This window comes from Streptomyces sp. NPDC048420 (assembly GCF_040651535.1).
Lineage (GTDB): Bacteria > Actinomycetota > Actinomycetes > Streptomycetales > Streptomycetaceae > Streptomyces.
Genome location: NZ_JBEZKG010000016.1, coordinates 56,701 through 238,656 on the forward strand (window position 1 = coordinate 56,701; position 181,956 = coordinate 238,656).

Here is a 181,956-nt window from a genome sequence, read left to right on the forward strand (position 1 = left end):
CGTCTTGCTGCCCTTGGCGTTGGCGGGCGGCGTCCCGAACTCGCCGAGCGCGGCCCGCGCCTGGGAGATCCGGATGGCCTCCATGGTCATGTCGTGGCGCATCTCCGAGCGGCTCCAGGCGCGTTCGGCGAGCTCCCACATCGTCGTCAGGTGAATGGGACTGGCGCCGGTGACCTCGGCCAGGGCGACGATCGCGCCCTTCGGCGCGAGCAGCCGGCCGTTGAGATACCGCTCCCAGGACGTCTTGCTGTAACCCGTGCGGTCGGCGACGGCCGCGATGCTCAGGCCGCTGCGGTCCACGAGCCGCCGCAGCTGGCTCGCGAACTCCCTGACCTGCGGATCCATTTCATCGGGCAAGGCCCTCCAACGAGGCATTGCTCCCCCCTCTTTCCCCCCGGTCGGTGCTGGCTGTTCCCCGCTCTTCCCCCTGCCACAAGGATCTCAGCTTCCGGGGCGGGGGCGCACGGGAGCATCCGCAAGTTCGACACGTTAGCCGTGCTGTCGAACGGCTCCATATCAAATACGCAAACTTGTCGATACATCGTCACAGGTGGAACACACCGGAAATAACGACCGCCCCGACAGCCCCTGATCACCCAGACGCAACGGCACCGGCCACCCCGAGCATCAGCAGGAGCACAAGCAGCAGCGCGGCGGACAGCAGCAGGCGGTTCGTGCCGTGCGCACGCTCTTTGGCGGGCTCGTCCCACCACGGCAGCGTGGGATCGTCCTCGTACGTCCCGCCCTCCTCGCCCGCCTCGCCCTCCGCGGGCCGCGCGGGTGTCACGGGCCGGGGCCAGGCCTGGACCGCCAGTTCCCAGCGGACGGCGAAGCGTTCGGCGTCGGTGCCGTCGAGGCCGGCGATCCGGCACAGGGCGGCGACGGCCTGGCGGGGCGGGGGCTGGGTGGCGTTGAGATAGCGGTGCCAGGAGGACTTGCTGTACGCGGTGCGGGCGCCGAGCGCGACGAGGCTGAGCCCCGTGCGGTCCTTGAGCCGTCTGAGCTGCTCCACGAAGTGCCGTACCTCCGGGGGCAGATCGTCGGGCAGCGCCTGCCAGCCACTCATCGCCCACCTCCACGGCGTCCTCACCTGCTTCCAGGCAATTGACGACGTCAGAGGCCTGATCGGTTCCTTGTCCCGGGCCGGCTGTGGCACGTCACGCACACCTTGCCGGAACCGTCACGGCTGTGCCACAGCGGCCTGACAGCTGTTGAACAGGCTGTTCGGGGCGCGGGACCCTGGGGCGTGGCGGCGGGCCGTCCCTCATCGGGGGAGGGGACGGACCGCCGTCGTACGCGCGGGTTCAGCTGTTGCTGACCGTGAAGTGCAGGGTGTCCTTGAGGAACGGGATCACCAGCCACGGGTTCGGCTGCACCATCATCGCCAGCAGGACGATCGCGGTGCCGAGTCCGCCGTAGGTGGCGATGTCGGTGAAGCGGGAGCGCACGGCGAGCATGCCGACGTCCGGCAGCAGCCAGCGCAGCACGGCACCGGCGAGCAGGGCGACACCGATGAGCAGGGTGCCGACGCGGAACTGGTCGAGGGCGGTCAGCAGCAGTCCGAGCCCGACCGCGGCCAGCACGGCGAGCACCGGCCACTGCCGGGCGGGCGCCGGCGCGTCCCGCGGAGCGGCCCGGCCGCCGCCCTCGGGCCGCGCGGTGTCCTTGGTGAACAGCGGAAACCGGCGGGTGGCCCGTCGCGGCCGTCCATCGACATCGGGCGCGCTGATCGCATCCCGCACGACGACTTCGGCCTGCGCCTCGGGGTCCGGCGAACCGTCCGCCTGGGCATCGGCACCACCACCGGACCCCCGATCCGCCCGCTCCTCGGCCCCGGACGCCTCGACCACCGACTGCTCCTGACCTCCGGCACCGTCCACACCCGACGTCCGCCGCCCTGACGCCCCATCATCCGAACCAGCGCCCGCCACCTGCGCCCCACCCGAACCCACGCCGGCGGCTCGCGGCCCACGCGCACCACCCGACCTCACGCCCGGCTCCCGCGACGCCCCGGCCCCGTCCGAACCCGCACCCTCCACCTGCGCCCCACGCACCCGACCCGACTCCGCGCCCGCCGCCTGCGACACAGGCGCCCCACCCGAACCCACGCCAGCGGCTCGCGGCCCACGCGCACCACCCGACCTCACGCCCGGCTCCCGCGACGCCCCGGCCCCGTCCGAACCCGCGTCCGTCTCCTGAGAGCCCCGCGCCGCGGTCGCCCCTGTTGCCGCTCCCCGCTTCTCGGGGCCCCGTGCCTCAGCCGACACTGCGCTCCGCCGCCTCGACCACGTTGACGAGCAGCTGGGCGCGCGTCATCGGGCCGACGCCGCCGGGGTTCGGGGAGATGAAGCCGGCGACTTCGGCGACGCCGGGGTGGACGTCGCCCACGATCTTGCCCTCGGCGTTGCGGGAGACGCCGACGTCGAGGACGGCGGCGCCCGGCTTCACGTCCTCGGGGCGGATCAGGTGGGCGGAACCGGCGGCGGCGACGATGATGTCCGCGCGCTTGAGGTGCGAGGAGAGATCACGGGTGCCGGTGTGGCACTGGGTCACCGTCGCGTTCTCGCTGCGCCGGGTGAGCAGCAGCGGCATCGGGCGGCCGATCGTCACGCCACGGCCGACGACCACCACCTCCGCGCCCTTGATCTCGACGCCGTAGCGACGGAGCAGGGTCAGCACGCCGTTGGGGGTGCAGGGCAGCGGCGCCGGCTCGTTGAGGACGAGGCGGCCGAGGTTCATCGGGTGCAGCCCGTCCGCGTCCTTGTCCGGGTCCATGAGCTCCAGGATCCGGTTCTCGTCGATGCCCTTGGGCAGCGGCAGCTGGACGATGTAACCGGTGCACGCCGGGTCGTCGTTCAGTTCGCGGACGACCGCCTCGATCTCCTCCTGCGTGGCCGTTTCCGGCAGTTCACGCTGGATGGAGGCGATGCCCACCTCGGCGCAGTCCCGGTGCTTGCCCGCGACGTACTTCTGGCTGCCGGGGTCGCTCCCGACGAGGATCGTGCCGAGGCCGGGCGTGACGCCCTTCTCCTTCAGCGCCGCCACGCGGGCGGTCAGATCGGACTTGATCGCGGCTGCGGTGGCCTTGCCATCGAGAATCTGGGCGGTCATGCCCCCATCCTCGCGGATGACCCGGCCCCGGTTCCAATCCGGGTTCCCGCATGGCCCCGCCCAAGATCGGCAAGGTTGCACTTGCACAACACATACCGAATGAGGCTGGACAACAACACACCTGCCTAGAACCATGTCTGGCGCAGTATCGCGGTTGGTGTTCGGGGGGCAGACCGCTCAAACATGACGTTCCTCCGCGCAGTCCCGCATTGTCCCCAGCTTGGCCAACGGAGGATCACCATGAGTTTCGGCTCGCCCAACAACCCGTACGAGCAGCCGCAGAACCCCCAGCAGCAGCCGCAGCAGCCGGGTTACGGCTACCCCCAGCAGCCGCCCCAGCAGCAGCCCGGCTACGGCTACCCGCAGCAGGCACCGCAGGGCGTTCCGCCGCAGCAGGGCTACCCGCAGCAGCCGGGCTACGGCTACCCGCAGGCCCCGCAGGTCCCCGCCTCCGCCTACGGCTACCCGCAGCAGCCGGGCTACGGCGCACAGCCGCCGTACGCGAACTGGGGCCAGCGCTTCCTCGGCACCCTGGTCGACATGCTCGTGTTCGTGGTGCCGTACATCATCGTGGGCGTCGGTGCGGCCAACAAGACGGTGGCTCTGGTGATCATCGGCTACCTCGGCATCATCGGCATCGCGATCTGGCTGCTGATCATGGAGGGCCGTACCGGCCAGACGCTCGGCAAGAAGGCGCTCGGCATCCGTCTGGTGCGGGAGAGCGACGGACAGCCCCTCGGCGTCGGCATGGCCTTCGTCCGCCGGCTCGCGCACTTCCTGGACAGCCTCGCCTGCTACCTCGGCTGGCTGTGGCCCGCCTGGGACGCCAAGCGCCAGACGTTCGCCGACAAGGTCTGCTCGTCCATCGTCATCCGTACGAACTGACCACCGCTTCACCACAATTGACGGCGGATCGCCACGTCGCCTTCTCGCCATACTTCCCCCGGGGCCGTGTCACGTCGTGACACGGCCCCGGCGCGTCACCCACCCTGGCTCGTACACACGCGGGGACGGGGAGACGAACCGTGTACAGCATCATCGTGGTACCTCCGCCGACCACGGGGGACCGGACCGCACCCACCCAGCTGCGACTCGCCCCGGGCGAGCGGCTGACCTTCGGACGCGGCGCCGCCTGCGCGGTGCGCATCCCCCATGAGGGGGTGTCCCGAAGAGCCGGCGAGATCACCGCGCAGGGCGCGTTCTGGGCGCTGAGCAACCTGTCCGGGCGGCAGACGTACGTCGTGGAGAACCCGGAGGGCGCGGGCGAGCACATCAAGGTCGGGCCAGGGCGCCTGGACGCACCGGTCCCCTTCGAGTTCTCGCGGATCGTGCTGCCGGCCGCGGGCGACCTGATCGCCCTCGACGTGTGGGCGCCGCGCCACGACTATCTGCGCGCCGACGGCGACATCGAGGGCACGACCACCGCGCCCGCCTTCTCCGTCGACCGCTCCAAGCGCTACTTCACGGTCCTGGCCGCCCTGTGCGAGCCCCGGCTGCGCGGCGACCCGCACGCCCCGCTGCCCACCGTGGACCAGGTGGTGGAGCGGCTGCGCCCGCACTGGGCGGCCGCGTCGCGCACCTCCGTGCAGTGGAACATCGACTACCTGGCGGTGAAGCTGCGCCTCAAGCCCGGCCCGGAGGAGGCCGACCCGGGCCCGCGCCTGAACGGCAAGAAGGAGTCCCTGGTCTCCCTGGCGCTCCGCTTCGACCTGGTCCGCGAGGAGGACCTGGTGGTGCTGACCAAGGCCGGCGGGGTGGCCAGGTGACCGAGCCGTACGCCGTGCCGGTCCCCCGGGGCTACCGGGTGGGCGGCTGGGAGGTGCGCGAGCCGATCGCCACCGGGGCCTTCGGAAGCGTGTACGAGGGCCGCCGACGGGACGGGCAGCCCGCCGTGGCCGCCCTGAAGTTCCTGCCCACCGGCACCGGAACCCCTCGCCAGCTGTCCCATCTGCGCGAACTCGTCGACCGCGAACTGGAGTTGTACCGCAGACTCAGACGCCCCCGCCTGATCCGGATGTACGACACCCTCGTCGTCGACGACCCCGAGCGCCCGGAGCTGGACGGCGCCACGGTCCTCGTACTGGAGAAGGCGCAGACCTCGCTGGCGGCTCTCCTGGCCACCCGACCGCGCCCGCCGTCGGGCCCCGCCCTGCTCGCCCAGATCTGCGAGGGACTGGCCCAGCTGCACCGCGCGCACTGGGTGCACGGCGATCTGAAGCCCGCCAACGTCCTGCTGATGGAGGACGGTTCGGCCCGGCTCGCCGACTTCAACATGGCCGCGGAACTGGAGGGCACGCACGCCTACACCCCCGCCTTCTCCACACCCGACTACACCCCGCCGGAACTCCTGTGGGCGGAGATCGGCGAACGCGGCCGGCGGATCCGCCCCTCCGCGGACATCTGGGCCTTCGGTGTCCTCGCCCACCTGGTCCTCACCGACACCTTCCCGCTGCCCGGCGGCACCCCGACGGCCCGCCGGGACGCGGCCGCCACCTACGCCCGCGGCACCGAGGACCTGCGCCTGTCCCCCGAACTCCCGGACGACTGGCGGGAGATCATCGCGGACTGCCTGACCCGCACCCACGCCGAACGCGTCACCGTCGAACCGCTGCTGCGCCGGGTCGAGGCCGCCGCCGGGACCGCCCACTCGCCCCGGCCCCTCCTCGCGCACCGCCCGCGCCGTACGACGATCGCGGCGGCCCTGCTCGCCACCGGGGCGCTGACCGCGCTGGGCTGGGGCATCAGCGAGTGGACCTCCGAGGACCACCCGGCCGCCGGCGCCTCCGCCACGGCGTCGGTCACGCCCGCGATCTACGGCGCCGCCGAACTGCGTACGGACAAAGGCGTTCCGGCCGCCTTCCGGGTGCTGATCGTCGAGTCGGCGCACGACTGCGCGCAGGAGGACGTCACCCCGGCCCTGATCGCCGCCATGCTCAAGACGGAGAGCGACTTCGACCCGGACCTCTCGGACCCGGCCAACGACGAGTACGGCATCGCCCGTTGGACCCCGCGGGTGCTGCGGTACTGGATGAACGCGGACGGCACCCCCGCGGACACCGTGCCCACACCGCCCTTCCCACCCGCCGAGTCCATCCCGGCGATGGGCCGTTACCTGTGCTGGATCGCGCCCCGCCTGGACGCGGGTCTGCCGGGCGACCGAAGGGTGCTGATCGCCGTCGCCTACCGGACCTCCTACGACACGGTGAACGACGCGGGCGGGGTCCCCGGGAAGCACCGCGCCTACGCGGACCGCATCGCGCGGTTCCTCAAGGAGTACACCCCGCCCGGCGCGAAGTGACCCTGAGACTTCTCAGGTACCTCCCGGCGGGCCGGTCCCCCAGGGTGGACGCACGCCGCTTCGGCGGCACCACCACCGAGGTTCACCTGGGGGTATTGACGTGAACATCATCAAGCCCGCCGCACTGCTGCTCGCGGCCGGGGCACTGGTCGCCGGCTCCGCGGCGGCGGCGACCGCGGCCTCGGCTGAGCCGGACGGCACCCGCGTGACCGTCGTCACGGACGGCAACCGCGACTGGGCGGCTCCGGCGGACGACCGGGACCTCGCCACACCGGACGGCACGCGGGTGACCGGCGGCTATCACAGCGACGGCACCCGGGTCACCGGCGTCCAGCCCGACAGCACCCGGGTGACCTGACCCGGCGCAGGACCGCGCGGTCTCCGGCCCTTTCGGGGGAGGGCCGGAGACCGCGCCCGCCCGGACACGGCGACAACAAGCCGCGCGGAGTGGCTGATTCCGGTGATGATCCACGCCGTGATCGGAGCGAGGATGTCCACGTCAGCCGCAGCCACGGCTGACATTCCCGGTTTCCGACATCCACCCGGAAGGTCCCCCTCGTGAGACTGAAGCACGTCGTCCTGACCGCTGCGGCCGCCGCCCTGGCACCGGCACTGCTGCTCACCACCCCGGCCCTCGCGGCCGGCTCGGCTCCGACGTCGTCCGCCGTCGTGGTGACGGCATCCGCCGCGGACGACTATCCCGTCGACGAGATGTCCGACGACGACGTCCGGATCGCGATCCTGCGGATCATCGCCGACCCCGACACCGGCAAGGCCGTGCAAAGAGCCGCGCAGCGGGCCATGGACGGAACCATCGCGGACCAGCGGGCCTTCCTGAAGACCGGCCTCCGCCTGGCGCAGGCCGAGGACGACCGCGTCGCCATCGCCCGCATCCTCGCCGACCCCACCATCAGCGACGCTCTGCGCGCGGCGGCGGGAGCGGCCCTGGACGAGGACACACCGGAGGCGCTGCGGTACTTCCTGGAAGTCGGCCAGTACGAGGTGTAGGGCCGGGTTCCGCGGCCCGGTCCCGCCGTATCCCGGCCGCGCCCCCGCGCCGGACGATAGCCTCTCCCCGTCAACTGACGTGACATGAGAGCGCGTTGTGAACGAAGAGGCAGGTCGGGGGAGCGTGACAGACATACCGGGCGCGGGTGACACCGCGCTGCGGCAGACGGGCGCGGCGCCGCTGCTGCCCGCCGATCCCCGGCGGATCGGACCGTACGTCCCGCTCGGGCTGCTCGGCAGCGGCGGCATGGGCCGGGTGTACCTGGCCCGGCGGGCCGACGACGGCCCGGGGCTCGCCGCTGTGAAGGTGATCCGGCCCGAGTACGCCGAAGGCCCGGACTTCCGGCGGCGGTTCGAGCGGGAGGCCGCCGTGCACGGGCGGGTCCGTACCCCGCGCGCACCGCATCTGCTCGGCACCGGGTTCGACGACACGCTGCTGTGGATGGCCAGCGAGTACCTGCCGGGGCTCAGCCTCGCCGAGGCGGTCCGCGAGTGCGGGCTGATGGAGCCGGCCGGGGTGTGGCGGCTGGTGGCGGAGCTCGGTGAGGCGCTGTCGGCGCTCGCCGCCGCCGGGGTCGTACACCGGGACCTCAAGCCGTCCAACGTGATCCTGTCCCCGCGCGGCACGCACGTCATCGACTTCGGCATCTCGCACGCCGTCGACAGCAGCGCGATCACCACGACCGGCAACCGGGTCGGCACCCCCGCCTACATGGCGCCCGAGTACCTTCGCGAGGGGCGCTGCGACGCCGCCTCCGACGTCTTCTCGCTTGGCTGCACGCTCGTCTACGCCGCCACCGGGCACGCCCCGTTCGGCGACGGAACCGGCGTGGACGTCATGCACCGGGTCGCCTTCGAGGCGCCCGACGCCGAGGTCATGGCCGAACTGACGGAGACGGACCCCGCGTTGGCCGGGCTGCTGGCCGCCTGTCTCGCCAAGGACCCCGCCGGGCGCCCCACCCCGCGGCAGCTGACCGACGCCGCCACGGCCGCCGGGCACGGCCGCGCCGCCAACTGGCAGGAACCGCTCGCCGGCCGGATCCGCGACCGGCAGCAGGGGTGCGCGGTGCTGGAAGGCATGCCCGTCCGGGAAACCGGCCTCTTCCGCACGCCCACCGAGCCGGTGCTCTCGCCGCCTGCCGCGGGGAGCGGGGGGAACGGCAAGCGCAGAAGGCCCCTTCTGGCAGCCGTGGCGGGCATCGCCGTCGGGGCCGTGGCCGTCGGCGCCTTCCTGCTCACCCGCCCGGGCCTCGACTCCCCGGCCGCCGCCGCCCCCACGAGTGTCGGCAGCGTCACCGCCTCCGCCACACCGACTTCCGCCGCGCCCAGTTCCTCCGCCTCGCCCTCCGGCAAGGACGCCGGCGAGAAGAAGAAGGACAAGGACAAGAGCGAGGCGCAGACGGCCGCCGCCCCCGATGAGAGCAGCAGCGCGCCGGAAAACACGCCGACCCCGACCGCCACTCAGGGCGGCAGCACCGCCCCCACCCCCACCCCCACGGCCACGGTCACGAAGACCGCGTCGGCCCCGGCCACCCCGGCGTGGATCTCCGGCTGCACCTACTACTCCGGCACCGAACTCACCGACTACGGCGACACCGGCCAGCGGGTCGTGCAGGTGCAGTGCATGCTGACCAAGCGCGGCTACAGCGTGGGGAGTTCGGGTGTGGACGGCGAGTTCGGCAGGGACACCCAGTCGGCGGTCAAGCAGTTCCAGAGTGCGAAGGGGCTGGAGGTGGACGGCCAGGTGGGGCCCAACACGTGGGCGGCGCTTCGCAGTTCCACGTAGCGCCGCCCAGGTCGGTGTTCCGGTTCCGTCAGTGGAAGAAGTGCCGCGTCCCGGTGAAGTACATCGTGACGCCGGCCTTCTTGGCGGCCTCGACGACGAGTTCGTCACGGACCGAGCCGCCCGGCTGGACGACCGCCTTCACACCGGCCTCCAGGAGGACCTCCAGGCCGTCCGGGAACGGGAAGAAGGCGTCCGAGGCGGCGTACGAGCCCTGCGCCCGCTCGGCACCGGCCCGCTCGACGGCGAGCTTCGCGGAGTCGACGCGGTTGACCTGGCCCATGCCGACGCCGACCGAGGCGCCGTCCTTGGCGAGGAGGATGGCGTTGGACTTGACGGCCCGGCAGGCCCGCCAGGCGAAGGCCAGTTCGGCCAGCTCGTCCGCGCTCAGCGCCTCGCCGGTCGCCAGCGTCCAGTTCGCCGGGTCGTCGCCCTCGGCCTGGAGGCGGTCGGTGACCTGGAGGAGCGCGCCGCCGTCGATGGGCTTGACCTCGGCGGGGTGCGCGGGCGCGGCCGGGGCCTTCAGGACGCGGATGTTCTTCTTCCTGGCGAGGGCCTCGAGGGCGCCGTCCTCGTAGTCGGGGGCGACGATGACCTCGGTGAAGATCTCGGCGACCTGCTCCGCCATCTCCCGGCTCACCGGCCGGTTGACGGCGATGACGCCGCCGAAGGCCGACAGCGGGTCACACGCGTGTGCCTTGCGGTGCGCCTCGGCGACGTCCGAACCGACCGCGATACCGCAGGGGTTGGCGTGCTTGATGATCGCGACGGCCGGCTCGGTGTGGTCGTAAGCGGCACGGCGCGCGGCGTCCGTGTCCGTGTAGTTGTTGTACGACATCTCCTTGCCGTGCAGCTGCTCGGCGTCGGCGAGGCCGACGCCGCTCCCGTCGACATACAGCGCGGCGGGCTGGTGCGGGTTCTCGCCGTAGCGCAGGGTGCTCTTGCGCTCCAGGGCGGCGGCGACGAACTCGGGGAACGGGGACTCGTCGGCCGGGGCGTAGGCGCTCGCGAACCAGCTCGACACCGCGATGTCGTACTCGGCGGTGTGCCGGAAGGCCTCGGCGGCGAGGCGCTTGCGGGTGGCGAGGTCGAAGCCGCCGTCCTTGACCGCGGCGAGGACGTCGCCGTACCGCGCGGGGCTGGTGACGATCGCGACGGACGGGTGGTTCTTGGCGGCCGCGCGGACCATCGACGGGCCGCCGATGTCGATCTGCTCGACGCACTCGTCGGGGGTGGCGCCGGAGGCGACGGTCTCGCGGAACGGGTAGAGGTTGCTGACCACCAGGTCGAACGGCTCGATGCCCAGCTCGGCGAGCTGGTTCCGGTGGTCCTCCAGGCGCAGGTCGGCGAGGATGCCGGCGTGCACGCGCGGGTGCAGGGTCTTGACGCGGCCGTCCAGGCACTCGGGGAAGCCGGTGAGCTCCTCGACCTTGGTGACGGGGACGCCGGCGGCGGCGATACGGCCCGCGGTGGAGCCGGTGGAGACGAGTTCGACGCCGGCTTCGTGCAGCCCGCGCGCGAGATCTTCCAGGCCGGTCTTGTCGTAGACGCTGACGAGCGCCCGGCGAATGGGCCGCTTGTTGCTCTCGGCGGTCACTGGATAACTACCTTTCGTCCCTCAATGCGATAGCCGTTGCGGGCGAGCCGCCCCACGACCTCGACGAGCAGTCTTCGCTCGACTTCCTTGATGCGCTCGTGCAGAGCGCTCTCGTCGTCCTCGTCCCGGATCTCCACCACGCCCTGGGCGATGATCGGTCCGGTGTCGACGCCGTCGTCGACGAAGTGGACGGTGCAGCCGGTGACCCTGGCGCCGTACGCGAGCGCGTCGCGCACACCGTGGGCCCCCGGGAAACTGGGCAGCAGTGCGGGGTGGGTGTTCACGAACCGCCCGCCGAAGCGGGCGAGGAACTCCTTGCCCACGATCTTCATGAACCCGGCGGAGACGACGAGGTCGGGTTCGTGGGCGGAGACGGCCTCGGCGAGGGCGGCGTCCCACTCCTCGCGGCTCCCGTGGTCCTTGACCTTGCACACGAAGGTCGGCAGCCCGGCCCGCTCGGCCCGCGCGAGCCCCTCGATGTTCTCGCGGTCGGCGCCGACGGCCACGATCTCGGCGCCATACGCTTCGGGCCCGGTCGTCGCGATGGCGTCGAGGAGCGCCTGCAGGTTCGTACCGGATCCGGAGACCAGTACGACCAGGCGCTTGACCGGCTCGGCCTGCTCGGCCACGGGCTTGGCGGCCACGGCGGGGCCCTTTCTCGGGGGTGCGTCTTCTCGCGGCCGGCGCTTGTACATTCATACGAACGCTTCGGGCCCGGGGATACGGGGAAGCCTACGAAGCGGCCGACCGTCAGCAACGATACCGGCACACCGGGCGGCCCCCGTGGGACGGGGGCGTGGCCGGAAGGTAGCGTCTGCACGGAGCCGGTCCGGGAACGCGGGTGCTGTGCAGTGCGTTCACGGAGTGACGGCTCACGCCGGACGCTTCACGTACTCGACGGACTCCAAGGGGAAGACGCTCACTTGATGCCGGACCGCAGTCTGCGACTCCTCACGCTCGCCCAGCAGTCGGTGCAGGGAGGCGAGCGCAGCGGCGTGCTCCTGCGGGAGCAGCCCGCCTCGCCGCCGGACGCGCCTTCCTCCGACTCCTCCGACTCCTCCGACAAGAAGAACGGTCAGGGGGGCGGGGCCGGGAAGGACAACCCCTTCGCGCCGCCGCCCGAGGGCACCCCGGACCGCCCGTGGCAGCCGCGCCGCCCTGAGGGCTCGGAGGACGGCCAGGGTCAGGGCGAGGGGAACAGCGGCTACACCCCGTGGGGCAGCCGGTGGAGCGACCGCCAGCCCGGTCGCTCCGACAGCGGCTTCGGCGACCGTCCGGGCAGCGGCGGGTCCGGAGGCGGCCCGGAGAACCAGGGGAATTCGGGTCCGGGCCCGCGCTGGGACCCCACGGATCCCAGCCAGCGCCGCGCCCGCTACGCCCTGCTCTCCGGCATGTGGGCCTTCTTCTTCGTCCTGTTCGGCTGGCCGTCCGTGGGCCTGCTGCTGGGCGCCCTGGCCCTGTACTGGGGGATCAGCGCCCTGCGCGCCAAGCCCCGCACCCCGGACCCCGACACCCCGGTTCCGCCCCAGTCGGCCCGCCCGCAGACCACGGCAGCGGTGAGCGGCCTGGTCACGGCCTCCCTGGCCATCATCTTCGTGGCGGCGAGCTTCACCGCGAGGCTCGTCTACGACGACTACTACACCTGCACCAACGACGCCCTCACCAACCAGGCCCAGCAGTCCTGCTCGGACCTGCTCCCGAAGGAACTCCGGGGCATGCTGGGCGCGAACAGCTGACCACCGGCGGGAGTCAGTCGGTGGGCGGGGATTTCTCCGGGGACTTCTCCGGGGAGTCCGCCTGCGGCAGGGACGCCTCCTTCAGCGCGGCCCAGCGGGTCTCGCGGGACGCGTCCTCGTACCAGGGCGTCGGCCCCGCGGGCGGTTCGGTGGGCAGGAAGTCGTACGGCTCATAGGTGTCGCCCTGGTCGTAGGGGAGGACGCTCCGCGAGACGCCCTCCTGCGCCGGAACGGTCTCGGGCTCCACCGGTCCGGCCACGGATTCGTCCGCTTCGTCCGCCTTCCTGCGGCGCGAGAAGACGCTCCCCACCGACGACACCCGCCCCCGCAGGCCGCCCCGTGTCCGGCCCCGCCAGGCCCGCACCCCCAGCGCCACCGGCACCCCCGTCCCCGCGATCCACACCAGGGCCGCACCGCCCACCTGCCACCACACCGGCCCGAACCGGGCCAGCGCGCCCACTCCGAGCGCCCCGCCGGCCAGCGCGGCCAGTACGGCGACCGCACCCGCGCACAGCAGCCCCGCCCAGCAGGCGGCACCCGCGGTCCTGCGCCGGGTCCAGTCCGCGCCGGCGGCCCGCCCCACGAACCACCCAACGACGACACCGGCCACCACCGGCACGGCCCCCGCCGCCCAGTGCACCGGCTCCCCGACTCCCGCCTCCGGCACCGCCGCCAGCAGCGGAAACGGCGGCAGCAGCGGCGCGGGGTCCGACGACAGCGGGCCGACGACATGCCCGGCGCCGAGCACGAACCCGGGCCCGACGGCGTAACCCACCGCCCACACCGCCGCGTTGGGCACCAGCGTCAGACACAGCAGCAGTACGGCGAACCGCCCCGACCACCCCTCCGTCAGCTGCAGGAACGACCCGCGCGTGGCCACGCCGTGCACCACCAGCGACACCCCGAGGAGCACCGCCCCGCCCCCGACGAGGGCGGCGACCCCGGCCCCCGCGGCCCGCGCCGCGACTCCGAGCCGGGCCCGTGCGTCCACGCCGAACAAGAGCCGTCGCAGCCCGGCGGGCAGCAGCACCAGGGCGCCGTCCACCGCCTCGGAGGGGCGGCCGTACGCCGTCCACACACCCGTCCCGGCCGCACCCATGGCGACGATCGGCAGGCACGCACAGGTCCACCCCCAGGAGGGCCGCAGCGCCCCGCCGGACGCGTACAGCGCGGCGGCCGCGCCGACCGCGAGGTACCCGAGCACGACTCCGGCCCATGCCGTCCCGGGGGAGGCGGGTGGCGGCGGCTCCTGCTCGGAGGCTCCGGCCCCCTCGGCGTCCTCGGACTCCCCGGAGGCCACGTCCCGCGCCGCCCGGTGCACCAGCCACAGCGGCATCGCGAGCAGCAACAAGGGGGTCACCCCGACGGGCGCCGGGACCCCGGAGAGCGTGTCCGTGCGCACCAGTTCCGCCCCGTGCGCGAGCAGCCAGAGGGCCGCGGCCACGTGCAGCGCGCCGCCGGGACCGCTGTCGGGATACGGCGAACTGATCCACAGCACCGTCACGAGCACGGCGAACGAACCGAGCCCGAGCCCGGCGGCCACCGCGCCACCCAGGAGGCCGGCGGCCAGGCCGGGCGTCCGGTCGCGCAACCGGGTGAGCAGGGGCGACAACGACGTGCGGCGAGCGGTCATCTGGATCACGTCCGCCATGCTCCCAACGACACGCGCTTTCTCGTCGTAACGGGCGGACCTCCGATGTGTCGCCCAATATATGACTATGTACTTTTTCGTACGCAGGGGTGTCCTGTGACGGTTCCTCAGCAGGAGCACGAGGAGCTCCCGGCCACCCTCCTGACACCCGCTCAGGCCTTCGACGCGCTGTACGCGTTCTGCTCCCCCGCCCTCGTCCGGCAGACCTTCCTGCTCACCGGGCGCCGCGAACTCGCCCGCGAGTCGGTCGAACGGGCCTTCCAACTCGCCTGGCAGCGCTGGCCCGAGGTGGCGGTGGACCGGGACCCGGCCGGCTGGGTGCGGGCCATGGCGTACGAGTACGCACTCTCCCCCTGGCACCGCTTCCGCCCCCGCCACCGACACCCCGAGGCGCCGGTCGCCGACCCCTCGGACCGCGCGCTGATGGCCGTACTCCTGAAACTCCCGCCGCCACAACGACGCACGCTCCTGCTGTACGACGGTGTCGGCCTCGATCTTCCGGAGACGGCGGCGGAGACGGAGGCGAGCACGCCGGTGACGGCGAGCCGGCTGCTGCACGCGCGCTCGGCGATCGCGGCACGGCTGCCCGACCTGGCCGAACCGTCCTGCCTGCACGAGCGGCTGACCTCGCTGGCCGCCGCGGAACGTCTGCGTGCCGCGAGGCCGTCGGCGGTACGGACGGGGAGTGAGCGTCGGGCCCGCTTGTGGACCCGGGCGGCGATCGCGTTCACGGTCGCCCTGATCGGCACGACTGCGCTGACCCTGCGGACGGCTCCGACGCACTATGAGCCGCCGATCGCGCCGGGGGCGGAGGTGGAAGGGGTGCCGGCGCGCGTGGGGCGGGGTGCGTTGTCGGAAGCCGAGGTCTCGCTTCGTGAGAAGTTGCGGGAGGAGACGGCTAGCGGTCCGGAGAGGTTGGTGCCACTTGCTGACTAGCGGCGGAGTGCGGGCCGGTGGGGGTTGGTCGGGCAGTTCCCCGCGCCCCTGAAAATGGGTCCAGTCGAGCTCTTCAGGGGCGCGGGGAACTGCGCGACCAACCACGACGCATCCGCACCCGCTCGACGACCCACCGCGGCACCCCCGAACGCGCCGTTGGGCCCGCCCCGAGCAACGGAGCGAGCCCAACGACGTTCAGCTAGGTACCTGTTCAGCCGGCGAGGATCTCGCGCGCCAGCTTGGCCGTCTCGGTCGGCGTCTTGCCGACCTTGACGCCGGCGGCCTCGAGGGCCTCCTTCTTGGCCGCAGCCGTGCCGGAGGAGCCGGAGACGATGGCGCCGGCGTGGCCCATGGTCTTGCCCTCGGGCGCGGTGAAGCCCGCGACGTAGCCGACGACCGGCTTGGTCACGTTCTCCTTGATGAAGGCCGCGGCCCGCTCCTCGGCGTCGCCACCGATCTCACCGATCATCACGATCAGGTCGGTGTCGGGGTCGGCCTCGAACGCGGCGAGCGCGTCGATGTGCGTGGTGCCGATGACCGGGTCGCCACCGATGCCGACGGCGGACGAGAAGCCGATGTCACGGAGCTCGTACATCATCTGGTACGTCAGCGTGCCGGACTTCGAGACCAGGCCGATGCGGCCCGGCTTGGTGATGTCGCCCGGGATGATGCCGGCGTTCGACTGGCCCGGGGTGATGAGACCGGGGCAGTTCGGGCCGATGATCCGGGTCTTGTTGCCCTGGGACACGGCGTACGCGTAGAACGCGGCCGAGTCGTGGACCGCGATGCCCTCGGTGATGACGACCGCGAGCGGGATCTCGGCGTCGATCGCCTCGACCACGGCGGCCTTGGCGAAGGCCGGCGGTACGAAGAGGACGGATACGTTCGCGCCCGTCTTCTCGATCGCCTCGGCGACGGTGCCGAAGACCGGGATCTCGTTGCCGTCGATGTCGACGGACGTGCCCGCCTTGCGGGGGTTCACGCCACCGACGATGTTCGTGCCGTCGGCCAGCATGAGCTTGGTGTGCTTCATGCCCGTGGCACCGGTCATGCCCTGGACGATGACCTTACTGTCCTTGTCGAGGAAGATAGCCATGGCTTGTCTGTCCCTCTTCCCTTACTTCGCAGCCGCGAGCTCGGCGGCCTTGTCGGCCGCGCCGTCCATGGTGTCCACGCGCTGCACCAGCGGGTGGTTGGCGTCGGAGAGGATCTTGCGACCCAGCTCGGCGTTGTTGCCGTCGAGGCGGACGACGAGGGGCTTGGTGACTTCCTCGCCCTTGTCCGCGAGCAGCTGCAGCGCCTGCACGATGCCGTTGGCGACCTCGTCGCAGGCGGTGATGCCGCCGAAGACGTTGACGAAGACCGACTTGACGTCGGGGTCGCCCAGGATGATCTCCAGGCCGTTCGCCATCACGGCCGCGGACGCGCCGCCGCCGATGTCGAGGAAGTTGGCGGGCTTGACGCCACCGTGCGCCTCACCGGCGTACGCGACGACGTCCAGGGTGCTCATGACGAGACCCGCGCCGTTGCCGATGATGCCGACCTCGCCGTCGAGCTTGACGTAGTTGAGGTTCTTCTCCTTGGCGGCGGCCTCCAGCGGGTTGGCCGCGTCCTTGTCCTGGAGGGCCTCGTGTCCCGGCTGACGGAACTCGGCGTTCTCGTCGAGGGAGACCTTGCCGTCCAGGGCGATGACCTCGCCGGAGGCGACCTTGGCCAGCGGGTTGACCTCGACGAGGAGGGCGTCCTCCTCGATGAAGGTCTTCCACAGGGTGACCAGGACGTTCTCGACCTTGTCGGCGACCTCGGCCGGGAAGTTCGCGGCCTCGACGATCTGGCGGGCGACCTCGGGGGTCACACCCACGTTGGCGTCGATCGGCGTCTTGGCGACGGCCTCGGGGCGGGTCTCCGCCACCTCCTCGATCTCCATGCCGCCCTCGACGGACGCGATGGAGAGGAAGGTGCGGTTGGCACGGTCCAGGAGGAAGGAGACGTAGTACTCCTCCACGATCTCCGGGGCCGTCTCGGCGATCATCACCTTGTGGACCGTGTGGCCCTTGATGTCCATGCCGAGAATGTTGGTCGCGTGCTCCACGGCCTCGTCGGCGGTGGCGGCGAGCTTCACGCCACCGGCCTTGCCACGGCCGCCGACCTTCACCTGGGCCTTGACGACGGACTTGCCACCGAGACGCTCAGTGGCTGCGCGGGCCGCCTCAGGCGTGTCGATGACTTCACCGGCCAGCACCGGTACATCGTGCTTGGCGAAGAGGTCCCTCGCCTGGTACTCGAACAGGTCCACGCGCTTCCGTCCCTATCAGTGATCTCGCGGTTCGTTGTCTGCGTGGGCGTGCCGCGAGGGCAACGTGACGTCCGACCGGTGTCTGTCACAAGGGAGGCGCACACGGTGTCCGAGCGCGCGGCATGTCCGTCTCGCAGGTTATCGCTGCTTGCGGGAGGCCCCTAAATCGAGGGTCACACCTGAGCGGTGATACCTGTCACATGATGCCGTGCTCACTGGCACGGCGTGCCGCGTGTGAGGGCGAGGGGCAGGGCCTCACCGGGGCGGGGTTGTCCCGGTGAGGCCCCTTGTACAGCCCCTTCTCCGTGTTCTTCAAGGGGCCTGGGCGGTAGATCCCCACCCCAATGGGGACCTCTTCGCCCTGTCCGTGAAGTTCCGGCAGGACAGACCGACGGCTTTCGGCCGTCCGGGGTCCGTCACCTCACGGAGTCGGTCGGGAGGAGGTCAGGCGCGGTACGGAAGGTCCCGCGCGTAACCCGGGGTGAGGGACTCGGCCACGCCCTGGACACCGGTGACGGCGTGCCCGGCGAGCGGCCCCGCGGTGTCCTGGACGGTCCCGGTCAGGTCGCCCGCGAAGGGACCGACCTGCCCGGCGACGGGAGCGGCCTCGCCGACGACGCCGTACGCGAAGCGGCCGACCTCGCCGGTGACGCCGTACGCCGACGTCGTGGCGCTGTCGGCGACCGGCCGCACCGTCCGGGTGACGGTGTCGACGACGGGCTGGACGGCCCCGGTGACACCGTGCGCGAAGGCCGGGACCTCGCCCGTGACGCCGTACGCCAGGTCGGTGGTGTGGCCGGTCACGCCGTACGCGAGCGGCGCGACGTCGCCGACGACTCCCGTCGCGAAGGGCTCGACGTCGCCCGTGACGCCCTGGGCGAGGGTGGCCGCGTCCGCGACGGCCTGCCCGGCGACCGGGACCACACCGTGCACGGCGGTGTTCACGACCGGGGGCAGCACGGCGTCAGTGGTGTCCTGGGCGACCTGCCCGACTAGCCCGGTGGCGTAGGGCGGCACGTCGGCGACGACACCGTCGACGACCGGCAGCACGCCGGAGACGGTTCCGGTGGCGTAGCCGGCCACGCCGTCGGGGAGTTCCGCGACCCCGGCGACCGCGTCACCGACCAGCGGGTCCACGCCCCGCACTGCGCCGCCCACGACCGGGGACACGTCCCCGACCACCCCGTACGTCAGCGCGGTCGCCGCGCCCACGGCATGCCCAGCGGTCTGCGCGACACCGGTGAGGGCGCCCGCGGCGACCGGCGTGACACCGTCCACCGTGCCGGCGGCGAGCCGGGTCACGCCGCCCACGGTCGTCCCGACGGTCGGCGCGACATCGGTGACAGCGGCCCCGGCGACGGGCCCGACCCCGCCCACCGCCTGCCCTGCGACCGGCAGCACGCCGTCGGCGGCGGAGCCCACGACGGGCGGGACGGCGGCGGCGACCGTCTGGTCCACGACGGGGGTGGCGGTGGCGGACAGGTCGGCGATCCGGCCCTCCGTGCCGGTCACCGTGCCCTGCGCGGTGCGGCCCGCGCCGGCGTGCAGCTTTGTCTGGGCGCCGGCCAGGACCTGCTCCAGCTCGGGGGCGAAGGCGGAGAGGGGGCCGAAGAGGTAGTCGATGCCGTGCCGGGGTTCGGTGGGCGCACTGGGTGCGGCGGGCACGGCTGGCACGGCGGGCACGGTGGATGCGGTGGATGCGGTGGATGCGGTCACGTCGGATGCCTTGCCGGCGGCGGCCTTCGCCTCGGCCTGTGCGGCGCGCGCCGCCTTCGCGCCCTGGATGGCCGCGGCGCCCTTCACCTTGGATGCCTTGGCCTTGGCGACCTGGGACACCTGCGGGACGGTGACCTTCGCGTCGACGTGACGGCGGACCTGCGCGGTGGTGTCGGTGACGGCCGAGGCCGGGTCGGTCACGTCCTGCGTCACCGTGCCGGTGACTCCGGAAACGGTGTCCGTGACGTCGGAGACGGTGGTGGTCGCATCGGTCGTCGCGTCGGACGCGGTGTCGGACGCCGTGTCCGAGACCGTGTCCGACGTGGAGAGGGAGGTGGCCGGGAGCTCGTCCGCGCTGGCCACGGCGGAGCCGAGCGCCCATGCACCGGTGACACCGGCGGCTATGACGATGGAACGGCGGATGTTCTTGTTCATGAGTACGTCAGATCCCTGGATCTTGGGGTGCCTGGAGAGGCAAGGGGGACATCCGGAGCCACAGGGCTCCAGGGGGATCCGTCCGGAGAGAGATCTAAGGAGATCTGGGGGGTGTCCGAACGGCTGGGGCAGATCTGTTCCGCCCCCGCGCGACAGGTCGGCGGGGGAAGGCCTGCCCTAGCCGGGGAAGACTGGGATGTCCCGGTGCCTGTCCCGGGTCCCGGCCACATCGACGCCCGCGGCGGCACCGGGCACGAGCCGCACCGGCGTCCGGTGGTGCGCGGTGATGGCATGCGCGTCGCCGTGCCGCGACGAGCCGTTGTCCACTGCCGACCTGCCACCCAGGGCCCCGCTCGGGTCCTCGGCGGGCGCCCGGTGCACGGGCGCCTGGGCGGTGGGGGTGCCGCGATGGGCGGAGGTGTGCGCAGCGGCCTCGGTCACGGTGCCGTCATCGGCGAACCGCGGCCCGTACCCGGCACCGCCACCCACGGAGCCCTCGACATCGGCCGGCTTCGTCGCCGCGTCGCCGGCCGACTGGTGCTGCGGCAGGGGCATCGAGGTGACCGGCGCGGGCAGGGTCCGGACCGGGACCTCGGGCAGACCCGGCACCGTGGGGACACCGGGCACCGTGGGCAGGGTCGGCCACGACGGGGACGCCGGGAACTTCGGGAACTCCGGGAACTCTGGGTACGTCGGCAACTCAGGCAGTTCGGTCAGCGGAGGTATCCCGACCGTCCCGGTCAGTCCCGTGGTCACCGTCTCGACCAGATCACCGACCGGCTGTACGACACGGTCGCCCACCGTCCCCACGACGTTTTCGACGACCGGACGGAGGACCTTGTCGTCGTCAGCCGGGCGAGGGATTACGTCGGTGAGCGGGCCGCTGCTCCGGCCGGGCTCGGAGGCAACAGGCCTGCGGGCGCTGCCCTTTGCCGCGGCCGTGTCTTCGCCCGTGGCTGTATCTGTGCCCGTGGCCGTGGCCGCGCCCGTCTCCGTGGCTCTCGGCTCGGTCGGCGCTTTCACCAGCTGACCGATCGTCCTGCCCGGCAACGCTTCGACACCGTCCGCCGCGTGCGCCTGCTCCCCGCAGAGGAAGCCGAGCACGAACAACCCGCCCACCAACAGCCCGACCTGCAGCGCACGCCTTCCGGCCGCCGTGCGCAGGACACGCACAACGGCACCGGGAAAGGCTGCTGACCAGGTCAAGAGAGGACAGGTCCTTCCGTACGACGGAACGAAGAGAAACGGAACGGAAGCGTGAAGACTGTGGAGACGCCGATCCTTGCACGGCGCGCCCGAGGTAGCGCAAGCCCCCTGTTACCGATGCGTAGTCATGTCCGTTTTGCTGGGCGGAGCCGCAGGTCACCGGGTCGACAAATCACCAGGGGGCGGCCTGGGTTCACGCCGTGTCCGGTATCGGAAGCGGCCGCTTCTCGATGGCCGCCGCCATCACCTCCGGGAACAGGTCGGGGGTGCAGGCGAAGGCCGGTGCGCCCAACGCTGCGAGCGCGGCGGCGTGTTCCCTGTCGTAAGCGGGCGCCCCCTCGTCCGACAGCGCGAGCAGCGTCACGAACTGCACCCCGGACGCCTTCATCGCCGCCGCCCGCTTGAGCATCTCGTCGCGTATCCCGCCCTCGTAGAGGTCACTGATCAACACCAGGACCGTCTCCGAAGGCCGGGTGATCTGCGACTGGCAGTACGCCAGCGCCCGGTTGATGTCCGTGCCACCGCCGAGCTGGGTCCCGAACAGCACGTCCACCGGATCGTCGAGCTGGTCGGTGAGGTCGACGACCGCCGTGTCGAAGACGACCAGCCGCGTGTCGATCGACCGCATGGACGCCAGCACCGCCCCGAACACGCTCGCGTAGACGACGGACGCCGCCATCGACCCCGACTGGTCGATGCAGAGAACGACCTCCTTCTTCACCGACCGGGAGGCCCGGCCGTATCCGACCAGCCGCTCCGGCACGATCGTCCGGTACTCCGGGAGGTAGTGCTTGAGGTTGGCCGAGATCGTGCGGTTCCAGTCGATGTCGTGATGGCGCGGGCGGTTCACCCGCGCACTGCGGTCGAGGGCGCCGGTGAGCGTGGCCCGGGTACGGGTCGCCAGCCGCTTCTCCAGGTCCTCGACGACCTTGCGCACGACGGCCCGTGCCGTCTCCTTCGTCGTCTCCGGCATCGCCTTGTTGAGCGACAGCAGCGTGCCGACCAGATGCACGTCCGCTTCTACCGCCTCCAGCATCTCCGGCTCCAGGAGCAGGGTGGACAGTCCGAGCCGGTCGATGGCGTCCCGCTGCATCACCTGGACGACGGAGGAGGGGAAGTACGTCCGGATGTCCCCCAGCCAGCGCGCCACGGACGGCGCCGACGCCCCGAGCCCCGCCGAACGCTCCTTGCCCGCCTGTCCCTTCCCGTCTCCCCGGCCGTAGAGCGCGGCCAACGCCCCGTCCATCGCGGCGTCCTGCCCGCTCAACGCACAGCCGGTCCCGTCGGCCGACCCCCCGCCGAGCACGAGCCGCCACCGCCGCATCCGCTCGTCGCCCGGGTCGGGGGTGGGGGTGTGGGTGTGGGTGTGGGTGTGGGTGTGGGTGTGGGTGTGGGTGTGGGTGTGGGTGTGGGTGTGGGTGTGGGTGTGGGTGTGGGTGGAGGCGAGGATTGGAGCGGGGAAGGAGGAAGGGTTGGCAGAGGGGGTGCCGGCCTGGTCTGCGGGGGAGCTGGACATCGGGGTCTGTGCCGAGCTCATGGCCGCTGCCCCTCCCACGCCACCATCCGTCCGCTGCCCGTCGGCCGAATCGGCGGCGTGCGCAGCGACCGGGACCCGGCCCGGGCCCGCAGCCACCGCCCCCTCCGCAGCGCTCGTCGAGAGTCCGTCGGCCTCATCGCGCATCGGATGCGCGGATGGTCTGGTTGCCGGGTCCGTCGTCTCCGACATCGTCAGTTCATCCGTCTCGGTCGTCATCGCCGTGCCCCCGTCCGGAACCGGTCCCAGAGCGGGACCACTGCCACCGCCGTCATCGCGCCGCGCGTCGCCCGGGCCCCGGTCCTGTGCCCGGGTACGCCGCCCTGCCCGCCCTCCACGGAGGCCGTCTCACCGGACCCGTCTCCCGGTGTCCGCGGTGCCTCGGTCGTCATCCCGCCACCCCCGCAAGGTCGTTGTCGTCGGCGTTCGCCAAGTCGTCTTCGTGTTCGTCGTCCAGGCCGAGCAGCAGCCGCACCACCGGCAGCACGGCGTCCGCGCGGTCGCCGTCGAGGGCCGCTCCGAAGCCCGGTATCCCGGAACCGGCCCCCGTCGGGCTCCCCCGCTGCCCCGGACCCCGCCGGACCAGTTCGCCCAGGGTTCGGCGCACCCCGGGCTCGTACGCCGAGAACGTGCGCCGCAGCAGCGGCAGTACATCGGTGAACGCCTCCGCCGGAACCCCGGTCAGCCAGGCGTCGACCAGGCCGAGCAGCCGCTCGTCGTGCACGAGGAGCATCCCGCCGCCGGACCCGCCTCCGACGAACCCCTCGATCCACGCGGCCGCATCTCCCGGCGCCGTCCCCGGCGACAGCACGAGCCCCATGAGCCGCGCGGCCTCGTCCTGCGCCAACTCCCCGTCGTCCAGCAGAAGTCGCACAGCCCGCCCCCGGATGACACCTGGCACGGTGTCCCGCCCGGAGAGCACCCTGAGCACAGTGAGCCAACGGCCCCGCAGCCCCCGGCGCGCCGGAGCCCCGGCGTTCCCCCCACCGCCGTCTGCAACCCCCTCCACCGGTACGGCAGCGCCCTGACTCCCAGGACGTTCCTGTCGCGGTACTGCCAGAGCCCCTTCCCCCGAACCTTCCGGCCCAGGACCAGCCACAGCCCCGCCGCCCCAACCCTCCAGCCTCCGCCCAGCCACAGCCCCGTCCCCCGAACGCTCCGGCCCAGGACCAGCCACAGGCGCGCCCTCCGAGCCCTCCGGCCCAGGACCAGCCACACTCCCGCCGCCCGAGCTCTCCGGCCCGGGACCAGCCACAGCCCCGCCCCCCGAACCCTCCGGCCCCGGTACGGCCGCGGTCGCCCCCTCCCCCGGGGCCGTCGTCTCCCCCAGCAGCCCCACCGCCCCGTGCACCGCGTCCACATGGCGCCGCATCTCCTCGGCCGCCTCGGCGTCGAGCGCGGCGCAGGCCGGGGGCAGGCCGACGAAGACCCGTTCGGCGAGACCCGCGGCGACCTCCGCGAGAGCCCCGGTGGTGGTGCCACGCACATCGCCGTAGCGCAGGGAGCGGACGAGGGCCGGCAGGGCCTGCGCGAGGTGTCCGACATCCGCGTCGAGCGCCGCGCGGTCGGCGAGGATCTGCATCACCGTGGGCAGGGCGTCCGGGAGTTCGGCCAGCAGACAGCGCTCGGCGAGGGCGGTGACGTCGGCGAGGCCGGACGCGGAGACAGCGTCCGCCTCCACCCTTGCCGTCGCGGCGGCGAGCACGGTCGTGCCCCACACTCCCGCCTCGGCGACCCGTACCGACAGCTCCGGCTCCCACCGCAACCGCCAGGTCTCCCGGAAGGTGCCCGTACTCCCCCGCGAGGCCGCCGGCTCCCCCCACGCCACACCCAGCAGCCGCAGCCGGTGCAGCAGCCTGCTGCGCTCGGCGTCGTTCTCCTTGCGCAGGTCGAGCTCCAACTCCCGCTCCAGCGCCTCCGGTTTGAGCCGCAGCCGCCGCTGGATCCGGTCGAGGTCCCGCTGCAACGGCACCGCGGGCGCCGTCCGCGGCACCTCTCCCAGCACGTCCCCCACGACCAGCCGGTCCTGCACCAGCGCCAACGGCACGTCGGAGCCCTCGCACATCACCGCCCGCACGGCGTCGGTCGTCTCGCTCAGTCCGGGCAGCGGGCGGCCCCGCATCGCCGCGAGCGTCTCGGCCAGCCGTACCGCCTCGATGACGTGTGCCGACGACACGATCCGGTCCTCGTCCCGCAACAGCCCCGCCACCTTGGTCAGCCACCGCTCGACCGGACGGTCCGGCGTGCGGAAGAGGTGCCCGTACCAGCCTGGCGAGTCGATTCCGGCGCCGTACCCGCTGCGGCGCGACAGCCTGCGGTGCGTCCACGGCACCCACGTCATGTCCGCCTTGACCTTGGCAAGCCCCTTCAGCAGCGCCTTGTCGGCGGCGACGGTGGTCCGGTGCCGCAGCGCGGGCACGTGCCAGGCGCCGCACACCACGGCCACCTCGTCCCCGAACTCGCGCCGCGCCGCCCGCACCTGGAGCCGCATGTACGCCTCCCGCACGAGATCCCGGTCGTGTCCGCCGGTCCCGTAGGTCTCCCGCAGCACCCCCATCGCCTCTTCCAGCACGGTGAACGGCTCGAAGACGTCCCCCGCTCCCGCTCCCCGGTGCTCGACGACGTCCTCCCACCACCGCTCCGGATCGTCGTAACCGGCGGCTTCGGCGAGCACACCGAGCGGATCGACGCGGACGGCCGCGCGGGTGGCGTGGAGATCGTCCGAGTCATCGGTGTCGTGCGCTTCCGGCACTTGGTCCGCTTCCGGCACTTGGTCCGCTTCCGGCACTTGGTCCGCTCCCGGCACCTGGGCGGTCGGCTCCTCCTCCGAGTCCCTCCCCCAGGCCAGGGTGTGGGTGGCCGGCAGGTCGATGAAACGGGCCGGGACCTCGTGTTCCAGCGCCCAGCGGATCGCCACCCACTCCGGGGAGAACTCGGCCAGCGGCCAGAACGCCGAACGGCCGGGCTCGTCCACGGCATGGGCGAGCAGCGCGACCGGCGGACGCATCTCCTCGTCGGCGGCCAGCGGGATCAGCGCATCGGCCTCGGGCGGCCCCTCGATCAGCACGACCCCGGGCCGGGCCGCGTCCAACGCCGCCCGCACGGACCGCGCCGACCCCGGCCCGTGATGCCGCACACCGAGCAACAGCGGCCACGCGGCACACTCCCGGTTCCCCGGGCCCGCTCCCCCGGCCATGCTCCCGCTCTCCACCTCATCGACGCCCGTCACACCGTCCCCCTCCCCTCCGAGGCCACTTGGAGTCGTCCTCACCGACCGTCCCCATACCGATCCCGATCCCGTCCCGCTCAAGATCTGTCACGCCCGTCCCCCTTGGTTCGGCTTGCTTCCCCGCCCCTCGGCAGCCCGCACCGACACTGCTGCGACCGCCCCGAACACCCCACGCGCACGCGCGCCCACGAACGACCGGCCACCGCCCGCCCCTTCGACGGCCCGCCCCAGCTCTTCGTTCACACACTCACCTCGCGGCAAGCCCGGTAGAAGTCCTTCCAGCCGTCCCGCTCGCGAACGACCGCCTCCAGGTACTCCTGCCAGACGACCCGGTCAGCCGCCGGATCACGGACGACGGCGCCGAGGATGCCCGCGGCGACGTCGCCGGCCCGTAGAACGCCGTCGCCGAAGTGGGCGGCGAGGGCGAGCCCGTTGGTGACGACGGAGATCGCCTCGGCCGTCGACAGCGTGCCGCTGGGTGACTTCAACTTCGTATGGCCGTCGGACGTGATCCCGTCGCGCAGTTCACGGAAGACCGTCACGACACGGCGGATCTCCGCGACGCCGTCGGGCGCGGCCGGCAGGTCGAGGGAGCGGCCGATCTGGTCGACGCGTCGGGAGACGATGTCGACCTCGGCCTCGACGCTCTCCGGCAACGGCAGCACGACCGTGTTGAAACGGCGGCGCAGGGCGCTGGAGAGGTCGTTGACCCCGCGGTCGCGGTCGTTGGCGGTGGCGATGAGGTTGAAGCCGCGGACCGCCTGCACCTCCTGGCCCAACTCCGGTATCGGCAGCGTCTTCTCGGACAGGATGGTGATCAGCGAGTCCTGCACGTCGGCCGGGATGCGCGTCAGCTCCTCCACCCGGGCCGTCATCCCTTCCGCCATGGCCCGCATCACCGGGCTGGGCACGAGGGCGTCGCGGCTCGGGCCGTTCGCCAGCAGCTGCGCGTAGTTCCAGCCGTAGCGGATCGCCTCCTCCGGTGTGCCCGCCGTGCCCTGCACAAGCAGCGTCGAGTCACCGCTGACCGCGGCGGCCAGATGCTCGGACACCCAGGTCTTCGCGGTGCCGGGCACGCCCAGCAGAAGCAGGGCGCGGTCGGTGGCGAGGGTGGTGACGGCGACCTCGACGAGACGGCGCGGGCCCACGTACTTCGGAGTGATCACCGTGCCGTCCGGCAGGGTGCCGCCGAGCAGGTAGGTCGCCACCGCCCACGGCGACAGCTTCCAGCGGGTCGGGCGCGGACGGTCGTCCTGCGCCGCCAGCGCGGTGAGTTCAGCGGCGAAGGCGTCCTCGGCATGCGGCCGCAACGCCTCGGCCGACGCTCCGGGCTCTTGCTGCTTCGGTTCCACGGTCGTCGGTTCAACAGACACAGACATGGCTGAGGCCCCCTCCAGCTCGGCCGGTTCGGATCTGTCACCAACCGTGCACCACGCCACTGACAATGCGATCCGACCTGCGGAAACGTACTCACGGGGGCCGGAGCGGCCGTCGGCCCGAGGCCGATTGTCAGTGGGGGGATCTACCTTCGATGACATGACTCAGCAGGGGGTGCGCTGGACGGCGGATCAGGTGCTGGCACTGGCTCCTGACGCCGCCTCACGCAAAGCGGGAAGCAAACTCGGCGCGGCCGGTCCGTGGTCCGAGGCGGGCAGTTCCGAGGAGGGGACGCTGTGGGGGTTGTGCAAGGGCAGCGGCAGCAAGCCGTATCAGACGGTCATCGACATCGCGGACGCCGCGGGGCCCGCGTACAAGTGCAGTTGCCCGAGCCGCAAGTTCCCGTGCAAGCACGCCCTCGGGCTGCTGCTGCTCTGGTCGGGCGGGGAGGGCTCGGTCCCGCCGGGGCCGGCGCCGGACTGGGCGGAGCAGTGGCTGGAGGGGAGAAGGAAGCGCGCGCAGGAGAAGCGGACGGCTGGGTCGGCCGGTTCGGGCGCCGAGTCCGGTGATCCGGAGGCGGCGCGGCGCAGGGCGGAGCGCCGGGCCGTGCGGATCACGGCGGGGGCGACAGAACTGGAGCAGCGTCTTGTGGATTTGCTGCGCGGCGGCCTGGCCGGGGCGGAGCAGGCGGGGTACGGCATGTGGGAGGAGACGGCGGCCCGCATGGTCGACGCCCAGGCGCCGGGACTCGCCGCCCGGGTGCGGGAGTTGGGGGCGATCCCGTCGACCGGACCTGGCTGGCCGGTGCGGCTCCTGGAGGAGTGCGCCCTCATCCACCTTCTCGACCAGGGCTGGCTGCGCCGCGAGCGGCTGCCTGACGGTCTGTCGTCGACCGTCCGTTCCCGGATCGGCTTGTCCGCATCGGCGGACGGCCCGCCGCTGCGGGACCGCTGGCTGGTCCTCTCCCAGTACGACACCGCGGACTCCCGTCTGACGACCCGGCGCATATGGCTGCACGGCACCGACTCGGGCCGCACGGCACTGCTCCTCTCCTACGGCGCCGCCGGTCGCGCCCCCGAACTGGCCCTGCCGGTGGGGCTGGAGCTGGAGGCGGAGGTGTCCGTGTACCCCGGTGCCGGGCAGCTGCGGGCGGCCCTCGGCGAGCAGTTCGCACCGCCCGCTCCCTCTACGGCCCGGCCGCCGGGAGTGACGACGGAGCAGGCGGCGGCCCGCTACGGCGAGGCAATGCGCGACGACCCCTGGCTGGACTCAGTCCCCGTGACCCTGGACCGGGTGATACCGACGCCGGACGGGGACTCCTGGCAACTGGCGGACGCCGACGGCGATTCGGCGCTGCCGCTCACGGCCGCCGCCGGCTCCCGCCCCGGCCTGTGGCGTCTGGTCGCGCTCTCGGGCGGCGCCCCGGTCAAGGTCTTCGGCGAGTGCGGCCACCGTGGCTTCACCCCGCTGACGGCTTGGCCGGAAGGGGCGGGCGAGGCGGTGCAGTTGTGCTGAACGGAACGGCTCAAGGACCCGACCGGACGGAAAGGAACCGTATGGACCAGCTCTCCGCTCCCGCGCCTGACGCCTGGGAGGAGCTCGTCACCTCGGCCCTGCTCGGCACCGCGCGCCGGACACCGCCCGGGGTGACGCCCGGCCCCGAGGCGCCGGTGGCGTTGCTGGACGCGGCGGCCGTGGCGACCGTACGACGACGGGCCGGGCTCAGGCCGGCGCGCGCGGCACAGCGGCCGCAGCCGGCAGCCGAGGACCCGCGCCCGCCACTGCCCGCGGCGGCGGCCCGCCGGCTCTCGCTGCTGCTCGCCGACCGGTCGGGCGTCGGCGGTGGCGGGCGCAGGGGCACGGCGCCGGACCTGATGGAGCTGCTGCCGCAGTGGCTCTCGACGGCGAACGCCCGGGGTTATGCGCCGCCTCCGCAGCTGCTGCCCGCGCTGCTGGACGCGGCCCGGGGGCGTACGGACCTGCGGCAGGCGGCGCTGGCGCTCGCGGGGCCGCGTGCCACCTGGCTCGCCCGGCTGAACCCGGACTGGCGGTTCGCTCTGCGCGCGACACCCGGCGGTGGCACGGCGCTGCCGCCCGCCGAGGACACCGCCGGGACCCAACGGCTCTGGGAGGAAGGACTGTTCGCGGAGCGGGTGGCCCTGCTCGCGGCGATACGGGCCCGGGACGCCGGCGCGGCGCGCGAGCTGCTCGCGACGACCTGGGCGACCGAGCGGGCCGAGGACCGGCTGATGTTCCTCGACTCACTGCGGACGGGTCTGGGGGCGGACGACGAGCCGTTCCTGGAGCAGGCGCTTTCCGACCGGAGCCGGAATGTACGGGCCACGGCGGCGGAGTTGCTGTCGGCACTGCCGGATTCGGCGCTGGCGGCACGGATGGCGGTCAGGGCCGGGGCGTGCGTGGCCGTGGACCACACGCAGAACGCGACGGCGATCGTCGTGGAGGCACCGCACGAGTGCGATCCGGGCATGGAGCGCGACGGCGTCGTACCCAAGCCGCCTTCGGGGAGGGGAGAACGGTCGTGGTGGCTCGGGCAGTTGGTGGAGGCTGCACCGCTGGGGGTGTGGCCGGGGCGGCTCGGCGGGCGGACGCCCGAGGAGATCGTGGCGTTGCCGGTGGCGGACGACTGGCGCAACGAGTTGCACGCGGCCTGGTGCCGGGCGGCCGTGCGGCAGCGCGACGCCGTCTGGGCGCGGGCGTTGCTCGGGACCCCCGCGGCGCCGGAGGCCGGGGGGCCGGGGGCGGTGTCGCTGGCCGAGCGGGCGAAGCTGCTGAGCACGCTGGGCTCCGCCGAACGCGCCGAGTGGGTGGCGGGGTTCATCGCGACGCACGGCTTGTCCGAAGCGTTCCAGCTGCTCGGGGTGTGCGGGGTGCCGTGGGCCGCTCCACTGGGTCGGGCGGTGGTCGACGCGCTCAACATCGCCCGGGACGCGGGAAGCTATCCGTGGAGTTTCAGTGGGGTGATGGGGCTGGCGGAGCGGTGTCTCGATCCGTCCGAGGCGGGGCGGATGGAGGCGCTCATGGCCGTGCCGGACGAAGGGGAGGACGCGAGTCCCGGGGCGGGGGGTTACTGGGCGGAGGCGTTCCAGCGGCTGGTGACGACCTTGCGGTTGCGGGCGGCGATGGCGGAGGAGCTGGGGGGCGCGTAAGGGGGGCCGCGTTGTGCCGTCCGGCGGGTGCGGGTTCGTCGTGGCTGGTCGCGCAGTTCCCCGCGCCCCCAGGTTGGTTCCCGCCAGGTCGGCGGGAACCCACCGACCTCAGGGGCGCGGGGCCGTGACATCAGCGGCTTCGCCGCGGGGCGCGACCAGCCCCCACCAGCCGACAGCCGGTCTCCCACGCGCGGCCCCCTACGCCCCCGTCGGCTGCTGCACATTCGCCCGCACCCAGTCCACGATCGACTGAGTCGTCGCGCCAGGCGTGAAGATCTCCGCGACCCCCTTCTCCTTCAGGAGCGGGATGTCGGCCTCCGGGATGATCCCGCCGCCGAACACCAGGATGTCCTCGGCGTCCCGCTCCTTGAGCAGGTCGATCAACGCCGCGAACAGCGTGTTGTGGGCGCCGGAGAGGATGGAGAGGCCGATCGCGTCGGCGTCCTCCTGGATCGCGGTGTCGACGATCTGCTCGGGAGTCTGGTGGAGGCCGGTGTAGATGACCTCCATGCCCGCGTCCCGCAGCGCCCTCGCGATCACCTTGGCTCCGCGATCATGGCCGTCGAGCCCCGGCTTGGCCACCACCACGCGGATCGGACCGGATGCCACACCCATCACTGCCTCCATGAAGCGACTGCGTGCATTCCTACCGACTGGTACCACACCGGGCGGGAATGTGAACGAACGTTATCGCCACCAGCCCGCAACCGGCAGTTTCACGGGGTACGCCGAGGGGGAAATCACAAGATGGGACACGTTCGGGAGCCGCAACGAGGTCGCCGCACCGCCGCGCCGCAGACCGCGCGTCACGGCGGTGCGGCGCATCGGCGACGGCACGAAGGGCACGTAGGACAGGTAAGGCACGACAGCGGGGAGCCTCGTCGCCACACCGACTGGGCGGCTCGTACGTCATCGGCGCACCACCAGCACCACCTGCACCGCCAGCACCATCCGTACTACCGGCACCACTGGTACTACCGGCACTGTCGGCCCGGCCGGCACCGTCAGCACAGCCAGCACCACCCGCACCACCGGTTCCGAAAGCTCCGCCGGATCACCCGGCAGCTGCGGAGCCCGCGCCGCTCGCCCCACCCATCCCCCGCGCGCCACTCGCGCCGCGTCGAGGTCGACCACGACCTTCGCGCGACTTCCCATGAGCGCACACGGGGGACGGAGTCGTCCTCCGTGTGCCGACAGGAGGTCGGCCATGAAGGTCACCAAGGCGGCTCTGCCTTTTCTCCCGCTCTGCCAGCGTCTGCTCCCCGGCAGGCTGGCGGGACTCTCCCTGGCCCTTCTGAAGGCGACCGCCCTGGAGATCGCGATCCTCGCCGGGCATCTCCTCCTCTACCCCTCCGGCATCACCCAGGAGCGCCGCTCCCCCCTGCCGTCGCTCCCCGCACCGGAGGACGGCGCCGCACAGCTCCCCACGGAGGCCAAACCCCCGGTCGTCCTGCTGCACGGCTTCATCGACAACCGTTCGGTCTTCGTGCTCCTGCGCCGCAGCCTCGCCCAGCACGGCAGGCAGCAGATCGAGTCACTCAACTACTCCCCGCTGACCTGTGACATCCGCACCGCGGCGGAGCTGCTCGGCCGGCACATAGAGGGAATCTGCGAGCGCACGGGCAGCAGCCAGGTCGATGTCGTCGGGCACAGCCTCGGCGGCCTGATCGCGCGGTACTACGTGCAGCGCCTCGGCGGCGACCACCGGGTCCGCACGCTGGTGACGCTCGGCACCCCGCACTCCGGCACCCGGGTGGTGCCGCTGGCGAACGCACACCCGATCGTGCGCCAGATGCGCCCCGGCTCGGAGTTGCTCGAGGAGCTCACTCGGCCGGCCCCGGGCTGCCGTACGCACTTCGTCAGCTTCTGGAGCGACCTTGACCACCTGATGGACCCGCTGGAGACCGCCTGTATCGACCATGAGGACCTGCTGGCACAGAACGTCCGGGTGAGCGGGATCGGACATCTCGCCCTGCCCGTGCACCCCGCCGTCGCGGCCGGGATACGGCAGGTACTCGACAGCGCGCACAGCGGAGAGGAGCGGGCCGGCCGCACAGGGGGACTGACCGTGGCGTAACGGTCGTATCGGCCATCGGGCACAGGCCGCCGACAGCTCGTCGACAGCCACCGGACCACGGACCGGCATCGAACAATCTTCGAACACAGGGCCAAACTCGCGCCCGCAGTCCCCCGAAACACAGCCGAATGCCCGTTTCCTGCGCGCCCAAAACCAGTTGAAGATTGTCGCGCCCGCATACCGCCGGGTACAGTCGCCGCACTGCTCTGGCAGCCCCTGTTGTCGAGGCGAAAGAGAAGTTGGTGAACGACCGTCACCCGTCGGGGACAATGACCACCCCGGCTCCGGCTTCCGACGCCGACTCGTCGCACTATGCGTCGTACGGCACCCAGGAGGCCCAGTACGGCGACTTCACCACGCACGGCGCCTACGACACCACCGGTTTTGACGCCGGCGCCACCGGCGCGCACGCCACCGGCGGCTTCGACACGGACCCGCTGTTCGGCAACATGCCGGGCGACAGCACCGGTTCGTACGACGCCACGACGTGGACCACCGGCGGGCACCAGACCCTGAACTACGACATGTACGCGGCCCAGCACCACGCCGCCTACGACACCGGCGCGTACGACGCCACGCAGTGGGGCGCCGGCCAGCAGCAGCTCTCCGCGATCCCTCCGCAGGCGAACGGCCCCGACACCAGCGGTCAGTGGGACGCGAGCAGTTGGACGCAGCACGACCAGTCCGCGGGCCCGGCCGACCAGACCCAGCACTGGGAATGGGGCACGCAGGCCTTCGACACCGGGGCGTACGACGCCACGCAGTGGAACTCCGACGGCACCGCCGCCGACCCGCAGCCGACGGCCGCCTTCGAGCAGGCCGGGTACGACGGGGCCCACACGTACGACGAGAGCCACGCATACGACCAGACGGGCCCTTACGGCAACGCCTACGCCGAACACACCGCGCACGACGGCGAGTCGGCCGCCACCGGCGAGATGCCGGCCGTGCACGACGCCGACGCGCCTCTCCTCGACGAGCAGGAGGACCCCGCCGCGGCCCCCGCACCCGGGTCACGCGTGGCCGCCCGCAACGCCGGGCGCTCCCGCCGCCGTATGCCCGCCAAGCGCTCCGCGCTGCTGACGATCGCCGTCCCCTCGGCGTGTGTCATGGGCGTCGCGGGGATCGCCGCCGCCTCGGTCGGCACCCTGACCGGTGGCGACCAGGACACCTCGGCGACCGCCGCGGAGACGACGTCCGTCAAGCCGTCCGCCGCGAACAACAAGCTGGACACACAGCTGGCGAGCCTGTCGGCCGGCGCCGACGACTTCGCCGACCGGGCCAGCCGTACGCAGGAACGAATCGACCTCAAGGCCCAGCAGGTGGCCGAGAAGAAGAAGGCGGCGGAGGAGGCGGCCCGCAAGGAGCGGCTGCGTCCGAAGTTCGCGCTTCCGGTCGCACAGCGCGGTCTCAGCGCCTACTTCGGCCAGTCCGGTATCAACTGGATGTCCGTCCACACCGGTATCGACTTCCCGGTCTCCTACGGCACCACCGTGATGGCCGCGACCGACGGCGTCGCCCGCACTCAGTGGAACAGCGCCTACGGCAACATGATGGTCGTGACCGCGAAGGACGGCACGGAGACGTGGTACTGCCACCTCTCCAGCTACCGCGTCGCCTCCGGTACGACGGTCAAGGCCGGCGACCCGATCGCTTACTCCGGCAACTCCGGCAACTCGACCGGCCCGCACCTGCACTTCGAGGTGCACCCGGCGGGCGGTTCGGCCATAGACCCGCTGCCGTGGCTGCGCAGCCACGGGCTGGATCCGACGTAACCCCTCGGGCCCAGCGCCCTTCCTGAACTGTCAGACCTACCTGGGCTACAGCTTCTCCACCGGCGCGTACCGCAGCAGCAGCCGCTTCGGCTTGGCCTCCCCGAAGTCGATCGTCGCCTCGGCGTTCGCTCCCGTGCCCTTCACCCCGACCACCGTGCCGAGCCCGAACTGGTCGTGGGTGACCCGGTCGCCGACGGCCAGCGCGACCACCGGCTTCTCCGAAGTCCTGCGCGTCGCGAAACCGGACGCGCCCGACGCCGAGGAGCGCGAGCGGGAGGACGACAGCGACGCGGCGACCCCCGAGACCGGCCCCGCGGGGGCGGCGGTCGGACCCGTGCGCTTCCAGTCGACATGCTGCGCCGGGATCTCCTCCAGGAAGCGGGAGGGCGGGTTGTACGACGGCTGCCCCCACGCGCTGCGCAGTGAGGACCGGGTCAGATACAACCGCTCACGCGCGCGCGTGATGCCGACGTAGGCCAGGCGCCGCTCCTCCTCCAGCTCCTTGGTCTGGCCGAGGGCGCGCATGTGCGGGAAGACGCCGTCCTCCATGCCGGTGAGAAAGACGACCGGGAACTCCAGGCCCTTGGCGGTGTGCAGGGTCATCAGGGTGATGACGCCGGAGCCGTCCTCGTCCTCGTCCGGGATCTGGTCGGAGTCGGCGACCAGCGCGACCCGCTCCAGGAAGTCGGAGAGCGAGCCCGTCTCCTCACCCTCGCCGGACTCCTGCTCGAACTCCAGGGCCACGGCGGCGAGTTCCTGGAGGTTCTCGATACGGGTCTCGTCCTGCGGGTCGGTGGAGGCCTGCAACTCGGCGAGGTAGCCGGTGCGTTCGAGGACGGCTTCCAGGACGGTCGCCGGGCCCGCGCCGGACTCGACGATCGTACGGAGCTCCTCCATCAGCACGTTGAACCGCTTCACGGCGTTGGTGGAGCGCGCGGCCATGCCGTACGCCTCGTCGACGCGCTTGAGGGCCTGCGGGAAGCTGATCTTCTCGCGCTGGGAGAGGGCGTCGATCATCGCCTCCGCGCGGTCGCCGATGCCCCGCTTGGGGACGTTGAGGATCCGGCGCAGCGGCACGGAGTCCTCCGGGTTGGCGAGGACCCGCAGGTAGGCCAGGACGTCCCGGACCTCCTTGCGCTCGTAGAAGCGGACGCCGCCGACGACCTTGTAGGGCAGGCCGACGCGGATGAAGACTTCTTCGAAGACACGGGACTGGGCGTTCGTACGGTAGAAGACGGCGACGTCGCCGGCCTTGGCGTCGCCGGCGTCGGTGAGACGGTCTATCTCGTCGGCGACGAACTGCGCCTCGTCGTGCTCGGTGTCGGCGACATAGCCGGTGATCCGCGCGCCCGCGCCCGCGTTGGTCCACAGGTTCTTGGGGCGCCGGGACTCGTTGCGCTCGATGACGGCGTTGGCGGCGGTGAGGATCGTCTGGGTGGAGCGGTAGTTCTGCTCCAGGAGGATCGTCGTCGCGTCCGGGTAGTCCTCCTCGAACTGGAGGATGTTGCGGATGGTCGCGCCACGGAAGGCGTAGATCGACTGGTCGGCGTCACCGACGACACAGAGCTCGGCGGGCGGCAGGTCGTGCTCGCTGGGCGGTACGTCGACGGGGTGCTCGGAGGTCCCGACCAGCTCCCTGACCAGCGCGTACTGGGCGTGGTTTGTGTCCTGGTACTCGTCGACGAGGACGTGCCGGAAGCGGCGGCGGTAGTGCTCGGCGACATCGGGGAACGCCCGCAGCAGATTGACCGTCGTCATGATCAGGTCGTCGAAGTCGAGGGCGTTGGCCTCGCGCAGCCGCGACTGGTACATGGCGTAGGCCTGGGCGAGGGTCTTCTCGAAGCCGTCGGTGGCCTGGGCGGCGAAGTCCTCCTCGTCGATCAGCTCGTTCTTCAGGTTGCTGATCTTGGCGCTGAAGGACTTCGGCGGATACCGCTTGGGGTCGAGGTCCAGGTCGCGGCAGACCAGGGCCATGAGCCGCTTGGAGTCGGCGGCGTCGTAGATCGAGAAGGAGGAGGTGAAGCCGAGCTTCTTCGACTCCCTGCGCAGGATGCGTACGCAGGCGCTGTGGAAGGTCATCACCCACATCGCGTTGGCGCGCGGGCCGACGAGCTGCTCGACGCGCTCCTTCATCTCGCCCGCGGCCTTGTTGGTGAAGGTGATCGCGAGGATCTGGCCCGGGTGGACATGGCGCTCGCCGAGGAGGTGGGCGATGCGGTGGGTGAGCACCCGGGTCTTGCCGGAGCCGGCGCCGGCCACGATGAGCAGCGGGGTGCCGGAGTGCACGACGGCCGCGCGCTGGTTCTCGTTCAGCCCCTCCAGGAGCGCGGCCGGGTCCACCGCCGGGCGTGGGGCGCCGTCGCGGTAGTAGGCGTCCCGGTCCGGGGGCAGGTCGAACTTCCCGCCGAACAGATCGTCCGGAACGGGTTCCGGTCCGTGCTCGTCCTCGGGCGGCGGCGGTTCTTCCCCATGGGCCCGAGGGGCTTGGAGGTCCGCCAGGAAGCTGTCGTCAAAGAGGCTGCTCATCGCTCTCCGAGTCTAGGGTGCCCCACTGACACCCCGCCGCCGCCCTGAGAACATCCACTCGGATCAGAACCCGAGGATCTTCCAGACCTGGCCTCCCGGTGTCTTCCTGCCCTCCATGACGGTGCCGTCACGGTCGGCGATCGACCAGGCCGAGACGTAGACCTTGCCGTCGTAGGGGTCGACGGCGACGCCCGCCGGGAACGGGACCTTCACCTGCGTGCGCTTGCCGTGCGAGACCTTCGTCACGACGCCGGCGAAGAGCTGGCTGACGTACAGGTCGCCGTCGTCGTTGAAGGCGATTCCGCTGATCGAGCCGAAGCCGGACTTCCAGCCGAGGATCTTCCCGGTCCAGGGGTCGACCTTCCACACGCGCGCGGTGGGCTTCGCCGCCTCGCCGTTCAGCTCGCCGACATAGAGCTTGCCGTCGGGCCCAAGGGCGAGGGAGGTCGGCACGGACTGGTTCCTGTCGTGGTCCGGGAAGACCGTGAAGGGCCGCGCCTTGCCGTGCCGCGAGACCACGACCAGGTCGTTCCCCGCCGCGTCCGCGACGATCTTCCGACCGTCGGGCAGGGCGAGGACGGCGTACGGATTGGACTCGACGGAGGCCTTGTGCGGGTTGTACTTCAGCTCCACGGCGGTGATGTCGGCGGCGATCCTCGCCTTGCCGTGTCCGACGCGCAGCAGCTTGCCGAGCGTGTTCCAGGGCGGCTTGGTCGGCACCCCGGCCTCCGGCGGGGCGTAGGTCTCGACGCCCCAGACCTGGCCGTGGAGAGCGGAGACGCCGTCCACCCCGGTCGCGAAACCGCCGTCGGGGGCGGCGCCCGACGGGAGCCCCTGCACCACCCTGCGGTGCTTCCACGCGCCCCCGTCCCAGTAGATCTTGGTGACCGCGGAACTGAGCCCGATGCAGGTCTCGCCCTCGGGACCCGCCCCGACGCACTTCCTGCCGCCCCGGCCCGCTTCGGCGACGTACACGTGACCGTCGTCGTAGGAGAGCTGGCGCGGGTTGTCGAGGCCTTTGGCGATCACGCGGATCACCGGCTTGCCTCCGCCGTGCCCGGCCGTCGCCGCAGCGGGGGCGATGCCCGCGGTGGCGGCGAGCGCGACCGACGTGGCGACGACGAGTCCTGTGCGCATTCTCATGGCCGTACCCCTCCAACCGGCCGCGGCACCCCACCGCGGCTGGCTGGAAGTTAGACCCAGGAAGCGGGCGGACGTCGTCACTCCGGCGAAAATACGCCCAAGTCGTGGCAGATCACTCCGGATTGGCCACGCGGGGCAATGTTTGGGGCCAAGGTCACGAAAATGTATCGGGCATATCGAACATCAACCTTCACACGGACCACACCGGTTGGCTACCGTTCCAGGCAGGCCGTACGACCCCCTCCGGCGAACCTCGCCGGGCCGCACGGCCTCCGCCGAGTCCGCAGCGCCGCCGTGCGCCCGGAGCCGGGGACCCACCGAACTTGGGGTGAATCGGCCGACTCCCGCGCAGGGGAGGGCCGTAGGGCAAACCTTCCGAAGCACTTCGCCCGAACCCGACAGCTAACTCGGTAGGCGGAGCATTGGAAGGAGTCGCCTCCCTTGGCGTCGCACCGCAAGTCGCGTCCCGCTGGTACGCGCGTAGCAGGCATACGGACCCCGGCCCTCGCGACGGCCGCCCTCACCTCCGTGGCCCTGCTGTCCCAGTCGGCGAACGCCGCGCCCGCCGATGACAAGCCGAGCCTCGAAGAGGTCGAGAAGAAGGTCGACGACCTCTACCGCCAGGCCGAGTCGGCGACCGACAACTACAACGCGGCCAAGGAGAAGACGACCAAGCAGCGCAAGCAGGTCGACACGCTCCTCGACGACGTCGCCCAGCGCACCCAGAAGCTCAACGAAGCGCGCGAGGAGCTCGGTTCCTTCGCCGCCGCCCAGTACCGCACCGGCGCCGCCGCGCCCGACACCGCGACCTTCCTGCTCTCCGACACCCCGCAGGACTACTTCGACCAGACCCAGCTGATGGGCCGCTTGACGAGCCGCCAGAAGGGCGCGGTCGACGACTACGTCTCCGAGCAGTCCGAGACGATGAAGAAGCGCCAGGAGGCCTCCCAGAGCCTTCAGACGCTCACCGAGACGCAGAGCGACCTGAAGGCCGCCAAGGCGACCGTCCAGAAGAAGCTCGCCGACGCGCGCGACCTGCTGTCGGAACTGACGGCCCAGGAGAAGGCGCGGCTCGCGGCGATCGAGAAGGAGAAGCAGGAGGCGGCGGCCCGCAAGGCCGCGGAGCTGGCGCAGCAGCAGGCGGCCGCGGAGAAGGCGGCCCAGCAGGAGAGTTCGACCGGTTCGAGCACGGGCACCAGTACCAGCACCAGCACGGCGACCGATTCCTCGTACGCCACCAAGGCCGCGAAAGCTCTCGCCTTCGCCCGCGCGCAGATCGGCAAGCCGTACGTCTGGGGTGCCACCGGCCCCGACTCCTACGACTGCTCAGGGCTCACCCAGGCCGCCTGGAAGGCCGCCGGCGTCGACCTCCCCCGTGTCACCTACGACCAGGTGAACGCCGGCACCACGGTCTCCCTCGCCGACGCCCAGCCCGGTGACCTGGTCTTCTTCTACGACGACATCAGCCACGTCGGCCTCTACATAGGCAACGGCATGATGATCCACGCCCCGAAGCCGGGCGCGTACGTCCGCGAGGAGTCGATCTACTACGACGGCGAGTCGGCGATCCACAGCGTGGTACGGCCGGCCTGAGACGCCGCCTATAGGGTGCCTCTCGCGATCGCGCCCTATAGGACGCCTCTCAGCACGAGACGTCCCTCGTGCGCGCGCGTGCCGTGCGGTCGAGGAGCGCGCGTCCCGGATTCGGCGTGCGCCAGAGTTCGGGCTTACGCGGCGGTCCGACGTGTGACAGGGGTTCAGTGGGCGCAACGACTCCGGCACGCGCCAGATGGGCGGCCTCTTGCCAGAGGGGCCGGGTGGCGTCACAGACCGGCACGACAAAGATCAGAGCGCGCCACACCTCCCACCCGCGCCAGACAGGCCCGCCCCTGCCACAGGGACCCGGCGTGCACTACGACCCGGCACGCAACAGGGATCGGCGTGCGTCAGAGGCGGCCCTGCTCCCGTGTCCCATGTCCGGAACTCCCGTGTCGGATGTCCCGGCACTCCCATGTCGGATATCCGCACCCGCACCCGCCCCTGACCCGCTCCTGCGCTCGCGCGTATTTCCGTGCGCGCGCGTGCGCGCCCCGCTCGCACGGCGCGCGGAGCTTCCTAGCATCGGGCCCATGGCCGGCACCTCCTCCCGCTCCCCCCTGCGCGTCTGGTGGACGCAGCGACCGCCTGCCGCCGGGGCCGCCGTGATGGCGACCGGCATCCTGTCAGTCGGGCTGCATCTGACCGGCTACGAGACGCTGTCGCGGATCGCCCTGGTGATCGGCTGCGCGGCCTGGCTGGGACTGGCCGGCGACTTCGCCGTACGGCTGCTGCGGGAACGCGCGCACTGGGTCGCGGAGGCCGAGACGCCGGGCGCGCTGACGGCCGTGGCGGCGACCACGGTGCTCGGCACCCGGTTCTCCGCGCTCGGTTGGCAGACCCTCGCCGAAGCGCTGCTGGCACTGAGCGCGCTGCTGTGGCCGGTACTGCTCGTGCCCGTCGTGCGCCACTGGACGCGGCGGATGCCCGGCAGGGTGTTCCTGGGCTGCGTGGCCACCCAGGGCCTCGCGGTCCTCGGCGCCACGCTCGCCGCGGCCGAATCGGCGGCCTGGCTCGCGCACGCCGCACTCGTGCTGTTCTGGCTCGGCCTGGTCCTCTACGGCATCGCGCTCTTCCGCTTCGACCTGCGCCAGGTGCTGGAGGGACCCGGCGACCACTGGATCGCGGGCGGCGCGCTCGCCATCTCGGCGCTGGCCGGCGCGAAGCTGATCGCCGCCGACAGCGCGCGCCTGTACCTGTGGAACGACGACGACCACGGCGTCCTGCGCGCGGTCACCGTCGCCCTGCTGGTGCTCGACCTGGCCTGGTACGCCGTACTGCTCGTGGCCGAGTTCCTACGCCCGCGCCCGCGTTATGACGTGCGCCGCTGGGCCACCGTGTTCCCGATGGGCATGACCGCGGCGGCGACCCTGGCCGTCTCCGCCGCCGTGGACATCTCGTGGCTGAAGACGCCGGGTGAGGTGCTGCTGTGGATCGCGGTGGCGGCCTGGCTCGCCGTCGCCGCGGGGGCGGTCGCCGAGGCGCGCGCGGCTCTCAGGTCCACAGCACCGCGATGAAGATGTTGGCCGTGGTCAGCGCGCCGACCAGGCCGAACAGACTCTTGTCGACCTTCTCGTCGTCCCGCTTCACATAGACGAGGCCGAGGATCACGATCAGCAGGGCCAGCTTCACGCCGATCTTGATGTTGTTGACGTGCTGGTCGTCGGCCTGGTTGAGACCCACCAGGATCACCCCGGTCACCAGCATCGTCGCTGCGCCGTGCAGCATCGCGGGGACGAACCGGGCGGTGCCCTGGCCCATCGCCTTCATCTGCGTGAGGAAACCGCCGAGCAGCGAGGCGATGCCGATGATGTGCAGGCCGACGAAGAGATGGATGAGTACGTCCATGAGGTCGGAGCCTATGCGGGAGCGCCCGAGGCATCCGCACCGCCCCCTCGCGTAGATCTTGCATATATGCGGCCCATAGCACTCCGTACCGCCCATGGGCCCGAAAATCCCGACTTCGGTCAGCGCCTCGCGCGAAGTCGACGGCGCCGACCCGGGATCCCGGTCACCTTCGGTCACCTCGCGGTCCCCTGGCGGCAGTTCCGCACAATGCGTTACCTCCCGGACACGGTCAGGTTTAGCGTCCTCCACCAGGTGACCGGCTCCCCACCGCCGCCCGGGCCAGGGGCGGCAGTCGGCCACCACCGCCGAGAAGGTCCGGCGGCGGTCCGCTCCCCCTGTGCAGGCCGCCGCCGGACGCGCAAACCGCCCCCGGGCGGTCGTACGGCCGCTTCCCCCTGGCGTCGTACGGCCGACGAACCCCGGGGCGGGCGGTCGACGAAAGGACGTGCAGTCCACGTGGCAGCGCACCGCAAGCCCCGCCAACGCTCGGCCGGCGGCCATACGGTCCGTACGGCAGCGACCATCGCCCTCGCGGGGGCGGCGACCGCGACGGGCTTCGACGGGACCGGACACGCCGAGCCGCAGCTCACGCCGGCGCAGGTCAAGGCGAAGGTGGACCAGCTGTACCAGGAGGCGGAGGCCGCCACCGAGAAGTACAACGGCGCGAAGGAGAAGGCGGAGGCGGCCGAGAACCGGCTCGGCACCCTGCAGGACGAGGCGGCCCGCAGGACGGAACGGCTCAACGAGGCGCGGGACGCGCTGGGTTCGATCGCCACGGCGCAGTACCGCGGCGGCGGACTCGACCCCGCGATGCAGCTCGCGTTCTCCGACGATCCCGACCGCTATCTGGACGGCGCCGAGTTCGCCGAACGGGCCGGTGCCCGCCAGGCGACCTCCGTGGCGAACGTACGCCGACAGCTCAGGGAGATCGAGCAGTTGCGCGGGGCCGCGCACATCGAGCTGACCTCGCTGAAGTCACGTCAGGCGGAGCTGAAGCGCCACAAGAAGACGATCACCGGCAAGCTGGACGCGGCCCGCCGACTGCTGTCCCAGCTACCGGCCGAGGCAGGAACGGGGGCCGGGGCGGACGGGACACGCGCGTCACGGGCCTTGACGGGCGCCCGCGACGAATTGACATCCCCCGGCGCGGCCACCGCCGAGGCGCCCAACTCCCGTGCCGCGGCGGCCGTTTCCTACGCCCACTCCAAGCTCGGCAGCCCCTACGTCTGGGGCGCCACCGGCCCGGACGCCTTCGACTGCTCGGGCCTCATCCAGGCCGCCTACCGCTCCGCGGGCATCTCCCTGCCCCGCACGACCTACGCCCAGATCGGCGCCGGGCAACGCGTCTCCCGCTCCGAACTCCTCCCCGGCGACCTGGTCTTCTTCTACTCCGGCATCAGCCACGTCGGCCTCTACATCGGCAACGGCCGCATGATCCACGCCCCGAACCCGTCGGCCCCGGTGCGGGTGGCCCCGATCGACGAGATGCCGTTCGCGGGCGCCACGCGCGTGGCGTGAGCGTCAGACCAGCCGCCGCGCCGTCGCCCACCGGGTCAGTTCATGCCGGTTCGACAGCTGCAACTTCCGCAGCACCGCCGACACATGGGACTCGACCGTCTTCACCGAGATGAACAGCTGCTTCGCGATCTCCTTGTAGGCGTAGCCGCGCGCGATGAGCCTCAGCACCTCCCGCTCGCGCTGGGTGAGGCGGTCCAGGTCCTCGTCCACCGGCGGCGCGTCCGTCGAGGCGAACGCGTCCAGGACGAAGCCCGCGAGCCTCGGCGAGAACACCGCGTCGCCCTCCTGGACGCGGAAGACGGAGTTGACGAGGTCCGTGCCGGTGATCGTCTTGGTGACGTAGCCACGCGCACCGCCCCGGATCACTCCGATCACGTCCTCCGCCGCGTCCGAGACGGACAGGGCGAGGAAGCGGACGGGCTGCTCGGCGTCGGCCATCAACGGGGCGCAGCGGCGCAGCACTTCGACCCCGCCGCCACCCGGAAGGTGGACATCGAGGAGGACGACCTCGGGGCGGGTCGCGGTGATGACGGTGACGGCCTGGTCGACGTCGGCCGCCTCCCCGACGACCTCCACGCCGGTCTCCTCGGTCCGGCCGATCTCGGCCTGGACTCCTGTACGGAACATGCGGTGGTCGTCGACGAGGACCACGCGCACCCGACGCTTGTCCGCGCCCCCGGTGGCCTCCGCCGTGCCGTTGCCCTCGTCGCTCATGACGTCTTCTCCGCCCTCTCCATCTCCAGCTCGACCTCCGTGCCGCCGTCCGGCACCGCGCGCAGCCGGGCCGTGCCGCCGTGGCGCTCCATGCGGCCGATGATCGATTCTCTGACACCCATCCGGTCGGCGGGTATCGAGTCGAGGTCGAAGCCGGGGCCGCGGTCCCGGACGGACACGAAGACCGTCCTGCCCTCGACTTCGGCGTAGACCTGTACGGCGCCGCCCTCGCCACCGTACTTGGCGGCGTTGACCATCGCCTCACGCGCGGCCTGCATCTGCGCGCCGGTTCTCTCGTCGAGCGGGCAGTCGCCGACGACCACGACCTCTATGGGGACGCCGTGCTTGTCCTCGACCTCGGCCGCGTTGCGCCGCACGGCGTCGGCGAGGTCCGTGGGTTCGTCGGCCTCGTCCTTGCCGGTGCCCTCGGGCTTGTAGAGCCAGGTGCGCAGATCACGCTCCTGGGCTCGGGCGAGGCGGCGCACCTCGCCCGCGTTCTCCGCGTTGCGCTGGATCAGGGTCAGGGTGTGCAGCACCGAGTCGTGGACATGGGCCGCGACCTCCGCGCGCTCCTGGGCGCGGATGCGCATCAGGCGCTCCTCGGAGAGGTCCTGGGTCATCCGGACGAGATACGGCCCCGCAAGGAGCGTTATCCCGACGAGGACCGCGAGGGCCGCCTGGAGGACGGAGCCGAGGTGCGCGGCGGAGCCCTGCAGGACGAAGACTCCGGAGACACCCGCGGTGACCAGGAGGACACCGCCCGCGGCCCGCAGCAACGTCAGGGTGCGCCGGCGGCGGCCCACCTCCATCCAGCGGGCCCGGCGGGCGTTGTCCGCCTGACGCCAGACCAGGGCGACACCGGCGCCGACGAGGACGGCGGGCCAGAGGTAGGCCCTGGCGCCGTTGCCCACGTTGACATTGCCGACGAAGACCATGGCCACGACGACCATGAGGAGGAGAGCGACGATCTGGCCCTTGTCGGGCCGGCGGGTGACGAGTCTGCGGCGGCCGTCCGGTGAGGTCTCGGTGGAGACCAGGGACGGGGGCTTCTGCCCGCCGACCCCTCCGACGCCGAGCGGCACGAAGAACCAGAACGCGGCGTACAGCAGGGCGCCGAGTCCGTCCGCCATGAACAGGCCGACGAAGACCAGCCGCAACCAGATCACGGGCAGGCCGAGATGTCCGGCGAGCCCCCGCGCCACACCACCCAGCCAGCGTCCGTCACTGCTGCGGTAGAGCTTGCGCGGCGGCCGCGGTTCTACGAGTGGCGCTGCTGCGGCTTCCGGCATGCCATCGATGGTCACACGGCGTGGGTGCGGGGGCATCAGGGTTCGCCCCCGAGACTCCCCTGATCTTCGATCGGCGCGCCTTCCGAACGCTTCCCTCGCCCCTCTCAGGGCCGATATCAGGGTCCGGCCAGGGTCGTTCCGACTCCCGTCACGGCCTCGCGCCCGTCACCATGGACACATGACAGATCACCAGCACGCCACGGGCGCCGGATCCGGCGGAGGCCCGGACCCGAGCACCGGCCCCGGCGCGGGCGCTCCCGCCGACACCGGCGTGGACGCGCGTACGCACAGGCGGGCGGGCGCGCGGAAAGAAGGAGACACGACAGCAGGCACGACCACCGACACCCCCATACCTCAGGACACAGCACCCCCCGAGGACACGGCCCCCCTCCGCTTCCGCCGAGACCGCCCGCACAAGCTGCTCGCCGGCGTGTGCGCCGGGCTCGGGCGGCAGTGCGACATGGACCCGGTGATCTTCCGGATCACGCTGGCGGTGCTGTCGGCGACCGGCGGTATCGGCCTCATCTTCTACGGCTTCGCCTGGCTCCTCGTCCCGTACGAGGACGAGGACGAGAACGAGGTGCGCAAGCTGCTCACCGGCCGGGTCGACGGCCAGGCGCTGACCGGCGTGCTGTTCGCCCTGGTCGGCTGCGGAGTGTTCCTCACCATGCTGGGCAACACCGGCGTGGTGACCTTCGCGGTGGTCCTCTCCCTGCTCCTCGCGGGCGCCGGGTACTGGTCGCGCCACCGCGGCACCCCCGACCCCGCCCCGCTCTCCGCCCAGGCCGTGGCCGACGCCCCGCCGGAGGCCCAGGCCCCGCCGGTGCCCGCCGGTTATCCCTCCTGGTGGCGCGACCCCATCGTCAAGGACGGCACCCACGTCGGCGGCACCGGGTATCTGTGGGGTCCGAAGGACTCCCGCGACCGCGACATCGCGGCGGCCGTCAACATCGGCCGGGGGGTCTCCTGGAGCCGGCGCGAGGACATCCGCGCGGCCTACGCGGGCCGCCCCAAGCCGCCCGGCCCGCGCTGGATCGGCGGCTGGGTCTTCCTGCTGGCCCTGCTCGCGGGCGGCCTCGGCACGGGAGCGACCTGGGAGGACCACGCCCTCGGCACCAGCCTGCAGACCGGTCTGTCCTGCGCGTTGATCGTCCTGGGCCTGGGCATAGCCATCAGCTCCTTCCTGGGCCGTACGGGAGCGGGCTCGATCTTCCTGGCGATCGTCACGGCAGGCCTGCTGGCCGCCTCCGCCGCCCTGCCGAAGGACATCACCACCCACTGGGTCCGCACGAACTGGACACCGGCGGCGGTGAAGGACATCCGCCCGGAGTACGAACTCGGCACCGGCGTGGGCACCTTGGACCTGACCCGCCTCGACTTCGCCGAGGGCCGGACGGTGACGTCCCAGGCGGACGTGGGAGTGGGCCGACTGGTGGTGATCGTGCCGCCGGACGTGACCGTGAAGGCGACCATCGACGTGGGCGTGGGCGACATCCAGTTGCCGGGCGACGAGCAGGAGGACGTGGACGTGGAACCCGGCAAGCACAAGGAGGTCACCCTGGCACCGGCCTCGGGCGTCAACAGCACCGCCACACTCGACCTCGATCTGCGGGTGGGCATCGGTCAGGCGGAGGTGAGCCGTGCTGCGTCATGAGTTCGGGCCGGGGAAGCTGGTTGCCGGCTTCTTCCTCACCGTCGCGGGTATCACCTACGCCGGAGACGCGGGCGACGCCTGGGACACCCCGTGGTTCGCGGTGATCCCCGTGGTCGTGGGCGGCCTCTGCCTGGCGGGCGCGGTGGGCCTGCTGACCCGGGCGATACGCAGCCGAAGGGACCGCCGCCGCGCGACACCCGCCCCGGCCGAGGTCGACGAGGGAGCGCCACCGCCGGTGCCTCGCTGAGAGCACAGCCCACCTTCGACGCGGGCGCGTTCCTCTCGGCCCTGCCCACGAGCGCCGAGCCCGAAGGCAGCAGCAGCGGAGGGCCGCCGGGCGGGTGCGCTGGTGGGAGAGCGGGCGGGCGGGCGGGAGACCGCCGGTGGCGGGTTGGCAGCCGGTCGGTGAACACCTGCGCTGGACTGAGCGCCGAAGCCACAACGCCCGCACACCGCTGAAGGCACAGCCAGCCACGGCACCTACCCGGAACGGAGACCACCCGGAGCACGCCTCCCAGTCCCCGCCACGCGTAGTGGACCTGACCGTGCGGCCCCTCGACGAGATCGGCCCGCGCAGGGCAGTGCTCGCCGCGGACCGCGCGGACATGGTGCTTCCGTCGGGCGCGTGCCCACCCCCGGGCAGCTCCCTCAGCACAGGTCGCTCACCGCCGCTCCCGCGGTACAGGCGGCTCCCCGCCACCGGTAGCTCCGCCGACCGGAGCTACCGGTAACCTCCCGCCCGCTGCCTTCGTCGGACGCGCAAGGCGGCATCCACGGAGAACACGGAGGCGCCCGCGAGGACGAGGGGCAGCCAGGCCATCAGGTAGGCGAGATCGTTGCCGTAGTAGTAGGGATCGGAGGCCCAGCTCACCGTCAGCCACAGGCTGAGCGAGATCAGGGCGCCGCCGAGGGCGGCCAGGCGGGCGAGGATGCCAAGGAGGGTGCCGATGCCGACGGCGAGTTCACCGAAGGCGATGGCGTAGCCGAAGTTGACGGGGTTCTTCAGGGACAGGTCGACCAGTGCGGGGATGGCCGAGGAGTCCCGGACGCTGCGCATCATGTCGCCGATGGAGCCCGAGCCGGAGTCCTTCATGAAGGCGCTGTCGGTCAGCTTGTCCAGACCCGCGTAGATGAAGGTGACACCGAGGAAGAGGCGCAGCGGCAGCAGGGCGTACTTGCCGATCCTGTCCCGCCAGGACCGTTCCTCGTCGTCATAGGGGGCGTGCGTGTCCGTTCGAAAGCTGTGAGTCATCGCTCCGAGCCGCCTCTCACCAGCGTGCTGAGACCCCTCAGAAGACGATACGCACGAAGGGGCGGCGTTGCTCAACACGGTTCGGACGAGTTTCCGGGTGGGACGGGCCCCTCCCCTCAGTCCGTCACATCGATCGCATAGCGGTTGGTCTCGACCCCCGCGGCCGTCACCACCTGCACCTCGACCCGGCCCGGCTCCACATCCGCCGGCACCGGCACGGTCAGCACCTCGTCCGTGGGGTTGCTGAAGCCCCCGGTCACCGGCACCAGCGGCACATGTACGTTCACCGGCCCGATCCGCACCACCATCCGGGACAGCCGGTCCGCCCGCTGCGCCCCGGGCGGCACGAACCCGGCACCGCGGATCTCGATGTCGTCACCGGTACGGATCGGCCCGTCCAGGTCACCCGCCTCGCGCGAGCGCACCACGGAAAGGATCACCGGCCGCCCGCCCTCCGCGTACTTCCCGGCGACGTAGGTCGCCGCGGACACCAGCACCACCACCGCCAGCCCCCAGGGCAGGTCCGGCAACTGGTCCGGCCGCCGGGCCAGCCGTACAGCGGCGAACAGCAGGGCGACCGCGCCGATCACGACGTACTGGATGTCGGCGAAGTTCCCCCGGCCGGAGTCGTCGGTCAGCAGGTCGGCGGCGCGCGGCCGGTCCGCCCGTACCTTCTGCAGCCGCTGTCCCAGCACCCGCAGTCCGACCACCCGCCGTACCAGTACGGCGATCCCGCACACCACGGCGAGCACGGTCACCACACCCGCGCCCCGGGCCAGGTCGAGGCCGGAGATCAGAGCGTCCCGCTCCGCACCGTCGGAGGCCGCGGCGAGCCGTCCCACCAGCACCAGCACCGCGTAGGCGACGAACAGCACCCACGCCACCGCGACGACCCTGGAGGTCGACAGCCGGTTGTCCTCGCCGATCACAGGCGCGAGCACGCCACCCCGGGCCCGGTGGAACCAGGACGCGGCGGTCAGCGAACCCCCCACCACCAGCGCCGCCAGCAGTCCGGCCGTACGCGCCGCGGTCCACCCCGCGCCGATCGCCGTCAGCGCCTGGACGAGCAGCAGTGTCACCACGGCGGCCCACACCGCGTAGGCGGTACGGCGCCACAGCCGTGCGAGCCAGGCGGCGCCCTCGGCGCGCCCCCGTTCGGCGACGGCCTCCGCGGACTGGGTCAGTTCCTCCGAGACCCACTGCCGGGAGGCCGACGCGGAGTGCGCCACCGCCGCGGGCAGCCCCTGCCCGGCCGCGAACTCGTCCCGCTTCAGGAGGAACGCGGCCACCGCACGGCGATGCCCGGCCCGCGCCCCGTGCGGACAGTCCCCACAGGTGCAGCCGCCCTCGTGCCCACGCCCGGACGCACCCCCGTCCGTGCCTCTCGCTTCCTGCACCGCCACGCCCGACGCCCGCCTTCCCACGACCCTCGTGAACCTCTGGCCCCACATGACCTCACGGCCTGTCCGCCCGCACAACCCGGAAGCCCTCAGGGCCCTCCGGACTCAAGCCCCGCACCGCCCGCGGCCCTTGTGGATTCCGGCCGCGATCCCGTGCACAGCACCGAACAACTCGCCGGTGACGACAGCGAATTGTGCCCTACGACACACCGCCCCCGTCCGGCAGGTGGGGTCAGCGCAAGTGAAGGGACGGGTGAAGCGGGGCCTGCCGTGTTGACCGGGCTGCGAGAATTTCCGTATGGCCGAGATCATCCAGCGTGACGGGACCTGGGCCTTCGACGGCACAACGGTCAGGATCACGCCCGGACTCCACCGCTCCGTGCCGCTGTTCCGGCAGACGTACGGCGAGATCGCGGTGCCCCTGGAGGCGATTTCGGGTGTGGCGTTCGAGCCGGAGCGCAAGCGCGGCCGGCTCAGGATGCGGCTGCGCGAGGGCGCGGACCCGTTGTTGCACGCGACCGGCGGCCGGCTGCCGGACCCGGCCGACCCGTACCGGCTGACCGTGGACGTCGACCGGGCGGGGGTCGCCGAGTACGTGGCCGAGGAGATCCGGCGCTCCCTCCTCCTCGACCAGATCCCCAAGGAGCCGACCAAGACCTATCTGCTGCCGGGTCCACCGGTCCCGGTCTCGGTGCGCTCCTCCGACGGGACGGTCTCCTTCGACGGCACCCGGGTCCGTATCGACTGGGCCGACACCTCCGACCGCGTCAAGCGCGCGACCGGCCCGCGGATCATCAACGTGGGCGACCTCGTCCAGGTCGAGTGGCTGCCCAACTCCGGTTACGAGGACGGGTTCATGCGGTTCGTGACCCGCGAGACCTCGTTCTCGAAGCTGCCGCCCGAGAAGGACCCGTACGCCCTCGACCTGTGGGGCAGCACCCGCCGCGACCTGCTCACGGCGCTCGTCGCGACGGCGGTGACGGCCCGGCTGCCGCACCCGTCCACCCGCGAGGGCCTGGAGTACGAGCAGGAACGCCCCCGTCTCACGTCGGCCTCGGTACCGCCGGCCGCCGACCATCACGACGTACTCCTGCGCAGGCTGCGGGAGTTGGGCGAACTGCACCGCGAAGGCGTGCTCACGGACGAGGAGTTCGCGATGACGAAGGCGGCCGTGCTCCGGGGGTTCTGAAACCCCCGGAGGCCCGTGTCACGACAGCAGATCCGGTTCGCTGCGGCTGATGTCCTGCCACAGCGGCTGGTAGTTGATCCATGCCACCAGGTCCCCGCCCAGCTGCTCCCGCGTGGCCACCACCGCCCGGTGATCGATGAGCACCGGCCTCCCGGCGGCCCGGGCCAGCAGCTGCACCTGGCTGGAGCGTTCCATCGACAAGAACCACCAGGCCGCCGCGTCCACCGAGTCCCCGACGGTCAGCAGCCCGTGGTTGCGCAGCACCAGCGCCTTGCGGGAGCCGAGCGCGTCGGCGATCCGGCGGCCCTCCTCGGCGTCGACGGCGACCCCGGTGTAGGCGTCGTAGAGGGCGTGGTCCTCGTAGAAGGCGCAGCTCTCCTGGGTGAGGGGGTCGAGGAGTTCGCCGAGCGCGGCCAGCGCCCGGCCGTGCACGGAGTGGCAGTGGGCGACGGCGACGACGTCCGGGCGGGCGGCGTGCACCTGGGAGTGCACGGTGAACGCCGCCTGGTTGACGTGGTAACGGCCGTCGAGGACCTGCCCGTCGGAGTTGGCGAGCACCAGGTCGCTCACGGTGACGTGCTTGAACGGCATGCCGAAGGGGTTGACCCAGAAGCAGTCGGTGAACTCCGGGTCGCGCGCGGTGATGTGTCCGGAGACCCCGTCCTCGAAGCCGAGCCGCCCGAAGATCCGCAGCGCGCCGGCGAGCCGCTCCTTGCGGTGCCGGCGTTCCTCCTCGACGGAGTCGTGCATCGGCGGCATCGCGAACTGGAGCTTCTCGGTGGGCACCGGCATCGGCGGAGTGGGTCCGAGGGGTGTCCCGTGCATGTGTTCCTCCAGCACTGGGTTGCTTACGAGGCGGAAGTTACCGTCGGTCCGCGCAGGAGAACAGGGGTGGTTTGTAAAGATGGCGCACACGATGGATACCTGACAGAAGACGTCGGGTATCGACGGAAGACTGCGCGGTATGAACTGGGCAGACTTCTCCTCCGCGGAATCCGACCTCGCCAGAACAGTCGAGGAGCGCTTCGGCGCCTTCACCCATCACATCCTCGCGACCCTCCGCAAGGACGGCTCCCCGCGCACCTGCGGCCTGGAGGTCCGCTTCCTGAACGGTGAGCTCTGGCTCGGCATGATGCGGGACTCGCTCAAGGCCCTCGACCTGCGAAGGGACCCCCGTTTCGCGCTCCAGGCCAACCCCGGCGAGGGCCAGACCATGGGCGGCGGGGACGTCCGGATCAGCGGCCTCGCCAGAGAGGTCACCGACCCGGAGACCAAGGCCGCGTACGGCGAAGAGGTGGAACCGCCGGAGCCGTTCCACCTCTTCCGCACCGAGCTGACGGAGGTCGTGAGGACCTACGTCGAGGACGAGAAGTACCTGGTCCTCCAGATCTGGCAGCCCGGCCGACCCCTGCGCACGATCAAGCGCACCTAGGGCCTACTCCCACTCGATCGTCCCCGGCGGCTTCGACGTCACGTCGAGCACCACGCGGTTGACGTCGGCCACCTCGTTCGTGATCCGCGTCGAGATGCGAGCGAGGACGTCGTACGGCAGTCGCGACCAGTCGGCCGTCATGGCGTCCTCGGAGGAGACCGGACGCAGGACGATGGGGTGGCCGTAGGTGCGGCCGTCGCCCTGGACGCCTACCGAGCGGACGTCGGCGAGCAGGACGACCGGGCACTGCCAGATGTCCCGGTCGAGGCCGGCCGCGGTGAGCTCCTCGCGGGCGATGGCGTCGGCGTCGCGCAGCAGGTCCAGGCGCTCCTTGGTGACCTCGCCGACGATCCGGATGCCGAGGCCGGGTCCCGGGAAGGGCTGGCGCTGGACGATCTCGTCCGGGAGCCCCAGCTCCTGGCCGACCATCCTGACCTCGTCCTTGAACAGCTTGCGCAGCGGCTCGACCAGCTGGAACTCGAGGTCCTCGGGCAGGCCGCCCACGTTGTGGTGGGACTTGATGTTGGCGGTGCCGGTGCCGCCACCGGACTCGACCACGTCCGGGTAGAGGGTGCCCTGGACGAGGAACTCCACCGCCGGGCCCTCGTCCGCGATGATCTCCGCCTGGGCCTGCTCGAAGACCCGGATGAACTCGCGGCCGATGATCTTCCGCTTCTCCTCGGGGTCCGAGACGCCCTTCAGAGCCGTGAGGAACCGCTCCTCCGCGTCGACGACGACCAGCTTGACGCCGGTCGCGGCCACGAAGTCCTTCTCGACCTGCTCGGTCTCGCCCTTGCGCATCAGACCGTGGTCGACGTACACGCAGGTCAGCTGGTCGCCGATGGCCCGGGCGACCAGGGCCGCCGCCACCGCGGAGTCCACGCCGCCGGACAGACCGCAGATGGCGCGCTTGTCGCCGACCTGCTCCTGAATGAGAGCGACCTGCTCCTCGATGACGTTCCCCGTGGTCCACGAAGGCGTGAGCCCCGCACCCCGGTACAGGAAGTGCTCCAGGACCTGCTGACCGTGCGTGGAGTGCATGACCTCGGGGTGGTACTGGACGCCGTAGAGCTTCTTCTCGTCGTTCTCGAAGGCGGCGACCGGGACGACGTCCGTGGAGGCCGTGACGGAGAAGCCCTCTGGGGCGGCGGAGCAGGCGTCACCGTGGGACATCCACACGGACTGCTCGTCGGGGGTGCCCTCGAAGAGCGTCGAGCCGGACTTCGACACATGGAGCGGCGTACGGCCGTACTCACGCGCGCCGGTGTTGTCGACGGTGCCGCCGAGGGTGGTGGCCATCAGCTGGAAGCCGTAGCACATGCCGAAGACGGGGACGCCGGCCTCGAAGAGCTCGCGGTCCAGGCGCGGGGCGCCCTCCGCGTACACCGAGGAGGGACCGCCGGAGAGGATGATCGCCGCCGGGTTCTTGGCGAGCATCTCCGCGACCGGCATGGTGCTCGGCACGATCTCGCTGTAGACCCGGGCCTCGCGGACACGGCGGGCGATGAGCTGGGCGTACTGCGCACCGAAGTCGACGACCAGGACGGTGTCGGGGGCGGCGGCGGGGTTCGCTGATGACACGGGTTGCCTTCCGGCGGTGAGCGAGGTGTGTGTGAGGCCGAGTCTACCGGGAGCCGCGGGGCCGGTTCCGGGCCGCGCTCCGTCTCAGGATGCGAACCGGGTTGGTCCCTCCCACCGGGCCCGGCATACTGCTGCCATGCTCACGCAGACGACCTACCTGTTTACCTATGGCACCCGGCCCGCCGGCTGCCATGGTCGTGCTGCTTGAGCAACTGACAAGCGACTTCCCAGGCGCCCCGGGCCGACAAGGTCCGGGGCGCCTGGTGTTTTCCGGATCCTGTCGCTCCGGGGCATCGACCCCACGCAGGAGCCCTACGTGACCACCACACCGGAAGCCACCATCGCGGATGCCCGTGAGCGCATCGACGCGCTCGACGACCGGATCATCGGTCGGATCCAGGAACGGATGGCCGTCTCGGCCGTCGTCCAGCAGACCCGTATCGCCTCCGGCGGCCGGCGGGTCCACCTCGCCCGCGAGATGGAGATCCTCGGCCGCTACCGCGACGCCGTCGGCAAGCCCGGCACCACCCTCGCCATGACGTTGCTCGAACTGTGCAGGGGTCGCATCTGAGTTCGGGCCCGGACTCACCCGTACGGCGCGTGACCGCGGCGCGGGACGCTTCGTTGGTGGTGGTGTCCGTGCCAGCCAGGGGCGGGCCCGACAGAACCACGCGTGGCTCGCTGGAGCGATGAGGCGTACGGAACGTGCCGTGCGCCGTGGGACCTCGCTCCAGGAAGTGACCGGACGGCAGGGGACAGCAGCCCGGTCACCCAAGAGAACGGCCGGCTCCGGGGACGCCCGGAGCCGGCCGGCGGGACAAGAACGGTACAAGGCTGGGCCCAAACGGTTGCGGAGGCCGCCTCCATCCAGCACGATGCCTAGAAGCCCCCAAGTCCCGCCATGGACAACCGCATTCGCTTTGTGTCCTCGCACTGCCAGAGGTCCAGACCATCCGCGCGCCCCCTGTGCGCCGGGGCGCCGACCGAGGGTACGGCAGGTGGCAGGGGCGCACAGCAGGCGGCAAAGGCACGACAACGGCACAGAGAGCAAGCGGCGCAACCCCCCGGCGCCGCTCCCAGGCACCGGCGCTGCCCTGACGTCGGTGCTGACGAAGAAGGGCCCCGCGGCTCCGTCCCGCGGGGCCCTTCGCCTGTCCGATGCCGGGTGTCGGACCCCCTAGTCCGTAGGGCGACTGTCGGGTCAGACCCTGGTGACCGTTCCGCAGTCCTCGATGCGGCCGATGTCCTCGCTGCGGTCGTACGGGTCCCGCGTCGGGCCCGTCGACGGGCCGTCGGTGGGCTCGGACGAGGGGAACTCCGGGTGCAGGAAGCCGTCGTGGACATCGCAGGACGTGTTGCCGGCGCTCTCGTCGTAGCGCAGGACGGTGAGCCTTCCCGGGGTGACCTGGTACTTGGCCGGGTCGGGAAGCTCGACCTCGAGGACGCGGCGGACGATGGTGCGGGTCACCTCGGTGGTGCCGTCGGTGCGGACGACCGGGTAGACGAAGGTGTAGTCGGCGTGCACGGCCACGGAGGCGTGCTCGCCCGCCTTGAAGGTGATCCGGCCCCGGGTCTTGACGACGTCTCCGACCAGCCGGACCTCCTCGGGGTCGAAGCGGCTGAACATGAACAGGGGGTCGTGGTCCCTGTCCGGCTTGCGCAGGCCGGTCTTCAGCCGGTCGAGGACGTCGTCCTGTTTGGGGTCCAGCAGGGCGAGGGCGGCGGTGGGCTGCTCGCCCCGCAGCGTGGCCGGCTTCAGGTTGGACTCGATCAGCAGCTTTTTGGTCAGTTCCAGCGCCTGCCCGACCTTCGCCGCGGACTGCCCCCCGACGGCCTTCGCCTTCGGTATGACGATCCCGGCCGCGCCGTCGGCCCACCGCTTGGCCGGCGACCCGGCGAACGGGTCGTCCAGGGTGGGGATCTCGGAGGCCTCGGCGGAGGGCGCGGCGGTCGGAGCAGCCGTCTCGGCGGGCAGCGGGGAGGACGCGGCCTCGTCGGAGGTGCCCCCGCCGAAGAGGTCGCCCGGCACCAGGGACGGCTTCACCGCGACGACGGCGACGACGACCGCGACGGCGACACCGAGGACGCCCCACAGGCCGCGCCGGCTCTTCTTCTGCTGCCAGGCGGGGCCGGTGCGCCAGCCGTCCGGGAGCTCGCCGCGCGCTTCCTGCCGCCGCAGCCGCTCCGTCACCTCGCGGGCACGCGCCGACGGTTCCTTGGGGGCGGAGCCCCGGATGTCCCGTTCGGTGTCACGGGCGAACTGTTCCCAGACGTCATCCGGGATCTTGGGGTCTTCATCTGACACGTGGGTCAGTTCTAGGGCCTTGGAAAGCGTGTTCACAAGAAGAGCCTGTATGTGACTCAGCCCACATAAGTTTTCTGTGAATGCCCGCACAACCATTCACACCAGTCGCGGATCAAACCTCACGACTCAACGGACACACCCGCGTTTCACATACTCACCGAGGTCTTCATGAAGCTTCGCCGTGCACTTGCCGCCGCGGCCGCGACCGCCGCGATAGCGCCGCTCGCCCTGTTCGCCGCGCCGAGCGCGTTCGCGGACGACTCTCCCTCGCCGGCCGCGGCCGAGAGCACGCCCACCGAGGCGGCGAGCACTCCGGCGGACGCCGAGAGCACCCCGGCGGACGCGGGATCCACTCCGGCCGCCCCGGCGAGCACGCCCGCCGACAGCACCTCCTCCGCCAGCGCGTCCAGCTCGGCCACCACCAGCAGCAGCCCCACCACGAGCCCGTCCGGCTCGGCCGACGCCAGCCCCTCCCCGAGCGGGAGCAGCGACCCCATCGACGAGTGCACGGTCGACGAGGAAGGCGGCGGGATCTTCGAGGACAGCGAGGTGCTGCACAGCTCGCTGACCGGTCTGCCCGAGAGCATCGTGGCGGGCAGCGGCTGGACGAACTTCAAGTTCAACGTCAACAACTCCGGCGACGACACGATCAAGGACATCCAGCCCGTGGTCGCCCTCGGAGCGGTCGACTGGAACTTCGAAGAGGACTACAGCGACCTGGTCACCGTCCAGGTGAAGCAGGGCGGCTCCTGGGTCGACGTGGCCACGAACTTCGGCGACGGCGGCGCGTTCAACTCCTTCTCCCTCGACGGCGGCGACTCCGTCAGCTACCAGCTGCGCGTGAAGGTCGACCGTAAGGTCCCGAGCGCCATCGGCATCGCCATCGGTCTCGCCCAGTACTCGGACGACGAGGGCTGCTGGGTCGCCCAGGACGACAACTACGGCATCTACTACTTCGAGGTCCTGCCGGCCGGCTCCGACGCCGGCAAGCCGAACGACGCCAAGCCGCAGACCGGCGGCAAGAGCGCCATCTCCGACGTCAACGGCGTCGACGTGGACGGCACGCTCGCCGAGACCGGTTCCAGCTCGGCCCTGCCGGTCCTCGGCCTGGTCGGCGGTTTCGCCGTCGTCGCCGGCACCGGTGTGGTGTTCGCGGTCAAGCGCCGCAAGGGTGCGGCCGGCGCCCACGCCTGAGTCGTAGGGCCACGAAAGCCGTAAGTACGGCTTGAGGAAAGAACAGAGAAGGACCCGCACTCGGAGGGGGGTGCGGGTCCTTCTCTTTGGCGTCTTCGGGCTCTACGACTTCCTCGGGCTCTACGACTTCCTCGGGCTCTACGACTTCCTCGGCACCGTCGGCATCCCCAGGAACGGCAGCTTCAGCGCGCCGAAGGCCTCCGCCGGGACCGCCGGCGACTCGGGCTCGACGGCGCCGAGGCGGACGTAGGCCTCGCCCTGTGCCGGACGCGGGTCCTCCTCGCCCTTGTTGGGCCAGTACGACATCGCACGCTCGGCCTGGGCCGTGATCGTCAGAGAGGGGTTCACGCCGAGGTTGGCGGAGACCGCGGCGCCGTCGACGACCGAGATGCCGGGGTGGCCGTAGAGCCGGTGGTACGGGTCGATGACGCCGGTCTCGCGGGAGGAGCCGATGGGGCAGCCGCCGAGGAAGTGGGCGGTGAGCGGGGTGCCCATCAGCTCGCCGACGTTGGAGCCGGCGAAGCCGTTGATGTCGGCGGCAATCGCGGACGCGCCCTCCGAAGCGGCCCTGATCTGCTTGGGGTTGGGGGCGCCGTGGCCCTGGCGGGCGGTGAGCAGGCCCTTGCCGACGCCGTCCGGTTTCAGGTACGTCGTCAGGGAGTTGTCCAGCGACTGCATGACCAGGCCGATGATGGTCTTCTCCGACCAGCGGCGGTTGGACAGGGAGCGGACGACGAGCAGGGGGTGCCGGGCCGCGTTCCGCAGCCAGGCCAGTGCCCTCGACGAGCCCTCGGTGTACGGGACTTGCAGGATCGACAGTCCGCCCATCGAGTTGGAGCCCCTGCCGTAGCGGACCGGCTCGATGTGGGTGTTCTCGTCCGGGTGGATGGACGAGGTGATCGCGACGCCCTGCGTGAAGTCGACCTTCGGCGCTCCGGTCGCCTTGCGGTAGCGGCGGTTGTCGGTCTGGGCGCCGACCAGGGCCTCGGAGTTGGTGCGGGTGAGCTCGCCCAACCTCTCTGAGATGTACGGCAGTTGGCCGCCCGCCTTCATGCGGTGCAGCAGGGTCTGGGTGCCGTAGGTGCCGGCGGCGAGGACGACCTGGCGGGCCTTGAAGGTGCGGCCCTTCGCCTTGCGGCGGTCGTCGGTGGGGAGGGTCGCGATGGCGTAGCCGCCCTGGGAGTCGTCCGTGACCGACACGACGGTGGTCAGGGGGTGGACGACCGCGCCCGCCTTCTCGGCGAGGTACAGGTAGTTCTCGTTGAGGGTGTTCTTCGCGCCGTGCCGGCAGCCGGTCATGCACTCGCCGCACTCGGTACAGGCCTTGCGGGACGGGCCCGCGCCACCGAAGTAGGGGTCCGCGACCTGTTCGCCGGGGGCTGCTTTGCTCTTGCCCTCGGCGTCCTCGCCGTCGCCGAAGAAGACGCCGACCGGCGCCATGTGGAAGGTGTCGCCGACGCCCATCCGCTCGGCCGCGGCCTTCAGGTGGACGTCCGAGGGGGTCATCGTCGGGTTGAGCCGTACGCCGAGCATGCGCCGGGCCTGGTCGTAGTACGGCGTCAACTCCTCCTGCCAGTCGGTGATGTCACGCCACTGGGGGTCCTCGAAGAACGGCTTCGGGGGGACGTAGAGGGTGTTGGCGTAGTTGAGGGAGCCGCCACCGACGCCCGCCCCCGCGAGGACCATGACGTTGCCGAGGAGGTGGATGCGCTGGATGCCGAACATGCCGAGCTTCGGCGCCCAGAGGTAGTTCTTCAGGTCCCAGGAGTTCCTGGGGAGCGTCTCGCGGGTGAAGCGGCGGCCGGCTTCCAGGACACCTACGCGGTAGCCCTTCTCGGTGAGGCGAAGGGCGGTGACGCTGCCGCCGAAGCCGGAGCCGACGACGATGACGTCGTAGTCGTAGGTGTCCTGTGGCACGTGCTCTCCTCGTTGAGAACCTCGCTCGGAGCGGGTGTTGTCCCTACTTGAAGCGGAAGGCCTTCATCACCTTCAGGCTGCGGCTCATGAACTGCGCGTACTTCTCGTCGTCCATCCCCAGCGAGGGCGCCATCGGGAGCAGTCGCTGCTGGGCGACCGTCTGGGCCTCGGTGTACTTGAGGATGCCCTCGGAGCCGTGGCGGCGGCCGAGGCCGGAGTCCTTCATGCCGCCCATCGGGGACTGGACGCTGCCGTAGGCGGGGGCGTAGCCCTCGTTGATGTTGACCGTGCCGGTGCGGATGCGGGCGGCGACCTCGCGGCCGCGCTTGCCGTCCTTCGTCCACACCGAGGAGTTCAGGCCGTACGCCGTGGAGTTGGCCTCCGCGATCGCCTCGTCGTCGGTCTTGAAGCGGTAGACGGAGACGACCGGACCGAAGGTCTCCTCACCGCAGACCGCCATCGGTTCGGTGACGCCGTCGAGGATGGTCGGCTCGAAGAAGTAGGGGCCGATGTCCGGGCGGGCGACCCCGCCGGCGACGACCTTCGCCCCCTTGGCGACGGCCTCCTCGACATGCCGCTTGACGGTCTCCAGCTGCCGCTCCCCGACCAGCGAACCCATGTCGGCGCCGTAGGCGAGGGACCTGCCCAGCCGCATGGCCTTCGTACGGGCGGCGAAGCGCTCCAGGAAGGCGTCCGCGATCGACTCGTGGACGTACAACCGCTCGATGGATATGCACAGTTGGCCCGCCGAGGAGAAACAGGCGCGGACGGCACCGGCGGCGGCCTTCTCGATGTCTGCGTCCTCGAGGACCAGCATGGCGTTCTTGCCGCCGAGTTCGAGGGAGACGCCGACCAGACGGGCGGCGGCGCCCTGGGCGACCTCGCGGCCGGTGCGGGTGGAGCCGGTGAAGGAGACGTAGTCGGCGTGCCGGACGACCTCGGGGCCCACGACCGGGCCCTCGCCGAGGACGACCTGGAAGACGTCGGCGGGAAGACCGGCCTCGACGAGCAGGTCACGCGCCCACAGCGCGGTCAGGCAGGTCTCGGTGTCCGGCTTCATGACGACCGCGTTGCCCGCGACGAAGGCGGGGAGCGCGTCGCCGACGGACAGTTCGAGGGGGTAGTTCCAGGGCGCGATCTGGCCCACGACTCCCCGCGGGTGGCGCAGTTCGGTGACGCGCGTCAGGGTCGGCATGGCACCGGCGTGCCGCTTGGGTCTGAGGTAGGCGGGGGCCTTGCGGCCGTAGTGCCGGGCGGCCACGGCGACCGCCTGGACCTCCTCGTGGGCGTGCAGGCGGGCCTTGCCGGTCTCCAGCTGGATGAGGTCCAGGACCTCGGCCTGGCGCTCCAGGACCAGGTCGTGGAAGCGGAGCAGGACCGCCGCGCGCTGCCGTGCCGGGGTCTGCGCCCACACCGCCTGCGCCGCGCGGGCCGCCGTGTAGGCCTTCTCCACGTCCTCGGGCGTCGACTCCGGCAGGTCGGCCAGCTTCTCGCCGGTGAACGGCGTGTGGTTGGCGGTACGGCCGGACCCGGTCACCCCCTTGGTGAGCTGGGCCACCAGCTCCGGGGTCACCACGTCGGCTGCGGTACGGGCGCCCTCCGGGGCGGGGGCGAGGGGGTTCGTGCCGGTCTGGGCCGGGGCCTGCGCGTCCGTCATGAGCCGCAGGGTATTCGGGTGCGGGGGCTTTGGGTACCCGTCAGTAACGGGCGTTCACGGTGTACACACACCTTGCCAGTGATGACTGGCGGTGAATGTGCTGATCAGCGGGTTGGGCCGGGATGATCAGCCGCGTTCGGGTTTTTTCTGGAGGAGGAGACCGAGGGCGGACAGGGCGGTGAGCCGACGGGGTTCATGGGGCGCGGGGGCCGGGTCCGGGACCTCGGCCGGGGACGGCGCGGGCGTGGGTGCCGGGGTTTCCAGGGCCGCCGGTGGAGCGGGGGCTTCCGTGGCCCACTCCGGCAGGCCGGTCCCGGCGACCTCGGCCAGCACCTCGGCGGTCTCCTCCGCCGTCGGCCGTGCCTCCGGTTCGAGGGCGAGGAGCCGCTCCAGAAGCGCACCCAGGGGGCCGCTTCCCCTTGCCTCGCCGTCCGCCTCTGCTACAGCCGAGCGGAGCAGCGCTCCCAGCGACCACAGATCGGAGGCGGGACCCGCTCCCCGCCCCGAGACGCACTCCGGGGCGACGAAACCGAGGGAGGCTCCCCCGGCACCGCTCTGCCCGGCGGCGCCTATGCCGAAGTCGGTGACGACGACACGGCCGCTGCCCGCTTCGAGGAGGACGTTGGACGGCTTCACGTCACGGTGGACGATGCCGACGCGGTGGGCGGCGTGCAGCGCGCCGAGGACGGCGAGCGCGATGCGGGCGGCCTCGGCGGGCGGCAGTGGCCCGCGGGCGGCGAGGGCCGTGTGCAGGGACTGCCCCTCCACCAACTCCATGACGATCCAGGGCAGTTCGTCTTCGAGCAGTACGTCGTGAATGACGACCGCGGCCGGATGGTCGACGCGTGCGGCGGCCCGGGCCTCGTGCGGCAGCCGGTGCGCGGCCCGGCGCCGCTCCTCGTCCTGCGCGTCCCCGCTCAGGCGGGGCTCCTTGACGGCGACGTACCGCCCGTCCTGCTCGTCCAGGGCGCGCCACACGGTGCCGTTCGGCCCGGAGCCGATCCGCCCGGCGAGCCGGTAACGCCCACCGATCAGACGTTCGTCGTCCAGGCGTTCCCCGTCTTCGCTCATGGCACATGAGTACCGTGCGCACCACACCCTTGTCGAAGCGACCGGGTCAGAGCGTCATGCCGGGCTCCGAGCCGTCCTGCCGTTCGGCGAAGAGCTCGAAGCACCAGTGCCCGTCAGAGCTTGTCCACACCGAGGTTCGCGATCGCCGTCCTCGCGACCTCACGACCCCGCCCCGTGAAGTCCCCCTTGCCCGGATAGCTGACGGTGAGCTTGTACATGTCGCCGGTGGAGGTGCGGTAGTAGAAGATCTGGAGTTCGCGCGGGCGGGGGTGCTGGCTGTCGGTCGTGGTGTACGTGACGGTGTTCTTGGCGGCCTTGCCGCCCTGGTACGTCTGGTCCTCGGGCCGGGTCTTCGGGGCCTCCGGCATGCTGAGGTCGTAGTCGCCGTTCTGCTTGAACCGGCTGTCGTCGTCGTACATCTCGGCCGCCGCGGAGCCCGCGATGTTCTGGGCGGTGTCCTCGGCTTTGCGGTCCAGGCTCAGGCCGATCCATATGCTGCCGCTGTAGTCGGAGTACGTGATCCAGTGGTCCTTGTCGGTCTTGCGGTCGGGCGTGGTGGGCTGGTAGTCCCGCGGTACCGCCAGCGTCGCGGCCACGTCGTTGGTGTGCCTCTTCGTCCAGCCGTCCGGAAGAGGGCCCGCGAACGGATCGGCGATCACCAGGTACGCCGCCACCGCCGCAGCGACGACCGCCGCGCCGAGCGCCGGCCAGGCCTTGCGGCCCAGCCGGAGGCCGCGCCCGGCCGGGACCTCCACGGTCCGGGCGATCTCCGTGGGCTCCGGTGCGGGCGGGTTCGCGGTGGCCTCCAGGAGCGCCCTGACCTGCGCCGCGTTCGGTCGGTGCGCCGGGTCCTTCTGGAGGAGGCCGTTGATGGCGTCGGCGAGCGGGCCGTGCGCGGAGGCGGGCGGGGCGGGGGTGGCGTTGAGGACGGACTGAAGCGTGGCGGGGGTGTTGCTGCGGCGGAACGGGGAGACACCCTCCGTCGCCGCGTACAGGACCACGCCGAGGGACCAGAGGTCGGAGGCGGGGCCGGGGCGCTGCCCGAGCACCCGCTCCGGGGCGATGTACTCGGGCGAGCCGACGAACCCGCCGGTGTCGGTCAGGCTGGTCTCACCCTCGATCTGGGCGATGCCGAAGTCGGTGAGGACGACCCGGCCGTACCGGCCCAGCATCACGTTGTCCGGTTTCACATCCCTGTGCAGGACGCCGGCCGCGTGGGCGGCCTCCAGCGCACCGAGCACGTCGAGGCCGATTCTCGCCGCTTCCCTCGCCCCGAGAGTGCCCTCCTGCAACGCGTCGCCCAGCGAACGCCCCTGCACCAGCTCCATCACGATCCACGGCCGGCCGTCCACGACCGCCACGTCATGCACGTTCACGACGCAGGGGTGGTCCAGCCGGGCGGCCGCACGTGCCTCGCGGCGCATCCGTTCGAAGGCGTTGCCCCGTTCGCGTTCGGGAAGATGGTCCGGTACGCGGGGTTCCTTGACGGCCACCTCACGGTCCACCGTCTCGTCCTTGGCCCGCCACACCGTGCCCATGCCGCCGTGCCCGAGCTTGGCGAGCAGCCGATAACGGCCCGCGACGAGCCGCCCCACCCCGGGCTCGGCCGCCGGCTCGGGCCGAGGGGGTCTGGGAGGTTGCAGAACATAACTCGTCGTCTCGTCGGACTCGTGGCCGACTCCCCCGCTGTTGCTCATGGGTTCATCCATATCGCGCCGGACGCGCACGCATCCAGAGGGGACGCATTCCGGTCACACACCCGTGACGTATCCCTACGTCCCCGCGAACGTGTCGACCGCCACGTCGAAGTACTCCTTCGCCTCCCGCGCCTTCCCGACCGGCGCCGACACCCACACGTCGTAGAGCCGGCCGTTCTCCTCCCAGCACAGGTCGTAGGTGTGCCGGGCGCCCTCGGCCGTGCTGAAGCCGTCCCAGGTGAACTCCCAGGAGGCGGCGGGGAGTCCGCGGCGCGTGGTCGAGGCGACCCGGCCGTCGCGGTAACCGGGGTTGGACGCCGGGCCCTTGGCGGCCGCGCGCCGCATCACGCCCAGTGGACCGCCGGGTTCGGGATCGGTGACCTTGATGCCGAGCCGGAAGGTCTCCCCCGGCGACAGATAGAAGACCCGCTCCCCCTGCGGCTCCCGGGTGAACCCGTCCGGCACGGCGAGCGCGAAACCCGCGGGGTCCTGGGCGACGCGGTAGCCGGAAGGTGCGGTCACCGAGGGCGGCCCGGGAGAGGTGCCCTCGGGTGTCCCGGGCGCCGCCGACTCACCCGTGGCCCCTGACGTCCCGGTGGGTGTCGTCGGCGCCGAACTGCGCGTCGTCGTACGGCCGCCCCCGTCCCCCCGCTCCAGCAACAGAACCGCCGAGGTCCCCACGCCCGCCACCGCGGCAACCAGCAGCACCGCCATGAGCACACCCCGCCTGGACCGCGCCGGCGCCACGGACCCCCCGTTGCCCGACCGCTCCGGCCCCGGGGACCGCCGTAGCGGAAGATTGCGTTGGGTCGGCGTGTACGACCGCTCGGGCGCCCGGCGCGGCGGCGTACGTCCCGTCTCCCGGAACGCCCGCAGCATCCGCTCCGCCTCCACCGCGTCCAGCCGCCGCTCGGGGTCACGCTCCAACAGGCCCCGTACGACCGGAAGAAGCGGCGCGGCCTCGACGGGCGGCCGGATCTCGTCGATGACGACGGCGTGCAGGATGCCGCCCAACGAGTCCCGGCGGAACGGTGATTCACCACTGAGGGCCGTGCACAGCAGTGCACCCAGCGACCACAGGTCGGCCTCCGGGCCGGTCCTGACCCCGGACATCCGCTCCGGCGCGGTGTACTCGGGCGAGCCGACGAAGGACCCGGTCTCGGTGAGCGTGGTGGCGCCCGCGACCTGGGCGATACCGAAGTCGGTGAGGACGACCCTGCCGGTCTCGGCCTCGACGAGGACGTTGGCGGGCTTGATGTCCCGGTGCAACACCCCGGCCGCGTGCGCCGCGCGCAACGCGCCCAGCAGGTCGGCACCGATCCGGGCGGCCTCGGCGGCGCCGAACGGGCCGTGCGCGGAGATACGGTCGGCGAGGGAGCCGCCGTCGATCAACTCCATGACGATGTACGGCCGTTCGTCCTGCTCGACGACGTCGTGCACCACGATGATGTGCGGGTGGCGCAGCCGGGCCACCGCACCGGCCTCGCGGAGTGTGCGCTCGCGCTGCAACCGGGCGTCCTCGGCGGACAGCGTCTCGTCGAGGGGGATCTCCTTGACGGCGACCTGCCGGCCGAGCCGTTGGTCGGTCGCCCGCCACACCACGCCCATCCCGCCGCGCCCGATCCTCGCCTCCAGGCGATAACGGCCCGCGATCACACGGAAGGTGTCCCCCTCGGTCCCCATGCGCCCCATCATGCCGCAGCGGACGAACCCCCTCCGGGACGCTGACCGGCCAACTGTCCGACTCCGTGGGCTGCGACTGTCCGACTCCGCCAGCGGCGGCCGCCAACCCCACCCACAACGTCTGCTTGGCCCCGACGGCGACGACCGCCCCACTCCACCAACAGCGACCGCCGGGCTCAGCCAGCGGCGACTAGTCGGTCCCGTCAGTCGCGCCCAACTGGTCCAGGCAGCTGCGCCCGGCCATCCAGGTCAGGAGCGCCCGGCCGATTCCAGCCTCGACTGCCCCACTCCGCCCACGGCGACCAGCTGAACCCGCCGGCCGCGACCGGCCACCCAGGTCGACAACCTGTCCCCGATCGTCCGCCGACAGTCACCACCGGCCATCCCCGTCAGCGGCAACGACACCGGCCGAACACTCGACGGCCGCTCAACCCCGTCAGCCGCTCGGCTCGTTCCAGCTCTGGAGCACCGCGGCGAACTGCTTGCTGGTGGTCGGCCAGCTCTTCGCGGGCGACGACATGTAGATCGCGTACTCCACGCCGTCCCGGGACATGTACGTCTCCTCCACGGCCCGGCGCAGCCCTGGGAACTCCGTGTCCTTCGCCAGCGCCGTCCAGGTGTATTCCCACCGGGCGCCCGGCCGGTCCCGGTAGGTGTTCTCGACCATGCTCACCCGCTCGTAGTTCCTGAGCTTCTTGAGCTGCTGCTCCAGGTCGAGCTGGTGCTTGTACGGGTCGAGGAAGTCCGGCGAGGTGTCGACGGCGATCCGGATGAAGTGCTTGCCCTTGTCCGGCGAGTAGTCGATCTGGGTCAGACCGTTGGCGGGGGTCCCGAAGACCGAGCGGTCCCAGCCCTTGGGCAGATAGAGGCTGAAGCCCACAGGGTCGTTGTACGGGATCCAGCCGGCCGGAACACCTCCCGCACCCACCGTCGTCGGCGCGGCGCTGGGCGAGGCACTCGACGAGGCGGACGTACCACCCTTGTCCCGCCCCTCGTCCCACGTCTGCAGCGCGACCGCGGTCCCGGCACCCACGACCGCGGCGAGCGCGACGATCAGCGCGAGGGAACGCAGACGGCGCCGCCTGGGCGGGGCGGCGGGCACCGGCCCGGTGCCGGTGTGCGGCGAGGGACCGATGGTGATGGGACCGCTGCCCATGGGGTACGAGCTGCCGGGCCCCGAGGAGTACGGCGCGTTCGGCCCCGACGGATACCCGTACGGCGTACCCATGGCCGGGGTACCGGCGTGCGCTGTGCCCGTGGGCGGCGTGTGGAGCCCGCTGTGGGAGTCCGGCCCGCCGTTGGAGCCGTGGGAGCCCTCCGAGCCGTGGGATCCACTCTGTGCCCCTGGGACATAGCGGGAACCCACATGTTGCGTCGGCACATACGCCTGTGCCGCATTCGGCCGCCGCCCCTCCGCCGCCTCGGCGAGCATCTGCTCGGCCTCCGCCACCTCGGGCCGCACGGCGGGATCCTTGTGCAACAGCGCGGCGATGACGGGCCCGAGCGGTCCGGCGTTGCGCGGCTCGGCGGGTTCCTCGTCGACGACGGCCTGCATGGTGGTCAGCGGGGTCGTACGACGGAACGGCGACCGTCCCTCAACCGCCGTGTACAGCGTGGCGCCGAGCGCCCACAGGTCCGCCGACGGACCGGGATCGGCGCCGCGGACCCGCTCGGGGGCGAGGTAGTCGACCGAGCCGACGACCTCTCCGGTGCGGGTGATGGTGGTGTCGCCCTCGATCTGGGCGATACCGAAGTCGGTGAGCAGGACCCGGCCGTCCTGGGCGAGCAGGACGTTGCCGGGCTTGATGTCCCGGTGCAGCACCCCCGCGGAGTGCGCGGCGCGCAGGGCCCGCAGCACCCACAGCCCGATCCGGGCCGCCTCACGCGCCTCGATGCGGCCGTCCTCCTTGACGGCGTCGGCCAGCGAGCGGCCCTCGACCAGCTCCATCACGATCCACGGCCGGCCGTCGTGGTCGAGCACGTCGTGCACGGTGACGACGGCCGAGTGGTTGATCCGGGCGGCGGCGCGCGCCTCGGCGCGGGTCCGGGCCAGAAGCACGGCCTGATCGCTCTCGGAAACGTAGAGCGCGGCGGTCAACTCCTTTATCGCCACAGCCCGGTGCAGCACCTCATCGTGGGCACGCCAGACCCGGCCCATGCCGCCCTTGCCTATCGGGTCGGCGAGCCGGTAGCGCCCCGCCAGGAGCGTGCCCTGCATCTGATTCACGTTTCCCCGCAATGCTCTTGACCCAGTCAGACTAAGGACCGGCCCACGCCGAGGGGAACCAGGGGGGCGTCAAGGAAACCGCACTGTGACGGTTGTCGCTTCTGTGAAGGGAAGTGAACCTTCCCGCCACGGCCGACATCGGTCAGCCGGTGACCTGATAGGTGGCCGACGCCTGCTCGTACAGCCTGGTCACCTCGTCCCGCTCCGCCTCCGGCCCGCGCACCTGCAGCACGTGGTACTTCCCGCCGATCAGGATCGCGACATTGCGCACGTACAGCTCGCGCCCGTCGTCGCCGGTCCAGGTGAACTGCCCCTCGGCCATGCTCCTGGTGCCCACCTGGATCGACTTGAGCCCGGTGGCGGTGGCCCAGCTGGAGTCGCGGTACGGCTGCAGCTCGGGCTCCTTCTCCCGCTGGTACACCATCGGATCACCGCCGTTCGCGGCCGCGGTGTCCCGCCCCGGTACGACGATCAGCTCGAAGCTGCCCTGCGAGTACACCACCTGACCGCGACCGTTCCTGGGCGTGCGGTCCCACCCGTTGGCGACGGCGACCTTGAATCCCTCGGCGTCCGTGCGCAGGGTGAAACCGTCGGCGACCTCGGGCCCGGCGGTCTGGGTCTCGGCGGCACCGCTGGACCGCGACGCCTCGGGAGTGGTCTGTTCGGGCGTGGGCTCGGTGCCGGCCTCCGGCGACTGCGCGGGTCCTGCCTGGTTGGTGGCACCGGCCTGACTGGTCGCACCCGTCTCCTGGGTGGCGCCCTCGTCGTCGGAGCCCGCCTTCGGCATGAAGTACATGGCGTACGCGATCGCCCCGGCCATCACCAGCAGGATGAGCAGCAGCAGAGTACGGCCGAGGCGGCGCGGCGAAGGCGCCGCCTCCTCCCGGGCCCGCTTGTGCCGCCCGTGCGCACTGGTCGCGGGCAGCCCGGCCCGCCGCCTGCGCACCAACTCCCCGCGGCGCCGCACGATCGGCAGCCGGCTCGCGTTGACGGGCGGCGCGGCGACGACATGCGCGCCGGCCTCCGGCTCGGGCGCGGACCGCACCAGCGACCGCAGCCAGCCGCGCAGTTCCTCGAACTCCAGCCGCTCGGTGGGGTCCTGCCGCAGCAGCGACTCCACGACCGGCCTGAGCGACCCGCACTCCTCCGCGAAGGCGGGCGGCTCGGCACACACCAGCTGCACCAGCTCGGCCGTCGACTCCTCGGGGTAGGGCGCATGCCCCTGTACGGCCCTGAAGAGCAGCGCGCCGAGCGCCCACAGGTCGGTCGCGGGCCCGATGGGCGCGGCGAGCTGCCAGTTCTCGTGCACCGGCCCGGCCTGCTCCGGCGCCCACCGCTCGGTGACCGGCCCCACCACGGCCATCCGCGCCTGCCGGGCCCGCTCGGCGGCGAGCGCGGTGGCAGGCCCACGACGAGGAGCGCTGACAGGGGCGAGGTCGTCCCAGCGGGCGGGGGCCGGAGCGGGGGCGGGGGCACTCTGCCCTCCCTCGACGGCCGTGGTGCTCGCGTCCGAGACCCCACCGACCCCACCGCGCGGCGCGGCCCCGTGCCAGGAAGCGGGACGCGTCCCATAGGTATCGGCCATCCGCCCCGACGGCACGGTACCGGGCACATGCTCGACACCGCTGCCGGTCGGATACGGGGGTTGGGCCACGCCGCCGGCCGGGGGGTAGGGCCGGCCCGTGCCCTCGGGCGAGGGATACGGCGGCTCGCCCGCACCTCCGCCCGAAAGGTACGGCTGAGCCGCGCCGTTAGCCGGCGGGTACTGCCTGCCGTCGGTCTGTGCGGGCGGGGTGCCGTCGTATGGGCGGGCGGCGGTGTCGCTGTCCGGTGCGGGGCGGGCTCCGGGGAGGGCCGCCCGGCCGTTCTGCGCCTCCTGGACCCGGGCCGCCGCTCGCGCACCCGCGCGATACGCGGCGATCGCACCCGCCCGCGCCGCCCTGATGTCCGTACCCGTGTCCGCGTCCCGTCGGACGAGCGCCGCCGAGGACTCCGCCCCGTTCGTCTGTTCCACCCCGGCGCTGGGCAGCCCACGGGCTTCCCGCGCCTCGATCGCGGCCCGCCGCGCGGCCTCGGGATCGGTATCACCCCCGCCGATACCGACCGGACCTCCGGGACCGAGTCCCGCGCCCGCCCCAGCGCCTCGGGCCCCGCCGAGTCCGAAGGCCGCACCGGTCCCCCCGGACCCGAGAGCCGTACGACCGCCCCCCGCGCCCCCGATCCCGGGGCCACCGGCCCCGCCCACGCCACCGAACTCCCCGGCCGCACCCGAGGACCGCCCGGGCCCACCAGGTCCCCCGCGCCCGTCAACCCCGCCAACTCCACCGGGAGCACCGGCAGTTCGCCCGGACCCCCCGTACCCACCAGCCCCGCCAGACCCGTCGGCCGAACCCGAGGACGGCCCGGGACCCCCATAACCACCAGAGCCCCCGTACCCACCAGGCCCGCCAGACCCGTCGGCCGTACCCAAGGACTCGCGGGCCCCGGGTCCACCGGTCCCGCCGTCATCCGTCCCCGCACCGAACTCCCCGCCCCCGGCGCCCCATTCACCCGCCTCGGCCGGCACCGGGTCGTACCCGCACAGCGCCTCCTCGGCCGCACCGACCGCGAGGCCGGTCAGCATGACCCGGCCGTCGTCGCAGACGAGCACCGTGCGGGCGGTGATGTTGCGATGCACCCAGCCGTGGGCGTGCAGCACCCGCAGCGCCATCAGCACGTCGGAGGCGACCTCGGCGGCCCGGTACGGCGTCAACGGCTTCTCGGCGAGCAGAGCCATGAGCGGCCGCGCGGCCACCAGTTCGCTCACGATCCACAGCGAACCGCCCTCGGCGAACACGTCGAAGACCTGGTCGAGCCGCGGGTGGTCGGGTATCCGCGCGGCGGCCTGCGCGGCCTCGACGGCCCGCCGCACGGCAGGTTCCGTCGGCCGGCGCGTACCGCCCCGCCCTGAACTCCGCCGGGCGCCCCGGGGATCCCGGGCCGTGAACCCGTCCGGCAGCCCCTCCGCGTCGAGCACCTCCGCCTCGACGACCTCGGGCAACGGCACCTGCCTGACCAGGACTTCCTGCCCGCTGTAGGTGTCGAAGGCGCGGGTCTCGGTGAGTTCGTACTCGTCGGACGGAGGCAGCGGCAGGCGGTAGCGGTCGGCGAGCACCCGACCCGCGTAGTCGTCCACTTTGCCTCCCTCGGCCGCCCGGTTGGTCAATTCCGTTCGCCACACGGCCCGTTCCGTACCCATACCTGGATGCGGACGGTTCGCAAACACTCACGATACGTGCCGGAGGCAACCCGCAAAGAGGGGATTCCAGATCTCACGGCCCAAACACAGGACCGCTCACCGAACAGCGCGTCACGACTTCGGTTCGAAGGTACGAGCGAGCGTCTGCCATGTGTCCGTGCGCAGCTCAGTGCCCCAGTTCGCGGCTTTCGCCGTGTACATCAGGGCATATCCGAGATGGGAGTTGACGACGAAACCCCGGTCGATCGTCCGGTACTTCGTCCCGCCCTCCACATAGGTGAACTCCCAGTCGGCCGTGTTCCAGCCCCGGTAGTCCACCTGCTCTATTCGGATCTTGGTGTACTGCGAGCGGCGCATGCTCTTTTCCTGGTTCTCCCAGTCCGTCACCGGGTCACCCTTCGGCGTGCTGGTCCAGGCGACGAGCAGCTTCTGCCCATCCGGCCCGGTGAACCGGTCGCCCGCGGAGCTGGAGGTCTGGAACTTCCACCCCTTGGGCAGCCCGATCGAGTACCCCTGGCTCCCCTTGTACGTCGACGCCACCGCACCGCCACCGGAGGAGCCCCCCGAGCCCGAGGTACCCTCCGAACTCTCGCCACTCTCCTGGGCACTCGGCGTGTTCGCGGCCCCCGCCCCCGTCTCCGACGAGGCGGACCCGGTGGCGGTCCCGTCGGTCTGGGTCCCCCCGCTCTTGTCCTCCTTGGTGTCGGCACTGGCGCTCGCGCCCGCCGTGACCTTGGAGTCGCCGCTCTTCGCCCTGTCGGTGCCGTCGTCCCCGCCGAGCGTGAGCGCCAGCACGGTACCGATGACCGCGAGCACCACGACCACCGCGATGATCACCAGCGTCCGCCGCGGCACCACGTCGGTCAGCGGCGCCCTGGGCACCTGCCTCGGCGCCAGGTCCGGCGGCGGCGTCATCACGGGCCACCCCGAGCTCCGCCCGCCCGAGACCGCGTCGGTCTGCTGCGTCTGCCCGTCCCGAACCCCGGCCGCCCCACTCGAAGCCGCAGACGCGCCCTTCTCCTGAGAAGCGGGGGAAGCCGAAGAAGCCGAAGAGGGCGAGGCAGCAGGAGAACCCGAGGAGGCGGGAGCAGCAGGAGCAGCCGCAGAGGCCGCAGAAGCCTCGGAACCCTGAGCGGGCACCTTCCCGGCACCCGAACCGACCGACCCGACCGAACCCGCAGCACCCGCAGCACCTGTCGAACCCGCCGAACCCGTGGATCCGCCCCCGGACTTGGCACGAGACGCGGCCGCCGACGTCGCCGCCACCCCCGCGGCCTTCCGCACGGAACGCAACGCCCCGCGCAGCCCCTCGCCCTCACCGCGCTTGCCACCGGAACCACCCGCACGCTCCTCCGGCTGTGCCGGCAACGGCACCACCCTCGTCGCGTCCGCCGGCGGCTCAGGCTCGGCGGCCTTCGGCTCGGGCGCGTGGATCACGTCGGTGAGCATGGCCCGGGCACCGCTGTCGTCCAGCCGCTGGGCGGGGTCCTTGGTGAGCAGACCGTAGATGACGTCCTTCAACGGCCCCGCGTTCTTCGGCTCCTCCAGCGGCTCGGTCATCACCGCTGTGAGCGTCGCGATCGCGGACCCCTTGTCGTACGGCGGGGCACCCTCGACCGCCGCGTACAGCAACCCGCCGAGCGACCACAGGTCGGCCGCGGGGCCCGGCTTGTGCCCGCGGGCCCGCTCCGGGGAGATGTAGGAGGGGGCGCCGACGAGCATGCCGGTGGAGGTGATGGACGGGTCGCCCTCGACCTGGGCGATACCGAAGTCGGTGAGCACGACCCGGCCGTCCTCGGAGATCAGCACGTTGGACGGCTTCACGTCACGGTGCAGGATGCCCTCGCGGTGCGCGGACCTGAGCACATCGAGTATCGCGAGGCCCACCTCCGCAGCCCGCCTGGGCTCCAGCAGCCCGTCCTCCCGGATGACCTCGGCGAGCGACTTGCCCTCGACGAGCTCCATCACGATCCACGGCCGGTCGTCCTCGTCGACCACGTCGTACACGGTCACCGCGCTGGTGTTGCGGATCCGCGCGATCGCCTTGGCCTCCCGCAGCGTGCGCGTGATCAGCCGGCGCTTCTCGTCCTCGTCGATGCTGTTGGGGAACCGCAGCTCCTTGACGGCCACCGTCCTGCCCAGGGTCTCGTCCTCGGCGCGCCACACCGTGCCCATGCCACCGCGGCCGAGTACTCCTCCCAGCCGGTACCGCCCGGCGAGGAGACGCTCGCTCTCGTCCTGCCGGGATGCTCCCGCCCGCTCCGCGTCCGACATGCGTCCCCTCATGAACCCGCCCTGACAGAGCCTCCATTGTCCCTCACCCGACAAGTGCCCGACGCCCCAGGGTGCCCTGACTCCGCCTCACCCGCGGCACGGCGCCGACGACATCGACACAGCGGTCACCCGACCCACACCACCCCTCAACACACAGTTCCCACCCGCCTACGCCTCCTCCCCCACAGCTCACCCCGCCGCCCACGCCCTCCTTCTCCACGCAAGCCCGACGAACCGTGACAACACCCGCCGTCACCCAACCTCCACCACGACGGCACCACCCGGATCAAGCCCCCCTCCCCGCCCCCCCATCCCCCCACCCCGCGACCCCGCAATCCAGTACCCCTGTGCCCCGTTGCCCCCGCCCCCCATGTCCCCATGCCCCCGCAACGGCGCGTCCCCGCAACCGTGCATGATGGCTCCCAACAAGAAAGGCCCACCATGCCGCCGCTCCGGACACTGCTGGCCGTCCCGGTGTCCCTGGCGCTGCTCGCCCTCGCCCCGGCGGCCTCCTCGGCGCCCTCGACCCCGCCCACTGACACGCTGCTCCCGCTGCTGGTCACGAAGGGCAGCGTTCCCGCCGCCGCGCTCCTGGCCCGGGAACAGAGCGGGACCCGTTACGCCGAGGCAGGACCGGGAATCGCCCGCGCCGACCACTTCCGCGCCGGCAGCGTCACCAAGAGCTTCATCGCGACGGTCGTCCTCCAACTGGCCGCGGAACACCGGCTGAAGCTGTCCGACACCGTGGAGCAGCACCTGCCCGGCCTGGTGCGCGGAGCGGGCAACGACGGCCGCGCGCTGACCCTGCGCGCCCTGCTCACCCACACCAGCGGGCTGGAGGACTTCACCGCGGACACCCTGGGTCTGGTCCCCCTCACTCCTCTTCAAGCCGTCCGTACCGCGCTCACCCACCCCCCGGCCGCCCCCGGCCGCTACTCCTACTCGAACACCAACTACGTCCTGCTCGGCATGGTGATCCAGCAGGTCACCGGCGACTCCTACGCCACCGAGGCCGAGCGGCGGATCATCGCTCCCCTGCGTCTGACGGGCACCTCCTTCCCTGGTTCACGCGCCTCTCTCCCCTCCCCGCACGGCCGCGCCTACACAGCCGAGGGAACCGACGTCACCGCACTCGACCCGCGGGTGGCCGGGGCCGCGGGCGAGCTGGTGACCACGCTCGCCGACCTGGACCGCTTCTACGCGGCGCTGCTCGGCGGGCGGCTGCTGTCCCCGTACTGGCTGCACGAGATGACGGACACCCGCACCGCACACGGCCTGTACGGCATGGGTCTGCTCCCGGTGAAGCTGCCGTGCGGCACGACGGTGTGGGGGCACAACGGCCGCATCACCGGAAGCTACGTGCGCACCGCAGCCACCGCCGACGGCCGTCGCGTCCTCACCTTCCGCGTGAACACGACCGCGATCACAGAACCCGACCTCGAACCGGCCCTGCTCGCCGCCGAGTTCTGCCCCCGCACCTCATAGAACGACCAGGTTCCGAACGAAGATCCCGGCTCACGACACTCGTTCGAGTGACGCTGACCGAACCGCAGAAGCCGAACCGGAAAGCCGACGCGGAGAGCCCACACCGTGAGCCCACGCGGAGAGCCGACCTACAACGGCACGATGTCCGGCGCCCCCAACCGCGCCGCATCCGCCGTCAGATCGTCCGGCTGCCGCTGCGACTCCCGCTCCGCCTCCACCCGCTTCTCGTAGTGCTCGACCTCGCGCTCGATCTGGTCCTTGTCCCAGCCGAGCACCGGCGCCATGAGCTCGGCGGCCTCGCGGGCCGAGCGCACGCCCCGGTCGAAGGTCTCGATGGAGATGCGGGTGCGCCGGGTCAGCACGTCGTCGAGGTGCCGCGCGCCCTCGTGGGAGGCGGCGTACACGATCTCGGCACGCAGGTAGTCGTCGGCCGCATGCATGGGTTCGCCCAGCGTGGCGTCCGAGGCGATGAGATCGAGGACCTCCTCCGCAAGGGCGCCGTACCGATTCAGCAGATGCTCCACGCGGACCACATGGAGCCCGGTACGCGCGGCGATCCGCGCCCGCGCGTTCCACAGCGCCCGGTACCCCTCGGCGCCCAGCAACGGCACGTCCTCGGTGACGCACTCGGCGACCCGGGCGTCGAGGCCGTGCACCGCCTCGTCGACGGCGTCCTTGGCCATCACGCGGTAGGTCGTGTACTTGCCGCCGGCCACCACCACGAGCCCCGGCACCGGATGCGCCACGGTGTGCTCGCGCGAGAGCTTGCTGGTGGCGTCCGACTCACCGGCGAGCAGGGGCCTGAGGCCCGCGTACACGCCCTGGACGTCGTCCCGGGTCAGCGGCACCGCGAGCACCGAGTTCACATGCTCCAGCAGGTAGTCGATGTCGGCGCTGGACGCGGCCGGGTGCGCCTTGTCGAGGTCCCAGTCGGTGTCGGTGGTGCCGATGATCCAGTGCCGGCCCCAGGGGATGACGAACAGCACGGACTTCTCGGTGCGCAGGATCAGCCCGGTCGAGGAGTGGATGCGGTCCTTGGGCACGACGAGGTGGATGCCCTTGGAGGCGCGGACATGGAACTGCCCGCGCTCCCCGACCATCGCCTGGGTGTCGTCGGTCCACACCCCGGTCGCGTTGACGACCTGTTTGGCGCGGATCTCGTACTCCCCGCCCGCCTCGACGTCCTGCACCCGGGCCCCGACCACGCGCTCGCCCTCACGCAGGAACCCCGTCACGCGCGCGCGGTTGGCGGCCCTCGCTCCGTAGGCCACGGCCGTCCGCACCAGGGTGGCGACGAATCGGGCGTCGTCCATCTGGGCGTCGTAGTACTGCAGCGCCCCGACCAGCGCGTCCTTCCGCAAGGCGGGCGCGACACGCAGGGCGTGACGGTGGCTCAGGTGTCGGTGCGCGGGCAGACCCCGACCGTGCCCCCGGGCCATCGACATCGCGTCGTAGAGCGCGACGCCCGAGCCGGCGTACCACCGCTCCCAGCCCTTGTGCTGGAGGGGGTAGAGGAAGGGCACCGGTTTCACGAGATGCGGCGCGAGCCGCTCCAGGAGAAGCCCGCGCTCCTTCAACGCCTCGCGTACGAGGGCGAAGTCGAGCATCTCCAGATAGCGCAGGCCGCCGTGGATCAGCTTGCTGGAGCGGCTGGAGGTGCCGGACGCCCAGTCACGCGCCTCGACCAGCCCGACGGACAGGCCCCGGGTCACCGCGTCGAGCGCGGTGCCCGCACCGACCACGCCGGCTCCCACCACCAGCATGTCCAGTTCGCGTTCGGCCATTGCCGCGAGTGACTCGGCGCGCTGTGCCGGTCCCAGTGTCGCTGTCCTCACCACTGCCTCCCGCTGTCGATCGCGTTGGCCCGCAGGTACCCACCCGTGCCCAAAGTCTGACCGGCTTGCCCGACTTCGGCCACCAGTCGCCCTCAGCCTGTGGATAACTTTCACCGTCGTGTACCCCGAAGGCCACACAGGCCCACAGAGGCATGGGCTCGCAGAGGCATGGGCCCGCAGACCCGCAGGAAGACACACGGAACCAATCCCGTATTTCGGTCATATTTACTCCTAGTCTGACATTGCGCTCGCTCGTCCAGTCCACAGGGCTTGCGCACCTGTCCCGCTTCGGTTACTGGGAAGGACGGCCCACGCCATGCCCGCAGATCTCGCCGTGATCGGACTCGGCCCCTACGGACTGCCCCTGGCCCAGGCCGCTGTCGCCGCCGGCATCCCCACCCTCGGCTACCGCACCGGCCCCGAGGCCGGCTCCCTCAGCCCCGCGGAACTGCGCCGGATGCTCTCGGGGGGCTTCCGGACGGCCGCGGGCCCCGCCGAACTCGGCCGTGTCCGTACGGCGGTCATCTGCGCGCCCACCCCGGCAGGCCCGGACGGCGGCCTGGACCTGAGCCAGGTCGAGACGGCCGCCCGTACCCTGGCCGCGCACCTGCGCCCGCACACCACGGTGATCCTGGAGTCCCCGGTGCCCCCCGGCACCACCGAGGACTTCCTCCGCCCGATCCTCGAAGAGGGCTCACGCCTGCGGGCGGGCCGCGACTTCCACCTCGCCTACTCCCCCACCCGCGTCGACCCCGGCAACCGCGACTTCACACCCGCCAACACCCCCAAGGTGATCGGCGGCCTCACCCCCGCGTGCACGGAATCGGCAGCCGCCTTCTACTCGCGTCTCACCGACAAGGTGGTACGCGCGCGTGGCCCGCGCGAGGCGGAGACGGTCCAGCTCCTGGAGACCAACTTCCGGCACGTCAACATCGCCCTGGTCAACGAGATGGCGGTCCTCTGCCACGACCTCGGCGTCGACCTCTGGGACGTCATCCGCTGCGCGGAGACCAAGCCGTTCGGCTTCCAGGCGTTCCGCCCGGGCCCGGGCGTCGGCGGCCACGCCATCCCCCGCGACCTCAGCAGAGCCGGCCGTTCCCTGCGCATGGTCGAACTCGCCCGGCAGGTCAACGACCAGATGCCGCGTTACGTCGTCCAGCGCGCCGCCGCCCTCCTCAACGAGCACGGCAAGTCGGCCCGCGCCGCCCGGATCCTCCTCCTCGGCGTCACCTACAAGCCCGACCTAGCCGACCAGCAGTCCACCCCGGCCCAGGAGGTCGCCGTACGCCTGATGGAACTCGGCGCCTCCGTCAGCTACCACGACCCCCACGTCCCGTCCTGGAGCGTCCTGGACCGCCCGGTCCCGCGCGCGGACTCCCTCTACGAGGCGGCGGCCGACGCGGACCTGACGATCCTGCTCCAGCAGCACCGCACGTACGACCTCCAGGGCCTGTCGGTGAAGGCCCAGCTCCTGCTGGACACGCGCGGGGCCACGCCCACGGGGGCGGCGCATCGGTTGTGAAGGGGGGCGCGTGGGTGCGGCGGGCTCCGGGGGCGGTGGCATGCGGCGGGCGGCGCAGGTACCTTACGGAGGCAGGTGGGGTTCGGTCGCAGTGGCTGCTGCGGCAGACTCGTGGATGGATCACGGAGTGTCCGCCCCTGGCCCTTACAGGGCTGGCCACTCACCACCACACCACCAAGGTGGAGCCCGCCGCAGGGGCTTACTGCGACAGGCTCCTAGCTGGTTTACGGGTGTCCGCCCCTACTGTTTATAGGGGCGGCCGCTCACCAGCCAAAGATCCGCAGGACCCACCTCCTCCGGCTTTGGACCATCCGAAGACGAATCCGATCCCAGCGGGTGGGCTTGCGGTGACGGCCCATGGGCACGCCCCGTTCCATGACGCCGCCCAGTGAGCCCGGTGGGCGGTCCGTTGGAGCTCCGGGCCGGGCCCCGGGCCACCGGGTCCGGAGACGAGCTCCTTGGAAGGGGGCGCCCCAAACAGCGGGTCGCCGATCAAGGACACTACCGCCCGCTTACGCCCGTTCGGCCCACATTCGCCCCGAACGCAACCGCACGCCCCCACCCCGCCAAACGCGCCCCACCAGCCCTTTCGGGCACGCAAAAGGCCGGCCACCCACCCGGGTGACCGGCCCTCGAACCGCCGTGAGCCCTACCGCTTGTGCTGCGAGTCAGCCACCGTCACCTCGACGCGCTGGAACTCCTTCAGCTCGCTGTACCCGGTCGTGGCCATGGCCCGCTTCAGCGCACCGAAGAAGTTCATCGAGCCGTCCGGGATGTGCGACGGACCCGTCAGAACCTCCTCGATGGTGCCGACTGTGCCGAGGTCGACCTTCTTGCCGCGCGGCAGCTCCTCGTTGACGGCCTCCATGCCCCAGTGGTTGCCCTTGCCCGGCGCGTCCGTCGCGCGCGCGAGCGGCGAGCCCATCATCACGGCGTCCGCGCCGCAGGCGATCGCCTTGGGGAGGTCGCCGGACCAGCCCACACCGCCGTCAGCGATGACGTGCACATACCGGCCGCCGGACTCGTCCATGTAGTCCCGGCGGGCCGCCGCCACGTCCGCGACCGCCGTCGCCATGGGCACCTGGATGCCCAGGACGTTGCGAGTCGTGTGCGCCGCGCCGCCGCCGAAGCCGACCAGGACGCCCGCCGCGCCGGTGCGCATCAGGTGCAGGGCCGCGGTGTAGGTGGCGCAGCCGCCGACGATCACCGGGACGTCGAGCTCGTAGATGAACTGCTTCAGGTTCAGCGGCTCGTGCGAACCGGAGACGTGCTCCGCCGACACCGTCGTACCGCGGATGACGAAGATGTCCACGCCCGCGTCCACGACCACCTTGGAGAACTCGGCGGTGCGCTGCGGGGAGAGCGCGGCCGCCGTGACCACGCCGGAGTCGCGCACCTCCTTGATGCGCGCGCCGATCAGCTCCTCCTTGATGGGGGCGGAGTAGATCTCCTGGAGCCTGCGCGTGGCCGTCTCCGCGTCCAGCCCGGCGATCTCGTCGAGCAGCGGCTGCGGGTCCTCGTACCGGGTCCAGAGGCCTTCGAGGTTCAGCACACCCAGGCCGCCGAGCTCGCCGATGCGGATCGCGGTGGCCGGGGAGACGACCGAGTCCATGGGGGCGGCCAGGAAGGGCAGCTCGAAGCGGTAGGCGTCGATCTGCCAGGCGATCGAGACCTCCTTCGGGTCGCGCGTACGACGGCTGGGGACGACGGCGATGTCGTCGAAGGCGTACGCCCGGCGGCCGCGCTTGCCGCGCCCGATCTCGATCTCAGTCACGATGTGTGGCCTTTCCCTGATGCGTTCAGCGTCTTCCAGTATCGCCGACGGGTACGACAAGGGCGGCCCCGGATGCTTCCGGGGCCGCCCTTCAAGAACTGAGGCCTACTTACGGCTGTAGTTCGGCGCCTCGACCGTCATCTGGATGTCGTGCGGGTGCGACTCCTTCAGACCCGCGGAGGTGATCCGCACGAAGCGGCCCTTGGACTCCATCTCGTCGATGGTGGCCGCGCCCACGTAGCCCATGGTCTGGCGCAGCCCGCCGACAAGCTGGTGCAGGACGCTGGACAGCGGGCCCCGGTAGGGCACCTGGCCCTCGATGCCCTCGGGCACGAGCTTGTCGTCGGAGCCGACCTCGGCCTGGAAGTAGCGGTCCTTGGAGTACGACTTCGCCTGACCGCGCGACTGCATGGCACCGAGCGAGCCCATGCCGCGGTACGACTTGAACTGCTTGCCGTTGATGAACTGGAGCTCGCCGGGCGACTCCTCACAGCCGGCCAGGAGGCTGCCGAGCATCACGGTGTCGGCGCCGGCGGCGAGCGCCTTGCCGATGTCGCCGGAGTACTGCAGGCCACCGTCGCCGATCAGCGGGATGCCGGCCGGGCGGGCGGCGAGGGAGGCCTCGTAGATCGCGGTGACCTGCGGGACGCCGATGCCGGCGACGACACGGGTCGTACAGATGGAGCCCGGTCCGACGCCGACCTTGATGCCGTCGACACCGGCGTCGATCAGCGCCTGGGCGCCGTCGCGGGTGGCGACATTGCCGCCGATCACGTCGACGCCGACGCTGGACTTGATCTTCGACATCCAGCTGAGGGCATTGCTGTTGTGGCCGTGCGAGGTGTCGACGACCAGGAAGTCCACACCGGCCTCGGCGAGCGCCTGGGCCCGCTCCAGGGCCTCGGGGCTGGCACCGACGGCGGCACCGACGAGGAGGCGGCCCTCGGCGTCCTTGGCGGCGTTCGGGTACTTCTCCGCCTTGACGAAGTCCTTGACGGTGATCAGGCCCTTGAGGACACCGGCGTCGTCGACGAGCGGCAGCTTCTCGATCTTGTGGCGGCGCAGCAGGTCCATGGCGTCGGTGCCGGAGATGCCGACCTGGCCGGTGACCAGCGGCATCGGCGTCATGACCTCGCGCACCTGACGGCTGCGGTCGGACTCGAAGGCCATGTCGCGGTTGGTGACGATGCCGAGGAGCTTGCCGGCCGGGTCGGTGACCGGGACGCCGCTGATACGGAACTTGGCGCACAGCGCGTCGGCCTCGGCGAGGGTGGCCTCCGGGTGCACGGTGATGGGGTCGGTGACCATGCCGGACTCGGACCGCTTCACCAGGTCGACCTGGTTGACCTGGTCCTCGACGGAGAGGTTGCGGTGCAGCACGCCGACACCGCCGAGGCGGGCCATCGCGATCGCCATGCGGGACTCGGTCACCTTGTCCATGGCGGCGGACAGCAGGGGGATGTTCACCCGGACGTTGCGGGAGATGCGGGACGAGGTGTCGACCGCGTTGGGGAGCACCTCGGACGCCCCCGGCAGCAGCAGCACGTCGTCGTAGGTCAGCCCGAGTGTCGCGAATTTACCGGGCACTCCGTCGACGTTAGCAGTCATGACACCTTCCCCAAATGACCTTGATCGGTGCGGATGTCCATGCTAACGGGAAGCAAGGGTCGCAAATTCCACGGAATCCACGGTTCGGATCCGCTCCGGACTTCGTATGTTCGTACGGAAACGGCGCGCCGCCCGTTCAGGAGCGCGCCTTACCCAGCGCGCCCTACTGCTCGGCCAGTGCCCGCAGCCTGCTCAGCGCCCGGTGCTGGGCCACACGGACCGCACCGGGTGACATTCCCAACATCTGACCCGTCTCCTCCGCAGTCAACCCCACGGCGATGCGCAACAGCAGCAGCTCGCGCTGGTTCTCGGGGAGGTTGGCCAGCAGTTTCTTGGCCCATTCAGCGTCACTGCTGAGCAGCGCCCGCTCCTCGGGGCCCAACGAGTCGTCGGGCCGCTCCGGCATCTCGTCGGACGGAACCGCCGTGGAACCGGGGTGGCGCATGGCCGCGCGCTGCAGGTCGGCGACCTTGTGCGCGGCGATGGCGAAGACGAACGCCTCGAAGGGGCGCCCGGTGTCCCGGTAGCGCGGCAGGGCGAGGAGGACGGCTACGCAGACCTCCTGCGCGAGGTCCTCCACGAAGTGCCGGGCGTCGCCGGGGAGACGGGACAGCCGGGTGCGGCAGTAGCGCAGGGCCAGCGGGTGGACATGGGCGAGCAGGTCGTGCGTGGCCTGCTCGTCCCCTTCCACCGCACTGTGGACGAGCGCACCGATCGCCCCATGGGGATGAGCCGCCTCGTCGTCACGCATCGGTCCATGGTGCCTTGGCGTCGTTGGATCCGTGGCATCGCGCTGGTTGTTGTGCACCGAAGCGTTATGAGCAGGTGCGCCGGAACTCATCCCCTGCGCCCTCCCCTTCCGCTCGACCGACTCGTCCCCGAGAGACTCCACATCTCCAAGGATGCGGCATCCGCCGCGAAACAAGCAGCAGGGCATCGAAGGGGCCGCTCGACCGCGCCCCTTCAGGGGCGCGGGGAACCGCGCGACCAGCCACGAACAACCCGCAGCCTTACTACGACCGCACGCGACGGAATACTCAGCGCACCAGGCCCCACCGGAACCCGAGCGCCACAGCGTGCGCCCGGTCCGAAGCACCCAGCTTCTTGAACAACCGCCGAGCATGCGTCTTCACGGTGTCCTCGGACAGGAACAGCTCCCGCCCGATCTCCGCGTTGGACCGCCCGTGGCTCATCCCTTCGAGCACCTGGATCTCACGCGCGGTGAGCGTCGGCGCCGCCCCCATCTCCGCGGACCGCAGCCGTCGCGGGGCGAGCCGCCAGGTCGGGTCGGCGAGCGCCTGCGTCACCGTGGCGCGCAACTCCGCGCGCGAGGCGTCCTTGTGGAGGTAGCCCCGCGCACCCGCGGCCACCGCGAGAGCGACCCCGTCGAGGTCCTCCGCGACGGTGAGCATGATGATCCGCGCACCGGGGTCCGCGGACAGCAGCCGCCGCACGGTCTCGACGCCGCCCAGACCGGGCATGCGTACGTCCATCAGAATCAGGTCCGAACGGTCCGCACCCCAGCGGCGGAGGACTTCCTCGCCGTTGGCCGCGGTCGTCACGCGCTCGACGCCGGGCACGGTCGCGACCGCGCGGCGGAGCGCCTCTCGGGCAAGCGGGGAGTCGTCGCAGACGAGGACGGATGTCATGGCCGCCCTCCGCAGCTGATGCACGTCACCTTGAGCCTCCAGGCTGGTACGAAATCGTCACCTGAGCGGTCGACCGTCTCGGACGCCTGCCCGAGCACTTGTTGCTTCAACCGCCTCCGCACTCTCAACGACGGTCACCCGAAAGAGTTACGGGGCTGTGCACTGTCTTCGGCACTCTACGTGAGGGTGCGGACACGGTGCAGACATGCGCGGCGGACCCACAACGTTTCATCACAACCCATGCCCCATTCAGACCCTTTTCTTCCCATTTCCTGGTGTCTGAGGCTAGATTCGCAATGAGTCATATTTTCATCTCCTTAGATCGTAGATGTACGGTCGTGGACACCGTATCCGCCCAGAACGGCTACAAGGGGTCACGCAATGGCAGATTTCTCCCGCCTTCCCGGACCGAACGCGGACCTTTGGGACTGGCAGCTCCTGGCCGCCTGTCGCGGAGTGGACAGCTCGCTCTTCTTCCATCCGGAGGGCGAGCGCGGTGCGGCGAGGAGCGCTCGCGAGAACTCGGCCAAGGAGGTCTGCATGAGATGCCCGGTGCGCGCGCAGTGTGCGGCGCACGCGCTCGCGGTGAGAGAGCCGTACGGCGTGTGGGGCGGGCTGACCGAGGACGAGCGCGAGGAGCTCATGGGACGGGCGCGGCATCGGCTGGTGTCCGCGTCGTCGTCCGTCGGGAGCGGCGCATCGAACAACTGAAGGAACGTTTCTTCTGGAAGGGCACGCGCGCGCGTGCCCTTCTCTCTGTGTCCGGCCCGCTATGTCCGGCCCGCCGCGACCGCGAGCTGCTCCAGCGTCGCCGCCACCGCCGGCACCTGGGCCAGGTCGGGCAGCGTGAGCGCGACGATCTCCCGCCGGACCGCCGGTTCCAGCGTCACCGTGCGCGCGCCTCGTGGCCGTACGGACTCGATCGCGAGCTGGGGCAGGACGGCGACGCCGAGACCTGCGCCCACCAGGCCGACGACCGCCGGGTAGTCGTCGGTCGCGAAGTCGATGCGGGGTGTGAAGCCGGCGCTCTCGCAGACCTCGACCAACTGGCCGCGGCAGCGCGGGCATCCGGCGATCCACGACTCCCCGGCGAGCTCCCCGATGGCCACGGACCCGGCGCGCGCGAGCCGGTGCCGCTCCGGTACGAGGGCGACGAGCCGGTCGGTCAGCAGGGGCCGTACGACGAGGTCGTCCCACTCGTCGCCGCCCGCAGCCCCCTCGTACCGGAAGGCGAGCGTCAGGTCGCAGTCCCCCTCCCGCAACAGGCCGACGGAGTGCGGGGGTTCGGCCTCCTCCAGGGAGACCCGGGTGCCGGGGTGGGCGGCGCGCAGGGCGGCGAGGGCGGTGGGGACGAGGGTGGAGCTGCCGCTGGGGAAGGAGACGAGCCGGACCCGCCCGGCCCGCAGTCCGGCGATGGCGGCGACCTCCTCCTCGGCCGCCGTGAGCCCGGCCAGGATGCCGGCGGCGTGCCGCACCAGCGCCTCCCCCGCCTGCGTCAGCCGCATCTCGCGTCCGCTGCGGACGATCAACGGCGTGCCCACGGAAGCTTCCAGGGCCTTCATCTGCTGGCTGACGGCGGGCTGGGTGCAGCCCAGTTCGCGCCCCGCGGCGGAGAAGGAGCCGGTGGCGGCGACGGCGCGCAGGACACGGAGATGACGGGCCTCGATCACTTTTCGAGGATAAGCCGCGCTTTGACATTGCGCCGAATAATGCGTGGCGCCTTTGGGTGCCGGTGTCCTACCGTGCCGCCATGAAGCTTCTGTCGGTGAATCTGGGCCGTGCGAAGGCCGTGACGTACACGGACAACCCGGAGGGCGTGACCGGTATCGACAAGCGGCCGGTCGACGGACCGGTGCGGGTGGCGGCACCCGGTCCCAAGGGCATCGGCGGCAGCGCGCTCGCCGGGGACGCGGTGTGCAAGAAGCAGCACCACGGCGGCGACGACCAGGCGGTGTACGCGGTCGCGCGCGAGGACCTCGACGACTGGGAGCGCGAGCTGGGGCGCACGCTGGCCAACGGCTTCTTCGGCGAGAACCTCACGACGCAGGGCATCGACGTCTCCGGCGCGCTGATCGGCGAACGCTGGCGTATCGGGCCCGAGGTGGTGCTTGAGGTCACCAGCGCGCGGATTCCGTGCGGCACGTTCCAGGGCCACATGGGCGAGCAGCGGTGGGTGAAGCGGTTCACGCAGAGGGGTGCGCCGGGGGCGTATCTGCGGGTGATCGAGCCCGGCGAGATCCGTACCGGGGACCCGGTCGAGATCGTGCACCGGCCGGACCACGAGGTGACGGTCGCGCTGGCGTTCCGGGCGATGACCACCGAACGGCCGCTCCAGCCAAGGCTGTTGGCGGCCGGCGAGGCGCTCCACCCGGAGGTGCGGCAGTGGGCGCTCGACTACGTGGAGAAGCACGGCGCCTGACAGGCCCTCGGCAAGCGGACGCTGTCGCTCCCGGTCATTAACCTTGCGCCATGACAACGGCATTGATTACGGGATCGACCGCGGGCATCGGTGCCGCGTTCGCACGGCGGCTGGCCGCTGACGGGCACAACCTGGTGCTGGTGGCCCGCGACACCAAGCGGCTCCAGGAACAGGCGACGGAACTCCACGACCGGCACGGCATCGAGGCCGAGGTCCTCACCGCCGACCTCGCCACGGACCCCGGCATCGAGGCGGTCGCCGCCCGCCTCGCCGACCGCAGGTCCCCCGTCGACCTCCTCGTCAACAACGCCGGCTTCGGCAACAAGGGCCGCTATCTCGACGTCTCCATGGCCGACGAGCTGAAGATGCTCAAGGTGCACTGCGAGGCGGTGCTGCGGCTGACGTCGGCGGCGACGGAGGCGATGCGGGAGCGCGGGCGGGGCGGTGTCGTCAACGTCGCGTCGGTGGCGGCCTTCGTTCCCCGCGGGACCTACGGCGCCTCGAAGGCGTGGGTCGTGCAGTTCACGCAGGGCGCGGCGAAGGACCTGGCGGGCAGTGGCGTACGGCTGATGGCGCTGTGCCCCGGCTTCGTGCGCACGGAGTTCCACCAGCGGGCGGGCATGGGCACCGACAGCATCCCGGGGTGGATGTGGCTCGACGCGGACAAGCTCGTCGCCGCCGCGCTCACGGACCTGGCCCGCGGGAAGTCGCTGTCGATCCCGGACCCCCGGTACAAGGCGCTCATGGGGCTGGTGAAGGTGGCGCCCCGTGGGCTGGTGGGCGGGATCTCCTCGAGGACGGGGCGGAAGTACGGGCCGCAGTAGGCGGTTCGGTGTGCCGCGCTCGCATGGCCCCATGATGCCGATGGGCAGAGAATGGTGGTGTTCTACCGGACCCAGGGGGGCCGGAGGCGACGTGCCATGACCTTCGTACAGCTCATCGACTGCAGGACCAGCCGTTTCGACGAGATGGACCGGCTGATGGACACATGGGTCGAGCAGACCAAGGGGAAACGGACCGCGACGCACGCGGTGGTCGGCAAGGACCGCTCCGACTCGTCGCACTACGTCGAGATCGTGGAGTTCCCGTCGTACGAGGAGGCGATGCGCAACTCCGGGCTGCCGGAGACGGAGCGGATCTTCCAGGAGATGGTGGCGCTGTGTGACGCGGCGCCCACCTTCACGGACCTCGACGTGGTGCGGGACGAGCAGCTCAACACGGCTGTCGCGCGGGAGTTCTTCGAGCGGGCCGGGCGCGGTGACGCCGCGGAGCTGTTCACGCGGTTCGCCGACGACTACCTCGACCACGATCCCGCGAATCCTGACGATCTGGGGCTGGCGGCGGCGCGCGAGGAGTATGAAGGGTGGCGGCGGGCCTTCGTCTTCACCTTCCGCGTGGACGACCAGATCGCCCAGGACGACCGGGTGTGCACCCGCTGGGCCTGGGCCGGGAAGCACACCGGCGAGTTCGTGGGGATCCCGGCGAGCGGACAGAACGTCACCATGACCGGGACCACCTGGCACCGGTTCCGGGACGGGAAGATCTGCGAGGGCTGGTGGCAGTACGACCGGGCGGGGCTGATGGAGCAGCTGGGGGTACTCGGGGAGTGACCCCGGCACCACGCCCGCTGTGACCCGCGAAGGGGAAAGCCCCCGTTCCCTCAGAGGGAACGGGGGCCTCCTTGCGAGCGGTGGGCTCAGTGGGAGTGGCCGTGGCCGTGCCCGGCGGCGGCCGGCTCCTCTTCTTCCTTCTTCTCGACGACCAGGGTCTCGGTCGTCAGGAGGAGGGAGGCGATGGAGGCGGCGTTCTCCAGGGCGGAGCGGGTGACCTTGACCGGGTCGATGACGCCGGCCTTGACCAGGTCGCCGTACTCGCCGGTCGCGGCGTTGAAGCCCTGGCCCTTGTCGAGCTCGGCGACCTTGGAGGTGATGACGTAACCCTCCAGGCCGGCGTTCTCGGCGATCCAGCGCAGCGGCTCGACGACGGCCTTGCGGACCACGGCGACACCGGTGGCCTCGTCGCCGGTCTTGCCGAGGCCGCCCTCGAGCACCTTGGCGGCGTGGACCAGAGCGGAGCCACCACCGGAGACGATGCCCTCCTCGACCGCGGCGCGGGTCGCGGAGATGGCGTCCTCCAGACGGTGCTTCTTCTCCTTCAGCTCCACCTCGGTGGCGGCGCCGACCTTGATCACGCACACGCCGCCGGCCAGCTTCGCGAGGCGCTCCTGGAGCTTCTCGCGGTCCCAGTCGGAGTCGGTGTTCTCGATCTCGGCCTTGATCTGGGCGACGCGGCCCGCGACGGCGGCGGAGTCGCCGGCGCCGTCGACGACCGTGGTGTCGTCCTTGGTGACCGTGACGCGGCGGGCGGTGCCCAGCACGTCCAGGCCGACCTGGTCGAGCTTGAGGCCGACCTCCTCGGAGATGACCTCGGCGCCGGTGAGGGTCGCCAGGTCCTGGAGCATCGCCTTGCGGCGGTCGCCGAAGCCGGGGGCCTTGACGGCGACCGCGTTGAAGGTGCCGCGGATCTTGTTGACGACCAGGGTCGACAGGGCCTCGCCCTCGACGTCCTCGGCGATGATCAGCAGCGGCTTGGAGGCACCCGACTGGATGACCTTCTCGAGCAGCGGCAGCAGGTCCTGGATCGAGGAGATCTTGCCCTGGTTGATCAGGATGTACGGGTCGTCGAGGACGGCCTCCATACGCTCCTGGTCGGACACCATGTACGGGGACAGGTAGCCCTTGTCGAAGGCCATGCCCTCGGTGAAGTCCAGCTCCAGACCGAAGGTGTTGGACTCCTCGACGGTGATGACACCGTCCTTGCCGACCTTGTCCATCGCCTCGGCGATGAGCTCGCCGACCTGCGAGTCCTGGGCGGACAGCGCGGCCACGGCGGCGATGTCGGACTTCTCGTCGATCGGGCGGGCCGTCGCGAGGAGGTCCTCGGAGATGGCGGCGACCGCGGCGTCGATGCCCTTCTTCAGGGCGGCCGGGGAGGCGCCCGCGGCGACGTTCTTCAGGCCCTCGCGCACCAGCGCCTGGGCGAGCACGGTGGCGGTGGTGGTGCCGTCACCCGCGATGTCGTTGGTCTTGGTCGCCACCTCCTTCACCAGCTGGGCGCCGAGGTTCTCGTACGGGTCCTCGATCTCGACCTCGCGGGCGATGGTGACGCCGTCGTTGGTGATGGTGGGAGCGCCGAACTTCTTGTCGATGACGACGTTGCGGCCCTTGGGGCCGATCGTCACCTTGACCGTGTCGGCAAGCTTGTTGACGCCGCGCTCGAGGGCGCGACGGGCGTCCTCGTCGAACTTCAGGATCTTCGCCATGGGAGCGGTTCAGCCCTCTCGGAAAATGTGGGTGAAACGAACTGCGCCCCAGACGCCCGGCTTCATAAGGTGGCGGGGGCCCGGGGCGCAGCTCACAAGCAAAATGTGCTTGAGGTGTCTTACTTCTCGATGACCGCGAGCACGTCGCGGGACGAGAGGACGAGGTACTCCTCGCCGTTGTACTTCACCTCGGTGCCGCCGTACTTGCTGTACAGCACGATGTCGCCGACCTTCACGTCGAGCGGCAGGCGCTCGCCGTTCTCGAAGCGGCCCGGACCCACGGCGAGGATGACGCCCTCCTGGGGCTTCTCCTTCGCGGTGTCCGGAATGACCAGGCCAGAGGCGGTGGTCTGCTCGGCGTCGAGCGGCTGGACCACGATGCGGTCCTCGAGCGGCTTGATGGCAACCTTGGAGCTGGTGGTCGTCACGATCCGACCTCCCCCTTCGGAGATCTCACGGGGTTAACTGTCTGAGGTGGCGACCAGGTGGATCCGTCGTCGCGGGTGCCGGACCTGCCCGTCGCTGTGTTGGCACTCTCCAGGGGGGAGTGCCAGACCCGAGACTATGACCGTGATTAGCACTCGGTCAAGCGGACTGCTAATTCGCCGCGCTGGCCGAGCCGAAATGGGGGTGCGCGTGAGGGGTGGGCGTGAACGAGGGTGACCGTCCTGGGACCGGCCCTGAAGACGCCGATCCCCGCTCAAGGGTCGGCGTCCTCTACAGATAGTCCTCAAGTCGACCCACCGTCAGCCCCCGCCGCTGGATCTCCCGCAGCAGCCTCGTGGTGCGTTCCGTCAGGGTGGGACCGGTCGTCTCCGCCGACGTCACCGAGATGACGTCCCCCGCCCTCAGCCCCCGCCTCTCCCCCTGCGCCGCCACGCTCCACAGCACCACCGCCGAGAGCCCGCAGTCGGCCGCCGCGCGCAGGGTCGTGCGGTCGTACGTGCCGTAGGGCGGCCGGAAGAGCCGGGGGCGGATGCCGAAGCGGGACCTGATCTTCTCCTGCTGGCCGCAGATCTCGGCGCGCTGCCCCGCGTACGGCAGGCCGCGCAGGGCGGGGTGGTCGAGGGTGTGGTTCTGGATGCTCGCGCCGACCGACTGGAGGCGCGCGAAGTGGCCGTACCCGGGGCCGACGACGCTGTCCGTGAGGAACATGCTGACCGGCAGCCGCAGTTCACGGACCATGTCGACGAAGCGCGGGTCCCTCTCGGCCCCGTCGTCGTAGGTGAGGAAGACGACCTTGTCGGACGTCGGCACCCGCTTCACCACCGGTGGCAGACCCCCCGGGCGCACCGCCGTGCGCACCGGAACCCGCGGGGGCACCGGCAGCGGGGCCGTCATGCCCCAGTGGCGGTAGGGCCGCCCGTCCGTCCTCGCCGGCCCGTACGACCCCACCCGCTGCGCCGCCTTCTTGCCCAGCCGTTCGATGGGGTCGACGGACTGGGCGCAGCCGGTGAGCAGCAGGGCCGCCAGGGCGGTGGCCACCGCCGCCCCGGGCCTCACAGGTAGTCCTCCAGGCGCGCGACCGCGTACCCCTCGGCCGTGACCTTGTCCAGGAAGCGGCGGACCATGTCGGGCATCGTGCCCTTCCAGTCCCCGCGGCCCCTGAAATGACTGAGCACGATGTCACCGGGGCGCAGCTTCCGGTCCCACTCGCGGTACTCCCAGTGGTCGGCGAAGACCTCTTCGTTCCAGATCGGCGCGTATCGGATGCCGCAGGACTTCGCCGCGCGCAGGGTGTCCTCGTTGTAGTTGCCGTAGGGCGGCCGGAAGAGCGTGGGCCGGGTGCCGTAGCGCTTCTCGATGACGTTCTGCATGCCGCAGATCTCGCGCTTCTGGCGGGCGTAGGACAGCCCGGGCAGGTAGGGGTGGTGGAGGGTGTGGTTGTTGAGTACGACCCCTCGGTCCCGCATCTTCCGGAAGTAGCCGTAGTCGTCCTTGACCAGGTAGTCGCTGAGGAAGGCGGTGTACGGGATCTTGAGCTCGCTCATCATCCGCAGGAACGCGGGGTCCTTCTCGGCGCCGTCGTCGATGGTGAGGAAGACGACCTTCTGCCGGGTCGGGATCGTGGTGAAGACCGGCGGCAGCCCCTTCTCCCCGTGGCCGTCGACCTCGAAGCCGTCGCGGGTGGCGATGCGGGGCTTGGTCGCGGGCGCAGGCGGGGCCGCAAGCGGGGCCCGCTTGAGACCCCAGCGCTTGGCGACGACCAGCCGGGCCTGTTCGGCGCGGAGCCTGGCGGCCTGGATACGGGCCTTGTGGGCCTTGAGGTCGGCGGCTGGGGCCCGGGGCGCCTTGAGAGGTTGCCGCCCCCGTACGTCGGTCTCGGCCGACCGGGCGCAGCCGGAGACGAGGGAGGCCACTGCCAGGAGGACCAGTCCGCTGCGGATCGGCACCATGAACGCACTGTTTTTGTAGTTTTGTCCTACTGTTCCCATGAGGTCGGATCCTCGCAGGTCACGGCGGTGCGGCCGGGCAGACACCGCTGCCGGAAGCACACGGTCCACCGACTGGCCCACAATGACCCGGTGAACGACCTCGCCCCCCTCCTCACCCCCGAGGGCCGTGCCCTCCTCGACCAGGTGCGCGGTACCGCCCCCGCCGACGAACTCGCCGTGGCCACCCGGCTGCGCCGAGAGCACCCCGCCGAACTGGTCTCCGCGGCGCTCGGCCAGGCCCGGCTGCGGCAGCGGGCGGTGGCGAAGTTCGGGGCCGAGGACGCGGGTCGGATGTTCTTCACGCCGAACGGGGTGGAGCAGTCGACCCGGGCGAGCGTGGCGGCGTATCGCGCAGAGCGTTTCAGGGCGCTGGGAGTGCGGTCGGTCGCCGACCTGTGCTGCGGGATCGGCGGGGACGCGATCGCGCTGGCCCGGGCCGGGATCCGGGTCCTCGCGGTGGACCGGGACCCACTGACGGCGGCGGCCGCACGGGCGAACGCGGACGCGCTGGGACTCGCCGACCTGATCGACGTACAGGAAGCCGATGTCACGGAGGTCGACACGGCCACGTACGACGCCGTGTTCGTGGATCCGGCGCGGCGGGGCGGCCGTGGGCGGATCTTCGATCCGGAGGCCTACTCGCCGCCGCTGTCATGGGCCGTCCAGGCGGCCCTCAAGGCCCCGCACGCCGCGCTGAAGGTCGCGCCCGGCATTCCGCACGAGGCGGTCCCGGAGGCGGCCGAGGCGGAATGGATCTCCGACGGCGGGGACGTGAAGGAGGCCGTGCTGTGGTTCGGCACCGCGCCGGGCGAGGTACGGGCGACCCTGCTGCCGGGGCCGCGGACGCTGCTCGGCCGGGGACTGCCCGATCCCGAAGTCCGTTCCGTGGGGCGGTACTTGTACGAGCCGGACGGGGCCGTCATCCGGGCCCATCTGGTCGCCGAGGTGGCGGCGGAGGTCGAGGGCGGACTCGTCGACCCCACCATCGCGTACGTGACGTCAAACGCCCTGGTCGCGACCCCGTACGCCACCGCCTACGAGATCACCGACCAACTCCCCTTCAACGTGAAGAAGTTGAGGGCAGTGCTGCGGGAACGCGAGGTCGGGATCCTGACCGTGAAGAAGCGGGGGTCGGCCGTCGAGCCGGAGGAGCTGCGGCGCAAGGCTCTGCCGAAGGCGCAGGGGCCTCACTCGGCGACCGTGTTCCTGACCCGGGTCGCGGGGGCGCCGACCATGCTGATCGGCGCCCCCGCGACGGCCGTTACTGGCGCTGGAGCGTCCTGAGCGGCTCCAGGTGCGGGTCGGCTCCGAGCGGTCCCGGTCGTGCCGCGGTGGCGGACGGACCGGAGTCGGCACGCACGGCCTGGCTGCTCATCCGGGTGCTTGCGGGCACGTCGCCGTTGTAGAACGCCGTGTAGACGACCTGGCTGCCGGTCGCCGCGGCCGCGGCGCCCGCGGTGCTCAGCGCGCCCGCCGTCACCGAGCCCGAACCGCCGAAGGCGATCACCGAGTTGGCGCTCGCGGACTCGCGCAGGAGGTAGCCGGAGACCTCCTTCGACAGGGCGGGGCGTGTGGTCCACAGGACGGGCCCGAAGACGTTCATCGCCGCGGCCGCGGACAGTCCGTCGCGCCAGGAACCGGAGTAGGCGAGGGCCACGCTGCCCGGGGCACTCCACCAGAACTTGGCGAGGTTCACCGAGAGGGACTCCTTCGTGCCGCCCGTGATCGGGTAGTACGAGTACGAGGAGGGCCAGCGGGAGAACGTCGAGTGGGTGAGGGCGTACTTGGCGTCCGCGCCCACCGTGATGATCATGGTCTTGTTCGGGTTGAGGCCGTTGAGGTACGACTTCACCGACGAGGTCAGCTTCTTGCCGTTGGTCAGGACCAGGCCGCCCGCGCTGCTCGTGCCGTCGGCGCCGGCCGCCGCGGCCGCCGGGAGGGACGCGTAGGCGTCGGTGCCGGAGGCCAGGAAGACGTACTTCGGGCCGGTGGTGATGGTCTTGGCCACGGCGACCGAGGTCGCGTAACGGTCCGCGCCGCTCAGCCGCTTGGGCGTGAAGCCGAGGGCCTTGACCTGCGAGGTGACGCTGCTGCTCAGGATGGACGTGTTGCCGAGGAGGTACACGTTTGCGCCCGGCTTCAGCACCCGCTTCAGCTCGGCCTTCACCGCCGCGGACAGCCCGGTCTTCGGGGTCGGCAGCACCGGCCCCTGCTTCTTGCCGGCCAGCGCGGGCGCGGTGAGCGCGTACGCCGTGCTGTCCCGGTTGGTGAGGACCGCGGCCTTGGCGTCCATCAGGCCCGGCGCGTGCTGGCCGACCTTGTTCCAGGTCCAGCGGGAGCCCGCGACGGTGGTGGTGTAGCTGTCGGCGCCCCAGACGCGGGCGGTGTTGTTCTTGCGCAGCGGCTGCCAGCTGGGGTTGGAGCCCTGCGGGGTGCCCGGGACCGTGGTGAGCGCGCCGGTGGCCAGGTCGACGTACGCGGTGGTGTGCACGTCGGCGCTGTCGCCTGTGGTGTGCGCGTCGAAGACGATGCGCTTGCCGGTCGGCGACCAGGACGGGTTGACGGCGTAGCCGGGGCCCGTGGTGACCTGCTTGACCTCGGTGCCGTCGGCCTTCGCCGTGAAGACCTGGAGCTTGCCGTCGGTGTCCTTGCGGACGAAGGCCAGCTGGGTACCGTCGGGCGAGTAGGCGGGCTGCTCGGCGTTGGCCAGCACCCGCTTGACCGTCTTGGCCGCCGGGTCGAAGACGTAGACCCCGGCGTTGTCGTAGCAGCCGTAGTTGATACGGCGTTCGAAGGCGAGCTTGCCGGACGGGCTCGCCGTCGGGTCGGTGTCGCAGACGGTGGACGGTTCCTGGGCGGCCGTCAGCAGCGGGCTGGGCGCGTAGGAGCCGTCGGAGGGGCCGTAGACGAGCTGGCCGCCGGTGGAGAAGACGACGTACTGGCCGCCCCACCAGAAGGTCAGGTCCTCGTAGACGGCGCTGGAGCGCACGCCCTGTGCCGTCGGCAGGGTGAACTTCGAGGCGCCGCTGGGGCGGATGCTGGTGATGTCCTGGCCGTAGGCCGTGACGAAGCGGCTGCCGTCCGGCGCCCAGGCCCCGTCGGAGCCCGAGCCGGAGTTCGGGATCTGGGCGGTCGCTCCGGTGGACGGGGTCACCAGCACCGGGCCGTCGGTCAGGAGGCGGCCCTCGGTGCCCGGCCAGGGGCCCGCGTCGTCGGCGGCGGCGCCGGGCGCGGCGGCCAGGGTGCCCACCGCGGCGAGCGCCGCCGCGGTCGCGAGCGCCGCGGCACGGCGGCGCGTGAACAGTCTCAAGTTGTCATCCCCCACACGGGTCTTCACAGCCTCTCCACAGAGGCCGAATCACTGTAGATCGTGAACGGGACACAAGGGGAACGAATTTACTGATGAACAACCGTTCGGCAACGGATTACTGACCGCACTCCCGTGCCCGGTCGAGGAGCATGTCCCGCTCCCGTTCGTTGCGGGTCAGCGCGGCCGCCCGTTCGAACTCGGCCCGCGCCTCGGTCGTACGGCCGAGGCGGGCGAGGAGGTCGCCGCGGACGCTCGGCAGCAAGTGGTAGTCGTCCAGGGCGGGTTCGCCGGTGAGCGCGTCGACGATCTCCAGGGCCGGGCCCGGGCCCTCCGCCATCGAGACGGCGACCGCGCGGTTGAGTTCGACGACCGGGGAGGGAGCACGGGCGGCGAGCAGGCCGTAGAGGGTGGCGATGGCCCGCCAGTCGGTCTCCTCGTAGGAGTACACGTGCGCGTGGCAGGCGGCGATGGTGGCCTGGAGGGCGTAGGGGCCGGGGGCTCCGGTGGCCGTGGCGTCGGCGCGTCCCAGCGCCTTGATGCCGCGGGCGATGAGCATGCGGTTCCAGCGGCTGCGGTTCTGGTCCTTGAGGAGGACCGGCTCGCCGCGCGGGCCGGTGCGGGCGGCCGTGCGGGAGGCCTGGAACTCCAACAGGGCCGCGAGGCCGTGCACTTCGGGTTCCTTGGGCATCAGCGCGGACAGCAGGCGGGCCAGGCGCAGGGCGTCCTCGCACAGGGAGGGGCGCAGCCAGTCGTCGCCGGCGGTGGCCGCGTAACCCTCGTTGAAGATCAGGTAGATGACGTCCAGGACGGAGCCGAGGCGGGCCTCGCGGTCGGGGCCGTAGGGCACCTCGAAGGCGATGTTCTTCGTGGCGAGGGTCCGTTTGGCGCGCACGATGCGCTGCGCGACCGTGGCCTCCGGGACGAGGAAGGCGCGGGCGATCTCCGGGGTGGTCAGGCCGCCGAGGAGACGCAGGGTGAGGGCGGTGCGGGCCTCCGCGGACAGCACCGGGTGGCAGGTGGTGAAGACGAGCCTGAGCAGGTCGTCGTCGATGTCCTCCGGGTCGGACGGCTCCTCGGGCGGGGCGGTCTCCGACAGGTCCCGTCCGATCTCGGCCAGCTTGCGGGCGTAGTTCTCGCGGCGGCGGACCAGGTCCACGGCCTTGCGCCGCGCGATGGCCATGAGCCAGGCCCCCGGGTTGTCGGGGACGCCGTCGCGCGGCCACTGCTCCAGGGCGGCGACCAGCGCGTCCTGCGCGAGCTCCTCGGCGATGCCGACGTCCCGCACGACACGGGTGACACCGGCGATGATGCGGGGCGACTCCATGCGGAAGACGGTCTCGACGGAGGTGCGGACATCGGTGTGGGAGGGCTGTGAGGTGGTCACAGCCCCCCATTCGACACCGTTACGGCCGTACCGCCAAGGAAGGTGAACCGGCCCCGCGGCCGTGGAAGGGGCTCGGAGTCTGTGTCACATCCCGGTCGGATCAGCGCACGTCGTCATGGGGCCCCCGCGCGAGCGCAAGGCGCCGGAGCGCTCTCGTGGCGGACGTGCGTGCCAGGCGGCGGGCGCCCGACCGGGGATGTGACACAGGCTCTCAGCCCTCCACGATCTCCCGGACCTCGCAGGTGACCGTCCAGTGCTCCTCGTGCACCTTCAGGAAGCGCTTGGTCCACTCGATCGCCTCGGCCATGTCCTTGGCCTGCACGATCGCGTACCCGCCGACGACCTCCTTGGCCTCGGTGAAGGGCCCGTCGGTCACTGACAGCTGCCCCTTCTCCCAGCGCACCCGGCTCCCCTGCGCGGTCGGCGTCAGCCCGGCGGTGTCGAGGAGCACCCCGGCCTTCGTCATCTCCTCGATCAGCTCGCCCATCCGCTGCATCAGCGCGTCGCTGGGGCCCTCGGCGGGGGCGGTCTTCTCGTCGATCTGGACCATCGACAGGTAACGCGGCATGGTGACTCCTCGGTCGCTTCGAGGCCGGTCCTTTCCGGCCTCCCACCAGTGCGTCGATCGGGAGAGACCGGGATCGACAGACTCCGCGGAATTTCCTCGGAGATTTTTTCCCGGCAACCTGACCCCGGTCACGGTGGTCAGCGCAGCGACTCCCACAGCCTGCTCGCGGCCGGCTCCTCCGCCACCACCCGGTTGGGGTTGGAGGGCGCGGTCACCACCGGCATGGTCACGGTCTTCACCTCGTCCGCCGACAGGCCCTTCAGGCTCTCGCCGAGGCTCATCAGCTCGGTCAGGGAGTCGAGTCCCGTGTCGGTGGTGAGGCTGCCGGTGATCGCGTCGGCGACGGAGTACAGCTTGGTGGGGCTGGTGAGGATGTTCGTCGAGGACATCTGCTCCAGCAGGGCCTTCACCAGCTTCTGCTGGAGGCCTATTCGGCCGAGGTCGCTGCCGTCGCCTATGCCGTGCCGGGTGCGGGCGAGCGCGAGGGCCGTCCTGCCGTCGAGGTGGTGGGTGCCCGCCTTCAGATGCAGGTGGCTGTCGTCGTCGTCGATGTCCTCGTCCGTGGTGACCGTGACGCCGCCGAGGGCGTTGACCAGCTTCGCGAAGCCCGAGAAGTCGATCTCCAGGTAGTGGTCCATGCGGACGTTCGTGATCGACTCGACGGTCTTCACCGCGCACACCGGACCGCCCACCGAATAGGCGCTGTTGAACATCGCCCCGTACGCCACCGCGGTGGAGCCCCCGTCGGACAGCGGGCAGGACGGACGGGTGACGAGGGTGTCGCGCGGGATGCTGACGACGGTCGCCCTGGTGCGTCCCGCGTCGATGTGCACGACCATCGCGGTGTCCGAGCGGGCACCGGTGCTGCTGCCCCCGCCGAGCGCCTGGTTCTCCTTGCCGCTGCGCGAGTCCGAGCCCAGCACCAGGATGTTGACGGCCTCGGTGGGCAGGGGGGTGGCGGAGACGGTGCCGGACGGGGTGGGCGTGGTCACCGCCTTCGCGGGGCGGTCGTCGCCGAGCGCGCTGTTGATGTCGACGCTCTTGATGTTGCTGTTGAGATGCCAGTACACCCAGCCGGCCGTCCCCACGCCCAGCACCAGGAAACCCGCCAAGGTGAGGCCGGCGGCCTTCAGCAGTCTCGGCCGCCGACCGGGTCTTCTGCCGACGTCTCCGCTCTCTTCCTGTCCCGTCACAGGGAGGAACGTAAGTCCGAATTATTACGGGCAGGAACCTTCAGACAGGATTACTTCGGAAATTCTCAGACTTCTCATCTCGTGATCAGCCCAGTTCAACGGCGGGTACGGGGTTGCTGCCGCTCCATGAGCCATTGAATCCGAAAGTCACCGAACCGCCGTCCGGAACCGTCCCGTTGTAGGAGGCGTTCGAGCAACTGACCGCCGCGCCGGACTGGGTGCAGGTCGCGTTCCAGGCCTGAGTGACCCGCTGCCCCGCGCCGAACGTCCAGCCGGCCTTCCAGGACGACAGCGAGCCGCCTGCGCAGGAGACCGTCACCTGGCCCGTGAACCCGGTGTTCCACTGGCTGGTCACGGCGTACTTCGCGGTGCAGCCGTCCGTCGAGGGACCGCTGCCGCCGAGCGCCTGGGCGATCGCGTAGTACGCCGGTTTCGGCGCGTAGTTCTCGTCGTACGGCGTCGCCGCGCCCTGTCCCGGGAAGGTGCTCGGGATCCAGGAGTCGGAGTCGGTGAAGCCCCACACGGTGACGCCGGCGCAGCGCGCGACGGCCACGCAGGCGTTCGTCACGGCCCTGTAGTCGGCGGCCTGCTGGGCCAGTTTCGTGCTGTCGGAGGGCAGTGCCATCCGGATGTCCAGCTCGGTGATCGCCACGTCGACACCGAGGTCGGCGAAGCGCTGGATGTTCTGCTGGAGGGTCGAGGGCACCTGACCGACGATCAGATGGGCCTGGAGTCCGACGCCGTCGATCGGAACGCCCTGCTCCTTCAGCGACTTGACCAGGTTGTACAGAGCGGTGCTCTTGGCGTTGACGCCCTCGACGTTGTAGTCGTTGATGTACAGCTTGGCGGCGGGGTCGGCGGCGCGGGCGGCGGTGAGGGCCTGGGCGATGTAGCCGGTGCCGAGGCCGTTGTACCAGAGGGTCTGGCGGTAGGTGCCGTCCTCGTTGAAGGGTTCGTTGACGACGTCCCAGGCGGCGAGCCGGCCCTTGTAACGGCCCACTTCGAGCGCGATGTGGTCGTTGAGAAGCGTGCTCAGCTGGGCGGAGGTCCAGGTGCCGTTCGTCAGCCAGCTCGGGTTCTGGCTGTGCCAGACCAGGGTGTGGCCGCGCACCTGCTGACCGTGCGCCTCCGCGAAGTTCACGATCTGGTCGGCCTCGGCCCAGTCGTAGCTGCCCCGGGTCGGCTCGACCGAGCCCCACTTCATGGCGTTGCCGGGGGTCAGCGCGTTGAACTGCGCCCCCGCGAGGTCGCCGTAGGTGCCGGTGAGCTTGGAGCCGGTGACGGCCGTGCCGATGACCTTGCCCTTGGCGTCGGCGAGGTCGCGCAGGGGCGGGTCGGCGGCGTGCGCGGCGGGTGCCGTGGCCAAGAGCGCGCCCAGGAGGAGAAGGGGTAAGCCGGTTCTCAGAGATCTCATGCGGGTGCCTCCGAAAGTTTCGGTCGTCCAACCGATTGGCTTCGGAGGAGTGTGGGCGCAGCCGCCCCACCCGTCAATAGTCACCTTCCGGCGCCACACCAGGACGGGCCGTTGGCCGCGTACTGCGCGCAGGGGACAGGGTGGGGGGTGTCCGCCCGCAGCGGCCGGCGTCCGTTACAGAGCCCCTGTTGCAGGGACCGAGCCGCCGGACCGAGGACGGATACCCCCCACCCCGGCCCCGACCCACAACACACCGCACGCGCTACACAAGCCCCCACCGAACCGCAACAGGCCGCCGCAGGCACCTCAGGGGCGCGGGGAACTGCGCAAAACACCAGCCCCCACCGACCCCGCACCCGCCCCACAACCTGACCCGGCACCTCAACAGGCGTCCCGCTCAAGCCCAGCGCAGCGCGCCGTGCTGCTGCGCACCACCAGGCTCGTCGCCAGCTCCACCCGCGTCGCCGCCGGATTACCCGCGTCCCGCCCCAGATCCAGCACCAGCTTGGCCGCCGCCTCGGCCATCTCGGTCAGCGGCTGGCGTACGGTCGTCAGCGGCGGGCCCACCCAGGGCGCCACCGGAAGGTCGTCGAAGCCGACCACGCTCAGGTCCTCCGGAATCCGCAGGCCCAGCTCGCGCGCGGCCTCGTACAGGCCGAGCGCCTGGAGGTCGTTGCCGGCGAAGACCGCGGTGGGACGGTCCGGACGGCGCAGGAGCTCCAGGCCCTGGCGGTAGCCGGTCTCGTGGTGGAAGTCGCCGGCCATGATCAGCTCGGGGTCGACGGGCAGGCCCGCGGTCTCCAGGGCGGCCCGGTAGCCGTCGATGCGGGCGCGGCTGCACATCATCCGGGAGGGCCCGGTGATCGCCCCGATCCTGCGGTGACCCAGTTCGACGAGGTGCCGGGTCGCGGCGAGGCCGCCCTGCCAGTTGGTCGCGCCGATCGAGGGCACGTCGGCGCCCGGATCGCCCGCCGGGTCCATCACCACGAACGGGATCGACCTGTTGCCGAGCAGCGCGCGCTGGGACTCGTCGAGTCCGGAGAGCACGAGGATCACCCCGTAGGGGCGGCGGGCGGCGACCTGGTCGGCCCAGGTGCGCCCGGGGGTGAGCCGCCCCGCGCTCTCACTGAGCACGACACTCAGTCCGGCGTCCCGGGCCACGTTCTCCACGCCCCGGATGACCTCCATCGCCCACGCGCTCTCCAGTTCGTGGAAGACCAGGTCGATCAGAGGCGAACGGCTCGCCTCGGCACGCCGGCGCCGGTAGCCGTGCGCGCGCAGCAGGTCCTCGACGCGGGCGCGGGTCGCGGGCGCGACATCGGCACGGCCGTTGAGGACCTTCGAAACTGTCGGCGCCGACACGCCGGCCTCCCGGGCGATCTCGGCAAGGGTGGCGGTCTGCGGGGACCTTCCCGCCGTAGGGGAAGTCGTCCGGGTTTCAGCGGGCTCCGGGGGTGTCATGGCGGCGATCGTATCCCTGCGCGACCTCTTGACGAACCCTTCCGACGGCCCTAGGTTCCCAAAACATTCGGATTACATCTCGAAACATTCGCGAAGTCGTCGTCGACCCGACAGTCGAGCCCGACAGGAGTTACATGACCACCGCGCCTTGGCGTGACCCCGCCCTGCCCGCCGCCGCCCGCGTCGACGACCTCCTCTCCCGGATGACCCTTCAGGAGAAGACCGCCCAGCTCTACGGCGTGTGGGTGGGCGCCAGCGCGGACGGGGACGGAGTCGCCCCCCTGCAGAGCGAGATGACCGCCGACTACGACTGGGACGAGCTGATCACCCACGGCCTGGGCCAGCTCACCCGCCCCTTCGGCACCGCCCCCGTGGACCCGGCGCTGGGCGCGCAGGCACTGGCCCGCGCCCAGCGCCGTATCGCCGACGCGGGCCGCTTCGGCATCCCCGCGCTCGCGCACGAGGAGTGCCTGGCCGGCTTCACCACCTGGCGGGCCACCGCCTATCCGGTGCCGCTCGCCTGGGGCGCGAGCTTCGACGCCGGCCTGGTCGAGGAGATGGCCCGGGCCATCGGCCGCGACCTGCGCTCGGTCGGCGTCCACCAGGGCCTGGCCCCCGTTCTGGACGTCGTCCGCGACCCGCGCTGGGGACGGGTCGAGGAGACGATCGGCGAGGACCCGTACCTGGTGGGCACGATCGGCGCCGCGTATGTGCGGGGCCTGGAGTCGGCCGGGATCGTCGCCACGCTCAAGCACTTCGCCGGGTACGCCTCCTCGGCGGGCGCCCGGAACCTCGCGCCCGTGCGGGCGGGGGTGCGGGAGTTCGCCGACATCACCCTGCCGCCCTTCGAGTTCGCCCTGCGCGAGGGCGGGGCCCGCTCGGTGATGGCCGCATACACCGACACGGACGGCGTCCCGGCCTCCGCCGACCCCGGCCTGCTGACCGAACTCCTGCGTGAGCAGTGGGGGTTCACCGGCACGGTGGTCGCCGACTACTTCGGCATCGGCTTCCTCCAGACCCAGCACCGGATCGCCGGCACCGAGGCGGGCGCGGCCCACGCGGCCCTGGACGCGGGCCTGGACGTCGAACTGCCGACGGTGAAGTGCTACGGCAAACCGCTCGTGGAAGCGGTCCGAGCCGGGGAGGTCCCCGAGTCCCTGATCGACCGGGCGGCCCGCCGGGTCCTGCTCCAGAAGTGCGAGCTCGGGCTCCTCGACGAGGACTGGAACCCGGAGCCCGCCGAGCGGATCGACCTCGACTCGACGGCCAACCGCGCCCTGGCCCGCCGCCTCGCCGAGGAGTCGGTGGTCCTCCTCGACAACCCGGACGGTCTGCTCCCGCTGGCCCCCGACACCCGGATCGCGGTCGTCGGCCCCCGCGCCGCCGACGCCCTCGCCATGCTGGGCTGCTACTCCTTCCCCTCCCACGTCCTCACCCACCACCCCGACGTCCCGATGGGCGTCGAGATCCCCACGGTTCTTCAGGCCCTGCGCGCCGAACTCCCCGACGCCAAGGTCACGTTCACCGAGGGCTGCGGGGTCGACGACCCGGACACCGCGGGCTTCGAGGAGGCGGTGGCCCGGACCGCCGAGGCGGACGTCTGCGTGGCGGTGCTCGGCGACCGGGCGGGCCTGTTCGGACGCGGCACCTCGGGCGAGGGCTGCGATGTGACGGACCTGCAACTGCCCGGTGTGCAGGGCGAATTGCTGGACTCCCTGGTCGCCACCGGCGTCCCGGTCGTCCTGGTCCTCCTCACCGGCCGCCCCTACGCGCTGGGCCGCTGGCACGGCCGGCTCGGCGCGGTCGTCCAGGCCTTCTTCCCCGGCGAGGAGGGCGGCCCCGCGGTCGCCGGAGTCCTCTCGGGCCGGATCAACCCCTCGGGCCGCCTCCCGGTGAGCGTCCCGCGGGTGCCCGGCGGCCAGCCCTGGACCTACCTCCAGCCCCCGCTCGGCCTCGCGGGCGGGGCCAGCAACCTGGACCCGACCCCGCTGTACGCCTTCGGACACGGCCGCTCCTACACGGAGTTCGCCTGGGAGGACGTCGAGGGCTCGACACCAGGGATCACCACCGACGGCTCCTACGACCTCGCCGTCACCGTCCGCAACACGGGCGAGCGCCCGGGCGCCGAGGTCGTCCAGCTGTATCTGCACGACCCGGTGGCCTCGGTGACCCGCCCGGACGTCCGCCTGATCGGCTACCAGCGGCTGGAGTTGGCCCCGGGCGAGTCCCGTCGCGTGACCTTCCACTTCCACGCCGACCTGTCCGCCTTCACCGACCGCAAGGGCCGACGGATCGTCGAACCGGGCGACCTGGAGCTACGGCTGGCCGCGTCGAGCGCGGAGAACCGGCACACGGAGCGGCTGCATCTCACGGGCCCGGTGCGGGAGCTGGGCCCGGACCGGCGGCTGCGGTGCGAGACGGAGGTGGCGGAGACGGGGTGAACTCACTCCGTGCCGAGTGACTCGAACCGCCACCGATGCACGGCCCGGCTCGCCAAGTCCCCGTCCGGCTCCGGAAGTTCGGGCAGCTCGGCGTCGTGGGCCGCGTCCCACCACGTGATGACCAGGACGCGGTCCTCGGGCGCCCGGAACGTCTCGCGCCGCAGCGGCCGTACGGGAAGCTCCTGACCGCGGGCCCAGGCCAGCAGCGCCTCGCCGCGGCCCTCGACCGCCCGGGCCTCCCACATCAGCGCGACCGTCATGTGTAGAGGTTCTCCTTGCTGACCTCGTGGACGTGGTCGTGGCCCGGGACGTGCGGGTCGGTCACCGGCAGGGAGGAGTCGGCGGAGAGGTCCCAGCTGGAGGCGGGGCGGTTGCGGGCCACCATCTCCGCGCCCAGGGCGGCGACCATCGCGCCGTTGTCGGTGCACAGCTTGGGCCGGGGGACCCTGAGACGGATCCCGGCGGCCTCGCAACGCTCCTGGGCCAGCGCCCGCAGCCGCGAGTTCGCGGCCACGCCGCCGCCGATCATCAGGTGGTCGACGCCCTCGTCCTTGCAGGCCCGCACGGCCTTGCGGGTCAGCACGTCCACGACCGCCTCCTGGAAGGACGCCGACACGTCACGCACCGGCACCTCCTCCCCCGCGGCCCGCTTGGCCTCGATCCAGCGGGCCACCGCCGTCTTCAGGCCGGAGAAGGAGAAGTCGTACGCCGGGTCGCGCGGACCGGTCAGACCGCGCGGGAACGCGATCGCCGTCGGGTCGCCCTCGCGCGCGTACCGGTCGATGACCGGGCCGCCCGGGAAGCCGAGGTTCAGCACCCGGGCGATCTTGTCGAAGGCCTCGCCGGCCGCGTCGTCGATGGTCGCGCCCATGGGACGGACATCGGAGGTGATGTCCGAGGACAGCAGCAGGGACGAGTGCCCGCCGGAGACCAGCAGCGCCATCGTCGGCTCGGGCAGCGGGCCGTGCTCCAGCTGGTCGACGCAGATGTGGGAGGCGAGGTGGTTGACGCCGTAGAGGGGCTTGCCGAGGGCGTAGGCGTACGCCTTCGCGGCGGAGACCCCGACGAGGAGCGCGCCGGCGAGCCCGGGCCCCGCGGTGACGGCGATGCCGTCGAGGTCCCGCGCGCTCACCCCCGCTTCCTTCAGCGCACGGTCGATGGTGGGGACCATGGCCTCCAGGTGCGCCCTGCTCGCCACCTCCGGCACCACTCCGCCGAACCTGGCGTGCTCGTCGACGCTGGACGCGATGGCGTCGGCCAGCAGGGTGGTCCCCCGGACGATGCCGACGCCGGTCTCGTCACAGGAGGTCTCGATGCCCAGGACAAGGGGTTCGTCAGCCATTGATCTCGGTTCCTCGTACGGAAGTTGAACCCGCGGCGGAGCCGCTGTCGGGTGCTGTGGTCAGTCGCATGACCAGGGCGTCCACATTGCCCGGCTGGTAGTAGCCGCGCCGGAAGCCGATGGCCTCGAAGCCGAAGCGCTCGTAGAGCTTCTGGGCGCGGATGTTGTCGATCCGGCACTCCAGCATCACCTCGGCGCACTCGAAGGCGGTCGCGGCCCGCAGCAGCTCGGTCAGCAGCACCGAGCCGAGGCCGGTGCCCCAGTGGTCGCGGGCGACGGCGATGGTCTGCACGTCGGCCTGCGCGGCGGGGCCGCCGTCGTCCGCCGTGCCGGCGGAGGCGAGCCCCGCGTATCCGACGATCCGCCCGCCCACCTCGGCCACGACGAAGCGCCGGGTCGCCGCCGGACCCCGGGAATGCGCCAGCTCGGACCAGAACATGCCCCGGGACCAGGCGTCCTCCGGGAAGAGGTCCTTCTCCAGTTCCAGGACGGGATCGATGTCCCACCAGCGCATCTCACGCAGTACGGGAGTCACAGGTGTGGTCACTTGGGGGTGACCACCTTGTAGTTCTTGGGCACCTGGGCGTCGGGGCGCCGCAGGTACAGCGGCCGCGGGGCGGGCAGCTCCTGCCCGGCCTCGATCCGCTCGGCGGCGAGCGCGGCGAGCGAGGCGGCCGACACATGCCGGGGCTCGCGGGCGTCCGGGAAGGTGTCGGGGTAGAGCAGCGCCCCCGCGCCGACCGCGGGCAGTCCCTCGACCCGCTCGGCGATGTCGGCGGGCCGGTCGACCGCGGGTTCACCGATCCGGGTACGGGAGTCCTCGTACCGCGCCCAGTAGACCTCCTTGCGCCGCGCGTCGGTCGCCACGACGAAGGGCCCGTCACCGACGTCGGCGGCGTGGGCGAGTCCGTCCAGGGTGCAGATCCCGTACACGGGGATCCCGAGCGCGAGCCCGAAGGTGTCCGCGGTCATGAGCCCGACCCGCAGCCCGGTGTACGGCCCGGGCCCGGTCCCCACGACGACCCCGGTGACGGCGTCCAGCTTCACCCCCGCTTCCCCGAGCACCCGATCGACGGCCGGCAACAACAGCTCCCCGTGCCGACGCGCGTCCACCTGACTGAACGAGGCGAGAACATCCCGCCCGTCATACAGGGCGACGGTCACGGCAGGAGTGGCGGTATCCAGAGCGAGCAAGAGCACGCAAACAGCCTACGGCTCCGGCGACCCTGGGGCGGCCGCAGGCCGCTTTCAGGGGCGCGGGGCTCTATCGACATGCGACTCCTCCGCGTGGGCGCGACAAGCCACGACGGCGCAGCAGACGACCGCCAAGCTGCTACGGTCACCACAAATCAGGACCAAGCACACAAGAGGTGACCCGGTGGCCCCCCGCAACGCAGCCTTCGTGACCGCCCTCACCACAGCAGCCCTCGCAACGGTCGGCTTCCTCGCCTACCAGGCCTCCGCAACAGTCCCCACCGCAAAACACACCGGCACCCCCGCGGCCACCGCCTCCCGGCACCCCCTGGCCAAGCAGAACCCCAACGCCCTCCCGCCAAGCTCCGGCACCGGACGACGCGTCGTGTACTCCCTGAACGGCAACCGAGTCTGGCTCGTGGCACCCGGCGACAAGGTCACCCGCACCTTCGCGATCACCCCGGGCAACATCCACCCCGCCCCCGGCACCTACGCGGTCACCTCCCGCTCGGGCGCGGTGACCGGCACCGACGGCACCCCCATCGAACACGTCGTCCGCTTCGCCGACGTCGACGGCGTGGCGATCGGCTTCAGCGCGGCCGTGAAGGACAAGGCGACCCCCGCCGCCGACGCCACTCCTGTACGCACGGGCGGCATCCGGGAGTCCCGCGCGGACGGCGACGCGATGTGGTCCTTCGCGACGATCGGCGTGAAGGTCGTGGTGATCCACTGAACCGGCTTCAGGCCGGTCTGGGGCGATCAGGCCGCTTTCGGACGCTCGGCAGCAGCCGCCGTCGCCGTACCCGGATCGGGCAGTCGCGGGGGTGTGGAGACGGCCTCCGCCGCCGCACAGGACGCCAGCAGATCTCGCATGGACACGCCGCCGGCGATCGCGTACGGCTGCTGCTGGGGCCGGTTCTCGGTGGCCGACATGGACGCCTCCTGAAGTTCGGGGGCGGGCGTAGTTAGGTACACCTAACTACGAGCTGGGTACCATGTGACCACGCACAAGACACCAAATGCAACATCTTGCCGACGGATTGTCGGAACGTTGATGAAAACGCGGTCGCCCCTCAGGCGGTGAGCACCCCGAGGTCGGCCGTCGCCCACCGCTCCCCGAGCGGAGTGAACGTCACGTACCGCACCTCGTCGGTGGTGTCCCCGACCGCGCGGTGGATCTGGACCTGGAGCCGGTCGTCGGTCAGCTCCTCGACCTTGCCCTCGCCCCATTCCACGACGATCACCGACTCCGGCAGCGACACGTCGAGGTCGAGGTCCTCCATCTCGTCGAGCCCGCCACCCAGGCGGTAAGCGTCCACGTGGACGAGGGGCGGCCCGTCCCCCAGGGACGGATGCACCCGGGCGATCACGAAGGTCGGCGAGGTCACGGCCCCCCGCACCCCGAGCCCCTCACCGAGTCCGCGGGTCAGCGTCGTCTTGCCCGCGCCGAGCTCCCCGCTGAGCATCACGAGGTCCCCGGCGCGCAGCAGCTTGGCGAGCTTCAGGCCCAGCTCGCGCATCTGCTCGGGGGAGGTGACGGTCAGCTCGGTCTCAACCGGGTTGCGCGGTACTGCTTCCATAACCGCCAACGGTAGCCCCTGCGGGCACGGCACCCGCGCGGGTGAGCAGGTCGGCGAGGCGGTCGGTGACCACTTCCGGGTGTTCCAGCATGACGAGGTGCCCGGCGTCCGGAACCAGTACCAGCTCCGCCTCCGGCAGCAGGGAGGCGATCGCCTCGCTGTGCTCGCTCGGCGTCACCATGTCCCCCACTCCGGCGAGGACGAGCACCGGCTTGTCCGCGAAGTGGGCGAGGGCGGCGGTCTTGTCGTGGTTGTCGAACGCCGGGTAGTACTCGGCGACCACGTCGATCGGGGTGCCCTCGATCATCCGCTCGGCGAACCGGACGACGGCCGGGTCCACGTCCCGGGAGGCGAAGGAGTACCGCTTGATGATCCCGGCGAACAGGTCTGCGGTGGCCCGCCGCCCCTTCTCCACCAGGTCGGCCCGCTGCCCCAGCACCTTGAGGACGCCCGGCAGCACCCGCCGTACGGCGTTGACGCCCGCGACGGGCAGCCCGAAGTTGACCTCGCCGAGCCGCCCGGACGACGTACCGACCAGAGCCACCGCCACCACCCGGTCGCGGATCAGCTCGGGGAACTGGTCGGCCAGCGCCATGACGGTCATGCCGCCCATGGAGTGCCCGACCAGCACGATCGGCCCCTGCGGCACGGCCGCGTCGATGACGGCCTTCAGGTCCCGCCCCAGCTGCTCGATGTCGACCGCCACCCCGTCCTGCACCTGCCGCGCCCCCCGCCCGGACCGGCCGTGGCTGCGCTGGTCCCAGTGCACGGTCCGTACGACGCCCCGAAGGGCCGCCCGCTGGAAGTGCCAGGAGTCCTGGCTGAGGCAGTAGCCGTGGCTGAAGACGACGGTCACGGGGGCGGGTGCCTTGCGTCCGAACAGCCGGCGCCTGCGCGGCGACAGCGGGGGGACGGCCTCCGGGTCCACGTCGTCGACCTCGTAGTACAGCTCGGTGCCGTCGTCGGCGTACGCCTTGCCGGGGGTGCCGCGCAGTGAGCCGTACGGCCCGGTCGAGTCGAGGGCGAGGCGCGCCTTCTGCCGCATCCCGCGCCCGACGGTGAGCCGTTCGATGGCCACCCCGGCCGCGGCTCCGGCGGCGACCACGCCTATCGCGGCGCCCGCGATGCCGGTCGCCCGGCGCCAGCCGCCACCCGCCGCCGCAGCGGAGGCGAGGGCCACCGAAGCGGCGTCTACGACGGCCTCCGCACTGCTCTCGCTCACGTACCGCTCCTGTTCGCTGGGTCGGGTGATACCGGGTTGCTGGTGTTCTTCGTGGTGACGCTGAAGCTGGTGTTGCCGCACCGGCCGTTCTCACACACGCACTGTGCGGTTACCCCGCTTGTTCCTCGTTCACATAGACGCGAGGAACGCGTGTTCCGATGCGGGTCACGATTTCGTAGGCGATGGTGCCCGCGGCCTGTGCCCAGTCCTCGGCGGTGGGCTCGCCCCGGTCGCCGGGGCCGAAGAGCACGGCCCGGGTTCCGGTCGGCGGTTCGTCGCCGCCGAGGTCGACCACGAACTGGTCCATGGCGATCCGTCCGGCGACCGTGCGCCACTTGCCGTCGACCAGCACCGGGCCGGTCCCGGAGGCGTGCCGCGGGATGCCGTCCGCGTAGCCGACGGGGACCAGGCCGAGGGTGGTTGCGCCGGGGGTGACGTAGTGATGGCCGTAACTGACGCCGTGGCCGCCCGGGACGCGCTTGACCAGCGCGATCGACGCCGACAGCGTCATCACCGGGCGCAGCCCGAAGTCGGCGGGGGCGCCGATCTCGGGGCTGGGCGAGATGCCGTAGACCGCGATCCCGGTCCGGACGAGGTCGAAGTGGCTCTCCGGAAGGGAGAGCGTGGCGGGCGAGTTGGCGATGTGCCGCACCTCGGGGCGCACGCCCCGGCCCTCGGCGTACGCCAGCATCTCCCGGAAGAGGGCGAGCTGGGCGGCGATGGAGGGATGCCCGGGCTCGTCGGCGCAGGCGAAGTGCGACCAGAGCCCCGTGATGCGCAGCAGGCCCTGCGCCTCGGCGCTCAGGGCCTCGGCGACCAGCTCGGCCCAGTCCTCACCGGGCTGGCAGCCGCCGCGCCCGAGACCGGTGTCGGCCTTGAGCTGCACACGCGCGGGGAGGCCGGCCTGCCGGGCCGCGTCGGTGACCTCTCGCAGCGCCCACATTCCGCTGACGGAGACGTCGAGATCGGCCTCGATCGCTTCTCTCCACGGCCCGCCGGGCGTCCACAGCCAGCACATGATCCGAACGCCGTCGATGCCCTTCGCGCGCAGGTCGAGGGCTTCCTCGGGCGTGGCCGTCCCCAGCCAGCGCGCCCCCGCCTCGACCGCGGCGCGGGCGCACGGCACCGCGCCGTGGCCGTACGCGTCGGACTTGACCACGGCCATGACGGCGGCGCCCGGCGCGTGCGCGCGCAGGGTCCGCACATTGGCCCGCAGCGCGTCCAGGTCGATCTCGGCGCGGGCGCGCAGCGGTGCGGTCGGGGCGGTTGCTGTCTCGTTCATGGCGCCCCCAGTGTCTCAGAGGCGACTGACACCACCACTGAGCGCGTCCCCGCAGACGCGCACACGCACGCGTGTCAGAGGCTGAGTCCGTGCCGGGCCAGGTATTTCACCGGGTCGATGTCCGAGCCGTACGGACGCCGGGCACGGACCTCGAAGTGCAGATGCGGGCCGGTGGCGCGTCCGGTGGCGCCGCTGCTCCCGATGCGGGTGCCGGCCTTGACCTTGGCACCGCGCGCGACCGAGATGCGCGAGAGATGGCCGTAGACGACGTAACGGGAGTCACTCAGCTTGATCGTCACGGCCTTTCCGTACGACCCCGACCAACTGGCCAGGACGACGACTCCGCTGCCCACCGCGTACAGCGGGGTTCCTTTCGGTACGGCGAGATCGATTCCGGTGTGGTAGCCGACCAGCCAGTTGCCCCGCACCCCGTATCGCATCGTCACGCGGGCCCGTTTGCGGAGGGGGCGGGCCCACTTGGCGGGTGCGAGGGAGCGGTCGTCCTCCACCTCGATGTCCTCGGCGGCCGCCAGCAGTTCCTCGAATTCCGCGTCGTAGTCGCTGCCGCAGTTCCCGCCGGGCTCGTCCTCCGGTGGATCCGGGGGATCCGGGGTGTCCTCGCGGAAACCGAGGACGGGACTGCCCAGTACGACTGCCGCACCGCCGAGCAACTCGCGTCGGGTGGTGCCGCGTATATGTGGCTCATCCATGCCGTCAGCGAAACATCGCCCTTCGGGCTCCGCACACTCGGCCGACCCGCATTAGTCCCATCAGGTGTTAGTTCGCGGGATCAGGATGTCTCCTTCGCAGAAGCGTTCATGCGTCCCGTACGTCCCGTACGTCCCGCCATGCCGCCGGCACCGCCTCGGCCACGTCGTGCGCACCCACCGGCGCCCCGTCCGCCGCGAACCGTCCGGCCAGGCCGTGCAGGTAGGCGGCCACGCTGCCGGCGTCCAGCGCGCTCAGCCCGGACGCGAGCAGGGACCCCGCGAGGCCGGACAGCACGTCTCCGCTGCCTGCCGTCGCCAGCCACGCCGTCCCGGTCGGATTCACCCGTACGGCACCGCCGCCGGCGTCGGCGACCAGCGTGGTCGACCCCTTGAGCAGCACGGTCGCGCCGTAGCGCCCGGCAAGTTCCCGCGCGGAGGCGAGCCGCGCCCCCTCGACCTCCTCGCGCGGCACCCCGAGGAGCGCGGCGGCCTCTCCGGCGTGCGGGGTCATGAGCGTCGGCGCGGTACGCGCGCGTACGGCGTCCCGGTCGGCGAGCCGCAGCCCGTCCGCGTCGATGAGCACCGGCACGTCCGACCCCAGCACCTCGCCCACGGCCGAGGCGTCGTCCCCGGCGCCCGGTCCCACGACCCAGGCCTGCACGCGCCCGGCGTGCTTCGGCCCCTGGTCCGACACGAGCGTCTCGGGGAAGCGGGCGATCACGGCGTCCGCGGCGGGCCCGACGTACCGCACGGCCCCGGCGCCGCCCCGCAGCGCCCCGTACACGGCGAGCACGGCGGCCCCCGGATACCGCGCGGAGCCGGCGGCGATCCCGACGACACCGCGCCGGTACTTGTCGCTCTCACCGGTCGGCACAGGCAGCAGCCGCCGTACGTCGGCGTGTTGGAGGGCCTCCAGCTCGGCCTCCTCCGGAAGCGCGAGCCCGATGTCGACGAGCCGCACCGACCCGGCGTACTCCCGCGCGGGATCGATCAGCAGCCCCGGCTTGTGCGTCCCGAACGTGACGGTGAGGTCGGCCCGGACGGCTGCCCCGCGCACCTCTCCGGAGTCGGCGTCGACCCCACTCGGCAGATCTACGGCGACGACGGCGCAGCGCGCCCGGTCGGCGACCTCCGCCAACTGGGCCGCGTCGGGCCGCAGCCCGCCCTTGCCGCCGATACCGACGATGCCGTCGAGGAGGAGGTCGGCGTGCTGGATCAGCGCCTCGACGGGGTGGGTGTCTGTGGCCTGTCCAGCGGCGGCGGGGGTGGCCGTGGCCTGCTCTCCGGCGGTGAGGGCAGCCGCGACGTCTCCCTCGGCGCTGATGGCACGCGGGTCGCCGCCCTCCGCGGCCCGTCCGTCGATCCCCACGGCCCGCCCCCCGGCCCGCCGCAGTGCGGCCAGCCCAGCGGAGTGGGCGCGTTCGGGCGCGAGCAGTACGGCGGTGACCCCGGCGCCCCGCCGCGCCAGGCGGGCCCCGGCGAAGAGGGCGTCCCCGCCGTTGTCCCCGCTCCCGATGAGCAGCACGACCCGACGGCCGTACACCCGCCCCAGCAGGTCAGCGCAGGCGGCGGCGAGCCCGGCAGCCGCCCGCTGCATCAGCGCGCCCTCCGGCAGCCGTGCCATCAACTCCCGCTCGGCGGTCCTGACCGTCTCCACCTTGTACGCAGTACGCATGGGGTCGAGTCTGCCCCGTTTCCCTGCCGGATCTGCGTCACTTGGAGCGGTTGCGACGGGCGGCGGTCACCAGCATCCAGACCACGACGACCACGATGATCGCGACGACCACCCAGGTGGGAACTCCGCCCAGACCCTTGTAGGCCTCAACCCGCCACGCCTGCCGCATGGAACAGCCCCCTCCACCTCATTTACCGCGCCGAATTCTTAGGATCAGATCCTGCACGCTTTCACGAGCGAGTTTTCCGATGTCCCAGAAAGGCGAAGACCGCCAGAACCACTCCGCTGACTGCCGCGATCACTCCGAGTACGATCGGCACAGCATCGCCGGTGACGGTTCCCGCAATGCACGCGCATACGCCTCCTATCACCAGGATCGCAGAGAAGGTTCGCACTCCTTTTATTGCGTCGTCCATCGATGCATCCTTCCGGCGCATTCCACCCCTCCGCATGTTTCTTTACGCGTTATCCGTAAGTGAGGATGTCCGCACCGTAGTACCCCGCGACGCCGCCAAGCGCGCAGCTGCCGACCACGGCAGCACCAGCACCTACCGCACTGCCGACCCCCGCGCCGACCACGCCGCCGACCGTGGCGGAATATGCGATGACTCCGGTCTCGGCCGCAGCTGTAACTCCCGCCACGCAACCCGTGACCACACCGAAAACATCGCTGCCCTTGTCGAGTAGGTCGGAGAAGCTGAACAGCCCGGTGGGGTCGCTGTTGTTGATGAAGTCACCGCCCGCGTACAGGTACGCGTTCTTCTCCTGCCCGGAGGGATCGGGCTGGGTGAAGCGGCCGATCTGGGGGTCGTAGTAGCGGGCCCCCATCTTGTACAGGCCCGTGGGGTCGAGGTAGGCGCCGCTGTAGCGGAACGGCTGGGGTACGGCCTCGGTGGCGGTGCCGCGGGGCAGACCCGTCGGGCCGTAGGCGTACGTGTGCGTGCGCTTGCCCGCGTCGTCGACCAGACCGAGGACGTTGCCGGTGCCGTCGGTGAGGTAGTAGGAGGACTTCCCCCCAGTCGTCATGGAGTTCAACGTGCCCGCCGGTTCGCGGATGAATCCGGTGTCGACGCCGTCGGTGGTCGTGGACGCGAGGCCGAGCGCGGTGTGGTGGAACCAGGTCGAACCCAGCTTCGTGCGCTCCGAGTTGTCGGTGCCCGCGTGGACCAGGTCGTAGTTCGTGCCGCCGACCGCGATGTTGGACAGCTGGCTGTGGTCCGTCCAGGTTTCCTTTGTGCGCGCGGAGGCAGCCACGCGTCCGCCGGCGGTCTCGTTGCCGAGCTTGTCGTACGACCACGGCGTCGCCGAGCCGGTCTGGCCGGTCAGCTGGGAGGCGTCGTTGTAGGTGAAGACCGCGCTGCCGGGGCAGGTGGCGGCGGTGCCGTCCTGGGAGGTGAGGTTGCCGGCCTTGTCGAAGCAGTACAGCCAGGACGCTTTGCGGGTGCCGGCCGAGTCGGCTTCCAGGGCGTAGGACAGGCGGTCCTGGGAGTCGTAGGTGTAACTGGTCCTGTACTTGGTGAGGTTGTCGGTGCGGGTGCGGATCTTGGTGGTGTCCTTGCCGGCGTTGGCGTAGCTGTAGGTCAGGTCGACCAGGGTGGTCGTGCCGGAGGTCGTCCTGACGGTCTGGGGGCGGCCGTTCTTGTCGATGCCGACGGACTGGGTGGTGCCGCCGGGGTAGACGGTCTTGGTGCGCTTGTCGTTGCTGTCGTGGTCGAAGTCGGTCTTCTTGCCGGCCGGGTCGGTCAGGTAGTCCAGGCGGCCGGCCTTGTCCCAGGTGTAGTCGGTCCTGCCGGTGGGGTCGGTGTAGTAGTCGACGTCGCCGCCCGGGGTGTAGGCGAGCGCGGTCTGCGCACCGCTCTGCAGGGTGCGGACCTTCTCCCGGTTCAGCTTGTCGTAGTCCCACCGCGTGGTGCCGGAGGCGTCGGTGCGGACCTTCAGGTTGCCGTCGCCGTCGTAGTCGTACGTGACCGTGGAGTTCGTCGAGGAGACCGTCTTCACCCGGTCGCGGGGGTCGTAGACGTAGACCGACTTGATGCCGCGGCCGTCGGTGGCCGTCTCCACCCGGCCCAGCCCGTCGTAGGTGTACGTCGTCTCACCCAGCGGCGCGGGCGGGGTGACCTTCTTCAGGTTGCCCTCGGTGTCGTAGGTGAAAGAGGTGACCTTGCCGTTGCCGTCCTTGCCGGTGCAGCGCTGGCCCTCGAAGCCGCCGCACGTGGGGGTGGCCTTGTTGTACGTGTACTCACGGGTGGCGCCCGCGGTGCCGGAGGTCGTCACCGACATGGTGTTGCCGTTGGTGTCGTACTTGAAGCTGTCCTTGCGGCCGTCGGCGCTGGTGAAGTCGTTGGGCAGATCGGTGCCCGCGACGGTCTGGTACGCCGTCACCGAGGCGGTCGCGCCCAGCGGGAGCTTGGCGGAGGTGGCGTTGTTGCGGGTGTCCCAGCCGTAGGTGGTGGTGTTGCCGCCGGTGCCGTCCGCGCCGGTGCCCATCGCGTCCGTGGCGGTCTGCACCAGGTGGTTGACGTACGTGCTGTGGCGGGAGTGCTGGAGCGGGTCGGTGACCTTGGTGACCTCGCCGTCCGCGTTGTGCGTGTAGAGGGTCTGGTCGCCGTCGGGGTCGGTGACCGTGGTGGTGCCCGCGTCCTTCGGGGTGGCGGCCGAGTAGTCGAGGCGCCAGGTCGGGCCGGTGTGGCCACTGCTGGTGGACTCGGTCGCGCGCAGCATGGAGGTGACGCGGTTGTGGTCGTCGTAGGTGAAGACGGTGGTGGTGCCCTCCGCGGTGATGACCTTGATGACCCGGCCGTCACCGTCGTAGGTGTATTCGGTGGGCTTGCCGGCCGTGTCGGTCACCTTGGCCGGATAGCCGGCGGAGTCGAGATCGAAGACCGCGGTGCGGCCGGTGTGGTCCTTGGCCTGCCACTGGTTCGGATACGTCTTGACCAGGTCGATCCAGCGGCCCGAGCGGGTCTCGGTCAGCTTGAAGCCCTTGTGCTCGCCGCTCTCGTCGTGCTGGTCGACGGTGATCGTGCCGTGGTTCTTGTCCGTGACCTTGGTGAGGGTGCCGTTCGCGTCGTAGGTGTCCCGGCTGCCGGACTTGCGGTCGGTGAGGGTGTAGGTGCCGTCGGCGTTCTTCTTCAGGTCCTTGGAGTAGCCGGTCGGGGTGGTGTAGCCGCCGGTGCCGGTCTCCGTGAAGCGCAGCGTGTCGCCGGTGGCGTCGAAGACGTCCACCTCACCGTCGTTGACCTGGAGGTAGCGCTCATAGCCCTGCCACCAGCGCTGGGAGACCTTGCCCCAGGGGGCTTCCAGGCTGTTGTACGTCCGGGTGAGCTGGAGTTTCTGGCCCACGCCCGCGATGTCGAAGTCGGTGGCCGCCAGCATCAGGTTGCCGTTGGAGAGGTTCGTGCGGGCGACCAGGGAGTCGCTGAGGCGGGTGTCGAGGAGGCGGTGCCAGGGGACCTGGCCCTGCCCTTCGGGCACGTAGGAAGGTATGTCGGCGGCAACAGTGGTCCGGGCCGTGCTGTTGGTCCTGCCGGCCGTACGGGCCTTCTGCGCCGAGCGCCAGGCGATGACCTCGGCGGGCGGGGTGGTCTCCGCCCTGGAGGCCGGGGCCTTGGTTGTGCCTGCCGGGGTGGCCGGTACCTCGACCTTCGTCGGCTTCGTCCACGGGCTCTCGGGCTCGGGCAGTTCGGGCTTGGGCGTTGCCGCGAGGCCGGGGGCGGCGGCGATGAGCAGCGCGGCCGTGGCGACGGCAGCGGTGAGGGCGGTTCTGTGTGATCTCCGGGCACGCCGAGACGGCGTGCGTGCGGCACGCGAATGCATCAGCTTCCCCCCACAGGAAGTCAGGACCAGCGACCCCAACGGTCACCGGGGACGCACAAGTTGTCACAAGGTCCACACAACGTGGCCCGCCGTGCCCCTGACCGTCCTTGGCATACGGGCCGGAATCAGCCCCACCTCTTTGGTCCGGCATACCGGGACGAAAACACCTCGTCGGCACACGCAGGGGCGAGGAACGATCAGTTCCGGCCGCCGAGAGGGCAGTACAGTTGTCCGAAAGCGCAATCTCGGCCAGGTCAGACGAGGACACGAGGTCTGACCTGGTCACTTTCGGCCAGATTCAGCCCCGTTCCCCATCTGACACGTAAGCGCTCACCAGGCACCATCACGTACTTGTGGGCATATGCCCGGACCTGAGGTCGTCTCAGACGTCACGGCCGCCCCATCCCACCCCTGTGCGGAACGCTTCACAAAACGCACACTGAGGGCGTTTCGCGAACGCAGCCGCATCCATGGCCGCGGCCGCGGCCGTCGACCATCCCGTGGAGGACGTTCCCGCGATGACCGATCCGGACAGACCCCGCCGGCCTCTCGGCCCGGCCGTCCGTTGGGCCGGGCGCCTGCTGTGCTGGAGCCTGGCCGCCGCTCTGGCGACGGCCGCCGTCGACATCACCGTCTCGCCGCATACCGGCTGGTGGCACACCGTCTGGCCGCTGCCCTGGTACCTCACCTGCGCGTCAGCCGCCGCCTGGGCCGCGCTGCGCGCTCGCGAGAAGTCGGCCGGCGGCGGTCGCGATCCGCTGACCGAGAAGGGCATCCACACGGAGTGGGACCAGGCCGCGTGAGAGCCGGCGCGGCGGTGGTCATCCCTCCGCGATCACCACGGCCGACGCCACCCCCGCGTCATGGCTGAGCGACACGTGCCAGGACTGCACGCCCAGTTCGGCGGCGCGGGCGGCCACCGTCCCGGTGACCCGCAGGCGGGGCTGCCCGCTGTCCTCCACGTAGACCTCGGCATCGGTCCAGTGGAGCCCGGCCGGAGCGCCGAGCGCCTTGGCGAGTGCCTCTTTCGCGGCGAAGCGGGCGGCGAGCGAGGCGACCCCTCGCCGCTCCCCGCTGGGCAGCGTCAACTCGCTGTCCAGGAACAACCGCCGGGCCATCCCCGGCGTACGCTCCAGCGACGCCGCGAACCGCTCGATCTCGGCAACGTCGATACCGACCCCGATGATGCTCATCCGGGCACTTTACGATCCGCCGGCGAACAGGTCCTGTCGGGCTGGGGTCTTGCCCGGGGTGTCTGTCGTGACGGCGTCCGCGGTCGCCGTCACGGGCACGAACGCCGCCCGAAAGTCAGCCGTTTGCCAGCAAATACTCCGTGATCATCATCACTCCACATTGAGGAAACCATGTGGACTACTTGTGCACACATATAAAGATCACTTAAAACTCTCCCCATTCTTGTTCTACAAGCGTGGGGGGTCCCGTGCGTCCGGCACGTCCACTTGGTGTTGCTGTCGCCTTCGTGCTGGCCGTGCTGGCCGGGACCGAACAGGGCGTTTCGGCTCTGGATCTCTCGGCGGCCGCCAACTCCGCGGCAGCCCCGGACCAGCGCTGGGGTTCCGCCGCCGGCCGAAGCCACTCCACGTCCGCGGACGCGACGGACGCCACCGCCAAGGGCGGCCGTGACGGCGCGCTGACCGGTCGCGGAGAGCTGCCCGCCGAGCGGACCGACAGCGTCACCAGGCTGCCCAGTACGGCGAAGCCCCCCGAGCCGGGTGCAGTCCGGAAGGTCTCCTCTCCGGGTGTCACCACACCGCAGGGCTTCGACTCCAAGCGCAGCAAGGAGCTCAAGAGCAAGCGCACCGCACAGGAGCGCACCTACCTCAACCCGGACGGCACCTACACCACCCGCTACTACAACGAGCCCGTCAACTTCCAGGCCGAAGACGGCTCCTGGAAGCCGATCGACAACACGCTGGTCCCCCGGGACGACGCCGGGCCGAGCACGATGAGCGCCGGTGAGGACGGCTGGGAGACCGCATCGACCGAGTCGCAGATCGAGTTCGCCGGGACCGCAGATGCCGATCCGGTCGTCCGCATGGCAGTGGACGAGAACGTGTCGGTCGGCTACGGCGTGACCGAGGCGACTGCCGCCCCGGGCCAGGCCGAAGGCAGCACGCTGACCTACGAGGACGTACGCCCGTACTCCGACGTGGAGTTCGTCGCGGGCAGTGACTCCGTCAAGGAGACCTTGGTCCTCAAGGACGCCGACGCGCCCACCGAGTGGCGGTTCCCCCTGGAGCTGGCCGGGCTGACGGCAGGAATCGACGACCACGGCAACGTCACCTTCGTCGACGCCGACGGCACCGTCCGCGCCTGGACCCCCGCCGGCTGGATGCAGGACTCCAACATCGCGCCCGGCTCCAACGAGGGTGTGATCTCCTCCGGGGTCACCTACAGCCTGGCCGAGGAGGCCGGCCGACAGATCCTGGTCGTCAAGCTCGACAAGCAGTGGCTCAGCGCGCCGGACCGGGTGTTCCCCGTACGCGTCGACCCCTCCGTGAAGTCCGTCGACGCGACCTCCGGCACCTACGTCGAGTACCCGTACAGCCAGAACTTCGCCTCGGACACCGTGTTGAAGGTCGGCACGTACGACGGCGGAAGCCACAAGGCGGCGGCTTTCCTGCGCTTCACCGGGGTGGAGAGCAGCCTCAAGAACGCCTGGGTGCTGGGCGCCAACCTCGCCCTGTACAACACCTGGTCGCAGTCGTGCACCGCGCGTCCGGTCACAGTGCACCCGATCACTTCCAACTGGGCGGAGTCGACGACATCGAAGTGGCCCGGACCATCGACCGGCTCGTCCCTCGCGTCGAAGAGCTTCGCGCACGGCTGGCGACCGTCCGGGACGGAGACCTGGTCCTGTGGCCCGGCCTGGTCGACCATCAAGCTGGGCTCGGCCGGTCGCAAGCTGGTCGACGACTGGACGCACGGCCGGAAGAAGAACTACGGCCTGGCGGTGAAGGCGTCCTCCACCGACTCCAAGGGATGGAAGCAGTTCGGCTCCGACGACTACCCGAACGGCAAGCCCAGCCTGGACGTCACCTGGACCAAGTACGGCGCCGCCTACAAGCTCGGTGACTTCACCGCCCCGGTGACCGCCACCACCGAGGGTGTGGAGGAGGTCACCGTCACCAATCAGGGCCAGGAGACCTGGCCCGCCGGCGGCGACTACCAGCTGCGGTACAACCTGTTCGACGCGGACGGCGACGAGATCACCGACAGCTCGAAGATCCGCTGGACGAAGATGCCCCAGGCCATCTCGCCCGGCGAGAGCGTGACCCTGGACGCGAAGATCGCACCGCTCACGCCGGCCACGTACACCGTCCAGTGGACGATGACGGAGGCCGGTGTCAGCCGCTTCACCGACGCGGGCGTACCCGGCCCGTCCGTCAAGCTCTCCTCCGTCAACATCCCACCCCAACTCACCGCCGAGTCCCCCGGCAGCGGCGTCACCGTCAACACCCTCACGCCGACCCTGTGGGCGAAGGGCTCGGACGCCGACCGCTATCCGAAGGCCGCGCTGCAGTACTACTTCGAGGTCTGCGAAGTCGCGGGCAGCAACCTGCGCAAGAACTGCAAGACCGGTGCCAAGACCAGCGAGCAGCAGTGGGCGGTGCCCTCCGGCTGGCTGTCGTGGGACAAGTCGTACGCCTGGTACGGCTACGTGTACGACGGTTCCGCGGCCTCCACCCGTCCGGGCGCGGCGCTGCTGACCACGCAGGTGCCGCAGCCGGCCGTGACCAGTCACCTCGGTGGCGCGGACGCGGGCGGGGAGATCGGCGCCCGCGAGGGCAACTACGTCACCGCGGCGACCGACGCGGCGCTGACCACCGTAGGACCGGAGCTGTCCCTCGCCCGCACCTACAACTCCCTCGACCCGCGCACCGGCGGTGCGTTCGGCACCGGCTGGTCCACGCGCTGGGACATGCAGCTGCGTGAGGAGACGGCGACGGCGTCGGTCCTCGTGACGCTGTCCGACGGTTCGCAGGTGCGGTTCGGCAAGAACGCCGACGGCACCTACACCGGCCCGTCCGGCGGTTCGCTCACCCTGGCGAAGCAGTCCACCGAGTGGGTGCTGCGGGAACGTTCCGGCGCCACCTACCGCTTCCTGTCCACCGGTGCGCTCACCAAGATCACGGACGCGGCCGGTCGCAGCCAGACCCTCACCCGTGAGACCGCGGCCGGCGGCCCGGTCAAGAAGGTGACCGACGACCTCTCGGGCCGCTCGCTGTCCTTCGCCTGGACCGGGACCCACGTCACCGGCGTCACCACCAGCGCCGTCGACGCGAGCACCCCGGGCCTGACCTGGACGTACACCTACAGCGGCGACCAGCTCACCAAGGTGTGCCCGCCGACCTCGACCACCAAGTGCACGGTGTACGAGTACGCCACCGGCTCGGTCTACCGCAGTGGTGTCCTCGACGCCGCCCCCACGTCCTACTGGCGGCTGGGCGACACCGAGGGCTCCACCGCCGCGAGCGAGGCCGTCTCGCGCACCGGGCTCAACGACGCCGTCCACCGCGACACCCAGCTGGGTACGGGCTCCGCGATCGCCGGCACCACGGACACCTCCGTCGGTTTCGACGGTGTCGACTCGATGGTCGAACTCCCCGCGGACACCCTGAAGACGGCCGCCGCCCCGACCATCGAGCTGTGGTTCAGGACGACCACGGCCTCCGGGGTCCTGGTCGGCTTCCAGAACACCGAGCTGGGTGAGAAGCCCACCCAGTGGCGGCCCGTACTGAACATCGACGGCTCCGGCAAGCTGCGCGGCGAGTTCTACCTCACCGGCAATCCCGCCGCCACGCCGATCGTCTCCACCCAGACCGTCACCGACGACAAGTGGCACCACGTCGTCCTGACCGCCGCCGTCAACACCCAGACCCTCTATCTGGACGGCGCGAAGGTCGGCACCCTGGACGGCGTCCTGACCGAACAGTCCCAGGGCTACGCCTACCTCGGCGCGGGTTACGCGAGCCCCAGCTGGATGAACCTGACGGCCGGCGAGTACCGCTTCAAGGGCCAGATGGACGAGGTCGCCTTCTACGACCGCACCCTGGACCCCGCCACCATCGGCGAGCACTACGCGGCCCGCACCTCCATCGGCCGACTGACGAAGATCACCCTGTCCTCGGGCCGGGTGCACGCCACCGCCGCCTACGACGGCGTCAGCGGCCGGCTGACCGAGCACACCGACGACAACGGCGGCACCTGGAAGGTGTCCGCGCCCGGCTACTCGACGTCCTCGTCCTCCTACGCGGACACCGTCCAGCGCAGCGGCCCGACCGGCTACTGGCGCCTGGGCGAGCGCGGCGGCGCCGAGGCCGTCAGCCCGCTCGGCGACGACTACTCGGGCAGCTACCTGGACGGGGTCCGCCCGGGCAGTGCGGGCATCTTCGCCGACGGCGACGACACGGCGGCGAGCTTCACCGGCGACGGCGCGGTCGAGGTGCCCGTCGAGACGCTCGGCACCGCCACGGCCATGTCTCTGGAGCTGTGGTTCAAGACCGCCACCCAGGGCGTCCTGGTCGCCAACCAGGACATCGACTTCGGTGACACGCCGACCGCCGGCTGGCGGCCCATGCTGCTGGTCGACTCCGCGGGCAAGCTGCGCGGCAGGTTCTCGGCGGCCGCGACGAGCCTGATCTCCCAGCAGGCCGTCACCGACGACAAGTGGCACCACGTCCTGCTGACCGGCAACGAGGGCATGCAGGCCCTGTTCGTCGACGGCGAGTTCCAGAGCAGCACGGCCACAGGCGTCGGCACCAGCCGCTACTCCCATGTCCTCGTCGGTGGCGGCTACTCCTCCGTCGGTTGGGACGGCCAGGACGCCGGCTACCGCAACTTCACCGGCCAGATCGACGAAGTCGCCTTCTACGACAAGGCGTTGGTGACCTTCCAGTACTCCGGCTCCGCCTGGAAGTACGTCCGTGCGAGCGCGGGCCAGACCGACACCCCCACCCAGCACATCCAGGCCCGCCGCAGCCTGGTCACGGGCCGCGGCGAGCAGTACGACGGTGTCGCGATCGCCGACGGGCCCGCCGCGTACTGGCGGCTGGGCGAGGCCGAGGGCACCGCGTTGAGCAGCGAGGTCGGCGGCCCCGGAAAGAAGGCCACCTTCCGCCCGGACTCGGCCGGCGCCTCGGCGGTGGACCAGACCGGCGTCTTCGGCCCCGGTGACGACCGTGCCGTCAAGCTCAGCGGCGGCGGCACCGTCGAGATACCCGGCTCGATCCCCGCCTCGGCTCTCGAACTGTCCGCGGAGATATGGTTCCGCACGTCCAGTCCGAAGGCCGTTCTGATGGGCTTCCAGAACGCGCCCGTCGGACAGACCCCGACGTCCTGGCGTCCGGTGCTGAACATCGACGGCTCCGGCAAGCTGCGCGGCGAGTTCTACCTCACCGGCGTCACGGGCGCGACCCCGATCGTCTCCCCCCAGACCGTCACCGACGGCGAGTGGCACCACGTCGTCCTGACCGCCGACGAGTCCAAGCAGACCCTCTACCTGGACGGCGTCAGCGTCGGCGAACTCGCGGGCACGATGGTCGACCAGTCCCGGACGTACGCCTACCTCGGCGGCGGCTACGGCAGCGTCGGCTGGATGGGCCTCGACGAGGGCACCTACTACCTGAACGGCCAGATCGACGAAGCGGCCCTGTACCGCGAGGCGTTGACCGCCGACCAGGTCTCCGCCCACTACCGGGCGCAGGCCGAGGCCGCCGACTCCGGCCTGACCTCGACCGTGACGGTCACCGACCCGCAGCAGCGCACCAGCACCACCAGCTACGACGCCCTGCGCGGCCAGCGTGCCGTCGCCCGCAAGGACGCCACGGGCGCGGTCACCTCGTACTCCTACGACACGGTCGGCAACCTGCACACGGTCACCGACCCCAACGGGCACTCCGCCGTCACCGGCCATGACGCCCGCGGCAACGTCGTGTCGACGACGACGTGCCGGGACGCCGACTCGTGCTGGACGAGCTTCGCCTCGTACCACCTCAACGCGAGCGACCCGCTCGACCTGCGCAACGACAAGCGGTTGACGTACCGGGACCAGCGCTCCAGCGATTTCCGGGACGACCGCTATCGCACCGCATACACCTACAACACGCTGGGCCTGCCCACATCGACGGTCCGACCGGACAGCAGCACTGCGTACACCAACTACACCGCGGGCACCGAGGCCGCCGTCGGCGGTGGCACCGTCCCGGCGGGCCTCGTCGCCTCGCAGATCACCTTCGCCGGCGCGGTCACCAAGAACCGCTACTACTCCAACGGCGACCTCGCCGAGGTGACCTCCCCGTCCGGGCTGGTCACGTCGTACACCTACGACGGCCTGGGCCGGAAGATCTCCGAGAAGCAGGTCTCCGACACCTTCCCGAGCGGTGTGACGACGTCGTACGGCTACGACAAGGCGTCCCACGTCGTCACCGAGACCGGTGCGGGGGTGAAGAACGAGATCACCGGCACCACTCACACGGCGAAGATCACCCGTGCCTACGACGAGGACGGCAACCTGCTGTCCGAGTCGACCGCGGACACCACCGGCGGCGACACCGCGCGCACGACGGCCTACCACTACAACGCCAACGGTCTGAACGACACCGTCACGGACGCCGAGCAGAACACGACCACGTTCGAGCACGACGAGTTCGGCCGCGTCCGTGGCACGACGGATCCGGCGGGCACGCACTTCACGTACACCTACACGGCTCGCGGCCAGCACGCCACGACGGTCCTCGACGACTGGACCGGCGACCCCTCGGGCACGGTCCGGGACCTGACGGTCGTCTCCAACGCCTACGACCCGGCGGGCCGCCTCGCGTCCACCACGGACGCGATGGGCGCGACGACGGCGTACACCTACTACGACGACGGTCTCGCGGCCACGACAACGGCCAAGCAGGTCACGCAGTCCGACGGCACCCGCCACGACATCGTCCTGGAGGCGACCACCTACGACCCGGCGGGCCATCCGACCCAGCAGGTCACCGGCGGCGGCAGAAGCACGCAGACCTTCACGGTCGACGCGCTGGGCCGTACGACCACGAGCGTCCTGGACCCGGCCGGCCTCAACCGCACCAGCACCTTCACCTACGACGCCGACGACCGGGTGAAGCAGCAGACGCAGTCGATCACCAGTGACGGCAGCAAGAAGCTGACCGTCTCCTCGGACTACGACGCCGCAGGCAATGTCACCAGGCAGACGACCACGGACGGCACCAGCACGCACACGACCTCCGGCACCTACGACGACCGGGGTCTGCCCCTGACCAAGGTCAGCCCGCGCGGCAATGTCACGGGCGCCGACGCTTCGGCGTACACCACGTCCTACCGCTACGACGCCCTGGGCCGCCTGGTCCAGCAGACGTCTCCGGCGGTCCAGGTGGAGGAGAACGGCGCCACGGCCACCACGGCCAAGCCGACCACGCTGACCGGCTACAACACCTTCGGCGAGACCACCGACGCCAAGGACGCCCGCGGCAAGGTGTCGCGTACCGAGGTCGACCGCCTCGGCCGTACGACGGCGGTGGCCCTGCCCGACTACACGCCGCCGGGCGCCACGACGGCTCTGACGGCGACGACGCACACCACGTACACCCCGCTCGGTCTCCCACAGACGGTGACGGACCCGCTGGGCCGCGCCACGACCTACGCGTACGACCAGTTCGGCCAGGTCATCAGCAAGACGGATCCAGTGGCCGACACCCTCGCGGCGGCCCTGGCACCGGACACCGACCCGACGACGGAGTCCTTCGCCGACGCGAGTGGCGGCGGAGTCACGGCCTACACGTGGACGCCGACCGGCCTCCAGCTCTCGGCCACCGACCCGACGGGCGCGCGCACCGAGGCGACGTACGACGAACTGGGCCGCCAACTCACCGCTACGACGATCGAGCGCTACCCGGCCACGACGAACCTGGTCAGCCGCTACACCTGGGACGACGCTAGTAACCAGACCGCCTCGAAAACCCCGTCCGGAATCTCCACATCAGCCACCTACAACCCGGCGGGCGAGCCCCTGACGGCGGCCGAACCGGCCGGCACGACCAAGTACGTCTACGACGGCCTCGGCCGCCGGACGGAGACAACAGACGGGACGAACCGCCGCACGACGGTGGCGTACGACGCCCTCGGCAATGTCACGGCGACCACCGACTACGGCACGGGCACCGCCGCACTGCGCACGGCTTCCGCCGAGTTCGACGCGGACGGCAACCGGACGGCCGTGGTCTCGGCACAGACCAAGGCGCGCACGACGTACGCGTACGACGCGCTGGGCCGGATGACCTCCCAGGTCGAACCGGTCTCCGCGAGCGACTCGATCACCACGTCGTTCGGCTACGACGCGGCCGGCAACCAGACCCGCCTCACCGACGGCCGCGGCAACAAGACCGTCTACACCTTCAACAACTGGGGTCTGCCCGAGTCGACGATCGAACCCTCCACCACGGCCCACCCGAACGCGGCGGACCGCACCTGGACGACGGTCTACGACCAGGCCGGGCAGTCGGTCGCGGAGCTGCTCCCGGGTGGGGTGAAGCGCGAGCGCACATTCGACGGTCTGGGTCGCTTGGTGGGTGAGACGGGAACGGGCGCGGAGGCGACGACCACGGCCCGCACTCTCTCCTACGACCTCGCCGGCCGCCTCACCGCGACCGGCACGGCCGACGGAGTCACCGAGAACACATACACCTACAACGACCGCGGCCAGCTGCTGACCGCCGCGGGCCCCGGCGGCACTGCCGGCTACAGCTACAACGCCGACGGCAACATGACGGCCCGCAAGACCACGGCGGGCACCGCCTACTACGGCTACGACGGTTCCGGCCGCATCGACTGGGTCCAGGACCCCATCACGAACAACCAGATCTGGTACGACTTCGACGCCGCCGGACGCCCGCGCCTCGAGCAGTACGCGTCGAAGCCCGAGGGCACCACGTCGTACACGGCCACGGCGAAACGCGTCTACACCTATGACGCGTTGGGCCGTCCGAACACCGACACGGTCACCACCCCCGACGGGTCGTCCACCGCCGCCTCGACGACGTACGGCTACGACCTGGACGACAACCTGACGTCGAAGAAGACGACGGGCACGGCCGGGGCGGGCGACAACACCTACGGCTACGACTACGCGAACCGCCTGACGTCGTGGACGAAGGACGGCACCTCGGTGTCCTACGGATGGGACGCGGCCGGCAACCGCACGAAGGCCGGCTCGACGACGGCCACCTTCGACGCCCGCAACCGCCAACTGACCGACGGCACGACGAAGTACACGTACACGGCCCGCGGAACACTCTCCTCGGTGGACACCGGCACGGTGCGGTCCCTGACCTTCGACGCGTTCGAGCGGAAGATCACCGACGGCGGATCGACGTACACGTACGACTCCGTGGACCGGGTCCAGACCCGCGGCTCGACGACGTTCACCTATGACGGTGGCTCCAACAACCTCGCGGGTGACGGTGCGACCAGCTACAACCGGGCTCCTGACGGCTCGCTGCTGTCCCTGTCGGACGGTACGACCAAGCAGTGGGCCGTGACCGACCAGCACACGGACCTGGTCGCCGGCCTCACGCCTGACGGCAAGCAGGTCACCGGCTCGACGGCCTACGACCCCTTCGGCAAGGAGTCCGCCACCAACGGCACCACCCCGGCCATCGGCTACCAGTCCGGCTGGACCGACCCGGCCAACGGCGACGTCAACATGGCGGCTCGCTGGTACCAGCCGGGGACGGGGTCCTTCGGGTCGCGGGATACGTGGCAATTGGATCCTGCTCCGTCCTCGGGTGCCAACCGGTACGTATACGGCGGTGGAAGCCCTCTGACACGGGTCGACCCCAACGGCCACGACTGGAACGACTGGGGCGCATCGGACTACCTCAACGTCGCGTCGTTCCTGCTGCAACCCACGCCCATCAAGGCCTTCTACACCGCCTTCATGGGAGGAAGCGACAGCATCGGGGACGACTGCTGGGGATACGGCGACCACTGCTACCTGACCTGGTATCACGAGGACGCAAATTCTCTGTTCTGTGACACCCACTCCTGGGCGCAGCAGTGCGGCGGAAGCGGGAGCTCGCCCTACCACTACGGCGGTGGCGGCGGCGGCCTCACCTACAGCGGGGGCGGTGGTACCGGCTCGGTCGTCTACAACAGGTGCAGCGGAACGTGCACGGCCAGACCGACCAAGCCGCCGAAGCCCCCGATCGACCAGAACCCCAACAACGGCAAGACCCCCATTCCCGCACCCACCCGGCCCAAGCCGCTCATAGACTTCAGCGACGCGATCTGGGTCGCGGGACTGGGCACCACCGCGACGGTCACGGCACAGGCCATGCTCGATCTGGCGGCCGTCGCGATCTTCATGCCGACCGTGACTCACGGGAAGGACCTCTATCCGCTACCCGACCCTTCGGACGAGCCGGGCGGTGGCAACAAATGGCGAACGCGCAACGACAACAAGTGTGATGACGGCCCCGGTACGAGTCCGACCGGACACGTTACGTATATGCCGCGCGAGCGCTATTACGACAACTTCAGCAAGCAGGAAGAGTGCCGCGCCACAGGTATCTTCGGAATCGTGGACCAGCAGGACCTGACTACGAAGAAGCACCCGGGACCCGGCACGGGTACAGGCAGCAAGCGCCCGCCGGGATACGAGGAAATCCGCAGCCAGGGTCACGCGCCGAACAACGGTCACCTTCAGCCAAAGTTGGCGGGCGGCGACGGAAAGGATCTTCGCAACCTCGTAGCGCAATACCGGAACACAAATAGCCCTTACATCAGGGACGGAGTGGAAGGCGATATCCGCGAATCACTCGAGAGCGGGCACAAGGTAGCCCTGTACATCAATCCGCATTACGGAAATACAAACTCAGGAATACCCACCAAGATCGAGTACAATTACGCAGACTTGACCACAGGTGTTGCGAAGCACTGCGTGGTTCATCAGATGCCGTCCGGTGGACGGACCACAGGATCCAGCAACTGCCCTGAATGAACTCCGAGGATGGCGATGTCGCACAATTTCACCGACTCCGTGATCAGAATGCTGGGGCCGGCCGGAACCACTCCCACTCCGGAGGCGGCCTGGGAAGATGTGGAAGTTGAACTGGGAGTCCAGCTACCCGGCGACTACAAGCAGCTGGTCGCCGACTACGCTCCGGTGCAGCTCAACTACCACCTCTTCCTCCACCATCCGTCCACCGAGCGATGGAACCTGGGCCGGTGGATGCGCGAGACGGTCGATGCGTTTTCGCACAGCGATCTGACGGACGCAGAGTGTCCCGGTTTCCCCGACGGCCCCCGGTTCGGTGGACCTATCGGCCTCATCCCACTGGTCGGCACCGATCGCGGCGAGTACGTATTCGGTGTGGTCGATGCGAAGTCGGGCGAATGGGCGATCCTCGCATGTGACGGCGACGAGCAGGATTTCCATGAATACCGCATCTCATTCTCCGAGTGGCTCTACAGGTATCTACTCGGAGAAGACATGTTTGGCCCCGACAGCTCCGTCTTCTATCCTGGGCCGGTAGTTTTCGAGAGTATGCCGATGACCGCTACAGAGCGGTCCATCACATGGCGTGGCCCTGACCGGAACGCACAATGAGGGAAAAGGCAGGAATCCACGGTCGGCGGATAGCTCCTCCGGGACGGTGAGCGAGACTGCCGGAACGGCCGAGCGGAGGGGGGATCCGGACGCCGGCCGGTTGGGGGTGGCGGATCGACCAGATCCAATACGACGACCGGCACGACCCGGACGAGACGACGGCTCCCGCCGCCGACTTACCGGTCAGGCCGCAGCCAGCTCGCACCACACGTACTCCCCCCGGTTGCCGTGCCTGACCAACGGCTGCCACCCCCACAGGTCGGCACACGCCTTCACCAACGCCAGCCCCTCCCCTCCTCCGCCTCCCACGGCAGGTCCAACTCCCCCGGCGGCTCAGGAGGTTCGGGGCCCGCGTCCCACGCCCTTTCATGTGGCCCGCTTCCGGCCCGTCCGGCGGAGGCGATCCCCCCGCCACGGGAGCGATCGGCCGCCCACCCGCGGACCCCCACCAACGGCCGGAAGCAGACCGCGGATCGGAAGCCGGGCGAGCGCGTGACGGGCCCCTTCGTCCGCGTGGCCGTGCCGGCCACCCTGTGGCCCCCGCTGCTGACCACCCTCGTCGTCAACAGGATCCACGAGCCGGGGACAGCCTTCCCCACGACCGCCGGAGTCACGCTGGAGTTCTGGCTGATCCGCGCCGCCCGCAACCTCTACCGGACCAGGCAGCCGACTACTCCACCGTCACCGACTTCGCCAGGTTCCGAGGCTGGTCCACCTCGTTCCCGCGAGCCGTCGCCAGCTCACACGCGAACACCTGCAACGGCACAGTCGCCACCAGCGGCTGGAGCAGCGTCGGTGTGGCCGGGATCCGGATCAGATGGTCGGCGTACGGCACCACCGCCTCGTCCCCCTCCTCCGCGATCACGATCGTCCGCGCGCCCCGGGCCCGGATCTCCTGGATGTTGGACACGATCTTGTCGTGGATCACCGACCGCCCCCGCGGCGAGGGCACGACCACCACGACCGGCAGATCCTCCTCGATCAGCGCGATCGGCCCGTGCTTCAACTCCCCCGCCGCGAAGCCCTCGGCGTGCATATAGGCGAGTTCCTTCAGCTTCAGCGCGCCCTCCAGCGCGACCGGATAGCCGACGTGCCGCCCGAGGAACAGCACGGTGTCCTTCGAGGCCAGCGACCGCGCCAGCGCCCGCACCGGCTCCATCGTCTCCAACACCCGCTCGACCTCACCCGAGATCTGCGACAGATCCCGGATGACGGCCCCAATCTCGTCCCCCCACTTGGTCCCGCGCACCTGCCCCAGATACAGCGCCACCAGGTAACACGCCACGAGCTGCGTCAGGAACGCCTTCGTCGACGCTACGGCGACCTCGGGCCCGGCGTGTGTGTACAGCACCGCGTCCGACTCCCGGGGGATCGTCGACCCGTTGGTGTTGCAGATCGCCAGCACCTTGGAACCCTGCTCACGGGCGTGCCGTAGCGCCATGAGCGTGTCCATGGTCTCGCCGGACTGGGAGATGGCGATCACGAGGGACCGCGCCCCGAGGATCGGATCCCGGTACCGGAATTCACTGGCCAGCTCCACCTCACACGGAATCCGGGTCCAGTGCTCGATGGCGTACTTGGCGATCATCCCCGCGTGGAAGGCCGTACCGCAGGCGACGATGACGACCTTGTCGACCTCCCGCAGTTCGGCGGCGCTGATCCGCACCTCGTCCAGCGTGAGGGAGCCGCCCGCGTCGATGCGCCCCAACAACGTGTCGGCGACCGCCTTCGGCTGCTCGGCGATCTCCTTGAGCATGAAGTAGTCGTAGCCGCCCTTCTCGGCGGCGGAGGCGTCCCAGTCGATGTGGAACGAGTGGACATCGGCGGGGCGGCCGTCGAAGCCGGTGACGGTCACGCCGTCCCTGCGCAGCTCCACGACCTGGTCCTGGCCGAGCTCGATCGCCGAGCGCGTGTGGGCGATGAACGCGGCGACGTCGGAGGCGAGGAAGGCCTCGCCCTCCCCCACGCCGACCACGAGCGGCGAGTTGCGGCGCGCGCCGACGACCACGTCCGGCTCGTCGGCATGGACGGCCACCAGCGTGAACGCACCCTCCAACCGTCGGCACACCAGCCGCATGGCCTCCGCGAGGTCCGTACAGGAAGAGAACTCCTCGGCCAGCAGATGGGCCACCACCTCGGTGTCGGTCTCGGAGGCGAGCGTGTGCCCCCGCTCCTCCAACTCGGCCCGCAGAGCGGCGAAGTTCTCGATGATCCCGTTGTGGACGACCGACACACGACCGGCGTTGTCCAGGTGCGGATGCGCGTTGGCATCCGTCGGCCCGCCGTGCGTGGCCCACCGCGTGTGCCCGATGCCGGTGGCCCCCGACGGCAGCGGCCGATCGACCAGCTCCTTCTCCAGATTGACCAGCTTCCCGGCCTTCTTGGCCGCCGCCAGCCCACCGTCCGCCAGCACGGCGACGCCTGCCGAGTCGTACCCCCGGTACTCCAGCCGCTTCAGCCCGGCCATCACGACATCGAGCGCCGACTGCGACCCCACGTATCCCACGATTCCGCACATGCGCGGCAGCCTAGGGGGCGAGGAGCGCCGGAACACGGCACTTCGTGCCCGAAATCGGAAATTCCGGCAGCGGGTGAAGGCATCGAGGCGGACCGCAGCGACGCCCCGGTCTTCGTCAACGGCGCCGGCCCGGACTCGGTGTCGTGCCCTCGCTGCGGGACGCGGCTCCCCTTCCAGGGATGATGGACAGCCAGGATGGACGAGGCCTTCCGGGACGACGGCCGGCAGATCCGGCCCCTCGTCCGAAAGCGCCGGTGCGTGCACCGGCCGCATTGGACGGGACCACATGAGCTACGGCATGTACCTCTGGCGTTTCATCGACGAACAACCCGCCCCCATGGACGAAACCGCGATACGCGACGTCCTCGGCCCCCTCACCGTGGGCGGACTGCCGCCCACCGGGCTCCCGGAGTCCTGGGATCTCGAAGCCGAGGACGGCAGCGGGTCCGAGGTCTACGGCGACGCCCTCGGCCTCACGTTCAACCGCTTCTCCCCTGGCCGGATCCTCGATCACGTGGCCGCACTCGCCCGAAGAACCGGCGCGGGCGTCATGCCGCACGACTGCCCGATGATCCTCACGCGCGAGGCCGACCGCAGACACCTCCCGGAGAGCTTGCGCGCGGAAGCGATTGTCGTGGCCCCCGAGGCCCTGACCGGCCAGGCGATCCAGCTCCTGATCTCCCCGCAGCCAGAGCCCCGCCGACGCCCGGTCCTCCCCCAGTTCCCCTACCACCCCAACCCCGTCACCACTGGCTCCGTCACCACCTCCGACGATCCCTGCGTGTGCTGCGGGCAGGAACGCGGCTGGGTCTACACCGGCCCCGTCTACGCCGCCGACGCCCCGGACAGCGGCATCTGCCCGTACTGCATCGCCTTCGGCAAGGCCGCCGAGCGCTACGACGCCACCTTCGCCGACGGCATCGAGGGGGACGTACCGGAAGATGTCGTGACCGCGATCCTGCGGCGCACACCGGGATTCCTCGCCTGGCAGTCCCCGTACTGGCTGACGCACTGCGGTGACGGCGCAGAGTTCCTGGGCCGGGCGGGCGCAAAGGAGCTTGAGAAGTATCCGGAAGCCGTCGACCGGCTCCGCCGGCAGTGGCCGCACGACCGGTTCGAGGACTTCCTCGCCTCCCTCGACAAGGACGACCAGCCCACCGCGTACCTCTTCCGCTGCCACCACTGCACAACCCACCTCGCCTACGCCGACTTCACCTGACGAAAACCGCGACCGCACCCCGCGTGACGCACCCCACCCCCCACCCCGTTCAAACTCCGTTAACAATGGACTGTGATCTCTCCGGTCTCCCCGATGCCCCGGAGCGCCCACCGGCACAAGCCGGAGGCGACTCCCTACGTCGACCTCACCCGAGCCGAGTGGAGTGCGCTGCGCGACAAGACACCGCTCCCCCTCACCGCCGACGAGGTCGAGAAGCTGCGCGGCCTCGGTGACGTCATCGACCTCGACGAGGTGCGGGACATCTACCTCCCGCTCTCCCGCCTCCTCAACCTCTACGTCGGTGCCACGGACGGCCTCAGAGGCGCCCTGAACACCTTCCTGGGCGAGAAGGGCTCCCAGTCGGGCACCCCCTTCGTCATAGGGGTCGCGGGATCGGTCGCCGTGGGCAAGTCCACCGTCGCCCGTCTCCTCCAGGCCCTGCTCTCCCGCTGGCCCGAGCACCCGCGCGTCGAGCTGGTGACGACGGACGGTTTCCTGCTGCCCACCCGGGAGCTTCAGGCCCGCGGGCTCATGTCGCGCAAGGGCTTCCCGGAGTCGTACGACCGCCGGGCGCTGACCCGTTTCGTCGCCGACATCAAGGCGGGCAAGGACGAGGTCACCGCCCCCGTCTACTCCCACCTGATCTACGACATCGTCCCGGACCAGCGGCTGACCGTGCGCCGCCCCGACATCCTGATCGTCGAGGGCCTGAACGTCCTGCAGCCCGCCCTCCCCGGCACCGACGGCCGCACCCGCGTCGGTCTCGCCGACTACTTCGACTTCAGCGTGTACGTCGACGCAAGCGCCGAGGACATCGAGCGCTGGTACCTGAACCGTTTCCGCAAGCTCCGCGCGACCGCCTTCCAGAACCCCGAGTCGTACTTCAGGAAGTACACCCAGGTGTCGGAGGAGGAGGCCCTCGACTACGCCCGCACCCTCTGGCGCACCATCAACAAACCCAACCTGGTCGAGAACATCGCCCCCACCCGCGGCCGCGCCACCCTGGTCATCCGCAAGGGCCAGGACCACAAGGTGCGCAAACTCAGCCTCCGTAAGCTCTGAGCACCGGCGCCTGTTAGAAAGGCGTCATGCTGCATCTGCGCCTGATCACCCCGGCCGACAAGACCGACGACGTGGTCCGCCTCATCGAGAAGACGGTCGGCACCACGCACCTCGTGGTGATGCCGGGCGCCGCGCGCAACCCCGCCGGCGATGTCGTCATGTGTGACGTGGCCCGCGAGGCGGGCGACGAACTCATCGGCGCCCTGCGGAAGTTGGACCTCGACAAGACCGGCTCCATCGCCGTCGAGAACATCGACCTGTCGCTCTCCAAGCGCGCCGACAAGGCCGAGGACGAGGCACCCGGCGAGGGCGCGGACGCGGTCCTGTGGGAGCACCTGACGGACGCGACGCACGAGGAGTCGACGCTCTCCATCACCTACCTCGCCTTCATCACGCTGGCCACGATGATCGCGGCCTGCGGTGTGGTGCTGGACAACGCGATCCTGATCGTGGGCGCGATGGCGGTGGGCCCGGAGTTCGGCCCCCTGGCCGCCTTCAGCACGGCGATCGTCCAACGCCACCCGCGCCTGGCGCTGCGCTCGCTGATCGCGCTGCTGGCGGGTTTCGCGGTGGCGATGGCGGTGACGGTCGGCTTCACCTGGTTCATGGACGCCCTGGACCTCTTCCACAAGTCCGACCTGGAGGGCGACCGCCCCAACACCGCCTTCGTCTACGCCCCGGACGCGTTCTCCTTCGTCGTGGCGGTCCTGGCGGGCATCGCGGGCACCCTCTCCCTGACCTCGTCGAAGTCCGGCGCCCTGGTGGGCGTGGCGATCTCGGTCACCACGGTCCCGGCGGCAGCCAACGCAGCGGTGGCCCTGGCCTACGGCGACACGAGCCAAACAGTCGGCTCGACGAACCAGCTCCTGCTGAACCTGCTGGGCATCGTGATGGCAAGCACTCTTACGCTGCTCGTTCAAAAGTGGCTCTGGAAACGAACCTAGGGGCGACGGGCTCTGTCCGATGTGCGGCTCCGCCGCGTGGGCGCGACCAGCCACAACGAACCGCCGGCCCGCAAACCACAGCCCCCCACCCCGAACCCGGAAATCAGCCGAGCGCCGACTTCACCGCATCCGCAAGCCGCCCCGCCACAGACCGAGCCTGATCAATATCCGCGGCCTCGACCATCACCCGAACCAACGGCTCGGTCCCGGAAGGCCGCAACAACACCCGCCCGGTGGAACCGAGTTCACGCTCGGCATCAGCAACCGCCGCCGCCAGCTCCGCAGACGTCGACACCCGCCCCCGGTCCACATCAGGCACGTTGATCAGAACCTGCGGCAACCGCTCCATCACAGCGGCCAGTTCCCGCAACGATCGCCCACTGGACGCCACCCGCGCCGCCAGCATCAGCCCGGTCAACGTCCCGTCACCCGTGGTCGCGTGATCGAGGATGATCACATGCCCGGACTGCTCACCACCCAGGGCGTACCCGTGCTCCTTCATCTCCTCCAGCACATACCGGTCCCCGACGGCGGTCTGGACGAGGCGGAGCCCCTCCCGCTCGAGCGCCAGCTTGAACCCGAGGTTGGACATGACGGTGGCCACCACGGTATCGGCCCGCAGCGCGCCCCGGTCCTTCATCGCCAGCGCCAGCACGGCCATGATCTGGTCGCCGTCCACCTCCTCACCGGCGTGGTCGACGGCGAGACACCGGTCCGCGTCCCCGTCGTGCGCGATGCCGAAGTCCGCCCCGTGCTCGACGACGGCGGCTTTCAGCAGCCCGAGGTGCGTGGAGCCGCACCCGTCGTTGATGTTGAGCCCGTCCGGCTGGGCACCGATGGTGATCACCTCGGCCCCGGCCCGCGAGAACGCCTCCGGCGACACCCGGGCAGCGGCGCCGTGCGCCTCGTCGAGGACGATCTTCAGCCCGTCGAGCCGGTTCGGCAGTACGGCGATCAGGTGCGCCACGTACTTGTCGAAACCCTCGGTGTACTCACGGACCCGGCCGACACCGCCGCCGGTCGGCCGCTCCCACGGCTCACCGCGCCGGTGCTCCTCGAAGACCGCCTCGATCCGCTCCTCCAGCTCGTCGTCGAGCTTGTGCCCGCCGCGCGCGAGGAACTTGATGCCGTTGTCCGGCATGGCGTTGTGGCTGGCGGAGAGCATGACGCCGAGGTCGGCGCCGAGCACACCCGTGAGATACGCCACCGCGGGCGTGGGCAGCACTCCGACGCGCAGGACGTCCACGCCGGCGCTCGCGAGGCCCGCGACCACGGCGGCCTCCAGGAACTCCCCGGACGCGCGCGGGTCCCGTCCGACCACCGCCGTCGGCCGGTGGCCCTGGAACGTACCCGCCTCGGCCAGCACGTGCGCCGCCGCGACCGACAGACCGAGCGCCATCTCGGCCGTCAGATCCGCGTTGGCGACACCGCGCACGCCGTCCGTGCCGAAGAGTCGTCCCACTTGTCCTCCTGAGGAAGCATCAGTTACGGAGATCATCCGATCACACGAGCCTTTGAGCGCCTTGTGCCGTTATACGCCTAAGGCTGTGATAAACGAACGCCCCGGCGGCACTGTGGCGTGCCGCCGGGGCGTTCGGACGTACGTCGGACGTACTGCTGACGTGCGAGTACGAGCAGGCAGCGAAGCTTAACGCTTGCTGTACTGCGGGGCCTTGCGGGCCTTCTTGAGACCGGCCTTCTTACGCTCGACCGCACGGTCGTCGCGACGGAGGAAGCCGGCCTTCTTCAGGGCGCCGCGGTTGTTGTCCACGTCGGCCTCGTTCAGCGCGCGGGCGACACCGAGACGGAGCGCACCGGCCTGACCGGAGACACCGCCACCCGCGATGCGGGCGATGACGTCGTAGCGACCGTCGAGCTCGAGCACCTTGAAGGGCTCGTTGACTTCCTGCTGGTGCACCTTGTTGGGGAAGTAGTCCTCAAGGGTGCGACCGTTGATCTTCCACTTGCCGGTGCCCGGGACGATCCGGACGCGGGCGATGGCGTTCTTGCGACGGCCCAGGCCGGCGGCCGGCTGCGGGTCGCCGAAGCGGCCGGCGAGGGACTCCGAGGTGTACTCGCCCTCGACGGGGACCTCGGACTCGGTGGTGTAGCTGTCGATGTCGACGAGCTCGGTCTCGGTCTCTTCGACCGGCTGCTCAGCGGTGGTCTCGGCCACGATGCTCCTCAGATTTCTTTTCTGTCTTAGGGGGTGTGGCCGGAACTACTGCGCGACCTGGGTGATCTCGAACGGCACCGGCTGCTGCGCAGCGTGCGGGTGCACGTCACCCTTGTAGACCTTCAGCTTGGTGAGCATCTGACGGCCGAGGGTGTTCTTGGGGAGCATGCCCTTGACGGCCTTCTCGATGGCCTTCTCGGGGTTCTTGTCGAGGAGCTCGTCGTAGCGGACGGAGCGCAGACCACCCGGGTAGCCGGAGTGGCGGTACGCCATCTTCTGGGTCCGCTTGTTGCCGGAGAGGTGCACCTTGTCGGCGTTGATGATGATGACGAAGTCACCGGTGTCGACGTGAGGGGCGTAGATCGGCTTGTGCTTGCCCCGCAGGAGGGACGCCGCGGTGGTGGCAAGACGGCCCAGGACGATGTCCTGAGCGTCGATGACGTGCCACTGGCGAGTCACATCGCCGGGCTTAGGGCTGTACGTACGCACTTCGCAGCCTTCTTCTTCAGTGGATGGGTGCTGACACATGGCATCACTGAAGCGATCGTGCAGCTGGGGACGACAATGGCCGGGCCACTGCCCGTATGCCGCCCACTGGTAACTGCTCCAGGGAACCTAGGTAAAGGCTTCTCGCATGAGAACGAGCGAGCCAATACACAACGAAGAAGCAGGATACCGGTGTGCCCCCGGACGGGTCAAAACGAGGCCCTGGCAACGCCTTCGCCACACCCTCGCGACGCCCTCGCGGCCGAGATGTGCACCGGTGCCGGAAAGGTCCCCGAGGCCGTTGTCCAGCCGTTGTCCACAGGCCCACCGGCACCTTCCTCACCCCCTCTAAGATGCACCCCATGAGCTTTGGGCAGCAGGGGGGACCCCCGTCCCAGTGGGATCCCTGGAAACCGCAGTCGCAGCAGCCGTGGAGCAGCGGCGGGGGCGAGCAGACTCCGGACTGGGCCGCGCTCGCCGAGGCCTCCGAGACCCGCAACAGACGGCGCCGGTTGTTCCTCATCGTCGGCGGCGCGGTCGCCACGGTCGCTATAGGCACCGCCGTGGCGATGGCCGTCGTATCGGCGAACGGCGACGAGGCGAACAAACCGACCTCGTCACTGCCGGCCACCGCCGACATACCGAGCGCCACCGGGACCGCGCCGTCGTTCGCGCCGACCAGCGCCCCGCCGCCGCTGGACCCGAAGGACTTCATCGCCAGCAAGGCCAAGGACACGCTCCCGCTCAGCGCGCAGGGCCTCTTCCCGGGCACCCAGTTGACCATGGGTTCGACCGTGTATAAGAAGGGGACCACGGCCGACACCAAGAACTGCGCCGCCGGCGACACCGTCCAGCCGAGCCTCGGGAAGATCCTCAAGGCCAACGGCTGCACCCAGTTCATGCGGGTCAGCTACACCAAGGACGGCGTCTCGGTGACGGTCGGCGTGGCCGTGTTCGACACCGAGGCCAAAGCGGCGAAGGCCAAGAGCCAGGTCAACACGAAGAAGGACATCGTCAAGTCGCTGTCCGGCGGCGCGGTCAAGGCCTTCTGCAACTCCGCGATCTGCCGCACGACCTCGAACTCCTACGGCCGCTACGCCTACTTCACCATCTCCGGCTTCGCCAGCGGCAAGAACGTCACGGAGAAGGACACCGCGGTCTTCAGCATCGGCGACAACCTGGCCGAGTTCACCTTCCGCCAGATCCACCGCCGCGGCGAGGCCCAGGCGTCGACGGCCGCGGGCGAGTGACCCGCTCAGGACGGCCGGGGGCCGGCTCCCGGCCGTCCTGAGGACCCACGACGTGGAAGGATTAAGGCGCCAAGGGAGACGGCACCACCGACGACACAGCGCGCTCCAGGCGGCGCTGGAGGCCTGTCAGCCGGGGAACATCACCGTCCTCCCGGCAGGGGTGTACCGCCCCTGCAGGGCTCGCACGCCGGCGACGAGGGCCGGGCGGGCGGCCAGAACCCGGTCGCAGGCATCCGCCCCTCCCCTCGTTCACGGGAGACGCCGTCGTCGAGATCCTGGACCGGCAGCTGGGGAGGCTACTCAGTCCAGGCCAACGCACATCGACGGCATCCGCGCGACCGGGCAGATCCCGTGCTGTGGACCGGTTCCCACGGCATCGTGCTGAACAACTCCACCGACCGCAACGACTGACAGCACGGTCTCCGCCGGGAGGGCCGTTCAGCAGCAACCCGCCCCCGGCAGCGTCCGCCGGTTCCGCGCCTCCTTGTTCCGCGCCGCCAGCAGCCCGTCCGCCGGATACCCGACCTCCTCCAGCGTCAGCCCGTGCGGCCGTACGACATGGACGGCCGAGTCCCGTACGCCCGCGGCCAGCACCTTGCCCGGCCAGTCCGGCCCCCGGTGCCCGTCCCCCACGAACAGCAGCGCCCCGATCAGTGACCGCACCATGTTGTGGCAGAAGGCGTCGGCGCGGACGGTCGCGGTGACGATGCCGTCGTCACCGCGGACGAGGCTCAGTTCCTGGAGTGTGCGGATGGTCGTCGCACCCTCACGCCGCTTGCAGTAGGCGGCGAAGTCGTGCTCCCCCAGCAGCCGGGCAGCCGCCTCGTTCATGGCGCCGACGTCCAGCGGCCAGTCGTGCCAGAGGACGTGCCCCCGCAGCAGCGGGTCGACGCCCCCGGGGTCGTCGGTGACGCGATAGGCGTACCGCCGCCAGATCGCGGAGAAGCGTGCGTTGAAACCGGCCGGTGCCTCCCGCAGCGACCACACCCGCACGTCCTTCGGCAACCGCCCGGCAAGCCGCTTCAGCAGCTTCTCCCGGTGCTCCTCCCACAGCTCCTCGGGCAGGTCCACATGCGCCACCTGGCCCCGTGCGTGCACCCCGGCATCGGTCCGCCCGGCCACCGTCAGCTCGTACGTCACGTCCTTCGACCGGGTCACCGTCCGCAGGGCGTCCTCGATCTCGCCCTGTACGGTCCGCCGTCCCCCGGCCTGCTTGGCCCACCCGGAGAACTCGGTCCCGTCGTAGGAGAGGTCGAGGCGGACACGGACGTAACCGGGCTGTACTTCGTCGCTCACCCCCAGATCCTCTCAGGAACGCGGAACGGGCCCACCCCAAGGGGCGGGCCCGCACTGCGGCGATGATCAGTGCCAACGCCTCCCGGCAGCCGTAGATCCGCAGCACGGCGCCCTTGCCGCCGAGCCGCCCACGTTACGGAAGCCACCCGGTACCGCCGACCAGCACGCCCCCCTGTGCCGGTGAAGGCCAGACCCTCACCCGCGACCGTGACCTCGGTCGTAGTCACTGCAGGCCTGGACCAGCCCGTCGACGGTGCAGCCCCGCAGCCGGTCCTCGCGGAGATGCTGCGCCGGACAGCGGCAAGAGAAGTCATAGGACTGCGCCCCCGAGGTTGGCCCGTCTCTTTCGCCGTACGACCTCTTCGCCCCCCGACGCGAACGGGCCCGCCCCCCGAAGGGGACGGGCCCGTCACGACGCGGAAGCGTCAGGCGTCCTTGGACTCCTCGGCCGGAGCCTCGGCGGCGTCCTCAGCCTCGTCGGCCTTGGTCGTGTCGACCTTGGTCTCCTCGGCGACCGGAGCAGCCTCGGCGTCCTTGGCGGCACGCTTGGTGGCGGCCTCGGCCTCGCCGGTGGCCTCCTGCGCGACCGTCAGCGCCTCGACCAGCTCGATGACAGCCATGGGCGCGTTGTCGCCACGACGGTTACCGATCTTGGTGATGCGGGTGTAGCCACCGGGACGGTTCTCGTAGCGCGGGCCGATCTCGGTGAAGAGCGTGTGGACGACGCTCTTGTCCGTGATCACCTGGAGCACCTGACGGCGGTTGTGAAGGTCGCCCTTCTTCGCCTTGGTGACCAGACGCTCGGCGTACGGACGCAGCTTGCGCGCCTTCGCCTCGGTGGTGGTGATACGGCCGTGCTCGAACAGCGACTTCGCGAGGTTCGCGAGGAGCAGCTTCTCGTGCGCGGCGCTGCCGCCCAGACGGGCACCCTTGGTGGGCTTCGGCATGGTTCTTCTCCTGTGTGTCTGCCCCGGCCGTGTCAGGTACCGGGGTCAGGAACCCGGCGAGCGGATGCTCACCGGCAACAACCGATCAGGTACTGATCAGTACTGCTCGGTCTCCACGAAACCCGCGTCCGCGTCGTCGTCGGCGCCGAAGGCGTCGGCAGCGGCCGTGGGGTCGAATCCGGGCGGGCTGTCCTTCAGGGCCAGGCCCATGCCGGCCAGCTTCGCCTTGACCTCGTCGATGGACTTCGCACCGAAGTTGCGAATGTCGAGGAGGTCGGCCTCGGAGCGCGCGACCAGCTCACCCACGGAGTGGATGCCCTCACGCTTGAGGCAGTTGTACGACCGAACGGTGAGCTCCAGCTCCTCGATCGGCAGCGCCAGGTCGGCGGCGAGGGCGGCGTCCGTCGGGGACGGGCCCATGTCGATGCCCTCGGCGTCGATGTTGAGCTCACGGGCGAGCCCGAAGAGCTCGACGAGCGTCTTACCGGCCGACGCCATGGCGTCACGCGGACGCATGGCCTGCTTCGTCTCGACGTCGACGATCAGCTTGTCGAAGTCGGTGCGCTGCTCGACACGGGTCGCCTCGACCTTGTACGTGACCTTGAGCACCGGGCTGTAGATGGAGTCGACCGGGATGCGGCCGATCTCCTGGCCCACCTGCTTGTTCTGCACGGCGGAGACGTAACCGCGGCCACGCTCGACCGTCAGCTCCATCTCCAGCTTGCCCTTGCCGTTGAGCGTGGCGAGGACGAGGTCGGGGTTGTGCACCTCGACACCGGCCGGGGGCGCGATGTCGGCGGCGGTGACCAGACCCGGGCCCTGCTTGCGCAGGTACATCACGACCGGCTCGTCGTGCTCCGAGGAGACGACCAGCTGCTTGATGTTGAGGATCAGGTCGGTGACGTCCTCCTTGACGCCCGGCACGGTGGTGAACTCGTGCAGGACACCGTCGATGCGGATGCTGGTGACAGCCGCACCGGGGATGGAGGACAGCAGGGTCCGGCGGAGGGAGTTGCCGAGGGTGTAACCGAAGCCCGGCTCCAGCGGCTCGATCACGAACCGGGAGCGGAACTCGTCGACGACCTCTTCGGTCAACGAGGGACGCTGAGCAATCAGCATGTTGCGATCCTTCAGTCATGGACGCCCGCTATTTGACGTCCTGCTGTTACTGCAAGGGTACGGGCGGCACGCCTCCGAGGAGACGTACCGCCCGAAACCTAAGACAACCGTGCGTCAGACGCGGCGGCGCTTGGGCGGACGGCAGCCGTTGTGCGGGGTGGGGGTGACGTCCTGGATCGAGCCGACCTCGAGGCCGGTGGCCTGGAGGGAGCGGATCGCGGTCTCACGGCCGGAGCCGGGACCCTTGACGAACACGTCCACCTTGCGCATGCCGTGCTCCTGCGCGCGACGGGCGGCCGACTCGGCGGCCATCTGCGCGGCGAAGGGGGTGGACTTGCGCGAGCCCTTGAAGCCGACGTGGCCGGCGGAGGCCCAGGAGATCACGTTGCCCGAGGGGTCCGTGATCGAGACGATCGTGTTGTTGAACGTGCTCTTGATGTGGGCGTGCCCGTGAGCGACGTTCTTCTTTTCCTTGCGGCGCACCTTCTTGGCAGCGCCCTGACGACCCTTGGGGGGCATCTACTTCTCCTACGGGGAGGTGGTCGGTCCTACAGCGAAGACCGCTGATGAAGCGTTGTCCGCTGAGGACTACTTCTTGCCCGGCTTCTTCTTGCCGGCGATCGCGCGACGCGGGCCCTTGCGGGTACGAGCGTTCGTGCTGGTGCGCTGACCACGGACGGGCAGACCACGGCGGTGCCGCAGACCCTGGTAGCAGCCGATCTCGACCTTGCGGCGGATGTCGGCCTGGATCTCGCGACGGAGGTCACCCTCGGTCTTGATGTTGTTGTCGACGTACTCACGAATCGCGACGAGCTGCTCCTCGGAGAGGTCGCGAACGCGGGTGTTCGGGTCGATGCCGGTCTCGGCCAGCGTCAGCTGGGACAGAGTCCGGCCGATACCGAACACGTAGGTCAGGGCGACCTCCACGCGCTTTTCGCGCGGGATGTCAACACCGGAAACGCGTGCCATTCAATGGCTCCTGGTGATCTTCGGAGGTCTGACACAGAACCGATTCCCAGCCGCCGTACCAGGTACGAACTGGGTCCTCGGCCTCCGAACCGAGGGTGTCAGGCACCGTGGGGCACCTGGGTTCCGCGTATTTACATTTCAGCTCGCGTCGCGCGAATCTCTGCGATCTCGATGCAGAGGGATTGGTCGTGCGTCAGCCCTGGCGCTGCTTGTGGCGCGGGTTCTCGCAGATGACCATGACCCGACCGTGACGGCGGATCACCCTGCACTTGTCGCAGATCTTCTTGACGCTCGGCTTGACCTTCATGAGATTGAGGTTCTCCGAGTCAGAGGGATCTACTTGTACCGGTAGACGATCCGGCCACGCGTCAGGTCGTACGGAGACAGCTCCACCACGACCCGGTCGTCAGGGAGGATGCGGATGTAGTGCATACGCATCTTGCCGCTGATGTGTGCCAGGACCTGGTGGCCGTTCTGGAGCTCGACCTTGAACATGGCGTTCGGAAGAGACTCGACGACAGTGCCCTCGATCTCGATGGCACCTTGCTTCTTGGCCACGCTTCGCCCTTCGAATCGACTACCTTGATCGACTCCCGCCGGCGCATGAGGACATGCGGGTGCACGAGAGTCGACGAGTCAGTCTACGTCAGGGGCCCCAGAAAGACGAATCGAGGATTCATGCCCCAACACAGAGATCCTTAAGCGCCGGTGTGGTCGCCGCCGCGATCGTTAGGCCAACGGATCCGGAGCCGCGACAACCCCATGCTCCGCCAGCTTCGCCTTACCACCGTCCGGAGCTGTAAGCACCAAGGGCCCCTCGTCGGTCAGCGCCACCGAGTGCTCCCAGTGAGAAGACCACGTACCGTCCGTCGTGATGACCGTCCAGTCGTCCGACAGGACCTCCGTCTTCGGCGTCCCCAACGACACCATCGGCTCGATCGCCAGGCAGAACCCGGTGACCAGCTTCGGCCCCTTCCCCCGGCGCCGGTCGACGTAGTTCAGCAGATGCGGGTCCATGTGCATCTCGGTGCCGATGCCGTGACCGCCGTAGTCCTCGATGATCCCGTACCGCCCGCCCCCGGGCTTCGGCTGGCGCCGGATGTACGTCTCGATGGCCCGGGAGACGTCGACGAGCCGGTTGCCCTGCTTCATCGCCGCGATGCCGGCCCACATCGACTCCTCGGTGACCCGGGAGAGCTCGATCAGCTCGGGGGCGTGCCCCGAGCCCACGAAGGCCGTGTAGGCCGCGTCCCCGTGCCAGCCGTCGATGATCGCGCCGCAGTCGATGGAGATGATGTCCCCGTCCTTGAGGACGACCTCGTCGGAGGGGATGCCGTGGACGACGACCTCGTTCACGGAGGTGCAGATCGTGGCCGGGAAACCGCCGTACCCCAGGAAGTTGGGCTTCGCGTCGTGCTCCGCGAGGACCTTGCGCGCGACCTGGTCGAGATCCCTGGTCGTCGCCCCGGGCACCGCGGCCTCACGTGTCGCCGCGTGGATGGCGGCGACGACAAGGCCCGCCTCACGCATCTTGGCGATCTGCTCGGGGGTCTTGATCTGCACCATGCTGGCGGGGGCCTTTCAAAGGAAGTGGGACGGGTGCCCCCAACGATACGTGCACCCACGCAGCAGCCGCGGCCCCCTGTGCGGGAACCGCGGCTGACGTACTGCGGAGAGAAGCCGCTAGGCGGCGTCGTCCTCGCGCTTGAGCGCCTCCATGGCGCGGCCGGTGACGTCCTCCACCTTGCCGAGCGCCGAGATCGTGACCACCAGGCCCTGGGCCTTGTAGTAGTCGATGATCGGCTCGGTCTGGGTGTGGTAGACCTCCAGCCGCTTGCGGACCGTCTCCTCGGAGTCGTCGTCGCGCTGGTACAGCTCGCCGCCGCAGACGTCACAGACGCCTTCCTGCTTCGGCGCCTTGTACGAGACGTGGAAGACGTGCGCCGAGTCCTGACGGCAGATGCGGCGGCCGGCGATGCGCTTGACGACCTCCTCCTCGGGGACCTCGAGGTCCAGCACCGCGTCCAGCTTCATGCCCTCGGTCTGCAGCATCTCGTCGAGCGACTCGGCCTGCGAGACGTTCCGCGGGAAGCCGTCGAGCAGGAAGCCGTTCTCGGCGTCGGGCTGCTCCATGCGGTCCTTGGCCATGCCGATGGTGACCTCGTCCGGAACCAGGTTGCCCGCGTCCATGTAGGACTTCGCGAGTTTGCCGAGATCCGTCTGCCGGCTGATGTTGGCGCGGAACAGGTCGCCCGTGGAGATGTGCGGGATCGACAGGTTCGAGGCGAGGAACGCGGCCTGCGTTCCCTTGCCGGCACCCGGCGGCCCGACGAGGACGATACGCATCAGCGGAGGAACCCTTCGTAATTGCGCTGCTGGAGCTGGCTCTCGATCTGCTTCACCGTCTCAAGACCGACACCCACGATGATCAGGATGCTGGTCCCGCCGAACGGGAAGTTCTGGCTTGCCCCGAAGCCGACCAACGCCATCGTTGGCACAAGAGCGATCAGACCCAAGTACAGCGAACCCGGCCAGGTGATCCGGTTGAGTACGTAGCTCAGATACTCAGCGGTCGGTCGGCCAGCCCGGATGCCCGGGATGAAGCCACCATACTTCTTCATGTTGTCGGCGACTTCCTCGGGGTTGAAGGAGATCGCCACATAGAAGAACGCGAAGAACACGATCAGCAGGAAGTAGAGGGTGATGTAGATCGGGTGATCACCCTTGACCAGGTTGGCCTCGATCCAGGTTTTCCAGCCCGAGTTGCCGCTCGAGAACTGCGCGATCAGTGCCGGGATGTAGAGCAGCGACGACGCGAAGATGACGGGAATCACACCGGCCTGGTTGACCTTCAGCGGGATGTACGTCGACGTACCGCCGTAGGAACGACGGCCGATCATGCGCTTCGCGTACTGGACGGGAATGCGGCGCTGAGCCTGCTCGACGAAGACCACCAGGCCGACCATGACCAGGCCGACCGCGATGACCGTACCGAACTCGATCCAGCCGTCGGCCAGGGTGCCCTGCTTCTTGATGGCCCACAGCGCGGACGGGAAGGTGGCGGCGATCGAGATGAACATCAGGATCGACATGCCGTTGCCGATGCCGCGGTCGGTGATGAGCTCACCGAGCCACATGACGACGGCCGTACCGGCGGTCATGGTGATGACCATGACGATGGTGGTGAAGATCGCGCGGTCCGGCACGATGCTGGACGCGACGGTGCAGCCGGAGAAGAGGGCGCCGCTGCGGGCGGTGGCCACCAGGCCGGTGCCCTGCAGGATGGCGAGCGCCACCGTCAGGTAGCGGGTGTACTGCGTGATCTTCGCCGTACCGGCCTGGCCCTCCTTCTTGAGGGCTTCCAGGCGCGGGATGACCACGGTCAGCAGCTGCAGGATGATGCTCGCCGTGATGTACGGCATGATGCCGAGGGCGAAGATCGTGATCTGCAGCAGCGCGCCGCCGCTGAACATGTTGACCAGACCGAAGAGGCCCTGGTTGCCGGACGCCTGGTCCACACACGCCTGGACGGACTTGTAGTCGACGCCGGGGATCGGGACGTGGGTACCAACGCGGTACACCACGATGATGGCGAGCGTGAAGAGCAGCTTCTTGCGCAGGTCGGGCGTCTTGAACGCCCGGGCGAACGCGGTGAGCACGGTGCCTCCTGCGACCCCCGCGCTACTGCGTCAAGGGTGACGGTCTTGAGGTTCGACGAATATGTGGGAAAGCAGTGCAGGCCACCTTACCCGGGCCCCCGCCTGCCGTGGAACGACCAACCGGGGATACCCCGTTGTGAGGTATCCCCGGTGGGTACTGCTTTACGTCATCGTGCTCAGACGAGCTCGGTGACCGTGCCGCCGGCGGCGGTGATCTTCTCCTTGGCGGAGCCGGAGACGGCGTCGACCGTCACCTGCAGCGCCACGGAGATCTCACCCTGGCCGAGGACCTTGACGAGGCTGTTCTTGCGAACGGCACCCTTGGCCACCAGACCCTCGACCGTGACCTCGCCACCCTCGGGGTAGAGCGCGGCCAGCTTGTCGAGGTTCACGACCTGGAACTCGGTCTTGAACGGGTTCTTGAAGCCCTTCAGCTTCGGAAGACGCATGTGGAGGGGCATCTGCCCACCCTCGAAGCGCTCCGGAACCTGGTAGCGGGCCTTCGTGCCCTTGGTACCACGACCGGCCGTCTTACCCTTCGACGCCTCACCACGACCCACACGGGTCTTGGCGGTCTTGGCGCCCGGGGCGGGACGGAGGTTGTGGATCTTGAGCGGGTTGTTCTCCGCCATGATCAGTCGACCTCCTCGACCGTCACGAGGTGGCGGACGGTGTGCACCATGCCGCGGAACTCGGGGCGGTCCTCCTTGACGACCTGCGTGTTGATGCCCTTGAGACCAAGGGAGCGCAGGGTGTCACGGTGGTTCTGCTTGCTGCCGATGTACGACTTCGTCTGCGTGATCTTGAGCTGAGCCATTACGCAGCACCAGCCCCGGCACGCGCACGCAGCAGAGCCGCGGGAGCGACGTCCTCGAGCGGCAGACCACGGCGGGCCGCGATCTCCTCGGGACGCTGCAGACCCTTCAGGGCCTCCACGGTCGCGTGCACGATGTTGATCGCGTTCGACGAGCCGAGCGACTTCGACAGCACGTCGTGGATACCGGCGCACTCCAGGACGGCACGCACGGGACCACCGGCGATAACACCGGTACCCGGCGAAGCCGGCTTGAGGAGAACGACGCCGGCAGCCTTCTCACCCGTGATCGGGTGCGGGATGGTGCCCTGAATACGGGGGACCTTGAAGAAGTGCTTCTTGGCCTCCTCAACACCCTTGGCGATGGCGGCCGGCACCTCCTTGGCCTTGCCGTAGCCGACACCGACGGTGCCATCGCCATCGCCCACTACGACGAGCGCAGTGAAGCTGAAGCGACGACCACCCTTCACAACCTTGGCGACACGGTTGATCGCGACGACACGCTCAACGTAAGCGGTCTTCTCGGCGGCGGCAGCGCCACCGTCACGACCCTTACGGTCCCGCCGCTCGCCGCCACCGGCACCGCTTCCGCGGCGCTGGGGTCCAGCCATTGGATTACCTCTCTCTTTCCGCTAGCTACGAGCGGCTCAGAACTTGAGCCCGGCTTCGCGGGCGGCGTCCGCCAGAGCGGCGATGCGCCCGGCGTACTGGTTGCCACCACGGTCGAATACGACGGCCTCGACACCGGCGGCCTTGGCACGCTCGGCGACCAGGGCACCGACCTGCTTGGCCTGCGCGGACTTGTCGCCCTCGCCACCGCGGACCGTGGTGTCCAGGGTGGACGCCGACGCCAGGGTGTGACCCTTGATGTCGTCGATCACCTGGGCCACGATGTGGCGGTTCGAGCGGGTAACGACCAGACGGGGACGCTCCGCCGTACCGGAGATCCGCTTGCGGATCCGGATGTGACGGCGCTTGATCGCGGCGCGCTTGTAGGCGTCGCCCTTCAGGATCTTCTGTCCGTATGCCATGGCTTACTTACCCGCCTTTCCGACCTTGCGGCGGATGACTTCGCCCTCGTACTTGACGCCCTTGGCCTTGTACGGGTCGGGCTTGCGCAGCTTGCGGATGTTGGCCGCAACCTCGCCGACCTTCTGCTTGTCGATGCCCTCGACCGAGAACCGGGTGGGGGCCTCCACCTTGAAGGTGATGCCCTCGGGGGCCTCGACAGTGATCGGGTGGCTGTAGCCGAGAGCGAACTCGAGGTTCGAACCCTTGGCCGTCACGCGGTAACCGACACCGCTGATCTCGAGCTTCTTCACGTAACCCTGGGTCACGCCGGTGATCATGTTCGCCACCAGCGTGCGGGACAGGCCGTGCAGGGCCTTGTTCTGACGCTCGTCGTTGGGGCGGGTGACGTTCAGAACGCCGTCCTCACCCTTGGCGATGTCGATCGGCGCGGCAACAGTGTGCGAGAGGGTGCCCTTGGGCCCCTTCACCGACACCGTACGGCCGTCGATGGTGACGTCCACGCCGGCGGGAACCGTGATGGGGAGCTTGCCAATACGCGACATAGCTGTTTCCTCCGTTCCCTTCCGCTACCAGACGTAGGCGAGGACTTCCCCACCCACGCCCTTCTTGCCGGCCTGCTTGTCGGTGAGGAGCCCGTGCGACGTGGAGATGATCGCCACGCCGAGGCCGCCCAGCACCTTCGGCAGGGAGGTGGACTTCGCGTAAACCCGGAGACCGGGCTTGGAGATCCGCTTGATGCCCGCGATGGAGCGCTCACGGTTGGGGCCGAACTTCAGCTCCAGGACGAGGTTCTTGCCGACCTCGGCGTCCTCGACCTTCCAGCCCGTGATGAAGCCCTCCTGCTGGAGGATCTCCGCGATGTGAGACTTGATCTTGGACGCCGGCATCGTCACGGAGTCGTGGTATGCCGAGTTCGCGTTCCGCAGACGCGTAAGCATGTCTGCGATCGGATCAGTCATGGTCATGAATTGGCCTTCGGCCTCTCTCGCCGGGGTTTCCAGGTGCCCATCCCTCTCCTCGATCCGAGACGAGGCGGGTGCGGTGCGGTGGACCTACGGCGTAGTAAGTCGTACGGGCGTCAGGGCGCCCAACCCTCCCAGCCTAAGCCATGGAGGGGTGGGCCCCTGACCAAACCCTTTGCTTACCGAGAGCTTCAGGTATCCCCAAGTAGGGGATTACCAGGAGCTCTTGGTCACGCCCGGCAGCTCGCCACGGTGAGCCATCTCACGAAGGCACACACGGCAGAGGCCGAACTTGCGGTACACGGAGTGCGGACGGCCGCAGCGCTGGCAGCGGGTGTACGCACGCACACCGAACTTGGGCTTGCGAGCAGCCTTGGCAATCAGAGCCTTCTTCGCCATCTCGCTCACGCCTCCTTGAAGGGGAAGCCGAGGTGACGAAGGAGCGCGCGGCCCTCAGCGTCGTTGGTCGCCGTGGTCACCACGGTGATGTCCATGCCCCGGGTACGGTCGATCTTGTCCTGGTCGATCTCGTGGAACATGACCTGCTCGGTGAGACCGAAGGTGTAGTTGCCACGGCCGTCGAACTGCTTGGGGGACAGACCACGGAAGTCGCGGATGCGCGGCAGCGCGAGCGACAGGGTGCGGTCCAGGAACTCCCACATGCGGTCGCCACGGAGCGTGACGTGGGCACCGATCGGCTGGCCCTCACGCAGCTTGAACTGCGCGATGGACTTACGGGCCTTGGTGACGGCCGGCTTCTGACCGGTGATCGTGGTGAGGTCGCGGATGGCGCCCTCGATCAGCTTGGAGTCGCGGGCGGCGTCGCCCACACCCATGTTGACCACGATCTTGACGAGGCCGGGGATCTGCATGACGTTCTCGTACTTGAACTCGTCACGCAGCTTGCCCGCGATCTCCTCGCGGTACTTCGTCTTGAGACGCGGAGTGGTGGTGGTAGCCATCAGATGTCCTCACCCGTCCGCTTGGCAACGCGGATCTTGTTGCCCTCGTCGTCGAAGCGGTAACCGACACGCGTGACGACCTTGTTGCCGTCCTTCTCAACGACCAGCTGGACGTTGGAGACGTGGATCGGCGCCTCGGTCGTGACGATGCCACCGGCCTGCGAACCGCGAGCGGTCGGGCCGGCCTTGGTGTGCTTCTTGACCCGGTTGACACCCTCGACCAGGACGCGGTCCTCGCGGGGGAAGGCCGCGATGACCTTGCCCTGCTTGCCCTTGTCCTTACCGGTGATGACCTGGACCAGGTCGCCCTTCTTGATCTTCATGCTTACAGCACCTCCGGCGCGAGCGAGATGATCTTCATGAACTTCTTCTCGCGCAGCTCACGGCCGACGGGGCCGAAGATACGGGTGCCGCGAGGGTCGCCGTCGTTCTTCAGAATGACGGCGGCGTTCTCGTCGAAGCGGATGTACGAGCCGTCCGGACGGCGGCGCTCCTTGACGGTGCGAACGATGACCGCCTTGACGACGTCACCCTTCTTCACGTTGCCACCGGGGATCGCGTCCTTGACGGTGGCGACGATGACGTCACCGATGCCCGCGTAGCGGCGACCGGAGCCACCGAGCACACGGATGCAAAGGATCTCCTTCGCACCAGTGTTGTCGGCGACACGCAGTCGCGACTCCTGCTGGATCACGTCTATCTCCTGTTTGTCTGCCGGTTCCCGCAGGGCCCTTACGGGGCGAACCTGCGAGCCTGGCGGAACCGTCCTGCGGATTTGCCCCGCAGGAATTACTTGCGCCTCTAGAAGGGAAGAACCCTGTCCGCCGGGGGCGGCGCGCCGAGCCCGAGGGCCGCGGCGGGAACACCAGCCCCCAGCGGGTGCCGGGGCCGAAGCCCCGGCGGGGTCAGCGGGGGGCGAACCCCCGCTTGATTACTTCGCCTTCTCGAGGATCTCGACGATGCGCCAGCGCTTCGTGGCGGACAGCGGGCGGGTCTCCGCGAGGAGGACCCGGTCGCCGACGCCGGCAGCGTTCTGCTCGTCGTGCGCCTTGAGCTTGTTGGTACGGCGGATGACCTTGCCGTACAGCGCGTGCTTGACGCGGTCCTCGACGGCGACGACGACGGTCTTGTCCATCTTGTCGCTGACGACGAGACCCTCACGGGTCTTGCGGAAGCCGCGGGCCTCTGCAGTCTGCTCAGTCACGTTGCTCTCACTCATCAGGCGCTCTCCACCGTCTCGATGCCCAGCTCGCGCTCACGCATCAGGGTGTAGATCCGCGCGATGTCCTTACGGACGGCCTTGAGCCGACCGTGGTTCTCGAGCTGACCGGTCGCCGCCTGGAAGCGGAGGTTGAACAGCTCTTCCTTGGCTTCGCGGAGCTTGTTCAGCAGCTCCTCGTCACCCAGTTCGCGCAGCTCGGACGCCTTGGTACCGGCCGACATCACGCTTCACCTGCCTCGCGCTTGACGATCCGGCACTTCATCGGCAGCTTGTGGGCTGCGCGAGTAAGCGCCTCACGGGCGATCTTCTCGTTGGGGTAGGACAGCTCGAACATGACCCGGCCCGGGTGCACGTTCGCGATCCACCACTCCGGCGAACCCTTACCGGAACCCATGCGGGTCTCGGCAGGCTTCTTCGTGAGCGGGCGGTCCGGGTAGATGTTGATCCAGACCTTGCCGCCACGCTTGATGTGGCGGGTCATCGCGATACGGGCCGCCTCGATCTGGCGGTTGGTCACGTACGCCGGCGTGAGGGCCTGGATGCCGTACTCGCCGAACGCGACCGTCGTACCGCCCTTGGCCTGACCACGACGCTTCGGGTGGTGCTGCTTGCGGTGCTTGACCCTACGGGGGATCAGCATGACGGTCAGGCCTCCGTTCCGGTGCTCTCAGCCGGAGCGGCGGCGGGAGCTTCGGCCTTGGGGGCCTCGGCGCCAGCAGCCTGCTGCGGCTTACGACCGCGCCGCTCGCCACCGCGGCCACCACGGGCCGGGCGGTCGGCACCGCCACCGCGAGCCGGGCGGTTACCCGCACGGGCGGCAGCGTTCTCGGCGCGGACCTCGGCGATGTTCTTGACATCGCCCTTGTAGATCCAGACCTTCACACCGATGCGGCCGAAGGTCGTCTTGGCCTCGAAGAAGCCGTAGTCCACGTTCGCGCGGAGCGTGTGCAGGGGCACGCGGCCCTCGCGGTAGAACTCCGAGCGGGACATCTCGGCGCCACCGAGGCGGCCACCGCACTGGATCTTGATGCCCTTGGCGCCCGCCTTCATCGCCGACTGCATGCTCTTACGCATGGCGCGACGGAAGGAGACGCGGGAGGAGAGCTGCTCGGCGACGGCCTGAGCAACCAGCTGAGCGTCCGTCTCGGGGTTCTTGACCTCGAGGATGTTCAGCTGGACCTGCTTGCCCGTGAGCTTCTCGAGGTCGCCGCGGATGCGGTCGGCCTCGGCGCCACGGCGGCCGATGACGATGCCCGGACGAGCGGTGTGGATGTCCACACGCACACGGTCACGGGTGCGCTCGATCTCCACCTTCGAGATGCCGGCGCGCTCCATGCCGGACGTCATCATCCGACGGATGGCGACGTCTTCCTTGACGTAGTCCTTGTACAGCTTGTCGGCGTACCACCGGGACTTGAAGTCCGTGGTGACACCGAGCCGGAACCCATGCGGGTTAACCTTCTGGCCCATTACCGGGTTCCTTCCTTGCTGCTGACGACCACGGTGATGTGGCTGGTCCGCTTGCGGATCCGGTAGGCACGGCCCTGGGCGCGCGGCCGGAACCGCTTCAGGGTCGGGCCCTCGTCGACGTACGCCTCGGAGATGAAGAGGCTGTCGGCGTCGGTGTGGTCGTAGTTGTGCGCGGCGTTGGCGATGGCGCTGTCCAGCACCTTGCCGACGGGCACTGAGGCGGCCTGCGGAGCGAATCGCAGGACCGCCTGAGCCTCCGTGGCGTCCATGCCACGGATAAGGTCCACCACGCGGCGGGCCTTCATGGGCGTAACGCGGATGTACCGCGCCTGGGCCCTGGCTTCCATGGTTGTCCCTCTCAGTTACTTACGTGTCTGAATGCGATCCGCGTTTAGCGGCGCTTCGACTTCCGGTCGTCCTTGACGTGACCCCGGAAGGTGCGCGTCGGCGAGAACTCGCCGAGCTTGTGGCCGACCATCGACTCGGTGACGAACACCGGGATGTGGGTCTTGCCGTTGTGCACCGCGAGCGTGTGGCCGAGCATGGCCGGCACGATCATGGAGCGACGGGACCAGGTCTTGATGACGTTCTTGGTGCCTGCTTCGTTCTGGGCGTCCACCTTCTTGATCAGGTGGTCGTCGACGAAGGGCCCCTTCTTGAGACTGCGCGGCATCTAAACCCGCTCCTAGCGCTTCTTGTTCGTCTTGCGGCGGCGGACGATGTACTTGTTCGAAGCCTTCTTCGGCGAACGAGTACGACCCTCCTTCTGACCCCAGGGGCTGACCGGGTGGCGACCACCGGAGGTCTTGCCCTCACCACCACCGTGGGGGTGGTCAACCGGGTTCATCGCCACACCGCGAACGGTCGGGCGGACGCCCAGCCAGCGCTTGCGGCCGGCCTTGCCCCAGTTGATGTTGCTCTGCTCGGCGTTGCCGACCTCGCCGACCGTGGCGCGGCAGCGCTGGTCGACCAGGCGGATCTCGCCGGACGGCATACGAAGGTGGGCCATCGTGCCCTCCTTCGCGAGCAGCTGCACCGAGGCACCGGCGGAGCGGGCGAACTTGGCGCCGCCACCGGGACGGATCTCGATCGCGTGGATCGTGGTACCGACCGGGATGTTGCGGAGCGCCAGGTTGTTGCCCGGCTTGATGTCGGCCCCGGGACCGTTCTCGACGCGGTCACCCTGCTGCAGGTTGCGCGGGGCGAGGATGTAGCGCTTCTCGCCGTCCGCGTAGTGCAGCAGCGCGATGCGCGCAGTGCGGTTGGGGTCGTACTCGATGTGCGCGACCTTCGCCGGCACGCCGTCCTTGTCATGGCGACGGAAGTCGATGACACGGTAGGCGCGCTTGTGTCCGCCACCCTGGTGGCGAACGGTCACACGACCGGCGTTGTTACGGCCGCCCTTGCTGTGCAGGGGGCGGACCAGCGACTTCTCCGGCGTGGACCGCGTGACCTCGACGAAGTCGGCGACGCTGGAGCCACGACGGCCCGGCGTAGTCGGCTTGTACTTGCGGATTCCCATTTCTCAGTCCTCGTCCGATATCGGACGATCCGACCCGCTTACGCGGTCGGACCGCCGAAGATGTCGATACGGTCGCCCTCGGCAAGGGTCACGATCGCGCGCTTGCTGTCGGCACGCTTGCCGAAGCCCGTGCGGGTCCGCTTGCGCTTGCCCTGGCGGTTGATCGTGTTGACGCCGGTGACCTTGACCGAGAAGACCGCCTGGACGGCCTGCTTGATCTGGGTCTTGTTGGCGCCGGGGGCCACGATGAACGTGTACTTGCCCTCGTCGAGAAGCGCGTAGCTCTTCTCGGACACGACCGGCTTCAGCAGGACGTCACGGGGGTCCGTGAAGGCCTTGCTCGCCGGCGTGACGACGGTGTTCTTGCCCTCGGCGGCGTGGCGGCGCGCCTTGGCGACGCGCGCGGCCTTGGCTGCCTTGGCGGCCTTCGAGGCGATGCTCGGGTGACGCGTAGCCATCAGGCTTCGCTCCCTTCGGTGTCAGCGGCCTTGGGGCCAGACACGAAGGACTCGAAAGCGGCCTGGGTGAAGACCACGTCGTCCGAGACGAGAACGTCGTACGTGTTCAGCTGGCCCGGCTCCAGGATGTGGACCTGGGGCAGGTTGCGGGCGGACAGCCACGCGGCCTCGTCGGCACGCTCGACGACCAGGAGCAGGTTCTTGCGCTCCGAGATCTTGCCGAACAGCGACTTGGCGGCCTTCGTCGACGGGTTCTCACCCTCGACGACGCCGGAGACGACGTGGATCCGGTTGTGTCGGGCCCGGTCGGTGAGGGCGTGGCGCAGGGCCGCGGCCTTCATCTTCTTCGGGGTCCGCTGCGAGTAGTCACGCGGCACGGGGCCGTGGACGACGCCACCGCCGGCGAACTGCGGCGCACGGGTCGAACCCTGACGGGCGCGGCCGGTGCCCTTCTGGCGGTACGGCTTCTTGCCGCCACCACGGACCTCGCCACGCGTCTTGACCTTGTGCGTGCCCTGACGGGCGGCGGCCAGCTGCGCGACGACGACCTGGTGGATCAGCGGGATGCTGACCTTCTCGACGTCGAAGATCTCGGCCGGGAGCTCGACGGTCCCGGCGGTGTCGCCGGAGGGCGACAGAATGTCAATGGTGCTCATAGTCCTCAGGCCCCCTTGGCCGCGGTGCGGACCAGGACGAGGCCGCCGTTCGGACCAGGAACCGCGCCCTTGATGAGGAGCAGGCCCTTCTCCGCGTCAACGGCGTGAACGGTCAGGTTCTGGGTGGTGACCCGCTCGTTGCCCATGCGACCCGCCATGCGGAGGCCCTTGAACACACGGCCCGGGGTGGCGCAGCCACCGATGGAGCCGGGAGAGCGGTGCTTGCGCTGGGTGCCGTGACCGGCGCCGAGGCCCTTGAAGTTGTGACGCTTCATGACGCCGGCGAAGCCCTTGCCCTTGCTCTTGCCGGTCACGTCCACCTTGACGCCGGCCTCGAAGACCTCGGCGGAGATCTCCTGGCCCAGCGTGTACTCGGAGGCGTCCGCGGTGCGGATCTCGACGAGGTGACGGCGGGGCGTGACGTCGGCCTTGGCGAAGTGGCCCTTGAGGGGCTTGTTCACCTTGCGCGGGTCGATCTCGCCGAAGGCGATCTGGACCGACTCGTAGCCGTCGACGTCGTTCGTGCGGACCTGGGTGACGACGTTGGGGCCGGCCTTGACGACGGTGACCGGAACAACACGGTTGTTCTCGTCCCACACCTGCGTCATGCCGAGCTTCTCGCCCAGGATGCCCTTGATCTGCTTAGCCATTCTCAGATCACCGGCCTTCAGAGCTTGATCTCGATGTCGACACCGGCCGGGAGGTCGAGTCGCATCAGAGAGTCAACGGTCTTGGGGGTCGGGTCGAGGATGTCGATCAGGCGCTTGTGCGTGCGCATCTCGAAGTGCTCGCGCGAGTCCTTGTACTTGTGCGGCGACTTGATGACGCAGTACACGTTCTTCTCAGTGGGCAGCGGCACCGGGCCCGCGACCGACGCACCAGTGCGGGTCACCGTCTCGACGATCTTCTTCGCCGAGGAGTCGATGACCTCGTGGTCGTAGGCCTTGAGCCGGATGCGGATCTTCTGTCCCGCCATGGCTACTCCGTAGTCCTGTCTCTTTACAGCTCTGGAACCCGGTATTCCCTCGAACCTCCGCCGACCCACGCGGTCGGGCGTGTCGCACTCTCACTGACACAGATGTCCCTTGTTCGAACATCCCTTGTCTGGGAAAGAGGTCCACCGGGCGCCTGGCCAGTGCCGCACTCCGCTTCCCGAAAGATTCCCGTACGTCCGCCCCAGCGCTGCCATAGGGCAGTTAGGGCGACGAGTACTGTGGGACTCGCTTCCGGTCCTCCCGGCGGGAGGCGCGCAGCATCAACACTCGACCGAGCAACCCCGCTAGTCTGCCATACGGGGCACGGGCCTGGCCAATCGAGCCGGAGACCTTACCCCGAGAGTGACACAGGTCAAACACGGCTCGGTGGCGACGGCGTCGGACGCTACGAGGAGGGGACCGGCCGGCGGCGGCTCAGCGCGCCCTCTCTCCGCAACGCGAAGGGCACGACCGGGCCCGGTCCCCCGCCGTCCGCGTGACACGGAAGGTGCCGAGCCGACCCGCAGCGCCACGTGCCCGCCGCGACGACCGCTCCTCCACCCGCGCGGCAACAGCGTTCACACGATCAGGAGGACGCGCCGGGCCCGTGTCCGTAGCGGACCCGCTTGATCTCGCGCACCGCACCCAGCGTTGCCCACTCGTCCTTGCCGAGCCGTGCCAGCGGCCGCAACAGGGCGCTGTCCGGGTGCCCGTCGACGAGCATCTCCCGGTGGACGGCGGCGTGCAGCACGCGGCCGAAGACGAGGGTGGAGTCACCGATCCGCAGAGTGCTGTGCAACGCGCACTCCAGCACGGCCGGTGCCCCCGCGACCCGGGGCGGCCCGACCGACACGCTCGGCTCCCGTCGGATACCGAGGGCCTCGAACTCGCTGATTCCGCGGGGGAAGTCCGTGGCCGTGGCGTTGATCGTCTCGAAGTCCCTCTCGCAGGCCAGGTTGACGACGAACTCGCCGGTCTCCTCGACGTTGCGCAAGGTGTCCTTGCGCCCCACCGAAGTGAACTGCACGACGGGCGGCTCCACGGACGCGACGGTGAAGAACGAGTGCGGCGCCAGATTGTCGACCCCGTCCCGTCCGATCGTCGACACCCACGCGATCGGCCGGGGCACGACCAGGGCGGTGAGGAGGCCGTAGAACTCCCGGGCGGTCATCTCCTCCGGGGCGAACGACTCGCGCGGCACGCTGCCGTTCCCGGCACGGCCCGGCATGGAGGTCTCCATGGTCAGTGCCAGCTGACGGGGTTGCGGTAGAGGGTGACGCGCTCCAGGCGGCGCCAGCCGGCCCGAGGGTGCCGGCCGCCGTGCGCGGGACGGGTCCGGGCCGTACGGCGGGCCGCGGCCGCGCGGGCCAGGAGCACGGCGGTGAGTGCGGCGAGCTCGTCCTCGGTGAGCTCGCCCTTGACGATCTGGACCATCGGCGTGGTGGCGGGGGTCATCGCTGCCTTCCTCGGTACCGGGTGACTACTGGGGCGGGTTGCCGTGTTTGCGGGCGGGTAGGTCCGCGTGCTTGGTGCAGAGCATCCGCAGGGAGCGGATGAGGACCTCGCGGGTGGCGGCGGGGTCGATGACATCGTCGACCAGGCCGCGTTCGGCCGCGTAATAGGGGTGCATCAGCTCGTCCTTGTAGTGCTGCACCATCTCGACGCGCTTGGCCTCGGGGTCGTCGGCGGCGGCGATGTCACGACGGAAGATCACGTTGGCGGCTCCCTCCGCGCCCATCACCGCGATCTCGTTGGTCGGCCACGCGAAGGCCAGGTCCGCGCCCACCGAGCGGGAGTCCATCACGATGTAGGCGCCGCCGTAGGCCTTGCGCAGTACCAGCGAGATCCGCGGCACCGTCGCGTTGCAGTACGCGTACAGGAGTTTGGCGCCGTGGCGGATGATGCCGCCGTGCTCCTGGTCCACGCCCGGCAGGAAGCCCGGCACGTCCAGGAGCGTCACGAGCGGGATGTTGAACGCGTCGCACAGCTGCACGAACCGCGCGGCCTTCTCCGACGCGTGGATGTCGAGCACCCCGGCCAGGGACTGCGGCTGGTTGGCGACGACGCCCACGACCTGCCCGTCCATCCGGGTCAGCGCGCAGATCACGTTGGTGGCCCAGCGCTCGTGGATCTCCATGAACTGGCCGTCGTCGGCCAGCTCCTCGATCACCCTGCGCATGTCGTACGGGCGGTTGCCGTCGGCCGGCACCAGGTCGAGCAGCGCCTCGCAGCGGCGGTCGGCCGGGTCCTCGGACAGCTCCTGGGGCGGGGTCTCCCGGTTGTTCTGCGGCAGCATCGACAGCAGGAACCGGACCTCCTCCAGGCACGCGCGCTCGTCGTCGTAGGCGAAGTGCGCCACGCCCGAGACCTCGGCGTGCACGTCCGCGCCGCCGAGCCCGTTCTGCGATATCTGCTCACCGGTGACGGCCTTGACGACGTCCGGTCCGGTGATGAACATCTGCGAGGTCTCGCGGACCATGAAGACGAAGTCGGTCAGGGCGGGGCTGTAGGCCGCGCCGCCCGCGCACGGGCCGAGCATGACGCTGATCTGCGGGATCACGCCCGACGCCTTGGTGTTGCGCTGGAAGATGCCGCCGTACCCGGCCAGCGCCGTGACACCCTCCTGGATACGGGCGCCCGCGCCGTCGTTCAACGACACCAGGGGCGCGCCCGCCGCGAGGGCCATGTCCATGATCTTGTGGATCTTCGTGGCGTGGGCCTCGCCCAGTGCGCCGCCGAAGATGCGGAAGTCGTGGGCGTAGACGAAGACCGTACGGCCCTCCACCGTGCCCCAGCCGGTGATCACACCGTCGGTGTACGGCTTCTTGGCCTCCAGGCCGAAGCCGGTGGCCCGGTGCCGGCGCAGGGGCTCCACCTCGGTGAAGGAGCCCTCGTCCAGCAGCAGCCCGATCCGCTCACGTGCGGTCAGTTTTCCCTTCGCGTGCTGCGCCTGGGTCGCCGCCTCACTCGGCCCCGCCAGCACCTTTCTTCGCAGTTCGCCGAGTTCTGCCGCTCTCGCTCCGGTTCCACGAACGGCGAGCGGTCCGTCGAGCAGGGAAGTCATGACACTCCGTATCTACGGGGGACGGTGGGAGGGACGGCGGCCGGCCGGGCCCTGCTGGAGACGGGGGCTCCCAGGGCCCGGCCGGCGCTCGCGGGCCGCGCCGCGGGGGATTTCGGCGCGACCCGGGTCTGTGCTCCTACGCCGCTCAGGCGGACTTCCGCCCGCCCGGGAATCCGCCGAGCTCGTCGTTCGCGCTGATGTAGAGGTTCTCGGCCATCAGAACGTCACGCTGGAGGTGCCACAGCCGTGGCGACGGCTCGACGCCGAGTTCCCGTCGCAACGAGGTACGCACTCTGCTGTACGCGGCGAGCGCCTGGTCCCGTCGGCCGGAGCGGTGCAGGGCGAGGATGTACTGAGCGTGGAGATGTTCATGCAGCGGATGCTGAGCCGTGAGTGCGCTCAGTTCACTCACGACGCTGCGATGTCGCCCCAGACGCAGTTCCGCCTCGACGCGTCCCTCTATCGCACCGATGCGCAGTTCCTCCAGGCGAGCCGCTTCGATGGCGAGGAGCGGGCCGGGTGACACGTCGGTGAACGGGCCGCCGCGCCAGAGACTCTCCGCCCTGCGATACGCGTCGACCGCGCTCTGGAAGTCCCGGGCGACGACCAGCCGGTGCCCCCTCTGCACGTGCTCCCCGAAGACGTCGGCGTCCAGTCCGCCGTCGGCGAGCCTGATCTGGTAGCCCCCGTCATGGGTGACAAGGATCTGTTTTCCGTCGACGCCGGCGCCACTGATGCGCTTGCGCAGGGCGAGCACGTAGGTCTGAAGTGCCGTCACCGCGCTCTTGGGCGGGGTCTCCTCCCAGATCTCCTCGATGAGCTGGTCGTTGGAGACCATCCCCCTGGACAGCGCGAGCAGAGCCAGAACTCTGCGCTGTTTGAGAGCGGTCGGTTCCACGGAACGCTCGCCTATTCGTGCGCTCAGCGTGCCAAGTATGTTGACGTGCAACATCCTTCTCCCCCGGTCCGGTGCGAACGATCACGTTCTTATTGTCATGCTCCTGATCTTTCCTGCACGGCGGTTTTGCCGGCCGGTTGCATGCCGGGGCAACGACGCCGACGGCACGCAACCGGTCCGTCGGCTAGGCCGACTGCTTGTTCCGTCCGATGTACGCGATGGACAGCAGCAGACCGAGCAGGAGTGCCGCGGTGGCGATGATCAGCGCGGTACGGCTGCCGTCCGTGGAGTCGGATGCCGCGTGCAGCACCGAGCCGAGTACCGAGACCCCGATGACGGCACCGGTCTGGCGTGCGGAGTTCAGCACGCCGGACGCGATGCCGACCTGCTCCTTCGGTGTGGCCGAGACGGTCGCCGTCACCAGGGAGGGAATCGCGAAGGACACACCGAAGCCGAAGGCCAGCAGGCCGATCCCGATCAGCAGGGTGTGCGCGGTTCCCGTCCCCGTGACGCCGCCGATGAGAACGGCCGCACCGACCGTCAGGAGCCCGAAGCCCAGCACGGACGGCTTCCGCGGTCCGGATCGCGCGACCAGCCGGCCCGTGTAGACGGGGTTGAAGGCCGTCGGCAGGGTGAGCGGCAGGAAGGCGCAGCCGGCCAGCAGGGCAGAGAGGCCACGCGCCTGCTGGAAGTACAGGGACATGACGAACAGCAGCCCGGAGAGGCCGAAGTTGACGAGCAGGCCGTTGAGCACACTGGCCGAGAAGGTGGCGTTGCGGAAGAGGATCAGCGGGAGCATCGGGCCGCGCGGCCCGGCCGGCCGGCGCTCTACGACCAGGAAGACCACCCCGGCCACCACGGCCACGGCGAGCGCCCCCAGTACGGGCTTCGAGCCCCAGCCGAGGTTCTCGCTCTGGATGACGGCGAAGGTGAGCCCGGCAAGCGCGAGCACCGCGCTGACCTGGCCTGGCAGATCCACCCCACGGCTGGTGTTCCGCTTGGTCTCGGGCGCGTGGGCACGGGCGACGAGCACGCTGACCAGCGCCACGGGCACGTTGATGGCGAAGATGCTGCGCCAGCCGAGGGCGTCGGTGAGGACGCCGCCGAGGACCGGTCCTGCGGCCAGTGCGGCACCGGTGATGGCCGCCCAGGAGCCGAGGGCGCGGGCGCGCTGAGCCGGGTCGGTGAAGGTGGTGGCGATGACGGCCATGGAGGAGGGCAGCAGCGCTGCTCCCGCGACACCGAGCAGGGCGCGCATGGTGATCAGCACGCCGAGGTTCGGCGAGAAGACCGTGATCAGCGACGCGAGGAGGAAGGCCCAGGTGCCGACGATGAAGACCCGGCGCCCGCCGAAACGGTCGGACAGCGCTCCCATGGTGAGCAGCAGGGCGGCGAAGGTCAGGGTGTAGCCGTTGACCACCCACTGGAGCCCGGACAGTCCGCCGCCGATGTCGCTGCGGATGGCGGGCAGAGCGACGTTCACCACGCTGGTGTCGAGGAGAACCATGAAGTAGCCGAGCGAGAGGCCGATGAGCAGCAGCCGTCGACGTCCGGGGTCCTCGGCGAGCGCCTTGCCGGAGACGCCGGAGGCCTGCGTAGTTGGCGCAGACATGACACACCTTTCATGAAGCGGTAACGGCCGGGGGGAAGTGTGGTGGCCGTCGAAGAGGTCGGAACTCAAGCTTGACAAGAGCGGAAGTCGATCGGAAACGGGAGCTTCCGATGGCATCATCGGGAGAGCCGATGCCGACGCCGGGGGGACAGCATCATGCAGTTGCGGCAGCTCAGTACGTTCCGGACGGTGGCCGACGCGTTGAACGTGACGCGTGCCGCCGAGCGGTTGAACTACGCGCAGTCGAGCGTGACCGAACAGATCAAGGCACTGGAACAGGATCTGGGTGTGCGCCTGTTCGAGCGGTCCAACCGCGGTCTCCGGCTCACCCCGGCCGGCCGCCGCCTGGTCGACTACGCCGAGAGAATGCTCTCCCTCGCCGAGGAGGCCAGGGCGGCGGTCACCGAAGTCGGCAGCCCCGGAGGGGAGTTGCTGATCGGGGCTCCGGAGACGCTCTGCGTCTACCGGCTCCCCGCGCTGCTGACCCGCTTCCGTGAGGACTGCCCGAAGGTGCATGTGGTGCTGCGCCCCGGGAACCGGGAGGAGTGCCGCAGCGGAGTGCGTGAGGGAACACTGGACCTCTGTTTCACTTTCGGCGCGCCCCCGGACCACCCGGACCTGGAGAGCATGCCGCTGGTGCCGGAACCGGTCGTCGTCGTGGCCCCCAAGGGCCACCCGCTGACCCAACGGGAGTCGGTGACCACCTCCGATCTCGCGGGCGTCGACTTCCTGGTGACGGAGTCCGGTTGCAGCTACCGGCTGATGTTCGAGGAGGCACTCGGATCCGCGCCGGGGCCCCGCCCTCGCGTCGCGGCGGAACTCACCAGCATCGGCGCCCTGCGGACCTGCGTCGCGGCCGGCATGGGCTGTGCGTTGCTGCCCCAGATCGCCGTGGCCGCGGACCTGGCCCGGGGGACCCTCGGTCTGGTCCCGTGGCAGGGGCTCCAGTACGAGGCCCCGATCCACGCGACCTGGCGCCGCGACGGGCAACAGCCCCCGGCGCTTCTGCCTTTCCTCGACACCACCGGCACATTGCTGGGCCGACACACGCCCACCCGCCGAGACCACGGGTAAGCCACGGCCGCACACCACCGCCTGCCGGAACCACGGATGAGCCACCGGCCGCACACCATGCCGACCAGGACCACAGGCGAACCACTGGCCGCACGCGCCGGGACCACGGGCGAGCCGCCGACCGCACACCCCTACCCACCCGGACCGCAAGTGAGCCACCGGCCGCACACCACGCCCACCAGCACCACAGGCGAACCACGGGCCGGCACACCGCTACCCGCCGAGACCACGGGCGGGCCACCAGCCGCACGCCACCCGCCGGGACGGCGGATGAGCCACCGGCCGTACACCTCCCGCCCGCACCACGAGCCAGCCACCGGCCGCACACCTCCCGCCCTCACCACGAGCGAGCCACCAGCCGCACACCACCGGTCACTTATCGACCAGAAGCAGGCGATCCTCGTCCAAGGTGACCAGGCGCCCCCGGTAACCCGCGGTCAGGGCCGCGAACCAGATCGCGGGTCTGGCACCCACCTGCGCCCGTTGGATCTCCAGCGGCCCGTCCGCGGTCACCTCGACGTAGTCACCGGCCCGGCGGACGGTCATGTGCTGGTTCTCGGCGGCCTCAACGAAGGCACCGAACTCGGGGATGTCGAGCACGTACAGGGTCGTCATCGGTTCTGCTCCTCGGTGTGGGCTCGGGACAGTTCTCCCTTGCGGCGCCACATCTCCTCCACGGTCGGCTTACCGCTGCGGGTGACGTCGGACAGGGCGCGCAGGGTGAGTTCGGCGTCCCGGGCGTCGATGGGCGCGAACGGGCGCAGCGGGCGGGTGATCTCCAGCTGGATCCCGTTGGGGTCGTCGAAGTAGAGCGACTCCAGCAGCTCGTGGGCGAGGGGCGGCGTGACCCGCACACCGTGCGCCTTGAGCCGGGCCCGCCAGTCGAGCAGTTCCTGCTCGGTGTCGACGTGGAGCGCCAGGTGCCGGGACCTGTGCATGAGGTCACCGGGCTGCTCCTCCTCGGGAAGCCCGAAGTAGTAGAAGAAGGCCAGGTGGTCGCCGTTGCCGAGGGCGAAGAAGAAGTGGACGAAGTCCGGGAAGGTCTCGCTGACCCAGCCGGTGGCGGTGATCGCGTGCACCAGGGGAAGACCCAGTACGTCACGGTAGAACCGCACGGTCTCCTCGGGTTTCCAGGTCACCCAGGCGAGATGGTCCACGCCCCTCAGGCGGAGCGCTGCCTGCTCCGGCGACAGCACGACCTCGGGAACTTGGTCGGTCATGGATCGACTCCTTGATCGATGAGCGGATGGCTCGGTCCGTCAGGCGGTACGGCCGAGGGCGGGTGAAGCGGTGGGCTGTGCGACGGCGAACAGCTCCAGCAGCTGCTTGCGGTCGACCTTGCCCACCGCCGTCAGCGGCAGGGTCGGCACGAGCCGCAGTTCGTCCGGGTGCTTGAAGGCCGCTACGCCGCATTCCTCGAAGTACGTCCGGATGTGCGCCAGCGTCGGGTGCGAGCCGGGTACGGGAACGACGCACACCCCCACGCACTCCCCGAGGAGGGGGTGGGGCAGGGCGACGGCGGCCGCCTCCGTGACCCCCGGCACCCGGCGGACAAGGCCTTCCACCTCGTCGATCGCGATCTTCTCGCCGCCCCGGTTGACCTGGTCCTTGATCCGCCCCTCGACCACGAGGTTGCCGCTCGGGTGGAGGCGCACCAGGTCACCGGAGCGGTACCAGCCGTCCGGCGTGTAGGCGCGGGCGTTGTGCTCCGGTGCGCGGAAGTAGCCCCGCGGTGTGTAGGGGCCGCGGGTCAGCAGCTCCCCGGTCTCCCCCTCCTCGACCGGCCGGCCGTCGGGACCGACGATCAGGACTTCGTCCGCTTCGGAGATCGGCCGGCCCTGGGTGGTCCTGACCACGAACGGCGGGTCGGTCAGCCGGGTGTAGTTGAGCAGCCCCTCCGCCATCCCGAACACCTGCTGAAGGGTGCAGCCCAGAGTGGGGGCGAGGCCCTGCGCCAGATCGGCCGGCAGCACCGACCCTCCGACCTGGAGCACGCGCAGGCTCTCCAGATCCGGGCCGGCGGCGCCGGCGGCCTCCAGCCAGGTCCTGGCGACGGCCGGGACCACGGAGGTGACCGTGACCCGTTCCCGGGCCAGTTCCGGGAAGGCGATCTCGGCACGCGGCGACGGGCACATCACGACCCGGCCGCCGACGGACAGGGCGCCGAGCACTCCCGGGCAGCCCAGCGCGAAGTTGTGGGCCACCGGCAGCACCGCGAGGTAGACGGTCTCCGGGGAGAAACCGCAGACCTCGGCACTGCGCCGGACGTTGTACTCGTAGTCGTTGTGGGTCCGCGCGATGATCTTCGGCAGACCGGTCGTCCCGCCGGAGAGCAGGAAGAACGCGACCTCCTCGGGCTCCGGAGCCAACGCGTCGAGCCGGGCACGTCGTTGCGTGGTGCCGGATCGCGGGCTGAGCATCGCCGACAGATCCAGATGCCCGGGATCCGGCTCGCCACCGAGCACCAGTACCGGGCAGTTCCCCGGGCGTTCCGAGGCGATCCGCGCGGCCAGCGACTGGTGGTCGAAGCCACGCAGTGTGTCCGGTACGACGATCGCCGCGGCGTCCGCGAGGTCCGCGAGGTAGGCCAGCTCGTGCTCCCGGTGCGCCGGCAGCGCCAGCAGCGGCGCCACCCCGATCCGCTGGCAGGCCAGGAACAGGCCGAGGAACTCCCAGCAGTTGGGCAGCTGGACCAGCAGGTTGTCGCCGTTTCCGAGGCCGAGCCCGAGCAGGCGCTCCGCCAACGCGTCCGTCCGCTCGGCGAGTTCGCGGTAGCTGAGCCGGATCGCGCCGTCCACCACGGCGGTGCGGTGCCCGTAGCGGTCCGCCCAGTCCCACACCCAGCTGCCCAGCGGTCGCCGTCGCCACAGTCCCGAGGCGATGTACCGGTCGGCGGCCTCACGGGGCCAACCGACCACGCCGGTGCGCATCATCTTCTCCCCTCCCTGACGGGTGCCGCCCGGCCGGCAGCTCGTGCGAGCCGGGCGGCACCGTGGGTCCGGTAGTCGGGCGGGCCGGTCGTCCGGCCCGCCATGGCCTTGAGCCGTGCTGTCAGCGGGTCAGCCGACGAGCGGCTCGACCAGCTCCGGCTCCTCGCCGCGCGTCTCCTCGGTGCCCGCGGTCTGGAGCAGCTCGAACAGGAACTCGCCGATGGCTGCCACCGTGGGGCGGTCCCAGAGCAGCGTGCTCGGCAGCGAGAGCCGGAAGATCTTCTCCAGTCGGCGCCGGATCACCACGGTCATCACCGAGTCCAGGCCCATCTCCATGAGCGGGCGGCGGACGTCGAAGGTGTCCGGGTCGAACTTCAGCTCCCCGGCCACCTGGGAGCGGACCTCGTCCACCAAGTAGCCGCGCAGCTCCTCGGGGGCCAGCGCCGCCCACTCGGTCTCCGCCTGGCCGGGCGTGTCGGCGTCGGGGACGGCCAGTTCGGCCAGCAGCCGAGGGCGCTCCGCTCCGGGTTCCGGCGGCAGGATCCGCATGGCCGCCGCGTAGGACAGGTCGTAGCGGGAGACGAACTCCCAGCTGCGGAAGGCCTCGGCGGCCGAGATGTCCCCGGTGCCGCGGGCGGCCAGCTCGATGTCGATCAGTTCGGAGGAGGTCGACATCCCCAGCCCGCGCCAGGAGGTCCAGGCGACGCTCAGCGTGCGGTCGCCGAGGGCCGCGCGATGCCAGGCCAGCGCGTCCAGGAAGGCGTTGGCCGAGCCGTAGCTGGCCTGGCCGGGCAGGCCGAGAAGCTGGCCGCAGGAGGAGAAGAGGACCATGAAGTCGAGAACGCCGGCGGGGAAGAGCTCGTGCAGGGCCAGGGCGCCCGCGGCCTTGGGCCGCAGCACGGCGGCCAACGACGCCTCGTCGACGTCGACGGCCATCCGGTTGTCGAGCACCCCGGCCGCGTGCACCACACCCCGGATCGGGGGCAGTCCCAGCGCCTCCGGGTCGAGCGCCGCCGCGAGGGCCTCGCGGTCGGCGACGTCGACGGCGACGGTGCGCACCGTGACGCCCAGGCCCTCCAGCATCTGCACCGCGTCGACCCGCTGACGTGTCGCGGGATCCGAGACCGAGTGCCACTGCGACCGCGGCGGCAGAGCCGTCCGGCCCGCCAGCACAAGACGCCGGGCGCCTCGGCCCGCCAGCCAGGTCGCCACCTCCAGACCCAGCACACCGAGACCACCGGTGACCAGGTAGGTGCCGTCGGCACGGCACTCCAGGGCAGCACACTCCGGCTCCCGCTCGACCGCGACCAGCCTCGGCACCTCGCGCAGGGCCCCGCGCAGGGAGACGACCTCCTCACCGGGTCGCCGTCCGGCGTCCTCGCGGACCAGGTCGACCAGGGCGGCCAGCTCCTCGTCGGCCGGACGGGCGGACAGGTCGGCCACCCCCGCGAACAGCTCCGGGTGCTCACCGGCCAGCACCCGGCCGAGACCCCACAGCACCGAGTCGCCCAGCGCCTCCTGCAGCAGGCTCTCCCGGACGCCGCGCGTCACCGCACGGACGACCGGACGCTCGCCGGCCCTCTGCCGGGCCAGCAACTGAACCGTTCGGGTCAGCAGCCAGGAGGCGGCGACGCCGTCAGGGGCGGGCCCGTGCTCGCGGCCGGGAACGACCAGGACCGCGGTCTCGGGGCCCACCGTCCCGAGTTCATCAGGGTCGGCGGCCACGCGCCACGGGACGCCCGCCCGCGAGAAGCCCTCACCGATCGACTGCGCGGCCTCCGGGTCGCCCAGCAGCACCACTTCGGCCAGCGGCCCGGGCTCCGCGGGCCGGTCCTGCGGCTGCCAGGACAGCTCGCTCACCAGGCGGCGCGGGCTCGCGGTCGCACCCGGGTCGCCGTCGAGGACGCCGTAACGCAGTCCGCCGAACCGGGCGACGACCTCGCCGTGGGAATCAGCGATCAGCACGTCCACGGTGTCCACCGCCGCCGGACCGTCGGCGCAGCGCACATGCAGGACGACCTCCGCCGGGCAGTCCCCGAGCAGGGCGACCTCGTGCATGTGGGCGGGCATCCGCAGGATCGGGCTGCCGGGGAAGGCCACCGAGGCGATGGAGAGGGCGGCGTCCAGGACGCTCGCCCAGGAGGACGGCGCGGAGCCGTCCGGCGTGGCAGTGACGACGGCGGCCAACTCGCCCTCGCCGCGCCGCATTTCGCGCACCCGCCAGGGGAATCCCATGGCGGCCACGCCGATGCCGGCGAGCCGGTCGATCACGTACTCCTCGGGCAGCACCTCCGGGCAGCGCGAGCGGATCTCGGCCGGCTCCAGCCGGCGCGTGCCCACCTCGGTGGCCGGGGAGACCACCGCGGTCGTGTGGGTGAGCCAGGCGCCGTCCGAGTCGGCCTCCTCGGCGCCGACGATGCGCGAGGCGATGCGCAGCGCGCCCTCCTGGAGCACCACCTGCACCTCCCGCGGGGTGCTGACGGCCACCGGAACCCGCAGGTTGACCTCGGTGAGACCGGGGAAGCCGGCCCCGTCCGCGGCGGCGGTGAAGAACGTGTTCAGCAGGACCGTCGCCGGGATGATCTCGACGCCCTGGACCGGGTGGTCGCCGGGGTAGGGGCGGCAGCTCTCGTCCAGGTAGGTCTGCCAGAGCCGCGAAGGAGTGGTGCCGTTGACGGTCACTCCGCGGCCGAGCAGGGTGTGGCTCAGCGGGTCGTGCTGTCCGCCGCCGAGCTGGGCGGTGGGCGCGGAGCCGTACCAGAACGGCCGGTGCTGCCAGGCACGGACCGGCAGGTCGACCAGCGTGCCGCGGACGATCGCGGACCAGTCGACCGGGACGCCGTGGCTGAACAGCGCGGCGGCGTTCGCCAGCAGGGTGTCGAGCTCCGGCTTGTTCCGGCGCAGCGTGTGCGCCACGACGACGTCGTCGATGCCGCTCTCGCCCAGGGTCTCCACGATCGAGTGCGCGACCACGGGGTGGGCGGAGACCTCCAGGAAGGCGCGGTGGCCGTCTTCGGCGGCCGCCTGGACGGCGCTGCCGAACCGGACCGGGTTGCGCAGGTTGGCGGCCCAGTAGTCGCCGTCGCGCGGGGCGACGCTGCGCGGGTCGGCGAGAGCGGTGCTGTAGACGGGGATCACGGGCTCGTTCAGCCGCAGGTCACCGGCGGCGCGCCGCAGGTCGTCGAGGAGCGGATCCATGTGGTCGCTGTGGAAGGCGACATCGGAGGCGACCCGGCGGACGGTCAGGCCCTGCGCCTCCCAGCCGGTGGCGACCGCGGCCACGGTGTCGACGCCGCCGGCGGCCACCGTGGAGCCGGGCGAGGCGGCGATGGCGGCGCTGATGTCCGCCCGGTCGGCCAGGCGCTCGGCGACCTCGTCGAAGGGCAGGTTCACCATGACCATCGCGCCCTTGCCCGCGACCCGGCGCAGCAGGGCGGAGCGCCGGCAGATCAGCCGGGAGCCGTCGAGCAGGCTCAGGACGCCGGCCTCGACCGCGGCGGCGATCTCGCCGACCGAGTGGCCGATCACGGCGGACGGCCGCAGACCGCGCGCATGCCATACGGCGGAGAGCGCCACCTGCATCGCGAAGATCATCGGCTGGATCCGGTCCACCTCGACGAGATCGCCGTCGATCAGCACCTGGCGGGGCGAGAACCCGATCTCCGTCAGGAAGACCGGCTCGATCTCGTCGAGCACGGCGGCGAACACCGGCTCGCGCTCCAGGAGTTCGCGGCCCATGCCGATCCACTGGGCGCCGTGGCCGGAGAAGACCCAGACCGCGTCGTCGGCCGAGGGCAGGACGGCACCGGTCTCCACGCCGTCCTCGGGGCGCTGCTCGGCCAGGGCGGTGAGCCGTCGTACGGCCTGCTCCGGGTCGGACACCACGACGGCGGCCCGGGACTGGACGTGGTCGCGGTGCACCGACAGCGTGGCCGCGACGTCGGCCAGCGGGGTCCCGGCGCCGGGTCCGGTCAGCCACCCGGCCAGGCGTCCGGCCTGGGCGCGCACGCCCGCCTCGGTGGCCGCGGACAGCGGGAGGAGCAGCGTGCCCGGGGTCTCGCCGCCTGCCTGCTGACGGGGCGTCGGGGCGGGCGCCTCCTCCAGGACGAGGTGGCTGATGGTTCCGCCGTAGCCGTAGCCGGAGACACCGGCTCGGCGCGGGTGGTCGGTGACCGGCCAGGAGGTGGGTTCGGTGACCACCTTCAGCCCCGCCTCGTCCCACGGGATGGCCGGGTTGGGGGTGGTGAAGTAGTCGGCCTGCGGCGGGATCTCACCGTGGTGCAGCGCGAGTACGGCCTTGATCAGCCCGGCCACGCCCGCACCGGCCTCCAGGTGCCCGATGTTGGGCTTCACGGAGCCCACCAGGCAGGGCCGGTCGGCCGGACGCGGGCCGAAGACCTGGGCCATGGCCCCGACCTCGATCGGGTCACCGGCCCGGGTGCCGGTCCCGTGCGCCTCGACGTAGTCGACGGTGGCGGGGTCGACGCCGCAGGACCGGTACGCCTGACGCAGCAGGTGCGCCTGCGCCTCCTCGCTGGGCGCCATGATGCCGTTGGTACGGCCGTCCTGGTTGACCGCGCTGCCGCGGATGACCGCGAGGACCCGGTCGCCGTCGCGCTGGGCGTCGGAAAGCCGCTTGAGTACGACGACGCCGGCGCCCTCACCGCGGCCGTAGCCGTCGGCGGAGGCGTCGAAGGACTTGCTGCGCCCGTCCGGCGAGACCGCCCCGGCCTTGTCGAGGACCATGGTCAGCCCAGGGCCGGCCATGATGTTCACGCCGCCCGCCAGCGCCACCGGGCATTCGCCGGAGCGCAGCGCCTGGCACGCGAGGTGGAGGGCGACCAGCGAGGCGGAACAGGCGGTGTCCACGGCCAGGCTCGATCCGCGCAGGTCGAGGGTGTAGGAGACGCGGTTGGCCACCGCGCAGAAGGCCGCGCCGATCCCCGTCCACGCCTCGATCCGCGGCAGGTCCTCCAGCATCCGGCGCCCGTAGTCGTCGGAGCCGACGCCGATGAAGACGCCCGCGTCACCGCCGGCCAGCGAGCGCGGCCGTATCCCGGCGTGCTCGAGCGCCTCCCAGGCGACCTCCAGCACGATGCGCTGCTGGGGGTCCATCAGTTCCGCCTCACGGGGCAGGATGCCGAAGAAGTCGGCGTCGAAACCCGCGATGTCGTCCAGGAAGCCGCCGCCGCGGGTCACCTCGCGCAGCGCCGCGGCGTTCTGGGGGCCGGCCTCCTCGTAGGACTCCCAGCGCTCCTGAGGGACTTCCCCGATGCCGTCGCGGCGCTCCATCAGGAGCCGCCAGTAGTCCTCGGGTGAGTCGACGCCGCCGGCGAACCGGCAGCCCATGCCGATGACGGCGACGGGCTCGGGCGTTCTTCGGACGAAGGGCGTCGACTCGGCCTCGTTCGACGGGCGCTCCGCCTCGTCGGGCTCGTAGGAAGCAGTCATCTCAGCGATCTCCACTCGAATAGGGCATGGCGAGGGTGGTGAGAGGTGGGGGGTGAGGAAAGACCCGGCGCGTCAGCGGGCCGAGGACATCAACGGGAAGGACGCGACGGCGTCCACGCGCCCCGCGACCAGCGCTGTGTGCAGACGGGCGGGCCAGTTGTCGGCCGTGTGCCCGGGGGCGTCGAGTGCCCAGCCTCCGACGGCATCGATGATCAAGGGGAGTCCGGACTCGGTCCGAAGCCGGTCGGCCAGTTCCAGGACCACCGTCCAGGGGTCCTCTCCGACCCCGGTGGCCGACTCCGTCGAGGTGTCGGGTTCCGGCAGGCGCAGGTGGATGCCCACCGCTCCCGCCGCCGCGGCTGCCGACGCGCAGGCCGCCAACCGGTCGGCGTACTCGCGGGGCGGACGGCCGTCGGGGCATGTGAGGCCAATGAGGATCTGCCGGCCGGCCTTCCGCGGGGGCAGCGCGGCGACGGCGCGGGCGAAGGTCCCCGGTGTCGGTTCGTCGAGGAGCAGGACCAGGACCGGCATCTCCAGGAGCCGCTCCGGTGGCTGCGCCCGGACCCCTTCGCCGTCCACCACCGCACCGATCAACGCACCGGCGAGCCCCGCCTCGTGGACAGCCGTACGCCATTCCTCCGCGGCCGGCCCGACCCGGGTGACGTGTTGACGGGCGGTGCCGCTCCAGTCGGCGAGAACGAGGCCGTTCCCCGTCAGCGCCTGAGCCACACAGACGTCCGGCTGTCCGGGCGACGGAGGAATCACGCTGAGCATCCGGTTGCGGAGAACGGTTTCACCGAGCCGCAGGGGGAACGCCAGCGCGTGGGGCGTACTGCCCTCGGACGCCGACGTGTCGGAGCCGGCCGCCGCGGCACCGAGTGACCTGGCCTCGACGACGAAGGCCGACTCCGCCTCGGCGATGCGCTCAGGGTGGCGGCGCCGCAGTCCCGCCAGGCTGATCGCCGGGGTACGGGTCAGGAAGTGGAATCCGAACCTCTCGGGGTCCCGGTCGACCCGCTGCGCGAAGGTCTCCCACCATCGCATGCTGGGAGCCGCCAGGTTCTGGGTGCGGGCCACCGCCGGCCGACGGGCCTCCTCGTACGACTTGAAGGCCGGGGCCAGATCGGCGGGCGCGACCGTTCGCGGGCCGCTGGAGCCGCTCCACTCCCCGAGGGCATCGGCCAGACCGATCGCGTCCTCCATCGCGAGCTTCGTTCCCGAGCCGACGGAGAAGTGAGCGGTGTGCGCGGCATCGCCGAGCAGTACCAGGTTGTCGTGCCACCAGACCCGGTTGTGGACCACTCGGAAATTGGCCCAGCGACTGTTGTTCACCAGCAGCGGGTGTCCTTTGAGATGGTCGGCGAACACCTCTTCCATCAATTGCTGGGAATACTCGTCGCTACCCCCTGCGGAATTCACCCGCTCCGTGGATACATCCATTCCGGCAGCGCGCCACGCCTGCTCGTCGGTTTCCACGATGAAGGTGCTGAGACCGTCGGCGAACGGGTAGGTGTGTGCGGCGAAGACACCGAATGCGGTCCTGACGAACGGGAAAGTCACTCGCTGCATCGGCGCGGTGGTGCCATACCAGACGAACTTGGCGGAGCCCACCTCCACCGTTGTTCCGAATGCTTCCTCGCGGGCATTCCTGGTGACCGAACCGACCCCGTCGGCGGCCACGACGAGCTGGTGCTCGGCACACAGGTCCGCCGCGTCCGCCTCGGTGCGGTGGTCGAGCCGGGCCCCGCTGGCCAGGGCCTGCTCCTGGAGGATGTCCAGCAGAGTGCGCCGGGCGATGGCGGTGAAGCCGTACCCGCCGTACCGGAGCTCCCGCCCGCCGACGCGGACCTCCATGTCGCGCCAGGAACGGCTGGCCGCGACGATGCGATCGTGCGTCCCAGGGTCCGCCGCACGCAGCGCCGACATGGTCCGGTCGGAAAAGACGATCCCGAATCCGAACGTCGCCCCCACGGGATTGCGCTCACGCACATGAACTCGTGCCGCTATTCCCCGCATCAGCAGGAGACGAGCCAGAAAAAGCCCGCCGGGCCCTCCGCCGATCACGCCGACATCAAGCATTATCCCCACCCCAGGACACTGGACGAACAGTCACTCGATTTGTCGCTGGGATTGAGTGTTCCGCAGCCAGATCAAGCCAGACTCAAGCGGGGATCAAGCCCTCTTGCGGTTTACATTCCTTTTGCAATAAAGGGAGATATCGATGGGGTGGGTGCACGGCACCAGCTCCTACGGCCAGTCCACCAGCACCGCGAACAGGACGTACACGACCGGCACCATCACCGGTGCCGCCAGCGCCAGTCCCACGCGGCGGGCCGTGTTGCGGCGTTCCCACGGCAGGGCCCAGCCGGCGGCCAGCAGGAACAGGGCGATGCCCAGGCCGCCGAGCAGCACCGGGAAGGCGATGCCGAAGCTCGACTCGAAGCGGTCGGCTTCGGGGGCGGCGCAGGAGTCGCACGCCATCACGGAAAGCCCGCCGAAGACGTAGGCGAGCAGACACGCGGGCAGGGTCAACAGCGTCGAGATCAGCGGGGCGACCCAGGCACCGGTCGCGCGGTCGTCGTCGAGCGTGAGGTCGTCGTCGAGCGTGAGGTCCGGCATGGGTCCATCACAGCGCCCACGCACACGTGTCCGCATGAGCGTTCGTACTCAGAAAGCACGGTCGCCGTACGGGCGTTCAGGCGCTCGCGTTCCGCAGCCGCGCGAACGACGTGTCCAGCCCCCGCTTCAGCAGCCGTGCCGCCGGACGCTCCACGAACCGGTGCACCAGCCAGCTCAGCAGCAGGAACCCGGCGATAACGGAGACGACCAGCAGGCGGGCGTCCATCGTGTCGCGCAGGCGGTTGATGATCGCCGTACCGGCCGCGTAGTGCATCAGGTACAGCGGATAGGTCAGGGCCCCCGCCGTCACCAGCCACCTCCAGCGGATGCGGTCGGTCGCGCCGAGCGCGATGGCGACCATGACCAGCAGGAACACGGTGAAGATCGCCACGCTCCCCCGCCACCCCGACACATGCTCGACCTCGTCGATCCGGATGCCGAGTTCACGCTGACCCATCAGCCAGGCCATCGCGAGGATGCCCCACAGCAGCAGGTCCTGGCCGAAGCGGTGCATCAGGTACAGGGAGAGACCGGCGATGAAGTACCAGGCGCCCTCGGGGTTCGCCACCAGTTCCAGCAGGGGCAGCTTCGAGATCGGGGCGAGCATCGCGGCGGCGCCCCACACACAGCAGAAGACCACGACCTTGCGGTAGGTCAGACCGCTCCACACGACCACCAGGAAGAGCAGGTAGAAGCGCAGCTCGGACCAGAGGGTCCAGTAGACGCCGTCGACGTTCATGACGCCCGAGCCGGACTGAAGCATCGTGATGTTGAGGAGTACGTCCCGCATGCGCAGGCGGTCCCAGACGCCGGGCAGCAGCATCAGGACGGTGGTGGTGAAGGCGATGGCGAACCAGTACGCGGGGTACAGCCGGATCACTCGCGAGGTGAAGAACTGCCTGGGGGTACGGCCCCAGCAGGACATGCAGATCACGAAGCCGCTGATCACGAAGAAGATCTCGACGCCGATCCAGCCGTAGGACGCGAACCGGAAGACCGTCGGCATGATGTCGGACACCGGCCGGTCCCAGATGCGGTTGCCCGGCTGGTCGACCCGGTTGGTGCCGGCGTAGGGGTGCATCGCGACCATGAGGGCGGCGAGCAGCCGGATGCCGTCGATGGCGTAGAGCCGACGGCCGGCGCGCTCGCGTACGGCACCGTGCCGGGCCGGCTGACGCGGCGGGGACGGCACGGCGAGGGGAGGGAGCGGCTGTTGCAGGCCGCTGACGACCCGTCTCGGTATCGACGTTCTGCTCTCCGCGTCCTGCATCGACACCTGCGTGTCCGTCCGTCCTCGCGAGGGAATCCCGGGCCGGGGTGGCCTCCGGACGCCTCAGGCTACGACCCGCACAACCACCCCACAGTGACCAGACAAGAACATTCCTCCCACCGGTGCCGGGGAGTTGCCCCAACCCTCGCCGAGCGGCTCCACAAGGTTCTCCCAGACTTCATTTGACAGGAGTCGGCGGTGACCCGAGAGGGTGAGCCCATGCGCGACACCGTCTACTCGGTCATCCCGGCCGACCCCCACTGGCAGCCCGGCCGTGACGCCGGGGACCGCGCCGCGGCACTCGTGACCCGCCTCGCCCCCCAGGACGACGGCGGGTTCGACACCGAGATCGACGTCGACTGGTACGACACGGTCACCGCCGTCGACTGCGGCGAGAACCTTACGGGGATCGGCTGCCCGGCCTGCGGGGCGGCGATCGACGCCGAGTGGTACCGGGATCTGATCGAGGCCCACTGCGACGACGGGTTCGCCACCCTCGCCGTGATGGTCCCCTGCTGCGGGGCCGCGACCTCGCTGGACGCCCTGGAGTACGACCGGCCCTGCGGGTTCGCGCGGTTCGAGATCGCCGTATGGAATCCGGACCGGGAGCCGTTCGACGAGCGGGAGTTGGGCGCGATCGGAGAGGCCCTCGGGCGCCCCGTCCGGCAGATCCTCGCCCGCATCTGAGGCCGGGCATGCGAAGGGGCCCGCACGACCGAAGTCGTACGGGCCCCTTCAGAGACCTGCCGGTCCCTAAGACCTACCAGGTCAAGATCAAGCGTTGATCTTGGTGACCTGGCCGGCGCCCACCGTGCGACCACCCTCACGGATGGCGAACTTCAGGCCCTCTTCCATGGCGACGGGCTGGATGAGCTCCACCTTCATCTCGGTGTTGTCACCCGGCATGACCATCTCGGTGCCCTCGGGGAGGGTCACCACGCCGGTCACGTCCGTCGTACGGAAGTAGAACTGCGGACGGTAGTTGTTGAAGAACGGCGTGTGGCGGCCACCCTCGTCCTTGGACAGGATGTAGGCCTGCGCCTCGAACTCGGTGTGCGGGGTGACCGAGCCCGGCTTGATGATGACCTGGCCGCGCTCGACGTCCTCGCGCTTGATGCCACGGAGGAGCAGACCGACGTTCTCACCGGCCTGGCCCTCGTCGAGCAGCTTGCGGAACATCTCGATGCCGGTGACCGTGGTGGTGGTCTTCTCGGTCTTGATGCCGATGATGTCGACGGTCTCGTTGACCTTGAGGACACCACGCTCGATACGACCGGTGACGACGGTGCCACGACCGGTGATCGTGAAGACGTCCTCGATCGGCATCAGGAACGGCTTGTCGACGTCACGCTCGGGCTGCGGGATCGCCTCGTCGACGGCGGCCATCAGGTCCAGGACCGACTGGCCCCACTCCTTGTCGCCCTCGAGAGCCTTGAGCGCCGAGACCTTGACGACCGGAACGTCGTCGCCCGGGAACTCGTACTCGGAGAGGAGCTCACGCACCTCGAGCTCGACGAGCTCCAGGATCTCCTCGTCGTCCACCATGTCGGCCTTGTTCAGGGCGACGACGATGTACGGAACGCCGACCTGGCGGGCCAGGAGCACGTGCTCCTTGGTCTGCGGCATCGGGCCGTCGGTGGCGGCGACCACGAGGATGGCGCCGTCCATCTGCGCCGCACCCGTGATCATGTTCTTGATGTAGTCCGCGTGACCGGGGCAGTCGACGTGGGCGTAGTGACGCGTCTCGGTCTGGTACTCGACGTGCGCGATCGAGATGGTGATACCGCGCTGGCGCTCCTCGGGAGCCTTGTCGATCTGGTCGAACGCCGAGGCCTCGTTCAGGTCGGGGTACGCGTCGTGCAGCACCTTGGTAATGGCGGCCGTGAGGGTCGTCTTACCGTGGTCGATGTGACCGATGGTGCCGATGTTGACGTGGGGCTTAGTCCGCTCGAACTTCGCCTTCGCCACGGGGTCCTCCTGTGGAGTGGTTCTGAACGCCTTGCTTCATCGGCGCCAGGTGATCTTTGCTGGAAAGCCTCGGCCCGGGGGCACTCCCCCACAAACGCGGGTGAATGCCCCTCCGGGCTCCGGAGTCAAGCCTAAAGCGTGCGAACGCGGTGCGTTACTCGCCCTTGGCCTTCGCGATGATCTCCTCGGCGACGTTCCGCGGAACCTCGGCGTAGGAGTCGAACTGCATCGAGTAGCTTGCGCGACCCGACGTCTTGCTGCGGAGGTCTCCGACGTAGCCGAACATCTCCGAGAGGGGCACGAGGCCCTTCACGACGCGGGCACCGGCCCGCTCCTCCATGGCCTGGATCTGACCACGGCGGGAGTTGATGTCGCCGATGACCTCACCCATGTAGTCCTCGGGCGTGGTGACCTCGACGGCCATCATCGGCTCAAGGAGCACGGGGGACGCCTTGCGCGCGGCCTCCTTGAAGGCCTGCGAACCGGCGATCTTGAACGCGAGCTCGGAGGAGTCGACCTCGTGGTAGGCACCGTCGAGAAGCGTGACGCGGACGCCCGTCATCTCGTACCCGGCGAGGATGCCGAACTGCATGGCCTCCTGCGCACCGGCGTCGACCGAAGGGATGTACTCCTTCGGGATACGACCACCGGTCACCTTGTTCACGAACTCGTACGAGGCGTCGCCGCCCTCGATCGGCTCGATCGCGATCTGCACCTTGGCGAACTGGCCGGTACCACCAGTCTGCTTCTTGTGCGTGTAGTCGACGCGCTCGACGGCCTTGCGGATCGTCTCGCGGTAGGCGACCTGCGGCTTGCCGACGTTGGCCTCGACCTTGAACTCACGGCGCATACGGTCGACCAGCACCTCGAGGTGCAGCTCGCCCATACCACCGATGATGGTCTGGCCGGTCTCCTCGTCCGAGTGGACCTGGAAGGAGGGGTCCTCCTCCGCGAGACGCTGGATGGCGACACCCAGCTTCTCCTGGTCACCCTTGGACTTGGGCTCGATGGCGACCTGGATGACCGGCGCCGGGAAGTCCATGGACTCCAGGATCACCGGCTGCTTGTCGTCGCACAGCGTCTCACCGGTCGTGGTCTGCTTCAGACCCATGACGGCGATGATGTCGCCGGCGCCCACCGACTCGATCTCCTCACGCTTGTTCGCGTGCATGCGGTAGATCTTGCCGATGCGCTCCTTCTTGCCCTTGACGGAGTTCAGCACCGCGGTGCCGGACTCCAGGCGGCCCGAGTAGACCCGGACGAAGGTGAGCTTGCCGAGGTGCGGGTCGCTCATGATCTTGAACGCCAGCGCGGACAGCGGCTCGTCGTCGGACGGCTTGCGCTTGACGACCTCCTCCGGGTCGTTCACCGCGTGGCCCTCGATGGCCTCGACGTCGAGCGGGGTGGGGAGGTAGCGCACGACCGCGTCGAGCAGGGGCTGGACGCCCTTGTTCTTGAACGCGGTGCCACAGAACACCGGGGTGACCGTGACGCCGTCGGACTTGCCGGACGCGATGGTGATGCGACGGATCGCGGCGTACAGCTGCTCCTCGGTGGGCTCCTGGCCCTCCAGGAACAGCTCCATGATCTCGTCGTCGTTCTCCGCGACGGCCTCGACCAGCTTGCCGCGGTACTCCTCGGCAGCCTCGGTGTGCGTGGCCGGGATGTCGACGACGTCGTACATCTCGCCCTTGGCGGCCTCGGCGGACCACACGAGCGCCTTCATGCGGACCAGGTCCACAACGCCCTTGAAGTCCATCTCGGCGCCGATCGGCAGCTGCATGACGAGCGGGACGGCGCCCAGACGGTCCGAGATCATGTCCACGCAGCGGTGGAACTCGGCGCCGGTACGGTCCAGCTTGTTCACAAAGCAGATGCGCGGCACGCCGTAGCGGTCGGCCTGACGCCACACGGTCTCGGACTGGGGCTCGACACCCGCGACGCCGTCGAACACCGTGACCGCACCGTCGAGGACGCGGAGCGAACGCTCCACCTCGACCGTGAAGTCGACGTGCCCGGGGGTGTCGATGATGTTGATCGTGTAGTCGTCGTCCTCGAGCGGCCAGTGACAGGTGGTGGCAGCAGAGGTGATCGTGATGCCACGCTCCTGCTCCTGCTCCATCCAGTCCATGGTGGCGGCGCCGTCGTGGACCTCACCGATCTTGTACGAAACGCCGGTGTAGAACAGGATCCGCTCGGTGGTGGTCGTCTTGCCCGCGTCGATGTGGGCCATGATCCCGATGTTGCGGACCCTGGCCAGGTCAAGCGAAGTGGTAGCCATAAGGCTTCAGTCTTCTCTCGGTCTCGATGGGGTCTGCGACTACCAGCGGTAGTGCGCGAAGGCCTTGTTGGACTCGGCCATCTTGTGCGTGTCCTCGCGCTTCTTGACGGCCGCACCGAGGCCGTTCGAAGCGTCGAGAAGCTCGTTGAGCAGACGCTCGGTCATGGTCTTCTCGCGACGGGCGCGGGAGTAACCGACCAGCCAGCGCAGCGCCAGCGTGTTGGCGCGGCCGGGCTTGACCTCGACCGGCACCTGGTAGGTGGCGCCACCGACACGGCGGGACTTGACCTCAAGCGTGGGCTTGATGTTCTCCAGCGCGCGCTTCAGCGTGATGACCGGGTCGTTGCTGGTCTTCTCGCGCAGGCCCTCCATGGCGCCGTACACGATGCGCTCGGCGGTGGAGCGCTTGCCGTTCAGCAGCACCTTGTTGATGAGGGAGGTGACAAGAGGAGAACCGTAGACCGGGTCGATGATGACCGGGCGCTTCGGGGCGGGGCCCTTACGAGGCATTCTTACTTCTCCTTCTTGGCGCCGTAGCGGCTGCGGGCCTGCTTGCGGTTCTTGACACCCTGGGTGTCAAGGGAGCCGCGGATGATCTTGTAGCGAACACCGGGCAGGTCCTTCACACGGCCGCCGCGCACGAGCACGATGGAGTGCTCCTGCAGGTTGTGTCCCTCACCCGGAATGTAAGCGGTGACCTCGATCCCGCTGGTCAGACGCACACGCGCGACCTTACGCAGGGCCGAGTTCGGCTTCTTCGGGGTGGTCGTGAACACACGCGTGCAGACGCCACGACGCTGAGGGGAACCCTCGAGTGCGGGCGTCTTGTTCTTCTCGACCTTGTCCTGCCGGCCCTTGCGGACCAGCTGCTGGATCGTAGGCACTACTTCTCCGGTTTCTGTGTGCCGAATGGTGAAGCTAACCTGGAACGTCGCCGACCCACGCGGTCGGGTGTGTCGAATCCGGCGACTCCCGCCGCGAGGCGAAAAGGGCGCAGATTGCGGTGGCCGCTCGCGGCTCCCCTAGTGCGGTTGAAGGCACGCACGAGAGCCAGGGCACACCCCAGGCACAAGGTCTGAGCGTACCTAGCTCATTCGCTGCGGTCAAAACAAATGGAGCCGGGCCGCATCGTTATGCGCGGCATGTCAAGCCCCTACGCCGTGGACGATCTTCGATTTAACGATCCGCACACGTCCGGACGCCGCTCACACCACCGCTCACGCGCCGCTCACCCGGAGGCGAGCCCCACCGCGATCAGCAGTGTCATCAGCACCGACCACGCGGCGATCGACAGCCAGCCGAACACCAGCCCGGTCAGCGCGAGCCCGTCGCCGCCCTCTCCCGTCCGCTCGATCTCCGCCCGCGCCGCGTGCCCGAGGATCACCGCCGGGATCCCGGTGAACCCGAACGTCGGCACACAGAGCAGCCCGCACACCGCGGCTCCGACCGCCTTCCCGTTCGCCCGCGGCCGCGGCGCGGGCAGAAACGTCCGCGGTACGACGGTGTAGGGCGCCGGCTGCGGCACGGGCCCGAGCGGCAGATCGGACACGAGCAGCGCCACCTCCCCGACGGTCCGCGCCCCGTAAGCCCGCTCCACCCGCTTGTCGAACTCAGCCTTCTCCAGCCGCCCCTCGCCGTATCCGGCCCGCAACACGTCGACGGCGCGTTCCCGGTCGGCGTGGGAGGCGAGCATGGCGGGGGCCGTCTGGGGCTGCGGGTGATGGTTCGCGCTCGGCCACGAGGGTGGGTGATGGGGCTGGAGGTTCGGGACCCCTCTCCCGTGCCACGCGTTCGACCCGCCGTCACCGGACGGCTCGTCCTTGTCCTGCCACGGCTGCCACGACGACTGCGACACGGAGCACCTCCCGACCCCCGAGGTCCCTCCATGATGCGGCATCATCCGTCCTTTTCCACCACACATGTCGGCCGCGGCGGCCAGGACGCCGTGGCGGCCGACCCAGGCGAGGGGAGACGAATATTCCGGCAAAAATGAATCTAACTACCCCACACGCAAGCCTCTCAATCACGACTCCGCCACAATGTCTCCATTCTCCGGGCACCCGACATTAGGCTGCCCGGGTGTCTCAGCAGCCCGTACAGCCCGCATCCGGCCGTTCCCACTCCCGCTCCCGCCGCAAGCAGCGGTCCGGAGTGCAGCGACGGCTCCTCGGCGCACTCGTCTCCGTCGGCGTCCTCGGCGCCTCGGTGGCCGCCGTGGTCGCCCTGTCCGGTGCCGGCACCCCGTCCCGTGTCCCCGATGACGGCGTCGGCGCCGCGTCCGCGTCCGCGGCGGGCGACTCCGGGGCGAGCAAGGCCTCGGACCGGGAACTCCGCTTCGGGCTGGCCTTCGGCGACCGGTTGACCTGGATGACGGACAGCGAACTCACCAAGGCGATGGACGACGCCGAGGAACTGGGCGTCGGCTGGCTGCGGGTGGACCTGTCGTGGCGCAACATCCAGCCCGACAGCTCCAGTCAGTATCTGTGGGAACGCTTCGACCGTGTGGTGGACGCTGCCCACGCCCACGGTATGGAGGTCCTGCCCACCATCTCCTACACCCCGCGCTGGGCCGCTGCCCCGGACTGCGGAAGCACCGCCCAGGCCTGCCCGCCCGCGAGCGACGCGCAGTTCGCCGAGTTCTCGCGTCAGGCCGTCGAGCGGTACGCGCCCAAGGGCGTGCACACCTGGGAGATATGGAACGAGCCGAACATCCTGCCGTTCTGGAAGACCGGCCCCGACGCCGAGCGTTACACCGACCTGCTGGCCGCGACCGCCCCGGCCATGCGCTCCGCCGACCCCAAGGCCTATCTCCTGTTCGGTGGACTGGCCGCGGTGGACACCATCCCGTCCAAGGGGTACGTGTCACACAAGACGTTCCTGTCGGAGACGGCCCGGTTGGGCGCCCTGAAGTACGTGGACGCCATCTCCTACCACCCGTACACCTATCCCCTGCTGCCGAGCACCAAGACCGCCACCGGCACCCGCTACGAGGACATCGACCGCACGCAGGACAGCCTCGTCGCCACCCTGACGAAGTACGGCAAGCCCAAGATGCCGATCTGGATCACCGAGACCGGCGCGCCCACCTGGTCCCAGGGGAAGGCCGCGGACAGCCCGGACGCCGTGGGTACCCAGTACGTCACGCCCCGGCTCCAGGCGGAGATCGCCACCGACACCGTGCCGGCGTCGGCCGCGATCCCCTCGGTGGACGTGATGTTCTGGTTCGCCTACCAGGACGGCGAGCGCGAGACCGCGACGTCCAGGAAGGCGCAGCACTACGGTCTGGAGTACTACGACGGCACCCGTAAGCCGGCCTTCGAGGCCCTGCGGAAGGCCATCGCCGCCTACCGCAAGGACCACGGCTAGGGCCTGTCCGGCGGATCAGGCCGGCTCCAAGGAACGGCGCCTTGTCAGCGCAGGTGAGCGGGGTCTGGTGCGTGCAGCTGCAAGGCGGAGG

Annotated in this window: 155 protein-coding genes, 1 pseudogene and 1 riboswitch (1 of these 157 only partly in view); of the genes and pseudogenes, 40 read left to right on the forward strand and 116 right to left on the reverse strand. The window is 70.5% G+C overall.

Annotated features, from left to right (window positions below; translation table 11 throughout):
- From AB0D34_RS29120 to AB0D34_RS29135, 4 genes are all read right to left on the reverse strand, one after another.
- Window positions 1–375: the 5' end (the start) of a DUF2690 domain-containing protein gene (locus AB0D34_RS29120; protein WP_362666520.1), read on the reverse strand. The gene continues 816 nt to the left of window position 1, outside the view; the window shows 375 of its 1,191 coding nt (coding positions 1–375); the start codon lies at window positions 373–375; the stop codon falls past the left edge of the window.
- A gap of 217 nt (window positions 376–592) precedes the next feature.
- The gene (locus AB0D34_RS29125; protein ID WP_362666522.1) at window positions 593–1,066 is read right to left on the reverse strand and encodes a helix-turn-helix transcriptional regulator; all 474 of its coding nucleotides are present in this window, start codon (window positions 1,064–1,066) and stop codon (window positions 593–595) included.
- A 238-nt stretch (window positions 1,067–1,304) separates the two neighbouring features.
- On the reverse strand, window positions 1,305–1,742 hold the full coding sequence (locus AB0D34_RS29130; RefSeq protein WP_362666810.1) for a DUF3017 domain-containing protein: 438 nt from the start codon (window positions 1,740–1,742) through the stop codon (window positions 1,305–1,307).
- A gap of 514 nt (window positions 1,743–2,256) precedes the next feature.
- The gene (locus tag AB0D34_RS29135) at window positions 2,257–3,111 is read right to left on the reverse strand and encodes a bifunctional methylenetetrahydrofolate dehydrogenase/methenyltetrahydrofolate cyclohydrolase (protein WP_031053189.1); all 855 of its coding nucleotides are present in this window, start codon (window positions 3,109–3,111) and stop codon (window positions 2,257–2,259) included.
- Window positions 3,112–3,351: 240 nt separating this feature from the next.
- Between AB0D34_RS29135 and AB0D34_RS29140 the strand changes: the two genes are divergently transcribed.
- The 6 genes from AB0D34_RS29140 to AB0D34_RS29165 all read left to right on the forward strand — a co-directional run bounded on the left by AB0D34_RS29140 (window position 3,352) and on the right by AB0D34_RS29165 (window position 9,203).
- Window positions 3,352–3,996 carry an RDD family protein gene (locus tag AB0D34_RS29140; RefSeq protein ID WP_362666525.1) on the forward strand — a complete coding sequence of 215 codons (645 nt, stop codon included), beginning with the start codon at window positions 3,352–3,354 and terminating at the stop codon, window positions 3,994–3,996.
- Between the two features lie 140 nt (window positions 3,997–4,136).
- The gene (locus AB0D34_RS29145; protein WP_362666528.1) at window positions 4,137–4,877 is read left to right on the forward strand and encodes an FHA domain-containing protein; all 741 of its coding nucleotides are present in this window, start codon (window positions 4,137–4,139) and stop codon (window positions 4,875–4,877) included.
- Window positions 4,874–6,409 carry a protein kinase gene (locus tag AB0D34_RS29150; protein ID WP_362666530.1) on the forward strand — a complete coding sequence of 512 codons (1,536 nt, stop codon included), beginning with the start codon at window positions 4,874–4,876 and terminating at the stop codon, window positions 6,407–6,409. The genes AB0D34_RS29145 and AB0D34_RS29150 overlap by 4 nt, the downstream gene beginning before the upstream one ends.
- A 100-nt stretch (window positions 6,410–6,509) precedes the next feature.
- On the forward strand, window positions 6,510–6,767 hold the full coding sequence (locus AB0D34_RS29155; protein ID WP_362666532.1) for a hypothetical protein: 258 nt from the start codon (window positions 6,510–6,512) through the stop codon (window positions 6,765–6,767).
- Between the two features lie 200 nt (window positions 6,768–6,967).
- Window positions 6,968–7,417: an ALF repeat-containing protein gene (locus AB0D34_RS29160; RefSeq protein ID WP_362666535.1), complete on the forward strand. Its 450-nt coding sequence runs from the start codon at window positions 6,968–6,970 to the stop codon at window positions 7,415–7,417.
- Between the two features lie 124 nt (window positions 7,418–7,541).
- Window positions 7,542–9,203, forward strand: a complete 1,662-nt coding sequence (locus tag AB0D34_RS29165) for a serine/threonine-protein kinase (protein ID WP_362666537.1) — start codon at window positions 7,542–7,544, stop codon at window positions 9,201–9,203.
- A 28-nt stretch (window positions 9,204–9,231) separates the two neighbouring features.
- Here AB0D34_RS29165 and purH read toward each other — a convergent pair whose 3' ends face one another.
- Entirely contained in the window at window positions 9,232–10,797 is a 1,566-nt protein-coding gene (gene purH / locus AB0D34_RS29170) for a bifunctional phosphoribosylaminoimidazolecarboxamide formyltransferase/IMP cyclohydrolase (RefSeq protein WP_362666540.1), read from the reverse strand.
- Window positions 10,794–11,441: a phosphoribosylglycinamide formyltransferase gene (gene purN, locus AB0D34_RS29175; protein ID WP_362666543.1), complete on the reverse strand. Its 648-nt coding sequence runs from the start codon at window positions 11,439–11,441 to the stop codon at window positions 10,794–10,796. The genes purH and purN overlap by 4 nt, the downstream gene beginning before the upstream one ends.
- A 282-nt stretch (window positions 11,442–11,723) precedes the next feature.
- Here purN and AB0D34_RS29180 point away from each other — a divergent pair, with 282 nt between their 5' ends.
- Window positions 11,724–12,533: a hypothetical protein gene (locus AB0D34_RS29180; protein WP_362666546.1), complete on the forward strand. Its 810-nt coding sequence runs from the start codon at window positions 11,724–11,726 to the stop codon at window positions 12,531–12,533.
- Window positions 12,534–12,546: 13 nt separating this feature from the next.
- Here the strand turns inward: AB0D34_RS29180 and AB0D34_RS29185 are convergent, their stop codons facing one another.
- Window positions 12,547–14,184, reverse strand: a complete 1,638-nt coding sequence (locus tag AB0D34_RS29185; protein WP_362666549.1) for a DUF6350 family protein — start codon at window positions 14,182–14,184, stop codon at window positions 12,547–12,549.
- 45 nt (window positions 14,185–14,229) lie between these two features.
- On the opposite strand from AB0D34_RS29185, the gene AB0D34_RS29190 reads away from it, so the two are divergent.
- Window positions 14,230–15,120, forward strand: a complete 891-nt coding sequence (locus AB0D34_RS29190; RefSeq protein WP_362666552.1) for an RNA polymerase subunit sigma-70 — start codon at window positions 14,230–14,232, stop codon at window positions 15,118–15,120.
- A gap of 211 nt (window positions 15,121–15,331) precedes the next feature.
- Here the strand turns inward: AB0D34_RS29190 and sucD are convergent, their stop codons facing one another.
- The 7 genes from sucD to AB0D34_RS29225 all read right to left on the reverse strand — a co-directional run bounded on the left by sucD (window position 15,332) and on the right by AB0D34_RS29225 (window position 26,915).
- Window positions 15,332–16,216: a succinate--CoA ligase subunit alpha gene (gene sucD, locus AB0D34_RS29195; protein ID WP_031047423.1), complete on the reverse strand. Its 885-nt coding sequence runs from the start codon at window positions 16,214–16,216 to the stop codon at window positions 15,332–15,334.
- Window positions 16,217–16,237: 21 nt separating this feature from the next.
- On the reverse strand, window positions 16,238–17,416 hold the full coding sequence (gene sucC, locus AB0D34_RS29200) for an ADP-forming succinate--CoA ligase subunit beta (protein ID WP_031047425.1): 1,179 nt from the start codon (window positions 17,414–17,416) through the stop codon (window positions 16,238–16,240).
- A gap of 444 nt (window positions 17,417–17,860) precedes the next feature.
- Window positions 17,861–19,567, reverse strand: a complete 1,707-nt coding sequence (locus tag AB0D34_RS29205) for a hypothetical protein (RefSeq protein ID WP_362666555.1) — start codon at window positions 19,565–19,567, stop codon at window positions 17,861–17,863.
- 177 nt (window positions 19,568–19,744) lie between these two features.
- On the reverse strand, window positions 19,745–20,773 hold the full coding sequence (locus tag AB0D34_RS29210) for a hypothetical protein (RefSeq protein WP_362666558.1): 1,029 nt from the start codon (window positions 20,771–20,773) through the stop codon (window positions 19,745–19,747).
- Between the two features lie 193 nt (window positions 20,774–20,966).
- Window positions 20,967–22,097 (reverse strand): VWA domain-containing protein, encoded by a 1,131-nt coding sequence (locus tag AB0D34_RS29215; RefSeq protein ID WP_362666813.1) that lies wholly within the window; start codon window positions 22,095–22,097, stop codon window positions 20,967–20,969.
- 598 nt (window positions 22,098–22,695) lie between these two features.
- Window positions 22,696–25,503 carry a DUF5682 family protein gene (locus AB0D34_RS29220; protein ID WP_362666816.1) on the reverse strand — a complete coding sequence of 936 codons (2,808 nt, stop codon included), beginning with the start codon at window positions 25,501–25,503 and terminating at the stop codon, window positions 22,696–22,698.
- A 272-nt stretch (window positions 25,504–25,775) separates the two neighbouring features.
- On the reverse strand, window positions 25,776–26,915 hold the full coding sequence (locus AB0D34_RS29225; protein ID WP_362666561.1) for an AAA family ATPase: 1,140 nt from the start codon (window positions 26,913–26,915) through the stop codon (window positions 25,776–25,778).
- A gap of 157 nt (window positions 26,916–27,072) precedes the next feature.
- Between AB0D34_RS29225 and AB0D34_RS29230 the strand changes: the two genes are divergently transcribed.
- Together AB0D34_RS29230 and AB0D34_RS29235 are read left to right on the forward strand one after the other, a co-directional pair.
- A complete protein-coding gene (locus AB0D34_RS29230; RefSeq protein ID WP_362666564.1) occupies window positions 27,073–28,428 on the forward strand; it encodes an SWIM zinc finger family protein in 1,356 nt (451 codons plus the stop codon).
- A gap of 41 nt (window positions 28,429–28,469) precedes the next feature.
- A complete protein-coding gene (locus AB0D34_RS29235) occupies window positions 28,470–30,080 on the forward strand; it encodes a DUF5691 domain-containing protein (RefSeq protein ID WP_362666567.1) in 1,611 nt (536 codons plus the stop codon).
- Between the two features lie 198 nt (window positions 30,081–30,278).
- Here the strand turns inward: AB0D34_RS29235 and AB0D34_RS29240 are convergent, their stop codons facing one another.
- Entirely contained in the window at window positions 30,279–30,695 is a 417-nt protein-coding gene (locus tag AB0D34_RS29240) for a cobalamin B12-binding domain-containing protein (RefSeq protein ID WP_362666569.1), read from the reverse strand.
- 294 nt (window positions 30,696–30,989) lie between these two features.
- On the reverse strand, window positions 30,990–31,235 hold the full coding sequence (locus tag AB0D34_RS29245; RefSeq protein ID WP_362666572.1) for a hypothetical protein: 246 nt from the start codon (window positions 31,233–31,235) through the stop codon (window positions 30,990–30,992).
- 52 nt (window positions 31,236–31,287) lie between these two features.
- Here AB0D34_RS29245 and AB0D34_RS29250 point away from each other — a divergent pair, with 52 nt between their 5' ends.
- Together AB0D34_RS29250 and AB0D34_RS29255 are read left to right on the forward strand one after the other, a co-directional pair.
- Complete coding sequence (locus AB0D34_RS29250; RefSeq protein WP_362666575.1) at window positions 31,288–32,157, forward strand: alpha/beta fold hydrolase; 870 nt, start codon at window positions 31,288–31,290, stop codon at window positions 32,155–32,157.
- A 269-nt stretch (window positions 32,158–32,426) separates the two neighbouring features.
- Window positions 32,427–33,932 carry a M23 family metallopeptidase gene (locus tag AB0D34_RS29255; protein WP_362666819.1) on the forward strand — a complete coding sequence of 502 codons (1,506 nt, stop codon included), beginning with the start codon at window positions 32,427–32,429 and terminating at the stop codon, window positions 33,930–33,932.
- A 45-nt stretch (window positions 33,933–33,977) separates the two neighbouring features.
- On the opposite strand, the gene pcrA is transcribed toward AB0D34_RS29255, so the two are convergent.
- Complete coding sequence (pcrA, locus tag AB0D34_RS29260) at window positions 33,978–36,458, reverse strand: DNA helicase PcrA (RefSeq protein WP_362666578.1); 2,481 nt, start codon at window positions 36,456–36,458, stop codon at window positions 33,978–33,980.
- A gap of 63 nt (window positions 36,459–36,521) precedes the next feature.
- The gene (locus AB0D34_RS29265) at window positions 36,522–37,601 is read right to left on the reverse strand and encodes a ScyD/ScyE family protein (protein ID WP_362666580.1); all 1,080 of its coding nucleotides are present in this window, start codon (window positions 37,599–37,601) and stop codon (window positions 36,522–36,524) included.
- 263 nt (window positions 37,602–37,864) lie between these two features.
- Window positions 37,865–38,035, forward strand: a riboswitch (cyclic di-AMP (ydaO/yuaA leader).
- Window positions 38,036–38,042: 7 nt separating this feature from the next.
- On the opposite strand from AB0D34_RS29265, the gene AB0D34_RS29270 reads away from it, so the two are divergent.
- Complete coding sequence (locus tag AB0D34_RS29270) at window positions 38,043–39,194, forward strand: NlpC/P60 family protein (protein ID WP_362666583.1); 1,152 nt, start codon at window positions 38,043–38,045, stop codon at window positions 39,192–39,194.
- Between the two features lie 536 nt (window positions 39,195–39,730).
- Window positions 39,731–40,714, forward strand: coding sequence for a tellurite resistance/C4-dicarboxylate transporter family protein (locus tag AB0D34_RS29275; RefSeq protein WP_362666586.1), 984 nt, complete (start codon window positions 39,731–39,733; stop codon window positions 40,712–40,714).
- On the opposite strand, the gene AB0D34_RS29280 is transcribed toward AB0D34_RS29275, so the two are convergent.
- Entirely contained in the window at window positions 40,692–41,045 is a 354-nt protein-coding gene (locus AB0D34_RS29280; RefSeq protein WP_362666589.1) for a hypothetical protein, read from the reverse strand. The two genes, AB0D34_RS29275 and AB0D34_RS29280, sit on opposite strands and share 23 nt — an antisense overlap.
- A gap of 456 nt (window positions 41,046–41,501) precedes the next feature.
- Between AB0D34_RS29280 and AB0D34_RS29285 the strand changes: the two genes are divergently transcribed.
- Window positions 41,502–42,563, forward strand: a complete 1,062-nt coding sequence (locus tag AB0D34_RS29285) for an NlpC/P60 family protein (protein WP_362666592.1) — start codon at window positions 41,502–41,504, stop codon at window positions 42,561–42,563.
- 3 nt (window positions 42,564–42,566) lie between these two features.
- Here the strand turns inward: AB0D34_RS29285 and AB0D34_RS29290 are convergent, their stop codons facing one another.
- Both AB0D34_RS29290 and AB0D34_RS29295 read right to left on the reverse strand, forming a co-directional pair.
- Window positions 42,567–43,277, reverse strand: coding sequence for a response regulator transcription factor (locus AB0D34_RS29290; protein ID WP_362666595.1), 711 nt, complete (start codon window positions 43,275–43,277; stop codon window positions 42,567–42,569).
- Window positions 43,274–44,566, reverse strand: coding sequence for a PspC domain-containing protein (locus AB0D34_RS29295; RefSeq protein WP_362666598.1), 1,293 nt, complete (start codon window positions 44,564–44,566; stop codon window positions 43,274–43,276). The genes AB0D34_RS29290 and AB0D34_RS29295 overlap by 4 nt, the downstream gene beginning before the upstream one ends.
- Window positions 44,567–44,744: 178 nt before the next feature.
- Here AB0D34_RS29295 and AB0D34_RS29300 point away from each other — a divergent pair, with 178 nt between their 5' ends.
- The gene (locus AB0D34_RS29300) at window positions 44,745–46,220 is read left to right on the forward strand and encodes a PspC domain-containing protein (RefSeq protein WP_362666602.1); all 1,476 of its coding nucleotides are present in this window, start codon (window positions 44,745–44,747) and stop codon (window positions 46,218–46,220) included.
- On the forward strand, window positions 46,207–46,467 hold the full coding sequence (locus AB0D34_RS29305; protein ID WP_362666605.1) for a hypothetical protein: 261 nt from the start codon (window positions 46,207–46,209) through the stop codon (window positions 46,465–46,467). The genes AB0D34_RS29300 and AB0D34_RS29305 overlap by 14 nt, the downstream gene beginning before the upstream one ends.
- Before the next feature lie 474 nt (window positions 46,468–46,941).
- Here AB0D34_RS29305 and AB0D34_RS29310 read toward each other — a convergent pair whose 3' ends face one another.
- Window positions 46,942–47,472: a DoxX family protein gene (locus AB0D34_RS29310; RefSeq protein WP_362666608.1), complete on the reverse strand. Its 531-nt coding sequence runs from the start codon at window positions 47,470–47,472 to the stop codon at window positions 46,942–46,944.
- Between the two features lie 116 nt (window positions 47,473–47,588).
- Complete coding sequence (locus tag AB0D34_RS29315) at window positions 47,589–48,875, reverse strand: hypothetical protein (RefSeq protein WP_362666611.1); 1,287 nt, start codon at window positions 48,873–48,875, stop codon at window positions 47,589–47,591.
- Window positions 48,876–49,170: 295 nt separating this feature from the next.
- Between AB0D34_RS29315 and AB0D34_RS29320 the strand changes: the two genes are divergently transcribed.
- Entirely contained in the window at window positions 49,171–50,061 is an 891-nt protein-coding gene (locus AB0D34_RS29320; RefSeq protein ID WP_362666614.1) for a DUF4429 domain-containing protein, read from the forward strand.
- An 18-nt stretch (window positions 50,062–50,079) separates the two neighbouring features.
- Here the strand turns inward: AB0D34_RS29320 and AB0D34_RS29325 are convergent, their stop codons facing one another.
- Entirely contained in the window at window positions 50,080–50,886 is an 807-nt protein-coding gene (locus AB0D34_RS29325; RefSeq protein ID WP_362666617.1) for a class II aldolase/adducin family protein, read from the reverse strand.
- A gap of 139 nt (window positions 50,887–51,025) precedes the next feature.
- Here AB0D34_RS29325 and AB0D34_RS29330 point away from each other — a divergent pair, with 139 nt between their 5' ends.
- The gene (locus tag AB0D34_RS29330; protein WP_362666619.1) at window positions 51,026–51,493 is read left to right on the forward strand and encodes a pyridoxamine 5'-phosphate oxidase family protein; all 468 of its coding nucleotides are present in this window, start codon (window positions 51,026–51,028) and stop codon (window positions 51,491–51,493) included.
- Window positions 51,494–51,496: 3 nt separating this feature from the next.
- On the opposite strand, the gene guaA is transcribed toward AB0D34_RS29330, so the two are convergent.
- Window positions 51,497–53,074: a glutamine-hydrolyzing GMP synthase gene (gene guaA / locus AB0D34_RS29335; RefSeq protein WP_362666622.1), complete on the reverse strand. Its 1,578-nt coding sequence runs from the start codon at window positions 53,072–53,074 to the stop codon at window positions 51,497–51,499.
- Between the two features lie 316 nt (window positions 53,075–53,390).
- On the opposite strand from guaA, the gene AB0D34_RS29340 reads away from it, so the two are divergent.
- A complete protein-coding gene (locus tag AB0D34_RS29340; protein ID WP_362666626.1) occupies window positions 53,391–53,645 on the forward strand; it encodes a chorismate mutase in 255 nt (84 codons plus the stop codon).
- A 630-nt stretch (window positions 53,646–54,275) separates the two neighbouring features.
- Here AB0D34_RS29340 and AB0D34_RS29345 read toward each other — a convergent pair.
- Window positions 54,276–55,415, reverse strand: a complete 1,140-nt coding sequence (locus AB0D34_RS29345; protein ID WP_362666628.1) for a hypothetical protein — start codon at window positions 55,413–55,415, stop codon at window positions 54,276–54,278.
- A 132-nt stretch (window positions 55,416–55,547) separates the two neighbouring features.
- On the opposite strand from AB0D34_RS29345, the gene AB0D34_RS29350 reads away from it, so the two are divergent.
- On the forward strand, window positions 55,548–56,573 hold the full coding sequence (locus AB0D34_RS29350) for an LPXTG cell wall anchor domain-containing protein (RefSeq protein WP_362666630.1): 1,026 nt from the start codon (window positions 55,548–55,550) through the stop codon (window positions 56,571–56,573).
- Window positions 56,574–56,711: 138 nt separating this feature from the next.
- Here AB0D34_RS29350 and AB0D34_RS29355 read toward each other — a convergent pair whose 3' ends face one another.
- The 8 genes from AB0D34_RS29355 to AB0D34_RS29390 form a co-directional block, all read right to left on the reverse strand.
- Window positions 56,712–58,490, reverse strand: a complete 1,779-nt coding sequence (locus tag AB0D34_RS29355) for a GMC family oxidoreductase (protein ID WP_362666633.1) — start codon at window positions 58,488–58,490, stop codon at window positions 56,712–56,714.
- 43 nt (window positions 58,491–58,533) lie between these two features.
- Window positions 58,534–60,147 carry a succinic semialdehyde dehydrogenase gene (locus AB0D34_RS29360; protein WP_362666635.1) on the reverse strand — a complete coding sequence of 538 codons (1,614 nt, stop codon included), beginning with the start codon at window positions 60,145–60,147 and terminating at the stop codon, window positions 58,534–58,536.
- A 126-nt stretch (window positions 60,148–60,273) separates the two neighbouring features.
- Complete coding sequence (locus tag AB0D34_RS29365; protein ID WP_362666638.1) at window positions 60,274–61,218, reverse strand: serine/threonine-protein kinase; 945 nt, start codon at window positions 61,216–61,218, stop codon at window positions 60,274–60,276.
- Between the two features lie 113 nt (window positions 61,219–61,331).
- The gene (locus tag AB0D34_RS29370) at window positions 61,332–62,915 is read right to left on the reverse strand and encodes a serine/threonine-protein kinase (protein WP_362666641.1); all 1,584 of its coding nucleotides are present in this window, start codon (window positions 62,913–62,915) and stop codon (window positions 61,332–61,334) included.
- Window positions 62,916–62,990: 75 nt separating this feature from the next.
- On the reverse strand, window positions 62,991–64,598 hold the full coding sequence (locus tag AB0D34_RS29375) for a protein kinase (RefSeq protein ID WP_362666644.1): 1,608 nt from the start codon (window positions 64,596–64,598) through the stop codon (window positions 62,991–62,993).
- 436 nt (window positions 64,599–65,034) lie between these two features.
- The gene (locus AB0D34_RS29380; RefSeq protein ID WP_362666646.1) at window positions 65,035–66,816 is read right to left on the reverse strand and encodes a protein kinase; all 1,782 of its coding nucleotides are present in this window, start codon (window positions 66,814–66,816) and stop codon (window positions 65,035–65,037) included.
- Between the two features lie 151 nt (window positions 66,817–66,967).
- Complete coding sequence (locus AB0D34_RS29385; RefSeq protein WP_362666648.1) at window positions 66,968–70,000, reverse strand: protein kinase; 3,033 nt, start codon at window positions 69,998–70,000, stop codon at window positions 66,968–66,970.
- A 174-nt stretch (window positions 70,001–70,174) separates the two neighbouring features.
- Window positions 70,175–72,337: a serine/threonine-protein kinase gene (locus AB0D34_RS29390; protein ID WP_362666822.1), complete on the reverse strand. Its 2,163-nt coding sequence runs from the start codon at window positions 72,335–72,337 to the stop codon at window positions 70,175–70,177.
- A 441-nt stretch (window positions 72,338–72,778) separates the two neighbouring features.
- On the opposite strand from AB0D34_RS29390, the gene AB0D34_RS29395 reads away from it, so the two are divergent.
- Window positions 72,779–73,822, forward strand: a complete 1,044-nt coding sequence (locus tag AB0D34_RS29395) for a serine hydrolase domain-containing protein (RefSeq protein WP_362666651.1) — start codon at window positions 72,779–72,781, stop codon at window positions 73,820–73,822.
- Between the two features lie 128 nt (window positions 73,823–73,950).
- Here AB0D34_RS29395 and AB0D34_RS29400 read toward each other — a convergent pair whose 3' ends face one another.
- Window positions 73,951–75,657, reverse strand: coding sequence for a glycerol-3-phosphate dehydrogenase/oxidase (locus AB0D34_RS29400; RefSeq protein ID WP_362666653.1), 1,707 nt, complete (start codon window positions 75,655–75,657; stop codon window positions 73,951–73,953).
- 316 nt (window positions 75,658–75,973) lie between these two features.
- Between AB0D34_RS29400 and AB0D34_RS29405 the strand changes: the two genes are divergently transcribed.
- Window positions 75,974–77,179, forward strand: coding sequence for a nucleotide sugar dehydrogenase (locus AB0D34_RS29405; RefSeq protein ID WP_362666656.1), 1,206 nt, complete (start codon window positions 75,974–75,976; stop codon window positions 77,177–77,179).
- Between the two features lie 649 nt (window positions 77,180–77,828).
- Here the strand turns inward: AB0D34_RS29405 and AB0D34_RS29410 are convergent.
- From AB0D34_RS29410 to AB0D34_RS29425, 4 genes are all read right to left on the reverse strand, one after another.
- Entirely contained in the window at window positions 77,829–78,953 is a 1,125-nt protein-coding gene (locus AB0D34_RS29410) for a GuaB3 family IMP dehydrogenase-related protein (protein ID WP_362666658.1), read from the reverse strand.
- A 105-nt stretch (window positions 78,954–79,058) separates the two neighbouring features.
- Window positions 79,059–80,561 carry an IMP dehydrogenase gene (gene guaB, locus AB0D34_RS29415; RefSeq protein ID WP_362666660.1) on the reverse strand — a complete coding sequence of 501 codons (1,503 nt, stop codon included), beginning with the start codon at window positions 80,559–80,561 and terminating at the stop codon, window positions 79,059–79,061.
- Between the two features lie 163 nt (window positions 80,562–80,724).
- Complete coding sequence (locus tag AB0D34_RS29420) at window positions 80,725–81,312, reverse strand: sigma-70 family RNA polymerase sigma factor (protein WP_007384137.1); 588 nt, start codon at window positions 81,310–81,312, stop codon at window positions 80,725–80,727.
- A 286-nt stretch (window positions 81,313–81,598) separates the two neighbouring features.
- A complete protein-coding gene (locus tag AB0D34_RS29425) occupies window positions 81,599–82,210 on the reverse strand; it encodes a response regulator transcription factor (RefSeq protein ID WP_003948568.1) in 612 nt (203 codons plus the stop codon).
- Between the two features lie 381 nt (window positions 82,211–82,591).
- Here AB0D34_RS29425 and AB0D34_RS29430 point away from each other — a divergent pair, with 381 nt between their 5' ends.
- Entirely contained in the window at window positions 82,592–82,921 is a 330-nt protein-coding gene (locus AB0D34_RS29430; RefSeq protein WP_362666662.1) for a WhiB family transcriptional regulator, read from the forward strand.
- A 59-nt stretch (window positions 82,922–82,980) separates the two neighbouring features.
- Here AB0D34_RS29430 and AB0D34_RS29435 read toward each other — a convergent pair whose 3' ends face one another.
- On the reverse strand, window positions 82,981–83,880 hold the full coding sequence (locus tag AB0D34_RS29435) for a LysR family transcriptional regulator (protein WP_362666664.1): 900 nt from the start codon (window positions 83,878–83,880) through the stop codon (window positions 82,981–82,983).
- Window positions 83,881–83,960: 80 nt separating this feature from the next.
- Between AB0D34_RS29435 and AB0D34_RS29440 the strand changes: the two genes are divergently transcribed.
- The 3 genes from AB0D34_RS29440 to AB0D34_RS29450 all read left to right on the forward strand — a co-directional run bounded on the left by AB0D34_RS29440 (window position 83,961) and on the right by AB0D34_RS29450 (window position 86,239).
- Window positions 83,961–84,629 carry an MOSC domain-containing protein gene (locus AB0D34_RS29440; RefSeq protein ID WP_362666666.1) on the forward strand — a complete coding sequence of 223 codons (669 nt, stop codon included), beginning with the start codon at window positions 83,961–83,963 and terminating at the stop codon, window positions 84,627–84,629.
- 50 nt (window positions 84,630–84,679) lie between these two features.
- A complete protein-coding gene (locus AB0D34_RS29445; RefSeq protein WP_362666668.1) occupies window positions 84,680–85,453 on the forward strand; it encodes an SDR family oxidoreductase in 774 nt (257 codons plus the stop codon).
- Window positions 85,454–85,549: 96 nt separating this feature from the next.
- Window positions 85,550–86,239 carry an ester cyclase gene (locus AB0D34_RS29450; protein WP_362666671.1) on the forward strand — a complete coding sequence of 230 codons (690 nt, stop codon included), beginning with the start codon at window positions 85,550–85,552 and terminating at the stop codon, window positions 86,237–86,239.
- A gap of 86 nt (window positions 86,240–86,325) precedes the next feature.
- Here AB0D34_RS29450 and groL read toward each other — a convergent pair whose 3' ends face one another.
- The 4 genes from groL to AB0D34_RS29470 all read right to left on the reverse strand — a co-directional run bounded on the left by groL (window position 86,326) and on the right by AB0D34_RS29470 (window position 90,347).
- The gene (groL, locus tag AB0D34_RS29455; RefSeq protein ID WP_020135755.1) at window positions 86,326–87,951 is read right to left on the reverse strand and encodes a chaperonin GroEL; all 1,626 of its coding nucleotides are present in this window, start codon (window positions 87,949–87,951) and stop codon (window positions 86,326–86,328) included.
- 119 nt (window positions 87,952–88,070) lie between these two features.
- Window positions 88,071–88,379, reverse strand: a complete 309-nt coding sequence (gene groES, locus AB0D34_RS29460) for a co-chaperone GroES (protein ID WP_013001368.1) — start codon at window positions 88,377–88,379, stop codon at window positions 88,071–88,073.
- 289 nt (window positions 88,380–88,668) lie between these two features.
- Complete coding sequence (locus tag AB0D34_RS29465) at window positions 88,669–89,454, reverse strand: polysaccharide deacetylase family protein (protein ID WP_362666673.1); 786 nt, start codon at window positions 89,452–89,454, stop codon at window positions 88,669–88,671.
- Entirely contained in the window at window positions 89,451–90,347 is an 897-nt protein-coding gene (locus AB0D34_RS29470; RefSeq protein ID WP_362666675.1) for a polysaccharide deacetylase family protein, read from the reverse strand. Before AB0D34_RS29470 ends, AB0D34_RS29465 begins: the two co-directional genes overlap by 4 nt.
- A 129-nt stretch (window positions 90,348–90,476) precedes the next feature.
- Between AB0D34_RS29470 and AB0D34_RS29475 the strand changes: the two genes are divergently transcribed.
- Window positions 90,477–91,670: a methyltransferase domain-containing protein gene (locus AB0D34_RS29475; protein WP_362666678.1), complete on the forward strand. Its 1,194-nt coding sequence runs from the start codon at window positions 90,477–90,479 to the stop codon at window positions 91,668–91,670.
- On the opposite strand, the gene AB0D34_RS29480 is transcribed toward AB0D34_RS29475, so the two are convergent.
- The 6 genes from AB0D34_RS29480 to AB0D34_RS29505 form a co-directional block, all read right to left on the reverse strand.
- Window positions 91,648–93,696, reverse strand: coding sequence for a cell wall-binding repeat-containing protein (locus AB0D34_RS29480; protein ID WP_362666680.1), 2,049 nt, complete (start codon window positions 93,694–93,696; stop codon window positions 91,648–91,650). The genes AB0D34_RS29475 and AB0D34_RS29480 overlap by 23 nt on opposite strands.
- Window positions 93,697–93,811: 115 nt before the next feature.
- Window positions 93,812–95,020 carry a sigma-70 family RNA polymerase sigma factor gene (locus tag AB0D34_RS29485; RefSeq protein WP_362666825.1) on the reverse strand — a complete coding sequence of 403 codons (1,209 nt, stop codon included), beginning with the start codon at window positions 95,018–95,020 and terminating at the stop codon, window positions 93,812–93,814.
- Between the two features lie 271 nt (window positions 95,021–95,291).
- Window positions 95,292–95,648, reverse strand: a complete 357-nt coding sequence (locus tag AB0D34_RS29490) for a YciI family protein (RefSeq protein ID WP_362666682.1) — start codon at window positions 95,646–95,648, stop codon at window positions 95,292–95,294.
- Window positions 95,649–95,785: 137 nt separating this feature from the next.
- Window positions 95,786–96,841, reverse strand: a complete 1,056-nt coding sequence (locus tag AB0D34_RS29495) for an LCP family protein (protein ID WP_362666684.1) — start codon at window positions 96,839–96,841, stop codon at window positions 95,786–95,788.
- An 85-nt stretch (window positions 96,842–96,926) separates the two neighbouring features.
- On the reverse strand, window positions 96,927–98,255 hold the full coding sequence (locus AB0D34_RS29500; RefSeq protein WP_362666687.1) for an endo-1,4-beta-xylanase: 1,329 nt from the start codon (window positions 98,253–98,255) through the stop codon (window positions 96,927–96,929).
- A 381-nt stretch (window positions 98,256–98,636) separates the two neighbouring features.
- Entirely contained in the window at window positions 98,637–99,716 is a 1,080-nt protein-coding gene (locus AB0D34_RS29505; protein ID WP_362666689.1) for a LacI family DNA-binding transcriptional regulator, read from the reverse strand.
- 134 nt (window positions 99,717–99,850) lie between these two features.
- On the opposite strand from AB0D34_RS29505, the gene AB0D34_RS29510 reads away from it, so the two are divergent.
- On the forward strand, window positions 99,851–102,157 hold the full coding sequence (locus tag AB0D34_RS29510; RefSeq protein WP_362666691.1) for a glycoside hydrolase family 3 N-terminal domain-containing protein: 2,307 nt from the start codon (window positions 99,851–99,853) through the stop codon (window positions 102,155–102,157).
- Window positions 102,158–102,159: 2 nt separating this feature from the next.
- Here the strand turns inward: AB0D34_RS29510 and AB0D34_RS29515 are convergent, their stop codons facing one another.
- Genes AB0D34_RS29515 through tsaB form a run of 4 tightly spaced genes read right to left on the reverse strand, consistent with a single transcriptional unit; the run spans window position 102,160 to window position 104,699 of the window.
- Window positions 102,160–102,417, reverse strand: coding sequence for a hypothetical protein (locus AB0D34_RS29515; RefSeq protein ID WP_362666693.1), 258 nt, complete (start codon window positions 102,415–102,417; stop codon window positions 102,160–102,162).
- Window positions 102,414–103,499, reverse strand: a complete 1,086-nt coding sequence (gene tsaD / locus AB0D34_RS29520) for a tRNA (adenosine(37)-N6)-threonylcarbamoyltransferase complex transferase subunit TsaD (RefSeq protein ID WP_362666695.1) — start codon at window positions 103,497–103,499, stop codon at window positions 102,414–102,416. The genes AB0D34_RS29515 and tsaD overlap by 4 nt, the downstream gene beginning before the upstream one ends.
- The gene (gene rimI / locus AB0D34_RS29525; RefSeq protein WP_362666697.1) at window positions 103,492–104,046 is read right to left on the reverse strand and encodes a ribosomal protein S18-alanine N-acetyltransferase; all 555 of its coding nucleotides are present in this window, start codon (window positions 104,044–104,046) and stop codon (window positions 103,492–103,494) included. Before rimI ends, tsaD begins: the two co-directional genes overlap by 8 nt.
- Window positions 104,043–104,699, reverse strand: coding sequence for a tRNA (adenosine(37)-N6)-threonylcarbamoyltransferase complex dimerization subunit type 1 TsaB (gene tsaB, locus AB0D34_RS29530; protein ID WP_362666699.1), 657 nt, complete (start codon window positions 104,697–104,699; stop codon window positions 104,043–104,045). Before tsaB ends, rimI begins: the two co-directional genes overlap by 4 nt.
- A gap of 178 nt (window positions 104,700–104,877) precedes the next feature.
- Here tsaB and AB0D34_RS29535 point away from each other — a divergent pair, with 178 nt between their 5' ends.
- Window positions 104,878–105,426 carry a hypothetical protein gene (locus tag AB0D34_RS29535; RefSeq protein ID WP_362666702.1) on the forward strand — a complete coding sequence of 183 codons (549 nt, stop codon included), beginning with the start codon at window positions 104,878–104,880 and terminating at the stop codon, window positions 105,424–105,426.
- Between the two features lie 26 nt (window positions 105,427–105,452).
- Here the strand turns inward: AB0D34_RS29535 and AB0D34_RS29540 are convergent, their stop codons facing one another.
- The 8 genes from AB0D34_RS29540 to AB0D34_RS29575 form a co-directional block, all read right to left on the reverse strand.
- Window positions 105,453–105,626, reverse strand: a complete 174-nt coding sequence (locus tag AB0D34_RS29540; protein ID WP_362666704.1) for a hypothetical protein — start codon at window positions 105,624–105,626, stop codon at window positions 105,453–105,455.
- Window positions 105,627–105,766: 140 nt separating this feature from the next.
- Window positions 105,767–106,273, reverse strand: a complete 507-nt coding sequence (tsaE, locus tag AB0D34_RS29545) for a tRNA (adenosine(37)-N6)-threonylcarbamoyltransferase complex ATPase subunit type 1 TsaE (RefSeq protein WP_362666706.1) — start codon at window positions 106,271–106,273, stop codon at window positions 105,767–105,769.
- Complete coding sequence (locus AB0D34_RS29550) at window positions 106,245–107,495, reverse strand: alpha/beta hydrolase (protein WP_362666708.1); 1,251 nt, start codon at window positions 107,493–107,495, stop codon at window positions 106,245–106,247. The genes tsaE and AB0D34_RS29550 overlap by 29 nt, the downstream gene beginning before the upstream one ends.
- 109 nt (window positions 107,496–107,604) lie before the next feature.
- Window positions 107,605–108,777, reverse strand: coding sequence for an alanine racemase (alr, locus tag AB0D34_RS29555; protein WP_362666710.1), 1,173 nt, complete (start codon window positions 108,775–108,777; stop codon window positions 107,605–107,607).
- A gap of 74 nt (window positions 108,778–108,851) precedes the next feature.
- Complete coding sequence (locus AB0D34_RS29560; RefSeq protein WP_362666712.1) at window positions 108,852–109,487, reverse strand: M23 family metallopeptidase; 636 nt, start codon at window positions 109,485–109,487, stop codon at window positions 108,852–108,854.
- A gap of 106 nt (window positions 109,488–109,593) precedes the next feature.
- Entirely contained in the window at window positions 109,594–111,162 is a 1,569-nt protein-coding gene (locus tag AB0D34_RS29565) for an NAD(P)H-hydrate dehydratase (protein ID WP_362666714.1), read from the reverse strand.
- Window positions 111,163–111,199: 37 nt separating this feature from the next.
- Window positions 111,200–111,331, reverse strand: a complete 132-nt coding sequence (locus AB0D34_RS29570) for a hypothetical protein (RefSeq protein ID WP_362666716.1) — start codon at window positions 111,329–111,331, stop codon at window positions 111,200–111,202.
- A 296-nt stretch (window positions 111,332–111,627) separates the two neighbouring features.
- The gene (locus AB0D34_RS29575; RefSeq protein ID WP_362666719.1) at window positions 111,628–114,978 is read right to left on the reverse strand and encodes an RHS repeat-associated core domain-containing protein; all 3,351 of its coding nucleotides are present in this window, start codon (window positions 114,976–114,978) and stop codon (window positions 111,628–111,630) included.
- 470 nt (window positions 114,979–115,448) lie between these two features.
- Between AB0D34_RS29575 and AB0D34_RS29580 the strand changes: the two genes are divergently transcribed.
- Entirely contained in the window at window positions 115,449–115,781 is a 333-nt protein-coding gene (locus AB0D34_RS29580) for a hypothetical protein (RefSeq protein WP_362666721.1), read from the forward strand.
- Window positions 115,782–115,799: 18 nt separating this feature from the next.
- Here AB0D34_RS29580 and AB0D34_RS29585 read toward each other — a convergent pair whose 3' ends face one another.
- Window positions 115,800–116,171: a holo-ACP synthase gene (locus AB0D34_RS29585; RefSeq protein ID WP_362666723.1), complete on the reverse strand. Its 372-nt coding sequence runs from the start codon at window positions 116,169–116,171 to the stop codon at window positions 115,800–115,802.
- 296 nt (window positions 116,172–116,467) lie between these two features.
- Between AB0D34_RS29585 and AB0D34_RS29590 the strand changes: the two genes are divergently transcribed.
- Both AB0D34_RS29590 and AB0D34_RS29595 read left to right on the forward strand, forming a co-directional pair.
- A complete protein-coding gene (locus AB0D34_RS29590; RefSeq protein ID WP_362666828.1) occupies window positions 116,468–127,006 on the forward strand; it encodes a LamG-like jellyroll fold domain-containing protein in 10,539 nt (3,512 codons plus the stop codon).
- A gap of 9 nt (window positions 127,007–127,015) precedes the next feature.
- Window positions 127,016–127,615 (forward strand): SMI1/KNR4 family protein, encoded by a 600-nt coding sequence (locus tag AB0D34_RS29595; protein WP_362666725.1) that lies wholly within the window; start codon window positions 127,016–127,018, stop codon window positions 127,613–127,615.
- A gap of 183 nt (window positions 127,616–127,798) precedes the next feature.
- Here the strand turns inward: AB0D34_RS29595 and AB0D34_RS29600 are convergent.
- Window positions 127,799–127,977: pseudogene (locus AB0D34_RS29600) on the reverse strand (ATP-binding protein); the annotation flags it as partial.
- Between the two features lie 308 nt (window positions 127,978–128,285).
- Window positions 128,286–130,133: a glutamine--fructose-6-phosphate transaminase (isomerizing) gene (gene glmS, locus AB0D34_RS29605; RefSeq protein ID WP_362666728.1), complete on the reverse strand. Its 1,848-nt coding sequence runs from the start codon at window positions 130,131–130,133 to the stop codon at window positions 128,286–128,288.
- Between the two features lie 286 nt (window positions 130,134–130,419).
- Between glmS and AB0D34_RS29610 the strand changes: the two genes are divergently transcribed.
- From AB0D34_RS29610 to AB0D34_RS29620, 3 genes are all read left to right on the forward strand, one after another.
- Window positions 130,420–131,352: a CbrC family protein gene (locus tag AB0D34_RS29610; protein WP_362666731.1), complete on the forward strand. Its 933-nt coding sequence runs from the start codon at window positions 130,420–130,422 to the stop codon at window positions 131,350–131,352.
- Between the two features lie 93 nt (window positions 131,353–131,445).
- A complete protein-coding gene (gene coaA, locus AB0D34_RS29615) occupies window positions 131,446–132,414 on the forward strand; it encodes a type I pantothenate kinase (protein ID WP_362666734.1) in 969 nt (322 codons plus the stop codon).
- Between the two features lie 26 nt (window positions 132,415–132,440).
- Complete coding sequence (locus tag AB0D34_RS29620) at window positions 132,441–133,358, forward strand: DUF389 domain-containing protein (RefSeq protein WP_362666736.1); 918 nt, start codon at window positions 132,441–132,443, stop codon at window positions 133,356–133,358.
- A 103-nt stretch (window positions 133,359–133,461) separates the two neighbouring features.
- Here AB0D34_RS29620 and glmM read toward each other — a convergent pair whose 3' ends face one another.
- From glmM to rplM, 3 genes are all read right to left on the reverse strand, one after another.
- Window positions 133,462–134,820, reverse strand: coding sequence for a phosphoglucosamine mutase (gene glmM / locus AB0D34_RS29625; protein WP_362666738.1), 1,359 nt, complete (start codon window positions 134,818–134,820; stop codon window positions 133,462–133,464).
- 186 nt (window positions 134,821–135,006) lie between these two features.
- On the reverse strand, window positions 135,007–135,534 hold the full coding sequence (rpsI, locus tag AB0D34_RS29630) for a 30S ribosomal protein S9 (RefSeq protein WP_362666740.1): 528 nt from the start codon (window positions 135,532–135,534) through the stop codon (window positions 135,007–135,009).
- Window positions 135,535–135,579: 45 nt separating this feature from the next.
- Window positions 135,580–136,023, reverse strand: a complete 444-nt coding sequence (gene rplM / locus AB0D34_RS29635; RefSeq protein WP_362666743.1) for a 50S ribosomal protein L13 — start codon at window positions 136,021–136,023, stop codon at window positions 135,580–135,582.
- A gap of 359 nt (window positions 136,024–136,382) precedes the next feature.
- Here rplM and AB0D34_RS29640 point away from each other — a divergent pair, with 359 nt between their 5' ends.
- Complete coding sequence (locus AB0D34_RS29640) at window positions 136,383–137,270, forward strand: hypothetical protein (protein ID WP_362666745.1); 888 nt, start codon at window positions 136,383–136,385, stop codon at window positions 137,268–137,270.
- Window positions 137,271–137,708: 438 nt separating this feature from the next.
- Here AB0D34_RS29640 and truA read toward each other — a convergent pair whose 3' ends face one another.
- The 36 genes from truA to AB0D34_RS29820 all read right to left on the reverse strand — a co-directional run bounded on the left by truA (window position 137,709) and on the right by AB0D34_RS29820 (window position 160,906).
- Window positions 137,709–138,566 (reverse strand): tRNA pseudouridine(38-40) synthase TruA, encoded by an 858-nt coding sequence (gene truA / locus AB0D34_RS29645; protein ID WP_362666747.1) that lies wholly within the window; start codon window positions 138,564–138,566, stop codon window positions 137,709–137,711.
- Window positions 138,567–138,991: 425 nt separating this feature from the next.
- Window positions 138,992–139,513: a 50S ribosomal protein L17 gene (gene rplQ, locus AB0D34_RS29650; protein WP_362666749.1), complete on the reverse strand. Its 522-nt coding sequence runs from the start codon at window positions 139,511–139,513 to the stop codon at window positions 138,992–138,994.
- Window positions 139,514–139,609: 96 nt separating this feature from the next.
- Window positions 139,610–140,632 carry a DNA-directed RNA polymerase subunit alpha gene (locus tag AB0D34_RS29655; RefSeq protein WP_003966937.1) on the reverse strand — a complete coding sequence of 341 codons (1,023 nt, stop codon included), beginning with the start codon at window positions 140,630–140,632 and terminating at the stop codon, window positions 139,610–139,612.
- A gap of 114 nt (window positions 140,633–140,746) precedes the next feature.
- Window positions 140,747–141,151 (reverse strand): 30S ribosomal protein S11, encoded by a 405-nt coding sequence (rpsK, locus tag AB0D34_RS29660; protein ID WP_003956432.1) that lies wholly within the window; start codon window positions 141,149–141,151, stop codon window positions 140,747–140,749.
- 69 nt (window positions 141,152–141,220) lie between these two features.
- Complete coding sequence (gene rpsM / locus AB0D34_RS29665) at window positions 141,221–141,601, reverse strand: 30S ribosomal protein S13 (RefSeq protein ID WP_037680379.1); 381 nt, start codon at window positions 141,599–141,601, stop codon at window positions 141,221–141,223.
- 193 nt (window positions 141,602–141,794) lie between these two features.
- A complete protein-coding gene (rpmJ, locus tag AB0D34_RS29670; RefSeq protein ID WP_003998809.1) occupies window positions 141,795–141,908 on the reverse strand; it encodes a 50S ribosomal protein L36 in 114 nt (37 codons plus the stop codon).
- A 29-nt stretch (window positions 141,909–141,937) separates the two neighbouring features.
- On the reverse strand, window positions 141,938–142,159 hold the full coding sequence (infA, locus tag AB0D34_RS29675; protein ID WP_003948620.1) for a translation initiation factor IF-1: 222 nt from the start codon (window positions 142,157–142,159) through the stop codon (window positions 141,938–141,940).
- Window positions 142,160–142,330: 171 nt separating this feature from the next.
- Window positions 142,331–143,167, reverse strand: a complete 837-nt coding sequence (map, locus tag AB0D34_RS29680; protein WP_362666751.1) for a type I methionyl aminopeptidase — start codon at window positions 143,165–143,167, stop codon at window positions 142,331–142,333.
- Between the two features lie 117 nt (window positions 143,168–143,284).
- Window positions 143,285–143,947, reverse strand: a complete 663-nt coding sequence (locus tag AB0D34_RS29685) for an adenylate kinase (protein WP_362666753.1) — start codon at window positions 143,945–143,947, stop codon at window positions 143,285–143,287.
- Complete coding sequence (secY, locus tag AB0D34_RS29690; RefSeq protein ID WP_362666755.1) at window positions 143,947–145,260, reverse strand: preprotein translocase subunit SecY; 1,314 nt, start codon at window positions 145,258–145,260, stop codon at window positions 143,947–143,949. The genes AB0D34_RS29685 and secY overlap by 1 nt, the downstream gene beginning before the upstream one ends.
- Before the next feature lie 176 nt (window positions 145,261–145,436).
- On the reverse strand, window positions 145,437–145,892 hold the full coding sequence (rplO, locus tag AB0D34_RS29695) for a 50S ribosomal protein L15 (RefSeq protein WP_003974249.1): 456 nt from the start codon (window positions 145,890–145,892) through the stop codon (window positions 145,437–145,439).
- Between the two features lie 2 nt (window positions 145,893–145,894).
- Window positions 145,895–146,077, reverse strand: a complete 183-nt coding sequence (gene rpmD / locus AB0D34_RS29700; RefSeq protein ID WP_005481207.1) for a 50S ribosomal protein L30 — start codon at window positions 146,075–146,077, stop codon at window positions 145,895–145,897.
- Window positions 146,077–146,685, reverse strand: coding sequence for a 30S ribosomal protein S5 (gene rpsE, locus AB0D34_RS29705; RefSeq protein ID WP_108954805.1), 609 nt, complete (start codon window positions 146,683–146,685; stop codon window positions 146,077–146,079). Before rpsE ends, rpmD begins: the two co-directional genes overlap by 1 nt.
- A 36-nt stretch (window positions 146,686–146,721) precedes the next feature.
- On the reverse strand, window positions 146,722–147,105 hold the full coding sequence (gene rplR, locus AB0D34_RS29710; RefSeq protein WP_030317315.1) for a 50S ribosomal protein L18: 384 nt from the start codon (window positions 147,103–147,105) through the stop codon (window positions 146,722–146,724).
- Window positions 147,106–147,108: 3 nt separating this feature from the next.
- Entirely contained in the window at window positions 147,109–147,648 is a 540-nt protein-coding gene (gene rplF, locus AB0D34_RS29715) for a 50S ribosomal protein L6 (protein WP_062023388.1), read from the reverse strand.
- A gap of 24 nt (window positions 147,649–147,672) precedes the next feature.
- Entirely contained in the window at window positions 147,673–148,071 is a 399-nt protein-coding gene (rpsH, locus tag AB0D34_RS29720; protein WP_013001411.1) for a 30S ribosomal protein S8, read from the reverse strand.
- 210 nt (window positions 148,072–148,281) lie between these two features.
- Window positions 148,282–148,467 carry a type Z 30S ribosomal protein S14 gene (locus tag AB0D34_RS29725; RefSeq protein WP_003956452.1) on the reverse strand — a complete coding sequence of 62 codons (186 nt, stop codon included), beginning with the start codon at window positions 148,465–148,467 and terminating at the stop codon, window positions 148,282–148,284.
- 5 nt (window positions 148,468–148,472) lie between these two features.
- Window positions 148,473–149,030, reverse strand: a complete 558-nt coding sequence (gene rplE / locus AB0D34_RS29730) for a 50S ribosomal protein L5 (protein WP_020135807.1) — start codon at window positions 149,028–149,030, stop codon at window positions 148,473–148,475.
- On the reverse strand, window positions 149,030–149,353 hold the full coding sequence (gene rplX / locus AB0D34_RS29735; RefSeq protein WP_003992365.1) for a 50S ribosomal protein L24: 324 nt from the start codon (window positions 149,351–149,353) through the stop codon (window positions 149,030–149,032). Before rplX ends, rplE begins: the two co-directional genes overlap by 1 nt.
- Window positions 149,354–149,355: 2 nt before the next feature.
- A complete protein-coding gene (gene rplN / locus AB0D34_RS29740) occupies window positions 149,356–149,724 on the reverse strand; it encodes a 50S ribosomal protein L14 (protein ID WP_003998823.1) in 369 nt (122 codons plus the stop codon).
- A 237-nt stretch (window positions 149,725–149,961) separates the two neighbouring features.
- Window positions 149,962–150,249 carry a 30S ribosomal protein S17 gene (gene rpsQ / locus AB0D34_RS29745; RefSeq protein ID WP_046263523.1) on the reverse strand — a complete coding sequence of 96 codons (288 nt, stop codon included), beginning with the start codon at window positions 150,247–150,249 and terminating at the stop codon, window positions 149,962–149,964.
- Entirely contained in the window at window positions 150,249–150,473 is a 225-nt protein-coding gene (rpmC, locus tag AB0D34_RS29750) for a 50S ribosomal protein L29 (protein WP_005481220.1), read from the reverse strand. The genes rpsQ and rpmC overlap by 1 nt, the downstream gene beginning before the upstream one ends.
- Window positions 150,473–150,892 (reverse strand): 50S ribosomal protein L16, encoded by a 420-nt coding sequence (gene rplP, locus AB0D34_RS29755; protein ID WP_004927269.1) that lies wholly within the window; start codon window positions 150,890–150,892, stop codon window positions 150,473–150,475. The genes rpmC and rplP overlap by 1 nt, the downstream gene beginning before the upstream one ends.
- Before the next feature lie 5 nt (window positions 150,893–150,897).
- Window positions 150,898–151,722, reverse strand: a complete 825-nt coding sequence (gene rpsC / locus AB0D34_RS29760; protein WP_062023386.1) for a 30S ribosomal protein S3 — start codon at window positions 151,720–151,722, stop codon at window positions 150,898–150,900.
- On the reverse strand, window positions 151,722–152,069 hold the full coding sequence (rplV, locus tag AB0D34_RS29765; RefSeq protein ID WP_003974262.1) for a 50S ribosomal protein L22: 348 nt from the start codon (window positions 152,067–152,069) through the stop codon (window positions 151,722–151,724). The genes rpsC and rplV overlap by 1 nt, the downstream gene beginning before the upstream one ends.
- Window positions 152,070–152,113: 44 nt before the next feature.
- Window positions 152,114–152,395 (reverse strand): 30S ribosomal protein S19, encoded by a 282-nt coding sequence (rpsS, locus tag AB0D34_RS29770; RefSeq protein WP_003992359.1) that lies wholly within the window; start codon window positions 152,393–152,395, stop codon window positions 152,114–152,116.
- Window positions 152,396–152,407: 12 nt separating this feature from the next.
- On the reverse strand, window positions 152,408–153,244 hold the full coding sequence (gene rplB / locus AB0D34_RS29775) for a 50S ribosomal protein L2 (RefSeq protein WP_030039757.1): 837 nt from the start codon (window positions 153,242–153,244) through the stop codon (window positions 152,408–152,410).
- Window positions 153,245–153,282: 38 nt separating this feature from the next.
- Complete coding sequence (gene rplW / locus AB0D34_RS29780) at window positions 153,283–153,702, reverse strand: 50S ribosomal protein L23 (RefSeq protein ID WP_053846787.1); 420 nt, start codon at window positions 153,700–153,702, stop codon at window positions 153,283–153,285.
- A complete protein-coding gene (rplD, locus tag AB0D34_RS29785; protein ID WP_362666761.1) occupies window positions 153,702–154,358 on the reverse strand; it encodes a 50S ribosomal protein L4 in 657 nt (218 codons plus the stop codon). The genes rplW and rplD overlap by 1 nt, the downstream gene beginning before the upstream one ends.
- Window positions 154,359–154,363: 5 nt before the next feature.
- Entirely contained in the window at window positions 154,364–155,008 is a 645-nt protein-coding gene (gene rplC, locus AB0D34_RS29790; RefSeq protein WP_005481233.1) for a 50S ribosomal protein L3, read from the reverse strand.
- A 17-nt stretch (window positions 155,009–155,025) separates the two neighbouring features.
- A complete protein-coding gene (gene rpsJ / locus AB0D34_RS29795) occupies window positions 155,026–155,334 on the reverse strand; it encodes a 30S ribosomal protein S10 (RefSeq protein WP_003948644.1) in 309 nt (102 codons plus the stop codon).
- Window positions 155,335–155,918: 584 nt separating this feature from the next.
- Window positions 155,919–156,503, reverse strand: coding sequence for a flavin reductase family protein (locus tag AB0D34_RS29800; protein ID WP_362666831.1), 585 nt, complete (start codon window positions 156,501–156,503; stop codon window positions 155,919–155,921).
- A 71-nt stretch (window positions 156,504–156,574) separates the two neighbouring features.
- A complete protein-coding gene (locus tag AB0D34_RS29805; RefSeq protein ID WP_362666763.1) occupies window positions 156,575–156,787 on the reverse strand; it encodes an acyl-CoA carboxylase epsilon subunit in 213 nt (70 codons plus the stop codon).
- Window positions 156,788–156,812: 25 nt separating this feature from the next.
- On the reverse strand, window positions 156,813–158,396 hold the full coding sequence (locus tag AB0D34_RS29810; protein ID WP_362666765.1) for an acyl-CoA carboxylase subunit beta: 1,584 nt from the start codon (window positions 158,394–158,396) through the stop codon (window positions 156,813–156,815).
- 145 nt (window positions 158,397–158,541) lie between these two features.
- Window positions 158,542–159,294, reverse strand: coding sequence for an AfsR/SARP family transcriptional regulator (locus tag AB0D34_RS29815; RefSeq protein ID WP_362666768.1), 753 nt, complete (start codon window positions 159,292–159,294; stop codon window positions 158,542–158,544).
- A gap of 184 nt (window positions 159,295–159,478) precedes the next feature.
- Window positions 159,479–160,906 (reverse strand): MFS transporter, encoded by a 1,428-nt coding sequence (locus AB0D34_RS29820; protein ID WP_362666770.1) that lies wholly within the window; start codon window positions 160,904–160,906, stop codon window positions 159,479–159,481.
- 156 nt (window positions 160,907–161,062) lie between these two features.
- On the opposite strand from AB0D34_RS29820, the gene AB0D34_RS29825 reads away from it, so the two are divergent.
- Window positions 161,063–161,980 (forward strand): LysR family transcriptional regulator, encoded by a 918-nt coding sequence (locus AB0D34_RS29825; protein WP_362666772.1) that lies wholly within the window; start codon window positions 161,063–161,065, stop codon window positions 161,978–161,980.
- 372 nt (window positions 161,981–162,352) lie between these two features.
- On the opposite strand, the gene AB0D34_RS29830 is transcribed toward AB0D34_RS29825, so the two are convergent.
- The 7 genes from AB0D34_RS29830 to AB0D34_RS29860 form a co-directional block, all read right to left on the reverse strand.
- Window positions 162,353–162,595 (reverse strand): hypothetical protein, encoded by a 243-nt coding sequence (locus AB0D34_RS29830; protein ID WP_362666774.1) that lies wholly within the window; start codon window positions 162,593–162,595, stop codon window positions 162,353–162,355.
- Complete coding sequence (locus AB0D34_RS29835) at window positions 162,592–163,200, reverse strand: VOC family protein (RefSeq protein ID WP_362666776.1); 609 nt, start codon at window positions 163,198–163,200, stop codon at window positions 162,592–162,594. Before AB0D34_RS29835 ends, AB0D34_RS29830 begins: the two co-directional genes overlap by 4 nt.
- 39 nt (window positions 163,201–163,239) lie before the next feature.
- On the reverse strand, window positions 163,240–164,913 hold the full coding sequence (locus tag AB0D34_RS29840) for an AMP-binding protein (RefSeq protein ID WP_362666778.1): 1,674 nt from the start codon (window positions 164,911–164,913) through the stop codon (window positions 163,240–163,242).
- A 126-nt stretch (window positions 164,914–165,039) separates the two neighbouring features.
- Entirely contained in the window at window positions 165,040–170,361 is a 5,322-nt protein-coding gene (locus AB0D34_RS29845; protein ID WP_362666781.1) for a beta-ketoacyl synthase N-terminal-like domain-containing protein, read from the reverse strand.
- Between the two features lie 72 nt (window positions 170,362–170,433).
- Window positions 170,434–172,440 carry an FAD-dependent monooxygenase gene (locus AB0D34_RS29850; protein WP_362666783.1) on the reverse strand — a complete coding sequence of 669 codons (2,007 nt, stop codon included), beginning with the start codon at window positions 172,438–172,440 and terminating at the stop codon, window positions 170,434–170,436.
- A 168-nt stretch (window positions 172,441–172,608) separates the two neighbouring features.
- Window positions 172,609–172,980, reverse strand: a complete 372-nt coding sequence (locus tag AB0D34_RS29855; protein WP_362666785.1) for a hypothetical protein — start codon at window positions 172,978–172,980, stop codon at window positions 172,609–172,611.
- A 76-nt stretch (window positions 172,981–173,056) separates the two neighbouring features.
- Complete coding sequence (locus AB0D34_RS29860; RefSeq protein WP_362666834.1) at window positions 173,057–174,250, reverse strand: acyltransferase; 1,194 nt, start codon at window positions 174,248–174,250, stop codon at window positions 173,057–173,059.
- Window positions 174,251–174,469: 219 nt separating this feature from the next.
- Here AB0D34_RS29860 and AB0D34_RS29865 point away from each other — a divergent pair, with 219 nt between their 5' ends.
- A complete protein-coding gene (locus AB0D34_RS29865) occupies window positions 174,470–174,937 on the forward strand; it encodes a hypothetical protein (protein WP_362666788.1) in 468 nt (155 codons plus the stop codon).
- Between the two features lie 87 nt (window positions 174,938–175,024).
- On the opposite strand, the gene tuf is transcribed toward AB0D34_RS29865, so the two are convergent.
- The 5 genes from tuf to AB0D34_RS29890 all read right to left on the reverse strand — a co-directional run bounded on the left by tuf (window position 175,025) and on the right by AB0D34_RS29890 (window position 180,192).
- Entirely contained in the window at window positions 175,025–176,218 is a 1,194-nt protein-coding gene (tuf, locus tag AB0D34_RS29870) for an elongation factor Tu (protein ID WP_355743272.1), read from the reverse strand.
- Between the two features lie 154 nt (window positions 176,219–176,372).
- A complete protein-coding gene (gene fusA, locus AB0D34_RS29875) occupies window positions 176,373–178,499 on the reverse strand; it encodes an elongation factor G (protein WP_362666790.1) in 2,127 nt (708 codons plus the stop codon).
- A gap of 39 nt (window positions 178,500–178,538) precedes the next feature.
- Window positions 178,539–179,009 carry a 30S ribosomal protein S7 gene (gene rpsG / locus AB0D34_RS29880; protein WP_007384059.1) on the reverse strand — a complete coding sequence of 157 codons (471 nt, stop codon included), beginning with the start codon at window positions 179,007–179,009 and terminating at the stop codon, window positions 178,539–178,541.
- Between the two features lie 2 nt (window positions 179,010–179,011).
- On the reverse strand, window positions 179,012–179,383 hold the full coding sequence (rpsL, locus tag AB0D34_RS29885) for a 30S ribosomal protein S12 (RefSeq protein ID WP_003948652.1): 372 nt from the start codon (window positions 179,381–179,383) through the stop codon (window positions 179,012–179,014).
- A 344-nt stretch (window positions 179,384–179,727) separates the two neighbouring features.
- A complete protein-coding gene (locus AB0D34_RS29890) occupies window positions 179,728–180,192 on the reverse strand; it encodes a DUF1707 and DUF4190 domain-containing protein (protein WP_362666793.1) in 465 nt (154 codons plus the stop codon).
- A 386-nt stretch (window positions 180,193–180,578) separates the two neighbouring features.
- Between AB0D34_RS29890 and AB0D34_RS29895 the strand changes: the two genes are divergently transcribed.
- On the forward strand, window positions 180,579–181,865 hold the full coding sequence (locus tag AB0D34_RS29895) for a cellulase family glycosylhydrolase (protein ID WP_362666796.1): 1,287 nt from the start codon (window positions 180,579–180,581) through the stop codon (window positions 181,863–181,865).
- Window positions 181,866–181,956 lie beyond the last annotated feature (91 nt).

Coding starts and splice junctions, on each gene's coding strand:
- AB0D34_RS29125 (WP_362666522.1), bottom strand. CDS start 1,066: ATGAGTGGCTGGCAGGCGCTGCCCGACGATCTGCCCCCGGAGGTACGG.
- AB0D34_RS29135 (WP_031053189.1), bottom strand. CDS start 3,111: ATGACCGCCCAGATTCTCGATGGCAAGGCCACCGCAGCCGCGATCAAG.
- AB0D34_RS29140 (WP_362666525.1), top strand. CDS start 3,352: ATGAGTTTCGGCTCGCCCAACAACCCGTACGAGCAGCCGCAGAACCCC.
- AB0D34_RS29180 (WP_362666546.1), top strand. CDS start 11,724: ATGCCGGACCGCAGTCTGCGACTCCTCACGCTCGCCCAGCAGTCGGTG.
- AB0D34_RS29185 (WP_362666549.1), bottom strand. CDS start 14,184: ATGGCGGACGTGATCCAGATGACCGCTCGCCGCACGTCGTTGTCGCCC.
- AB0D34_RS29190 (WP_362666552.1), top strand. CDS start 14,230: ATGTGTCGCCCAATATATGACTATGTACTTTTTCGTACGCAGGGGTGT.
- sucD (WP_031047423.1), bottom strand. CDS start 16,216: ATGGCTATCTTCCTCGACAAGGACAGTAAGGTCATCGTCCAGGGCATG.
- AB0D34_RS29205 (WP_362666555.1), bottom strand. CDS start 19,567: ATGAACAAGAACATCCGCCGTTCCATCGTCATAGCCGCCGGTGTCACC.
- AB0D34_RS29215 (WP_362666813.1), bottom strand. CDS start 22,097: ATGCGGCGGTGGCGGCTCGTGCTCGGCGGGGGGTCGGCCGACGGGACC.
- AB0D34_RS29220 (WP_362666816.1), bottom strand. CDS start 25,503: ATGGCCGGGGGAGCGGGCCCGGGGAACCGGGAGTGTGCCGCGTGGCCG.
- AB0D34_RS29225 (WP_362666561.1), bottom strand. CDS start 26,915: ATGTCTGTGTCTGTTGAACCGACGACCGTGGAACCGAAGCAGCAAGAG.
- AB0D34_RS29230 (WP_362666564.1), top strand. CDS start 27,073: ATGACTCAGCAGGGGGTGCGCTGGACGGCGGATCAGGTGCTGGCACTG.
- AB0D34_RS29235 (WP_362666567.1), top strand. CDS start 28,470: ATGGACCAGCTCTCCGCTCCCGCGCCTGACGCCTGGGAGGAGCTCGTC.
- AB0D34_RS29240 (WP_362666569.1), bottom strand. CDS start 30,695: ATGGGTGTGGCATCCGGTCCGATCCGCGTGGTGGTGGCCAAGCCGGGG.
- AB0D34_RS29245 (WP_362666572.1), bottom strand. CDS start 31,235: ATGGGAAGTCGCGCGAAGGTCGTGGTCGACCTCGACGCGGCGCGAGTG.
- AB0D34_RS29250 (WP_362666575.1), top strand. CDS start 31,288: ATGAAGGTCACCAAGGCGGCTCTGCCTTTTCTCCCGCTCTGCCAGCGT.
- AB0D34_RS29255 (WP_362666819.1), top strand. CDS start 32,427: ATGACCACCCCGGCTCCGGCTTCCGACGCCGACTCGTCGCACTATGCG.
- pcrA (WP_362666578.1), bottom strand. CDS start 36,458: ATGAGCAGCCTCTTTGACGACAGCTTCCTGGCGGACCTCCAAGCCCCT.
- AB0D34_RS29265 (WP_362666580.1), bottom strand. CDS start 37,601: ATGAGAATGCGCACAGGACTCGTCGTCGCCACGTCGGTCGCGCTCGCC.
- AB0D34_RS29275 (WP_362666586.1), top strand. CDS start 39,731: ATGGCCGGCACCTCCTCCCGCTCCCCCCTGCGCGTCTGGTGGACGCAG.
- AB0D34_RS29280 (WP_362666589.1), bottom strand. CDS start 41,045: ATGGACGTACTCATCCATCTCTTCGTCGGCCTGCACATCATCGGCATC.
- AB0D34_RS29290 (WP_362666595.1), bottom strand. CDS start 43,277: ATGAGCGACGAGGGCAACGGCACGGCGGAGGCCACCGGGGGCGCGGAC.
- AB0D34_RS29295 (WP_362666598.1), bottom strand. CDS start 44,566: ATGCCGGAAGCCGCAGCAGCGCCACTCGTAGAACCGCGGCCGCCGCGC.
- AB0D34_RS29300 (WP_362666602.1), top strand. CDS start 44,745: ATGACAGATCACCAGCACGCCACGGGCGCCGGATCCGGCGGAGGCCCG.
- AB0D34_RS29310 (WP_362666608.1), bottom strand. CDS start 47,472: ATGACTCACAGCTTTCGAACGGACACGCACGCCCCCTATGACGACGAG.
- AB0D34_RS29320 (WP_362666614.1), top strand. CDS start 49,171: ATGGCCGAGATCATCCAGCGTGACGGGACCTGGGCCTTCGACGGCACA.
- AB0D34_RS29325 (WP_362666617.1), bottom strand. CDS start 50,886: ATGCACGGGACACCCCTCGGACCCACTCCGCCGATGCCGGTGCCCACC.
- AB0D34_RS29330 (WP_362666619.1), top strand. CDS start 51,026: ATGAACTGGGCAGACTTCTCCTCCGCGGAATCCGACCTCGCCAGAACA.
- AB0D34_RS29350 (WP_362666630.1), top strand. CDS start 55,548: ATGAAGCTTCGCCGTGCACTTGCCGCCGCGGCCGCGACCGCCGCGATA.
- AB0D34_RS29360 (WP_362666635.1), bottom strand. CDS start 60,147: ATGACGGACGCGCAGGCCCCGGCCCAGACCGGCACGAACCCCCTCGCC.
- AB0D34_RS29365 (WP_362666638.1), bottom strand. CDS start 61,218: ATGAGCGAAGACGGGGAACGCCTGGACGACGAACGTCTGATCGGTGGG.
- AB0D34_RS29370 (WP_362666641.1), bottom strand. CDS start 62,915: ATGAGCAACAGCGGGGGAGTCGGCCACGAGTCCGACGAGACGACGAGT.
- AB0D34_RS29375 (WP_362666644.1), bottom strand. CDS start 64,598: ATGGGGACCGAGGGGGACACCTTCCGTGTGATCGCGGGCCGTTATCGC.
- AB0D34_RS29380 (WP_362666646.1), bottom strand. CDS start 66,816: ATGCAGGGCACGCTCCTGGCGGGGCGCTACCGGCTCGCCGACCCGATA.
- AB0D34_RS29390 (WP_362666822.1), bottom strand. CDS start 72,337: ATGTCGGACGCGGAGCGGGCGGGAGCATCCCGGCAGGACGAGAGCGAG.
- AB0D34_RS29395 (WP_362666651.1), top strand. CDS start 72,779: ATGCCGCCGCTCCGGACACTGCTGGCCGTCCCGGTGTCCCTGGCGCTG.
- AB0D34_RS29405 (WP_362666656.1), top strand. CDS start 75,974: ATGCCCGCAGATCTCGCCGTGATCGGACTCGGCCCCTACGGACTGCCC.
- guaB (WP_362666660.1), bottom strand. CDS start 80,561: ATGACTGCTAACGTCGACGGAGTGCCCGGTAAATTCGCGACACTCGGG.
- AB0D34_RS29420 (WP_007384137.1), bottom strand. CDS start 81,312: ATGCGTGACGACGAGGCGGCTCATCCCCATGGGGCGATCGGTGCGCTC.
- AB0D34_RS29425 (WP_003948568.1), bottom strand. CDS start 82,210: ATGACATCCGTCCTCGTCTGCGACGACTCCCCGCTTGCCCGAGAGGCG.
- AB0D34_RS29430 (WP_362666662.1), top strand. CDS start 82,592: ATGGCAGATTTCTCCCGCCTTCCCGGACCGAACGCGGACCTTTGGGAC.
- AB0D34_RS29440 (WP_362666666.1), top strand. CDS start 83,961: ATGAAGCTTCTGTCGGTGAATCTGGGCCGTGCGAAGGCCGTGACGTAC.
- AB0D34_RS29445 (WP_362666668.1), top strand. CDS start 84,680: ATGACAACGGCATTGATTACGGGATCGACCGCGGGCATCGGTGCCGCG.
- AB0D34_RS29450 (WP_362666671.1), top strand. CDS start 85,550: ATGACCTTCGTACAGCTCATCGACTGCAGGACCAGCCGTTTCGACGAG.
- groL (WP_020135755.1), bottom strand. CDS start 87,951: ATGGCGAAGATCCTGAAGTTCGACGAGGACGCCCGTCGCGCCCTCGAG.
- AB0D34_RS29470 (WP_362666675.1), bottom strand. CDS start 90,347: ATGGTGCCGATCCGCAGCGGACTGGTCCTCCTGGCAGTGGCCTCCCTC.
- AB0D34_RS29485 (WP_362666825.1), bottom strand. CDS start 95,020: ATGGAGTCGCCCCGCATCATCGCCGGTGTCACCCGTGTCGTGCGGGAC.
- AB0D34_RS29490 (WP_362666682.1), bottom strand. CDS start 95,648: ATGCCGCGTTACCTGTCGATGGTCCAGATCGACGAGAAGACCGCCCCC.
- AB0D34_RS29500 (WP_362666687.1), bottom strand. CDS start 98,255: ATGAGATCTCTGAGAACCGGCTTACCCCTTCTCCTCCTGGGCGCGCTC.
- AB0D34_RS29505 (WP_362666689.1), bottom strand. CDS start 99,716: ATGACACCCCCGGAGCCCGCTGAAACCCGGACGACTTCCCCTACGGCG.
- AB0D34_RS29510 (WP_362666691.1), top strand. CDS start 99,851: ATGACCACCGCGCCTTGGCGTGACCCCGCCCTGCCCGCCGCCGCCCGC.
- AB0D34_RS29515 (WP_362666693.1), bottom strand. CDS start 102,417: ATGACGGTCGCGCTGATGTGGGAGGCCCGGGCGGTCGAGGGCCGCGGC.
- tsaD (WP_362666695.1), bottom strand. CDS start 103,499: ATGGCTGACGAACCCCTTGTCCTGGGCATCGAGACCTCCTGTGACGAG.
- AB0D34_RS29540 (WP_362666704.1), bottom strand. CDS start 105,626: ATGTCGGCCACCGAGAACCGGCCCCAGCAGCAGCCGTACGCGATCGCC.
- tsaE (WP_362666706.1), bottom strand. CDS start 106,273: ATGGAAGCAGTACCGCGCAACCCGGTTGAGACCGAGCTGACCGTCACC.
- alr (WP_362666710.1), bottom strand. CDS start 108,777: ATGAACGAGACAGCAACCGCCCCGACCGCACCGCTGCGCGCCCGCGCC.
- AB0D34_RS29560 (WP_362666712.1), bottom strand. CDS start 109,487: ATGGATGAGCCACATATACGCGGCACCACCCGACGCGAGTTGCTCGGC.
- AB0D34_RS29565 (WP_362666714.1), bottom strand. CDS start 111,162: ATGCGTACTGCGTACAAGGTGGAGACGGTCAGGACCGCCGAGCGGGAG.
- AB0D34_RS29570 (WP_362666716.1), bottom strand. CDS start 111,331: ATGCGGCAGGCGTGGCGGGTTGAGGCCTACAAGGGTCTGGGCGGAGTT.
- AB0D34_RS29575 (WP_362666719.1), bottom strand. CDS start 114,978: ATGCATTCGCGTGCCGCACGCACGCCGTCTCGGCGTGCCCGGAGATCA.
- AB0D34_RS29580 (WP_362666721.1), top strand. CDS start 115,449: ATGGCCGCGGCCGCGGCCGTCGACCATCCCGTGGAGGACGTTCCCGCG.
- AB0D34_RS29585 (WP_362666723.1), bottom strand. CDS start 116,171: ATGAGCATCATCGGGGTCGGTATCGACGTTGCCGAGATCGAGCGGTTC.
- AB0D34_RS29595 (WP_362666725.1), top strand. CDS start 127,016: ATGGCGATGTCGCACAATTTCACCGACTCCGTGATCAGAATGCTGGGG.
- glmS (WP_362666728.1), bottom strand. CDS start 130,133: ATGTGCGGAATCGTGGGATACGTGGGGTCGCAGTCGGCGCTCGATGTC.
- AB0D34_RS29610 (WP_362666731.1), top strand. CDS start 130,420: ATGAGCTACGGCATGTACCTCTGGCGTTTCATCGACGAACAACCCGCC.
- coaA (WP_362666734.1), top strand. CDS start 131,446: ATGCCCCGGAGCGCCCACCGGCACAAGCCGGAGGCGACTCCCTACGTC.
- AB0D34_RS29620 (WP_362666736.1), top strand. CDS start 132,441: ATGCTGCATCTGCGCCTGATCACCCCGGCCGACAAGACCGACGACGTG.
- AB0D34_RS29640 (WP_362666745.1), top strand. CDS start 136,383: ATGAGCTTTGGGCAGCAGGGGGGACCCCCGTCCCAGTGGGATCCCTGG.
- rplQ (WP_362666749.1), bottom strand. CDS start 139,513: ATGCCGAAGCCCACCAAGGGTGCCCGTCTGGGCGGCAGCGCCGCGCAC.
- AB0D34_RS29655 (WP_003966937.1), bottom strand. CDS start 140,632: ATGCTGATTGCTCAGCGTCCCTCGTTGACCGAAGAGGTCGTCGACGAG.
- rpsK (WP_003956432.1), bottom strand. CDS start 141,151: ATGCCCCCCAAGGGTCGTCAGGGCGCTGCCAAGAAGGTGCGCCGCAAG.
- rpsM (WP_037680379.1), bottom strand. CDS start 141,601: ATGGCACGCGTTTCCGGTGTTGACATCCCGCGCGAAAAGCGCGTGGAG.
- rpmJ (WP_003998809.1), bottom strand. CDS start 141,908: ATGAAGGTCAAGCCGAGCGTCAAGAAGATCTGCGACAAGTGCAGGGTG.
- map (WP_362666751.1), bottom strand. CDS start 143,167: ATGGTGCAGATCAAGACCCCCGAGCAGATCGCCAAGATGCGTGAGGCG.
- AB0D34_RS29685 (WP_362666753.1), bottom strand. CDS start 143,947: ATGCGTATCGTCCTCGTCGGGCCGCCGGGTGCCGGCAAGGGAACGCAG.
- rplO (WP_003974249.1), bottom strand. CDS start 145,892: ATGGCGGAGAACAACCCGCTCAAGATCCACAACCTCCGTCCCGCCCCG.
- rpmD (WP_005481207.1), bottom strand. CDS start 146,077: ATGGCTCAGCTCAAGATCACGCAGACGAAGTCGTACATCGGCAGCAAG.
- rpsE (WP_108954805.1), bottom strand. CDS start 146,685: ATGGCTGGACCCCAGCGCCGCGGAAGCGGTGCCGGTGGCGGCGAGCGG.
- rplR (WP_030317315.1), bottom strand. CDS start 147,105: ATGGCATACGGACAGAAGATCCTGAAGGGCGACGCCTACAAGCGCGCC.
- rplF (WP_062023388.1), bottom strand. CDS start 147,648: ATGTCGCGTATTGGCAAGCTCCCCATCACGGTTCCCGCCGGCGTGGAC.
- rpsH (WP_013001411.1), bottom strand. CDS start 148,071: ATGACCATGACTGATCCGATCGCAGACATGCTTACGCGTCTGCGGAAC.
- AB0D34_RS29725 (WP_003956452.1), bottom strand. CDS start 148,467: ATGGCGAAGAAGGCTCTGATTGCCAAGGCTGCTCGCAAGCCCAAGTTC.
- rplE (WP_020135807.1), bottom strand. CDS start 149,030: ATGGCTACCACCACCACTCCGCGTCTCAAGACGAAGTACCGCGAGGAG.
- rplX (WP_003992365.1), bottom strand. CDS start 149,353: ATGAAGATCAAGAAGGGCGACCTGGTCCAGGTCATCACCGGTAAGGAC.
- rpsQ (WP_046263523.1), bottom strand. CDS start 150,249: ATGAGTGAGAGCAACGTGACTGAGCAGACTGCAGAGGCCCGCGGCTTC.
- rpmC (WP_005481220.1), bottom strand. CDS start 150,473: ATGTCGGCCGGTACCAAGGCGTCCGAGCTGCGCGAACTGGGTGACGAG.
- rplP (WP_004927269.1), bottom strand. CDS start 150,892: ATGCTGATCCCCCGTAGGGTCAAGCACCGCAAGCAGCACCACCCGAAG.
- rpsC (WP_062023386.1), bottom strand. CDS start 151,722: ATGGGCCAGAAGGTTAACCCGCATGGGTTCCGGCTCGGTGTCACCACG.
- rplV (WP_003974262.1), bottom strand. CDS start 152,069: ATGGAAGCCAGGGCCCAGGCGCGGTACATCCGCGTTACGCCCATGAAG.
- rpsS (WP_003992359.1), bottom strand. CDS start 152,395: ATGCCGCGCAGTCTCAAGAAGGGGCCCTTCGTCGACGACCACCTGATC.
- rplB (WP_030039757.1), bottom strand. CDS start 153,244: ATGGGAATCCGCAAGTACAAGCCGACTACGCCGGGCCGTCGTGGCTCC.
- rplW (WP_053846787.1), bottom strand. CDS start 153,702: ATGGCTACGCGTCACCCGAGCATCGCCTCGAAGGCCGCCAAGGCAGCC.
- rplD (WP_362666761.1), bottom strand. CDS start 154,358: ATGAGCACCATTGACATTCTGTCGCCCTCCGGCGACACCGCCGGGACC.
- rplC (WP_005481233.1), bottom strand. CDS start 155,008: ATGGCTAAGCAGATCAAGGGCATCCTGGGCGAGAAGCTCGGCATGACG.
- rpsJ (WP_003948644.1), bottom strand. CDS start 155,334: ATGGCGGGACAGAAGATCCGCATCCGGCTCAAGGCCTACGACCACGAG.
- AB0D34_RS29800 (WP_362666831.1), bottom strand. CDS start 156,503: ATGACCGCCCGGGAGTTCTACGGCCTCCTCACCGCCCTGGTCGTGCCC.
- AB0D34_RS29805 (WP_362666763.1), bottom strand. CDS start 156,787: ATGACCCCCGCCACCACGCCGATGGTCCAGATCGTCAAGGGCGAGCTC.
- AB0D34_RS29810 (WP_362666765.1), bottom strand. CDS start 158,396: ATGACTTCCCTGCTCGACGGACCGCTCGCCGTTCGTGGAACCGGAGCG.
- AB0D34_RS29820 (WP_362666770.1), bottom strand. CDS start 160,906: ATGTCTGCGCCAACTACGCAGGCCTCCGGCGTCTCCGGCAAGGCGCTC.
- AB0D34_RS29825 (WP_362666772.1), top strand. CDS start 161,063: ATGCAGTTGCGGCAGCTCAGTACGTTCCGGACGGTGGCCGACGCGTTG.
- AB0D34_RS29830 (WP_362666774.1), bottom strand. CDS start 162,595: ATGACGACCCTGTACGTGCTCGACATCCCCGAGTTCGGTGCCTTCGTT.
- AB0D34_RS29835 (WP_362666776.1), bottom strand. CDS start 163,200: ATGACCGACCAAGTTCCCGAGGTCGTGCTGTCGCCGGAGCAGGCAGCG.
- AB0D34_RS29840 (WP_362666778.1), bottom strand. CDS start 164,913: ATGATGCGCACCGGCGTGGTCGGTTGGCCCCGTGAGGCCGCCGACCGG.
- AB0D34_RS29845 (WP_362666781.1), bottom strand. CDS start 170,361: ATGACTGCTTCCTACGAGCCCGACGAGGCGGAGCGCCCGTCGAACGAG.
- AB0D34_RS29850 (WP_362666783.1), bottom strand. CDS start 172,440: ATGCTTGATGTCGGCGTGATCGGCGGAGGGCCCGGCGGGCTTTTTCTG.
- AB0D34_RS29855 (WP_362666785.1), bottom strand. CDS start 172,980: ATGCCGGACCTCACGCTCGACGACGACCTCACGCTCGACGACGACCGC.
- AB0D34_RS29860 (WP_362666834.1), bottom strand. CDS start 174,250: ATGCAGGACGCGGAGAGCAGAACGTCGATACCGAGACGGGTCGTCAGC.
- AB0D34_RS29865 (WP_362666788.1), top strand. CDS start 174,470: ATGCGCGACACCGTCTACTCGGTCATCCCGGCCGACCCCCACTGGCAG.
- fusA (WP_362666790.1), bottom strand. CDS start 178,499: ATGGCTACCACTTCGCTTGACCTGGCCAGGGTCCGCAACATCGGGATC.
- rpsG (WP_007384059.1), bottom strand. CDS start 179,009: ATGCCTCGTAAGGGCCCCGCCCCGAAGCGCCCGGTCATCATCGACCCG.
- AB0D34_RS29890 (WP_362666793.1), bottom strand. CDS start 180,192: ATGCTCGCCTCCCACGCCGACCGGGAACGCGCCGTCGACGTGTTGCGG.